197 protein-coding genes, 1 tRNA gene, 1 other RNA gene and 2 pseudogenes (2 of these 201 only partly in view) are annotated in these 230686 nt (G+C 51.7%); 147 read left to right on the top strand and 54 right to left on the bottom strand.

Going from position 1 to position 230686, the window contains the following annotated elements; translation table 11 throughout:
- The 3 genes from MKZ24_RS27010 to MKZ24_RS27000 form a co-directional block, all read left to right on the top strand.
- Positions 1 to 177, top strand: partial view of a LytTR family DNA-binding domain-containing protein gene (locus MKZ24_RS27010; protein WP_042234785.1) — the 3' portion only. It extends 261 nt beyond the left edge of the window; the window shows 177 of its 438 coding nt (coding positions 262-438); its start codon lies beyond the left edge, outside the window; its stop codon occupies positions 175 to 177.
- 53 nt (positions 178 to 230) lie between these two features.
- Positions 231 to 674, top strand: a complete 444-nt coding sequence (locus MKZ24_RS27005; RefSeq protein ID WP_340788566.1) for a hypothetical protein — start codon at positions 231 to 233, stop codon at positions 672 to 674.
- Between the two features lie 200 nt (positions 675 to 874).
- Complete coding sequence (locus MKZ24_RS27000) at positions 875 to 2185, top strand: amidase (RefSeq protein ID WP_340788563.1); 1311 nt, start codon at positions 875 to 877, stop codon at positions 2183 to 2185.
- Between the two features lie 247 nt (positions 2186 to 2432).
- On the opposite strand, the gene MKZ24_RS26995 is transcribed toward MKZ24_RS27000, so the two are convergent.
- On the bottom strand, positions 2433 to 3707 hold the full coding sequence (locus MKZ24_RS26995) for a S8 family peptidase (RefSeq protein WP_042234787.1): 1275 nt from the start codon (positions 3705 to 3707) through the stop codon (positions 2433 to 2435).
- Between the two features lie 195 nt (positions 3708 to 3902).
- On the opposite strand from MKZ24_RS26995, the gene MKZ24_RS26990 reads away from it, so the two are divergent.
- From MKZ24_RS26990 to MKZ24_RS26980, 3 genes are all read left to right on the top strand, one after another.
- Positions 3903 to 4238: a hypothetical protein gene (locus MKZ24_RS26990; protein ID WP_052416210.1), complete on the top strand. Its 336-nt coding sequence runs from the start codon at positions 3903 to 3905 to the stop codon at positions 4236 to 4238.
- Positions 4239 to 4378: 140 nt separating this feature from the next.
- Positions 4379 to 5110: an alpha/beta fold hydrolase gene (locus MKZ24_RS26985; RefSeq protein ID WP_042234789.1), complete on the top strand. Its 732-nt coding sequence runs from the start codon at positions 4379 to 4381 to the stop codon at positions 5108 to 5110.
- Positions 5111 to 5124: 14 nt separating this feature from the next.
- Positions 5125 to 6117: a hypothetical protein gene (locus MKZ24_RS26980; protein WP_042234791.1), complete on the top strand. Its 993-nt coding sequence runs from the start codon at positions 5125 to 5127 to the stop codon at positions 6115 to 6117.
- Here MKZ24_RS26980 and MKZ24_RS26975 read toward each other — a convergent pair.
- The gene (locus MKZ24_RS26975; RefSeq protein ID WP_042242110.1) at positions 6092 to 7159 is read right to left on the bottom strand and encodes a GerAB/ArcD/ProY family transporter; all 1068 of its coding nucleotides are present in this window, start codon (positions 7157 to 7159) and stop codon (positions 6092 to 6094) included. The genes MKZ24_RS26980 and MKZ24_RS26975 overlap by 26 nt on opposite strands.
- Positions 7160 to 7285: 126 nt before the next feature.
- Between MKZ24_RS26975 and MKZ24_RS26970 the strand changes: the two genes are divergently transcribed.
- From MKZ24_RS26970 to MKZ24_RS26960, 3 genes are all read left to right on the top strand, one after another.
- Positions 7286 to 8686: a spore germination protein gene (locus tag MKZ24_RS26970; protein WP_052416214.1), complete on the top strand. Its 1401-nt coding sequence runs from the start codon at positions 7286 to 7288 to the stop codon at positions 8684 to 8686.
- Entirely contained in the window at positions 8683 to 9816 is a 1134-nt protein-coding gene (locus MKZ24_RS26965; protein ID WP_042234793.1) for a Ger(x)C family spore germination protein, read from the top strand. The genes MKZ24_RS26970 and MKZ24_RS26965 overlap by 4 nt, the downstream gene beginning before the upstream one ends.
- 324 nt (positions 9817 to 10140) lie before the next feature.
- A complete protein-coding gene (locus MKZ24_RS26960; RefSeq protein ID WP_042242114.1) occupies positions 10141 to 11544 on the top strand; it encodes a flavin-containing monooxygenase in 1404 nt (467 codons plus the stop codon).
- 69 nt (positions 11545 to 11613) lie between these two features.
- Here the strand turns inward: MKZ24_RS26960 and MKZ24_RS26955 are convergent, their stop codons facing one another.
- Positions 11614 to 12702 (bottom strand): low temperature requirement protein A, encoded by a 1089-nt coding sequence (locus tag MKZ24_RS26955; RefSeq protein ID WP_042234795.1) that lies wholly within the window; start codon positions 12700 to 12702, stop codon positions 11614 to 11616.
- A 187-nt stretch (positions 12703 to 12889) separates the two neighbouring features.
- Here MKZ24_RS26955 and MKZ24_RS26950 point away from each other — a divergent pair, with 187 nt between their 5' ends.
- Positions 12890 to 14725 (top strand): UbiD family decarboxylase, encoded by a 1836-nt coding sequence (locus tag MKZ24_RS26950; RefSeq protein WP_042234797.1) that lies wholly within the window; start codon positions 12890 to 12892, stop codon positions 14723 to 14725.
- 8 nt (positions 14726 to 14733) lie between these two features.
- Here the strand turns inward: MKZ24_RS26950 and MKZ24_RS26945 are convergent, their stop codons facing one another.
- Positions 14734 to 15117: a hypothetical protein gene (locus tag MKZ24_RS26945; RefSeq protein ID WP_042234798.1), complete on the bottom strand. Its 384-nt coding sequence runs from the start codon at positions 15115 to 15117 to the stop codon at positions 14734 to 14736.
- A gap of 204 nt (positions 15118 to 15321) precedes the next feature.
- A complete protein-coding gene (locus tag MKZ24_RS26940) occupies positions 15322 to 16485 on the bottom strand; it encodes a copper amine oxidase N-terminal domain-containing protein (protein WP_340788552.1) in 1164 nt (387 codons plus the stop codon).
- A 240-nt stretch (positions 16486 to 16725) separates the two neighbouring features.
- On the opposite strand from MKZ24_RS26940, the pseudogene MKZ24_RS26935 reads away from it, so the two are divergent.
- The 6 genes and pseudogenes from MKZ24_RS26935 to MKZ24_RS26910 form a co-directional block, all read left to right on the top strand.
- Positions 16726 to 16812: pseudogene (locus MKZ24_RS26935) on the top strand (VOC family protein); the annotation flags it as partial.
- A 40-nt stretch (positions 16813 to 16852) separates the two neighbouring features.
- Positions 16853 to 17428, top strand: a complete 576-nt coding sequence (locus MKZ24_RS26930; protein ID WP_340788549.1) for a GNAT family N-acetyltransferase — start codon at positions 16853 to 16855, stop codon at positions 17426 to 17428.
- Between the two features lie 7 nt (positions 17429 to 17435).
- Positions 17436 to 18236 (top strand): S-layer homology domain-containing protein, encoded by an 801-nt coding sequence (locus MKZ24_RS26925; protein WP_340788547.1) that lies wholly within the window; start codon positions 17436 to 17438, stop codon positions 18234 to 18236.
- Between the two features lie 172 nt (positions 18237 to 18408).
- Positions 18409 to 19326, top strand: a complete 918-nt coding sequence (locus MKZ24_RS26920) for a helix-turn-helix transcriptional regulator (protein ID WP_340788545.1) — start codon at positions 18409 to 18411, stop codon at positions 19324 to 19326.
- Between the two features lie 70 nt (positions 19327 to 19396).
- Entirely contained in the window at positions 19397 to 19963 is a 567-nt protein-coding gene (locus MKZ24_RS26915) for a GNAT family N-acetyltransferase (RefSeq protein ID WP_340788543.1), read from the top strand.
- A 234-nt stretch (positions 19964 to 20197) separates the two neighbouring features.
- Positions 20198 to 20542, top strand: a complete 345-nt coding sequence (locus MKZ24_RS26910) for a DUF2642 domain-containing protein (protein ID WP_231637823.1) — start codon at positions 20198 to 20200, stop codon at positions 20540 to 20542.
- A 467-nt stretch (positions 20543 to 21009) separates the two neighbouring features.
- On the opposite strand, the gene MKZ24_RS26905 is transcribed toward MKZ24_RS26910, so the two are convergent.
- Together MKZ24_RS26905 and MKZ24_RS26900 are read right to left on the bottom strand one after the other, a co-directional pair.
- Positions 21010 to 22404, bottom strand: coding sequence for a helix-turn-helix domain-containing protein (locus MKZ24_RS26905; RefSeq protein ID WP_340788540.1), 1395 nt, complete (start codon positions 22402 to 22404; stop codon positions 21010 to 21012).
- Between the two features lie 195 nt (positions 22405 to 22599).
- Positions 22600 to 23757: a glycosyltransferase family 4 protein gene (locus MKZ24_RS26900; RefSeq protein ID WP_042234807.1), complete on the bottom strand. Its 1158-nt coding sequence runs from the start codon at positions 23755 to 23757 to the stop codon at positions 22600 to 22602.
- Positions 23758 to 23935: 178 nt separating this feature from the next.
- Here MKZ24_RS26900 and MKZ24_RS26895 point away from each other — a divergent pair, with 178 nt between their 5' ends.
- Positions 23936 to 24106 carry a hypothetical protein gene (locus MKZ24_RS26895; protein WP_156123072.1) on the top strand — a complete coding sequence of 57 codons (171 nt, stop codon included), beginning with the start codon at positions 23936 to 23938 and terminating at the stop codon, positions 24104 to 24106.
- A gap of 527 nt (positions 24107 to 24633) precedes the next feature.
- Here MKZ24_RS26895 and MKZ24_RS26890 read toward each other — a convergent pair.
- Entirely contained in the window at positions 24634 to 24762 is a 129-nt protein-coding gene (locus MKZ24_RS26890) for a hypothetical protein (protein WP_269322098.1), read from the bottom strand.
- 82 nt (positions 24763 to 24844) lie between these two features.
- Positions 24845 to 25828 (bottom strand): zinc dependent phospholipase C family protein, encoded by a 984-nt coding sequence (locus MKZ24_RS26885; protein ID WP_042234808.1) that lies wholly within the window; start codon positions 25826 to 25828, stop codon positions 24845 to 24847.
- Between the two features lie 220 nt (positions 25829 to 26048).
- On the opposite strand from MKZ24_RS26885, the gene MKZ24_RS26880 reads away from it, so the two are divergent.
- The 3 genes from MKZ24_RS26880 (at position 26049) to MKZ24_RS26870 (ending at position 28767) form a co-directional block, all read left to right on the top strand.
- Positions 26049 to 27068, top strand: coding sequence for an AraC family transcriptional regulator (locus tag MKZ24_RS26880; protein ID WP_042234809.1), 1020 nt, complete (start codon positions 26049 to 26051; stop codon positions 27066 to 27068).
- Positions 27069 to 27191: 123 nt separating this feature from the next.
- Positions 27192 to 27986: an SDR family NAD(P)-dependent oxidoreductase gene (locus MKZ24_RS26875; protein WP_042234810.1), complete on the top strand. Its 795-nt coding sequence runs from the start codon at positions 27192 to 27194 to the stop codon at positions 27984 to 27986.
- Positions 27987 to 27999: 13 nt separating this feature from the next.
- On the top strand, positions 28000 to 28767 hold the full coding sequence (locus MKZ24_RS26870) for a class I SAM-dependent methyltransferase (protein ID WP_042234811.1): 768 nt from the start codon (positions 28000 to 28002) through the stop codon (positions 28765 to 28767).
- A gap of 126 nt (positions 28768 to 28893) precedes the next feature.
- On the opposite strand, the gene MKZ24_RS26865 is transcribed toward MKZ24_RS26870, so the two are convergent.
- Genes MKZ24_RS26865 through MKZ24_RS26855 form a run of 3 tightly spaced genes read right to left on the bottom strand, consistent with a single transcriptional unit; the run spans position 28894 to position 31948 of the window.
- Positions 28894 to 29373 carry a GNAT family N-acetyltransferase gene (locus MKZ24_RS26865; protein ID WP_039305222.1) on the bottom strand — a complete coding sequence of 160 codons (480 nt, stop codon included), beginning with the start codon at positions 29371 to 29373 and terminating at the stop codon, positions 28894 to 28896.
- On the bottom strand, positions 29373 to 31187 hold the full coding sequence (locus MKZ24_RS26860) for a glycoside hydrolase family 20 zincin-like fold domain-containing protein (RefSeq protein ID WP_340788526.1): 1815 nt from the start codon (positions 31185 to 31187) through the stop codon (positions 29373 to 29375). Before MKZ24_RS26860 ends, MKZ24_RS26865 begins: the two co-directional genes overlap by 1 nt.
- Positions 31184 to 31948, bottom strand: a complete 765-nt coding sequence (locus MKZ24_RS26855; protein ID WP_340788523.1) for an SIS domain-containing protein — start codon at positions 31946 to 31948, stop codon at positions 31184 to 31186. Before MKZ24_RS26855 ends, MKZ24_RS26860 begins: the two co-directional genes overlap by 4 nt.
- A gap of 328 nt (positions 31949 to 32276) precedes the next feature.
- Here MKZ24_RS26855 and MKZ24_RS26850 point away from each other — a divergent pair, with 328 nt between their 5' ends.
- The 8 genes from MKZ24_RS26850 (at position 32277) to MKZ24_RS26815 (ending at position 41961) form a co-directional block, all read left to right on the top strand.
- A complete protein-coding gene (locus MKZ24_RS26850; RefSeq protein ID WP_340788520.1) occupies positions 32277 to 33212 on the top strand; it encodes a carbohydrate ABC transporter permease in 936 nt (311 codons plus the stop codon).
- A gap of 64 nt (positions 33213 to 33276) precedes the next feature.
- Complete coding sequence (locus MKZ24_RS26845; protein ID WP_340790222.1) at positions 33277 to 34065, top strand: carbohydrate ABC transporter permease; 789 nt, start codon at positions 33277 to 33279, stop codon at positions 34063 to 34065.
- A gap of 388 nt (positions 34066 to 34453) precedes the next feature.
- The gene (locus MKZ24_RS26840) at positions 34454 to 35815 is read left to right on the top strand and encodes an ABC transporter substrate-binding protein (RefSeq protein WP_042234815.1); all 1362 of its coding nucleotides are present in this window, start codon (positions 34454 to 34456) and stop codon (positions 35813 to 35815) included.
- A 118-nt stretch (positions 35816 to 35933) separates the two neighbouring features.
- On the top strand, positions 35934 to 37733 hold the full coding sequence (locus MKZ24_RS26835) for a sensor histidine kinase (protein WP_340788516.1): 1800 nt from the start codon (positions 35934 to 35936) through the stop codon (positions 37731 to 37733).
- Positions 37734 to 37752: 19 nt separating this feature from the next.
- On the top strand, positions 37753 to 39396 hold the full coding sequence (locus tag MKZ24_RS26830) for a response regulator transcription factor (protein ID WP_042234818.1): 1644 nt from the start codon (positions 37753 to 37755) through the stop codon (positions 39394 to 39396).
- The gene (locus tag MKZ24_RS26825) at positions 39390 to 40169 is read left to right on the top strand and encodes a glucosamine-6-phosphate deaminase (protein ID WP_042234820.1); all 780 of its coding nucleotides are present in this window, start codon (positions 39390 to 39392) and stop codon (positions 40167 to 40169) included. Before MKZ24_RS26830 ends, MKZ24_RS26825 begins: the two co-directional genes overlap by 7 nt.
- Positions 40166 to 41335 (top strand): N-acetylglucosamine-6-phosphate deacetylase, encoded by a 1170-nt coding sequence (locus tag MKZ24_RS26820; protein WP_052416222.1) that lies wholly within the window; start codon positions 40166 to 40168, stop codon positions 41333 to 41335. The genes MKZ24_RS26825 and MKZ24_RS26820 overlap by 4 nt, the downstream gene beginning before the upstream one ends.
- 218 nt (positions 41336 to 41553) lie before the next feature.
- On the top strand, positions 41554 to 41961 hold the full coding sequence (locus MKZ24_RS26815) for a VOC family protein (RefSeq protein WP_340788512.1): 408 nt from the start codon (positions 41554 to 41556) through the stop codon (positions 41959 to 41961).
- A 329-nt stretch (positions 41962 to 42290) separates the two neighbouring features.
- Here the strand turns inward: MKZ24_RS26815 and MKZ24_RS26810 are convergent, their stop codons facing one another.
- On the bottom strand, positions 42291 to 43421 hold the full coding sequence (locus MKZ24_RS26810) for an IS4 family transposase (RefSeq protein WP_340782655.1): 1131 nt from the start codon (positions 43419 to 43421) through the stop codon (positions 42291 to 42293).
- 819 nt (positions 43422 to 44240) lie between these two features.
- The gene (locus MKZ24_RS26805; RefSeq protein WP_340788510.1) at positions 44241 to 44810 is read right to left on the bottom strand and encodes a YdeI/OmpD-associated family protein; all 570 of its coding nucleotides are present in this window, start codon (positions 44808 to 44810) and stop codon (positions 44241 to 44243) included.
- An 819-nt stretch (positions 44811 to 45629) separates the two neighbouring features.
- Between MKZ24_RS26805 and tnpA (MKZ24_RS26800) the strand changes: the two genes are divergently transcribed.
- Both tnpA (MKZ24_RS26800) and MKZ24_RS26795 read left to right on the top strand, forming a co-directional pair.
- Positions 45630 to 46028, top strand: coding sequence for an IS200/IS605 family transposase (gene tnpA / locus MKZ24_RS26800; RefSeq protein WP_152679875.1), 399 nt, complete (start codon positions 45630 to 45632; stop codon positions 46026 to 46028).
- A gap of 9 nt (positions 46029 to 46037) precedes the next feature.
- Positions 46038 to 46802 (top strand): RNA-guided endonuclease TnpB family protein, encoded by a 765-nt coding sequence (locus MKZ24_RS26795; protein ID WP_340788508.1) that lies wholly within the window; start codon positions 46038 to 46040, stop codon positions 46800 to 46802.
- A gap of 100 nt (positions 46803 to 46902) precedes the next feature.
- Here MKZ24_RS26795 and MKZ24_RS26790 read toward each other — a convergent pair whose 3' ends face one another.
- Together MKZ24_RS26790 and MKZ24_RS26785 are read right to left on the bottom strand one after the other, a co-directional pair.
- Positions 46903 to 47433 carry a DUF1761 domain-containing protein gene (locus MKZ24_RS26790; protein WP_042234833.1) on the bottom strand — a complete coding sequence of 177 codons (531 nt, stop codon included), beginning with the start codon at positions 47431 to 47433 and terminating at the stop codon, positions 46903 to 46905.
- Positions 47434 to 47496: 63 nt separating this feature from the next.
- On the bottom strand, positions 47497 to 48414 hold the full coding sequence (locus tag MKZ24_RS26785) for a helix-turn-helix transcriptional regulator (protein WP_042234835.1): 918 nt from the start codon (positions 48412 to 48414) through the stop codon (positions 47497 to 47499).
- A 187-nt stretch (positions 48415 to 48601) separates the two neighbouring features.
- Between MKZ24_RS26785 and MKZ24_RS26780 the strand changes: the two genes are divergently transcribed.
- Positions 48602 to 50674, top strand: coding sequence for a methyl-accepting chemotaxis protein (locus MKZ24_RS26780; protein ID WP_042234837.1), 2073 nt, complete (start codon positions 48602 to 48604; stop codon positions 50672 to 50674).
- On the opposite strand, the gene MKZ24_RS26775 is transcribed toward MKZ24_RS26780, so the two are convergent.
- Both MKZ24_RS26775 and MKZ24_RS26770 read right to left on the bottom strand, forming a co-directional pair.
- A complete protein-coding gene (locus tag MKZ24_RS26775; protein WP_042234839.1) occupies positions 50654 to 51547 on the bottom strand; it encodes an NAD-dependent epimerase/dehydratase family protein in 894 nt (297 codons plus the stop codon). The two genes, MKZ24_RS26780 and MKZ24_RS26775, sit on opposite strands and share 21 nt — an antisense overlap.
- A 52-nt stretch (positions 51548 to 51599) precedes the next feature.
- A complete protein-coding gene (locus MKZ24_RS26770; RefSeq protein ID WP_052416224.1) occupies positions 51600 to 52361 on the bottom strand; it encodes an RNA polymerase sigma factor in 762 nt (253 codons plus the stop codon).
- Positions 52362 to 52528: 167 nt separating this feature from the next.
- On the opposite strand from MKZ24_RS26770, the gene clpP reads away from it, so the two are divergent.
- Positions 52529 to 53146: an ATP-dependent Clp endopeptidase proteolytic subunit ClpP gene (clpP, locus tag MKZ24_RS26765; RefSeq protein WP_269322108.1), complete on the top strand. Its 618-nt coding sequence runs from the start codon at positions 52529 to 52531 to the stop codon at positions 53144 to 53146.
- Between the two features lie 18 nt (positions 53147 to 53164).
- The gene (locus MKZ24_RS26760) at positions 53165 to 53371 is read left to right on the top strand and encodes a hypothetical protein (protein ID WP_340788502.1); all 207 of its coding nucleotides are present in this window, start codon (positions 53165 to 53167) and stop codon (positions 53369 to 53371) included.
- A gap of 1464 nt (positions 53372 to 54835) precedes the next feature.
- Here the strand turns inward: MKZ24_RS26760 and MKZ24_RS33170 are convergent.
- Positions 54836 to 54994, bottom strand: a pseudogene (locus MKZ24_RS33170) (DapH/DapD/GlmU-related protein); the annotation flags it as partial.
- Between the two features lie 561 nt (positions 54995 to 55555).
- Here MKZ24_RS33170 and MKZ24_RS26750 point away from each other — a divergent pair.
- Complete coding sequence (locus MKZ24_RS26750) at positions 55556 to 56392, top strand: helix-turn-helix transcriptional regulator (protein WP_197073069.1); 837 nt, start codon at positions 55556 to 55558, stop codon at positions 56390 to 56392.
- A gap of 31 nt (positions 56393 to 56423) precedes the next feature.
- On the opposite strand, the gene MKZ24_RS26745 is transcribed toward MKZ24_RS26750, so the two are convergent.
- The gene (locus MKZ24_RS26745) at positions 56424 to 56777 is read right to left on the bottom strand and encodes a hypothetical protein (RefSeq protein WP_042234846.1); all 354 of its coding nucleotides are present in this window, start codon (positions 56775 to 56777) and stop codon (positions 56424 to 56426) included.
- A gap of 841 nt (positions 56778 to 57618) precedes the next feature.
- Between MKZ24_RS26745 and MKZ24_RS26740 the strand changes: the two genes are divergently transcribed.
- The 3 genes from MKZ24_RS26740 to MKZ24_RS26730 all read left to right on the top strand — a co-directional run bounded on the left by MKZ24_RS26740 (position 57619) and on the right by MKZ24_RS26730 (position 61259).
- The gene (locus MKZ24_RS26740; RefSeq protein WP_042234847.1) at positions 57619 to 58818 is read left to right on the top strand and encodes a saccharopine dehydrogenase family protein; all 1200 of its coding nucleotides are present in this window, start codon (positions 57619 to 57621) and stop codon (positions 58816 to 58818) included.
- Positions 58819 to 58843: 25 nt separating this feature from the next.
- On the top strand, positions 58844 to 59980 hold the full coding sequence (nspC, locus tag MKZ24_RS26735) for a carboxynorspermidine decarboxylase (protein ID WP_156123465.1): 1137 nt from the start codon (positions 58844 to 58846) through the stop codon (positions 59978 to 59980).
- Positions 59981 to 60275: 295 nt separating this feature from the next.
- Positions 60276 to 61259, top strand: coding sequence for a phosphotransferase enzyme family protein (locus tag MKZ24_RS26730; RefSeq protein ID WP_340788494.1), 984 nt, complete (start codon positions 60276 to 60278; stop codon positions 61257 to 61259).
- 64 nt (positions 61260 to 61323) lie between these two features.
- Here the strand turns inward: MKZ24_RS26730 and MKZ24_RS26725 are convergent, their stop codons facing one another.
- Positions 61324 to 62190 (bottom strand): GNAT family N-acetyltransferase, encoded by an 867-nt coding sequence (locus MKZ24_RS26725; protein ID WP_042234852.1) that lies wholly within the window; start codon positions 62188 to 62190, stop codon positions 61324 to 61326.
- A gap of 65 nt (positions 62191 to 62255) precedes the next feature.
- Complete coding sequence (locus MKZ24_RS26720) at positions 62256 to 62921, bottom strand: Type 1 glutamine amidotransferase-like domain-containing protein (RefSeq protein WP_340788489.1); 666 nt, start codon at positions 62919 to 62921, stop codon at positions 62256 to 62258.
- 252 nt (positions 62922 to 63173) lie between these two features.
- Here MKZ24_RS26720 and MKZ24_RS26715 point away from each other — a divergent pair, with 252 nt between their 5' ends.
- Both MKZ24_RS26715 and MKZ24_RS26710 read left to right on the top strand, forming a co-directional pair.
- Positions 63174 to 64016: a sialate O-acetylesterase gene (locus MKZ24_RS26715; protein WP_340788486.1), complete on the top strand. Its 843-nt coding sequence runs from the start codon at positions 63174 to 63176 to the stop codon at positions 64014 to 64016.
- Positions 64013 to 64567: a PadR family transcriptional regulator gene (locus tag MKZ24_RS26710; protein ID WP_340788484.1), complete on the top strand. Its 555-nt coding sequence runs from the start codon at positions 64013 to 64015 to the stop codon at positions 64565 to 64567. Before MKZ24_RS26715 ends, MKZ24_RS26710 begins: the two co-directional genes overlap by 4 nt.
- 89 nt (positions 64568 to 64656) lie before the next feature.
- On the opposite strand, the gene MKZ24_RS26705 is transcribed toward MKZ24_RS26710, so the two are convergent.
- Positions 64657 to 66168, bottom strand: a complete 1512-nt coding sequence (locus MKZ24_RS26705; RefSeq protein WP_340788481.1) for a stalk domain-containing protein — start codon at positions 66166 to 66168, stop codon at positions 64657 to 64659.
- A gap of 235 nt (positions 66169 to 66403) precedes the next feature.
- Between MKZ24_RS26705 and MKZ24_RS26700 the strand changes: the two genes are divergently transcribed.
- From MKZ24_RS26700 to MKZ24_RS26540, 34 genes are all read left to right on the top strand, one after another.
- Entirely contained in the window at positions 66404 to 67027 is a 624-nt protein-coding gene (locus tag MKZ24_RS26700) for a deoxynucleoside kinase (RefSeq protein WP_340788478.1), read from the top strand.
- Complete coding sequence (locus MKZ24_RS26695; RefSeq protein ID WP_039303943.1) at positions 67024 to 67677, top strand: deoxynucleoside kinase; 654 nt, start codon at positions 67024 to 67026, stop codon at positions 67675 to 67677. Before MKZ24_RS26700 ends, MKZ24_RS26695 begins: the two co-directional genes overlap by 4 nt.
- 386 nt (positions 67678 to 68063) lie before the next feature.
- A complete protein-coding gene (locus MKZ24_RS26690; RefSeq protein WP_197073070.1) occupies positions 68064 to 73628 on the top strand; it encodes a hypothetical protein in 5565 nt (1854 codons plus the stop codon).
- Positions 73629 to 73652: 24 nt separating this feature from the next.
- Entirely contained in the window at positions 73653 to 81443 is a 7791-nt protein-coding gene (locus MKZ24_RS26685; protein WP_340788474.1) for an S-layer homology domain-containing protein, read from the top strand.
- 81 nt (positions 81444 to 81524) lie between these two features.
- Positions 81525 to 90242, top strand: a complete 8718-nt coding sequence (locus tag MKZ24_RS26680) for a chitobiase/beta-hexosaminidase C-terminal domain-containing protein (protein ID WP_340788471.1) — start codon at positions 81525 to 81527, stop codon at positions 90240 to 90242.
- 31 nt (positions 90243 to 90273) lie between these two features.
- Positions 90274 to 90963, top strand: a complete 690-nt coding sequence (locus MKZ24_RS26675; RefSeq protein WP_340788468.1) for a S1 family peptidase — start codon at positions 90274 to 90276, stop codon at positions 90961 to 90963.
- Between the two features lie 160 nt (positions 90964 to 91123).
- Positions 91124 to 91486 (top strand): LytR/AlgR family response regulator transcription factor, encoded by a 363-nt coding sequence (locus MKZ24_RS26670; protein WP_340788466.1) that lies wholly within the window; start codon positions 91124 to 91126, stop codon positions 91484 to 91486.
- 82 nt (positions 91487 to 91568) lie between these two features.
- The gene (locus MKZ24_RS26665) at positions 91569 to 92750 is read left to right on the top strand and encodes a MalY/PatB family protein (protein ID WP_042234870.1); all 1182 of its coding nucleotides are present in this window, start codon (positions 91569 to 91571) and stop codon (positions 92748 to 92750) included.
- A 264-nt stretch (positions 92751 to 93014) separates the two neighbouring features.
- Positions 93015 to 93974: a nucleoside hydrolase gene (locus MKZ24_RS26660; RefSeq protein ID WP_340788461.1), complete on the top strand. Its 960-nt coding sequence runs from the start codon at positions 93015 to 93017 to the stop codon at positions 93972 to 93974.
- A gap of 173 nt (positions 93975 to 94147) precedes the next feature.
- Entirely contained in the window at positions 94148 to 95398 is a 1251-nt protein-coding gene (locus tag MKZ24_RS26655) for a stalk domain-containing protein (protein ID WP_340788458.1), read from the top strand.
- 278 nt (positions 95399 to 95676) lie between these two features.
- A complete protein-coding gene (locus MKZ24_RS26650; RefSeq protein WP_042234877.1) occupies positions 95677 to 96630 on the top strand; it encodes a radical SAM protein in 954 nt (317 codons plus the stop codon).
- Positions 96631 to 96758: 128 nt separating this feature from the next.
- Positions 96759 to 97085, top strand: coding sequence for a hypothetical protein (locus MKZ24_RS26645; protein ID WP_340788451.1), 327 nt, complete (start codon positions 96759 to 96761; stop codon positions 97083 to 97085).
- A 311-nt stretch (positions 97086 to 97396) separates the two neighbouring features.
- Positions 97397 to 98425: a bile acid:sodium symporter family protein gene (locus MKZ24_RS26640; RefSeq protein ID WP_340788448.1), complete on the top strand. Its 1029-nt coding sequence runs from the start codon at positions 97397 to 97399 to the stop codon at positions 98423 to 98425.
- A 261-nt stretch (positions 98426 to 98686) separates the two neighbouring features.
- On the top strand, positions 98687 to 100720 hold the full coding sequence (locus MKZ24_RS26635; protein ID WP_340788445.1) for a methyl-accepting chemotaxis protein: 2034 nt from the start codon (positions 98687 to 98689) through the stop codon (positions 100718 to 100720).
- A gap of 232 nt (positions 100721 to 100952) precedes the next feature.
- Positions 100953 to 101282, top strand: a complete 330-nt coding sequence (locus tag MKZ24_RS26630; protein WP_052416230.1) for an immunity protein YezG family protein — start codon at positions 100953 to 100955, stop codon at positions 101280 to 101282.
- 126 nt (positions 101283 to 101408) lie between these two features.
- Entirely contained in the window at positions 101409 to 101807 is a 399-nt protein-coding gene (gene tnpA, locus MKZ24_RS26625) for an IS200/IS605 family transposase (protein WP_156123092.1), read from the top strand.
- 8 nt (positions 101808 to 101815) lie between these two features.
- Positions 101816 to 102889, top strand: a complete 1074-nt coding sequence (gene tnpB, locus MKZ24_RS26620) for an IS200/IS605 family element RNA-guided endonuclease TnpB (RefSeq protein WP_340788438.1) — start codon at positions 101816 to 101818, stop codon at positions 102887 to 102889.
- Between the two features lie 105 nt (positions 102890 to 102994).
- Positions 102995 to 103135, top strand: a complete 141-nt coding sequence (locus tag MKZ24_RS33165) for a hypothetical protein (RefSeq protein WP_442950515.1) — start codon at positions 102995 to 102997, stop codon at positions 103133 to 103135.
- Between the two features lie 317 nt (positions 103136 to 103452).
- Positions 103453 to 103725, top strand: a complete 273-nt coding sequence (locus MKZ24_RS26615) for a CD3324 family protein (protein ID WP_042234885.1) — start codon at positions 103453 to 103455, stop codon at positions 103723 to 103725.
- 150 nt (positions 103726 to 103875) lie between these two features.
- Positions 103876 to 104898, top strand: a complete 1023-nt coding sequence (locus MKZ24_RS26610; protein WP_340788434.1) for a phosphotransferase enzyme family protein — start codon at positions 103876 to 103878, stop codon at positions 104896 to 104898.
- A 788-nt stretch (positions 104899 to 105686) separates the two neighbouring features.
- A complete protein-coding gene (locus MKZ24_RS26605; protein WP_340788433.1) occupies positions 105687 to 106991 on the top strand; it encodes an ABC transporter substrate-binding protein in 1305 nt (434 codons plus the stop codon).
- Positions 106992 to 107084: 93 nt separating this feature from the next.
- A complete protein-coding gene (locus MKZ24_RS26600; protein ID WP_340788430.1) occupies positions 107085 to 107978 on the top strand; it encodes a carbohydrate ABC transporter permease in 894 nt (297 codons plus the stop codon).
- Complete coding sequence (locus tag MKZ24_RS26595) at positions 107979 to 108812, top strand: carbohydrate ABC transporter permease (protein ID WP_340788427.1); 834 nt, start codon at positions 107979 to 107981, stop codon at positions 108810 to 108812.
- 21 nt (positions 108813 to 108833) lie between these two features.
- Positions 108834 to 110612, top strand: coding sequence for a family 43 glycosylhydrolase (locus MKZ24_RS26590; protein ID WP_340788424.1), 1779 nt, complete (start codon positions 108834 to 108836; stop codon positions 110610 to 110612).
- A 44-nt stretch (positions 110613 to 110656) separates the two neighbouring features.
- Positions 110657 to 111973 carry an ABC transporter substrate-binding protein gene (locus MKZ24_RS26585; RefSeq protein ID WP_042234892.1) on the top strand — a complete coding sequence of 439 codons (1317 nt, stop codon included), beginning with the start codon at positions 110657 to 110659 and terminating at the stop codon, positions 111971 to 111973.
- Positions 111974 to 112002: 29 nt separating this feature from the next.
- Complete coding sequence (locus tag MKZ24_RS26580) at positions 112003 to 113814, top strand: cache domain-containing sensor histidine kinase (RefSeq protein ID WP_231637828.1); 1812 nt, start codon at positions 112003 to 112005, stop codon at positions 113812 to 113814.
- Positions 113807 to 115447, top strand: a complete 1641-nt coding sequence (locus tag MKZ24_RS26575; protein WP_340788420.1) for a response regulator — start codon at positions 113807 to 113809, stop codon at positions 115445 to 115447. Before MKZ24_RS26580 ends, MKZ24_RS26575 begins: the two co-directional genes overlap by 8 nt.
- A gap of 77 nt (positions 115448 to 115524) precedes the next feature.
- A complete protein-coding gene (locus MKZ24_RS26570; protein ID WP_197073072.1) occupies positions 115525 to 117303 on the top strand; it encodes a glycoside hydrolase family 2 protein in 1779 nt (592 codons plus the stop codon).
- A 238-nt stretch (positions 117304 to 117541) separates the two neighbouring features.
- Positions 117542 to 118090, top strand: coding sequence for an RNA polymerase sigma factor (locus MKZ24_RS26565; RefSeq protein ID WP_042234899.1), 549 nt, complete (start codon positions 117542 to 117544; stop codon positions 118088 to 118090).
- Positions 118083 to 118805 (top strand): DUF4367 domain-containing protein, encoded by a 723-nt coding sequence (locus tag MKZ24_RS26560; RefSeq protein ID WP_340788415.1) that lies wholly within the window; start codon positions 118083 to 118085, stop codon positions 118803 to 118805. The genes MKZ24_RS26565 and MKZ24_RS26560 overlap by 8 nt, the downstream gene beginning before the upstream one ends.
- Before the next feature lie 137 nt (positions 118806 to 118942).
- On the top strand, positions 118943 to 119371 hold the full coding sequence (locus MKZ24_RS26555) for a hypothetical protein (protein ID WP_042234903.1): 429 nt from the start codon (positions 118943 to 118945) through the stop codon (positions 119369 to 119371).
- A 44-nt stretch (positions 119372 to 119415) separates the two neighbouring features.
- A complete protein-coding gene (locus tag MKZ24_RS26550) occupies positions 119416 to 121128 on the top strand; it encodes a S8 family serine peptidase (RefSeq protein ID WP_081956463.1) in 1713 nt (570 codons plus the stop codon).
- 161 nt (positions 121129 to 121289) lie between these two features.
- Positions 121290 to 121787, top strand: a complete 498-nt coding sequence (locus MKZ24_RS26545) for a hypothetical protein (protein WP_042234907.1) — start codon at positions 121290 to 121292, stop codon at positions 121785 to 121787.
- Positions 121788 to 121806: 19 nt separating this feature from the next.
- Complete coding sequence (locus MKZ24_RS26540) at positions 121807 to 122469, top strand: hypothetical protein (RefSeq protein ID WP_340788408.1); 663 nt, start codon at positions 121807 to 121809, stop codon at positions 122467 to 122469.
- 104 nt (positions 122470 to 122573) lie between these two features.
- Here MKZ24_RS26540 and MKZ24_RS26535 read toward each other — a convergent pair whose 3' ends face one another.
- Complete coding sequence (locus MKZ24_RS26535; RefSeq protein WP_445323721.1) at positions 122574 to 123851, bottom strand: histidine--tRNA ligase; 1278 nt, start codon at positions 123849 to 123851, stop codon at positions 122574 to 122576.
- 291 nt (positions 123852 to 124142) lie between these two features.
- Here MKZ24_RS26535 and MKZ24_RS26530 point away from each other — a divergent pair, with 291 nt between their 5' ends.
- The 3 genes from MKZ24_RS26530 (at position 124143) to MKZ24_RS26520 (ending at position 128051) form a co-directional block, all read left to right on the top strand.
- A complete protein-coding gene (locus MKZ24_RS26530) occupies positions 124143 to 124796 on the top strand; it encodes an HD domain-containing protein (RefSeq protein ID WP_042234913.1) in 654 nt (217 codons plus the stop codon).
- 90 nt (positions 124797 to 124886) lie between these two features.
- Positions 124887 to 126338: a DEAD/DEAH box helicase gene (locus tag MKZ24_RS26525; protein ID WP_340788403.1), complete on the top strand. Its 1452-nt coding sequence runs from the start codon at positions 124887 to 124889 to the stop codon at positions 126336 to 126338.
- A gap of 489 nt (positions 126339 to 126827) precedes the next feature.
- Complete coding sequence (locus tag MKZ24_RS26520; protein ID WP_340788401.1) at positions 126828 to 128051, top strand: M20 family metallopeptidase; 1224 nt, start codon at positions 126828 to 126830, stop codon at positions 128049 to 128051.
- Positions 128052 to 128101: 50 nt separating this feature from the next.
- Here MKZ24_RS26520 and MKZ24_RS26515 read toward each other — a convergent pair whose 3' ends face one another.
- Positions 128102 to 128806, bottom strand: coding sequence for a hypothetical protein (locus tag MKZ24_RS26515; RefSeq protein ID WP_340788399.1), 705 nt, complete (start codon positions 128804 to 128806; stop codon positions 128102 to 128104).
- A 150-nt stretch (positions 128807 to 128956) separates the two neighbouring features.
- Positions 128957 to 130672, bottom strand: coding sequence for an ABC transporter ATP-binding protein (locus tag MKZ24_RS26510; protein ID WP_042234919.1), 1716 nt, complete (start codon positions 130670 to 130672; stop codon positions 128957 to 128959).
- A 220-nt stretch (positions 130673 to 130892) separates the two neighbouring features.
- Between MKZ24_RS26510 and MKZ24_RS26505 the strand changes: the two genes are divergently transcribed.
- The 4 genes from MKZ24_RS26505 (at position 130893) to MKZ24_RS26490 (ending at position 135605) form a co-directional block, all read left to right on the top strand.
- On the top strand, positions 130893 to 130997 hold the full coding sequence (locus MKZ24_RS26505) for a YjcZ family sporulation protein (protein WP_216626667.1): 105 nt from the start codon (positions 130893 to 130895) through the stop codon (positions 130995 to 130997).
- A gap of 238 nt (positions 130998 to 131235) precedes the next feature.
- Entirely contained in the window at positions 131236 to 132468 is a 1233-nt protein-coding gene (locus MKZ24_RS26500; protein ID WP_042234922.1) for a CynX/NimT family MFS transporter, read from the top strand.
- Between the two features lie 402 nt (positions 132469 to 132870).
- Entirely contained in the window at positions 132871 to 133893 is a 1023-nt protein-coding gene (locus MKZ24_RS26495) for an ABC transporter substrate-binding protein (protein ID WP_340788394.1), read from the top strand.
- 110 nt (positions 133894 to 134003) lie between these two features.
- The gene (locus tag MKZ24_RS26490) at positions 134004 to 135605 is read left to right on the top strand and encodes a helix-turn-helix domain-containing protein (RefSeq protein ID WP_340788390.1); all 1602 of its coding nucleotides are present in this window, start codon (positions 134004 to 134006) and stop codon (positions 135603 to 135605) included.
- A gap of 7 nt (positions 135606 to 135612) precedes the next feature.
- Here MKZ24_RS26490 and MKZ24_RS26485 read toward each other — a convergent pair whose 3' ends face one another.
- From MKZ24_RS26485 to MKZ24_RS26475, 3 genes are read right to left on the bottom strand one after another with little or no spacing between them, the layout of a single operon-like run.
- Positions 135613 to 136863, bottom strand: coding sequence for an MFS transporter (locus MKZ24_RS26485; RefSeq protein ID WP_340788387.1), 1251 nt, complete (start codon positions 136861 to 136863; stop codon positions 135613 to 135615).
- Complete coding sequence (locus MKZ24_RS26480; RefSeq protein ID WP_340788383.1) at positions 136860 to 137489, bottom strand: LysE family translocator; 630 nt, start codon at positions 137487 to 137489, stop codon at positions 136860 to 136862. The genes MKZ24_RS26485 and MKZ24_RS26480 overlap by 4 nt, the downstream gene beginning before the upstream one ends.
- The gene (locus MKZ24_RS26475) at positions 137486 to 137953 is read right to left on the bottom strand and encodes an Lrp/AsnC family transcriptional regulator (RefSeq protein ID WP_042234929.1); all 468 of its coding nucleotides are present in this window, start codon (positions 137951 to 137953) and stop codon (positions 137486 to 137488) included. The genes MKZ24_RS26480 and MKZ24_RS26475 overlap by 4 nt, the downstream gene beginning before the upstream one ends.
- Before the next feature lie 214 nt (positions 137954 to 138167).
- Between MKZ24_RS26475 and MKZ24_RS26470 the strand changes: the two genes are divergently transcribed.
- Positions 138168 to 138251 (top strand) — tRNA-Leu (locus MKZ24_RS26470).
- 599 nt (positions 138252 to 138850) lie between these two features.
- On the opposite strand, the gene MKZ24_RS26465 is transcribed toward MKZ24_RS26470, so the two are convergent.
- Together MKZ24_RS26465 and MKZ24_RS26460 are read right to left on the bottom strand one after the other, a co-directional pair.
- Positions 138851 to 139393, bottom strand: a complete 543-nt coding sequence (locus MKZ24_RS26465; protein WP_340788377.1) for a hypothetical protein — start codon at positions 139391 to 139393, stop codon at positions 138851 to 138853.
- 273 nt (positions 139394 to 139666) lie between these two features.
- Positions 139667 to 141121, bottom strand: coding sequence for an MDR family MFS transporter (locus tag MKZ24_RS26460; RefSeq protein WP_042234933.1), 1455 nt, complete (start codon positions 141119 to 141121; stop codon positions 139667 to 139669).
- A gap of 264 nt (positions 141122 to 141385) precedes the next feature.
- Between MKZ24_RS26460 and MKZ24_RS26455 the strand changes: the two genes are divergently transcribed.
- The 9 genes from MKZ24_RS26455 (at position 141386) to MKZ24_RS26415 (ending at position 150391) form a co-directional block, all read left to right on the top strand.
- On the top strand, positions 141386 to 142063 hold the full coding sequence (locus MKZ24_RS26455) for a TetR/AcrR family transcriptional regulator (RefSeq protein ID WP_042234934.1): 678 nt from the start codon (positions 141386 to 141388) through the stop codon (positions 142061 to 142063).
- 171 nt (positions 142064 to 142234) lie between these two features.
- Positions 142235 to 142975 (top strand): RNA polymerase sigma factor, encoded by a 741-nt coding sequence (locus MKZ24_RS26450; protein ID WP_042234936.1) that lies wholly within the window; start codon positions 142235 to 142237, stop codon positions 142973 to 142975.
- A complete protein-coding gene (locus MKZ24_RS26445; RefSeq protein ID WP_042234938.1) occupies positions 142938 to 143231 on the top strand; it encodes a hypothetical protein in 294 nt (97 codons plus the stop codon). The genes MKZ24_RS26450 and MKZ24_RS26445 overlap by 38 nt, the downstream gene beginning before the upstream one ends.
- A gap of 35 nt (positions 143232 to 143266) precedes the next feature.
- Positions 143267 to 144142 (top strand): ABC transporter ATP-binding protein, encoded by an 876-nt coding sequence (locus MKZ24_RS26440; RefSeq protein ID WP_042234940.1) that lies wholly within the window; start codon positions 143267 to 143269, stop codon positions 144140 to 144142.
- Entirely contained in the window at positions 144139 to 145368 is a 1230-nt protein-coding gene (locus MKZ24_RS26435; RefSeq protein ID WP_042234942.1) for an ABC transporter permease, read from the top strand. The genes MKZ24_RS26440 and MKZ24_RS26435 overlap by 4 nt, the downstream gene beginning before the upstream one ends.
- A complete protein-coding gene (locus MKZ24_RS26430; RefSeq protein WP_340788367.1) occupies positions 145365 to 145997 on the top strand; it encodes a hypothetical protein in 633 nt (210 codons plus the stop codon). The genes MKZ24_RS26435 and MKZ24_RS26430 overlap by 4 nt, the downstream gene beginning before the upstream one ends.
- Before the next feature lie 217 nt (positions 145998 to 146214).
- On the top strand, positions 146215 to 149685 hold the full coding sequence (locus MKZ24_RS26425) for a PAS domain S-box protein (protein ID WP_340788363.1): 3471 nt from the start codon (positions 146215 to 146217) through the stop codon (positions 149683 to 149685).
- Positions 149686 to 149716: 31 nt separating this feature from the next.
- The gene (locus MKZ24_RS26420; RefSeq protein WP_340788360.1) at positions 149717 to 149905 is read left to right on the top strand and encodes a DUF6954 family protein; all 189 of its coding nucleotides are present in this window, start codon (positions 149717 to 149719) and stop codon (positions 149903 to 149905) included.
- Positions 149906 to 149995: 90 nt separating this feature from the next.
- A complete protein-coding gene (locus MKZ24_RS26415) occupies positions 149996 to 150391 on the top strand; it encodes a NusG domain II-containing protein (RefSeq protein ID WP_042242154.1) in 396 nt (131 codons plus the stop codon).
- Positions 150392 to 150394: 3 nt separating this feature from the next.
- Here the strand turns inward: MKZ24_RS26415 and MKZ24_RS26410 are convergent, their stop codons facing one another.
- From MKZ24_RS26410 to MKZ24_RS26400, 3 genes are all read right to left on the bottom strand, one after another.
- Positions 150395 to 151252: a TIGR03943 family putative permease subunit gene (locus MKZ24_RS26410; protein ID WP_340788358.1), complete on the bottom strand. Its 858-nt coding sequence runs from the start codon at positions 151250 to 151252 to the stop codon at positions 150395 to 150397.
- Between the two features lie 89 nt (positions 151253 to 151341).
- Positions 151342 to 152340, bottom strand: coding sequence for a permease (locus MKZ24_RS26405; protein ID WP_340788355.1), 999 nt, complete (start codon positions 152338 to 152340; stop codon positions 151342 to 151344).
- Positions 152341 to 152362: 22 nt separating this feature from the next.
- Positions 152363 to 153394, bottom strand: coding sequence for a CobW family GTP-binding protein (locus MKZ24_RS26400; protein ID WP_340788352.1), 1032 nt, complete (start codon positions 153392 to 153394; stop codon positions 152363 to 152365).
- 294 nt (positions 153395 to 153688) lie between these two features.
- Between MKZ24_RS26400 and rpmG the strand changes: the two genes are divergently transcribed.
- From rpmG to MKZ24_RS26360, 8 genes are all read left to right on the top strand, one after another.
- Positions 153689 to 153838, top strand: a complete 150-nt coding sequence (rpmG, locus tag MKZ24_RS26395; RefSeq protein WP_081956465.1) for a 50S ribosomal protein L33 — start codon at positions 153689 to 153691, stop codon at positions 153836 to 153838.
- Positions 153839 to 153933: 95 nt separating this feature from the next.
- Positions 153934 to 155142, top strand: a complete 1209-nt coding sequence (locus tag MKZ24_RS26390; protein WP_340788348.1) for a GTP-binding protein — start codon at positions 153934 to 153936, stop codon at positions 155140 to 155142.
- 372 nt (positions 155143 to 155514) lie between these two features.
- Positions 155515 to 156222: a metal ABC transporter ATP-binding protein gene (locus MKZ24_RS26385; protein WP_042234958.1), complete on the top strand. Its 708-nt coding sequence runs from the start codon at positions 155515 to 155517 to the stop codon at positions 156220 to 156222.
- A complete protein-coding gene (locus MKZ24_RS26380; RefSeq protein ID WP_042234960.1) occupies positions 156168 to 157007 on the top strand; it encodes a metal ABC transporter permease in 840 nt (279 codons plus the stop codon). The genes MKZ24_RS26385 and MKZ24_RS26380 overlap by 55 nt, the downstream gene beginning before the upstream one ends.
- Before the next feature lie 24 nt (positions 157008 to 157031).
- Positions 157032 to 158165: a metal ABC transporter substrate-binding protein gene (locus tag MKZ24_RS26375; RefSeq protein ID WP_340790221.1), complete on the top strand. Its 1134-nt coding sequence runs from the start codon at positions 157032 to 157034 to the stop codon at positions 158163 to 158165.
- A 24-nt stretch (positions 158166 to 158189) separates the two neighbouring features.
- Complete coding sequence (gene rpsN, locus MKZ24_RS26370) at positions 158190 to 158459, top strand: 30S ribosomal protein S14 (RefSeq protein WP_039308720.1); 270 nt, start codon at positions 158190 to 158192, stop codon at positions 158457 to 158459.
- Positions 158460 to 158611: 152 nt separating this feature from the next.
- Entirely contained in the window at positions 158612 to 159031 is a 420-nt protein-coding gene (locus MKZ24_RS26365; RefSeq protein ID WP_340788343.1) for a DUF6157 family protein, read from the top strand.
- A gap of 55 nt (positions 159032 to 159086) precedes the next feature.
- Positions 159087 to 159710 carry a class I SAM-dependent methyltransferase gene (locus MKZ24_RS26360; RefSeq protein ID WP_340788341.1) on the top strand — a complete coding sequence of 208 codons (624 nt, stop codon included), beginning with the start codon at positions 159087 to 159089 and terminating at the stop codon, positions 159708 to 159710.
- A gap of 80 nt (positions 159711 to 159790) precedes the next feature.
- On the opposite strand, the gene MKZ24_RS26355 is transcribed toward MKZ24_RS26360, so the two are convergent.
- Complete coding sequence (locus MKZ24_RS26355) at positions 159791 to 160375, bottom strand: helix-turn-helix domain-containing protein (RefSeq protein ID WP_340788339.1); 585 nt, start codon at positions 160373 to 160375, stop codon at positions 159791 to 159793.
- A gap of 199 nt (positions 160376 to 160574) precedes the next feature.
- On the opposite strand from MKZ24_RS26355, the gene MKZ24_RS26350 reads away from it, so the two are divergent.
- The 19 genes from MKZ24_RS26350 to MKZ24_RS26260 all read left to right on the top strand — a co-directional run bounded on the left by MKZ24_RS26350 (position 160575) and on the right by MKZ24_RS26260 (position 180468).
- Positions 160575 to 160862 carry a Dabb family protein gene (locus tag MKZ24_RS26350; protein WP_039308729.1) on the top strand — a complete coding sequence of 96 codons (288 nt, stop codon included), beginning with the start codon at positions 160575 to 160577 and terminating at the stop codon, positions 160860 to 160862.
- A 216-nt stretch (positions 160863 to 161078) separates the two neighbouring features.
- Positions 161079 to 161525 (top strand): DUF86 domain-containing protein, encoded by a 447-nt coding sequence (locus tag MKZ24_RS26345; protein WP_340788336.1) that lies wholly within the window; start codon positions 161079 to 161081, stop codon positions 161523 to 161525.
- A 36-nt stretch (positions 161526 to 161561) separates the two neighbouring features.
- Positions 161562 to 162227, top strand: coding sequence for a helix-turn-helix transcriptional regulator (locus tag MKZ24_RS26340; RefSeq protein ID WP_039308735.1), 666 nt, complete (start codon positions 161562 to 161564; stop codon positions 162225 to 162227).
- 98 nt (positions 162228 to 162325) lie between these two features.
- Positions 162326 to 162769, top strand: coding sequence for a YtxH domain-containing protein (locus MKZ24_RS26335; RefSeq protein WP_081956466.1), 444 nt, complete (start codon positions 162326 to 162328; stop codon positions 162767 to 162769).
- Positions 162770 to 163002: 233 nt separating this feature from the next.
- Entirely contained in the window at positions 163003 to 163809 is an 807-nt protein-coding gene (racE, locus tag MKZ24_RS26330) for a glutamate racemase (RefSeq protein WP_042234972.1), read from the top strand.
- 229 nt (positions 163810 to 164038) lie between these two features.
- Positions 164039 to 165247, top strand: coding sequence for a M14 family metallopeptidase (locus MKZ24_RS26325; protein WP_042234974.1), 1209 nt, complete (start codon positions 164039 to 164041; stop codon positions 165245 to 165247).
- Positions 165248 to 166226: 979 nt separating this feature from the next.
- A complete protein-coding gene (locus tag MKZ24_RS26320; protein ID WP_340788331.1) occupies positions 166227 to 167606 on the top strand; it encodes an FAD-dependent oxidoreductase in 1380 nt (459 codons plus the stop codon).
- The gene (locus tag MKZ24_RS26315; RefSeq protein ID WP_042234980.1) at positions 167603 to 168541 is read left to right on the top strand and encodes a carbohydrate ABC transporter permease; all 939 of its coding nucleotides are present in this window, start codon (positions 167603 to 167605) and stop codon (positions 168539 to 168541) included. Before MKZ24_RS26320 ends, MKZ24_RS26315 begins: the two co-directional genes overlap by 4 nt.
- 25 nt (positions 168542 to 168566) lie before the next feature.
- Entirely contained in the window at positions 168567 to 169403 is an 837-nt protein-coding gene (locus MKZ24_RS26310; protein ID WP_340788327.1) for a carbohydrate ABC transporter permease, read from the top strand.
- Positions 169404 to 169543: 140 nt separating this feature from the next.
- A complete protein-coding gene (locus tag MKZ24_RS26305) occupies positions 169544 to 170911 on the top strand; it encodes an ABC transporter substrate-binding protein (RefSeq protein ID WP_340788324.1) in 1368 nt (455 codons plus the stop codon).
- Between the two features lie 80 nt (positions 170912 to 170991).
- Positions 170992 to 172740, top strand: coding sequence for a sensor histidine kinase (locus MKZ24_RS26300; RefSeq protein WP_042234985.1), 1749 nt, complete (start codon positions 170992 to 170994; stop codon positions 172738 to 172740).
- Positions 172721 to 174331, top strand: coding sequence for a helix-turn-helix domain-containing protein (locus MKZ24_RS26295; RefSeq protein WP_042234987.1), 1611 nt, complete (start codon positions 172721 to 172723; stop codon positions 174329 to 174331). Before MKZ24_RS26300 ends, MKZ24_RS26295 begins: the two co-directional genes overlap by 20 nt.
- A 77-nt stretch (positions 174332 to 174408) precedes the next feature.
- Positions 174409 to 175761, top strand: a complete 1353-nt coding sequence (locus MKZ24_RS26290) for an FAD-dependent oxidoreductase (protein ID WP_042234989.1) — start codon at positions 174409 to 174411, stop codon at positions 175759 to 175761.
- Positions 175762 to 175784: 23 nt separating this feature from the next.
- On the top strand, positions 175785 to 177905 hold the full coding sequence (locus MKZ24_RS26285) for a family 16 glycoside hydrolase (protein WP_340788319.1): 2121 nt from the start codon (positions 175785 to 175787) through the stop codon (positions 177903 to 177905).
- 168 nt (positions 177906 to 178073) lie between these two features.
- On the top strand, positions 178074 to 178325 hold the full coding sequence (locus tag MKZ24_RS26280; RefSeq protein ID WP_042234992.1) for a hypothetical protein: 252 nt from the start codon (positions 178074 to 178076) through the stop codon (positions 178323 to 178325).
- Between the two features lie 126 nt (positions 178326 to 178451).
- Complete coding sequence (locus MKZ24_RS26275) at positions 178452 to 178754, top strand: HesB/IscA family protein (protein WP_039308768.1); 303 nt, start codon at positions 178452 to 178454, stop codon at positions 178752 to 178754.
- Positions 178755 to 178796: 42 nt separating this feature from the next.
- Positions 178797 to 179036: a DUF1450 domain-containing protein gene (locus MKZ24_RS26270; protein WP_042234994.1), complete on the top strand. Its 240-nt coding sequence runs from the start codon at positions 178797 to 178799 to the stop codon at positions 179034 to 179036.
- 359 nt (positions 179037 to 179395) lie between these two features.
- Positions 179396 to 179758 (top strand): hypothetical protein, encoded by a 363-nt coding sequence (locus MKZ24_RS26265; protein ID WP_231637830.1) that lies wholly within the window; start codon positions 179396 to 179398, stop codon positions 179756 to 179758.
- A gap of 371 nt (positions 179759 to 180129) precedes the next feature.
- Positions 180130 to 180468 (top strand): hypothetical protein, encoded by a 339-nt coding sequence (locus MKZ24_RS26260; protein WP_340788312.1) that lies wholly within the window; start codon positions 180130 to 180132, stop codon positions 180466 to 180468.
- A gap of 410 nt (positions 180469 to 180878) precedes the next feature.
- On the opposite strand, the gene MKZ24_RS26255 is transcribed toward MKZ24_RS26260, so the two are convergent.
- Positions 180879 to 182012: a THUMP domain-containing class I SAM-dependent RNA methyltransferase gene (locus MKZ24_RS26255; RefSeq protein ID WP_340788309.1), complete on the bottom strand. Its 1134-nt coding sequence runs from the start codon at positions 182010 to 182012 to the stop codon at positions 180879 to 180881.
- 176 nt (positions 182013 to 182188) lie between these two features.
- On the opposite strand from MKZ24_RS26255, the gene MKZ24_RS26250 reads away from it, so the two are divergent.
- Positions 182189 to 182818, top strand: coding sequence for an O-methyltransferase (locus tag MKZ24_RS26250; RefSeq protein ID WP_042234997.1), 630 nt, complete (start codon positions 182189 to 182191; stop codon positions 182816 to 182818).
- Between the two features lie 36 nt (positions 182819 to 182854).
- Here the strand turns inward: MKZ24_RS26250 and MKZ24_RS26245 are convergent, their stop codons facing one another.
- Entirely contained in the window at positions 182855 to 184075 is a 1221-nt protein-coding gene (locus MKZ24_RS26245) for an MFS transporter (protein ID WP_042135690.1), read from the bottom strand.
- A 227-nt stretch (positions 184076 to 184302) separates the two neighbouring features.
- Between MKZ24_RS26245 and hemE the strand changes: the two genes are divergently transcribed.
- From hemE to MKZ24_RS26190, 11 genes are all read left to right on the top strand, one after another.
- The gene (gene hemE / locus MKZ24_RS26240) at positions 184303 to 185364 is read left to right on the top strand and encodes a uroporphyrinogen decarboxylase (protein WP_042234998.1); all 1062 of its coding nucleotides are present in this window, start codon (positions 184303 to 184305) and stop codon (positions 185362 to 185364) included.
- A 72-nt stretch (positions 185365 to 185436) separates the two neighbouring features.
- Complete coding sequence (gene hemH, locus MKZ24_RS26235; protein WP_042235000.1) at positions 185437 to 186390, top strand: ferrochelatase; 954 nt, start codon at positions 185437 to 185439, stop codon at positions 186388 to 186390.
- Positions 186387 to 187859, top strand: coding sequence for a protoporphyrinogen oxidase (gene hemG / locus MKZ24_RS26230; protein WP_042235002.1), 1473 nt, complete (start codon positions 186387 to 186389; stop codon positions 187857 to 187859). The genes hemH and hemG overlap by 4 nt, the downstream gene beginning before the upstream one ends.
- 188 nt (positions 187860 to 188047) lie before the next feature.
- The gene (locus MKZ24_RS26225) at positions 188048 to 189427 is read left to right on the top strand and encodes a CapA family protein (RefSeq protein WP_042235004.1); all 1380 of its coding nucleotides are present in this window, start codon (positions 188048 to 188050) and stop codon (positions 189425 to 189427) included.
- A 30-nt stretch (positions 189428 to 189457) separates the two neighbouring features.
- Positions 189458 to 190183, top strand: a complete 726-nt coding sequence (locus tag MKZ24_RS26220; protein WP_042242159.1) for a glycerophosphodiester phosphodiesterase — start codon at positions 189458 to 189460, stop codon at positions 190181 to 190183.
- 81 nt (positions 190184 to 190264) lie between these two features.
- On the top strand, positions 190265 to 190888 hold the full coding sequence (locus tag MKZ24_RS26215) for a fumarylacetoacetate hydrolase family protein (RefSeq protein ID WP_042235006.1): 624 nt from the start codon (positions 190265 to 190267) through the stop codon (positions 190886 to 190888).
- 25 nt (positions 190889 to 190913) lie between these two features.
- Positions 190914 to 191723: a DUF92 domain-containing protein gene (locus MKZ24_RS26210; protein ID WP_042242162.1), complete on the top strand. Its 810-nt coding sequence runs from the start codon at positions 190914 to 190916 to the stop codon at positions 191721 to 191723.
- A 66-nt stretch (positions 191724 to 191789) separates the two neighbouring features.
- Entirely contained in the window at positions 191790 to 192395 is a 606-nt protein-coding gene (locus MKZ24_RS26205) for a TetR/AcrR family transcriptional regulator (protein ID WP_042235008.1), read from the top strand.
- A 50-nt stretch (positions 192396 to 192445) separates the two neighbouring features.
- Positions 192446 to 194389 (top strand): ABC-F family ATP-binding cassette domain-containing protein, encoded by a 1944-nt coding sequence (locus MKZ24_RS26200; protein WP_340788293.1) that lies wholly within the window; start codon positions 192446 to 192448, stop codon positions 194387 to 194389.
- A 461-nt stretch (positions 194390 to 194850) separates the two neighbouring features.
- Positions 194851 to 195336, top strand: coding sequence for a tetratricopeptide repeat protein (locus MKZ24_RS26195; RefSeq protein WP_340788290.1), 486 nt, complete (start codon positions 194851 to 194853; stop codon positions 195334 to 195336).
- Positions 195337 to 195777: 441 nt separating this feature from the next.
- Complete coding sequence (locus MKZ24_RS26190; RefSeq protein ID WP_340788288.1) at positions 195778 to 196101, top strand: hypothetical protein; 324 nt, start codon at positions 195778 to 195780, stop codon at positions 196099 to 196101.
- 473 nt (positions 196102 to 196574) lie between these two features.
- Here MKZ24_RS26190 and MKZ24_RS26185 read toward each other — a convergent pair whose 3' ends face one another.
- The 6 genes from MKZ24_RS26185 to MKZ24_RS26160 form a co-directional block, all read right to left on the bottom strand.
- A complete protein-coding gene (locus tag MKZ24_RS26185) occupies positions 196575 to 197399 on the bottom strand; it encodes a hypothetical protein (RefSeq protein ID WP_340788286.1) in 825 nt (274 codons plus the stop codon).
- Positions 197400 to 197505: 106 nt separating this feature from the next.
- A complete protein-coding gene (locus MKZ24_RS26180; RefSeq protein WP_340790220.1) occupies positions 197506 to 198546 on the bottom strand; it encodes a M42 family metallopeptidase in 1041 nt (346 codons plus the stop codon).
- Between the two features lie 30 nt (positions 198547 to 198576).
- The gene (locus tag MKZ24_RS26175; RefSeq protein ID WP_042235020.1) at positions 198577 to 198897 is read right to left on the bottom strand and encodes a LapA family protein; all 321 of its coding nucleotides are present in this window, start codon (positions 198895 to 198897) and stop codon (positions 198577 to 198579) included.
- 84 nt (positions 198898 to 198981) lie between these two features.
- Complete coding sequence (gene pepF / locus MKZ24_RS26170) at positions 198982 to 200772, bottom strand: oligoendopeptidase F (RefSeq protein ID WP_340790219.1); 1791 nt, start codon at positions 200770 to 200772, stop codon at positions 198982 to 198984.
- A gap of 214 nt (positions 200773 to 200986) precedes the next feature.
- A complete protein-coding gene (locus tag MKZ24_RS26165; protein ID WP_039299681.1) occupies positions 200987 to 201157 on the bottom strand; it encodes a hypothetical protein in 171 nt (56 codons plus the stop codon).
- A gap of 6 nt (positions 201158 to 201163) precedes the next feature.
- The gene (locus tag MKZ24_RS26160) at positions 201164 to 201397 is read right to left on the bottom strand and encodes a hypothetical protein (RefSeq protein WP_036702226.1); all 234 of its coding nucleotides are present in this window, start codon (positions 201395 to 201397) and stop codon (positions 201164 to 201166) included.
- A gap of 172 nt (positions 201398 to 201569) precedes the next feature.
- Here MKZ24_RS26160 and MKZ24_RS26155 point away from each other — a divergent pair, with 172 nt between their 5' ends.
- Positions 201570 to 201767: a cold shock domain-containing protein gene (locus MKZ24_RS26155; protein WP_036725228.1), complete on the top strand. Its 198-nt coding sequence runs from the start codon at positions 201570 to 201572 to the stop codon at positions 201765 to 201767.
- A gap of 208 nt (positions 201768 to 201975) precedes the next feature.
- On the opposite strand, the gene MKZ24_RS26150 is transcribed toward MKZ24_RS26155, so the two are convergent.
- A complete protein-coding gene (locus MKZ24_RS26150) occupies positions 201976 to 203220 on the bottom strand; it encodes an MFS transporter (protein WP_340788282.1) in 1245 nt (414 codons plus the stop codon).
- Between the two features lie 225 nt (positions 203221 to 203445).
- Here MKZ24_RS26150 and MKZ24_RS26145 point away from each other — a divergent pair, with 225 nt between their 5' ends.
- From MKZ24_RS26145 to MKZ24_RS26130, 4 genes are all read left to right on the top strand, one after another.
- A complete protein-coding gene (locus MKZ24_RS26145) occupies positions 203446 to 204528 on the top strand; it encodes a tetraprenyl-beta-curcumene synthase family protein (protein WP_042242166.1) in 1083 nt (360 codons plus the stop codon).
- 73 nt (positions 204529 to 204601) lie between these two features.
- Positions 204602 to 205573, top strand: a complete 972-nt coding sequence (pfkA, locus tag MKZ24_RS26140; protein ID WP_042235025.1) for a 6-phosphofructokinase — start codon at positions 204602 to 204604, stop codon at positions 205571 to 205573.
- 242 nt (positions 205574 to 205815) lie between these two features.
- Positions 205816 to 208299 (top strand): FAD-dependent oxidoreductase, encoded by a 2484-nt coding sequence (locus MKZ24_RS26135; protein WP_340788274.1) that lies wholly within the window; start codon positions 205816 to 205818, stop codon positions 208297 to 208299.
- A 15-nt stretch (positions 208300 to 208314) separates the two neighbouring features.
- Positions 208315 to 208575, top strand: a complete 261-nt coding sequence (locus MKZ24_RS26130; protein WP_042235028.1) for a metal-sensitive transcriptional regulator — start codon at positions 208315 to 208317, stop codon at positions 208573 to 208575.
- A 70-nt stretch (positions 208576 to 208645) separates the two neighbouring features.
- Here the strand turns inward: MKZ24_RS26130 and MKZ24_RS26125 are convergent, their stop codons facing one another.
- The 4 genes from MKZ24_RS26125 to MKZ24_RS26110 form a co-directional block, all read right to left on the bottom strand.
- On the bottom strand, positions 208646 to 210001 hold the full coding sequence (locus MKZ24_RS26125; protein ID WP_042235030.1) for an MATE family efflux transporter: 1356 nt from the start codon (positions 209999 to 210001) through the stop codon (positions 208646 to 208648).
- Between the two features lie 131 nt (positions 210002 to 210132).
- Entirely contained in the window at positions 210133 to 211368 is a 1236-nt protein-coding gene (locus MKZ24_RS26120) for a putative glycoside hydrolase (RefSeq protein ID WP_340788271.1), read from the bottom strand.
- Positions 211369 to 211609: 241 nt separating this feature from the next.
- The gene (locus MKZ24_RS26115) at positions 211610 to 211798 is read right to left on the bottom strand and encodes a hypothetical protein (RefSeq protein ID WP_171718441.1); all 189 of its coding nucleotides are present in this window, start codon (positions 211796 to 211798) and stop codon (positions 211610 to 211612) included.
- A 178-nt stretch (positions 211799 to 211976) separates the two neighbouring features.
- The gene (locus MKZ24_RS26110; RefSeq protein WP_039299805.1) at positions 211977 to 212801 is read right to left on the bottom strand and encodes a YitT family protein; all 825 of its coding nucleotides are present in this window, start codon (positions 212799 to 212801) and stop codon (positions 211977 to 211979) included.
- A 319-nt stretch (positions 212802 to 213120) separates the two neighbouring features.
- On the opposite strand from MKZ24_RS26110, the gene MKZ24_RS26105 reads away from it, so the two are divergent.
- The gene (locus MKZ24_RS26105) at positions 213121 to 214779 is read left to right on the top strand and encodes a DEAD/DEAH box helicase (RefSeq protein ID WP_042235034.1); all 1659 of its coding nucleotides are present in this window, start codon (positions 213121 to 213123) and stop codon (positions 214777 to 214779) included.
- Positions 214780 to 214895: 116 nt separating this feature from the next.
- Here the strand turns inward: MKZ24_RS26105 and MKZ24_RS26100 are convergent, their stop codons facing one another.
- Positions 214896 to 214991, bottom strand: coding sequence for a hypothetical protein (locus tag MKZ24_RS26100; protein WP_039299719.1), 96 nt, complete (start codon positions 214989 to 214991; stop codon positions 214896 to 214898).
- 177 nt (positions 214992 to 215168) lie between these two features.
- Here MKZ24_RS26100 and MKZ24_RS26095 point away from each other — a divergent pair, with 177 nt between their 5' ends.
- The 3 genes from MKZ24_RS26095 (at position 215169) to MKZ24_RS26085 (ending at position 216846) form a co-directional block, all read left to right on the top strand.
- Complete coding sequence (locus tag MKZ24_RS26095) at positions 215169 to 215987, top strand: YesL family protein (protein ID WP_042235036.1); 819 nt, start codon at positions 215169 to 215171, stop codon at positions 215985 to 215987.
- Between the two features lie 104 nt (positions 215988 to 216091).
- Positions 216092 to 216283, top strand: a non-coding RNA gene (ssrS, locus tag MKZ24_RS26090) — 6S RNA.
- A 173-nt stretch (positions 216284 to 216456) separates the two neighbouring features.
- A complete protein-coding gene (locus MKZ24_RS26085; protein ID WP_039299722.1) occupies positions 216457 to 216846 on the top strand; it encodes a DUF1499 domain-containing protein in 390 nt (129 codons plus the stop codon).
- A gap of 175 nt (positions 216847 to 217021) precedes the next feature.
- Here the strand turns inward: MKZ24_RS26085 and tpx are convergent, their stop codons facing one another.
- Positions 217022 to 217540: a thiol peroxidase gene (gene tpx / locus MKZ24_RS26080; RefSeq protein WP_042235038.1), complete on the bottom strand. Its 519-nt coding sequence runs from the start codon at positions 217538 to 217540 to the stop codon at positions 217022 to 217024.
- A 112-nt stretch (positions 217541 to 217652) separates the two neighbouring features.
- Here tpx and MKZ24_RS26075 point away from each other — a divergent pair, with 112 nt between their 5' ends.
- Together MKZ24_RS26075 and MKZ24_RS26070 are read left to right on the top strand one after the other, a co-directional pair.
- On the top strand, positions 217653 to 218279 hold the full coding sequence (locus MKZ24_RS26075; RefSeq protein ID WP_042235039.1) for a rhomboid family intramembrane serine protease: 627 nt from the start codon (positions 217653 to 217655) through the stop codon (positions 218277 to 218279).
- Positions 218280 to 218293: 14 nt separating this feature from the next.
- Positions 218294 to 219211 carry a LysR family transcriptional regulator gene (locus MKZ24_RS26070; RefSeq protein WP_039299738.1) on the top strand — a complete coding sequence of 306 codons (918 nt, stop codon included), beginning with the start codon at positions 218294 to 218296 and terminating at the stop codon, positions 219209 to 219211.
- 39 nt (positions 219212 to 219250) lie between these two features.
- Here MKZ24_RS26070 and MKZ24_RS26065 read toward each other — a convergent pair whose 3' ends face one another.
- Both MKZ24_RS26065 and MKZ24_RS26060 read right to left on the bottom strand, forming a co-directional pair.
- Entirely contained in the window at positions 219251 to 219928 is a 678-nt protein-coding gene (locus MKZ24_RS26065) for a zinc metallopeptidase (protein ID WP_442950510.1), read from the bottom strand.
- Positions 219929 to 219962: 34 nt separating this feature from the next.
- Positions 219963 to 220394 (bottom strand): MerR family transcriptional regulator, encoded by a 432-nt coding sequence (locus MKZ24_RS26060; RefSeq protein WP_042135737.1) that lies wholly within the window; start codon positions 220392 to 220394, stop codon positions 219963 to 219965.
- Positions 220395 to 221070: 676 nt separating this feature from the next.
- Here MKZ24_RS26060 and MKZ24_RS26055 point away from each other — a divergent pair.
- Genes MKZ24_RS26055 through MKZ24_RS26045 form a run of 3 tightly spaced genes read left to right on the top strand, consistent with a single transcriptional unit; the run spans position 221071 to position 224321 of the window.
- Positions 221071 to 222459 carry an ammonium transporter gene (locus MKZ24_RS26055; RefSeq protein WP_042235041.1) on the top strand — a complete coding sequence of 463 codons (1389 nt, stop codon included), beginning with the start codon at positions 221071 to 221073 and terminating at the stop codon, positions 222457 to 222459.
- 42 nt (positions 222460 to 222501) lie between these two features.
- A complete protein-coding gene (locus tag MKZ24_RS26050; protein WP_042242170.1) occupies positions 222502 to 223575 on the top strand; it encodes a DUF294 nucleotidyltransferase-like domain-containing protein in 1074 nt (357 codons plus the stop codon).
- On the top strand, positions 223572 to 224321 hold the full coding sequence (locus MKZ24_RS26045; RefSeq protein WP_042135741.1) for an exonuclease domain-containing protein: 750 nt from the start codon (positions 223572 to 223574) through the stop codon (positions 224319 to 224321). The genes MKZ24_RS26050 and MKZ24_RS26045 overlap by 4 nt, the downstream gene beginning before the upstream one ends.
- Here MKZ24_RS26045 and MKZ24_RS26040 read toward each other — a convergent pair.
- On the bottom strand, positions 224307 to 224777 hold the full coding sequence (locus MKZ24_RS26040) for a M67 family metallopeptidase (RefSeq protein WP_340788256.1): 471 nt from the start codon (positions 224775 to 224777) through the stop codon (positions 224307 to 224309). The genes MKZ24_RS26045 and MKZ24_RS26040 overlap by 15 nt on opposite strands.
- A 131-nt stretch (positions 224778 to 224908) precedes the next feature.
- Here MKZ24_RS26040 and MKZ24_RS26035 point away from each other — a divergent pair, with 131 nt between their 5' ends.
- Positions 224909 to 225469: a TlpA family protein disulfide reductase gene (locus tag MKZ24_RS26035; protein ID WP_340788254.1), complete on the top strand. Its 561-nt coding sequence runs from the start codon at positions 224909 to 224911 to the stop codon at positions 225467 to 225469.
- A 94-nt stretch (positions 225470 to 225563) separates the two neighbouring features.
- Here the strand turns inward: MKZ24_RS26035 and cimA are convergent, their stop codons facing one another.
- Complete coding sequence (gene cimA / locus MKZ24_RS26030; protein ID WP_340788251.1) at positions 225564 to 227183, bottom strand: citramalate synthase; 1620 nt, start codon at positions 227181 to 227183, stop codon at positions 225564 to 225566.
- Between the two features lie 270 nt (positions 227184 to 227453).
- On the opposite strand from cimA, the gene MKZ24_RS26025 reads away from it, so the two are divergent.
- The 3 genes from MKZ24_RS26025 to MKZ24_RS26015 all read left to right on the top strand — a co-directional run.
- Complete coding sequence (locus MKZ24_RS26025) at positions 227454 to 228746, top strand: DNA polymerase IV (RefSeq protein ID WP_042235047.1); 1293 nt, start codon at positions 227454 to 227456, stop codon at positions 228744 to 228746.
- Positions 228747 to 228906: 160 nt separating this feature from the next.
- On the top strand, positions 228907 to 229149 hold the full coding sequence (locus MKZ24_RS26020; RefSeq protein ID WP_036702186.1) for a ferredoxin: 243 nt from the start codon (positions 228907 to 228909) through the stop codon (positions 229147 to 229149).
- 190 nt (positions 229150 to 229339) lie between these two features.
- Positions 229340 to 230686: the 5' portion of a L,D-transpeptidase gene (locus MKZ24_RS26015; protein WP_340788245.1), read on the top strand. It continues 93 nt past the right edge of the window; only the first 1347 of its 1440 coding nucleotides appear in the window; the start codon lies at positions 229340 to 229342; its stop codon lies beyond the right edge, outside the window.

Below are 230686 nucleotides of genomic sequence, written 5' to 3'. Positions count from 1 at the left end.
GATTTCGAGCATGGCGACTTTTTCAGAGCATCCAAATCGACCATCCTGAATATTGCCAAAATCAAATCACTGAGTCCGGTACTCTATGGCAGATACGAAGCGCTGCTGCAAAACGGTGAAAAGGTCTATATCTCCAGACAGTATGTTCCTGTGCTTAAACAAAAATTAGGGCTGTAACGGATGATTCGTGCTGGAAGAAATGAACTGCTTAATATTCGGGAGGGAATATCATGATTACAACCGGTAAATATATATCTTTTTTCGTGAAAGATCTGTTAAAGGCCTGCGGCTTTTTGACGGTACTTGCGGCGGTTGTGCTGGCTCTGAGTTCTACGGAGACGATCAACGGCTCGCTGTTTATGCAGCTGTTCCTGGGGGCCTTGGCATTTACTTGCTTCCGCTATGCACTGGTGAATACCTATGAGGTTGATAAAAAAGTACAGACAATCAGCTTCTACATTTGTTTTATCCTCGCCGATGTTTTTGTGATTCTATGGCTGTGGCTGTTCGCTACAGGTCCCCGGCTGCTCGATAACGGAGTACTGGTGCCGTTCGTCATCGTAATTCTCGTAGTCAAAACCATGGTTTACACAATGATGCACATTGACGGTAAAAGGGAAGCCAAGCAGCTGAACCAGAAGCTGGAGGAGTATAAGAAGGACGGGGATAAATAAGCAGTAAGCAGTTAGCAGTTAGCCTCCGCAAGTGCAGCCTTATAAGCGAATGTTCGAAAGCCGCCTTGGTGCCGGATCTGCCTGGGAGGCTTTTTATTTGGTTTATTTTATTTAGAAAACATACAAAAATCCTGTTACCATTCTGCTAGTTAAGCGTAACTAAGACGGTGTTATACATAATCTTCCATGGAGCTGATATCATGCTGCTTAACAACTCATCACTGATAGAGATGATGAATGGTACGGATGAACCAGAAATCCGGCTTGAGAAATCGCTTAATTTGTACCTGGAGCGGTTCGGACAGCTCGAGCCGGAGATCCGCGCTTTTGTTCCTGAAGCGGATGTTGAACAACGTCTTCGGCGGGAAAAAGCGCTGCTGCTGCATACTTATAGCGAAGCGGACTGCAAACCGGCCTTATTCGGCGTTCCTGTGGCGGTTAAGGACTTGCTGCATGTGGAGGGACTGCCTACCCGGGCCGGTTCGCAGCTACCCGCGGATCTGTTGACCGGACCAGAGGGCTCTTTGGTCCTAAGACTCCGCTTCCTAGGCGCGCTGATTGCCGGGAAGACAGTTACCGAGGAATTTGCCTATAACGGGCCTATTGCAACGCGTAATCCGCATAACACCGCGCATACTCCCGGCGGGTCAAGTGCAGGCTCAGCCGCTGCGGTTGCTGCGGGAATCTGCCCGCTGGCGGTTGGTACCCAGACACTGCGCTCAGTCATCGCTCCTGCATCCTTCTGCGGCGTGGTCGGATTCAAGCCGAGCTATGGCCGGGTTCAGCTGGACGGGGTGCTGCTGCTCTCGCCTTCTTTTGATACCATCGGGTTCTTCACCCAAGATTTGCCTGGTATGGAGGCCGCCGCAGCTCTGCTTGTACCGGGTTGGGAAGCCATTCCCGCTATATCTGACCGCAAGCCGGTCCTCGGCGTTCCCGCCGGGGTGTACATGGAATTAATGAGTCCGGAAGTAAAAGCTGTCTTCATCGCTCAGATAGGGATACTCGAACAGCTGGGCTACCAAGTCCGCCACGTGGATATGCCCTGGAAGGATGAATTCATCTATGGAGATGCCATGATTCGGTTTATCGAGGGAGAGCTGGCGCGGGAGCATGAACATTGGTTCGCGGAGCATAGGGAAGAATACGGCCTCCCGGTTCAGGAGGCCATTCTTAGAGGCCGGCAGATTCCGGATGAGGAGCTGGTGCAGTACCGGGGACAGCAGATGATTCTGCGGCGTGATCTGAAGGAACTTATGGTTCAGGAGGGCATCGACCTGTGGGTGTCGCCGGCCCAAGGAGGCACGGCGCCCAAGGTAGAGGAGAACAATACAGGCTGGGCAGGAATGCCTGCCATCTGGGGATTCGCCGGGGTGCCGTCAATCAGCTTGCCGGCTGCAACGATCGGGAATATGCCGCTCGGCTTCCAGTGCATCGGCACCTACGGGGAGGACGAGACACTGCTGGCTTGGGCGCGGGAGCTCTGGCCTCACTTATGCACAAGCGCATAAGCCTCCAGCAATTTCTCCACAGGGATATTCATTAATCCGCAGGCCGGGGATTTCAGATTGAGGTAACTCTGCATTCGAGTTGTAATCCGTACAATATTTAGCACCTCCCGTTTAACCGCGGGCCATTCGCTGTTGCTTTGGGATAAAAAATGCCCTTAAGCAAAAAGGAAGCGGGCTGATCCCCTTATGCTTAAGGGCTGCTTCCGTTATGCTTAAGGGCTGCTTACATCACACTTAAGGGCTGCTTCTACTTGCCGGTAGGCTTAGAGGCGCAGCGCTTCAGGAAGCGCACATCGATCTCGCCGCTGCCTGCAGTATTGGGCTTCAGGCCAAGGGAGAAGGCGTTCCGCTTCAGCAGGCACTTCACCTGGCCGGGCGTCAGGCAAGGGCGGAGCTGCAGCAGCTGTGCAGCTGCACCGGACACGATCGGCGTGGAGATGCTGGTACCGGACAGCTTGAAATACTTCCTGCCAACCTTATTTCCCGGCAGTTCGCGGACCAGCTGGGAGCCGGGTGCGCGCAGTGAGATCACCGAATCGCCGGGGGCAACAAGATCGGGCTTCACTTTACCGCCGGGAGCAGGTCCGCGGCTGGAGTAGACGGCGATACGGTCGTCCTTTTGCGTCACCGTCCGGCGGTCATTCACGGCTCCGACGGTGATGGCGGAGGGACTGATACCGGGCGACTCAACCGTTCTGCGCCCGGGTCCGCTGTTGCCGGCGGCGATAACTACAGTGAGTCCGGCTTTGACGGCTTTCTCAACCGCCTGGACAAGGATATCGTCCTTGGCAGAAGGGCTCACCGGTCCGCCGAAGGACATGGACAGGATGCGCAGCTTCAGCTTTTTGCGCCGGGCAATGCACCATTCAATGGCTTTAATGATGGTGGAGTCATAACCGTCGCCGTTTTTGTCCAGTACCTTAATTCCGACGATCCCTGCTTCAGGTGCCGGCCCTCTGTATTTACCTTTGCTGGACCAGCCGTTCCCTGCGGCATCGCCGGTAATATGTGTGCCGTGCCCGTTATCGTCATACGGACACTTCCGGTGATTGATATAATCCTTGAAGGCTATAATCCGGTTCACAGGCCGGGTCAGATCGGGATGCGGATACACACCGGTATCGAGCACGGCGATATTGACGCCTTTGCCGGTAAGCCCTCTTGTACGCTGAACGGCGGTGGCACCAATGGACGGAGTAGCGACATTTAAGGTGGTTTTTTTGATGCCATCGAGATAGACCTTATGCACCCCGTTCCAGCAGCATACCTGCTCCAGACATTTCAGCGTAATACGTGAGGCAACCGCGCGGTGCAGGGGCAACAGATGTTTAACCGGAAAAGCGTGTGTCCCCAGATGCTTCTGAAGAGCCTTCATTCTCTCTGGAGTCAGCGGATGCTTGAACTGTATAATGACCGGAAGGGCAGCCGGTTTCACGGTGGATGTATAGGACTTGCGGATCTTTTGCTTCAGCGGACGGTTAAGCTTGGCGGTATGATGCTGAACCCATAACTTATCAGTCATTAATGTGATCACCTCTATGGAAGCATAGTATGCGGCCGGGTGATCAGTGGGTACGAATCTATGAATATAGGACACTGCTACATTTCTATGAATATCAGGCAATAACACGTGTCGGCCGGTTCTTCAGTTGCATTTACTACTGTATTCCAACAGAAAGTGGTGAAGCAATTGAAAGAATCAGAGAAGAAAGCATTAATGGCAAAACGTCTCCTTATAGCCAAAAAAGCAAAAGCATCGGCGGTAGTAAGACCTAAGAGACGGCGGATCAAACAGGTTCTCAGCAATTTCATCGTGCTCGCAGTAAACAACAACAATGTCCCTTATGAAACGCAAGGCTGGACGGCTACGTTGACCAGAAGCTCTGGTACCGTTACCACGGCACAGTTTGATGAATTCGGTGTAGCGCAATTTAACACAATCAGCACTCTGACAACTATCAGCTACACCCTTAGAATTATTGACGCGGATAATGTTCAGCGTACTCAGAAATTCGTCCCTGCCAACCGTGAGTTCTTTGTAGCCCGTTTCTAAGACAACAGCGCGCCTCCGGTCAATTCGGAGGCGCGCTGTTATTTCGTGCGTACTCATGGACATGTTTCCTTGAACCCTTCGGCGAAATGTGAAATTATAGAAATATTGAACTCATCATACATAGCAGAGGGGAGTCACAAATGAACAGCTATTTTATTCATAATGAATCATTGGCGCTGCATGTGCTGGAGAGTGGAGAGAAGAATGCTGAACTGCCGTCGCTATTAGTGGTCTGTGGATTGTGGGAACCTGCGGAGCGGGCGATTCCGCTTCTGTCCCATTTGCAGGGTCATATAGTTGCATTTAGCTTCCGCGGCCGCGGCTTAAGCTCTACACCGGATTCTGGTTATGATCTGGAAGATCATCTGTCCGATATTGAGACTGTAGTTAATTATTGCGGGCTCGCACAATATATTGTGCTGGGCTTCTCACGCGGAGCAGCCTATTCCCTTGCCTGGAGTCTGAGGCATCAGGATCAGGTGAGGGGCCTTATCCTGGTTGATCAACCGCCGGTTCACAGGGCCATGTCTCTTGAAACAGTGGAGTTCTGGAGCAGCCTTGTCTATCAGCAGGTGCCTCTTCTGAACTATATTCGCCGGGAAGCCTTGCAGGGAATGGGGCGGGAAGCCCGTGAGGTGGACTTCTCGGAACAACTGCCGCAGCTTGCAATTCCCGTCACGCTGTTTGCCGGCAGGAATCCGGATTCTATGATCTCATCGGATATATCAGATGAAGTACTGGAGAAGTATCGTACATTGGTGCCCTGCTTCACTGTAGTTGAGTTTGCACTGTCGGGACATATGATACCGGATGAAGAACAGGCGAAGTATATAGCTGAGGTTAAGAGATGGATGTCTGAGACTTTTCGCTAAGAGGAGGTAAGTCTATGTATCACTGGATTCAGAATCATACGAGACTTGAGTATATCACGGAGCTGGAGCCTTTCGACTTCAGCTCCCTGCGGGCGCCGGAGAGTATTCACAGAATGGAGCCGCAGGAGCAGCCTGTTGAAATGACTGCACTGGCGCAATATTTCATTGCTGCAAGTGTCTGGCTGTCAGAGGATATGTATACATCTATTCCTCTGCGGAACGAAGAAGCCGTGAAACGGGTGCTGGAAGAAGTAAGCCCGCATTATGCCGAAGCCCGGCAGTATGCTATTCCTGGAAGGGGAGATGAAATGGTTCTCCGGAAGCTGAAGCCAGCTTCGCGAGACCTATTCTTGGCTACAACGACATGCGTTATGCCTCCGATGAAAGACTTATACCGCCACCATGATACCAGTGGATGGCGAAACGGCGTTAAACGGGCAGTCGTGAATTATCCGGTTAACAGTAAGGCCTTAGTACCCTACGAAGCAGAGGGGATAAGGGAACTGCAGGAGTTGCTGCGGAAACTTTATCTTGAACCGCCGGGTGACGACCTTGGGTGGGTACCACTGGGCTGGAAGTTTGAGGATTCCCTTAAGGATTCCCTGATGCTGCGTTTCCTGGCCGGATTCGCGCCGCATCTGACGCTCGCCGTGGACGCCGGCACCCTGGAAGTCATTAGCATTCATCTATCCCAGGAGGAATTCAGCCGTCCGGTTCTGCTGCGCTCAGGGTGGCCTAAGCCGCCGCGCAGGAACGGGGATTATCTGTATTTGGATCTCGGCAGGAAGCTCGTATATGTAGTCGATCTGAGCAAGCAGGACAAGCTTGAGACCTGGGCTGATCTGCATGAAGAGGCCCGCGTTTACCTAATGCGGCCGTACGGGGATTTCGCACAATTCGATCATCTTTCCGCAGAGCCGAAACCGGCCGGTGTAGGCTTATTCTTTGATACCCATACGATTGGCAGAATGCTGGAGACTATCAACCTTGAGCTGGAGTCTTTTTGAAATAATAAATACTGTAGAGGATCAGCGGAATGACCAGGAAGTTGGCCAGCTGGATATAGAGCAGATAGTCGAGCAGCTTGAACATATCGAACAAATCCCGCGAGAACAGGTACGAGAAAAGGATCGTCAGCGCGCAGATATAATGCTCCTTGAACCTGATTTTGAGGCCCGACAGCCGGATCAGCTCCATCAAAGCAAAGAAGCAGACGATATAACGGATGAACCAGCCGGCGACCACCTGCAGCATAACGAATAATTCACCAGCCTCCAGGAAGCCAAAAGCACTGATAATCTGGGTCTGTGTCAGCTTGGGGAACAGTAGATTGACTGCCCGGTCCGGCCCGAAGGTAGTAATGACACCAAGCATCGAGAAGATCTGCATCTGGATAATGAACAGCAGGGCAATCGAAGTATGCAGGAGCAGCTTGGATTTGTCCCGCACACTGTCCAGGTAAGGGATCATAATGGTGACACAGCTCAGTGCGCCGAGAATCTTCAGGGTGCTCAGCAGCAGTGCAGGGGTAACTCCATGCTCCAGAATCGGATAGATATACTTCATGTCCTTGTATTTATGAGTCAGGAAGGCGAGCAGCATACCGGACAGGCTGATGAAGAAGATCACCACAATGGTCGTAATCGTTACGGAAGCAATCCCTTTTTTGACTACATAGACCGTGGCTACCGCAGTGACCAATATAAAGACCCATACGGGCGTGAACAGCTGGAAACCGGTGTGAATGACACTGGCCTCAGCGCCCGCACTTTCAAATATAGTTAATAGAAGAGTCAGCAAAAAAAGCACAGAAAAAAAGCCGCCGCCCCATTTGCCGAGTGATTTCGCATAGATGTCGAGCAGGTTATAATTTTGGGTTCTCTTCTTAATCGTCAGAATAACCCACATGTACACAAGAATACAGGCTGAAGCGGCAATCATGGCAATCCAGGTATCTCTTCCGCCTAGCCGGATGAACGATGAGGGGAAGGTCTTAAGAGTGACAATCGCCAGGCTGCAGATGATGAAAAACAGATGTTTGGAGTTCATACTTGCCACTATTCCACCTTCTCTCAGAAAAGTCTAGACTTAACGTCTAGTATGGTCTGCTGTTAGGAATATTATTCCGGTAATCCGGCATACTATCCCTACCACTTAAGAAGGGCGGGAAACCGGATGACCGTACAAGCGAGTGAGCTTTCCTCTATACTAAGCGGCTGCTTTGATTTCATTAAGCGGGATATCGTGATGAATGATACTGTCATAACTCTCTTTTATATAGAAACCATTTGTGATTCTAACTATATGAGCCAATATATTATTGAGCCGCTGTCGCAGGCGGCAGGGGGGATAACAAGCAGAGAAGCGGTCGGTAAGGCCATCTATGCCGCTAAATTCGGGGAGGTCAAGGATGCGGACGAGGCGCTTGAGCATCTGCTGGCAGGTGATCCGGTGCTGATTTTTGAGCAGCTCCAGTATGCTGTTTATTTTGACGCCCGCAAGCTGGAATCCCGTCCGGTCGAGAAATCGCAGTTCGAAGCGTCGCTCGTCGGCTCGAACGAGAGCTTCAATGAGCTGCTGGTCAACAATGTCAGCCTGATCCGCAAACGGATGGCTACGCAGACGCTGAAGATTGAAAGCCATATTCTGGGCAAGCAGTCGAAGACGCAGGCGGTTCTGCTCTATGTGGAGGGGACGGCTCCGGAGGATCTTGTCGCGACTGTCCGCCAGAAGCTGGAGGCTATGGACAATGAATTCGTGCTGGGCGCACAGTATGTTGCGGAAGCCTTAAGTCCGGGCAAGACGCTGTTCGATACCATAGGATACACCGAGAAGCCCGATGCGGTAGTCGCCAAGCTGTTTGAGGGCAGAATCTCCGTAATTGTGAATGGAACGCCGTTTGCACTGACCGCGCCCTGTTTCTTTTTTGAGAACCTGCAGTCCCCGGATGATTATGCCACCAACAGGCTGTTTGTTACGCTGCTGCGCTTTGTGAGATTCGGCTCGGTGCTGGTATCGCTGCTCCTGCCGGGATTCTATGTGGCGCTGACCACGCATCACTTCTCGCTGATTCCTTCGGCGTTTGTGTTCAAGCTTGCCGTGTCCCGTTCGGGGGTGCCTTTTCCGACAGTGGTGGAAGTGGTCCTGATGTTCCTGTTCTTCGAGCTCTCCCGGGAAGCCGGACGGCGGCTGCCACATCAGATCGGACAAGCGCTCAGTATTGTAGGCGCCCTGATTCTGGGTGATGCTGCCGTCGGCGCCGGACTGGCTTCCCAGGCTACGGTGGTCGTGACAGGGATTTATGCCATTACCTCGTTCATTAATCCGCGCCTGACCTCGGCCATTTCTGTATGGGCAGTGTTCTCTATCATCATGTCTGCCGGTTTCGGGCTGCACGGCTTCTATCTGGGATTCATCCTGCTGGTGGCCCATCTGGGATCGCTGAGATCCTGTGATTATCCGTATCTGTTCCCGCTGGGCACCGAGAAATCGTTCCGCGCCGCCAATCTGGATGTGCTGGTCCGGGGACCGCTGAGCAAAGTATCGAAACCCTTCCTGTACCGGGGCAGAAAATGATCAAGTCGCTCCGCAGAAAAGTACTCGTCACACTGATGCTGGCGGTGCTGCCCTTCCTGCTGGCCTCCTGCTTGGGCTACAGGGATCTTGACCACATCGCATTCGTGACCTCCATTCTGATTGATCAGGATGAGGAGGAGAATCTCATTTTTTATTTTGAGACGCTGAACTCGATCCGCAGCTCCTCCAAAGAGGCGAACCAGGAGGAGAGGATTGTATATAAAATAGCAACCCAGAATCCGGGCGATGCCCTCAACCGTCTGGAAACTCATACCAGTTCCCCGGTTACCCTTGCCCACAACAAAGTCATCCTCTTCACGAAACGTTTTGCGGCGGGCGGGCTGGACCAGGCATTTGATATTTTTGACCGGTGGCAGGAATCCAGCACACGTACACTTCTGGGCGTGTATGTAGGAGAGACTGAGGATTTCATCAAGCCCAACCATGAGGAAGAGGTTATGACCGGCCTGTACCTCTATGACATGCTGGGCAACAAAGCATCCGTAACCTCCTATGGCGTCAAGCTGAACATCAGGGAGTTCATGAATCAGAAGATTATCGGTGATCATGTGAATTCCATGTCAATCATGAATGTGTCCAAGGATAAGGATACGAAGGGGCAGTATTTCCTGGACGGACTGGCACTGATTAAAGAATATAGAATGGTAGGCAGGCTGAGCAGCGAGAAGTCCATCTACTTCAACTTCCTGCTCAATAACGAGGTATCGGGCAATATCAATACGCAGAATCCCGAGGACCGGACGAAGACGGTGAGCCTGCTGCTGCAGAATAACCGCTACAAGTCCAGGCTCGATTATAAAGACGGCATACTAAAGATGGAGATCATCCTTAAGCTGAACACCGATGTATCCTTAATCCAGGGGAAGCTGAAGCTGAACGAGGAAAACATTGCGAAGCTGGAGGCGTCCATGGCAGCGAAGATCAGAGCCAATTGTCTGGCGCTGTTTCAGGAGTGGAAGGATAAAGGGACCGATATTTTTGATATCCAGGAGAAGTTTGAACGGAAATATCCCAAGCTCGCCGGGCGGAATATCATCGGGAGTACAGAGCTCGACCTTAAGGTTACGGTAGATATCAACGGCACGACAACGCTTAGGGATGCGGAATAGCAATATGATAATTATAGAAGCTGTTATCACGGCCATAAGGGCTGCGGTTACAGCTTTTTTTATATGACAGATTTCGTGCCGCGAATGAGCGGTGTAGACGGTGTGATGTATCTTTTGTCAAGATTCGATGGGTGATATCTATAAAATATTGTTCGATTATACAAACCAATCCGCAAATTTTAGCTATAATGACAATAAACCTGCCATGAACATTTCAAAGCCGGAGCATTAAAGCTATAATGTGGCCATAGGTATAGGGATGATACAGTGCGGAACTGCCCGTAATTATGCAGCCTAAAGATGCCAGCGAAAGGTCTGAGGATGATGAGCCTGGAAGCCTTGAATGAACGTGTGAAGACGGATCTTTCCTACCTTGCCTATGGGGGCGCGGACTGGATACGCCCTCTGGAGCATCCCGAAGGCCATGTCTATGATGTAGTGATTGTAGGCGGGGGGCAAAGCGGACTCGGAGCGGCTTTCGGCCTGCTGCGTGAACGGATATCCAACATTCTGATTATTGATGAGAACAGTGACGGGCTGGAAGGTCCTTGGGAAACATATGCACGGATGGTGACTCTGCGCACGCCCAAGCATTTGACCTCCATTGATCTGGGCATTCCATCGCTCACCTTCCGCTCCTGGTGGGAAGCGCAGAAGGGAACAGCAGCCTGGGAGGAATTAGGCAAAATCCCCCGCGGCGACTGGATGAATTATCTGCGCTGGTACCGGCGGATTCTGCAGCTGCCGGTGATCAATGAGGTGCAGCTTAAGCTGATCGAACCGGGTGAGGACGGGATCTACCGGCTGCGGATTGCTGGAGCGGGTGCCCCGTCCGGTCTGCTGCTGGCGCGCAAGATCGTACTGGCCACAGGGATCCAGGGCGGAGGCGAGTGGCATGTCCCGCCGATGATTGCGGAGCATCTGCCGGAGCATCTGTATGCACATACCTCGCAGAAGATTGATTTCGCCGCTCTCCGCGGCAAGCGGGTAGCGATTCTCGGCGGCGGGGCCTCGGCCTTCGACAATGCCAACTTCGTTCTTACTGAAGGAGCGGCGGAAGCGCATGTGTTCGTCCGCCGCGAACAGCTGCCGAATGTGAATCCGATCCGCCAGATGGAGGTTTCGGGAATGATTGAACGGTTCCATGCCTTAGCGGATGAAGATAAATATGCAGTGATCTCGCATTTCTTCAATTATAATCAGCCGCCAACGAACGACACCTTTGCACGGGCGGCGGCCTGGCCCGGCTTTCGGCTGCATCTCGGTTCTCCCTGGCTTAGTGTGGCAGCTTCCGGAGAAGAAGCGGCAGTGACTACACCTAAGGGTGAATTCAGCTTCGACTTCCTGATTGTCAGCACCGGGCTGCTCAGTGATCCCGCCCTGCGGCCGGAGCTGCAGCAGGTTGAAGCTCATATTGCCCGCTGGCGCGACCGCTATGAGGCGCCGTCCGGAGCTGCGAATGCGCTGCTGGATGCGCATCCGTACCTCAGCCCGGGGTTTGCGCTGCAGAGCCGGGATGAGGCAGGCCGCAAGCTGCTGCATGGAATATTCCTCTTCAATTATTCAGCCCTGGCCAGCTGCGGCTTATCGGCATCGGCGATCTCCGGCCTGAAGAATGCGATACCGAAGCTTGTCTGTGGTGTAGCCGACCAGTTGTTCATGGATGACCGCCAGCAGACCCTTCAGGCTTATTATGATTACGACGAGATTGAATTTACAGGCAAGTAATACAAGAAGAGGCTGTACCAGGGTCAGGGAGACCTTTGGTACAGCCTTTGTACTTGTTGGGCGTGTTGTCTAGGTTGTGATCCTGGCATACACCGCGAAGAACAGCGCCAGCTCGCCCATGATCAGCACATTCGGAACATGGATTACGAGATCCAGCACGTAGAAGCAGATCAGAAGAGCGGTGAGCAGCGCCAGATGCTTAACCCCCAGCCGGTGCTGCTTATGTCTGTAGACATGGAAGACCAGTGTGGTTGAAGCGAAGTAGAGCAGGACTGAGCCGAAGAGCAGATTCAGCATCAGGTCATAATGAAGCTTGTTCAGGAAGAGCAGCTGGATTGATGCGGCAAGCATACATAACGACAGATAGATAAACAGATGTCCGTAGATAATAGTCTGTCCGGCCGTTTGAATATGCATATCGAGCTTCTTCTCCAGGTTGTCATAATACTGCCACCACACCGCGATAATCAATACGAAGGTGAGGGCGGCGAAGCCGACAGATTGTCCGGTCCAGGTACTGGACTGCAGTACGGCAAGAATGCTGACGACAGATTCACCCAGGAGAATTAAAGCGAACAGTGAGAACCGTTCCAGCAGATGATGCGTATTGGCGGGAGTCTTCACAAGAATCCGCCGGCCGGTAAGCGGGAGGATAATGTCCAGCGTAATCCCGGCGTACAGCACGGCATACCGGAGCCAGGAATCGAAGAACAGCGAACAGGCCGAAATCACCAGTCCGATCCAAAAGCGTGTTCCCAAATAACGGGCAGTGTTCCGCAGATGGCCGCTTTCTTTGGAATGTGCGTAGTGATACTGGACGGCGGTCATGATCCGGAGTCCGAGATAGCCAATCAGAAACGGCAGATAGTTGGCATCGAAATCCACAGACAGGCTGGCTGTCATAATCAGCACGAAGAACAATTGGATGATCAGGAAAATCCGGTGCGTCACCGTATCCTGTCCATAGCGGTTGACGAAAAGCGTCTGGCCTACCCAGGCCCACCAAATCGGAATGAAGATCAGTACGAATTTGCCCAGTGTCTCTAGAGAGAGAACCTCGTCTTCTACATGCAGGAGCACATGGCTGGCCTTGGAGACCGCAGCGACAAACAGCAAATCATAGAAGAGCTCCAGCCAGGTTACTTTTTTGATGATCATTCTGTAAGTCTCCTTTGCCGTTTGTTTACCGGAGCAGTCCGGTTAACAAGTATAATAAAGGCTCTGGATAGAAGAAGGCAAGACAGCAGGTGGATTAACCATGGTTCATTCCGGCAGCAATTGACCTGGGCTGCGCTCTCACGGATAATATAGAGGTTCATATTCTTTACAGGATCGGGGTAGAAGCATGTCATATCGTAATATGGAAGAATGCATTATTGACTTGGAGAAGCACGGACATTTAATTCGCATACATGAGGAAGTTGACCCGCATCTGGAAATGGCGGCGATCCATATGAAGGTCTATGAAGCGGGCGGTCCAGCATTGCTGTTCGAGAATGTCAGAGGCTCGAAGTACCGCGCGGTATCGAATCTGTTCGGAACGATCGAGCGCAGCAAATTCATCTTCCGGGATACCTGGCAATCCTCCCAGGATGTTATCGCTTTGCGCAGCAATCCCATGAAGGCGCTCAAGCAGCCTTTCAGATATATTGGAACCGCCCTTGCAGCCAGAAAAGCACTTCCGCTGAAAAAGCGCGGCAGTGCTCCTGCCGGTTTCGAGGAAATTCAAATCTCCGATCTTCCCCAGATCAAGCACTGGCAGGGAGACGGAGGGGCGTTCGTCACGCTGCCGCAGGTGTATTCGGAAGATCCGGACAAGCCGGGGATCATGAACTCCAATCTCGGGATGTACCGGATTCAGCTTAGCGGCAATGAGTACGAGATGAATAAGGAAGTAGGCGTGCATTACCAGATTCACCGCGGCATCGGCATACATCAGTCCCAGGCCAATAAACGCGGCGAGCCGCTCAAGGTGAGCTGCTTCATCGGCGGACCTCCGGCACATACGCTGTCGGCGGTGATGCCGCTGCCGGAGGGCCTCAGCGAGATGACCTTTGCCGGGCTGCTGGCCGGACGCCATTTCCGCTACACCTATGTGGACGGATTCTGCATTAGCAGCGATGCCGATTTCGTGATTACCGGAGAGATCCATCCCGGTGAGACGAAGCCGGAAGGTCCGTTCGGGGATCATCTGGGCTACTACAGCCTGACCCATCCGTTTCCGGTGATGAGAGTGCATAAGGTCTATGCCAAGCGAGGGGCCATCTTCCCCTTCACGGTCGTCGGCCGTCCGCCGCAGGAAGACACCGCCTTCGGAGAATTGATCCACGAGCTGACCGGCGGGGCGATCCAGTCGGAGGTTCCCGGCGTCAAAGAAGTGCATGCCGTAGATGCCTCAGGAGTGCATCCGCTGCTATTCGCCATCGGCAGTGAACGCTATACACCTTATCAGCAGCTTAAGCAGCCGGCGGAGCTGCTGACCATCGCCAACCGCATTCTCGGAACCGGACAGCTCAGTCTGGCGAAATATCTGTTCATCACCGCAGAAGAGGACCAGCCGGTCAGCACGCATGATATTGAAGGTTTCTTGACGTATATCCTGGAGCGGATTAATCTGCACCGCGATATTCACTTCCAGACGAATACCACCATAGATACACTGGATTATTCCGGCACCGGAATCAACAGCGGCAGTAAGGTGGTATTCGCTGCGGTAGGCGAGCAGAAGCGGAGCCTATGCACGGAAGTGCCTGGGATTCTGCAGGCACAGCAGAGCTGGGGACCGGCGGCGATGATTATGCCGGGTGTTGTGGCGCTGCAAGGCGAGCCGTTCGCGGATTACCAGTCAGCAGCAGAGGAAATCGCCGGCCTGTGTGCCGCCATTGCGGAGCAGGGGCCGCTCGATTCCTGCCCGATGATCATTCTGTGCGACGACAGCGGATTCATGTCGGAGCATCTGAACAATTTCCTGTGGGCGACCTTTACACGGAGCAATCCTTCCCATGATATCCACGGGGTGAACAGCAGGGTAGAGCATAAACATTGGGCCTGCGATACTATCATTATCGATGCCCGGGTGAAGCCGCATCAGGCGCCGCCGTTAATCCCCGACCCTGAGGTGCAGAAGAATATACAGCGGGTATTTGCTCCCGGAGCCAGCTTGGGCGGTATGCGGGGATAGAAGGGAGCTTACTCCCTGACGGGCACCTCAACTTTAAGGTATTCATCTTCACTGTTTAAGACGGCGATTGCTTCTGCTGTAGGGATATCATTAATGGCGTATAGCTTGCTGCCTTCAGAGAAAGTAGTGGAGAAGTTGTTGGGAGTATCTGCGATAGGCTCCAGGGACTGCAATGTAATTTCGCCGATTTGTTCCCCCACATCAGTAACCTGCGTTCTCGTAATTTGATATATTCGGTCATTCCATTTGACACATGGAAAGGCAATGGACCCCGCAGTGCGGATCTTTATGTGTTGACTAGAGGGACCCGGCTGCGGGGTTTGTACTTCTTGGTTGGCAGATGAGCAGGCAGCGAGGAAGATTACGCTTGCGGCAACGATGAACTTCTTCATTCGTCTGGTTTACTCCTTTCAGTAAGCTTTTAGATGGAAAAACGTCACTTAATTATCCTTGGCATTCCCAAGCAGCAACATTAACTGGAAAACCGTCACTTAATTCTGCTCATATCTCCGATATCCCGCAAGATGAGTTAAAATAAGTGTTGTTTATCCAACTGCAGCTCCAATGAGGAAGATTTCCCCGGAATTAGTTGACGTTTATTCAGGCAGTGTATAGGTATGCACAGTTTCTTCGCTGCCGTCCAGATAGTTAACAGTGAAGGTGAACACATTGCCCACACGCTTGGTGAACTTAATATGGTCCCCGGGGAACATGTAATCGATTTGCTCCACATCAAGCTGCCCTTCAGCACTGAGTAGCTCCTTGTACAGCGGGACTTGCTCGCCGGTAGTACGATTGACGAGTGTCAGGAGGGCTGTATCCAGAGGGCGGACCAGCAGGACATCCTTGAAGACAGCTTCGACATTATAGTAGACATCTTTCGTGACGGTTGCACGCATCAGGTGTGGTAAATCAATTGTTTCACTGACCGCTCCCGTTCCATCCTCAATCAGCCGCAAAGTCTGCCCGTCATTCAATACCAGCTTCCCCTCAGACCATTCGGCGGCTGTGCCGAAGGAGGTGTAGGTATCTATATGCCCCTGACGAATGACACTGCCATTTTTCAAAAGATAGGTGTAGTACCCGGCATGCAGATGCGGTTCGCCGTAAACATTGCTTACACGCAGCAAAGTCAGGCCTGCAGGTGTATGCTCGAAGGTGAAGTCAATAACATCCAGACCTCTGCCCAGCGTAGCAAGCTTGTGCTTCGTGTTCTGTTTGGTGGTGAGGTACAACTCACCGCTGTCAAGGGATAGGGAATACACTCCGCCCTCGAAGGTTTCCGAATAGCTGCGGTACATATGCAGATGATTGATCAGCAGAGTCTTCTTTGCAGAGTCCCACCGGACAGGTCCCCCTTCAAGTGCCGCTGCAATAAATTTAACAGGTACATACAGCTCTTGTTTTGACATATACGGAGTGCCGCCTAGCTGAACCTTCTGCCCGTCGAGTACACCGGTGGAGCTGCCCAGCTGTACACTGAAGCTTTTATTCCAGCCGCTGAATGTAGCAGTTTTAGCCGCATTGTTCCACAGGATCTCCATTCCGGTAGCTTTCACCAGATTGGCAGGCATGTAGGAGATTCCATTCTTAATCTGTGCGTTCCCCACTGAACTCCCCGATATACCGCTCTCACTGCTATAGGTAAAGTAGATCTTTACCTCAGAAACAGACTTGGCGGAAGCCGGGACTGCCGGTGTGCCCGTTGCCATTGCAAGTGCAAGTGCGGGGAGGAGTAATATTTTCCGGGTAATCTTCATCGTTCCCATCCTTTCAATAAAAGCGTGATTGCCATGCTCTGGCATTATTCTTCTGTTCCATATTGACGAATATATAGACGGATATAATGATGGAAGGTTTCGGGTGTTTGTAAAAATATGGACGAAGTGATGAGGAGTATGCCCAGTCTCCTGTGGATATGCTACTATGTTGTTTAGAGTGGCAGAATAGCGCTTTCATCCGGGGCATGAAGGCAGTGATGAGATGGCCGGCCTGGTCGCTGGATGTACGGCGCAGGCTTCGCTGATCCCGACGGACACCGCTGGAATGTGCTCTATATGGATATGGATCAGATACCCGAAAGTTGAAATTAGGGAAAGCATACACTGCATGCAGGGGGAAACAAAGATGGATGTATTAGAAACGCAGCGGTTAATCTTACGGAGCTTCAGAGCAGAAGACGGGGACGATCTGCATGCCTATCTCTCGCAGGAAGAGGTTGTGAGATTCGAGCCTTACGGCGTATATGACCAGGCTGCAAGTAAGGCTGAGGCAGAGCGCCGGGCAACCGATCACGCCTTCTGGGCCGTATGTCTGAAGGACAGCGGCAGACTGATCGGGAACTTGTATTTCCAGCAGCAGAACCCGCCGCAGTTTCAGACCTGGGAGCTGGGCTATGTGTTCAACAGTAACTATCAAGGAAAAGGCTATGCGGCAGAGGCTTGCCGTGAGCTGCTGGCGTACGGCTTCGGTACGCTTGGAATCAGACGCGTGACCGCGCATTGTGATCCGGATAATCATCCGTCATGGCGGCTGCTCGAGCGGCTGAAGCTGCGCCGGGAGGGGCATTTTCTGCAGACAGGTTATTTCAAGCCTGATGAACAAGGCAACCCGGGATGGCATGATACCTATGCCTATGGTTTGCTTGGGAGTGAGTGGATGAGTATGAACCAAAGGGATGATGTTACCGGCAGATCGCTGTGAGGCTCCGGTGCTAAGTCTAATGGTACAGGCCGGAACGCAGACGCTTTCGAGCTTCGGTAAAGGTAAGGTGGATGTAAGCATCCCTTATACACTGGCGTCCGGTGAAGACGCCAATGCGGTTGCTGCCTATCAGGTGAGCGCAGGCGGCGAGCTGGTTGTCCTTCCGGGCAGCAGCTATGATCAGGGGAACGGCCTGCTCTCCTTCCGCACGAATCATTTCTCGGTGTACGCGGTTGGCTACAATAAGCTTGTGTTTGCGGATATGGGAAGCAGTTATGCCAAGGATTCCATTACGTACCTTGCGGCACGCGGCATTGTTACCGGGGTCTCCTCAGAGACATTTGGCCTGAAAGGCAAGCTGAGCCGCGGCGATGCCGCGCTGCTCCTGGCCCGTCTGGCCGGGGCAGAGCTGGAGCCCTCAGCTGTCGGCAGCTTTACGGATGTGAAGCCGGGGGACTATTATGCGGCCGCTGTGGATTGGGCGAATGCGGGCGGAATTGTCCAAGGAACGGGAGACGGAAGATTTGAGCCCAAGGCACCGGTCACACGCGAGCAGCTTGCGGTAATGATGATCCGTTTGTCAGATTCATTAAAATGGAGTCTGCCGGCAAACGGCGGATCAGCGGCTTTTGCAGATCAGCAGTTGATTAGCCCTTATGCAGTGGAAGCCGCAGCTGCTGCAGTGCAGGCCGGCATTCTTTCCGGTCAGGCGAGCGCTGACGGCAGTGTCAGCTTCGCGCCGAAGGCTGCTGCTACACGTGAGGAAACGGCGCATATGTTAGCCAAACTGCTCAAAGCAGTGCAGTAATAAACCATTTTAAATGATTCCTGAGGGGTGTTTAGAGGCCATGAAGTGGCTTCTGGACACCCCTTTGCCGTTAAAGGGAACAGTTAGATGAATCATGGAAAAATCCGGAGCTTCGGGATAAGCTACAAGGGATGCATAAGGATGAGGATGAGAATGGAGCGTGGGGCTGACCATGAAGATTAATCGATTGCTGGGCATCGTAGTCTATCTGCTCAACCGGGAGACCGTCAGCGGGCGGGTGCTGGCCGGGAAGTTCGAAGTGTCCGCGCGGACCATTCAGCGGGACATTGAAGCGATCAGTCTGGCCGGGATTCCCATAGGCTCGCTGCAGGGCCTGAACGGCGGCTATTACATTCTGGACAGCTTCAAGATGAACAGGCAGCTGCTTCAGCCGCAGGACTATGCGTATATTCTGGCAGCGCTGAGAGGTTTCGTGTCCGGATATGACAGCAGGCAGGCTCAGGATACGGTGGAGAAAATGGTTGCGCTCTCGCCGGATAAAGAGGCGGCTCCGCAAGCTTTTCAGCTGAATCTCGGGGTGCTTCAGGAAGGTGTGGGGACCGGCGAAACCATCGCTGTACTTGAACGAGCGATCCGTGAGAAACATGCTGTCCAATTCCAATATACGAATGCCGATCTTAAGGCTTCCTCCAAGCGGGTTGAACCGCTGCTGTTGACCTACAAGTGGTACGCCTGGTATTTATTTGCCTATTGCTGTGTGCAAGCGGATTACCGCCTGTTCCGCTTGTCGCGGATGCGTGATATCTTGGCTCTGCCCGAACGCTTCACCACAGTTCATGGAGATGCGGAGCTCCTGCTGGCAGGGCATGGAGACAACCGGGTCTATCTAAATATTAAGCTGCTCTGTCCAGTGGAGTACCGGGTACTGCTGGAAGAGGCTTTGCCGAATGCCAGGATGCTGGAGATGCGCGGGCAAAACCTGGTAATGGGCTTTACGGTGCCTGAAGAGGAGCAGGGCTGGTTCGGCATTATCCTGCAGCACAGCCATCAGGTCACTGTTCTTGAACCGGAGTCACTCCGGGAGAAGCTGCTGGCCAGAGCCAGAATGATTCTGGATACTTACAACTGAATAGCGACATAATGCTGTCTGATATAGCCCTCTATAATGGATTTATTCCATAGCATAAGGAGAGCTTAGCATGAAAATAGAAATATCAGATCCTTACGTAACCTGTCCTGTTTTTGAAACCAAGCAGTTCCGGCTTAGACAGGTACAACTGGAGGATGCAGAGGATTTATTGGGCTGTTACAGTGACCCTGAAGCCAGCCTGCTGTTTAACAGTGACAATTGCCGCTCAGATTTCCGGTTGAACACCCTGAAGGATATGCAGGATATTATCGGGGCATGGCTCGGGGAATATGAGAAAAGAGCCTATATACGCTTCAGTGTTGTGGATAAATTAGCGGGCACAACTGCAGGGACCATTGAATTTTTCTGCAGAAGAGGAGTGGACGGGGACGAGCAGAGTACAGGCGTATTGCGGCTGGATTTGGCCTCACGCTATGAGACAGAAGAGAACTTGTGCGAGCTTATCTCTCTAGCAGGAGAACGTTTCCGTGAATGGTTTGAATTCAGCGGGATGGTGACCAAAGCAGTGCCGCAGGCAGAACGGCGGATTCGTGTGCTGCGGCAGGAGGGGTATCACCGCTTAGAGCTGAACGGAAACTTTGGCTATACCGATTATTATCTGAAAAGATCCAATTAAAAGTTAATGATTAGTATTATTTGTCTCAGCCCTTCCGGTCTCCGTTTTGGAGAACAGGAAGGGCTGAATTTTCTGCTGAACAATATCGGAATTGTTCCTGGCATATCGGTATTCGTGAAGAACAAGCATAAAATTCAAGGAAATCGGTTATGGAATGGCAAATAGTGAACATGAATAGATCCGGCTCACCCCGCATAGATATTACTGATACTTTAAGGTGAGGGGTGAGGTTATTTGAGCACAGACGGAGCAGCCCGCCATCCGCAAATGCTGCAGCATCCGATCATACAGCCTTGTAATGTGGACCGGATGCCGGCGGTACATACCCAGATCTATCCGATTCCCGGTGTGCCGCAGCCGACGGAATATGTAACACTCCTGGATCCGGTGTTTCTCCAGCATATCAGCCGTCATGTGGGGCAACAATGCTTTGCCGTTATGACCACTACAGGCAGGATCGAAGGTACGCTTGCCGGAGTGGGCGTCGATCATATACAGATCAATCTGGAGGACCGTTCGCTGCATATACGGATTGCGCAGATTGTTTATTTTGAGGGGGCTCTGGCTTCGTATGTGTAGGTTGGCGGTATGAAATAAGCAATAAGCTTTATAGATTTTTTTTCATCCCTTATGGGATGGAGGAAGGTCTTTTTTTGTTACTTTGGAGATTAAACTATTTAAGAAAGCGGGAATGAAGGACATAAATGATGCTTTCTTTAACATTCAGGTAGTCAGAATTCCCTGTCTTCTCTTCATCTAAATGGTGAAAACCGTTGCCGATAGATTGTACCTTCCCTGCTCCCGTCGAATAGTTGCTGGTAATTCCACTATACTTCAAATTTAAGTCTATTTCTGCAAAAAAGACACTCCCGGGTCCGGGAGCATCTTAGGACTATCGTTATACTATTTTCTTAACAATATTATTCAAATATATACAGACTTAACCCTCACCCGCACCATGGCCCATAGTAGAAATTAATTGGGAGCTATTCAGATCTGTTGTGAATCCGATACCTCCAACCGGTAACATAATTACAAGTAGCAGACTAAACGAAGTTAGAAACATGATAAACTTTTTGGTCATTTGGATCCTGCACCTCTCTGATTAGAAATTGATACTGCACTTGCTCTTCTTCGCTGGCTTCATGCCGGTGCTGCTCAAACAAATTTACACATTTAATAATTAGGCTTTCATTATTGATTCTAACGGATGATTCCAAACTTTTGAGTATTACGCTAATTCCATCATGCCGTTTGTTGTGTAAATTATACATAGCTAGTTCAGTGAGGAATCTGGCATGCTGGTCTGCAATAATCTGATGATTATATTTGCCGAAGCCGGAGTTGTATGGTTCATAAGGAACATGCTTAGAAAACCTGGCAAGAATATAATCTATATTCCATCCGTAGCGGTTTGCTGATTTAATGATATTATAGACAGCTGTAAAAACCTGCCCCTCATGGTTAGAGATATAGTCTACATAATCCTGCAGCCCCTCATATTGCCCGGCCATTACACGGTAGAGGTAGGTGTTTGCTGTTCCCCAAAGCTTAAATTGAGCTAACGTCTCCCCGACCTCATCACTGTCTTCCTGTATCCAGTCGGCCTCCATATATTGTGGAATAAGATCTAGAGCCGCTGTATAATTCCTATACTCTTCCTGCACACTGGAGCGCATAAGATAGGAATATAGAATGTAGAAGTATAACGGTTTCTCGGGAGCTTTCTCGCTTCTGTCCTTGCGGCCGGAGGGATACTGGAAATTGTAGCTGAGCGTAGCCAAACGGAGCATCTCCAGGGCCAGCTCATCAACCTTGTCCCACTTGTGCAGTGAATAATAGACATGCATCAGGTGTTTCAGCCCATCCAGCTGATCTGCTACCTCTAACCGCTCAATATTGCATTCAAAAAGTAGAGCCGCCTGCAAATTGAGGACTTGGCTGTCACCAATGGAAATGCGGAATAAGCGGTATTGGCATATAGCAAGCCTTTCGGAATGCTGATACTTCTCACTTGCACTCACATTCTTGTACAGCACCGCTGCTGCCTGCCATTGGCCCTCCTGAAACAAGCCCTCGGCCACTTCAAACAGCATGGGTGCATAGATTAAATTGTCGAGCAGATTCCTAACCACAAGTTCAATACAGTCAAGCCGCCCTAGCTCTGCTGAACTCAGAATGAACGGGCGCAGACGCCGCCAGGTTGGTGCTGAATGATAGAAGCATTCGTCCACATACAAACTATAGAAATGGTCCACCGGTACTCCCATTCCCCGGGTTATCAATTCCAAATGACTCATGGCAATCGGCTGCTGGCCGTTAAGTAAACGGCTGAGCGTTCCCGAATTAATGCCGGTCTGTATGGAGAATTGATTAATGGACATATGCTGTGCAGAGAGATAAGCCTCTAAATGACTGCGAATCGTGGCTGCAGGCTCCAAAGAAACACCACCAATCTAATACCATAATTTAGGTTCTTCATGTTATAAGTGTATAATATGCGCCATTATACCACCGGTCAAGAGCGTGATTGGTAGAAACAGTGAACAACAGGAAAAAGCATCCCCGATGTAACAGGAACGCTCTTCCGGATTTTTGCAGATTGTGATATGAGACGCTTAGCTTCTGAAACTGGACTAGGCAGTGAAAATACCCGCCCCTCCCTGGCTCTTCCTTCTCTCGATCACCTCTTCGTAATCCTTGATCAATCCATCGAAAATATGCTCCCAGGAACGTCCGAGCGCGAGGCGCCGCCCTTCCCGGCCCATAGACGCACGCAAGGCATGCTGGGCGGCTAGGGTACTAATTCCGCGTGCTAGCGCTGCCGGATTACGGGGTTCGAACGAATTCCCGGTGACACCGGGAACAATCAGATCCTTGGTGCCGCCAGCATCTGCCGCGATGACCGGCAGCCCCGAAGCCATGGCTTCAAGCACTACATTGCCGAAGGTTTCCGTGCAGGAAGGGAAGACAAACAGGTCGGCTGAAGCGTACAGCTCCGCCAGCTCTCCGCCATGCTTCGCACCGGTAAAGGTTACGTTGTCCGGTGCCTGTGATTTTAGCTCAGAGAGGAGAGGCCCGTCTCCGACAATCAGCAGCTGCACACCGGAGCGTACGGATTCCGGCAGGAGCTGCATGGCGAGCAGCAGGGTGGTGATATCCTTTTCCGGGGCAATCCGTCCAACATAGAGCATAACCAGCGGCGCGCGCATACCATATCGCTCCCGCAACTCTTCACTTCGTTTCTCAGGAGAATAGAGAGTGCAGTCGACGCCTCTGGACCACAGGCGCAGTCTCATGAAGCCCTCTGCGCGCAGCGAGGTTAATGTCTCCTGGGAAGGGGCCAGCACAGCATCGCAGGAACGGTGAAACCATTTCATATATTTCCAGTAGAGCGGGACAATTCTTCTCATTTTGTAATATTCCAGGTAACGGTCGAAGTGGGTATGGTAGGAGGCAACATGAGGGAGCTGCTGCTTGCGGGCATAGCGGAGGCCGGATAAGCCGATGTTGAACGGGGTGGCCAGATGGATCAGATCAGGGGCGAAGGCCGATAGCTCACTTTGAATAGAGGACATGCCCGGCAAGGCCAGTCTGCACTCGGGATACAGAAAAAAAGGGATGCTGGCGATGGGGCGGACGGGATCGGGGTAGCTGCTCTCCGGTGCGGACTTAGGGGTAAACAACAGATGCTTAATTCCCCTGCGGTGCAAATGACCGGTTAACCGGCTAAGCGTGCGGGCAACACCATTGGTCTGCGGAAGAAACGTGTCCGTGAATAGAGCCAGACGCATCGGAATCCCTCCCTGTATTCTTGTTGCCTTGATCTTAGCAGGTGAATATTTCATGGAGATCAACCGCAGGTTAAACATCTGGTACAGAGGAAGATCAGGGAGTTTCGAATCCGCTTTTTTTTCAAGAAGGGGTGGAGCGGGTATACATAGGTATCAGGAATGAAGGAGGTAAGAGGATATGAATAAAGATCTGCCGCCAGAGGTTCCACCGGAAGTTGTACCTGAAGTGAAGCCGGACATGATCCCTGAACCGGGACCGGTTGTGATTCCCCCGGAGGTTCCTCCGCAGGAGCAGCCGGAAATCATTCCCCAGACCCCGCCGGAGATTATTCCGAGGGAGCCTTTGTAATGGTTGATATAAGCCGGGTAAATGGAACGGCATGGAGATAATAGGAAAGACAATGGGATAATAGGAACGACATCTGGATGATAGGAACAATATTGGGATGATAAGAACATTACCAGTGATTATAGGCACAGTAAGTGACGATAGGAATACTATAGGATGGATTTCGAGGAGCGTCCGGGAAACCGGGCGCTTTTTGGCTGCTTGGGAGATATACAGGTGGAATATTGTGAGAACTCGGTTTGGCTGCGCGGGAAGCGGGCGGGATGATGTTGTTCCAAAATAAACATTGTAAACATTCTATATATTTGCTTCGCGCCAATAATATGAGTTCCCCTTTCGCTGAAGTGGACTGAGATTCCGCTATTTCAGCTAAAACCCTCCATATGAAGAGTATGCGGACTGAGAATCCGCTATCTTGTTCAAATGGGGATGAAATGAGGAGTAGTCGGACAAATAAGCGATTCTGAGTCCGGTTGGGCGGGAAATCGGCTTGTTTTGTTTAAATAGCGGATTTTCAGTCCGCTTCATCAGCTGGCGGGCATGAAGTGACTGCGAAGCGCCGCCGGAGCGGCGAAGTTACGCGAAGCGCCGCCGGGAAGCGGCCAAGTTACTGCAAGGTGCGGCCAGAAGCGCCCAAGCTTTGGCCAAGCGCCCACCCGTTCCCACCGCCTCCCCCCCCCGGCAGCTCCATTGCCCCGGTTGAAGCGGCGGCAGAGCCGGGTGAGACGCTGACTGCGATCAGCTGCCAGGCAGGCTGGACCAGATGGGCTCTGCATATTGGTTCTGCAGGTTCATGCTGCATTCCTTGCCCGTATCGTACGAACGGTCGCCCAGCACGGATCTGAAAAGCCCGAACTTATGCTCTGCAGCCGCAGCGTCCGTACATTCCAGCCAATCAGCGAGCGCGGTGAGCACAGTCCGGCCTTCCTCCAGCGCCTGCTCCCACAGCTCCCAGACGGATTCCGTCCGGACCTCGGAATACAGTGCGGAATGCCGCCACTCGGCGTGTTGGTCATTCAGATAATCCAGCTCCTCTTCGTGGGCAGTCAGCTTCCGGGAGAACAGACGCCGGGTGCGGCCCCAGGCGAGGGCCTTCTTCCAGCCCTTCGGGTCATAAAGACATCTGTGAGCCAGCACCATATCCCGGTAGGAGCTCTGCCAGATGTCGGAGGGCAGCTTGCCCATGGCTTCCGGATAGTGCCGGAGTGCAGTGGTGTGAAGAATATGATGAACCGGCTCAGGTAGCCGGGGACCTGCGTCAATTCTTGTCCAGGCAGCATTCTGCCAGGTATTGATGCCCCGCAGCCGCTTCATGAACAAGGTATCCAAATCGATCTCGAACCGCTGGTGATCGCGGAATTTGTAGCCTGCCTTCCAATTAATGAATGGGTGCAGGTTCCGGTCCAGCAGATGATGAGTCAGGAAGCCAAGGAAATAGAGCCGGGCCTGGTCCGCCTCCGGCCCTTCGAGAGTCCGCGCAGCTTCCCAGCAATCAATAAGCACAGGCCCGCAGTGCTGCGTATGCATCAGATCCCCGAGATGAAGGGCCCCCGCATCCTTGCTCCAGGGCAGAAAACTATGATACAGCAGGAAATCAGGGCCCTGACATCCGAGATTATACAACTGTTCCTGCTGCTGCAGATGATGTAAGAACGGGAACCGGCTGCGGAATTCCCCGGCCAGCTGTTGCCCGTATTCGAGATGCATCCAGATATTAGGCATGATTAATCCTCCTACAGGTTTTGTGAGCACAGCTTAATACAGATCTGTACCTATTGTAACGCCTGCATGTTAAAACAAAATGAGAAATGTGTTAACCGTCTTGAAGTATGGCATTTTTGTACGTTAAGGTAGACATTATTACAGGCATAAGAGTATTCTTATATGGCTTTAATACAACCACAGCTATGAATTTACAACTGGCAAAAGGAGATCTGTGCGTATGAAGTCTCGTCCCTCTGACCGAATTAAAATGCCTCCGGGATTCTGGGCAGGCATAAATCACATAGGAATTGCCTCCCGCGACGTGGCCCGCCATGCACAGCTGCCTGTATCGATAATAACGGAATCCTCAGTCACCACTGCCCAATATTTCGCAATCTGGCAGGCGTATTCCGAGCTCACCGGGGACACTGCAGAGGGGATCATCAAGCTTGCAGCCGCCTTTGAAACCACACAGTATCCCCCAGCCGTCTTAGCGTTGTATCACGCCCGCGACTACCGCGATGCTCTGAAACGTATGGCCAGATACAAACAGCTGTGTCCTCCCGAAAGTCTGCGGATCAAGGAGGAGAACGGGCATTGTACAGTTGAACTGGAGTGGCTGAATACCGAAGCATCCGGTCCGCCGGTGCTGGCAGGGATCACTTTGGCCTTTCTTTTGGAGCTTGGGAGGAAGGGGACAGGCCGTCACTTGAAGGCACAGTCCGTCGAATTTACGCAGTCCATGGGCGATGCACGGGTCCTCGAAGCCTACTTCGGCTGTGCAATCCAGGCAGGCGGGCAATGTAACCGGCTGACGCTGCATCGAAGTGATCTAGATCTTCCCTTTGTATCGTATAACGAAGAGCTGCTGGAGATCCTGACGCCCGCTCTGGACCGGTCACTCGATGAACTGCATGACAACCGCTCTATTACCGGAAGGGTCAAAATGGTCATTAAACATAGCCTTGCAGGAGGATGCCCCGGCATTCAGGCCGCTGCGAAGGAGCTTAAGATGAGCGGCCGGACCCTGCAACGCCGGCTGACTGACGACAATACGACCTTCAAGCAGCTGTTGACAGAAGTCCGGCATGAGCAGGCCCTGGAGTACCTGGCAGACCCTTCGCTTGATATTAAAGAAGTGGCTTACCTGCTTGGCTACGAGGACCAGAACTCATTCTACCGTGCTTTCCGTCTGTGGGAGGGGGACACCCCTTCGAAGTGGCGTGCTGAGCATCTTCCGGATGCCGGCATATCGTGAGCAGTATGTTTTGGCGTGTTAAACAAGAAGTTTGGCACATGGGGCTAGTTACTGAATAATCCCGGCGGGGTACAATATTCACTATCCGGAACACAGGAATGTTCGAATAAGGAGAAGTGGATTATGGATATGGGATTAAACAACACAACAGCATTCGTTACAGGATCTACGAAAGGCATAGGGAAAGCTATTGCTATAGAGCTTGCCAAGGAAGGCGTTAACGTACTGGTCAATGGAAGGAATTACGAAGAGGCAGAGCGGACCGTCAGTGAATTGAAGATGAATTTCCCGGCCACCTCTCCTCAGAATGCCGCTGCGGATATAGTGGACGCTTCACAAAGGCAAGCTTTATTCGCAAAATTCCCCAGCGTTGATATTCTGATCAACAATATGGGCATTTATGAATTGATGCAGTATGAGGATGTTGACGATGACATATGGGAGAAGTATTTCCGTACGAATGTGCTTGCTGCAAACGGATTAACGAAATTATATATACCTGGAATGTTGAAAAAAGACTTCGGCCGTATCCTTTTCATCGCCAGTGAAGAAGCCGTCATGCCTTCAGGACAAATGCCTCAATATGCAATGACCAAATCTATGCTGCTGTCCTTGTCCAAGAGTCTGTCCAAACTTACAGCAGGAACTGAGGTTACGGTTAATACAATCATGCCTGGACCTACATTGTCTGAAAATGTGCAGCAAATCATTGACGGGATGTATCCTGAGGAGAAGCTAACGTTTGCAGAAAAAGAGAAGAAATTCATGGCTGCAAGTCTGCCGCAATCTGAATTACAGCGTTTCATCAAGCCTATGGAGATCGGCAGACTGGCTGCTTTTGTATGCAGTCCCCATGCGGCAGCATTTAAAGGCTCTCCAATCCGTATGGATGGTGGAATGGTGCCGGTTATTTACTGATGGAGGAGGATGTATGGATACACGGTTAATATTCAATGAGGATGCGGCGAATTATGATAAATGGAGGCCGTCCTATTGTGAGGAATTGTTCCAGGACATTATAGCGTATTCCCGGACCGGACAGGGCGGCAAGGCTATTGAAATCGGGATCGGAACGGGCCAGGCCACCCGGCCTTTTCTGGAAACGGGCTGCGAATTAGCGGCCATTGAACTTGGGGCAGACCTTGCGGAATACTCACAACTAAAGTTCCGGGAACACAAGAATTTCAGAGTGCACAATACGACTTTTGAAGAATTCACAGGTCCGGACGAGAGTGTAGACCTCATTTACTCCGCTACTGCATTTCATTGGATTCCAGAGCACATAGGTTATCCGAAGGCATTCAAATTGTTAAAAGCCGGCGGCACACTGGCCATATTCTGGAACCGGCCTTTTGCAGCACGGGAGGATGACGAATTACATCAGCATATTCAGCGTATTTACCAGCAGTACAGGCCCTCAAATACCAAATTAATCGAACATGATACGGAAAGATATAATGCCATCTCACAGAATCTGCATACCTACGGGTTCAGGGATATCCAGCTTAAGCTGTATCACCTAACCAGAAGCTTCTCCTCAGCGGATTACATTGCCTTACTCAATACATATTCAGACCATAGAAGTATGCCTTCTGCCATTAAAGCGCCGTTTGAGGAAGAGATCAGAGCGGCCATCAATAAGTTCGGCGATGTGATGACTATATATGATACGATCGACCTGCATTTGGGCAGAAAATGAAGGATTGCCGACTTCCGATTTCTGCTAGCTCGGCGGAATAGGTCATCTGTAATGACAAACAAACAGCGGCAGCTCAGGGACATTTAGGTCCTTGGCTGCCGCTGTTTGTTTGTATCAGAGGGGAGTTCAGTCCATACTGATCAAGTCGCGGAATACACCGGGAAAAGAATCAGGGACCGCAATCGCGCCGACACTCTTCTCATAGAAAGGCACTGCGTCCACGACCCAGCCGATAATGGCGTAGCCGTAGCCGTTCCGGTGCATCGCGGACAGGCATTCCAGCAGCAGTGCCTTCCCGATGCCGAGGCCCCGGTAATCCTCCAGTACGCCGGTCGGGCCGAAGAAGTTCTTCACAACAACATCGTGACAGGCAAAGCCGATTACTTCGCCCTGCTTCACAGCAATATAGCAATGGACGGGCAGATGCGCGAAGGCCGTCTCGCATTCATTCCGCCAGCTATTCGTGAAATGGCGGCCGACGAAATCCACGATGGCCTGCTTATCCCCGGTCATCGCCCGTTTAATGGCAATTCCTTCTCCCCGCAGACGTTCCAACAGCGCACTATTATCCGGCAGATCATATAACTTAACAAGCATATCAGGCATCAATTCTCTCCCTCTTTCTGTTCAATCATCTCAAGATCTGTAATCATCCCGTGCAGGTCCGCTTCGAATAATTCCAGCCGGTAGAACCGGGAGCGGATGAACAGCTCCGCCATCTGCGGCGGAAGCAGCTCTGCAAGCACGCTCTGCATCCGCTGCCTGGCTCTGAGTAAATCACCATATCCGCTCCTGTATTTATCCCGGAGGAAGGTTATCACTTCCTCGCTGCCCGGCGACATCGCTCCCCGGAAAAGGAACGTATGCAGCGGGGAGCGGCGCTGCGCGGGAATCTCATACTGAATCATAGCGTCAATCAGCTTGGCAGTGAGGCGGTTCTTCTTCACAGCCGGAAGCAGCTGCGGAATCAGGGAATAATAGTCGGGTACTGCGTAATCCGCCCATTCCTCGCCCATAAGCTGAGCCGTATCCATACCGTGGAACTGGTGCAGGAAACGGGTCAGGAAGGAGGGGACATCCGCCTTGGCATTCCAGCTCTGCTCTGCGGCAAAAAACGCCGGATAACGCGAGGTCTCGAACAGGCCGTAAGGACTGCCCAGCGAGAACGGGCATCCCCAGTTCGTATGAATGATTCCGTCCAGCTGCTCCGATTGCGCCAGCTGAATCCAGTCTAGCACATTCTTGATCCGGTTATGAATCACCGGATAATTCTGGTCGCCGTTATCATCCCAGCAGCGGACAGAGGAGGCGCCGATGGTCTCAATGCCGGCGTCGCGCAGCTTGTGGAGAATGAGCCGGGCATCCGCCTTCATCCGGTGCCCGCCGTAGATCCAGACCACCACTACGACACGCTTGTCGAGTGCGGCGATCTCGTCCAGGGTGGCGTGCATGATCATATCATGCCAGATCATCGGTGTTTTGCCGAGGCTGAGCGTCTTCTCAGCCAGCTGATTGACAAAGCGGATGAAGGAGGCTTCCGGAGTAAGCCCGGAATTCCGGCAGTCTTCACAGGTGCCGAGTGTCCAGACCTCATCACAGCCCAGATGAAGATAATCGCTGTGCGGATGAAGCGCAGCCACTTCCTCCAGAATGCCGGCCATCATCTCGAAGGAGCCTGCCCGGTGAGGGCATAATTCCGAGACAGTCTCCGGGACTTCACGCAGACCGATGTAGACCGGATGCTTCAGAATATATTCCAGATGCCCGAAGGACTGCTGCTTCGGAATCACTGTGACGAAATGGTCATGTGCAGTCTGCAGTAACAGCCGGTGCTCTTCCTCCGTGAAGGCCAGCCCGGGATGGCGCAGGAAGCTCAGCTTCCGGAACGGCAGCTTGTCCTCATATTCGATGATCAGCGTATTGATCTTGTAGCTGGCCAGCTCTGCGATATACTCCAGCATATGCTCATAGGTCGGATAGACGGTGCGCAGATCCAGATAATCACTGCGCAGCCGCAGATCCGCCCAGTCGGCAACCGTCAGCGCAGGCACGGTACTGCCGCCGCTGCTATGGAGCATCTGTTCCAGTGTCTTAATCCCGTAGAAAAGTCCGGAAGCGCTAAGTGCGTATAGTTCAACCCGGCCTGTATCTGTAATCAATACGTAACCGTCATGCTTGCCCTCTACCCGCCGGGCCATGCGGGGATTGAAGGGGGTTCCTTCAGAGACTAGGGCGTATACACTGCTGCCGCCAGACTCCAGGTTCACCGTAACCCCTGCAAATATCCCTTGCGCTGCCGCCAATAACCGGACATCATTCCCGGGACTCCATAGCTGCACCGTCCAGCCGCGGATGCCGCTGACCGGTTCCGGTCCCCGGCTCTGCACCACCTGAGGCTGCGGAATCAGTGGAATGTTCATAGCCAGCGGACCCGGCCCTTGAAGCGCTCAATGAAGCGGTTATTCCATTCATCCCCGCCGGGAGCGTTGCCGCTGCGCCAGACCGGCACCTCAATCCCTTTTTCCCCGAGACAGGCCGCCGTGGTCATCATCAGTGAATTCAGCAGGAAAGCGTTGGCGAACGTTGAGGTCGAGCCCATCTTCGGTTCAATGCCGTCAATATGGAGCGCAGCATCCCCCGGCTTGACCTTGCTGTCCAGAACATAGTCGCACAGCTCATACAGGTTCTGCCCCGAAGGATGGCGGGCAATATGATTCTTGGGGGAAGCTTCGGCATGGCCGACAGAGGTGACAGCAATCGTTGTAACCCCCCGGCGCCGCGCCTCCAGGGCAGCATCGACACAGGCGGTGTTAATGCCGTAGGCATTGGCAAGGATCAGGATGTCACCTTCGCCCAGCCGGTTATCTTCTATAACAAGTGTTCCGTAGCCGGGAGTACGTTCAACGGCCATCGAGCGCAGAGCGCCATTCGAGATCATCGTGCCTTCATCTAATATAGCGCTGATATGCATCAGGCCGCCTGCGCGGAAGAATACCTCGGTCGCATTCATGTTGGAATGTCCGCCCGGACCGTACAAATAGACCAGCTTATCCTCTGCAATATGATCCGCAAGCAGCTCCGCCACCTGCACCAGCTTGTCCCTTGGCTCACTCCGTATCTCATTCAGCAGCTCCACAATGCTTTCCATATAAGCGGACATAATATCTGACTTTGCGTTCACCTGCATTCCTCCTAAAAGTTTTGTAAGCATAAGCTTCCTGAGTCTCTTCGCAAAACTGGCTTCGGAAGCATACGCTTAAAGTTTTGTAAGCATAAGCTGTGCTTGCCTAGAAGATAACAAAGCGGGCAGGCGTAGTAAATCAACTATTTTGCGCAAATCCGCACCGTTTTTGACTGATTTGGCCAGCAGCAGGCCAAGATGTGTGCAAATCGCTGATTGGGACAACGGCAGGTAAAAATTTTTCTGAACGGGTCAGGATCGTGACTTATGTAAAATTATTCGCTTTTCTATAATGAGAGATAACATCACGCAAGAGGGGGACAGAGCCTTGAAGACGTCAGTTGCCTTGCCACAGTCCCGGGAGAATCCGGTCAACCGCCGAAACAAACGGAAATGGAAAGAAATAGGGATGGGTTATCTGTTCACAGGGCCCATTCTGCTTGGAGTTATTGTATTTACGCTGATCCCTATGATGTTCTCCTTCGTACTCAGCTTCACCAAGTGGTCGTTCGTCACCGGGTTTGACAAGATCCGCTGGAACGGACTGGACAATTTCCGCCAGCTGTTTCAGGATGAAGTGTTTCTGAAGTCACTGGGCAATAATTTCATTATGCTGCTGGCGGTACCGGTGGGAATGGCTATAGCATTGATCCTGGGGGTGATTATTACGGGTCATGTCTACGCCCCGGGTGCGTTCAAGGTCATCTATTTCATGCCCCAGATTTCCAGTGTCGTCGCTGTCGCAGTAGTGTGGCAGGTTCTGTTCCATCCCTCCTACGGTCCGGTTAACGGCTTCCTGATGGCACTCGGAGTGGACAACCCGCCCAAATGGCTGGCCGATCCATCGTATGCGCTTCCATCGGTTATGCTGCTGATGATCTGGATAGACCTTGGGGTCTCGCTGATTATCTACATTGCCGGGATCAAGAATATTCCTGCCGATCTGTATGAAGCGGCGACGATCGACGGTGCCTCGAAGTTCGCCCAGTTCCGCTCCATTACTTTTCCGCTGCTGACGCCGACGACCTTTTTCCTGCTGGTAACCGGAATTATCGGCAATTTCAAATCCTTCGCGCTGGTTAAGGTGCTGACGGAGGGTGGTCCGGCCAACTCTACTTCGGTTGTGGTCTACGACATGTATCAGACCGCATTTGTGGATCTTCAGACGGGCTATGCTTCCTCCATGGTCATGATTCTGTTCGTTATCGTACTCGCCATCACCGGCTTGCAGTGGCTGGGACAGCGTTATTGGGTCAATTACTAGAAAGGGAGGGACCCCTGTGAAATTAAGAAATCTGGACTGGGGAAAAGCGGTCATCACACTACTCATGGCGCTGCTGGGCATCGTGTTTCTGCTCCCTTTTATATGGATGCTGTCCGCTTCGCTCAAGCCTGAGGCCGATGTGTTCAAATATCCGATCGAATGGATTCCGCAAACCTTACGGGCATCGTTCAACTACCACTCTGTGTGGTTTGGCAAAGCGAACTTTACCCTGTATTATTGGAACTCCATCAAAGTCACAGCACTCACGACACTCCTGTCCGTAGCCGTCTCCAGTATGGCCGCCTACGGCTTCACCAAAATCCGCTTCCCGGGCAGAAACGCATTATTTGTGGTGGTGCTTGCCACTTACATGATCCCTGCGGAAGCCACGCTGGTGCCGCTGTTCATCATGTTCCGCTCCATCGGCCTGTATGACACGCATCTGGGCCTGATTCTGCTGGGCGGGTTCAGCGTACTGGGAACCTTCCTGCTCCGCCAGTTTTTCGCCTCACTCTCGAATGAATACATCGAATCCGGGAAGATAGACGGAGCGGGCCATATCCGCATTTTCCTCTCCATTCTGTTGCCGCTGGTCCGGCCGGCGATTGCCACTTATGCCATTCTGCGGTTTATCTGGACCTGGAATGATTTTCAGACGCCGCTGGTCTTCCTGAACAGCAAGACGCTCTATACCCTTCAGCTTGGCATGAATGCCTTCGCCGACCGTAACGGCGCATTCTACTCCCTTATCATGGCGGCTTCCGTCTCGGCGATTGTGCCGTTGCTGGTAGTGTTCATCCTCGGCCAGAAGCAGGTCATCGAAGGTATTTCCTTGGGGGGGGTGAAGGGGTGAAGGCTGGCAAGTTCCCGGAAGTTGCATAACCGGATGTGGGTGGAGCGGACGTGACGGTCAGTGAGTGTACGGGCTGAACAAAAGAAAGCAACAGAATGCGAAAGGATCGTAGGGGAAATTTGGAACTGTAGGAGCGCTAGCGACCGCCTGAAAGCTTTCCTATGGAAAGCTCACTTCGGAAGCATCAGCATTCACCGGATTTCTACCGCGAAGAGCGGTTTAAATGAAGAAATCTGGGGGCGGGCAGCGGCCGGAAGTCCAAAATGTTCTCCGTAGTGACGCTTAGCATTAAGTGAACAGACTGGTTCAGCAAATACACATCGATAAGGAACAGCTGCCGGACAAGCTTCATAGGCAGGGAGAACTCACATTAGAAGGGGTGTTATTCATGAAAAAGAATGGTTTCGCGTTGATATGGATCACCGTACTCCTTGTAGCCCTGGCGGGCTGCGGCAATTCGAACAACACTAATAATGCATCTCCCACTAATAGCAGTACTGCTGCACCTGAGGCGGCTGAGAGTGCCGCACCATCCGCAGAGCCTGTAACCATTAAGGTTGCCAACTGGTCACCTGCGGCGGATATGGAGCCTGTGCTGCAGGCTTATGAGGATTCCCATCCGGGAATTACACTGGAATACGTGGAGCTGGCTGACAACGGCGATTCCGTGGCCGGGATGAAGAAGCTGGATCTCCTCGTTGCTTCCGGCGAGAACCTGGACGTTGTGTTCATGCCGGGTGCAACCGACTACTCACAGCGTGCGGGACTCGGACTGCTGGCACCGCTGAATGACCTGATCAGCAAAGAAGGCATCACGCTGGCGGATGAATATACGATTGATCCTTCCGTAGACGGACAGGTGTATGCACTTCCAGATACCCTGGAGAATTATTTCGTCCTGCTGAACAAGGACAAGCTGGATGCGGCTGGACTGGCTGTGCCTACGGAATGGAGCTGGGATGACTATCTTGACTATTCCGCTAAGCTGACCAGTGGCAGCGGGCCGTCCAAGACCTTCGGCACTTATTTCCATACCTGGGCTATGTACTGGGAGCTGGCCATTATCAACCAGGAGAAGGACAACAACCTGGTCAATAACGGCATCGTAAATATTGACAGTGCGGGTATACGCCAATCCCTGGAGCTGCGCAGCAAGGCAGAGGAATCCGGAGTTGCCGTGCCGTATGCGGATACCATTTCCCAGAAGCTGGCTTACCGCTCGGAGTTCTTCACCGGACATGCCGCGATGATTGTGACCGGTAACTGGATGATTGGAGAAGCGGGCGGATCGGAGGAGTTCCCGGCTACGTTCACCACTGCGTTTGCACCGATGCCGTCCAATAGCGCGGGTCAGCCTGCCGGAGTCAGCATTGCCAACGGCAACTATGTGGGCATTCTGGAGAAATCGGAGCATCAGCAGGAGGCTTATGATTTCATCCGCTGGTATTCCACTGAGGGCGAGCAGATGCAGAATGTATACTCCGCATGGAAGAAGCAGGATGTGGATCAATACATCGCCGGGGTGAAGTCCTCTGCCATGAGCCCGGATATGATTGACGAAACCTCGCTGGCCTACGTAATCAAGAATGCCAAGCCGGCTCCGCTGAGTGTGCCACCGACGTATCAGGGCGAGCTGGAAACTGCTTTTACTAAAGAAACCGAGCTGTACATCCTGAAACAGCAGGACTTGGAGACTACAATCAGCAAAGCGCAAGCTGAACTGCAAAAGATTGTGGATGCCAATAAGTAAATAAGGGCGAATCGTCATATTTTGTCGAGATATTACTGGGAAATGAATTACTGGAGGCGGAAAGCTGATATGATAGAGGCAAAGAAAACGATAGTCTGATTGTGAAGGGGGATTGCCATTGCTGCCAAAAGGATGGAAACTCGGTTTTCGCAACAAGCTGCTCGTCGCTTCCTTGCTCTGTCTGCTGCTTCCCGCCTCCATTACCCTGTATATTTCCAATTCCTATACCGAGCACATCCTCCGTTCCCAGGTGGTTCAGAATGAACGCCGTTCGCTGGAGCAGGAGAGCATGTATATCTCGAACCTTCTCAGCAATCTGGTGCTGGTGTCGAATTACATTCAGTTCGATCCCGGGATCACGCTTATTCTCAAAGAAAATTGGCAGCGCAGTAAGCTGCACCAGCCGGATACAGCCAAAAATGTTCTGGAATTTACAGAGGTTACCGAGAAGCTGATTAGCGTTACCTCCATGATGGAAAAAACGTTTGTCACCGTGCTCACCTCGGATGGCCAATATTATTCAAACGATTCTTACGCCAAGCTGGATGTCGGCGCCCTGATGCTTCAGCCCTGGATGGAAAAAGCCCGGCAGCAGCCTGCCTTCGAGCTGTACTGGGCGGGTGTGCTGGATAACTATATCCCGACTAGAGCGGTTACCAGCCCTCAGGTGCTAACGATTGCCCGCAATCTGAAGCTGTCCTCCAATTCAACCTATGCCACAGTCATCATCAGTATCGCCGAGAGCCGGATCAGCCAGATCTTTAATGACAACCGTGAGGGCCAGGAGACGCTGCTGATCGGGCCTGACGGAACGGTAATAGCTTCCCGGGACAAGGCGCGGCTGGGTCAGCCTTTTGCACTCGCGCATGAACTGACGGGTACAGCCGATTCGCGGTTTATGGATTACCGGAATGAACAATATCTGCTCAGCAGTCTGGATATTCCCTACGGGAACTACCGGATTGTAAGTCTGTCGCCTTATCGTGAGGCGGTCAGCCAAATCAGTTCAACCCACCGCTGGAGTACAGCCGTGCAGATTATGTCTGGAGCTTTTTTCCTGCTGATCCTGGTTCTGCTGGTCCGTCAATTCACGAAGCCGGTGATCAAGCTGGACAGTGTGGCTGCCAGAGTGGAGCAGGGCGAGCTTGGCATCCGTTCCGGAGTCCGCGGGTATGACGAGATCGGGCGGCTTGGCAAGTCTTTTGACCATATGCTGGACCGGGTAGAGAAGATGATCATTCAGATTAAGGTCGAGCAGGCGCAGAAGCGCAAGGCTGAGCTTGCGATGCTGCAGTCGCAGATCAATCCGCATTTCCTGTTCAATATTCTTAATTCCATCCGCCTGCGCATTATGATGCGGGGAGATGAAGAGAATGCGGAGCTGCTGTTCTCGCTGTCCCGGCTGCTGCGGATGACTATTCAACAGCGTGATGAGTACACTACTCTGCATGATGAGCTGCATATTGTCAGGAGTTATGTGGAGCTGCTGAATTTCCGTCAGGCCGATGAAGTTACGCTGGATACAGACTGCACCTCGGAGAGCCTTGGGCTGAAAATCCCGCGCTTCCTGCTGCAGCCGGTTATCGAGAATGCTTACATTCACGGCCTGCGCCAGGAGAGTGGACGCATTCTGATCCGCACCTGGACCCAGGACACACGGCTGCTCATCGCGATTGAAGATAACGGCCGGGGCATGGATGAGGTGACCCTGAACCGGCTTCGGGCAGAGGTTGGCTCCGAGCCGCCGGAGCTGGAAACCATGCCGTCCAGCAGACTGGCTCATATCGGAATGTCGAACGTATACGAGCGTCTGTATCTGACCTATGGTTCAGCCTTCCAGGTTACCATTGACAGTATCCCCGGACAAGGGACAACCTTCCTGTTTGTGCTTCCTGAAGAAATTCCGGATCAAGGTTAGGAAAGGGAGAGTGGGAACGATGTATAGCGTGATGCTGGTGGATGATGATTATCCGGTACTGGACTTTCTCTCGGCAATGATTCCCTGGAACGAGCTTGGACTGACCCTTCATTCGGCCTGCAAAAATGGTCTGGTTGCCCTGGAGAAAGCGCAGGCCGGTATGCCGGATATTGTGATAACGGATATTGGAATGCCCTATATGGACGGCATTGAGCTGATCCGCGAGCTGAAGCTGATGAACGAAGACTTACGCGTTGTGGTGCTGTCATGTATGGATGATTTCACGTATGCACAGCAGGCGGTGAAGCTGATGGTGAGCGATTACATTCTCAAGGAGATGATGAGCCGCGAGCTGATTACCGGGCTGCTGCAGGAGATTGGCGATGATCTGCGCCGCAGGGACGCGGAGAGAGCCCAGACATTGAAGTGGAAAAGCATGGCGGAGAACCAAAAGGTGCTGCTGAAGCAGAGTGTGCTGCGGCGGATTGCCGCCCGGGAGCTGCCGGACACCGAATGGCTTCCGGATGCCGCCGAGCTGGGGATTGTACCCGATTTGACAGCGAATGTAGCCGTCCTATGCCGGGTCAGCGGCAGTACCGGGGAGCCGGTCCGGGATGATCTTGCGCTCATGGCACTGGTGGAATCCGCCGCCGAAGCGGTGCTTCAGGATGGAACGGCCGCAGTATGTCTGCCTTACAGCGGACGGGACTGCGTGCTGGTCTTCACCGGAGGGATGGGCAATGGCGCAAGTGCCGGCCATATCTCCATGCTCGGCAAGCTGCGTTCCGCGGTTCAGAGCATGCCGGGGGTAGGGGCTTCTTTTCAATATCTGTGTATTCCGCCCGGCAGCGGGCATTTCCGTGAAGGGATTATAACGCTGTTAACGCAAGGGCGGGAGAATGCCTTTTATCTGAAGCCGGGCGAGCTTACCGGGCTGAAGGAGCTCCAGCCGTTCACCGGTGAGGATCTGTTCCTGCATTACACCGAAGCCTCCCGGGAGATCCGCGAAGCCTTCCTGGAGGAATCGGCCGGGCGGTTAGAGGAATTGCTGTCCAAATGGATGGACTATATCCGGTTGAAGCGCTTTGCTCCACGCCAGGTCAAGGAATGGATGCTCAAGCTGCTCTACGATAACCAGATGCGGCTGATGGCCCGTCAACAGTTCCAGTCGACCTTCTCCCTGGAGATGCTGCATGACACTATCACTGCCATTGAGCATATCGACAGTCTGGAAGAGTGGTCCCTGCAATTCTTCTATGAACGTCTGCCGGTGATCCGTGAGATGTACCAGGAGACCCGGCGGGATGAGATCAAGAAGGTGAAGCAGTATGTGGACCGCCATCTGAACCGTAAAATTACGCTGGAGGAGGTCGCCGAATACACTCATTTGAATTCGAGCTATTTCAGCCGCCTGTTCAAGAAAGAAACCGGGATGAGCTTCATCCACTATGTTACCCACACCAAGATGGAGCATGCCAAAGAGCTGCTGGACCAGTCTCCGCAGAGTGTGGAGCAGGTCGCTGAGCAGCTGGGCTACGAGAACAAAAGCTATTTCACCAAGCTGTTCAAGCTGCATACAGGCCTTACCCCGGGTGAATTCCGGGGCGAAGAAGGGACAAGGAACGGACAACCACAAGGGACAGGGAGGCACTACTCATGCTGAAAGTGACACCAATCCATACCGAAATGGCAGGTTCCATGCTGGTGCGTGTATTTGAGAACCGGCGGATGCTCGGAGAGGCGGCCGGACGTGAAGCTGCGGCTGCAATCCGCGCCTTGCTGGCTTCCAAGACTACGGTCAGAATGATCTTCGCCGCCGCACCTTCCCAGAATGAATTCCTTGCCGAGCTTGCTGAAGCGCCGGATCTGGACTGGAGCCGGATTACGGCGTTCCATATGGACGAATATCTCGGTCTCCCGGAAGGCTCGCCGCAGAGCTTCGGCAGCTTCCTCCGGGAAGCGCTGTTCGACAAGGTGAAGCCGGGCAGGGTTCATTATATTAATCCTGCCGCTGACCTTGAAGCTGAATGTGAGCGATATGGCAGGCTGCTGGCGGAAGCTCCTATAGATATTGTCTGCCTCGGCATTGGGGAGAACGGCCATCTGGCCTTCAATGACCCGCCGGTGGCGGATTTCCATGATCCCCGGCTGGTCAAAGCGGTCACTCTCGATGCCGCCTGCCGCACCCAGCAGGTGAATGACGGATGCTTCGCCAGTCTGGAGGAGGTTCCGCAGCAGGCACTGACCCTGACGATCCCTGTATTGCTGTCCGCCAAGTGGCTGTTCTGTATGGTTCCGGGCCCGACGAAGCGTGGTGCAGTTACCCGTACACTGCATGAATCTGTCTCCACGGCCTGTCCGTCCACAATCCTGCGCAGCCACGGGGATTGCCGGCTGTTTGTGGACACGGATTCCTTCGGAGCGGTTGTGCGATGATTGTGGATGCGCTGCATTACCGTACAGGCGAGCCGGTCCGGATTCGTCTGGAGGGCAGCATCATTGCGGGAATTGAACCGCTGGACGGACCTCTTGCGCTGCCGCCGGACGAGCTGCTGGAGCTGCCGGTAGCCGCGCCCGGCCTGGTAGACCTGCAGATCAACGGCTTCGGCGGCCATGACTTTAATCATCCCGTGCTGACCGCGGAGGCTGTCAAGGAAGCAATCCGCGCCTTGTGGACCGAAGGCATAACCACCTGCTATCCGACCGTGATCACCGGTGCTCCATATACGATTCACGGCGCAATGCGGGCAATTGCCCGGGCCTGCGAAGAGGATGCCGCCGCCGCTGCCACGATTGGCGGCATCCATCTGGAGGGGCCGTTCCTCTCGCCCGAAGACGGACCTCGAGGAGCGCATAGTCTGGAGCATATCCGCCCACCGAGTACAGCCCTGTTCGACCAGTGGCAGGAAGCGGCAGGCGGGCGGATCTCCATCGTGACGATGTCCCCGGAGTGGGAGGGGAGTGCGGAATTCATCCGCCACTGCGTGCGGCAGGGCGTGACGGTCTCTATAGGGCACACCTCGGCAAGCACGTCACAGATCTCGGAGGCGGCCGCTGCCGGAGCGCGGCTGTCCACGCATCTCGGCAATGGGGCGCATGCCGTGCTGCCGCGCCATCCGAATTATCTGTGGGCCCAGCTCGCGGAAGAAGAGCTGTGGTGCACTTTAATCGCCGATGGCTTCCACCTCCCGGATGAGGTGCTGAAGGTGGCGATGAAGGTCAAGGGCAGCCGGGCGCTGCTGATCAGCGATGCCGTTGCCCTCGCCGGCCTGCCGCCCGGCAGCTACGACACGCCGGTCGGCGGCCGCGTCGTGCTGACCCCGGAGGGCCGGCTGCATCTCGCCGGCCAGCCCGGGCTGCTGGCCGGTTCGGCGCAGCTGCTGCTGCGCCACATCGCGCGCCTTAGCGCCGCGGGCCTGGCCGACCTGCCGGACGCCTGGGACATGGCGTCCGTGCACCCGGCAGGCTTCATGGCCCTGCCGGAGGCAGCGGGCCTGGCCGCCGGCGCGCCGGCGGATATTGCGCTGCTCCAGCGGGGCAGCGGGGGGCTGGCGCTGGCGGCGCTCTGCAAAGCCGGCGAATGGGTGTACCGCCGGGGATGATGTCCGGCGGTAGCTATTCGCCGGGAGTTGCTGCGGGGTGCTGCGCCCGCTCCCCGGCACGAGTACCTGTACCCGCGATTGCATCTGTCACCTACATCTGCATCCGCACTTGCACCCTCATCCACATTCTCAACTATGCCCCCGCAACTTTTTGCCTGAGACAGGTTCATGCTATAATAGTGCGGAACACACTCCTTAGATGCAGAGGTGATTAGAAAGTGGGATATAAGGCAGGCCAGCTATTTGTTAATTTGCCGGTGAGTCATCTGCAGGATTCGATCAACTTTTTTACCGCACTCGGATTTGAGTTCAACCCGCAGTACACGGATGAGAACGCAACATGCATGATTATTAATGACAACACGTTTGCCATGCTGCTGACCAAGGAATTCTTTAACACCTTCACTTCGAAATCGGTTGTGGATACTGCCGGACACACGGAGGTCATTCTCGCCTTCTCCGCAGCAAGCAGGGCAGAGGTGGACGAGCTTGTGCATAAGGCACTTGGAGCCGGCGGCAAACTGTTCAATGATCCTGTCGACCACGGCTTTATGTACAATTGGAGCTTTCAGGATATCGACGGACATCTGTGGGAAGTCATGTATATGGATGAGAACGCGCAATAGCATAGTGCTGCATGAGGACAGGCTTCCGGATGCGGGGGCTTGTTTTTGTTTGTTTATAGAGGAATCTTCTGAGGGTTGCAGTGATGCTATTATGGTATGCGGAATGCGGTATGCGGTGCGCGGTATGCTTAAGTGCACTTTGTACAACTAAATCGTCTGATTTATAACCAATTATTCGTTTAGTTGTATTCCGTGCAATTAAATTGCCACATATAGATGGTTTTCTCCGCTTATGGCAGATATAGTTGTACAGAATACAGTTATAAGAGGCAAGCCTGCCTTTTCGCGGTTTTTAGTTGTACAGTGTACAGGCCTGTTGATTCCCCATATTATGGGATGGATATAATCCCCAAAACCCCTTTGTTCCTGAGCAGACTAAGTTGAACCTGCCACTCCAGCGGAAGACTAAATATACGCCAATGCTGCATAAATTCCCAAAGGGTCAGTTGAGCAAAGGCAGGCACGTTGGGGTGGATTTCATCATAAACGCGTTTCAGAAGCACATAGACAGCAAGGGCCACAAACAATTGGCTGTATACCGCATTTTCAGTGGTTCCAAATAGACATGGCACGTTCAGATGCTGTTTAATCCAGCGGAAAAAGACTTCAATTTCCCAGCGTGCCTTGTAGATTTCAGCGATCACATGAGCGGACTCTTTTCTCAAATCGGTCACGACCCGTACGACTTCACCCCGGTCATTTTCAAATTCTACGACCCGGTGGCGCTGAGCAGATTGGCACTTCCCTTGACCGATATAACAAGTAATATCACGAACAATTTTCGTTTCTCCCTCTGCGGGTCGCTGGAGTTCTCTTGGCTTCACCAAATGGAGATTGTCTTTGAGCCGAATCACAAACGACTGGCCCTGGAGCACATATTGATCCAATCTGCTGATTTTTCCATACGCCCGATCCTGTACCAAAATGTAGTCCGTATCGGCCAAGACTTCTCCAAACGGAGCGTCATTGCGCTTCGCGATCGATTCCTTCACGTTCAGGGGTGAACGCTGGCCATGCGAAAGAGCAACATGCAGCTTAATACCCCCTCTGAATTTTTTGTACGAGGCCCAAGGCATTCTAGAGTTCGCCGCCGTGACCGTAGTCGAGTCAATCAGCAAAAGATCTTTAGGAAGATTCAAATGCCGCCGGGTTTGGCGGTTACATTTCGTGACGAGCATTTGAAAGATACGTTTGAAGATTTCGTAAGGGACTTCACCGGCCTTGCCGGAAAGGGTGGAGTAATGAATTTCTGGCAAGTCAAAGCTTGGGCCTAATCGGGCACTCTGCCGGAATCCGTCCCATTTGTGGTAGCAGGCTTGGACAAAGTAATCGAGCAGCAACCCGACGGTCATTTTGGTTCCTCTATCCACGTAGTCCTTGGTTTGTCCGGTCACCATTTGGACTTCTTCCGGTGTTAACACTTGTTTGAAAACGGCTAAAAATGGGGTATATTTATTCATGAGGTCGCCTCATTTCGGTTTGGTTTGGTCGTACTTACCATTACCCGAAATGGCGGCCTTTTTCGTCCCTTTTTTTGGGAAATCAACACGCCTATACAGTGTACAACTATGCTGTAAGTTTCCAGTTGAAGCTGAATCCGAATACATAAATTGCTGCATGAAATGAACTCACTTCATTAGTTCTGTGATTGTACCAAGCCGGGCGTTGTAAAAAAGCTGAGGCGTAACTGAAAGACAGATTCCTGGTGGTGTTCTGGAGCGAATGGCCGTCAGTGTGGCAGGACCGTCAGCTCAGCATATGGCGATCAGCAGGAGAATGCGGACTGAGAAGACGCTAGCGTACCTGAAAGACAGATTCCTGGTAGTGTTCTGGAGCGAATGGCCGTCAGTGTGGCAGGACCGTCAGCCCAGCAGATGTCGATCAGTAGGGGAATGCGGACTGAGAAGACGCTATTTTGCCCAAAACACTGTTTTCAGCGCCCAAACGGACTGAGAATCAGTTATTTTGATCATTCGAGCCTAAAATGTGGAGCGGGCAGCCATATAAGCGATTCTGAGTCCGCTTGACCCGCAAAAGCATCTGTTTTGTTTAAATAGCGGATTCTCAGTCCTATTCACGATCGTATACGCTCGTGAAGCTATTCATCCCCCGCCCAGCCCCCCAAGCCCCGCCGAGTCCTGCCAAGTCCCGCCCAACTCCCGCCGAGTCCCTCCCAGCTCCCGCCCAGCCCCGCCGAGTCCCCGCCAATCCCCATCAACTCCTCCTAAAATACTCCCCCAACAACTTCTCCGAATACAATTAGTACATCAGGACTTCACTTAATACTCCAGCAGGCGCCCGTTATCATGCCATTGGCCGTACATTGTATTGGCTCTGGTGTTTGCGATGAATTTCTCCAGTCTGCGCTGAAACACTTCGGGCTGATGGATATAGCTTTGTATGGTATCGATCCGGACCCGCTGGTAGAGCGCCGGAAAGGCCATGAAGTTCTCATATACCTGCGTCTCCTCTTTCAGCTTCTCTTCGATAACCTTGTCTATTCTAAAAGAGCGGATATCCATATCAGGAAGGACCCGCCGTCCTTCCTCACGCATCAAGCCCAGCTTCTCAAGGCGGCGGACACGCTCTTTGTTAAGCTCAGTCCATGAACTCCGTCTGCTGCGGGGAGACAGCCTCTGCACCAGCTTTGCTTCAGCGTTCACCTTCTTCACCCCATCGATCCAGCCGAAGCACAAAGCTTCTTCAACGGCGTCCAGGTACAGCAGCGTACCCGGGACTGGCTTCATAGTCGCTTCAACCCAGCAAAAGGGTTCAGCCGTGCTGTTCACCAGCAGCCAGTTCCGCAACTCTTCCCTTGATGTAGCCGCAATCCAATTTTCTGTGCTCATAGTTACTGTACACTCCCTTCTGTCAAATATATAGCCCGAACAGGAGTCTGCACGGACGTTTTACGTGAATGGCACTTAGTAGGGCGGGAAGACTCCCGCTCAAGTACTGACTGTAGTTTCTCCTAGACCGGTTTGTACAATTATAACGAGCTGTCCCAGCAAAATATACAACCTTCCGCTAGGCGTAACCCGCTTGAGAATGGTAGAGCTCTTCATTGATTGCACTTTCTACAACAGCTTCAGCGTTATCCTGCGCTAAAACCAGTTCTAATGTATTTAATACAATTGATTTCCAGCAACCTGCCCAAATTCACCTATTCCATAGAATTCTATTGTACAAAGTGCTACAGAATCTATTTTTCGGCGGATTTTAGAGCGATCTGTTGTACGAAGTGCAATAGACAATAGATTTCAACCAGGCCTTCACAAGAAGACCAGGCAGCTTTACTTATAGGTGAATCAGTGGTGGAGAACCGGTCGTGGTTCGTTGAAGTAATCCTGAACGAAATACAACATTCCCCCCATCAAAACCGACCCTGATAGAAAATTGTTGCACAAAAGTCATCAATCTTCCTCCACCAAGTGGCTAAACGGGGAAATTGTTGTATCGCGTACAAGAATCCTTACGGTTACCCCAGTAACTATGAATTAATGTTGCAAAACGTACAACAACATCGGCTTTTTAACAGTTAGCTGTCAGAATTCCCCCACTTCTCTAAGTGGCGGGATGAGTGTCAGCGGTCTTTCTCATAGACAAATACAACCTAAAATATTACAATAAAACTATTCAGTAGTATTATGAAATAGGTTGTGATATCCGTGGAATTAGACACAAATAATCATTCAGTATTCTCTCTTCATTATCATCTTGTGCTAGTCGTGAAGTACCGCAGAAAAGTAATAGACGATGACATTTCGAATCGGTTACAAGAGATATTTGAGTCTATTCAGCCTAATTACAATATCACCCTGCAGGAATGGAAGCATGACAAGGATCATGTTCACATTCTAATGAAAGCTCACCCCAATAGCGATATTTCTAAATTTCTGAACGCTTATAAGAGTGCATCCTCCCGTCTAATTAAGAAAGAATTTCCTGTAATTCGTCAACAGCTGTGGAAGGAATATTTCTGGTCCAGAAGTTATTGTCTACTGACGATTGGGGGTGCGCCGATTGAAGTCATCCGGAAGTACATCGAATCTCAAGGTCAGAAATGAGGTGGGCAGGTGTTAAAGGCTAATAACCAGAAGGGAACCATTGCCATTACAGAGGGAAGGATCAAAATTCCCAAACTAAAAACGAAAATCAAAATCAAGCTGCACCGTCCATTCGAGGGACGTATTAAATCATGCACCATTTCCAAAACACCCACGGGAAAATATTACGCTTCCGTATTGGTGGAAACGGATATCATCCCATTGCCCCCACTCGAGACGAAGATCGGTGTGGATCTGGGGTTGAAAGACTTTGCGATTCCTTCACATGGTGAAATCATACCGAATCCGAAGTACTTGCGGAAGTCTGAACAACGATTAGCCAAGCTGCAAAAGGACTTGTCACGAAAGAAGGAAGGGAGCCGTAACCGGTATAAAGCAAGGCTGAAGGTCGCCAGACTGCATGAAAAAATAGCGAATCAACGGAAAGACTTTTTGCACAAAACGTCCACCCAAATGATAAACGAAAACCAAGTGATCGTGATGGAGGACTTGCGTGTAAAGAACATGATGCAGAATCATAAGTTAGCCAAAGCCATATCCGAAGTGTCTTGGAGCCTGTTCAGAGACATGCTGACCTACAAAGCGAAATGGTACGGCAGAGAATTAATCATTGCTCCCAAACACTTTGCAAGCAGTCAATTGTGTTCCTGCTGTGGCTACAAAAATGCAGAAGTCAAGAACCTAGCCGTACGGGAGTGGTCCTGCCCTGCCTGTCATACGGAACATGACAGAGACCGGAATGCGGCACTGAATCTTCTACAACTAGCCATGTAAATGGCCCTTAGCGGGTTAGGAACTAGCCTATAAGCTTGGGTAAACTTGGAGCAGTAGCTCTATTGACCAAGAAGCACCCACCTCTTAGGTGGTGTGTAGTTCACCTCATCGCTACAAGAATTATACTGACAATCAGCCCGGACAGGAAAAAGTAGCTCCCGCTAACCAGTCCGTAGACCAGCGGCCGGGGAATATTGGGGTTAATCCCGGTATTCACGGTTGTGGCCGCCAATAACCCTGCTCCGACAATTCCGCCAAAGAGGAGAGCATCGGCAAGGGTTTCAATATCGAACGCATAGAACAGTACCGCCATCGCCACTGTTGTTACCAGTCCGCATACCAAGGGACCCAAGATGAACCGGAGCGCCGGTTTTTCTTTGGAAGGAGAAGGATTCGTATGTTGCTTCGTATGTTGCTTCGTATGATTAACATTCCTTCCATTTCCCGCTGAAACGATACCGTCCTCCTTAAGGACGGCAACGCCGTTTTCACTTGGTGCATTCTCTTTTCCCAGAGCGTAGGCATAGGCATTGCCCCAGACCACAGTGAACCATAGGCCTCCCACCAAAGACAACGCCAGCGTCCCGAGCACAACAGCCAACCAATTGATTTCCTGAATTACATTAAACATAATATCCTCCTCGTGTGGTTAAGTCTGCTTACATCATAAAAAAAGAAGTTTGACAACAGCGTGTCATACTTCTTCATAAGGTTTGAGTGCGTTTTGCAGATGCTCTTTGATGATGGCGCGCAGGGGGATGGGTTCGAGTACCTCGGCACCGCTGCCGAAGCTGAGCAGAATGGCCCATAACCAGCGTGCGCTGAGCGGCTGATATACCGGAATGCGCATCGTCATACTTCCGTCTTCGTGAAACTGTTTGTCCATCTGCTGAAACTGATCCAGCGCGTCGGCCAACGCCTCTGGCCTTACCCGGATCACTACATCCTCCAGCTGATTCTGCCGTGCGTGTTCTGAGGGAGCTGCCTCTTCCGGCACCTCCGGGTGCGGTTCGAAAGCTTCCCCGGTCAGCATCAAATTCATCAGCCGGGACAGGCGAAACTCGCGGTAAGCCTGACGGGTGCGGCAATATCCGTAAATGTACCAGTTACGGTATTTGAAATGAAGCCGCAGCGGCTCGATGTCACGGGCCGTACGTTCATTCATGGTGTCGATATAATCGAAGCGGATCACTATGCGCCCGGTGATGGCAGTCCGTATATGACGCAGCGCATCGGGTTCCGTCCGCAGGGTGTCGAAGTCTACGGACAGGCTCTGCGTCAGATGCTCCGGTCCAATGGTTTGTAGCCGTTCAATAGTCCCCTGAGCACGCCCGTCTTCAAACACGGTAGAAAGGCTGCGGAGCACGGTAATCAGGGCATTGACGTCATAAGTGCCGAGCAGGCTTTTATCCATTTTGTAGCCGTCCATCATACCATATCCGCCTTTCATCCCCTGATACGATACGACCGGGAAGCCCGCTGCACAGATTACATCGATATCCCGGTAGATAGTCCGCTGCGATACCTGGAACTCTTCAGCCAGCATAGCCGCAGACAACACCTCGTGATTCAAAAGCTTATAGATTATAGAGATCAGCCGTTCCAGTTTCATAGGTATACACCCCCGTCCATTGGTCCTATTTCCTTAAATATTGACGTTTTGTTAACAGTTTCGCAACATATTCTTTACGCTCAGCATACACAACCTAAGAGAACAGTTAATATCCGGCTTCTACAATGAGGATATTAGCAGAATATACCTATTGTAAAGACAAGCTAGATATGAAGGGATGATACTTTTGAAGGGGAACCTGCTGCACTTTTCGATGAAATGGAAGCTAATCTTAAGTTTCTCGGCAATTACGCTCATTTTTCTGGGCGTGGCTCTGTACCAAGGACATAAAATTAACCAGGTAGAGCTATCTATGGAACAGCAGAAGAGCGAAATGGAGAAAAGAATTACAGTCTCAACCATCACCCAGCTGCTGCAGGAGCAGAACCGTGCAGAGACTTTCTTCGCTGAATCCAGTGATTTGGAGCTGGCAGAGCCGTTACAGGAGAAACAGCAGCAGATATCGGCTGAACTGGCCAAGCTTGATTTTGAGCCGGATACGCCTGCGTTTACAATGCTTGGGCTTCTGGGCACCCAGGCTGGGGAATATGGGGAGTTCATTACGGAGCTGGCCGGGGTAATGTCGGATGAGACGCTTGATCCGCTGACTGTACTGGAACAGATTGATGTTATACATACGAAGGCACTTGCGCTGAATCAATCCATGCTTGAGACGAACGGGAAGCTGTATAAGGCAGCCGCCGACAATGCAGAGCAGGCGCAGACGGTTTCTTTTAACCTGCTGGATGATACGGTCTCAATCGTGGCCTATGCTGCAGGTGGAGTATTCCTGTTCATGCTGGTGCTGGCCTGGCTGCTGATCCGCTCGTTCCTGTCGCCGGTCGGCAAGCTGCAGGCTGCGCTCAGGCAAATTGCTGACGGGGATCTGCGGCAGCAGATCAACTCCCCGTATAATGATGAGCTGGGCCGGCTCAGCCATCATTTCGATCATATGGTGGGCAGAGTTCAGGGCATGCTGCGGCAGACCTTGTCTGCTGCGGGTTCGCTGGCTGACTATTCGCATTCTTTTCAGCAGTCATCGGCGATTACCGCGCATACGAACCGGGATATTGTCCGGACGATCCAGGAGATTTCGCTGGGTGCCGACCAGCAGGCTGTTCAGTCTGAGCAGAGTACGCTGCTGCTGGAGGAGCTGGCCCGCGGGGTTCAGGATATTACCGAGTATACGGATGTCATGCTGACGACAAGTGAAGCGGCTAACCGGAATACGCAGCAGGGTTCAGATACCGTTACTGCCCTGCGCCAGATTTCACAGCGTTCCCGGGTGTCCATCAGCAAGGTGTACGGGGCACTGGAGCAGCTTGTGAACCAGTCAAAGGATATTTCACGCATCACGAATTCAATCACGGAGATTTCGAAGCAGACGAATATTCTCTCGCTCAATGCAGCGATTGAGGCAGCGCGGGCCGGGGCATCGGGAAAAGGCTTCGCCGTTATTGCCGATGAAGTCAGACATTTATCCGTGCAGACGAATGATTCTTCCGTGCATATCAGCCGGATTATCCAGGAGCTTCAGGCCGGCATGGCCGATTTCCAGGGACATATGATGGAGACCCGGGAAAGTCTGGAGCAGCAGGATCATCAGGTGGCGGAGACACTGGCATCCTTCGAGGCGATCGATGAATCCATTGCGGGCATCAGCACACAGATCGGGCAGATTCACCAGAAGGTGGAACAGACCCGTACGATCAACTCACGCCTTGCCGAATCTGTGCATTCGGTAGCATCCGTGGCGGAGCAGACAGCGGCGGGGGTACAGGAAGTGAATGCCTCCAGCACTCAACAGGATCAGGCGATCAGCGATATTGCACGGCAGGCGGAGGAGATTCATGAAATCTCGCAGCGGCTGTTCCGGGAGATCAATGTGTTCAAAATTGCCGACACTGCCGTAGCAGGACCGGAAGAAGGAACGCTAAATGGGATAGCGGACGGGCCTGAGGCGGCAGTGGCTGACAATACAGCAGCAAAGGCTGAAGCGAAGATAGAAGCGAAAATAGAAGCGAAGAAAGCCGAGAAGGCAGAAGAGAATAAATTGGACGAGGCGCCAGAGAAGACTAGGAAGCAGACAGCAGAGAAGCCGGAACAACAGTCAGAAGCCAGAACGTTTGCGGAGACTGAGAAAAAGACCGGAGCCGGAGTTCACCGGCCTCAGTCTGGAGGAATACGGGAGACGGGGGAATCCTCAGCCGCAAACGGGCGGATTGAATCGGAGGCTGATTTACTGGTGCTGGCGAAGTGAATGATTCAGCGAAGTGACCAGCTCAGGGAACCACTCGGATAAAGACAGGAAGCTGAAGCCCGCGGAGCGGGCTTTTGCCGTATCCATGACCCATGATTCTTCAATGCCAAAGGGAGAGCTGTCCGAGTCTACGGTTTCCTGCCGGACCACGGCAGGTTTACCTGTTGCCGCTTCAACAATGGAGATAACCCCGCCGATGGTCAGTGTACCGTCCGAGCAGGCATTCACCGGACCCGTCAACGTGGAACTGCCCAGCCAGTGCAGGAAATCAGCGGCTTCATCGGAACGGATGAATGAGATCTCCGCTTGCGGGTTCGGGATGCCGATCGGCTGCCCTGCTTGTACATGCTCTATATGAAAATGCAGTCTGCGCGTATAGTCATCCGTGCCCAGCACAATCGGAAACCGCACCGCGGCCACCGGGAAGTCCGCCGTCTGCAGCAGAACGGTCTCGGCCAGTCTTTTGCCTTCCTGGTAACTGAAATCGGCCTTCCCGCCTAGCTTCAGCGGATAATGTACAGGATCGAAATCCGCTTCAGTCAAGATATCCGGCTGCGGATTATAGACAGACAGGCTTGAAGTCAGAATATACCGCTTCGACCGGCCGGCAAATATCCGCACCGCAGCCGCAGCCTCATCCGGTGAGAAACAAATATTATCGTAGACGATATCCCAGTCTATATCCCCTACAGCATGCTCCAGCGCAGTTTCATCAGTCCGGTCCACGGCCAGCCGGGTTACGCGGTCACCGAAATCATCCTCTGTTACACCGCGGGTCAGAATGGTTACCTGGCTGTCCCCGTTCTGGAGCAGCAGTTCCACCAGTCTTTTACCAAAAAACCGCGTTCCTCCGAGTACAAGTACCTTCTTCATTTGGCTACACTCCTAAAGTTTTGTGTGCGGGCTAAGATTCTAATGAATAAAGTTAAGCTGCCATCCGCAGCCCGGCATAGGTGCTGCTTCCATTCAGATAGGAGAAGCTTCCGCTTCCGGAATACAGGGCATGCACTGTGGTGGTGCTTACAGCAACAGTTACTTCTGCGGCAGTCGCCTGGCGGAGCAGCTCCAGCATCACCGGAATTTGACCCTGCTCATAGGCATGGGCCAGCGCCCTGAGATAAGCCCGGTAATCAGCATCCGGCGGAAGAGCGGGCCCCTCATTCTCAGCCAGTTCTTCCCGGACCCTGGATAAGGCCAGGCGTGCCCGGTGCAGAGCCGCCTTGACTGCCCCTTCGGTAGTGCTTAAGGCTCCGGCTGTCTCGGCGGCTGAATATCCCAGAACATCACGGAGTACGAAGGCGGTCCGCTGCAATGGGGAGAGATGCTTGATCAAGGCCTGAAAGGCCAGTTCGATTTCGGTGCGATCTCCTTGCGCAGCCGGTGTAAGGGCTGAATCTGCCGGGGGTTCTGAACGTTCAAGCGCACGGATCAGGGAGCCTTTGCGCCGTGAGGCATCAATCCACGTATTCTTGGCAATCCGCAGCAACAGGGCTTCAGGATTGGGGCTCAAAGTGAACTTGCTGTATCCGAGTGCCTTGGTCCAGGTCTCCTGGGCTAGATCTTCAGCGTCGAAGGCGGAACGGGTCAGCGATAGGCAATACCGGTGCAGCGCAGTCCCCAGCTCCTGCAGACTCTGCTTTTCCATATCCGCCCTGTCCGGCATACGGTGATGTTCAAGAATTGTCATCTTGGCCCTCTCCTTTGTGCTTTTTGTTATGTTCTTGAATTCATTTTATATAGTTATTGCTTCTATTATATAAACGAACGGCACATTGTAAAAGATACGCTATCCTTGTATACCCGCCGAATTTCGCATACCCGTATCTTTAAGCTTCCCTGGTCCGTCTACAGGATATATACACTAAGACAGATCAGAGGAGGCACAAGCTAATGAGTATTATACCTTATGTCATTGAACAGACTTCCAGAGGCGAACGGTCCTACGATATTTATTCCCGGCTGCTGAAGGACCGGATTGTGTTCGTGGGTGCGGCAATCGATGACGGGCTGGCCAACAGCATTATTGCCCAGCTGCTGTTCCTGGCGGCAGATGAGCCGGACAAGGATATCCAGATGTTCATCAACAGCCCCGGGGGCTCGACTACCGCCGGCTTTGGTATTTATGATACGATGCAGGTAATCAAACCGCAGGTGAATACGATTTGCACCGGTTTTGCGGCTTCCTTCGCTTCGCTGCTGCTGCTGGCAGGAGCTACGGGCAAAAGATCCGCACTGCCGAACAGCGAGATCATGATCCATCAGCCGCATGGCGGTGCACAGGGCCAAGCCAGTGATATCGCCATCAGCGCAAGACGAATTCTGCAAATCCGGCACAAGATAGTCCAGATTACGGCGGAACGTACCGGCCAGCCGGCGGAGAAGGTGGAGAAGGACATGGACCGTGATTATTTCATGTCAGCTGAGGAAGCACTGGAATACGGGATCATCGACACGATTATTACCCATCTGTAGACGAAGGAGCGGATTAAGATGTTATCAGCGTTGAAAGGGCAGGAAGTAACGATTCATTTTTTGGATGGAACCAGTGTCAGAGGAGGGGTTCTGGAGGAGCTGGATGAGAGGTTAGTGAAGTACAGCACGGAGTTCCAGACCCTCTACATTCCAATCACCTCCATCCGCGCCGTAGACGTGCAGACCAAAGAACGGGAACGGCCGCGTGTCGGTTTCGGGCAGTAGACAGTACATCCTGGTAAAAGCAATCTAAACCCCCGGTTCTCCGCTATGAGGGAGATCCGGGGGTTTTGGGTTTGGAATAGTGCAGCTGTTGCTGCTGATATTCGGTCTTAATATCCGTTATATGCGGATACCATTACCGGAATCAGAAGTCCGTAAGGCTGAAGCTGGTGAAGTATTCATTCACCGCGGAAGCGGAGAGGGAAGCCGCTATCTCGGGGGCAGTGAGAAGGCAGGGGCCAGGCGGTGCACACCCTTTGGAGTATATCCAAGCGATGAGCTTACGCCGCACAGGTCAGCCAGCAGATAGAGGATACTCAGCCACATTTCGGTTCCCTGCAGACCCGTGTCCTGCTGCTGTGATAACTGGAAGGCGAAGCCGCGCTGCGGAACCCAGAATTTAAGCACTTCGCTGAGCATATTCTCCGCCCAGCTGCGGATCTCTGCACGGCGGTAATCGGTCTGCTTCAGGCAGATCCAGAGCGGATGGACCACATCCAGCACGTTGCAGGCGTTAAGCACCTCTGCACGGAAGAACCGGCGGTCCCTGCTGTGGGCCAGCACGGTATCGATGCTGCGCTCCGGATACGGCAGAGGAAGGCCGAACTGCGCATAGGTCGCGCGGGTGAGCCGGTAGAAACCGTTCACCGGCTGCAGCCAGCCCTCCTCTGCGGTAGGGAGGCCCCATAGGCCGGAGTCCTTGCGGCAATGGGTCGCCAGCCAGCCGAACAGATCATCCGGCCGTTTACGGGAGCCGAACGTCTTCAGGTTGTGGTACAGACCCGTGGCATAGCAGTCAATCCAGTCGCCGCCGCCCCAGGCATTGTGCTCCCACGGCAGATCATTCAGATATGGATATAACGCAGCGGTCTCCATATTCTCAGCAACGGTAACCGGATGGGGCAGCGCAGAACCTAGCACCTCCAGCGCGTACCCTACAGCGAGAAGATGGTACCGGGAGAGATGGTCGGTTAACAGCTCAGGGTGATCCTCCGGTCCAGGCGGAGACCACGGATCGGGCAGCAGTCCTGTCCCGGCATCCTGGAATCCCTGCAATACAGCGGTAAGCTCTGCCCTCGTCCAGCCGGGCGGCAGGCTGCTGAACATCGCGGCAATCTCCACTGCATCGCAGTAAGCTCTAACCGTCCGCTTATATCCGGGCCGGTCGCGGAAGAATTTCTCTTCCTCCGTTGACTCTGAGTAGTACTCCAGCAGCGGGATCAGCTGGTCTCCTGCCAGCTTGCCGAAGTCAGCCAGCTGCTGTGAGAGCAGGCTATATGCCGGCACACTTTCAGGAACTGGCATCGTATTTACGGCAGTGTCTCTATCCGCTGTTACAGCTGCATCAGCCGCATCTGTACCCGTACCAGCTTTCACTGCTGCTCCTCCAGCTTGCGAATCCATTGTCATCCCTATATCCTCCTTTCGTTCACCTGCAGCGGCAATTGCTGTTGTATCCCCGGCCAGCCGGCTGCGGATTAGCCTGGCCGGATTGCCGCCCACAATACTGTAAGCGGGCACATCTTTGGTAACCACGGCACCGGCGGCGACAATGCTGTGCGAACCGATCTGCACACCGTCCAGAATAACGGTATTGGCTCCAATCCATACGTCGTCCCCGATGACAATCCCTTGGACAGTGCAAGGCTGGCGGAAGACCGGGATATCGGTGGAGGCGAATCCGTGATTGAACCCGTACATACTCGCATGTGAAGCAACTCTTACACCATTTCCCATGGTAATATCGCCTGACAGCACGCTGTAGCTGTTGAGTGAGCAATCGCTACCCATGATGAGCCGGGCACTGCGGACAATCGCTCCGCCGGCAATATAGCTCCGGTCGCCCATCTGAAGCTGATCCGGCAATACCACCGCCTGCGGCGAGACATAACAGGCTTCTCCAAAGGTATAGGAGTATTCAGCGCTTAGCTGCTGCTGGTATAAGATTTGCTCTTGCTGCTCCTGTGCGGAGGGGCCAATCCAGGGCATGTAATCGAGCGCCTTCCGTGAGGCGGAACGTTGTTCGGGCATCTCAGTCTCTCCTCTATAGCATAAGTCATTATTTCCTTAAGTGTAGCAGTAGAGGAAGGGAAGGGACATGGCATAAAGAGCACGACTAGCTTGTCAAAAACGCTTCAACATTTTATGCTGATCTCAGAGATGCTGCAGAAACGGGGGAGTCAGAGGATGGAGAAAATTGTGCAGAATCTGGCCATAGATATTCACTGGATTCACGATAAGATCACGTTCCCGGACTGGAGGGATATCCGCCAGAATATCAATGTGCACAGCTTCTACTGGATTCAGGAAGGTCAGGGGATCTTCCGTACGGACGAAGACTATCCGGTATCGCCGGGGATGCTGTTCTATCTGCCGCCTGGGCTGGCTTTGGACATGAGCTGCGGAAGGGAGGAGCCTCTGCGGATTACAATGATTCTGCTCTCGCTCTATACCTTGTCGCCTTCGGCGGATAATCAGGGCAGGATAGAGCCGCTGGATGTGCTGCCGCTGCAGTTCATGCTGAAGCCGGAGCGGGAACAGGGCAAGCAGCTTGGTCATTTGTTTCATAAAATTGCTGCGGATTGGGTCCCCGGAAGCACCGGGAGACAGCTGATGACCCAGTCCCTGCTCTATGAGCTCATGTACGAATTGCTGCAGGTTCAGGCGAATGCCCAGCTGGGCCGGGGGCAGGGCTTTGAGCTGTTTTTGCGGATCAAGAATGATATTGAACGCCGTTACAGTGAACCTTTGCTTATTCACGAGCTGGCGGTGCGTTACGGGATTTCCTCCTCGTATTTACGCAGTCTTTTTCAGCAATATCTGCATAGGAGCCCCAAAAGCTACTTAAGTGAAATCCGCTATGAGCATGCGGCGAAGCTGCTGCTGTACACCAGACTGACCTTGAAGGAGATTGCAGCAGCCTGCGGTTACAGCGACGAATTTCACTTCAGTAAAAGCTTCAAGCAACAGAACGGACAGCCGCCTTCTGCTATGCGGACTCTAGAGCACGGGAAGAGCGGATAATCCTTACCGGTTGGATTCCCTGCCAAGTGCCTTACTGTTTATAGTTCTCCGCTCCCGGGACAATTTCAATATTAGTGATTAGATCATTGGCAACAGTAAAGAAATAATAAAACAGCTGAGGACTACCCGGGAAGATACCACTGGTTAATGAACTTACAATGATTATCCCGTGTTTATACTCCACTTCAATAACGTTGGATTTCAATTCATATCCGATAGATTTTCCACGCCATTCTTTAATAGCTTCAATTCCATTGAAATGATTGTTTTCACCGCTATCGTGGATGTGTGCATCTTTTGCCATGCAGACATCTATGACCGTAGTATCATTGGTGTTTAACGAATCCATATATATTTCAACAGGTTGCGGTAGTTGTTTTGACATTGTGTTACCTCCTTTTTTTTATATCCTAACATGAGTAACTAGACTACTGTATGTCACATTACCTATTCACATTGCCAATGATTTTGCATTGAGCTGGGGATAACAAAGAGGCGTGCTGAGGTGAAGATTACGGCAAAGTTCTGCAAGCGGTACAATAGCTACAATGAGCCGAGACTTAACAATGAAACGCGCAATACTGTATAAATGGTTGACTGCACCCCTCAGAGCCCCATCTGCGGGGTTTATTTCTGCATACAGAGTATTGGATTACCAGCGTTACACATAATAACCTCATGGAGCTGCTGCCGGCAATTCCTGACGCAGCTTTGCCGGTCAAGCAGTTAGTGCTGCGCGAAAAAGGGGTAAGTTACTATAATGTGCGGTATTTGCAGCTTTATACAACCACTTGGAGGTGAGCAGATTTCATCGAAATAAAGAGGGCAAACTCAGCCGTTTCCACTTAATTTTAAAATAAATCGTATGAAGATTTCTTCTGCTGTGATACAATTATCCGGTTGGCCTTGTGCATGGTTAATCGTCCGGTGCTCCTGATGAGTCCGTGATTGAATGAAGCTAATAAGCGCAGGAAAACGAAGCTTTCCAGTGTATTACTGTGAATTACAGAGTATTAATGGAGAAATCGACAGATTTTACACGGAACATATCATTTTTTGTCGTTTTTTATTGATTTATTGAGAAGGTTTCTGTATAATCAGCCTTGTTGATTTTTCATAGGATGTAGCCTGTTCAGCTTGATGAAACGAAACGACTGACAACGAAACGGATCCAGAGCAGCAAGGCTAATAACTAATAACTTAAGCAAAATTAGGGGGTTATTAATTTGGGAAAAGCGTTAATTATTGGCGCTGGCGGTGTAGCGAGCGTTGTTGTTCATAAATGCTGCCAGAACCCGGATGTATTCGAAGAGATCTGCATTGCCAGCCGTACGGTGTCAAAATGCGATGCTCTGAAGGAGAAACTGGACGGGGGCCTGACGAAGATTTCTACGGCCAAGCTCGATGCTGACAACACGGAAGAAGTCATTGAACTGATCAAGAGCTTCCAGCCGGATGTCGTGATTAATGTCGCTCTCCCATACCAGGATCTGACGATCATGGATGCCTGCCTGGCTACCGGAGTGCATTATGTAGATACAGCTAACTACGAACCGCAGGATACCGCGAAATTCGAATATTCCTGGCAGTGGGCATACAAGGAAAGATTCGAGAAGGCCGGAATTACGGCGCTGCTCGGCAGCGGTTTTGACCCAGGCGTAACCGGTGTATTCACGGCTTATGCGCAGAAGCACTATTTTGACGAAATTCATACGATTGATATTGTGGATGCGAACGCGGGCGACCATGGGTATCCGTTTGCAACTAACTTCAATCCTGAAATCAATATCCGCGAAATTACAGCGAACGGACGTTACTTCGAGAATGGCGAGTGGATTGAAACGGCACCGCTGTCCGAGAAAAAAGTATACGATCTCCCGGAGATCGGTCCGAAAGATATCTATCTTTTGTACCATGAAGAGCTGGAATCCCTGGCTGTTAATATCCCTGGCGTGAAAAAAATCCGCTTCTGGATGACCTTCTCGCAGAACTATCTGACTCACCTCAAGGTGCTTGAGAATGTTGGCATGACCTCGATCGAACCGATCAATTATGAAGGTAAAGAGATCATTCCGTTGCAGTTCCTGAAGGCGATTCTGCCTGACCCGGCTTCCCTGGGACCAAGAACCAAAGGTAAAACGAACATCGGAAACATCATTCAGGGCGTGAAAGACGGCCAGCCTAAAACTTATTATGTCTACAATGTCTGCGATCACGAAGAGTGCTACAGAGAGGTTGGCTCCCAGGCCATTTCCTATACTACCGGCGTTCCTGCAATGATCGGGGCTATGATGATTATCAAAGGCATCTGGAACAAACCGGGCGTACACAACATCGAAGAATTCGATCCGGATCCATTCATGGATGCACTTAACAAACACGGGCTGCCTTGGCAAGAAGATTTCTCGCCGACGTTGCTGGATTAGGGCTTAAGTCATGAAGGATAAAGATATAGATATTGATATCAGCTCGCTGCCGTCCCCTGCCTATCTGGTAGATGAACGCCTGCTGACGAAGAACCTGGAAACTCTGAACTACGTGCAGGAGCGCAGCGGGGCGAAGATTCTTTTGGCACAAAAAGGCTTCTCCATGCATTCCATGTACCCACTGGTGGGTAAATACCTGCATGGCGTAACTTCCAGCTCCTTGTTCGAAGCCCGCCTGGGCTTCGAGGAAATGGGCAAAGAGGTCCATGTTTATGCACCGGCTTATGTAGACCGCGAGTTCGATGAGCTGCTCGGCTACACCGACCACATTGTGTTCAACTCGTTTGATCAATGGAGCCGGTTCAAGGAACGGGTGCAGAACGCACCGAAGAAGATCAGCTGCGGCATCCGCGTCAATCCGGAGTACTCCGAGATTGAAGTGCCGCTGTATGATCCTTGCTACAACTACTCCCGTATGGGCGTAACCCTGCCGAACTTCCGGCCGGAAGAGCTGGACGGAATCGACGGGCTGCATTTCCATACCATGTGTGAACAGAACTCGGATACCCTGGAGCGTACGCTTAAGGTTGTGGAAGAGAAGTTCGGCCAGTATCTGCACGGCATGAAATGGCTGAACTTCGGCGGCGGGCATCACATTACCCGTCCCGACTATGATCTGGAGACACTGATCAAGTGTATCCTGCATATGAAGGAAACGTATAATGTCGAGATCTATCTGGAGCCGGGCGAAGCAATTGCCCTTAACACCGGTTACCTGGTCGCGACTGTACTCGACACAATGCATAACGGTATGGATATCGCGATTCTCGATACCTCGGCCGAATGCCATATGCCGGATGTGCTGGCGATGCCGTACCGTCCGGGCATCATCGGTGCCGGAATGCCGGGCGAATTCGCCCACACGTACAGACTCGGCGGCATGACTTGCCTGGCAGGGGATGTTATCGGGGATTATTCCTTCCCGGAGCCGCTGAAATACGGTGACAAGCTCATCTTCCTCGACATGGCGCATTATTCCATGGTGAAGAACCATATGTTCAACGGCGTGAACCTGCCGGCCATCGCTTCCTACAATGAGGAAGAAGGCATCAAGGTCATCCGCGAGTTCGAATATAGTGATTTTAGTGGCCGTTTATCTTAAGTAAGTATAGAAGCGCTCCTTCAGCTGCGGCTGATGGGGCGCTTTTTTGCGCGATTTAGGAAACTTCCGGGCTCTTTTGTTCGCTGCTGCTACTTGTAAGGAATAGTTAAATACATTTGTTACATTGTCCTTAGTCTGGATCAGGCGTAGCATTATACGTATAATGGCTTGAACGTGAAGGGAGTGAGCGGCATGAAACGCCGGGTTATACGATTGATTTACTGCTGCAGAGATAGTGAGAGGGATGACAGAGGAAGAAATAAATGACGAACATATAAGGGAGCTGCCGCTAAGCGTGCTTAAATTAGAATATCTACACAATAATGAGGAACTGGCATCGATGCTGCTGGGAAATTGGGAATTCGATCCGGAGTCGCTGCATTTGTTCCAGTATTACAGGATCTCCTCCAACGCGGTGTATCCGTTCGAGAATGCCGGGGAGAACCAACTGCTGCGATTTGCACCAGCGGCTGAGAAGCGGAAGGATAATGTGCGGGCAGAGCTTGAGTTCATTGCTTACTTGCGGGAGTGCGGGTATGGCGTGCTGGAAGCTGTAGCCTCGAACACAGGTGAGAAGCTTGTGGAAGCTGATACCCCATGGGGGGCATACTATGCTTCCGTATTCAAGCGGGTAGGAGGGGTACAGCTGGGCAGCACAGAGTTGAGCGATCATATCCTATACAAATATGGCGAAGCGCTGGGCCAGCTTCATCAACTGTCTAGCGAATATACGCCGGTTGAGGCGGCGAGATGGTCCCATAAGGATGTACTGGAGTGGATGTTGAGCGTGCTGGCTGAGTTTCCCTGGGAAGAGGCAGCCGTGGCCGAGGCAAGGCTGTTAATTGAATATTTTTCCGGGCAGCCGGTCACGACTAAGAATTACGGGCTAACCCATTATGACTTTGAACTCGACAATGTGTTCTATGATGAGGGCACGGATACCATCAGCGCTATCGATTTCGATGACGCGATGTACCACTGGTATGCAGCCGATATCGAGCAGGCGCTGGACAGTCTGCGGGGAGAGGTGGCTCCGGAGACTTATGAGCACCAAAAACAGTGCTTCATGGACGGCTATGCCGGCTGGTATAACCTGCCTCAAGAGGGTCCGTCCATGGCGGCGTGCAGACGGTTTGCTGATTTGTACGGCTATGTGCGGATCTTGAGATCCGCTGCCGAACAAAGCGAGCATGAACCGGAGTGGCTTATCACGCTGCGGAGCCGGCTGGCAGGTGCCTGTGCGGCCAAGGCTTCGCGGTTTAGCGGACCGATCAGGTGAATAATATACCGGATTAGACGTGTTTTATTTCTAAGGTAGAAGAAATTCTGTCCGTATCATTCTTCTAATCAAATTTTAACTGAAGCGAATCACAAATTGGCCTATAGCCTATCTTTTGGTAGATGTTATTAGATATGGGATTTGCTAAGTCCGTATATAAAACGCACTTCGTAAATCCTGTATCCAATGCAAGCTGGCTGATTTGAGCCACAATTGAAGTAGCGTAACCCTTTCCACGCTCATATGGAGGGGTATATACAAATGCCACGCCAATAGCCGTCTGCATTACCCTTGTATATCCTGCCATAGAAACGGGTATCCCGTTGTCCTCTAAAATATAGATTTTTTTCGATGCTATCCGGTAGAGGTAAGGGTCTGCATCTTGCGGGATGGACATTTCTGTTTTGCCATAGCTCCCCGCTGCATAAAATGCTTCAGCCCAGTATGGGAAAAAGTGAATATCCTTTTCATCCAGCAATCGAACGATACCAACCTTTTGAATGTCTGGGTTTACTGCCGTAAGTTCATATATACGCTGGCTCATGGTTGTTTTAAAGGTTATTCCCTTGCGCAAGGTATATTCTTTGGCAAAATACTCTGCCAAGGTTTTTTCGGTTGTCACCCCTGGAATTTCCCGGTCTTTCAACCCATCTATCAGACAGTTTATAGCTTCCGGGTTAATTATGTTGTCTGATGCATAAAGCGTAATATTGTGTGGCGGTGTCATTATGGCGGTAAGTTGTATGCCCTTAGCATCCGAAATCGTTGCCATAAGCCAATTTACAGGGTCACGCCAGTCTGTTTTGTCTTTTCCTTCATGCCCAATTATGATATTGCCAAGAGGAATCAAATTTTGTGCTTCATGACGCATCAGTACATCATAGGTATCATTGTAAAACTCATGCACATCCGTATACAACTTGAATTGCATTGCAATACCACCCTTTCATCTGCTCAATATTTTTCCGGATTTTTCGAACTAACTTAAAACCTTAATTAGAGCGTCTCAACCAATTTCTGAATTTTTGAGCGGGAAATTAAATATACAGGACCCATTATTTCTATATTGCCGTCCTTTACACGTATAGCGCTCTCCTGTTCTGCCGCATAAACATCAATCTCCTCAGACAAGGGGAACAGGTAGCCTTGAACAAAAGTGGCGTAGTTGCGCTGGGAATGAGATTCGTAGGCAAAATGATCAAAGCCAATACCATCATAAATAGTACTTGTTTCAACTTCATCAGTGTTATTCATGCTTAACCATTGTGCAGCCATGTTTAACGCACCGGCGCTGGCACCCATTATAACGGCATTGCTGTTCTTAATAACATCCGATAATTCATATTCCGCCAAAAAATCGTTCTGCAAAACAGGATAACCACCGCATAAAAAAATGACAGAAGCGTTCTGAATGAATCGCCGGGCATCTTCCTTCTGCATGCGGTAATCAATGAAATGATATTCATCAAAAATAAGGTTAGCCTGATAGAGCCATGTCCATTCAGAAATATCATCAAAGTTAATTTGCTCACCTGTATAAACAGACGGATCAGCGCTAATCATAACAAGCGATTGTCTGTCTCCTATATCCTCATGCAAACAATGGACCAGCTTCTCTGGGAAAAAATTATTAAACCAACTGAAATAGTAGTGAGTACTCAAACTTAATTACCTCCATATGTATTATTTACATAAATCCAACTCTAGACTACCATAACATGGAATTGAAGTATTAGGAAAAATTCTGGTATATCCAAGAATAAGCGACTGCATTCAATCACCTATTCCGACCGTTGTTATGAATTATGAGAACACATTTACCCAGCCAGATCCCATTGACTATAGTCTAATCAGACTATACAATACAATTAGTCTAATTAGACTATAATAGTCATGTAATGGAGTGAAGCCTAAATGATAAAGTCATTTTTAATGCTGGGTCAGTCGAATATGGCGGGCCGTGGTTTTTTGCATGAAGTTGATCCTATCTATAATGAAAAAATAAAAATGCTGCGCAATGGACAGTGGCAGATGATGACAGAGCCGATTAATTACGACCGGCCGGTTTCCGGTGTTAGCCTGGCGGCGTCTTTTGCCGATGCCTGGTCGAAAGTAAGTCCCGATGAAGAAATGGGTTTGATTCCTTGTGCGGAAGGCGGCAGTTCCTTGAATGACTGGCATCCGGAAGGCATCCTATTTCAGCATGCGTTATCCGAAGCCCGCTTCGCCCTGCGGTCCAGTCAAATCTGCGGAATCCTGTGGCACCAGGGTGAGAGCGACAGTTACCGTTCGCTGCATGAAACTTATTACGAGAAGTTAACCCTTATCATCGAGACCTTAAGACACGAATTGAATCTTGATGGGGCGCCGTTGATCATAGGCGGACTTGGTGATTTCCTGGGGAAGACCGGTTTTGGACAGCACGCGAAAGAGTACACGCAGGTTAATGAACAATTGCAGCACTTCGCTAACGGACAGCCCAATTGTTATTTTGTAACAGCGGCAAATTTGACCGCGAATCCTGATGGCATTCATATGAACGCGGTTTCGCAACGCATTTTCGGCTACCGCTATTTCGAGGCTTTTTCGAAAAAATGTCATGTTATGGAACCCCTCCCGGGGGAGGAGCAGTCACTGAAAGTAGAGCGCGACTATTCAAAAACTGAGCAGATGTACCTTCATAGTCTGGATTTGGCTTCTGGTAAAATCACATACGCGGAATTCGAGGCGAAGATGGTGAAGGTGATGCAGCCTTGATCCCCTTGCTGATCCTTGGCTTGCTCATCCAAAACCCCGGCGCTCACGGGTACGAACTACTGGCTTTAATGGAAAGACGCCATTACAAATACATTGTAAACTTCACGAAGGGTTCGTTTTATTACAATCTGCAGCAGCTTGAAGAGAAAGGCTGGATTGAACAGATTCTGCAGAATCCTTCAACCAGCGGGCGCGAAAGCCGGAACTTTAACATCACCGGAGCGGGAAGGGCTGAATTCGATAAATTAATGGTCACATACGGCACCAAATCGGAATATGTGAACCTGCAATTTTATGGGGCGCTGCTCTTTGCCGATGAATACGACAAAACCAAATTGCTGGAACTGATTCAATCGCAGATCGATCTGACGATAACCCGAATCTCCCGCCTTGAGGAATACTTGTCTGGCACACAAGAACTTCCCGGCACCATCGATTACTACGGCCGTATGAACGAAAATTCCCGTTCCCATCACTTGGTTAACTTAGCGTGGTTTGAACAATTGAAAGCAGAAATAGGGGGATCTGTTGCAGACAAAAAAGAAAGCTAATCACCTTATGATACATCAAAGCAAACGGGCTATCCTCCAGAAGAACTGAGAGATAGCCCGTTTGCTCTTTTTATCAGGTAAATACCTGTCTATTTCAGACTAATCGCAATTCTGCCCTCCTGCGGCAGCCACTCCACAGTCGCTCCAAGCTGTTCGCTGATGAAGCGCAGCGGCAGATAGACGGCACCATTGACTACAAAAGGCGGATTAAGCAGTGTAATGCTTTTACCATTTACTGTTGTGGCTCCGCTCACGGTATTAATCACAATGGTCAATGGCGATTTGTCTTTCGCGGTGCCGGTAATGGTCGCTATCTTATCCGTAGAATAGCCGACGGTGGCTCCCATCTTGCTGAACAGCGAGCGCAGCGGAATGAAATTCTGCCCGTTCCGGGTAATTACCCCGTTCGTGAAGGCGACAGATTCGCCGTTCAGGGTGACAGAAATCGGTTTTTGCATCGGGACAGGGTTTTTATAGCTGAACTCATAGGTGCCGTACCCGAGCTGAGCATTCTTGTTCACACCCCAGCCCCAGAGGGTGCCGTCTTTCTTTTGCATAATAATATGTCTTCCGCCGCCCTTCATGGACTGAACATCGGAAGTGAGCAGAGTGAACGGAGCGTCCGGGGACATCCGGGTCGTCTCAGTAGAAGCCGCGTATACCTTACCGTCTGAGGTCAGCGCAACAATAGAGTGTTCGACGATGTAAGCATCGGTCACCTTACTGATTCCTGAGAAAAGGACGGGAACGGGTTGATCCGCATAAGTAGTTCCATCGGAGTATCCTGTGACCGTTGAGCCCCAGAACCATAAACGGGATTGCCCGTCAATGGCGAGCCGGGTACGTCCGTTGTTGCGCAGAATACTTACGCTGGATAAGGCGGGCATGCGGGTGGCTGTAAGCTTAGAAGCATCGCCTAGAGTCTCCGGTTGATAAGAATTCTGGATAGGCCAGGTCCAGACGCTGCCGTCCTTGCGGAGCGCGTAATTCTGTTCAAGCTGGGTGATGTCCGTCAGACCAGCTACAGGCGTGAGGGTGGCAAATTCGTCAAAGGTGGTCCATACTGTACCGTCCGTCTTCAAGAACAGGAAACGCCGCCAATAGCTTTGCCCGTTACTCTCGCTGTATCCGGAGACAGCAGCAACTTGATCTATACCGGGGACTGGTGAAAAAGAAGTCGTCTCCGCACCGTCAGGTGTCGTTACAGCAATAAACACCTTGCCTTCACCGGTGATTGCTACACGGCGGTTCTCCAGGCTTAAGAAGTCCGTCATATTCGTTAATTCCGCGATCGGAGTCACTTCTATTTCCATCGTCCGGGCGTTGGTCTCCCAGTTCCAGACAGAGCCGTCCCTGGCCGTAACCAGCGCGCTGTTCCACAGGGGAAAGGAAGCTTGTACATCACTTAACCCGTGAACCTGCGTAGGGACAGATTTGGTGTCGCCCCAGACCCAGAGGGAACCATCATCCTTAATCAGATCATTGGCTCCATAAGAGGCAATCCCGGAAGCACTTGCGGCTGAGCCAGTCTCAGGATTACCAATGCTCAGAATCGCGGTCAGACCCATGATCAAGCTCACAAGCAGATTCCTTTTTTTCATAAAAGCACCCTCTACCCTCAATGTTATTTTTACTGATATAGGTAAATAAATGTATATATTTCCTTACATATAGACGCTGTATCAGGGCGGAAAGTTTCTTTGAAAATTAACCGTTCATAGCCGTCCCTCCTGTGTTACAATGATTTAGTCTGTTTTTTGTGGAATTTGATTTGTGCACTGAAATTTAATAAGCTGTACCCGGCATTGTCCGTATTTGAGGAGGAAATCAGCGTTAATGAAACATGCACCTTTTATAGCCGTGGAGGGTCCAATTGGAGCCGGTAAAACAACCCTCGCCACGATGCTCGCCAGCGAAATGCACCTTCCGGTCATTAAAGAAATCGTGGATGAAAATCCGTTTCTGGACAAGTTCTATCAGAATATGGACGACTGGAGCTTCCAACTGGAGATGTTTTTCCTGTGCAACCGGTTTAAGCAGCTTGAAGACACTACGACCCAGTACATAGATAAAGGTAAGTCGGTCATTTCGGATTATCATATTTATAAGAATCTGATCTTCGGGGAACGGACATTGAAGGGATCGAAACGGGACAAATACCGGGAGATCTATCATATCCTGACTGATGATTTCAGGAAGCCGGATATCATCTTCTACATTCGTGCCGATCTGGACACGCTGCTGGCCCGGATTGCCAAACGCGCCCGTACGTTCGAAGAGATCATTGCGCCTGCTTATCTGCAGCAGTTGATCGAGGATTATGACGATGCGATGGCTTCACTGGCCCGCCGCGAACCCTCTACGGTCATTATTACCATCGATGGCAACAAGGTCGACTTTGTAGAGAACCCGGAAGACTTCGCCGCAATCGCAGAACAATTAAAGGAGCTTATGAAATGAACTCATACAACATCCCGGACAATGCAATTATCACGGTAGCCGGCACGGTGGGCGTCGGCAAATCGACACTGACCGCAGCACTGGCGGAACGCCTGCAGTTCCAGACGTCACTTGAGCAAGTAGATCATAATCCGTATCTGGAGAAGTTCTACCATGACTTTGAGCGGTGGAGCTTCCACCTGCAGATTTATTTCCTCGCGGAACGCTTCAAGGAGCAGAAGAAGATGTTCGAGCTGGGCGGAGGGTTCGTGCAGGACCGTTCGATTTACGAGGACACCGGGATTTTTGCCAAAATGCATGCCGATCAGGGCACGATGTCAAAAACCGACTATGAAACTTACACCAGCCTGTACGAGGCTATGGTGATGACTCCGTATTTCCCGCATCCTGACGTGCTGATCTACATTGAAGGCAGCCTGCCTTCGATTCTGACCCGGATCAATGAGCGCGGGCGCGAGATGGAGATTCAGACCGATGTCTCCTACTGGGAGCATATGCATGGCCGGTATTCCCAGTGGATTAACGAATTCAGCGCCTGCCCGGTGCTGCGACTGAACATTGACGAATATGATGTGAAGGATGCTGCCTCCATGGCGAATATCCTGCATAAGGTAGGCGCGGCAATTGGCCGGGCTCCGGTGGGGAAGTAAGGATTTTATTTTAGAGGAATGGTTTGTGAGATCGATAAGAATAGGGATGTTAAGAAGCGGCACCAGTTCATCTGGGTGCTGCTTTTTTTGTGTTTTTAGACATTTTTTTTGAAGTGAATGCGACTTTTTTCATATTTTCGGGACATTTACCCTATTCAGGACCATTTGAAACGACTTTTGTCGAGAATTGTTAAGAGTTTGTTTAGAGCGGCCTGATAGAATGGATCGCAGATATGATAATTGCAGTAATTAGAATTTAATTGTTTTTGGTCCGCGGGAAGGCAAGCGAAAGGAGAATGCGGGAGCTAAGGGAGCTAATAGAAGCTGCAGCGAATCTTGCTACACGCCGGACAGGAAATGATGAACGAATAAGGGGGAGCATCACATTGTTAATAAGCAGGAGATTGAAGAAATATACCTCGCTAAGTTTGATTCTCAGCATGTTGTTGTCGTTAATACCCGGTTCCTTTAGCGGCTTGGCAGAAGCTGCGGGTGATGATTTTGAGGTAACGTTTAAGAACGGAGCGCATGTGGGGAATCTGAGCTACCCTGCAGAGAACGCCTTTGGTAACTTTTACAACAATATGGAAGCAGGTTTCGCCCAGACTGAGACGGACAAAGATGCCAGAATGGATTGGGCAACCGGTGATATCTATGCCGGTCTCGATGATAATGAAGCAACGGTCACGTTCGAGGTTGACGTAGCCAATAATCCGTTATTGAAGGCCATGGCGGAGAGCGGACAAGCAGAGATGATTACAGGTTTTGCGGTTCTGCGGCGTCACTCCGGGTTCCTGTGGACACGTCATTCGGCAATTACGGTAACCATCGACGGAAGGGATATTATCAAAGAAAGAACCGGCAGTAGTCAGAAATATAACAAAACGGCTACAGCCCGTATTACACCTACCTCCAAAATTAGAGTATGGGTGTATGGTGAAGGCGATGACGACGGTGAAGCAGCGGGTGTACGCGGATTCTACCTCAAGTTCCAGGACCTCAAGCGTCCGGTGATCGACAACTATACCTTCACCGGCAACGGTGCTGAACGGCTGAACGAGAATATTAACCAGCAAGAGCTGTATGTCAAAAGAGATGAGAACATCACGCTCAGCTACAATTTCAGCGAGCCGGTCAGACCGACTTCGGTGGTGAAGGCAAACTCGGATTATTTCCTGCGGCACAAGCTGTTCATAAATGATCCGGACACCGGACTTCCGGCAGCCGGACAACAGCAGTATCTGCAGAATACAAGCTTTAATGAGAACAACCTGGATTCATACCAGAAGAAAATATCCTATAGATATACGGGAGTTCCTTTTCATAACAGCAGCAATCTTCCCCTGAGACCGCTAATTACCGGGGGAACCACCGGCGGAGCACCGATGGATCTGTCGCTGGATAATAAATTGAAAGAAGCCGTGCTCAGTGATGCGGCAGGGAATAAAGCAGTTGTCAATCTCAACACTGTACCGAGCAGCGGCAGCAATGCCTGGCTGAATAATAAAAGCGGGAACCCGTTTGATTTCGATCGGGGCGGCTTCCGCGTCATCGTGGATGCGGTGCGTCCGAAGTATTCCAAGACTGCTAACGGCATTCAACCGGAGATTCTGACCGGTGTGACGCTGAATAAGGGAGATGTTATTGACTTCACCCTGCAGATGACGGAAGAGGCAATTGCCAAAACCGGCTGGGATGAGAAGAAAACCTTTATTCTTTTCAATAACGGAATGAAAGCCTATTATGTTGCAGGCAAGAATACAAGAAATTGGACCTTCCGCATGACAGTACCAGGCGGACTAACCGTGGAAACACCGTTGCTCAAGGCCGTTGCCGTATCTAATGATGCCAAGGGCGGCAGCTTGCCTATTAATATGGATACGGATGTTATCCAGGATTACGCAGGCAACCTGATGATTCAGCCCGCTAACTTTGATGGGATACATGAAGAGAAAATTGATCCTTACGGCAGCGACTTCTCGCTCGCCAACTCTAAGATTGACTGGGCGAACCTGTTCATCGACAATACGAAGCCGGTTATCGGGTACCGGTTCGAGGCAGGCGGTGCGAGTGATACGGCCTATTCAAAAAAAGGTAAGGTAACGATCGATGCCAATGATCCTTCGATTAAAGTACCCCACTTTGATCCGACTGAAGCAGACCGTGGTGCAGAGCGGCCGAGCCGCGGAATCTACCGGCCTTCCAATATGAGTGCGGAAGCATCGCCTTCCGTTGGACTTGTCTACTACTGGTGGAGTCAGGATAAAGCGGATCCGTTTGCTTCTGTATCCGGAGACAATAACGCGGCACTCAAACGTTACGCGCTCTCCGCCAAACAACCGTCGGAAGAGCTGTATCCTGGAGAATTCCAGAATGTACAGCTGTCTGTAGTGAATAACAAGACCAACCTGCTCTCTCCTCCGCCTGAAGCGTTCGAGGAAGGAAACAGCGGGGAATGGTACCTGCATACCTGGACAGCGGATATGACCTGGGATTCGGCCAGAGAACTGATGCAATACGAGAAGAAAAAAGCTTATGTGGCGAGCCATCAGGCGCAGTATGATGCTTGGATTGCAGAAGCACCGGGTTCGAAGGCAGATAAAATCTTCTATGCTGACAACCAGGCACTGGCCGCTGTTGGACAATACGGCGACCTGAGCGTCTGGAAGGTTGACGATTTCAAACAGGATGATTCCAACTGGACGCATGAAGTAGGGATCCTGAAGCTGGACAACCAGGGACCTGCCATTACAATGGCCGCCGAGGACACCACCACTGTACAAGCTCTTGTGAAGGACCCGCATAGCGGCGTCAAGAGCGTGCAGTATCAATGGGTGAAGGACGGGGATTCACCGCAGGACATCAAATGGGCAGCTACTCCCTACTCCGGTACAACGGTAACCCGGTCTACCTATGAGGATATTGATGAGGATGGCGCTTACTGGCTCTATTTGAAGGCACTCGATAATGCGGGCAACGAAACGGTCAAGACACCGCAGGAAAAGGCGGTTGTTGTGAGTTCAGAGGCTACGATTCCGACGCAGTTCACACCGGAAGCGAATCCTGAGTATGTTCAAAGTCATGATGTCATGTTCCAGATCAGCGGAGTGACACCGGATTATGTGGGCTATGCCATCAGCAGCAGCTCCATTCATCCTGACTCCGACAATGAATATACAGGCCTTGAAGCAACTAAGGATCTGATACAACCTCTGTCCGTGGACAATTCCTTTGACAGCAGGGAAGAGACTACCCAGCCTGAGGCTCCAGTAGAGCCGAATGCTCAGGCAGAACCGGAAGTTACGGCAAACATCGGACCGGTGGCAATCCTTAAGCTCTTGTCCGCAGGACCGGTTCAGTCTGAACTGACCCCACTGGCGGCTGAAGAGACTCCGGCACCAGGTGCTGAGCCGGAAGCTACACCTGCTGCTTCAGCAGGTGCCATTGAACCGGCAGGAGAAGCCGCAGCGGAGCCGGCAGAAGATAACACGGATTCCAAGCTGGCAGCGATGGGACTTCATGCTTCTGTAAGTGAAGCCACCTATAGCTATGTCATTCCTGCTAAATCTGAATTGAACGGAACGCAATACATTCATCTTATGGTGAAGCACAGCGACAGAACGTATTACTATTCGAAAGCTTATTATTTTGACAATGAAGCACCGGTGGTTACCTTAAGCCCTAACGCTATTGCTTATCCGCTTCCGGAACAGAAGACGCGGGTAAACGTGTCAGAATTCTATAGCAAAACAGGACTTGTCAGCAAATATCAATGGGTAAAACAAGATGCAGATGCAATAGTGCCTACAGAGTCCTCTGCAGACTGGCTGAACGTCCCAGCAGGCGGATCGGTATCTATTGACGACAAAACGTTGAAGGCAGGAGAACTTGCTGATTACAAAATCTATGTACTCGCGGTTGACGGGGCAGGCAACAGCTCTGTGACGGCAAGCACGGGGACCTTCAAAGTTTCAGCCTCTTCAAAATCGGATACGCCGCCGGCTGAAGCAGACTCTTCTCTCATCTATCTGTCCGGTGATGCGAAGGATGGCTACACAGCGATTGTGAAGCTGAGCCTCGAGACAGAGGACAAAGCGGGTTATGAATATTCGGTATCACCTGATAACGGTGCAAGCTGGATCAACTGGAAGCCTTATACCAACTTCGTAGCCGTGAAGGTTCCGACTGGTGATCCGACAGAGCTGCAGGTATGGGTCAAGTACAGAACACCGGGCGGGTTGATCAGTGAAGCGGCCAAGCTTGATATCGAAGGCGCTTCTACAACCGAACAGCCAGTCTATGCGCTTGCAACGCTCAGCGTGAACAGTCCGGTAAATGCCACGGTTGGTGCAGATATTGAGATCACGCTTCCGCCGGGTATCCGTGTGATGCCTTCGAAGATTAATCCATCGGCGCCTGTGCGGACCGGGAATGCATTCAAGATCTATGAGAATGGCTACTACAGCTTCGATCTGACCGATCTCGGTGATCCGGACCGTACAGATACATTGTATCTGGTCGTGAAGAATATTGATGGAACCAAACCGGAAGGAACGGTTGAATACTCGAACATGGTAAGTACGAATGGCAATGTGGTCGCCTATCTTCAGAGCACCTCTGAGCCGGTAACGATTACGAACAATGGCGGCAAAAATGCCTACACCTTCAAGGAAAATGGCACCTTCGTCTTTGAGATTAAGGACGCGGCCGGGAATACAAATACCGTCGAAGCCACGGTAAAGAACATTAACAAAGAAGCTCCGAAGGTGAAAGTGGTCCGTTCCTACCAATATGGCCTGAACGGCAGCAGCACCTTCAATACCGTGAAGGATAATAACGGCAATGTACTATTCTCCACCGGCACTACAGTAACGGTTGAGAAGGCAGATGCCTCGGCTAAAGCTATTAACATTATCAGTCAGGCCAAGAGCATTACACTGACTGAGAATGGAACAGCCTCCTTCACAGTTGTAGATGAGTACGGCAATACGACAGTCATTAAAGAGAAGGTTACGAATATTCTCTCCGCACCGCCTGAAGCTGAGAAGATTGCCTACACCTTTGTAGATGCGGAAGGCAAAGCTGTTCCAGCCGATCAGATTGTTACGATCGGCGGACAGAAATATGCCAAGGGTAAAGTGAAGGTTACGATTAGCGGCAGCGTCACAGCACCGAATAAAATGTTCTTCGGAGTAAGACCTATTGAGGGCGGAGCAGCTTATTCGAATCAGATCAGTAAAGCTGATGGAACGTTCAGCTACTCACGTACCTTCGAGAGCAGCGGGTCAGCGGTAGTCGCCATCTCGGATCTTCTGGGCAATGTGAACAAGGTTCCGGTTACGATAGCGGGTCTTGATAACACACCGCCTGAGCTGACACTGAATAACGAAACAGCAGGTATTGTCCAGAACAAGAAAGACTTTAACTTCCGCGCAGATCTCGGCGGCTTCACAGTTTCCGATAATGTATCGGAAGCAGCAGGCGTGAAGGTGTCAATCAGTGGGCTGGATCTCAGCAAGCTTGGACGCCAGCGTGTAGCATATACGGCGGTTGACCAGGTAGGGAATGAGACGGTTGTGTATCAGGATGTGGTGGTCGTGAAGGATGGCGGACTGCTGATCTTCGGTAACGATACCTTAATCTCGGCATCCTCCGGAGAGTCTGCACTGTTCAATACCAATACACTTACCTTTAAGGTATCAGGCTACAACCTTATGAAGGTAGCCGGAGTAGACAAGGTCAATCAGGCAGGAACATTTGATATTCTGTATTACCCTGGTTTGTACCGCGAAGGACAGCTGAAGCTGGTGAAGCAGAAGCTGACTTATGATGAACTCGTGAGCAGTCAATTTAAAGTCACCTTCCCGAAAACAGGCTGGTACACGATTGTCGTGAGAACACAGGAGCGGGACCGCGAGTTTGCCACCTTCTTTATTGGCAACATGAAATAAATGAAAGATAAACAGGGGGAATACATGGTGAAGCTGCTCAAACGCGCTACCGCGCTCATGCTCACAATAATCATGGTATTTCTGTCCACCTCCGAGAGCTTTCATGCGCTTGTGGAGGCGGCCAGCAGTACAAAGACAACTGTTGTAGAGAATAACTTTATTAAGGTTACTGTGGATAATGAAACCGGACGCTACGGGATTCGGACCCTGGATGGCCAGCCCATCCGCAAGAATGACAACAACGTAAACTTGCTGTTCCAGGGAGATGATCCGGAAACGTCGTTCACGACGTTCCGGATTGACGGAACTGATTATATTTACGGGAATAAGTACAAGTTTGACAACAGTCATTATTCAGAGACTACTACACCCAAGGTGGTAGAGAATTCGAATGGCACGAAGCAGCTGGAGATGATCTGGAGGATTAAAGGCGTAGAGATTAAGCAGATTCTGATGCTCTACACCGACAGCAAGGATGCTGTAAACTCCGGAAATGTCAACATCCGCTATGAAGTGAATAACCGGAGCAATGCGCAGGTTCAGATCGGAAGCCGGATCCTGCTGGATACGATGGTCGGCGGAAACGACGGGCCGCAGTTCCAGATTGGAACAGCCTACAAGTCACCGCTGCAGGTAGAGCGGAAGCTGGTGCATAATCCGGAGGATAATGCCGGAATCCCTGAAGAGGACAGAGCATACTTCAAGATTCCTTCTTACTGGGTAATGCGCGACAAGCTGGATTTGACTAATCCTCAGGCAACCAATGTCGTTGCCTATGGCTTCAATAACTTTGCCGAACAGAACATTAATATTGTGGATGAAATGATTGTCGGGCACTGGAACGGCCTGGCGAATACGAAATGGGATTATGAAGTGCATCCCAACCTGGACTTCACCAGAGACACCAATGATTACGGCACGGCGGACTCCGCCGTTGCCTTCTATTGGACACCGGAGAAGCTGGCAGCCGGAGGCTTCCAGAGCTTCGAGACTGTCTATGGGCTTGGAGAAATTTCCGCTCCGGATAAAGTGTTCTCGATCCGCTATGTGGATCAGGTTCAACAGCTGGCTACGGCTGATCTGGGAGAAGGAGAGACGGTTCCTTCGAAGTACAAGGACAACGGAGTCTTCACGATCACAGCCGAGGTTGAGAATCTGCAGGCCTACAATATGGAGCACTCCAAGATCGAAGTGGAGATGACGCTGGAGAGCGGCCTCAGCTTTGTCAGGCAGGATGAGAGCGGCAAAGACGTCATGGACGCAAGTGGCAATCCTGTCTTGGAGAATGGCCGCAGCAAAATGCTGGAATTCAAAAAGTCAGCCTCTCCAGAGGAAGCTGCACTGGGAATTGAGCCGAAGTACAAGCCGGGTGATGCTATCACTGCGACTTTCCGTGTTCAGGCTAAAGGCAGACCTTGGCCGGTAACGCGGGATTACATGATTTCCGCGAGAAGCCCGGAAACGCAGGGCAAGATTGAGGGCATCGAGGATGAAGGCATCAAAGCCCAGTATGAGTCGAACCGTACAAACTTCATTCTGCTGCCGCCGGTAGGCGAAGCAACGGCTACGTATTCATACGCTCTGTCACCGGCAGAGCTGTATAGCTCAGATGTGAAATATCTGACTGTGAATCTGTCGAACATTGAAGCCTATAATACGGGCAATGCAACCACAGCACCGAACTTTGACCTGTACCTCAAGGATCTGGTCTCCGGAAGCCGGTACAAGGTGAATGTGCAGGATGCAGTGGTTATGCAGCCTACAGACGATGGTTTCTCCGGTGCCATGCGGATTACTTACCGCGGCGGGGAACGGGTTGATGAAGGCGGCAATGTGCTGGAATCCGGACTGGGACCTGAGCTGCCGCTTGGTGAATACGCAGTTGAGATCGACTATAAAGGCGATGCCGGAGGCGACGAGGAAGTAGCAGCTCTTTACGATATTACTACCCCGCAATCCTTCCTGGTTACAGATAATGATGAGACGCGGATCCGTGAAGCGGGCATTATGGTCGTTTACAGGGAATCTGTGGATATCAGCGGCCTGGCAAACGGGTCATCTGTAGAGGGTGAATTACTGGATCAGCTGAATTCGCTGTTCCCGGGTGAGCCGTTTGAAGATGGGGCTTTCCTGTATTCCGCTGTTACCGATTATAAAAAAACCAAAGCATTGTTCGGAGCAGCGAGCAAGGCGGTAGATCCTGAATTTGATATCAGTGAATTCATGGATGATGATGCGCTTGCCGAGACTCCGATGTATGCTTATAAATTGTTTGCAACGGAAGAAGACTTTGAAGCCTTCAAGGAAGAAGTGGAGGCGGAAGAACCGGAATTCGATCGTGAGATTCTAGTTACGATCCGAGGCATGATTAAGCAGGTAGGTTCGAATAAGGACGAACAGGTCATTGTCGATACCAAAACTGAACCGGCAATTATCAATGATGCCGTAGCATATACAGGCAAGGACCTGGCTTTTGTACGCGGCAAGCTGGATATCTTCGGGAACTCCCTGCCGGATGATGTCCCATTCCTGGATACCTTGTTCATTAAAGGTGATGGAACACTAAGCGTAGCTAGCAGCGGCTTTGTCTTCCATAAGGGAGAATGGACGCTTGATTTCTTCAACGGCTTCTCCAAATCCCTTGGAGATGAGAATTACAATCCGTCCAAGGTGGAAACACCGGAGGATGATGAAGAAGAGGAAGAAGAGGAAGAGGGCAATGAAGGCAACCCGGAAGATGACAGCCTTAACGGCAGTCTGAAATGGGCCATTGGCGGCGTGGGCGACAGACTGAACCCGCTGCGCCAGGTCATGATCGGGGATGTGTACTTCAATAAACAGTCACTGTTTGGAGCACCAAGCTTCGCTATTGATGGCTTTGGCTTCTCCTTCAATGATTTCATCCTCAGAGAGAGCGGGATTTCCTTCGGCGGCTCATTGTCCCTGAAGATAATAAACGCAGAAATTAAGAATGTAATATTCAACAGCGCCGGCTTCTATGGCGTAGATGCTTCACTCGGCTTCGATCTAAACGAGGAGATGGGCTTGTTCGGACCGGAAAAAGAGAAGAACGCGGATGAAGAAGAAGGACCAGATGCACCTAGTGGTGAGGTTACAATTAAACATGCCGTGCAGGATGGTGGTGTAGGCAATGAGTATGGATTGCAATTCGCCGCACAGCTGAAGAATATGCTGGGTGTGGAGATTGAATTCTCACTCAAAAAGGTAAAAGACGGCCGGATCCTTCCGGATGTCATCGCCTTCGGAGCAGAATTACCTTCACCAGGTATCATTGTTACGGGTGCGACTTATCTGACTGCAGTACGTGGAGCTGTAAGAGAGTTGGCCGATACCATCGCTGGTGGAACAGATCAGGATCCGTTTCCGCTGACCATTGAAGCAGGCGTAGGCCTCCGGTTCGGAATAGCCCCGGCGTACTTCTTCGGGGATGTGGATCTGACGGTGAAGCGCACTGGCCTCAAGATCGAAGGCAAGCTGGATTTCTCCGCAGATGCGGAAGCGGAGGAAGACGATCGGCTCCCGATGCTCACCAAAGCACTGCTTGAAGCGCAATGGGTGACTCCATGGTTCGTGCGCGTAGAAGCGGCAATGGATATTGGCGGCTGGGATATCATCATCGGTAAGGCGGGGATCTTCGTCGGACAGAATCTGGAGAAGAACCGCACTGACTTTGAAGGCTATATCGGCTCCAAAGTACAGATCCCGAATAGTGTACCGGTTGTCGGTGGAATGCCGCTGTCCAGTATGTTCCTCGGGGTCAACAATGATAAGGTATGGGGCAGTATCGGCATTCTCTTCATCTCGCTGGGTATTACCTACTACTGGAGCGGGGGCATAGAGTTCGGTACATCAAGCGATCAGCTGCCGGATGGTATGATTCAGCTCGTAGTGGATGATCCCGATAATGGACCGCGCCTGATGGTTATTGGTGAAGGTGTAGAGACTCTTGCCACTTCGGCCGCCTCTGCTGCTGAGGAAGAGAATCAGGAGATTATCTACCGTGAAGTAGCAGAAGGTGTGAAAATTGTTGAGAATGGATCGGTTAATGTCGGCGTAGGCGGCATTACGGTCAAGAACGGCGGCAGAATCCATGAGATTCCTATGGGGGCTGCAACCGGTAATGCCATTATCGAAATGGAATACAGCAGTAAGGATATGCCGGAATTTAAGCTGCAGGACGCAGCGGGCAAGGATTATCCGGTGATATTCGAAACCTTTGCGAATCCGGACAAGCCTAATCCTAAAGCTAATGCTTTTACACAATATATTCCTGCAAGTGATGTATCACCGGATCCATCCAAGCTTAATGCTGAAGTGGACATCCGCAGAGCTTACATTATTATCCCTGAGAATGAAGCTAAGAAAGGCGGAACCTGGACGCTTACTGCAGTCTCGGCAGTAGAAACCAAGCTGATGAATGTTCCAACCCTGCCTCAGCTCAGCGAAGTAAATCTCGCGAAGGATAGCTCGAATGTCAATAAATTTACGGCATCCTGGAAAGTAGCCAACGCAGCAGAAGGAGATACAGTGAATCTGTACCTGGCTGAAGATGCGGTAACCACTGAAAAGACTATCGTGGAAGGGCAAGAGGTGCTGTCACCGGGAGATCCAGGGATGCTGATTGCCAAAGATGTGCCGGTTGGTGCAGGCGGCTCTGTCAGTGGTGGCATAACCAGCGGCAGTACAGTAATTGATGTAACGAATGTAACGCTGATGGGCAATCCCGAGGATATCCGCGGGCTGCTCAGACAAGGCAACTACTATCTGCGGGCCGAGCTGAAATCCAGTGCAACCTTCGGCACCAAGACTTCACCGCAGCGATTCGAGCTCATTGATCCGCTTGCACCGCAGGTTGTTAGCAGCGTCTCTGTTGTACCTGCCGGTAACGGACTGTTCTCACTCTCCTTCAAGCCGGGAGCCAAAAAAGCGGGACATAACGCTTACGAGCATAGCTTCGTCATTGATGCACAGGCCCAAGTGAACGGCAAGCTGGAGTCTTATTCTCCATTTGGCGAAATTTTGTACACCGAAGAAGAACTTCAGCCTTACTGGAATGCAGCAACTGGTAAATATGAAGGTATTCTGATCGGAGGATGGAAGGCCCTGTCCACTTCGGATGAAGTGAATACGACCAGCCTTGAAGGAACGGTTACGGATGTGACCAAGGTGAAGTATACCGGTCTGGAGGTTGGAACGGAGTATGTTATCGGTGTCACTGCCGCAACGGTTCCAACTGAAGATGCGGACAAGAATCAGAACTATCACTATGCCGAGCACCAGAACAGCAGCAAGAAGCTGCTGCCGGTTCCAAGCCTGCCGAAGCTTACTATGGCAAGCGGATCTGGTACCGTGCAGGATACGGGAAATTACATTAACCTGCTGACCAGTGAAACGAAGCAGAAGCTGACGCTCACTTCAGACCAGTCCAATGTGACGGTGGAGGTCTTTAATGCTGAGAAGTCCATCGGGTCGGTAGCTTTAACGAACAAGGCTGGGGGCGGAAGCCAAGGCGTCCTGAATCTCGACCAGTTCCAGACAGACGGACCGTTTGCTCTTGAACTGAGAGCCAGAAACATGACGACCAAGGATATCTCGGTCACTATGCTGTATATGACTGTAGATACGATCGCTCCGGTCCTGTATCTTGATCAGCCGGTAACGGGTGAACGTACCGCAAACGGCGCTGTTCATGTAGCAGGAACTACAACCACAGGAACTGTGCTGACAGCGAAATATACAGTGAACCAATTGCAGCCGGATGGCAAATACAAGGAAGTGGAGATTCCTACTACCCTTAAGGTGGACCCGCTGACGGGGGACTTTAATGGAACTGTGGAGATCAAATCCGATGAGCCTTCCGTGGCACTTAACATTGTTGCCTCCGATGAGGCAAAGAATCTGAACACAGCGGTTGTGGATATTACTAACGCTGGTTACAAGGTTCCTGTAGCACTGGTTTTGAAGGGAATGGAAAAGGACCTGGAGCCAGGGCAAACAGGCAAAGTTCAGGCGTATCTCAAGGTCTCGGATGGACAGGACGAGAATACCGGCAAGCCGAAATTCAAGGATGAGCCAATTGCAGATAAGGATCTGCAGAATCTGACTTATACAGTTACTGTAGGCGATGCGGTGTCCTTGTCGGCAGATGGCAGTGTTACGGCGCTTGCCACAGGCTCCAGCTTAATTGAAGCAGCGTATAAGGTGTCCGAGGGTGTAACGCTCAAAGGCATGGTTGCGGCAACAGTAGCCGTACCGAAACCAGAGAAGCTTGGTGCAATTCAAGCCAGCACTTCTTATGTTTATGCAGACAGCAGCCGCACCAAGATCACCATTACTTCCTCCGGGGATATGACCGGACAGCAGATTGCGTACAAGGTTTATCGTTCCGGCGCTGTGCTTCCGGCCTTCGATGATAATGTCAGCTCTTGGCCGCTCCTTCCGCTGGACGGCATAATCAGCGCTTCTTATGGTGATGTAATCGTGCTCGCTAAGCGGACATCTACCGATAAGCTGGTTAAGGCAGCGGGTCAAGTTACAGCAACTGTATGGTCCAGCAGCGGTGCTGGAACAGGCGGTGGCGGTGGCGGCGGTGGTGGCGGAGCTGCCACACCAGGCGTAGTGGAAGAGCAAGCACCAGATACAGCCGCACAAGTAACTGTCAACGGACAGCCGGTTGTCACTGAATGGAATGGGCTTACAGCTGTAATCCGGATTACGGATAAAGAGGCCGCAGCGGGCAGCGATCTCACGGTTAGTTCCGCAGATCCGGCTGCTCGTGCATTCAGTATCCATGTGGATCAGAATGTGGTGAAGCAGTCCGTTGCAGCGAAGAAGAAAGTGACTATCGAGGTTCCTATGGGCCGGTTGGTTCTTGAACCTGAGAATCTTACCGCTGTGAATGGTGAGCTTGTGGTGGGCATTGGCCGCAGCAGCACTGCAGATCAGCAGGACATGAAGACAATAGCCGATCAGCAGGGCTTCACGCTTATGGCCGCAGGACAGGGTGTTACGGTAACGGCTAACCTGCCAGCAGGCAGCTGGACACCGGCACTTGCAGCCAAGATCGCCATTCCTTCGCCGGTTGCAGCAAACGAAATTACAGCAATCGTGCTGAAGGATGCAGCCGGTAACTGGACTACTGTGCCATGGAAGCTGGACAGCAGCGGTACGGCAGTGAACGTACAGTTGACCGGAGAAGGCAGCCTCTACTTCATCCGGAATCAGAAGAACTTCAAGGATATGCCTGCAGGCTGGGGCAAGGACGGAATTACAGCAGCCTCCGCCAAGCTGTTCGTATTAGGCAAATCTGCAGATACCTTTGATCCGACCGGCAAAGTGACCCGAGCAGAGTATCCAACGATTCTGCTGCGCGTCGCAGGTCTGATGAACAAGCAGGCACCTGCTGCAGGCTTCAGTGATGTCGGCAGCAGCAGCTGGTATAACCGCAGCGTGTCCATTGCTGCACAGCTGGGTATTGTCACCGGACTTGAAGGCGGCAAGTATGCGCCTCAGGATACGCTGACACGAATGGAAGCCATGACGATGCTGGGCAGACTGCTCACTCTTGTCAGCCCAGGCAGTGAGATCAGCGAAGCAGAAGTAACAGCAATTCTGGCTGGTTTCACCGATAAAGATAAAGTTCCCGCATGGGCAAGACAAGCAGTAGCAATGAGCATCAAGAACGGCGTTATCCTTGGGGAAGGCAACAAGGTGAATCCGTCCAGTCCGCTTACGCGTGAACAGGCGGCAGCCATTGCTATCAGACTTGATCAATTGATTACAGCCAAGCAATAACAAGAATGTGCCCGTACCGCCTATTGTGGAGTGCGGGCACACTTTGCTGGGAGTTCATAATACTATTCGGGTGGTGTCAAAATGGCTTTGAAGCGGAAATCAATTATAGGGTATTTAATAGCGCTGGCAGTGGTTGTCGTTGCGGCAGTTGCGGGCGGAATCATGGCTAAGGCTGATCCGCAGACCTGGGACAGCCAAGCGGATGTCAAATGGTATGTACCAACTAATGATACCTTCAAAATTAACAATGCAAAGGAACTTGCAGGTGTTGCCAAGCTGGTCAACGAAGGCACGGGTAACGGCCTGCAAGGGAAAATCATGGAAATTACTACCAACTTGAATCTCTCTGACTATCAGTGGGTGCCGATAGGTACGGCTGAGCATCCATTCCGGGGAACATTGATCACAGAAGGCGGGTTGATGAAGAGAATATCCGGGATGAATGTAGTAGAGAATCTTTCATACCAGGGATTGGTAGGTAACATGGAGGGCGGTACTATAGGCGGCCTAATCTTTGACACAGGCTCCATCACTGTCACAGGTGTAACCTATGATGTATATGCAGGCTCCGCAGTAGGTAAAATGAGCGGCAGCAGCATCGTTTTCGATATTACCAACAATATCAGCATCAGCACTCACGCTTATCCGTACCGCTCCTTCACGGGAGGAATTGTCGGAATGGGCGAAGGTATGATCTCTAACTCTATCAACAACGGAACCATTACGGCGCAAGGCTCAGCTGATATCGGCGGGATCCTGGGCTATGGCACATCCAGAGGCATCATCATCAAAAAAGTGGTCAATAATGGAGCAATTCTCGCACAAGGTACTGACAGTGCCGTTCTCACCGCAGGCGGGATTGCAGGTCATACTACAGGACCGCTTAGTCTGAGTGATGAAGACACTCCAATCATCAATAATGCTTCTGTCACCATCGCTGGCGGAAACCAGGTTGTGGCAGGCGGAATTGCCGGTAAAGTGGACAATACCGTAGTATTCTCTAACATGACTACCAACAAGGGTGCAGTTACGATTAATGCACCTGCAGCAGAAGGCTCGGCAGCCGGGGCACTGGTGGGTGCGACAGGAACGGTAGTCAGTCCGGAGGTTGGGATTACGTTCGTAAATACCGCTCCGGTTGTCAATAACGGCGGTAAGAATGTATACACAGGAGGAGTTGCCGGTTACACCGGCAGCAAGTTCACCTGGACACATGCTTACATCAACACGCAGCCGATTACAGCTACAGGTACACAAAATGTATTTACTGGCGGATTTGTCGGATATGCTGCAGGCGGACTGGTAACGAGCAACGCCACAGCAGCAGCGTTTGAGAATACAGCGCTTATCTCTGTTAACGGGGGAACCGCAGTATACACCGGTGGGATTGCGGGTTATGATGCCGGCGGGAATATGAGCCAGGCTTCCTCCAAAGGTGCTCTGAATGTAAAAGGTACAGCGGATGTATACACCGGCGGTATCGTAGGGTATGAAGCCGGCGGAATGATTACATCCTCAGTAACCGGCAAAACCGCAGACGATCTTCTGGCGATAACTTCAGATGGCACGACCGGGGGAATCGCCGGCTATCTGGAAGGTACCTTGAATGATTCTTCTGTTAAATATGCAACACTGCAGTTAACTTCTGCAGGCGGGGTTGCCGGCGGAATTGTCGGCAACGCGCAAGGAACCATGAACAACATCACTGCCGGAGATGCTTCCTCGGCAAGCTACAGCACGTTAATTCTGAAAGCTGTGGTGGCCGCTCCGGGAGACGGCCAGGATAACATCACGTTCGGCGGACTTGTAGGCGTGAACACTAAGCCTCTGGTTCTGACTGGCGGTAAGGCTGCCCGGATCAGCTTCCTGAATGAAGCCGGCACAAGCGGATATACCATCGGCGGCGCAGCCGGTAAGCTTACTGCGGATGCGGTAATCGGCACTGTCGCCGTGCCTGCGGAAGTAAAGGATTTGCTGGTTGAACTGAAGGCCGACAAGGTCAGCTTCGGCGGTGGCGCAGGGAATAACTCGGCTGCCCAGTTCAACGGACACACGAGCCGTACTGAAATCAAGGCTACAGGTGCTTCGGTAAAAGCTGGCGGAATGTTCGGTGAGAACCATTCGGCAGCAGCGGCTCCGTTCAATCATGCGGAGAATGTAGTCATCACTTCAACGGGTGCGGATAACGTGCTCGGCGGTAATACCGGTCTCAATACCGGTCAACTGGTTAATGCTACAGTTACCCAGCTGTCTATTGAGGCGAATGGTGTACGTGCTGAAGCCGGCGGGATTGCCGGACATTCGGAAGGACCGGCAGCTCCTGCTGACCGGGCGGGAATGAAGTCAGCTGTGCTGAATGTTCCCGGGTATGACCCGATGATTACGCTGACAGCCGGGGAATCCAAAGCGGGAGCAATCGTAGGGGCTGCGAAAACTACGGATATTAATAATCCGGAAGTGAACGCAGCGGATGACGCGCAGGCGTTCATTCAAGCGCAGGCAGCTAAACCGTCTGTCGGCGGCTTGGCGGGCACACTTGAGAACAGCGCTATCTACAGTGACAGCAAACTAGTGAATTTGGAAAATATGTTGATTCTGGTGGCGCCAGCCGCTACAGATGCCTATATTGGCGGTATTGTCGGCTACAATGATGCCTCCAAGCTTGACCGTCTGGTAGGTACAACGGTAAATCTGACGATTAATGCACCACGCGCTACTGCCGGGGGGGTTGCAGGGTACAATCACGGTAGCTCTTCAGGGATTATTGTGAACAGTTATATAAGTGCTCTGAATCTGAAGGCTAACGCCGGAGCGGTTTCATCTTATATCGGGGGGATTGTGGGCTTGAATGATGCCCAGACGATTGATCCCGTATTGAATCCGGCCACAGCGGTTAGTACGATTCAGAATACGCGTACACTCGGTACGGTATCCGCTGTTTCACCTACTTCAATCGTGGGCGGGATGGTCGGTGAGAACCGCACTCTGATTGCCAATAACAGCATTACTGATAAGATCACAGTAATCTCCAGAGGCAATTCTTCTATCATCGGCGGTTTGGCCGGGGTGAACACGGCAACAGGAACTCTCTATTATACGTATTCCAATGCCAACTTGACCATCGAGGGTGTAGGCACCCTGGGTGGCGGACTGGTAGGTGAGAATGCAGGGGCAGTTCTCGGCTCCTATGTAGATATCGACGTTACAGGCAATGCAACAGGAACAGCAAGCGGATCGGTCTACCTGGGCGGGCTGATCGGCAGAAACACAGCCGGTACGGTGGAGCAATCCTATACCTCCTCCAAGGTTACGGCAAACGGTGTATATACGAATGTCGGCGGTCTGGTCGGGGAACACTCCGGCGGTACCATCAAGAACTCTTATGTAGCCAAAAGTGTAGCAGCTGCCAAAGCCAATTCTTACGTTGGCGGCTTCATCGGCAGAATAACTAACGGTAAAGTGAACAATGTATACTCGGCGGCGCAAGTTACTGCTGGTTCGGGCGCTTATGCCGGCGGCTTCGCCGGACGGTATGACAATGCAAGCAAAGAGCTGCTCTACAAGTCTTATTACATTAAAGATGAAGCGCTCAACATCAACTCTGACCTGCCAGATTTCGCAGAGGGCAATCACCGCTGGCTGAATGTGCATGTGCGGCTGACTACGATCCTCTCCGAAACGCTGAAGGATAGAACGGTCTTCCCTGGCTTGTCAGGCTGGGACTTTGAAGGCGCGTGGAAATACGGCTCGCTAAACGCAGTTTACCAGTATCCTGAAGTAAACCGTGCAGCCAATACCGGCGGTGATATCGGTAATGATGTCAATGCCAATATCAACTGGTACATGAAGGATAAGGATGCTATCAGCTTCCAGATTACTACGGAAGCAGAGCTTGCCGGTCTGGCAGCGATTGTCAACGGCACGATTGCCGGTGCGGACAAATTCGACTTCACGGACAGAACGGTGACGATCATGAATCCGATCCATATCCAGTCCAAGCAGTGGGTTCCGATCGGCAACAAGGTAATCAATCCTTTTGAAGGAACCTTCGAAGGAAACAATCACTTGATCGATGGCTTAACCTTGCAGCCGGTGTACACTCATTCCGGATTGTTCGGAGTCATTGGTACGAAGGCGATCGTTCAGAATATCAATCTGGAGCCGCTCTCTGTTGCGGGCAACCAGTACACCGGAGTCCTTGCCGGGATGAACCTGGGTACAGTGAACAATGTGGACCTTAAGCTGCTTGGCGGCGTGAAGGTCAGCGGCGGAATTGTCGGGGGGATGATCGGCAGCAACTCAGGCAGTATCACCGGACTCCACCTTACGCTGGACGGCGGAAGCCGGATTGAGACGGTTGCTGACCACGGCGTTGCCGGTGGATTAATCGGTGAGAATACAGCAGATTTCACAACCGGGACTTATACCATTAAGGATATAGACGGAAGCACAGGCAGCGCTGCTGACCATGCGATTGTCGGCGGGCTTATCGGAGTCCAGACGGGTGATGTAACAGGTATTGAGCATGAAGTGAATTCACGTTACCGGGTTTCGGCTACGGGAATGGAATCCACTGTCGGCGGACTCATTGGCCAATTCACCTCGGGCCAGGCGAAGGATATTACGCTGTCCTTCGCTGACGGAACGCTTGAAGCACGCGGACTCGGCTCGATTCTCGGCGGCATCATCGGCCAATCGGATGCCGGAAACAGCATCAGCAATATCACAGTGACAGGCTTCGGAAGCGGTGTGCAGTTGACCGCCAACGGTACTGCCGGTGGTGTTGTGGGCGTTAAAGAAGGCAAGCTGGGCGGAATGTTGGCCCGGTCCATTGACCCAGGAAACAGCTTTGACATTGAACATGCAGCAGTTGAAGGCGTGAAGCTGTCTACTACGGGTGACAGCCTGAAGGCTGTTATCGGGGGGATTGCCGGATCGGCTGTCCATACGGCGATCCATGATGTCCGGTTCAATGCTTCTTTGCAGGCCGCAGGTGAAGCCATCACTGCCGGAGGTATCCTGGGAGAGAGTGTGAATTCTATCCTGTACCATGCGGATGCATCACCTGATCTTCAGGTTGCAGCGAAGAACGGCGATGCAGTAGTCGGCGGGATTGCCGGAATGGTCTCTGCGGATGATATCGACCAGGGCTTTGATTTCGGCAAAGCCTATCCGCTGTACAGCGGCATTTACATTGCCAAAGTTCAAAGCGGCAAGATAACGGTCACTGGAGCAGACAATAGTGCTGATCTCTATGTGGGCGGTGTGGCAGGCAAGAACGACAATGCCTCAATCTATAGTTCAGAGGTTGCTTCCGGGCTGAATGTAACCGGCGGCAACACGGTGAATGCAGGCGGAGTTGCTGGATACAGCAGCGGTATCATTGTAGATACCATCGTGAAGACCGGTCTGCATGCGGATACCAGCAGAGTGTATAATACCGGCGGGCTGGTCGGCTGGGGATCAGGCGGCGAAATTCATTACAGCAAGGTGATCGCCGGATCTGGACAAGCTTTGACGGTTGGCACAGCGTTAACACTGGGTCAATCTGTACCGGCGACACATGCCGGCGGGGTAATCGGTATGGGGGATACTGTAAAAATTACGTATACCCATACGGATATTCCGGTACAAATCACTGATACCAATCAGGACAATACCATCTATGCGGGCGGCTTTGCCGGACTTCTGGGTGATAACGGTACGCTTGCAGGACAAATTCAGAAATCCTATGCAGCAGGCAAGCAGAATGTCAGCGGCAGATTAGGCTCTTATGTCGGCGGCTTCGCAGGTTCAGTAGATCATTATTCGATTTCGGACTCTTATGCTTCCGGTGATATCAGCAATACCGGCTTCGACACACGCAGCGGCGGTTTCGCAGCAGCGGTGGAGAGAAGCGGCAGCATCAGCAATTCTTACGCATTGCAGAACAAGATTTCTACAGTCGGAGTGAAGTCTTCGACCCGTTCTTACAATGGTGGCTTTGCCGGATATAATGACGGGACTCTGACAGGCGTCTATGCCAATGTTCCGGAGATTTCCGTTAATGTAGCAGGCAATAACGTCTCTACAGGCGCACTGGTCGGCTATAACTTCCGGGACGGCAAAATTTCCGGTTCGTCGTATACGACAGGTACGCTGACGTCAGGACTGAAGGCTATAGGCCACAATGCAGGTGCGGCAGCTGGCGCTGTGAGTTCAGCAGCGGTTAATCCGCTCAGCTCAGGCACATGGATTATGGATTATGATACCTCCTTCCTGAACGATCTGACAGACGGAACAATCACGGTCCAGACTCCGCTGCAGCTCTCGGGTGCAGTCATGTTCTATAACGAGACAGGCCTGAATTATTACAAGCTGTTCAATAGAACAGCTGACGACAAACCGGAGCTGATAACCATCCTGCTTGGGGCGGACATTAATCTTGCCGGAAGCACTTGGACCGCTTTCGACAGCTTTAAGGGAGTATTTGACGGTCAAGGCCATACGATTAGCGGACTTTCACTGAATACCTCAGAGCAGCAGACAGCTGGATTCATTAAAGAAAACCACGGTCAGCTTCTGAATGTTAACTTTACCGGAGCGGAAATTTCCGGCGCAGTGAATTCCGGGATTGCTGCAGGGATCAATTACGCAGATGCAGTAATTCGCAAGGTTAACGTCAGTGGTTCTGTAGCTGGCAGTGCCACAGCAGGCGGAGCTGCAGGTGTGAATCAAGGACTCATTGAGAAGGCAGCTAATGACGGAGTTACTCTTTCGGGACAAGGCCGTAAAGGTGGAATTGCCGGACGCAACGCCGGAGTGATTCACCAGGCAGTGTCCAAAGGCAATATTGATGTTACTGCCACACTGGCAACCGGCGGCATCGCCGGCGAGAACAGTGCGGAAGGCATAATTACCGAATCGATGTCCTATAGTGATATTCATGTGGCTTCAGCCCAGGCCATAGCCGGAGGAATCAGCGGTCTGAACGCGGGAGAGATCAAGAACAGCTATTCTGCCGGGACTATTTACGCAGAAGGAATGTCTACAGCATGGGCAGGCGGTATCTCCGGTCTGGCGGAGAGCGGAGCGATTACTTCTTCCCTGAATACCGGAGAAGTGAAAGCTGGAGTGAAAGGCAAAATCCTTCCGCTGCAGGCCTTCTTCGGAGGGATTGCCGGACAGAAGTCAGATCATGCAACCATCAGCCAATCCTTGTTCAACAGACAAATGCTGAAGAATAATATTGCGTTCTACAATCTGGCTGGTCAAGCAGTAGCTGGCAACAGCAGTAGTGCAATGGGGCTGCTTGGCACAGAACTGACCCGCAAGAATCTACCTGCTGGTCTGGATGCCGGAATCTGGACAGCACAGAACACATTCTATCCGGTACTTCTGGCCTTTAACGGAACAGACGAAGGAACTCTTGCTTCTGCGGCTGTAATACTGAACCCGCAGGATCTGATTAATCGTGTAGATTCGGGATTCAGCTTGAGCGGCAGCGGAGCCCTAGTATGGAGTGCAGATCCGTCCAAGGCTGATGTGAACGGGGCTGCAGGAAGCTTGAAACAGGGGGGCAGTGCAGTACTGAAGGCAACAGCCGGAGGACAGAGCAGAAGCATTACAGTTAATGCGGCTGCACTGCAATACCCGGGCTCGGCAGTTGTACCAACTGCAACACCTGAGGATAAGAATTTCACCAGTGAAGTGAAGGTGGAACTTGCAACAGGCGAGCAGGGAGGAAGTATCTACTATACACTGGACGGTACGAATCCTACCGAAGCATCAATGCTGTACAACGGAGCTATCGTTCTTAAGAGCACTTCGACGGTTAAAGCTATCACTATTGTACCAGGCAAGGAATACAGTCCGGCTGCAACCTGGACCTGGACGCTTGTAGTACCTAATCCTGGCCCTGGTTCTGGTCCAGGCTCCGGGGGTCCTGGACCTGTTGTTCCGGCTCCGAGTCCAACACCTAAGCCAGCAACCCCAGTGGTTACGGCTATTGCAGGCGGATCGACAGTGAATGGAGACAGTGAAGCTCCAGTCAAAATCGCCAAGAACAGCAAGCTGAAGCTTACAGCTCCAGAAGGGCAGACGATCTACTATACAACGGACGGAAGCACACCGACATTAAACAGCATGAAATACACCGGTGAGCTGTTGATTACCAAGACCATGACGATCAAAGCGATCACAGATAAGGACGATACTGTCACTACCATCGAGTATGTGGTGGAGAATGCCAAGTACAGCCTGAAGAGCAATGCTGGAGAAATTAAGTATATTGCTGCTTATCCGAATGGGTTGTTTATGCCAAATGCAGCCATTACCAGATATGAGCTGATCCAATCCCTTGCTCCGCTGCTGGATATGGAAGAGGTGAATGTAGGAAACCTGTTCAATGATGTAAGTGCAGGCAACGAGGCTTTGACCGGATTCTTCGCTTCGGCAGGAATTATTGAAGGTTATCCGGACGGCGGCTTCGGCGGAGCGAAGGGCTTGACGCGAGCCGAGTTCTCCAAGATCATGACTACAGTGCTGAAGCTGGACGTTACAGATACCGGAGTTACGAAGCAGTCGGATCTGAAGGGCCACTGGTCAGAGAATTATGTGAATGCCCTGTCCAAAGCAGGTTATGTACAAGGCTTCCCAGACGGCACATTTAAACCGGGATCACCGATTACCCGTGCTCAGGCTGTAGTGCTGATCAACCGGATTGCCGGTACGAAGAAGCTGACTGTAACAGCAGTACGCTTCAAGGATCTTCAGGCAACCCACTGGGCTTACAAAGATATCATGTCGGTTGTGCAATAATTTGTAATTCTTTTATGAAGGAGATTGGCGGATGAAATCAAAACTGCTTGCCGTAAGCCTGATCTTCTCATTGATCTCGGCAGTGCTCTTCTATTCAGGCACTACGAGCGCCGATACACCAAGTGTGTATAACGCTGAACAGAGCTACGGAATTGCGAATGAAGCCATGTTCTATCTGCGGGTACTCAAAAGTGACGGCACCGCAAGTTCCACGGGGACAGGAATTATCCTGTCTCCGGCCGGAACAGCGGCAACGGCGTATCACGTGGTCAAAGGTGCGGAGCGGATGGAAGGAGTGATGGCGGATGGTAGTATTATCAGTCCGATCAAAGTCACGAAATTCGATGAGCTTAAGGATGTGGCTGTTCTTGAATTGCCAAGTCCTGCTGCTATGAAGCAGAAGGGTAATGCGTATGCTTATCTTCCGCTGCGTAAGGACGTCCTGAAGCATGGAGAGGCAGTATTCGCACTGGGCTATCCGCTTAAGAATACAGCGATCATCACCGAAGGGATTGTCAACACACCTGCTGCGGAGATCAATGGAAGAAGCCGGATTCTGACTTCGGCCCAGGTGGCAAGCGGGATGTCCGGAGGACCACTGCTGGATACGCATGGCCAGCTTGCCGGAATTATCTCCGGTTCGCTGCGGACCATGAACAACATTCATCTGGTTGTAAATATGGAGGATCTGCGCAGCCTGCTGCCGGCAACCTTCAAGTAGAGTTCATTTCAGAAGCAGCTCAGACAACAATGAAGGCTGCAAAATAAGAATAACAATGGCTGTCCTCTGACGTTTGTAGCAAACGGGGGACAGCACTTTTTTTAGAAGCCTGTACCGATAGACTGCGTAATTCACCCGTCCGGAAGGAGGAGGAACCCGAGTGATTAAGGCATTTCTGCTGGATATGAACCAGAAGGATCTTTATAAGCTGTCTTCCATGCTGCAGCATACAGGTAAAGTGAATGTAATTGGCATGTCAGCCTATCCCGAGAACGTCGTGGACAAAATTGTTCTGCTGCAGCCGGATGTGCTGTTTCTGGATCTTCAGCTGCCCGGCCAGCAAGGAATAATTGTAGCCGAACGGGTAAAAAAGAAGCTGCCTGATATTCAAATTGTGATTGTCACCGAGAGCAAACAGCATGCCCTATGGGCCTTCGACCAAGACATTGTGGATTATATGCTGAAGCCGCTGGAGGAGGTCCGGCTGGGCCAGTCACTCGAGCGGCTGCGTAAGGGAAGCTGAAGCGCCAGACTGAATCAGGATGCCGGAAGGCTCTCTCCATGTTACAATAAACGGACAAGCAGAAAGGATGGGGTGATTTTAGTTGAAGTACGATTTTAACCGTATCATTGACCGCCGCAATACCCGCTCATACAAATGGGACCAGTCCGAGAAGCTGTTCGGAGACAAGGAGATTCTTCCGCTTTGGGTCGCGGATATGGACTTTGAGAGCCCTCCTGCCGTGAAGGAAGCGATTCTGCGCCGTGTACAGGAAGGGGTGTACGGCTATAGTGTGACGAGTGACTCCTACAAGGAGGCGATTGCCGGGTGGTACCGCAGCCGTCATAACTGGGAGATTCAGAAGGAATGGATTACCGATTCCCCGGGAATTGTGACCTCGCTCAGCCTGTCCGTAGAGCTGTTCAGCCAGCCGGGAGATCAGGTGATTCTGCAGTCGCCGGTCTACTATCCTTTCTATGATGTGATCCGGATGAATGACCGCAAGGTGGCGATCAACCCGCTGAAGCTCGAAGAAGGCCATTATGTTATGGATTATATCCAGCTAGAAGAGCTGATGGCCGGCGGCGCCAAGCTGCTGCTGCTGTGCAGTCCGCATAATCCTGGCGGCAGAGTGTGGGAGCGGGAAGAGCTGCTGCGTCTTGGGGAGCTGTGCCTGCGGTATGGTGTGACGGTAATTTCGGATGAGATTCACTGCGATATGGCGATGCCGGGTTACAAGCATATCCCGTTTGCTTCCCTGTCACCGGAGCTGTCGGATATTACACTGACTACACTGGCTGCGACCAAGACCTTCAATCTGCCGGGCCTGCAAACCTCGTATATCGTAACCTCGAACCCGGAGCTGAAACGTAAATTTGACTATAAGCTCAAGGCACTCAGCCTGCATATGTCGGCATTCTTCACGCCGGAGGCGGTTGAGGCGGCTTACAATGAAGGCGGAGAATGGCTGGATGAGCTGGTGCAGCATGTCAGCGGCAATGCCGGGTATGCCATCAGCTACCTCGCAGAGCATCTGCCGCAGGTGAAGCCGATGAAGCCTGAAGCCACCTATCTGCTGTGGATCGATTGCCGGGCCCTGGGGCTGGATGCGGACGGACTTAAGAAGCTGATGTACCGTGAGGCCAAGGTGGCTTTTAATGAAGGCTCTGTCTTCGGAACGGAAGGCCAAGGCCATCTGCGTATTAATCTGGCCTGTCCGCGTTCCATTCTTGCCGAAGCGCTGGAGCGGTTCACTCAGGCTGCTGCTCCATATGTTCAGCAATAAAGGTAGCGTACCGTAAATTAGAAGCTATATTAAAACATTTACAGCGATCAAGAAATCCGCGCCCTAGAGGTAGCGGATTTCTTGTTATACTGCTGTCTGAGAAGGTAGATGGTGTCCCACCAACCTCGCGGTGAACACTCCATTGCTGACCCTTCCCGGCATGCGCATCAACCACAACCACTTATTGAGCAGACTGCAGAGCCGTGTTAAGATGGGCAGTACGGCTGATAGAGTAAGTATATATAGAGAGTGGGAGAGATAGAGATGAGTAGCAGCAATACAACCCGGATGGTTATTGATTGTGATACAGGAATAGACGATGCTTTGGCTATTCTATATGCCCTACGCACACCGGAAGTGGTGGTTGAGGGGATAACGACGGTGTTTGGCAATATTGATGTGAAGCAGGCGGCGGATAATACCTTGCGGCTGCTTACACTCGCAGATCCCGGATACGACATCCCGGTAGCGCTTGGAGCGTCCAAGGCACTGGTGCGCGAACTGACAGGCTTCTCAACCCATGTGCATGGGGAGAATGGGATTGGCGGCGTTGAGCTTCCCCCTTCCGGGCAAGTGCCGGTGCAGGAGACAGCGGCGGAGTTCATAGCGCGGATGGCGGATGAGAACCCGGGTGAGATTGTACTGGTAACGCTCGGACGGTTGACCAATCTGTCGCTCGCGCTGGATTTGGACCCGCTATTGACCTCCAAGCTGAAGAAGGTAGTGGTCATGGGCGGCACGGTCTTTAAGCCGGGCAATGTGACTCCGGTGGCCGAAGCGAATCTGTGGGGCGACCCCGAAGCAGCTGACCGTGTATTCACCTCTGGCCTGCCTGTGCTGATGATCGGGCTGGATGTTACACTGCAGACACGGATCACATCAGAGCATCTTGAGCTGTTGAAGCGCCATGGGCGAGAAGAGAACAAGTCCATCATAGACTTCATGGAGGAGTCACTCGAATACTATTTCAAGTTTTACCGGGAAGCCAATTATCTGATCAACAGTGCGCCGCTGCATGATCCGCTGGCCCTGATGGCCGCAGTGCAGCCAGATCTGGTGACTACGCGCCGGATGAAGGTCCGTGTGGAGCATCAGGGAGAATTCACCTCCGGTATGGTCGTGGCAGATTTGCGGCCGCAGCCCAAGGTCGGACATTTCATCGAAGTGGCGGTGGATGTAGAGGCTGAACGGGCGGTTGGTGTCTTTTTGAGCGCGTTTATGTGAATGGAGGAACCGAATTCAGCTTCAGCTACCCGTCTTTTATAGCTAGCAGACATATGAATCTCCCAATAGTTACAATCTCTTAATTTGCTATAATTACCTGGTTTGGTAAAATGGTAGGGGATGTAAGATTGAGAGATTCATAATCTATCTATAAGAGAATGGGGAATTAATTAATGAAGCATCTTGCTAAAATAGTATTATGCGCAGCGATCACACTGGGGAGCTACACAGCACTTCCTGGAAGTGCTGCACAGGCGGCACCAGGCGGTGTCAGTATTCTGCTGGACGGATATCCGCTGCCTTTTCCGGTAGAACCTGTAGTCATGAGCGGAACGACAATGGTACCCTTCCGTGCGATCTCTGAGGCATTGGGCATTGAGGTGGAATGGAATCAGGCGGCCCGCCAGATTACGGCAACTCAGAAGTCCGCTGGTGAAGCAGCTCCGGCAAAAGTTATCCTAACCCTGGGCAGCAAAAACGCTTCTGTGAACGGGACCGTAGTGAAGCTCGACGTAGCGCCACAGAATATCCGCGGGACAACGATGATTCCGCTCAAGTTCTTCAGCCAGCAGTTTGGGGCGGTTGCTTCCTGGAATCAGGCGGCCAAGACCGTATCGATTACATCTCCCAAGCGGGATTTGTATACCTTGGGATTCTACGCGCAAAAGGCCTACAGCGAAGTGTCGCTGATTCCAAGCTTTGATGCGGTAGCTTTCGGCTGGAGCCGGATTGACCCGGCCGGACAATTCACCACAACCGGTAAGGATTTCTGGTGGCCTGAGGCAGCAGGAGAGGTGACGCCGGAATCCATTGTCCAGAATGCAGCAGCGGGAGGTACAGCCCCGTATCTGATGGTCTACTCTAGTGACTCTGCTCTGGAACTGAGCAAGAATCTGACGGACCCCCAGCTGCAGCAGCAGACCATCGCCAGCATCGTGGACCTGGCCTCGCAGAAGGGATTTCAGGGCATCGGACTGGATCTGGAAGGACTGGGCTTGACCGGAGATAAGGCGCTTGTGCAGAGCCAGTATAATGCTTTTGTCAAAAATCTCTCCGTGGCCGCACGCGCTGCCAGTCTGAAGCTGACGGTGATTCTGCATCCGCTCAACAGCTCCTACAAAGGCTATGATTACAAAACGCTTGCTTCGCTCGCTGACGATCTGGTCATTATGGCCTACGCCTACGAGGGCGAGAAGGGGCCGGAGCCGATGGATAAAGTGGATGAAGGTATCCGGCTTGCCCTGCAGCAGGTCAGCAAAGACAAGCTAATTCTCGGCATTTCAGTATTCAGCGAGAATGATTCCTCCGTTAACGCGAAGATTGGCCTGGCCAAGCGTTACGGTCTCAAAGGAATTGCCATCTGGCGACTGGGTCTCATTGGCCAGCCGGTGTTCAGCAGAATGGGAGAATCGGTAGAATTGTAGAATGTGCTGCTAGTATTCATGCAATGGTAGCTATAAATAAATCTGGCTGAAGGGAGACTGCCGTATGGTGATACTGACCACACGGCAGTCTTTTTGATGAACATATGAATGTATGGGGTTCCTTATTTGAGTCCTCCTCAGGTTTCTGTTTATTATGCAGTATCTTGTATATTCGGGCTGGCGATATCAAATGTCACATTAAGCTGACGGGGGAACCTGTATAATTTTAAAGGTTGACCTTTAAATTGACGGTTCTAAATATAGGAGGACTATAGAGCATGAGTACGAAATACAAAGCACTGGAACTGGATAAACCGATGACTTATGAGCTGGAAGGGCTGGAAGTCGGGGTTACCTCGAACTGCAATTTCCGCTGCGATTACTGCTGCGCTTACAATAGAAATGATGGACAGAGCATTAACGGCAAGGAGGTTATTCGCATTCTGGAGGAGCTGCCGAATCTGAAGCGTGTGCGCCTCTCGGGCGGTGAGGTGACGCTGAAGTTCCAGGATTGCGTGGATATTGTGGCTTACTGCACCTCTCGCGGGATTCAGACCCAGCTGAACTCTAACGGCAGCCTGCTGAATGAAGAGCGGATCGGGCAGCTGGTGGATGCAGGCCTGACTACGATACATATTTCCTTCAATTTCACTACTGCCGAAGCATTCTCTGCTTATTACAATATCCACACAAGCGTTTATACCAAAATCAGAGAGAACATCACGATGTTCGCCAAAACAAATGTGAATGTGGTACTGGAAACGCTGCTGTTCAACGAAACGCAGGACAATATGCGCGAGATCAGCGATCATGTCTATTCCATGGGCGTAAGAACGCATGAGATCCAGAACAGCATTATTATGGGGCATACCGGCTGGAAAGCGATCGCGGCCCGGGAACAGCTGAAGAATGCCGTGAACGAGCTGATTGCCCGTAAACCGGCGGATACCACACTCTATTTCACATGTATGGACCGGTTCATGGAGGCCATGGGCTTCGAGGAACAGCCGGGTGTCTACTTCCCGCACTGCATTGAGGGCATGAAGCAGCTTCACCTGCACGGCAATGGCGATATTCTGATCTCTGAGCTATGCCACCCGGTTATTATCGGCAATATTTACAGCGGCACCTCGCTGAAGGATCTGTACAGCAATATGCCTGCACCGCTCGAAAAGTATCTGGAGAAGCGGCCTTGCCCGGCGCTGGATGCGCTTTTCCCGCAAGGGGTATAGTCCGGACGCTGCAGCAGAAGAGATTATGAGCGGAACTTATTATTGTGCATTATATCAGGCAGGATTGCAGCCCAACCGCTGTGGTCCTGTCTTTTTGCTGGTCACATATGAACTGGGAGGATTTCATCATGAGCCTGATTATCGCTTCAGCTGCCGGACTAGGCTCTGCTGCGATGAATATCGTCTTCTCCTATGCGAGTCAGGCGGCAGATATAGCTGTTGCCGATGGAACAGTCAGAATTAGCGCCAATCTTATTTCCTGGGTAATTACGCTGTCCGGCGGCTTCATCGCCAACTTCGTGTATGCTTTTATCCTGCTACTCAAGAACCGGACCTATAAGGATTATTTCGCCCAAGGTGCAGGCCCGGCCTACGGCAAGGCGCTGTTAACCGCTGCAGTCTGGTTCCTGGCACTCGGTGTCTACGCCAAGGCAACCGCATTACTCGGTCGCTAGGCTCTGTCGTGGGCTGGCTTGCCTTCAACGGATTGTCGCTGATCATCAGCAATGCCTGGGGACTTAAGGATGGGGAGTAGAAAGGATTCACGGCTCCCAAGAAGCTGCTGCTGTGTGGGAATGTAATATTGATTCTGTCCTGGATTGTAGTGGGGATCGCCAACAGCATGGCATAGGATATTCTGCAAATTGGCAATTTTCCACTCTTCCGGGCGGCTTGGTTCTGTTATGATTTCATTAGAGGTAGTAACTAAGACCAAGAAATCTGCAGATAAGGAATGTGTGGCCCGCCATACATAAAGGGATATAACATGCTTGGTGCAATAAGACGCGGACTGATATCTTCCAATGTGGTGCTTGAGAAAATAATGCCGCTGCTCACTCCGGCAGCCATTGTCGTTGGTGTGCTTAATGAGGCAACGCTGCTGCCGTTTACCTGGCTGGTGCCGTGGATCTTTGCTTGTATGACGCTGATCGGCAGTCTGAAATCTAATTTCCGTGACTTGCTGGCAGTGTTGGCTAAACCGCAGAAGCTGATCATCCTGCTGATTATTCTGCATGTGGTGATGCCGCTGATCGGCTGGCTGGCAGCCATGGCCTTTTTCCCGGGAGATCCGTATACAGTTACAGGGTATGTGCTGCTGTTTGCCATTCCGACCGGTGTGGTCAGTGTGGTCTGGGTGTCGATGCATGGCGGGAATGTTGCTCTTACGCTGGCGCTGATCCTGATCGATACACTGCTCTCGCCGCTGGTAGTACCCGGCACGCTGTATCTGCTGATGGGGGCGAGCGTGCAGATTGAGATCGGGGAGATGATGCGGGGGCTGCTCTACATGGTGGTGCTGCCATCCGTAGCGGGGATGCTGCTCAATCAGTTCAGTAAAGGCAAGGTTACTGCAGTCTGCGGCCCGCCGCTTGCACCGTTTGTCAAAGTTGGCCTGTTCATCGTTGTGTCGATCAATGGCGCCAGCATTGCCCGTTATCTGAAGCATCCGGATGGCAAGCTGATCCTGATTATTGCCGTTACTTTCGTAACTGTCGTATTGGGCTATATTATCGGTGCTGTAGTCTCACGAAGCTTCCGCTGGGATTATGAGAATACCGTCGCCGTTCAGTTCAACTCCGGTATGCGCAATCTGAGTGCAGGTGCGGTACTGGCAGTGAAATACTTTCCGCCAGCCGTCGCCCTGCCCGTGATTTCCGGTATGCTGTTTCAGCAGATTCTGGCTGCCTGCTCCGGCATGTTCATCCGCAGCCGGGCCAAACGTCTGCTGCAGGCGGAAGCTCCTACTTCAGGAGGACCTATAGCCACACCGGCAGAGAGCCGCATTTCGTTATAGAGTATCCCGGCAATCCCGCATTTCCCCCTATATTGAGTGCCGCTGCCTGCGGCTGGGGAATTGCGGGTTTTTCAGGCTGAATATAAATAAAAATAGTTATATTTCACTATTATTCGACAAAATGCGATATTATTTCCGAAAATCCGTCTAGAAATATTAATTATTTCTGTGGAAAATCCGATAGTAATTGTAATAAATGTTACGGTTTTTAGCTATTCAGGTACTAGTGGATTAGATAGAGGCGGAAGGGTGTAGAAAACTATGAAGATTCGTATGAAGCTATCGGTTATGATGATTGTCGTTACACTAATTTCTACAGCATTAATGGGGATTTTTACGTACACCAAGTCCACTGGCACTATCTTGAATCTGACTGAAGCTTCTATGGCACAGGTGAACACCAACAAAGCGCAGACGATTGCGGCAATGATCGATAAAGAGAAGCGGAGCATGCAGCTCGTTGCAGGTGAAAGCGAGATCCAACAGCTGCTGCTTCAGGCCGGAAACGGCGAACTTACTACCGGGGATGCACTGCAGAATGAAGTGAATGTGAAGCTTCAGGGCTTAGTCAAAGATGCTGGCAACCTGGAGCATATGTTTGTGGCTGATATGAAGGGAATTGCGGTAGCTGACAGTGACACCAAGCTGGTCGGCACCGATTTCAGCGAAAGAAACTACACGAAGAATGTATTCAAGACAGGTGAAGCTGTCGTCAGTGAGACCTTGAAATCTAAATCTACCGGAGCCTACGTATTAGCCTTTGTCCATCCTGTGAAGAGCGGGGGCAAGATGATCGGTTTCGTCGCTTCGGCGGTTAATGCGAACAGTATTATTAAATATTTAGCCGATGCCAAGGTGACCAATGCGCCTTCATCCTATGCCTATCTGGTGGACGAAACTGGCAATATCCTCTACCATCCGGATGAAACAAAGATTGGTTCAGTGATTGAGAATGAATCAATTAAAGCTGTTGTGGAGCGTGTGAAGGTGGGCGAGACCGTACCGGATGGAACGGTGCAGTACACGTATGAGGGCGCTGAGAAAAAAGCGGCTTTCACCGTTCTTCCGGAGACTCACTGGACCCTGGTACTGACTGGAGATCTGGAGGAGATCATGCTGCCTGTGGATGAAATGACCAACTACATTTTATTGCTAGGACTGGGAAGCCTGCTGCTTACGCTGTTGATTGGGGTTACTGTAGCTACCCGTATCTCCTCACCGATTATCAAGCTTACCCAGCTGATTAACCGCACCGCGGAGCTGGATTTGAAGTATGACAACCAGTATGAATATTTAACTAAAAATAAAGATGAGACAGGTACCATTGCCAAGGCAATGTTCCATACCCGCGCCGTTCTGCGTGAGATGGCCGGAAGCCTGATCTCGATTTCCTCGAAAGTGCTGGATAATGCGGAGACGCTGGAGAAGCTGTCCATTGACGTCAGGGAGAATGCGCATGATAATTCAGCCACTACGGAGCAGTTGTCCGCAGGAATGGAAGAAACGGCGGCATCTACCCAGGAGATGACAGCGGCCATTCATGAGATCGAGAATAATGTCAGAATGATCTCCACCCGGGTAAAAGAAGGCTCCGGTGTATCCGGGCAAATTACGGAGCGTGCATTGGCGCTTCAGCATGATGCGGTCACATCCACCGAGAATGCCAAACAGATCTACGGCTCGGTCCGTGGTGAGATGCAGAAAGCTATTGAGCAATCGGGTGCCATCAACGAGATCAATGTGCTGGCGGATACGATTCTCTCCATTACAAGCCAGACCAATCTGCTGGCGCTCAATGCGGCGATTGAAGCTGCACGGGCGGGCGATGCCGGCCGCGGATTCGCCGTTGTAGCGGGTGAAATCCGTAAGCTGGCCGAGAAGTCGTCAGAGACTGCGGCTGGCATCCAGGGCGTTGTCAAGAATGTCTACAACTCCGTAGAGCAGATGATTGAACATTCTGAAGCCATGCTGACGTTCATTGATCAGAATGTACTGGGCGATTATGAGCGGCTGACTGAGGTCAGCCAGCAGTATAACAGCGATGCTTCAACGATTAATGAGCTGATGAACCAGTTCGAGGAGGCAGCGGACCATCTGAACGAAACGGTGTCCAGCATCGCCATCGCCGTCAATGAAGTGGCGGCTACCGTGAACGAGGGTGCAATTGGTGTTCAGGATATCGCCGAGAAGACGGCGGATATTGTGGAGAAAACCTTCCATGAGGCTACCATGGCTGATGAGAATACGCAGAGCGCCAAGGAGATGCAGGTCCTGGTAGAGAAGTTCAAAATCTAAGCCGGTTTCAGCAGATTTTTACCCGCGCTTCATCTGATTTTAAGCTTCGGGGTATATATTAAACACATAACCCCCCTTTAATATAACTTAGACCCCGCCGGACGCTGGCGGGGTCCCTTTTTTTGTCTGGAATTCAGGCTCACCCCTTCCACATTCTCAAGACTCCGCAAATGGTGAATTATGGTGAAAACTGGGTTGTAGCGTTGATTTTGGAGTGGAGGCTAAGGTAGCTGTGGGAAAGATTGAAGAATTATATCAGCTGATAGGCAATAAGCTCATAGGAATAATTCCTGATGAGTGGGACAAAGTTTATCTCTATGCTGAGGTATTGCCGGGTTCAAGAATAGTCTATTTTTATTACAATTCTACCACCCGGAACGAGTTGATATTTGGTCATAATATTCCTGAAATATATGGGGTAGATGAGCGCATTTATGACCGTTTGTGTAGTGAATTAGAAAAGTACTTTGTTGATCTTAATGCGGAATTTAGCAAAAACAATCCTCAACAATGGACAAATTTAACTATGTATTTAAGTCAATCAGGCAAATTTAATAGTTAGCTGTCAGAATTCCCCCACTTCTCTAAGTGGCGGGATGAATGTCAGCGGTCTTTCTCATAGACAAATACAACCTAAAATATTACAATAAAACCATTCAGTAGTATTATGAAATAGGTTGTGATATCCGTGGAATTAGACACAAATAATCATTCAGTATTCTCTCTTCATTATCATCTTGTGCTAGTCGTGAAGTACCGCAGAAAAGTAATAGACGATGACATTTCGAATCGGTTACAAGAGATATTTGAGTCTATTCAGCCTAATTACAATATCACCCTGCAGGAATGGAAGCATGACAAGGATCATGTTCACATTCTAATGAAAGCTCACCCCAATAGCGATATTTCTAAATTTCTGAACGCTTATAAGAGTGCATCCTCCCGTCTAATTAAGAAAGAATTTCCTGTAATTCGTCAACAGCTGTGGAAGGAATATTTCTGGTCCAGAAGTTATTGTCTACTGACGACTGGCGGTGCGCCGATTGAAGTCATCCGGAAGTACATCGAATCTCAAGGTCAGAAATGAGATGGCAGGTGTTAAAGGCTTCTAAGTATCGAATCCATCCCACCTCTGAGCAAGAGCAGTACTTCACTAAAGTATTCGGCGCTGTCCGCTTCATCTACAATCGAATGCTTGCAGACAAGATTGAACATTACAAGCAAACGGAAACGATGCTCCAAACGACACCTGCGCCCTACAAAAAGGATTTTGCCTGGCTGAAAGAAGTGGATAGTCTAGCCTTAGCCAATGCCCTGCTTCACTTAGAGAAGGCTTATCAGAATTTCTTCCGTGAACCGAACGCGGGATTTCCAAAATTCAAGAGCAAGAAGAAGAATAGCCATAGCTTCACAACCAATAACCAGAAGGGAACCATTGCCATTACAGAGGGAAGGATCAAAATCCCCAAACTAAAAACGAAAATCAAAATCAAGCTGCACCGTCCATTCGAGGGACGTATTAAATCATGCACCATTTCCAAAACACCCACGGGAAAATATTACGCTTCCGTATTGGTGGAAACGGATATCATCCCATTGCCCCCACTCGAGACGAAGATCGGTGTGGATCTGGGGTTGAAAGACTTTGCGATTCCTTCACATGGTGAAATCATACCGAATCCGAAGTACTTGCGGAAGTCTGAACAACGATTAGCCAAGCTGCAAAAGGACTTGTCACGAAAGAAGAAAGGGAGCCGTAACCGGTATAAGGCAAGGCTGAAGGTCGCCAGACTGCATGAAAAAATAGCGAATCAACGGAAAGACTTTTTGCACAAAACGTCCACCCAAATGATAAACGAAAACCAAGTGATCGTGATGGAGGACTTGCGTGTAAAGAACATGATGCAGAATCATAAGTTAGCCAAAGCCATATCCGAAGTGTCTTGGAGCCTGTTCAGAGACATGCTGACCTACAAAGCGAAATGGTACGGCAGAGAATTAATCATTGCCCCCAAACACTTTGCAAGCAGTCAATTGTGTTCCTGCTGTGGCTACAAAAATGCAGAAGTCAAGAACCTGGCCGTACGGGAGTGGTCCTGCCCTGCCTGTCATACGGAGCATGACAGAGACCGGAATGCGGCACTGAATCTTCTACAACTAGCCATGTAAATGGCCCTTAGCGGGTTAGGAACTAGCCTATAAGCTTGGGTAAACTTGGAGCAGTAGCTCTATTGACCAAGAAACACCCACCTCTTAGGTGGTGTGTAGTTCACTATTGATTATAATTATGGCGCTGTTTTGTATTCCCCCTCACAACAGCGTACAATTTGGGAGTATGAAATTCTAGGACTACATCCTACAGATGGCTTTCACCAGAAGTATTTAGATGAATATCTCAAAACAAAAACGGATTAATCCCCCTAGAGGTGTCCCTTCAGCTATTCAACGGCTGACCGAAGCACCTCAAGTTGTTTATTTAGAAATGGAACTTTTAGCGGGAAATCGCAGTTTCAGTATGCTATATTAATTATAATCCAAGTCAGATAATGGAAGGAGGATGCTTCATGAGAAGATTAATGCTCAGCTCTACGCAAAGTCTATGGACGACATGGCAGTGGTTGTTGTGTAGAGCTGATAGCAAGTCTCCGCTGCAACGATCCGCCGGATAAAATGGTCTGTTCTATAGACTTTGCTGCCTTTACAAGTTCACTACTTTAAAGGAGCGGAGCTATATGAAATATGTAAATGCAGATCTGGTATTACCGCAGCAGCTGCTGCAGGAAGTACAGAAATATATGCAAGGCGGGATGCTCTACATCCCCAAGCCCGAGGGACAGCGGAAGCGGTGGGGGGAGAACTCAGGCGGCAGAACCTATCTGACGGCCCGGAACCAGTCCATTCGTGACCATTATGCCAGGGGCTTAAGCGTAACCGAGCTTGCCGAGCAATTTTGTCTGTCGGGTGACAGCATCAAGAAGATTGTATATGGAAGCAAGCAGCTATGAGCAGCACTTATATTGAGATGAGAGAAGGAGTCGAACAGGGCTCTTTCTTTTTTTTTGTGCAAAAAATGAATTGCAGCTGTTTATTATCTATGTTCATCCATTGAGTCACCCCTATAATTATATAGACAGATGTATGCGGGAGGCAGGAAGATGACGGAACATAATTTATGCAGCAGCAGTGTGGGTGATCCATCGCGGGATCTCTGGAGATCGGGCAGGAATATAGCACTCAGGGCATTGGCAGAGTATGATCTGGAATGGAACAGGATTGAGCTTATCGGCTTATCAGACAATTTTACATTCCGGGTGGAGACTGCAGCTGCCGGCAGCTTTCTGCTGCGGATTCATGGTGAGCGCTTCAGCCGGGAGGAGATCCTGTCGGAGCTGGAATGGACTCGGTATCTCAATCAGACAGCGGGCTTTGTGGTCCCGCAAGGATTGGCCAGTTCCAGCGGCGGCTATATCCTTGAGATTGGAAGCGAAGAGCGGCGGCTTGCCTGGGCAACGGTGATGCACTGGGTGGAAGGGGCGCCTGTAGAGGGCAATCTGCCGGATGATTATATCTTCCGGATGGGGGAAATGCTGGCCGGTATGCACGTAGCGAGTACACCGTTCGTTCCGTCTGCCGGCTTCACCCGTCCGGTATGGGGAGCAGACAGCTTCGAGCTGGAGTGGAGCAAGCTGGAGGCGCATCACGCGGTAATGGTAATGGAGGAACAATGGAAGCTCTATCAGGCTGCAGCCGCGAAGATACGGGCAGATCTCGAAGCCATGCAGCCTGACGCCAGCAGCTACGGCTTGATTCACGGCGATTTGCATAGCGGAAATATTGTTTTTGACCAAGGCCAGCCGCGTGCGATCGATTTCGGCCGCTGCGGCTACGGATATTTCCTCTATGATATGGCTGCCGCACTGCTGGAGCTCTCCCCGGCGCAGCGCGGCAGCCTGATCCAGGGTTATAGTAGTGTCCGGGAGCTGGAGCCGGATTATGAACGGAAGCTGGAATGCTTCTTCGTTATGATCATGATAGGCAATTACAGCCATCACATTTCTAATCCGGATGAAATCCCCGGTCTGCGGGAAGAACAGCCGTATGCCCTGGCTTACCTGAGAGAATATTTGCAGGGTGAGCGTTTTTTGTTCAGTCGTATCGAACCCTACGTGATAGAGTGAGGGCAGCGTCCAGTTGTACTTAATAAATAGCAGAGCCCTTTGCGGTCTGCTTCTCCAATATCAGCTGTTCCCCGGTGATAATGCCGGTGGGGCAGCTTTTTTGATGTGCCGGGAGGTATCCGATCAGTCATTTATTGTGTATTTCAAGAAAATAAGCCAAAAAATTATGCTGGGAAATTATGCGATGTATTGATGAGACTCCCGCAGTGAGTCATGGAGGAAATGAGCTGTAAAACAATGTGTCACCGCGAAGGTAACCGAGCCCAATGTATGCGAAAAACCGAATACAATATGTCACTGCGAAGGTAACCGCGCCCAATGTAAGCGAAAAACCGAATACAATATGTCACTGCGAAGGTAACCGAGCCCAATGTAAGCGAAAAACCGAATACAATGTGTCACCGCGAAGGTAACCGCGCCCAATGTAAGCGAAAAACCGAATACAATGTGTCATCGCGAAGGTAACCGAGCCCAATGTATGCGAAAAACCGAATACAATATGTCACTGCGAAGGTAACCGAGCCCAATGTATGCGAAAAACCGAATACAATATGTCACTGAGCAAGTTGCGTTAATTGAACTTTTGTTTTGTTCCGCCGGGAGCCGCCGTTGGATTCGGACCCCCTGAGCGTTGAAGTCATACGTTAGACCTGCAGCATATCCGCCAATCTGTAAATATGTCCATTGTTCCTAGTCTAAGGACATTTTTTGATCTCCGTTGGGGCGGTAACATAAAGACATCAAAGCGCAGCCAGCTTTGAATTACCGGGTAAAAGGGGAGTACACAGATGAAACGATCCATGCAAAAAGTAACGTCAATATTACTGATGGTTATGATGCTGGCAATGGTAGTAACCGCCTGCGGCGGGAACAATGCGAAGAACAACAGCGCAAACGCCGGCAACAGCGGCAAGGAGACGCAGGGAGAAGGCAGCGGCAGCGGCAAGAAGACAGAGCTTCTGTTCTGGTCACCGTTCTCCGGCTCGGATGGCCCGTTCATGAAGAAAATCGTAGATAAATACAACAGCTCTCAGGATAAATACAAAGTGAATTTCGTAATCCAGCCCAATGGTGAGTATTACAAGCAGCTGGATGTAGCGCTCAGCACCGGCAAGGAACGGCCGGACCTGATGATTATGCACGTGGATCAGGTACCTACCTACCAGAGCAAGGATCAGCTGCAGTCGGTGGATGAGCTGGCGGCAACAGCCGGAATTAATTCTGCTGATTTTGCCGAAGCCCCGGTGAAATACGCCACCATCGACAGCAAGCTGTACACCATTCCGCTCGACATTCACCCGGTGGTGATGTATTACAACAAGGATCTGTTTGAAAAAGCGGGAATTACCGCACCGCCAACGAACCGTGCCGAATTCAACGCCGCCGTAGAGAAGCTGACGGATAAATCCAAGGGAGTCTACGGATATGTAGTACCTACCCTATGGCCGCAGCAGTTCATCTTCCCGTCGCTTGTCTGGCAGAATGGCGGAGAGCTGTGGAACGGAACGGACGTAGCTTACAATTCCCCGGAAGCGGTAGAAATGGTGCAGTGGCTGCGCGATATGGTCGACAAGGGCATCTCCCCGGCCAATGTGCAGCAGGATGGAGAGAATACGCTGTTCCTGCAGGGCAAGAATGCGATTCAGTTCAACGGACCGTGGATGAAGTCGCAGTTTGATGAAGCCGGACTCAATTATGGCGTAGCCGTTATGCCGCAGATCGGCAAAGCAAAGCAGGCTATTTATGCAGGTTCGCATGGCTTCGTGGTTCCCAAAGCAGTGACCGACAGCAATACACTGGCCGGCATTGGCGATTTCCTCAAATATGTTTCCGGCAACTCCCTGGATTGGGCTGAATCCGGTCAGGCGGTAGCCTCCAAGACAGTCATGGACAGTGCTGAATTTAAGGCGATGGAATTCCAAAGCACAGTATCCCAGAGTTTCTCCTCTGTACAGTTTGCACCGAATGTACTGAACTGGGGCACCATCGTCGAGCCGGTATGGAGCGAGCTGAGCAATGCCATTCTCGGCAAAAAGTCACCGCAGCAGGCGATGGATGATGCAGTTGCCAAATCCCGTCAGGCGATGAAATAGCACTTATGATGATGTGATCATTTCGGTAAGCAAAAGCGGGGAGCGCGGATCGCTTCCCGCTTTTCCCTATACGAAGAAATGGAGGAACCCCTTTTGAAAAGCACATGGACTTCCCGCTTCACCTCATTCCTGTTCATCCTGCCCTACCTTGCAGCCTTCGGACTGTTTCTGCTGTTTCCGATCCTGTATGGTGTTGTGATCAGCCTGCAGGACTTTGAGCTGCTGTCTGCCGGGCATCCCTTTGTGGGGCTGCGCAATTATATTACGATTTTCACCCCGGGGACTTATGAGAATAGTATCTTCTTCCGCGGGCTGTGGACCACCTTCCAGTTTGTACTGTACTCCGTTCCGCTCCTGATTGTTGTGGGGCTCGGGATGGCGATGCTGGTCAATGCGCTGCCCGCGAAGCTGCGCGGCCTGTTCCGGACATTCTATTTCCTGCCCTATGCGCTGTCGGCTTCCGTGATGGCCGTGATCTGGCTGATGATGTTCGATACCAATGCCGGATTCATTAACAGTCTGTTGCAAAAGCTAGGTCTGACCGGTATCCCGTGGCTGACCGCTACGCCTTGGGTATGGATTGCGCTGGTGCTCACGACGCTCTGGTGGACGATCGGGTTCAATATGATTATTTTTGTGAATGCGCTCAATGAGGTGCCTGAAGATTATTACGAGGCTGCTGCTATTGACGGGGCGGGCGCCTGGAGCAGGTTCGTGTCAATTACACTGCCCTCGATCCGGCCGGTGATGCTGTTCGTGATGATTACCTCAACGATCGCGTCCTTCAACATTTATGCCCAGCCGTTCCTGCTGACGCGCGGAGGGCCGGGAGACACCACCAAGGTGCTGCTGATCAATGTGCTGGACCAGGCATTCGTGCGCAAGGATATCGGCTCAGCTTCCGCGATGGCGATTCTGATGGCGCTGCTGATCATGATGGTGTCCATCGTACAGTTCCGTCTTACGAACCGGAAGGAGAAGGTATAAATGGGAAAAGCCAAAAAAACCGGCCTGCTGCTGCTGGCCATTCTGATTGCACTGTTCGTGCTGCTGCCGCTCGTGTGGATGCTGTCCACTGCGTTTAAAAATGACTTCGAAGCCCTCTCCGGGCGGATGAACTTCTTCCCGCAGAAGCCCACGCTTGATAATTTCGTTCAGGGGCTGAGCGGGGAGCTGATGAATACACCGATTCTGCGCTGGATCATCAATTCCCTGTCAGTCGGGATTGTGGGAACAGCAATCGTGCTGCTGATTGATTCGATGGCGGCGTTTGCCCTGGCCCGGCTGCCGGATCTGCCGCTGCGCCGTACGCTGCTGTCCATGTTCATTGCCTCGCTGATGATTCCCAGCGTGCTGACCTTTCTGCCGATGTACATTGAGTTCAATACACTAGGGCTGATCAACACGTATCAGGCGCTGATTCTGCCGGCTACAGCCGGGGCGTTCGGCGTGTTCCTGCTGTATCAGTTCTTTGTCTCCTTCCCGAAAGAAATCGAAGAGGCGGCCCGGATCGACGGGGTGAACAAATGGAATCTGTATGCCAGGATCCTGCTGCCTTCCGCAGTGTCGATCATGATGACGCTGGGGATTTTCACCTTCATGGGAATCTATAATGACTTTGTCTGGCCGCTGTATGCGACCACCTCGCCGGAGATGCGGACGATCACCGCAGGTATTGCTATGATGGCCACCGGAAGCTACACCCAGAGTTACGGCAAATTAATGGCTATGACCACTATCGCGGCGCTCCCGGTGCTGATTATCTTCATTGTAGGCCAGAAGTCTTTTGTAAAAGCCATAACGAGCTCGGGTGTGAAATAACGGGTGATGGGAGGGAAGCGGATGAGAATGAAACCTGATAATCCGCACATGGCATGGACAGGTAAGAAATCACGTAGAATACTCTACTCGCTTGCAGCGATTATGTTACTTATACTGGCGGGAGGTGCATATTTGGTGCATCAGCACAATAATAGCGGGACAGATGAAGTCTATAACGGGCACGGCGGAACGTTTAAGAATACACTGGCCGAGATGGATACTCCGGATCCGAGTATGATCTACAAGGATGGATATTATTACATGACCTTCACCCATAACGGAACGGATATTATGATGATGAAGTCACGCACAATGGATTTCCGCCAGGCCGAGCGGAAGGTGGTATGGTATCCCCCGGCGGAGACCTCCTATTCGGCGAATCTTTGGGCACCCGAGCTCCAGTACATTCGTGGGAACTGGTATGTCTATTTTGCCGCAGATGATGGTAATAACGAGAATCACCGGATGTATGTGCTGCAGGGGGATAGCGGTGATCCGCTGGGCGATTATACCTTCAAGGGCCAAGTCACCGACGACACCAACAAGTGGGCGATTGATGGGCTGGCGATGGAAGTGGATGATGAGCTGTATTTCGTCTGGTCCGGCTGGGAAGGCGAAGTGAACGCTGCGCAGAACACCTATATTGCGCCGATGAGTGACCCGCTGACGATCAGCGGTCCGAGGGTGCTGCTCAGCGAGCCGCTGCTTCCATGGGAGCAGGCCGGAGGCCCGCCGTATATCAATGAAGGCCAGTCGGTCCTTCATCATGACGGCCGCGTCTTCATTGTCTATTCCGGCGCGGGCAGCTGGACTCCGTATTACAGTCTGGGCCTGCTGGTCTTGAAGCCCGGCGGCAATCCGCTGGAGGCGGCAGACTGGACCAAGCTGCAGCAGCCGCTGCTGGCGATGGATGAAGCCGCCGGAGTGTACGGGCCGGGGCATAACTCGTTCACGGTGTCGCCGGATGGCAGCGAGCAGTGGATTGTCTATCACGCGACTACTGGAGCGGCGGACGGCTGGAACAACCGCAAAGCACGGGCCCAGCGGGTCAGCTGGGACGATGGCGGTCTGCCGGTGTTCGGGAAGCCGCTGGCGCTGAGCACGGCGCTTGAGGTTCCCGCTGGAATGGGAGTATTCCAACCTGATAACGCCATCCGCAGCGGGAACCGGCTGGCGTTCCCGTCCCTGCCGTCCACGGTGAATAGCGATACCCCGCTGCTGGTGCATTATATGAATCCGGGTGGAGAACCGGCCGCTGCGGCAGTTTCAGTGAATGCTGGAACGCCGTCAAAGCTTCAGCTGCCGCCTACCGGGGGAGGCCAAACCGGATACGCCTATCTGAGCATACCGTTCACAGCCGGGATGAATACAGTAGCCTTTGAGCTGCCGGAGGGAGGCGCAGCTGAACTGAAGGCCATTGAAATTCCCCGGTATGAAGGTGAAGCCCAGACGCTGGAGGGGAATGCTGATGCGGAGGATAACCCGTATGCCTCAGGCGGGGCAGCGGCAAACCTCAGCGGAAGCGATGCAGCGCTGCGCTTTAGCAATATTCATGTTCCGCGAAGCGGGGCCTACACTATCTCCGTAGCTGTTCTTAATGCTTCGCCGGATGCGAAGCTGGAGGTGGCGGTGAACGGGGATTCTACGATCGTATCAACCCTGGAATCTAAGGAACGAAACCAATTATCCTTCATGGAGCTGGAGCTGCAATTGCAGAGCGGAGCGAACGAAATCATTCTTTTTGACAGACAAGGCAGCTTCGGTATAGATTATATGGATATATGGCAGAAGAGTGAATGAGCCGGAAGATTCATAGAATGCAAGCAAGACGGGGGCTTAACCATATGAGAGATACGGGACGCTATAGCGGACTCAAACGGAACAAACTGATTACGCTTTCAATTCTGCTGCTGGCTATGCTTCTGGTGCTGGGCGGTTGCGGTACAGATGGGGCAGAGGAATCCCCCCAGGCTGCCGCTGAGCCGGTAACTCTGGAGTATTGGACTCCATTCAGCGGCGGAGACAACATTTTCATGACCGAGCTGGTGCAGCAGTTCAACCGGGAGCACGGGGATATCCGGATCGAACAGATCAACTCCCGGCTGGATGATTATTATTCCCGGCTGCGCACGGCGATTCTGTCCGGTAATGCACCGGATTTAGCCATTATTCACGCGACCAATCTGCCGCAATTCGTGCAGAACGGTTATATTGAGCCGCTTGACGGACTCGCTGCGGATACCGGGCTGGACTGGGGCCAGTTCAATGCCAAAATCGCTGAGTCCACGGTCTACGGCGGTGCCCATTATGCTATACCCCTGGATACGCATACGTTAGTGCTCTATTACAATAAGAAGTATTTAAAAGAGGCTGGGCTGCTGGATGCCGGGGACAAACCGTTGATCAGCAAGGGAGAGCGAGGGTTTACGGAGTTCCTGCAGCAGTTGAAGGCGGAGTTGCCGCCCGGTGTTGCTCCGCTGGCTCTGCCCAGCACACGTATTGATTCCGTGTGGCTGTGGTGGAGCCTGTACAATCAGATGCAGGGCGGTGGTGTCTTTTACAATCCCGAAGGTACGCAGGCGGTCTTTAACAACAAGGAATCGCTTCAGGCTCTGGAGTTCGTGAATAGCCTGTATCAGCAGGAGCTGATTCCGCCGGATATTAATGATGCCTTCAAGCTGTTCTATGACGGGGAGGCCGCTATGCTGATTACGGGGGTGTGGGGAACCGGCGCTTTTGAGAAGGATGAGAACCTGGAGCTGGGCGTCGTGCCGGTTCCGGTCATCTACGATCATCCGGCGGTCTGGGGAGATTCGCATACGCTGGCTATTCCGGCCAAAAGCGAGATGAGTGCGGAGAAGCGTAATGCTGCCATGATTTTTGCCCGCTGGGCGGTGGAGCATGGAGTGATGTGGGCGGAAGCCGGTCATGTACCGAGTTCCCGGGAGGTCGTAGAGAGCGGAGCGTATGCTGCACTGAAGTTCCGCAGTGATTATGCCAATACCGCCAACTCCGTAGCCTACTGGCCGAGAAATGTGAAGCAGTGGAGTATTAATGAAGAGATTATCCGGCAGTTTGAGAAAATGATCTACAAGGAGCAAAGCCCGGAGCAGGCTCTGCAAAAAGCGGTGGACAGCATTAACCTTCAGCTGAAGAAATAAATGCAAAAGGATTAAAGGGGAGAATGCGGTTGAAATCATTTCGCGGCTGGTTCAGGAATCTGGCGCTCGCGCGCAAGCTTATTCTTATCAATGTGGTATTCATTGTGCTGCCGCTGGGGCTGATGGGTTATTTCGCCTTCGCACGCTTCACCGAAACGACGGAGCGCAAGGTTGGCGATTATCAGCTTCAGACGCTGAAGCAGCTTACCCTGAATATCGACACCTATATGAATGAGCTGAACCGGCTGACCGTGATGCCCTATCAGTATCCGAAAGTAACCGAGTATCTGGCTACCAAACGTATCTCCGGTGAACCGCTGACATTGGATGAGATTAGCGGACTGAACAGCTTCGTCACTCAGGTGTTTTTGAACGGCCGGGTAGATATACTAGGTGTCTCTCTGTATGGTACGGGCGGAGCTTCGTATGTGGTCATGCCGGAGAGCCAGTATGTGACGACCTATAAGCTCGATGAAAATGTCAGCTGGCTGAACAAGTTCAAGGGTCACTACGGGCAGCCAGTGTATGTTGCCACACATGACTTAAGCTCAAGCGGCGGAAATGTGTATCAGGCCTTCTCCATTGTGCGGGAGCTGCGCAGCTTCGATGACGGGGTGACCCTCGGGTACATCGTCATTGATGTGGACCCCAAGTTCATTAGTGAGATTCTGTCCAAAGTAAAGCTGGATGCCAAAGAACTGCTGTACATTACGGATGATTCCGGCAACCTGGTCATCGGCAAGGATCATGGACTGCCGCAGGCAGCGCCTTCCCTGTCTCCTGAACATTCGGGTGAAGGGGTAAGTCATGTGAAGTCGGAGGGCGAAGGGCTGCTGATGGCCCACGTAACTTCTGAAGTGACAGGCTGGACCACGGTGGGTGTTGTACCGGTCTCCAGTCTGATGAAAGATACCGAGGTTCTACGCACCTACATTATTCTTATTGGCATCATCTGTGTAGGTCTGGCCCTGCTGCTGTATGTGTTTATCGCCTACCGGATCACCCAACCGCTGCGCAAGCTGAGCCGGCTGATGCGCAGTGTCGAGCGCGGAGACCTCAGCAGGGCTTTTCCGGTGAGCGGTACGGACGAGGTAGGAATGCTGGGCCATTCGTTCAACGGCATGCTCGCCAAGCTTAGCGAACTGGGATATCTGCTCTATGAGACGGAGATCCGGGAGAAGGATGCGCAGATTGCCGCGCTGCAGAGCAAGATCAATCCGCATTTTCTGTACAATACACTGGGTTCCATCAGCATGTACGCCGAGCTTGAGGGCAGTCCGGAGATTATTACGATGTCCAACAATCTCAGCAAGCTGCTGCGCTACAGCCTCAGCGGGCGCACGGAGCATGTGACGCTTCAGGATGAGCTGGACCATGTCGGCGGATATATGGCAATCCAGCAGATGCGCTATGAAGAACGCATTCACTTCACGATGACCATTGAACCTTCGCTGCTGGACTGTGAGGTCATTCCGCTGATGATCCAGCCGCTGGTGGAGAATGCAATCAATCATGCACTGGACAAAGGGGTGGGCCGGGGCCGTATTTCGCTGACCGCGGACAGCAGCAGTCAGGTGCTTAGAATTACTATCGAGGATGATGGCATCGGCATGAATGCGGAGGCGCTTGAGGCGCTTCGGCTGCATCTGCTGAATACGAAGGAGCTGGGCGGACGCTCAGGCAACGGTCTGCTGAATGTTCACCGCCGGATTGTGCTGCATTATGGCGATGAATATGGTCTTTCGCTGGAGAGTATGCCGTATCAGGGCTTCAAGGCAGTGCTGAGGCTGCCGGTTATTACCCATCAGGGCAGAGCAAGGGAGGATGACGGAGTTGCCTAAAATACTGATTGTTGACGATGAGTCTGTCTTCCGCAAAGGTCTGCGCAAAATGATCACCAGCCTGGAGGGTAACTGGGAGGTGGTTGGTGAAGCCATTGACGGCTATGATGCGCTTGACAAGCTGGCCGAGCTGTCGCCGGAAGTGCTGCTCACGGATATCCGCATGCCGCGGATGGACGGGATTCAGCTGCAGCAGATGGCCGGGGGAAGGTTCAAGGATCTGATGACCGTCGTGGTCAGCGGCTATGACGAGTTCGCCTATGTGCAGCAGTCGATGCGCCAGGGGGCGAAGGATTATCTGATGAAGCCGGTCGAACGCCAGGAGCTGAGCCGTGTGCTGGAGAGACTGGGGCGGGAACTGGCCGAGCGCAAGGCGCTTCCGGTGCGCAAGGATGAACCATGGCAGGTCCAGCCTGTACTGAAGCGGCATGTGGCCGGTCATCTGATCGAGAGTCTGCTGAAAGGCAAAACAGAAGATAGCGACCTGCAGCTGCTGCGGGAGATGGGCTTCGCCTTCGGCCATCCTTACTTTCTCTGCATGGTGATTAAGCTGGATAAGCATTCGGTGGAGAAGGAGCGTTATCAGCGGGGCGATGCCTCCCTGTTCCTCCTGTATATCCAGCAGGTTGTCCAGGAAATGATTGACCGCCATGCGACAGGCATAAGCTTCGTGCTGTCGGATACCGAGGTGGTGGCTTTGCTGAATATAGCTGAGCCGGAGCATTCCTTATCGGCACCGGGAGCTCTGGGCGACCTGATCCGCAGGCAGATCCGCTCTTTGTCCAACCTGACGGTAACCATCGGGGTCAGTAATCCGGCGGAAGGACTGCCGGGCATTCCGAAAGCTTATAGTGAAGCCGGAATCGCCCTCTTGTACCGGCTGATCGAAGGCGGTGATAAGCTGCTCGATTATGCCAAAATGACAGAGCGCCCCCATTCCGGAAGCGGACCTTTGAAATGGTCATGGGAGATGCTGGAGAAGTCGATTACCGGAGGCAGAGTGGCCAGCATCGGCCCGATTGTTGAACATATGATTGAAGAGCTGTGCAGTATGGCGGATTCACCGGAGAGTATTCATCAGCAAATCTGTAAGCTGCTGCTGTACTATTACGAGCTGTCCGAAGAGCTTGAGGTTACGGAATCGTGGCTGGGATCGAAGGATATCCGCAAGGTGCTGTTCGATGTATGCAGCCTCTCTTCGCGGCAGGAGCTGGCCGAGAAATGCCGGGGGCTGCTGCTCACCCTGACCGGCTGCATTGCGAAGTCCAGAGAGGTGAAGGATCTCGATCCAGTTGCTGCCGCCCAGCGCTACATTTCGCAGCATTATGATCATCCGCTAAGCCTTAAGGAAGTGGCGGATGAGGTGTATTTGAACCCGGCGTATTTCAGCAATCTATTCAAACAAAGAACAGGCGTCACCTTTATCGAATTCCTGACCCATATCCGGATGGAAGAAGCGCGCAAGAAGCTGGCCTTCACAGATGAGAAAATCAGCAGGATCGCTGAGGAGACGGGCTTTGGCAATGTGCGCCACTTCAACCGCGTGTTCAAAAACTGCAGCGGTTTTTCGCCTAAAGAATACAGGGATAGTATACGCAAGGCGCAGGCGGCTTCTATGGATGGCCGGGAGTGACAGTAAGGACTGATAAGGACTACAGCAAGACCGGATCGCATGAAATCTAATCACACGGGAAACTGGCGGATGAAATAATGACGAATCAGCAACGTGCGGAATATCCGCGTCCGCAATTTGTACGCGATAATTGGGTGAATTTGAACGGGGAGTGGGAGTTTACTTTTGACGATGACAATGTAGGCAGCCGGGAGCAGTGGCATCTGGGAAATAAACCGCTGGCTCAGCGGATACAGGTTCCGTTTGCTTTTCAGAGTAGCCTGAGCGGAATCGGTGATCCCGGATTTCATGACATCGTCTGGTACCGGCGGGAGCTGGAGATTCCGGAGAGTTTTGTAGACCAAGAGATTCTGCTGCATTTCGGCGCTGTGGATTACGAAGCCTCCGTCTGGCTCAACGGGATCCTGGTGGCGAAGCATGAGGGCGGGCATACGCCGTTCCATGCCGGGATTAGCGCCGCACTGGCGCCAGCAGGCCAGCCTAATATTCTGGTGGTCAAAGCTGTGGATTACAGCAAGGACGTAACTCTGCCCCGGGGCAAGCAATATTGGAAGAGCGATTCAGCCAGCATTTTCTATACCCGCACAACGGGCATCTGGCAGACCGTGTGGATGGAGGCGGTATCCTCCGTCTATCTCGGCAAAGTTAAGCTGACGCCGGATATTGACCACAAAAGTATCGAAATCCGCTCCTTCATTAAAGGTGCGCTGACCAGTAATGGAGAGCTGAACAGTGATTCCCTGAAACTTCAGGTGGAGATCACGTTTGAAGGCCAGCCGATTTCAAGTGACGTATACTCTGTACGCAGCCCGGAAGAGTCCCGGAGCATTACCCTCAGTGATTTCAATGACCATGGGCACGGGCACTGGTGGTCGCCGGAGCAGCCGAATCTCTATGATGTCACTTTTACCCTGCTGGATGGCGGGAAGGTGCTGGATAAGGTAACCAGTTATTTCGGTATGCGCAAAATCTCGGTCGAAAGCGGCAGACTCTGCCTCAACAACCGCCCTTATTTCATGAAGCTGGTGCTGGATCAGGGGTATTTCCCGGACGGCAACCTGACACCGCCCAGTGATGAGGCGATCCGCCGCGATGTCGAGCTGACCAAGGAGCTGGGCTTCAACGGTGCGCGCAAGCACCAGAAGCTGGAGGACCCGCGTTACCTGTACTGGTGTGACCAGCTGGGCTTACTTGTCTGGGGCGAAGCGGCTAATGCCTATGAATACTCGGAAGAGTATGTCCGCCGCTTCACCCAGGAATGGCAGGAGAGCATCGAACGGGATTACAACCATCCTTCGATTGTGGTTTGGGTTCCGCTCAACGAGAGCTGGGGCGTGCCGAACATCGCTGCCGACAAACAGCAGCAGCAGCATGCCCAAGCGATGTACCACCTAACCAAGTCGCTGGACGGGACGCGGCCGGTTGTCTCCAATGACGGCTGGGAGCTGGTCACCACAGACCTGTTCAACATCCACGATTACGAGTGGCGGCGCGAGGTGCTTGAGCAGCGCTATTCCTCCGTGGAGCAGGCCGTCAGCGGCCTGCCGGGCAACCGCAAGCTGGCAGTAGAAGGCTTCCCGTATGCGGACCAGCCGATTCTCATCACAGAATTCGGCGGCGTCGCCTACAAAAAAAGCGACTGGGACGGCTGGGGCTACTCCGGCGCAGAGAACGACGAAGACTTCGCCGCGCGTCTGCGGGCGGTGATACAGCCGCTGCTGCTCTCCGGGGTGGTGCAGGGCTACTGCTACACCCAGCTTACGGATGTGGAGCAGGAGATCAACGGCCTGCTGACGTATGACCGCGTACCGAAGTTGCCGCTGGAGCTGATCCGGGCTATTAATGAGGGGAAATAGGCTTTAGTCGTAATGCGTACTGGTGAAAATTATGACAGACACGAGAAAGATGCTTTCGGATATGGAATCTCATACGGGAGGCATCTTTTTGTTTATTAGAAATTTTGTATAGCAACTAAGTCTTGATTGATTACGATATACCAAATATTAGTACATAGATCATATTAAGTGCTGTTAAAATTATGTAGAATTATTAATAATAATCTATTTTTGATAATCTTAATAAGGAGCTAATATTATGTTTCAAGTATTACCCTCTTTTAAGAGTAAAGAAAAATTGAAGTTTGAAAATTTATATACGAAATATAGATATCTATTATATAAGTGTGCTTTTGATATCCTAAAAAGGCAAAACTTAGCCGAAGATGCTACAAGTGAAGCTTTTATTAGAATATTTAAGAATCTGGATAAAATAAATGAGAATAATGAGAAGGAAACTATTGGTTTCATGGTGATCATTGTTAAGAATATATCCCTTACAATGTTATCTAATGAAAAGAGAAATAAAACGTTATTTTTTCAAGAGATTGATGAGGATATAGAAGAACATTTCAATTTGGAAGATGCAGTTATATCTAACCATCAATATAAGGAAATAGTCGAAGCAATAAGTAAATTAAAAGTTGAATTAGAAGCACCGTTTCTGCTCCGGTACGTTTATGGTTACTCCAGTAAAGAGATCGCTGAGATTCTGTGTATCTCTATAAATAATGTTGATGTAAGAATTTATCGTGCGAAAAAAGCCCTTGCTGATATTTTAGGGAAACGGGGTTTAAAAAATGGATAACGTAAAGTTAAAAAAGGAACTTTTTGATCTTATAATAGAACATGCGGCAACAGAATATTTATACGACGAAGCAGATGCGCTAAAAATAAAAACTGAAAAAAGTTGTGATGTCAAATTCTCTGATGGTTTTGAACGGAAAATAGATGTTTACATTCAATTAGAAAAGATTCGGCATGTGAGAAAAAGATGGGCAAAGCATCTGAAAGTTATTGCTGTTGCGGTAGTGATTTTTTCCTTGATTACCATATTGTCTATAAATAATGTAGAAGCATTTAAAATAAATTTTTATAATATTTTTTACTCAGAGAAACCTAATTTTGTTGAAGTGAAAGCTATTAAGGAGGATTCTGATCTAATAATTGAAAAACTGCCAGACGGGTGGGATCATATCTATCTTCCGGACTATATTCCCTTGAATTACAGGTTTGAAAGTAGTTCCAATAATTCAAGTACCTTTAAAATAATATTTCAAGATAAAACAGATAAAAAGCTGGTTTTTAAGCAGAAAAACTATGTAAGGGATAAAACAGTGGCAGATAATGAAACCTCGAATTTTACAAGTATAACTATTGGCCATACGAAAGGTTACGCAGTTGAAAAAAATGGCGAGATTTTTATGTCATGGCAAAATCATAATTATTCGTTTGAGTTAGTTGGTTCAATAGATATAAAAGAATTAAGAAAAATGGCTGAAAGCCTTAAAATTCATAACTAAACATTTATTTCTATAATAAAAAACAGAAGAAGCAACAGCTTCTTCTGTTTTTTATGTTTTTTAGGAAAATGTGTAAGATATAGTGTTTGTTTGTAGTTTTATATATGAGAAGAAAAGAGAGGAGAGGTAGAATTTGTATGAAAAATAGATTTATGGCACTCTTTGCACTGCTTATGTTATTTCTGGTTCCTCAGCACATGTATGCAGGTGAAGTCAATGCGACTGTGAGTAATTTGGATCAGGATTACCAGATTCAAAGATTTAAGATCATTACCAACGTATCATTGAGGCTGTTTATCAGCAGTAGTGGTATCGCCGAGATGGATGTAGATTTAACTGCGTTTCAAGCTGACAAGACCTCTATAGTCTGTAACTTGCAGCAGTACAAAGATGGGGGATGGACCACACTAAAGACATTTAGTAATTCCATCAATAGCAACGATCTTAATTTGTTTCAAACATGGGCTGTGGCTAAAGGCAACAACTATAGAATTGAAGTTCATGCAACAGCCTATCTAAACGGTACTTCTGAGAGTACAGTACAGTACTATTACGCCGATTATTAACTAAAAGCAATGAAAGATATTGAAAATAGGCAGAGGTGAAATAAATGAGGAAAGCATTGTATTTAACTTTTGTTGCTTTATGGACTCTATGCTTACTTTTTGTATCGCAACCTGTAAGTTCTTACTCTGCAGGGAGTCAATCTTTGTATCAAAAGGTGGATATCTCGAATCCGATTACACTGGAATCTTCTATGTTGTACACAGGAGGCCCCTTGAACTCTGGCGAGGACCTCTGGTTTTCTTTTATTCCCAAACAGACTGGCAGTTATGAAATATCAGTGCGAGGGGAAGGTGGATTGTCTGGAACATTGTTTGACGCACACAGTTCTAAAATCATTATGCAAAATGAAACCGTTGAAGGCTCAGATATTTTGAAGCTAGCTAATACATGTTTAGCAGAAAAAAACTATTTTATAAAAGTATCATCAATACATCCAGGCGCATTTATCAATCAGTTGGAAATAGCTATTGAAGAATTACCTGCTCCTAACGATGAGTTCTTTAATGAGCAGTGGTCATTATTTAACCCGCTGAACGGAATAGATATTAACATCATTCCAGTATGGAAAAATTATAAAGGTTCAAATATTACTATTGGTGTGGCAGACACAGGGGTTGATTATCAGCATCCGGACTTAATTAACCGGTTGGATATGTCCCTTGCTTATAACTTTACCCATGATATGAAGGATGTCTTTCCAGAAAATGAGAAATCCTCTGCTTCTTCGGCCAGAGCGGGTCATGGTACTCATGTATCAGGTATTATATCTGCTCAGAGTAACAACAATCAGGGAATAGCAGGTATTACTTCGCAAGGTTCAGTAGTACCGCTTAAAGTGCTTGGGAGCAGACTGACAGATACCAGTGTGTATAACGGATCCATTGCTGCTTTTGTCAAAGCGGTAGAATATGCAAAAGCAAATGACATCCGAATCATCAATTGCAGCTTTGGCGGAGCAAATCCGGCTGTAACTGAGCAGGAGGCAATGTACCAGGCTAATGATATTTTATTTGTTATCGCAGCAGGGAATTCAGGGAGTAACCTGGCAGATTATCCGGAGTATCCAGCCTCATATTATCATGACAATTCACTGGTTGTTGCTGCACAAAATATGGAAGGGAACTTAGCCGCTTTCTCTAATTATGGCGGACCAACCGACATAGCTGCACCGGGTGAATCTATTATCAGCACTTTTCCTAATTCGTTATATCTTTATAATAGCGGAACTTCAATGGCAGCTCCTGTTGTATCTGCGGTATCCGGTTTAGTTTGGGGGAATGCACCTTACTTGACAGCACTTGAAGTTAAGGAAATTGTGACAGATGTGAACAATGTAACTTTAGTAGATTCACTTTCAAATAAGGTACACAGTGGCGGTATGGTCAATGCTTTCAAGGCTATGATGTCTGCAGAACCCAGAACGGAGTCTCGCAGATTTGAGAATAAAAAGCGTGATATTTTTGGGGAAAATCTTAAATCATCTATCGACTCATACCTGCAAAAGGCAGATGAAGCTCTGAAAACAAACCAAATTATTGTCAAATTTGCTGCAGGAGTTAACGCGGAAGAGTACATAAACACGCTTGAAAAGGAAGAATTACTCACGGGAGTTCATTTCATTGATTACCTAAGTTCTGTTGATGCTTATGTACTTCAACTTTCAAACATGGAAGAAGCAGATAAAGCCATTACTGCTCTAAATAATTCCAACAATATTCTGTATGCAGAACCAAATTATTTAAGAGAATCAAATTAATTGGAAGGTTATTCACTAAATTACTTTCTTTATTGAAGGAATTTAGTGTTCATATACAACCCGGAAAGGAGATGATGCAACATGCGGGAGCCGCCTTTTTCTTATTTTGACGTACTAAATGTAAGGCTCGTGAATAATTCTATAATAAGAAGGAGTTAATTATGAAAAAGTTGATCGCAGTTCTTTCTTTGTTTGTATCCTTGTCTTTGACAACCAGCGCGTTTGCATCTGAAGTAGCACCAGTAAATGTTGTGGATAATAATTCGTACGGCATTACAGTGGAAGCACAGTTTGACGCTGTGAACAGTGAAATTTCGATTGAGCTTCCCGATGAACGTACTCCGCAATCTTTAAGTGATGTTACGAATTCTGATGATGCCTATGTCAAAGTGACGTTGAAAGCAAATTATTACTTTGATGCCTATACAAACCGCTTTACCTGGAGCACTATTGATAAGGTATTGGTAAATGCTAAATCTGGATATAGTTATAACAACCCTATTTACTCAGCCTCTTTTTTAGATGGTAATCGGACTTATGGAATTAGGCTGAGTGGGACTTTGGTTAATACTAAGGACGGCACCAGCAAGGATTATCCTATGTATGTGGAGTTTTACTTAAACCCGCAGACCGGTGCAATTTCGACAATATTATATTAAGAAAACGAGGAGGATTATAGTGAAAAAGTTTGTGAAAAGTATCACCCTTGTCACCAGTTTTTGTCTTCTACTCAGCAGTGCCAATATAGTTAGTGCTTCAGCAACGGAAGCGAAAAGTGCCCAAACCAGCATTCAGAGCACGGCTACAGTTAACTTTTTTCAGAATATACTAAATAATGGAACACTGTCGGCTGATAAACAGTTAATCACATATGACGAAGCTGTATATGTGTATTCCGATATTGTAAGACATGCCAATGCTGAATCAGAGGTCCCCGAAGATGACAGGAGCCCAAGTGCAGGTTATTATATTTCTAATGATATTTCTTATGAATACACAGATATCAGTAATCCAGTTGACACACTGGATGCGACACCTGGTCAATCATTTTCTTTTTCGGCAGGTAACTCATTTGCAGCAACTGCCACCGCAACTGCTACATTAAAAGCATCTGAGGTCTTACAGATCGGGGTTTCAAACGGATACACTCAAACCTATACATTAACAAAAACGATATCAGACAAGAATAATACAAATCAAACCAAACGATATGGTCTATGCAAAATATATCGTGTTCATACATTTGATATTTATTATAAAAACATTTTTGGCAGCAATAGCTTTATTACGGCAGCAGTGTTTTATGAACCAGTCTCAATGGTTGTACGGGCGTTGAACTAGAATTCCGGTAGCTGTTCAAAAAAAGTAAACGTACAGATATAGAGATTGTACAAGAGCATCTCGTATGCTTAGTGTACAATCTCTATTGGTGTTATGCTGGGAAACTAACTGGCAATCCGCGCAACCGCCTCCCCCACCGTAACCAATCTCTCGCTCCCCAGCGTCATATCCTTGAGCCGCAGCTTGCCCTCAGCCGCCTCGCTCTCACCAACCATAATCACATACCGTATACCTTTAGAACTCGCTGTGGCCAACGTTTTTTTGAGCTTGCGCGATCCGGTGTCTACATTGGTGCGGATGCCGGCAGCCCGTAGCGCAGCGGCGGCAACCAGAGCCTCCGGCAGATATCCGCCGATCGGTATGATGAGGACCCCTGAACGGTCCACCGTATCTGCCGGGCGTTCGCCCAGCAATGCCATGATCGACTCCATCCCAAACGAGATACCCACCGTAGGGTACTCTATATCGTCGCGTCCGACAAGCTTCCCGATAATTGCATCATATCTGCCCCCGCCGCCCAGGCTTGAGGTATAGCTGCCGGATGCGTCGAAGATTTCATAGACGGTCCCGGTATAGAACGAGAGGCCGCGCGAGAGAAAAGGATCGAAGACGCACACTGTGCTTAGGCCAATCGCATCAATCAACTGCTGCAGCGCGAGCACTTCAAGCGCACCGGGCTGCCCGTCCAGCGTATATCTTTCCACCAGCTGCCCGAACCCCGGATTGTTAAGCGTAAGCAGCTCGGCAATCCACTGAACCGTGTCAGCAGTCAGCTGCTTGTCCGTCAGCTCTGCCAGCACCCCGCCGCTGCCGATTTTGGCCAGCTTGTCGAGCGTCAGCATCACGGACAGCTGCTCCTCCGGCGGAACGCCGACCGCACCCAGAATCTCGCCCAGGAACCGGCGGTTGTTCCACTTCAGCACCACCGGAATCTCCAGTCTGCGGAAGACCTCCGCTGCCAGCTGCATCAGCTCCGCTTCGGCCTGCGGGCCGGCAATGCCGACCACATCGGCGTCACATTGCAGGAATTCGCGCAGCCGCCCTTTTTTGACCGGCCCATCCCGGAACACCTTGCCGATCTCATAACGCCGATATGGGAATTCTATCCCCGGATTCATGGCAATCACCTTGGCAAAAGGGATCGTCAGATCGTACCGCAGCCCCAGCCTGCGTCCGCCCTGATCAGCCAGCTGATACATTTCGCGGAGAATCTCATCGCCCCCGGCGTATTTGGAGGTGAGCAGCTCCAGCTCGTTCAGCAGCGTGGTATCCATCGACTCGAAGCCGTACAGCTCGAACAGCTCCTGGAGCGTCATCCGGACATTCTGGCGTATGGCTTGTTCGCGGCCGAAATAATCATAAGTCCCTTTAATATTTTGCATCATTAGCAGCTCCCTTGTTCTATAGTTACGGTAAAATAAAAAACGCGCCGGACCCCGTGGTCCCGCGCGCTTCGATATGCCGCAGGGAGGTCAAACGCGAAATGCGTTAGCCCTCCCTGAATGAATTCAGGTGTGTGCTAACGCTGCTTGTGATGATGAAGTTGATTCGGTATGATGGACAGGCAGTTCATATGAATCCAATCCCTTCAGCTCTTGATTACAGCACATTATAGCGGATCAGGGACAGCTGTGCAACACTTATATCCCTATTTTCACAAAGGAGCAATCATAATGAATCATACAGAGCTTATCACGGAAGCAGAGAACTTCGCCAAAGAGCAACTGGGCCAGGATACCACCGGCCATGACTGGTTTCACACGAACCGCGTGCGCAATACAGCGGCGCTGATCGCAGGGATGGAAGGGGCCAATGTTGTAATATGCACAATCGCAGCGCTGCTGCATGATGTAGCCGACGAGAAGCTGAATCCCTCCAAAGAAGCGGGTCTGCTCAAAGTGCATAACTGGTTAACCGGACATCTGCCAGATGAAGCGGCATGTAAGCATATTATGGAGATCATCGGGACGATGTCGTTCAGCGGCGGTGGTGGTGCACCCATGTCCACGCTTGAAGGACAAGTGGTGCAGGATGCGGACCGTCTGGATGCGCTGGGGGCGATCGGGATTACGCGTACAATGGTCTTTTCAGGAGCCAAAGGCCGTCCGGTCTATGATCCGGAAATTCCGCCAAGGGACGAATCGCTAAAAGAGGAATACCGCAACTATTCCAAGGGAACGGCGGTCAATCATTTTTATGAGAAGCTGCTGAAGCTGAAGGACCTCATGAACACCTCTTACGGCAAACAGCTGGCGGAGGAGCGGCATCAGTTTATGCTGATTTTTTTGGAGCAATTTCATAAGGAATGGAATCAAGGGGCGGAGTAGGTGTTATAATGAAATAATGCGCAAGATGGATGGAACGCGGGAGACCCCGCTTGAACCGGAACAATCGGCATAGAAGAGGTTGGATACAATATGAGTGAAGTACAAGTACAGTTTAGTGATTATGGTCTAAATGAAGAGATTATCCGCGCACTGGAGGTTCTGAAGTACGTGGATCCCACCGAGGTGCAGCGGAAGGTCATTCCGGTAGCGCTGAAGGCGCAGGATCTGATCGTAAAGTCGCAGACGGGCAGCGGCAAAACCGCAGCCTTCGCCATTCCGCTCTGTGAGCTGGTGGATTGGAATGAGAACAAACCCCAGGCACTGGTGCTGACCCCAACCCGGGAGCTGGCACAGCAGGTTCGGGAGGACATTACGAATATCGGGCGCTTCAAGCGGATTAAGGCGGTAGCGCTGTTCGGCAAGCAGCCTTTTGCCCCGCAGAAGATTGAGCTGACTCAGAAAACGCATGTGGTCGTTGGCACGCCAGGCCGTGTATTTGACCATATCGACCGTGGAACGCTGAATCTCAGCCGGATTAAATATCTGGTGATTGACGAAGCGGACGAAATGCTCAGCATGGGCTTCATTGAGCAGATTGAGAAGATTATCAAGCAGCTGCCGAAGGAACGTGTAACGATGCTGTTCTCGGCGACGCTGCCGGAAGTGATTAAGAATCTGTGCCGTAAGTACATGACGGAGCCGGTGGATATCGAGATCGAAGCAAGCGGGATTACGACGGCGTCAATTGAGCATGCGCTGATTGAAGTGAGACAAGCTGCCAAGTTTGGACTGCTGAGCGACCTGCTGACGGTGGAGAATCCGGATAGCTGTATTATTTTTTGCCGCACCCAGGAGCAGGTGAATGCCCTCTTCCGCGGAATGGCGGATCTGGAGTATCCGGTGGACAAAATCCACGGCGGCATGGAGCAGGACGAGCGTTTTGAGGTCATGAATGCTTTTAAGCGGGGCCAGTTCCGTTATCTGATCGCCACCGATGTTGCGGCCAGAGGGATTGATATCGAGAACATCACCCATGTCATTAACTACGATATCCCGCTGGAAAAAGAGAGCTACGTCCACCGCACCGGCCGGACCGCCCGCGCAGGCAAAAGCGGCAAAGCGATCACCTTCGTTACGCCGAATGAGCACAAATGGGTCAAGGAAATCGAAGGTTACATCGGCTTCACCCTGCCGGAGATGAAAGCTCCTTCGGATGATGCCGTGGCCTATGCCAAACCGGCCTTCGATCTGAAGCTGGGCAAGCAGCAGGTCCGCAAAGCCGGCAAAACCGAGGTCATGAACCAGGACATCATGAAGCTCTACTTCAACGGCGGCAAGAAAAAGAAGCTCCGCGCGGTCGATTTCGTTGGCACTATCGCCAAGCTTGAGGGCATCACAGCGGCGGACATCGGGATCATCACGATCCAGGACAACGTGACCTACGTCGATATTCTGAACGGCAAGGGATCGCTTGTGCTGCAGGCGATGAAGGAGACAACCGTGAAGGGCAAGCTGCTGAAGTGCCATATCGCCAATAAATAAGCCGTTTCCAAGAGCTGTCACACCCGTTACTATGCGGGGTGGCGGCTTTTTTGCGATGTATGAGAGCCTGCGAACAATGTATGTGAAAAACCGAACAAAATGTGCCACGAATGGAGTAAACGGGCCGGATGTATGCGGAAAACCGAATACACCACGAATGGAGTAAACGGGCCAAATGTATGCGGAAAACCGAATACAATGTGTCACCGCTAGCGGGGTAAGCCGATAGTCCGGAAAATGTTAGATGGGAAGGAGCTGATACGTTTAACGGCGTCAAGGTTTTGTCCTGAGGGATACGTATGCTCCGGGACAAAGTGACTTTTGCGGCTGCGAAAAGGTTCAGAATCACGTAGATTTCAACGTAAGTTATATGCACGATCCTGGATAGGCGCGCTGTAAACTTGGCCGAAACTAGGGTGAACTAGGATGAACTGGACTGAATTGAACTAAACTGAACTGAAACTACCTAACCAAGGAGGATGGTGGACTATGAAAAGTGTGAGAAGCCGCGAGTATGCCGTGCCATTTCTGCAGCGCCTGATTGAGGTGGATACCTGTAATCCTCCCGGCAATGAGCACAAGCTGTCTCTGCTGCTGCAGGAGGTGTTGAAGGAGCTGGGCATATCCAGCAGCATTACGATTGTGGAGCAGGGCCGGAGCAACCTGGAGGCGGTGATTGCCGGCTCCGGCAACCTGAAGCTGATGTTCTGCGGCCATCTCGACACGGTCAGTCCCTGGAGCGCAGCAGCAGGCAGCTATCCCCCGCATGGCGCTGTGATTGAAGGAGGCCGGATGTATGGCCGGGGCACCTCGGATATGAAAAGCGGCCTGGCCGCCATGCTGCTCGCCGCAGCTTCTCTGCACCAGGATGGCATCCGGCTGGCCGGGGATCTGCTCTTCCTGGCGACAGCCGGGGAAGAGGTCGACAGCTGCGGCGCACGGCTGTATGCGGACCAGAACAGCCTGCTTGCGCTGGACGGACTCGTCATCGGCGAGCCGACGGGCAGCCGGGTGGCGGTCGGCCACAAAGGCGCCCTCTGGCTGCGCATTTCCCTCTTCGGGCGCAGCGCCCACGGCTCCATGCCGCAGCTCGGCCTGAATGCAGTGGAGGGCATGATGGAGATCATCTCGCTGCTGCACCGCCATGCGCTGGAGTGGCAGGCCACAGATCCGGTTCTTGGTTCAAGCAGCTTGTCCGTGAACAAGATTACCGGTGGTGTACAGACCAATGTTGTCCCTGATTCCTGCACTATCGACGTGGATATCCGAACCGTTCCGCCGCTGGAGCATGGTCCGCTGCTGCGGGAGATTGAGGACAAGCTGCAGGAGATTCAGCAGCTTCACCCGGACTACCGTTATCAGGTAGAGCAACTGCTGGACCGCAGTGTGGTCTACACTGATCCCGGCCAGCGTTTGATTACTACGGCTTTGGAGATTGCTGCGCAGGTGAGGCAGCAGGGCCAAGCGGGATGCCCAGGTGAAGAAGCAGAAGGCGATGCAGCAAGACACGTAACTCCAATCCAAGGCGTACCCTATTACACGGACGGCTCCGTGCTGCATGATAATGGACGCTTGCCCGTGCTGATCTACGGCCCGGGCGACCACCGCCTTGCCCACCAGCCGGATGAATGGGTGGATATAGACGCTTACCTGGATTCAATCGACTTTTATAGAGAGCTGGCGATCCGTTTTCTGGGCAGGACTGATGATTAGAACACCCATCACTCTCGGATTTTTTGCTGCTCAGCTGAACTAAGCCATTCCTAAGGTTCGATCAGTGATCGGATTTCGTCGCCGACAATTCTGGTATCCCAAGGCGAAAAGAACACATTCACACCATCATCAACAAGAGAAAAGGAGAAGGCAAACGGTCGCCCGGTATATAAGACTACCTGATAATATTCCGGATCACCGTTCTTATTCTGAGGGCTGTGATTTTGGGTGTTTTTTCCGCTTTCCAGCAGGTGAATGAAGCGTTTGGTTTCATCCTCGGTTAGAGTTTTGTAAGGCTTCACATCATCCTGATGATATAGTTCAACCCGCTCTATATTGTGTTTAATGACGTCGTTATATCGCTGCTGGAGGTTATTCGAGTAATCATCCTCCACATATAAGCGGTATCCGCCGATGCGTGTTTCATCTTTAGCGGCAATAACTTCGTCTGTCTTAAAGCCTTCAATGCGGTATAGTTTTGTTCCTTTTTCCAAAAAGGCTGCATCGCCATCCTTCGTCTGGTAATGAGGATTAGTAACGACATCTGCGACTTTAAAGTCCACTTCACCAATGGTCTCCGTGGTGACTTGAGCCGGGTTCTTAATCACATTTTCCCAAGATCCGGTGTAGGAATGTCCATTTAACTTTAGGAAATCCACCCAATCAATGGCAGAGCCTCCCTTAATCCGAGTATTGCCCGAGCAGCCGCACAGAACTATAACAGCCGTTAGCACGATGAGTATTTTTAGTTTCATCCTAAGACTCCCGCCTTTCTTCAGTTGCGCTTCTTATACTAATGGACGAAACTGTTCACGGGAGGTTGCGGGAATGAGGCCCGTGAACGCAAAAAAACCTTGCGAAGTGCAGCCCGCAGGCGCATCTCGCAAGGTTATTAATGTGTACTCCTAAGCATTATACTGCGCCTGATACAGGCGGCTGTAAGTGCCTCCGGCGCCCACCAGATCCTCATGGCGGCCTTCCTCGGAGATGCCGTCCTCGCTGACCACGATAATCCGGTCGGCATTCTTGATCGTTGTCAGGCGGTGGGCGATGACAAGCGTTGTGCGCCCCACGGACAGGTCAGCCAGCGACTGCTGAATCGCCGCTTCGGTCTCGGTATCGAGGGCCGAGGTGGCTTCATCCAGAATCAGAATCGGCGGATTCTTGAGGAACATGCGGGCGATCGCCAGGCGCTGCTTCTGTCCGCCGGACAGCTTGACGCCGCGTTCCCCGATAACGGTATCCATTCCGTTCGGCAGGCTGTTGATCAGCTCTTCCAGGTGAGCCTGACGTGCGGCCTGCCAGATCTCCGGCAGCTCTGCATCCAGCTTACCGTAAGCGATATTCTCACGGATCGTGCCGGAGAAGAGGAATACATCCTGCTGCACGATCCCGATCTGCTTCCGCAGCGAGCTGAGCTTCATGTCGCGGATATCGATCCCGTCGATGGAGATGGCTCCGCCGGTCACATCATAGAAGCGGGGAAGCAGGCTGCAGATTGTTGTTTTGCCGGCACCGGAAGGTCCGACGAAGGCGATGGTCTCACCTGCATTAACCTTCAGGCTGACATCTGTCAGCACTGTACGGTCCGCTTCATAGCCGAAGCTAACATTGCTGAAGCTGATATCCCCGCGGAGTGAGCCTACTTCTACAGCATCCGGCTTGTCCGCGATATCGGGCTCGGTATCAATCACTTCAAGATAACGCTTGAACCCGGCAATCCCCTTCGGATAGCTCTCGATGACGGAGTTGATTTTCTCGATCGGGCGGAAGAAGACGTTAGCCAGCAGGATGAAAGCAACAAATTCCCCGATCTCAAGCTCTCCCTGGATGAAGAACCAGGCACCGCAGACCATCACGACAATGGTAATCAGACGGGTCATCATATAGCTGACCGACGAGCTTTTGGCCATCAGCTTATAAGCCATCAGCTTGGTCTCGCGGAACTTCTGGTTGTCTGCAGCGAACAGTTCTTTCTCATATTCTTCATTGGCAAAAGACTGAACCACGCGAATTCCGCCCACATTGTCCTCAATCCGGGCATTAAAGTTACCTACATTGCCGAACAGACGATGGTAAGTTTCCGTCATATTGCGGCCGAAATGGATAATAACCCAAGCCATAACCGGTACGATGATGAAGGTGATCACAGCCAGCTGCAGATTGATATCCGCCATCAGAATAAATGCACCGATCAGTGTCATGACAGCGATGAACACATCCTCCGGCCCGTGATGGGCCACTTCGCCGATATCGTTCAGGTCATTGGTAATTCTGCCGAGCAGATGACCTGTTTTGTTATTATCGAAGAAGCGGAAGGACAGCTTCTGGATATGATCGAACATTTTTTTGCGCATATTGGTCTCAATGTTAATGCCCAGCATATGCCCCCAATAAGTGACAACATAGTTCATTGCCGTATTCAGCGCGTAAATTCCTAGCAAGACGACACAGGCAATCAGAATGAGCGGCCAGTCCTGACCCGGCAGCAGATCATCAATGAATGTATTGACCGCTACGGGAAAAGCAAGCTCCAGCAGACCGGCACCTACCGCACAGGTGAAGTCGAGGATAAACAGCTTCTTATAAGGACGGTAATAGGAGAAAAAACGACGCAGCATCTCTTGTTCACTCTTTTCTGTAGTGTGTTATGTATCTGGTTATTGAGATTGATTCTCAAGTGAACCTTATTCTTAGGATACTAAAGAGGGTTACATCATTTGTCAACGGTAAGATGTTTAAAATTACATGTAATTCATCTGATTTATTGCCGGTTCACCCAGTCGCGAAAGGCTTTTTCCACATATTTTAACTGTATTCAAGTATAAAGGAGGAGTTAACATGAGCGAAAATGTTGGGGGATACGGCGGAGTTTTCACTTCCACTGGCGCGATTCTGGTTCTGTTCATCCTGCTCGTAATCATTACTAAATCATTCTGGATATAATTTAGCTTCACCTAAGTGTACTGCCGCCGGTCGTGAGACCGGCGGTTATTCCTGCTGCGGACGATGTTTAGACGTATTGTCAACCCTCGGAACTAACTTAAATTTGTGCAGCCTCCAGCGTAAAGAGATATAATGGCGACAAGTGCCATGGATCTGAAAGTCTACTACATAGAGCAGCTTTATTCCCTGACAAGCCCCCGGCTTGACGGGTGTTTTGCTGCGGCCTTGGAGGAACAACATGAAATTCAGCCGTCAAAAAAGCAACATAGCGGGGCCAGGTTTGCCCGTGCATGATTCAAATACCGCCAGCCGGTGGATGCTCATCACCGGCATAATTTGTGTCGCAGCTGCGCTGCGTGCCCCGTTCACTTCAGTCGGACCTCTGCTGGAGACGATCCGAGATGACCTGGGATTGTCTAATACCCTGGCTGGAGCGATCACGACCTTGCCGTTACTGGCCTTTGCGCTATTATCTCCGTTCGCTCCACGGCTTGCCCGTAAAGTTGGACTTGCCAATATCCTGATGCTGGCTATGCTTACGCTGTCTATGGGAATACTCGTCCGTTCAGCTTCCGGAACTGTCACCTTGTTTGCGGGTACGGCAATGATTGGCCTGTCCATAGCCGTCTGCAATGTGCTGCTGCCTGGATTGATCAAGGGGAAATTCCCGCACCGCATCGGCCTGATGACCGGAATCTACACGGTCTCGATGAATATATGTGCAGCTGCTGCTTCAGGAATCAGTGTTCCTTTGGCCTCACATGCGGGGCTTGGATGGAGGGGAACCCTGGCTTTGTGGTTTATCATCTCTGCGCTGGCTACCCTGCTCTGGATTCCGCAGATGAAGAGCCTTAGCCCAAGCGGCACAGGCGACGTGCGGTCTTCGGCTATGCGAGTATGGCGCTCCCCGCTCGCCTGGCAGGTTACATTGTTCATGGGGCTGCAGTCGTTGCTCTACTATGTCCTGATCGCCTGGTTTGCGGTTATTCTCGGGGAGCGGGGAATGTCCTCCAGCCATGCGGGATGGATTCTCTCACTAATGCAGCTGGCACAGCTGCCGTTTACATTCTTTGTACCGCTCTGGGCCGGGCGGATGAAGAACCAGCGTCTGCTGGTAGTTATTACTTCTATCCTGTTTATCATTGGCATCCTTGGAATCTGGCTGGGCAGCACGGAGCTGATGGCGGTATGGGCGGTATGCATTGGAATCGGCGGGGGATTTGCCTTTGGACTGGCGATGATGTTCTTCAGCCTGCGCACCCGGACTACGCAGGAAGCCAGTGAGCTGTCGGGCATGGCCCAGTCTGCCGGTTATCTGCTGGCCGCGATGGGGCCCGCACTGTTCGGTCTGCTGCATGATGCTACGAACAGCTGGAACACACCGCTGGCACTGCTGGCGGCGGCAAGCGTGCTCTTGTTCGCGGCAGGGATGGGGGCCGGACGTGACAGATACGTTGGCGACAGGGGATAGCGGATTATAGTGAACACGGATATATTTATTATTTTCATGGATTACCTCACACATTCCATTTACAATCAGATGGTATATTAAGGATATCCTCAGCTTGTATGTGCAATATATGTTTATGAACTATGGACTCCGCCACTAGATGGCGGGGTCAATTTTTTTATAACTACAAGAATTTATATGTTCCACAGGATCACTTATCCTTCTATTTCTCACTGAAACGATACCGTCCATACAAAAGGGCGGCAATGTCGTTCCCGCTTACAGCTAAATTCAATACGCTTAGTTTGTATAAGATTTTGGCAGAGAAAGTGCATTGAAAGCTGATCAGGACATGCTACGATTGTCATTAAGATTACATGAGAATGATAATCAATGAAAACAGACATAGGAGTGAAGAGAGAAATGACAAACCGGGGCCGGAAGTTTATCTGGACAATCGTACTTATGCTGGCAATGTCCGCTTTGGCGGCTTGCGGGACTGCTAACAAGGCTGCGGACGGCAACGCTGTCCAAGCAGCGAATGCAGCGGAAGAGGCAGCAGAAGCTAGTGCAACTCCTACAGAGAGCAGCAATAATGTCTCAGAAGAAGGCGCAACCCGTACGATTACCGGAGAATTCGGAGATGTAGAAATTCCCGTAAATCCTAAGCGGGTGGCGGGGATCTATGTAGAAGATTATCTGAAGGCACTAGGCGTTACTCCAGTGGTGCAGTGGTATCATCCAAGCTGGGGCAAGCAGGATTATCTGAATCTGGATGTGCCTGAATTCGATATCAGCGGCAGTATGGAAGCGTTGCTCGACAAAAATCCCGATCTGATCATTACCGATGGCGGTGCAGATGCTGCTAAGTATGAACAATATTCCATGGTGGCACCAACCTACCGTCTGCCGGAGAGCGTGCTCCAGGATTCAAGGCTAATGCTCACAGCGATTGCCGACGCGCTGGGTATTCCGGAGAAGGGCGAGGCTGTGCTTGCGGAGTATGACCAGAAGGTAGCCGATGGTAAAGCCAAGCTGCAGCAGGCTCTGGGACAGGAAAAGGTAGCTGTAATCCGGCTTAATGTCGCGGACAAAACCTTTGCTCTTTTTGGAGTCAAAAACCGCTTTACCGGTGTGCTCTATGATCAATTCGGTCTGACTCCTGTCCCGATGGCTGCTGAGATGACGGAATATCAGTCCATTATTTCCGAAGAAGTGATACCAGCGCTTGAAGCGGATCACATCATTGTATTCCCTGACAACGGAGACTGGGATACTGCGGCTAATCAGGAGGCGATTCAGATTCTCGATGGCCCTCTATGGAAGAACCTGCCTGCGGTGAAGAACGGGAACATCTACAGAATGGAACGTTCCCACTGGCAGTCCGGTGCAATCACGGCAAATACGATGAAGCTTGAGGATCTGCTTAAGGTAATGGTGAAATAACCTGATTTTGATGAAGCAAGTGAAAAGAAGGTCTATCAGCACAGTTGATAGATCTTCTTTTTTGTTTTACACTGAATTGGTGATAATGATTCTCAATAAGGAGGGGTGGAATGGCGGATCTAGTTCAGGAAAATACCGGAAGAAGGCTATTCTATGGCCTGATTAACATAGAAACCGTTGCCCAGTCCCCGTCTGAAAATGAGCCGATAGATGTGTACAAGGAACATACATTAATTATAGTTTCGGAAGGGCAGGGCTGGCTCAAAGCGGATGATAGGCAATATCCCTTGGAGAAAGGTGCCGGATTTCTGATAGAGGCCGGATCTCTAAAAAGAATCCGGGCCGGAGAGCGGGGACTGAGCTTTTACCGGATTGGCTTTGAGGTTATTCATACCGGAGACAGCAAACCTAACGGAGTGGAAAGGGAGTCTGGAGATGGCATGCTCCGGCCGGGATTTATTAACTGCAGACCTTATTCGCAGTGTGTACTGCTGCTGGATTCCATTTATCATAGCCGCAGGAGTGGGGAGGATATTGAATGGTTTGCGGCTCAGACCCGTTTTCAGGAACTGCTGCTGCTGATTATGCGGGCGAATTCTCCGGCGATGAAGACCAGGGATGATCATGAGGCGGTGGAGCGTTCGATCCGCTATATGGAGGACCATTTCAATGAATCCTTATCTGTCGACCAGCTGGCTGAGTTTGCAGGGATTGGCCGTGCGCGTTATACCCAGCTTTTTAGAGAGATTACCGGTCAGATTCCCTTGGAGCACTTGAATGGACTGCGTATTGAACGGGCACAGCAGCAGCTGCTGCTGACCAGGGACCGCCTGCATGATGTTGCACTGGCTGTCGGCTACAGCAATGAGTATTATTTCAACCGCCGCTTCAAAGGAACAGTTGGTGTAACTCCCGGCCAATACAGGAGCCTTCATCAGGAGGGAGTCCGCGTATTTGCCCCTTTTCTGGAGGATTATCTGCTGGCATTGGGGATTACTCCGGTGGTGCAATATTGTCATGCCCAGTGGGGGAAGCAGGAGTATCTGGGTCTTGATCAGGTTCCTTCCTTCGATATTTCGAGCGGAGACTGGCAAGGACTCTCCCGGTATATGCCCGAGCTGATTATGCTGGATGACGGCTTTCAGCGCTGGCAGCTGGGGGAATGCCGCCAGGTGGCCCCGCTGCTCCGGCTTCCGTTCCATCAGGAGGACTGGCGGGCAACACTCCGCTCCGCAGCCGCTGTTTTCGGCAGAACGGAACGGGTGCAGGAGGTCATCGGCCATTATGAGCAGCAGGCCCGGCAGGCCAAGCGGATGCTCAGCCGCAGCATCCGGGGACAGACGGTAGCATTACTGCGGATTTCCGCTTATGGAGTTGCTCTGTATGGCTGTGATGAGCTGGGATATTCAGCAAGCGTTCTGCATGAGGATCTGGGGCTCCAGCGGCATGGATTCGTCAGCAGGCTTACCAGGGGACAAAAGCGTGTAAACCTGAGCCGTGAAGAATTGTCTGAGCTGACCGCAGATCATCTGTTTATAACGTTTGACAAGCAGGAAGGTGAAAGCCGGGACCTGCTCGATACACAGCTATGGAGAAGCCTGCCCGCTGTGCGTAACCGCTGTGTGTACGAGGTTGATTTCATGGCCTGGATGAATTATGGTGTGCTGTCGCATCAGCGGAAGATTGAGGATGTGCTTAAGGTATTGGCATAAGCCACTCTCACAGCCTGCGGATTGGCGAGGCAACAGCAATAATCACCTCGATCAGCTTGGCCCCGGCGGCCAGCAGGAATACAGCACCGGGCGCTAGTGCGCCGCTCATCCAGCCGCCGAGCAATGCGCCGGCTGGCATCGCCGTGCGAGTGACTACCCGCGAGAAGCTAAGCACTCTGCCGAGCAGCTCGGGCGGAACCTTCTCCTGGCGGATGGAAGCGGACAAGACGGACCAGGAGGTGTTGCAGGCAGCGACCAGGCCGAAGCCGATTCCCGGCGCCAGCCAGGAGGCGTTGAAGCCGGCCAGCACAAATCCGCAGGATCCGGCTAGAAGCAGTAACGGAATCAGGCGGCCGCGCCTGAAATGACGGTCGAGATATATAACCGCAAGGCTCCCGGCGACTCCTCCGGCAGCCAGCAAGGTATAAGTCATGCCCATTTGACCTGTAGTTAAATGGAGATTGGTAATCAGGTAGTAGGTCAGGGTGGCATACGCTGCACTGTAGCCGAAGTTGCCGATGGCTGCCTGTAAAGAGAGGGCCAATTGAACAGGGCTGCGGATCAGCCAGAGGAAGCCCTGGGACATTTCGGCGAAAATAGCAGGTGTTGCGCTGCGTGTCCGTGCCGCTTCCTGCGGAAGCCGGTACAGGACGTAGAGAATGACCGCGAAGGAGGCCGCATCCAGCCACAGGATGGAGGCTATGCTCATAAGGGAGGCTAATCCTCCCGCGACCGCCGGTCCGAGCATATCGGCCAGTTGACCTGCGGTCTGAACTCCGGCATTCCCCCGGGTAAGATTCTTCCCGGACAGTGCCGGAATGAGGGTTACAACTGCTATATCATAACCTGTTGATACAATGGATAAGAGCAGAGAAAGGACGTACAAATGCCAAGTGGCGAGCAATCCGTAATGTGCCAGTATGGGAATTAAGGCAATGAGCCCCATTCGGCTCAGATCTGCACAGAGCATCAGCCGCTTGCGGCTGAACCGGTCAAGTATCACTCCTGCAAAAGGAGCGAACAGAATAACCGGCAGCACACTGACGGCAAACAGCGAGCTCATCACAAGCACAGAACCGGTCAGTCTATAGGAGAGCAGCGGCAGACAAAAAGTGTATAGCGCATCCCCGATTCTGGATATGAAATATCCGATCAGGAAATGCGCCAGCTGGAGCGTTGTTTTGGGCTGGGTATGGAGCTGTGGTTCATGCGACAAAGGAGAGGCTGGATAAGATGAGGACCCGCGGGCGGTCTTCATAACAGTTGCCTCCAATAAGTGGATAATACGGTGAAGCTGCCGTACAAGCTGAATAGAATCAGAAGGATTGCGGAGCTTAGGCTCAGGAACCGGCTGAAGCTGGCGGGAAGCCTGCCGCTGATCAAGAAGATAAGACCGGATAACAGCAGCCACCAGGCGAAGGAGCCGAGAGCAATGCCTGCCGGAAGAAACAGGGAGACACTGATTGTATGGCCCAGGGAAGCGGCTAGTGCTATGAAGGACAGTAGCGTTGCGGGATTGGCCAGAGTCAGTAGGAAGGCTGAGAACATGCTGTAGGCAATTCCGCTGCGGGCAGCTGTTACCGGCTCTCCCATGGCCGGGACCGGCCGCAGCGCCTTCAGCCCAAGATAGCCGAGAAACAGGCTGCCGAGCAGACGGAGCGGCAGTGCAAAAGCTGAAGTGAAATCATTTACAATCTGGAAGCTGGCAACGGTCACGAGCGCATAGAACGCATCAGCGAGCGCAATACCGGCACCGGTAGCGAGACCGGCGGTGAAGCCGGACTTCAGTGTACGGTTCATGCACAGCAGAGACATCGGGCCGACAGGAGCGGCAATAATGAAGCCGAAGCTGAGACCGCTTAACAGGGCCAGCCATGTATTCATGGTGTGCGTTCTGCCGGGGGCAGCGGTACATGCGGAGTTTCTTTGACCGTTCCGAGGATAATCGTAGTGCGGGTCCGCACGATACCCGGCAGGCCCTTGATCTCCTCGCTGATAATCCGGTCCAGATCCCGCGTTCCCCGGCAGCGCAGCTTCAGAATGTAATCATCATCCCCGGCGGTATGATGGCATTCCTGAACCTCCGGCAGCTTCATCACGAGTTCTATGAAGCCTTGCCGGTGTTCCGGCCGCTCCAGCGATACGGCAATCAGTGCAGCTAATCCGTAACCGGCCGATTCGGCGTCGATCAGTGCTGTATACCCAGTGATCACACCTTGTTCCTCCAGCCGCCGAACCCTGTCTGCAGTGGCAGGAGAAGAAAGACCAAGCAGTCCGGCAAGCTCGGACCAGGTGATCCTGCCGTTATTCATTATTGCCGAGATGATCTTGTAATCTAAAGAATCCATGTTATTCCTCCTTATATTATTAATCCATATGAGGAATATACATTATAATAATAAGTATTTCAATAATATTCCATACTTATTATTTGCGGTTCATTAAGTGGATAGCAGGACTTTCATAGTGCTGTAATAATCAACAATAAATAATGCTTGCAATTTATATTCAAAGAGAGTATAGTCTTAATTACGGTGATTGAATCACTGAACTACATAATATGCGGTCATGGCGGAATTGGCAGACGCGCTGGCTTCAGGTGCCAGTGATAGCAATATCGTGGAGGTTCGAGTCCTCTTGACCGCATCTTTTTACAAATATGGCTCGTAATTGCTCAGGCAATTACGGGCCATTTTGATTTTTGAGCTAATGGGTGGAATGTAGGCGGGAAAGAGGCTGGGTGAATGAGGGGCAGAAGTGTCCCAGAATCCGCCGGAAGTAGGCGGCAAGCGGAAATGAGGGGCAGAAGTACCCCTGAATCTGCCGGAATTGGGCGGCAAGCGGAAATGAGGGGTAAAAGTGCCCCTGAATCTGCCGGAATTGGGCGGCAAGCGGAAATGAGGGGCAGAAGTACCCCTGAATTCGTCGGAAGTAGGCGTTGTGGGGAAATCAGGGGGTGAAATTCCCTCTGAGTCCACCAAAAGTTGCCAGACGAGCCGGATGTATGCAGAAAACCGAATACAATGCACCAATGTTAGGGCAGATGGGCTGGATGTATGCGAAAAACCGAATACAATGCACCAATGTTAGGGCAGATGGGCCGGATGTAAGCGAAAAACCGAATACAATGCACCAACGATAGGGCAGATGGGCCGGATGTATGCGAAAACAAACATGTCTTTCAAGGCACAACTCCAGCATGAAAATGAGCAGCGTGGCTAAAAAACAGAACATCGTCTTTTCATTTATTTAACATATTTTAACGGAAAACCGAACACAATTAGACCGGGTGGGTAGCGTAAGCCGAATGTAATCGAAAAACCGAACACAATTGGACTGGGTGCACCGCGTAGGCCAAATGTAATCGAAAAACCGAACACAATTGGACTGGGTGCACCGCGTAGGCCGAATGTAATCGAAAAACCGAACACAATTGGACTGGGTACGCCGCTTAAGCCGAATGTAATCGAAAAACCGAACACAATTGGACTGGGTAAGCCACGTAAGCCAAATGTAATCGAAAAACCGAACACAATTGGACTGGGTGCACCGCGTAGGCCAAATGTAATCGAAAAACCGAACACAATTGGACTGGGTGCACCGCGTAGGCCAAATGTAATCGAAAAACCGAACACAATTGGACTGGGTGCGCCGCGTAGGCCAAATGTAATCGAAAAACCGAACACAATTGGACTGGGTGCGCCGCGTAGGCCAAATGTAATCGAAAAACCGAACACAATTGGACTGGGTGCGCCGCGTAGGCCAAATGTAATCGAAAAACCGAACACAATTGGACTGGGTGCGCCGCGTAGGCCGTGCGTTTATCGCAGTGCCAGACGTATTTTCACAGAAAAACCGAGTACAATGCACCAATGATAGGACTGATGTGGGCGGGATGAGAAACGAGAAGCCGCAAAAGATGCTACCCGGAAAGGGGAGCATCTTTTTTTGCGTGATATACGTGATATACGTGATGTGCGCTATGTGAGGCGAAGCCTGATGTACTTACAACTTCATGCCGATCAACTTGCGTAACGCGATGACCTCTTTGAATACCTTATTCACCGCCCGCTCCCGTGCTCCTGCTTCCGCAGGAACAGGCTCAATACAACCCCGCAAAGTGCCAGACTCAGCGGAAGCAGGAAGGTGTCGTGGAACCCTGCAACCATCGCTGCGGTATGGGCAGAAGCTGCAGCGGAGCCGGCCTGGCTCATGTGCTCAGCAATGTTGGAAGACAACAGACCGGAGATGATGGCAATGGCGAAGGAGCCGACAATCTGCTGGGCGGAGGTGGTCAGCGGGGTTACCCGGCTGATCAGGTCTTTGGGTGCCGACTTGAGTACATGGGTGCCGAGCTGCATGGTGGTGAGACCCTGGCCCAGTCCCAGAAGGGCGAAGGATCCAATCATCGCATAGATCGTCGTATCGCTGTCCAGCCGTGACAGAAGAACGAGTGCAGCCGAGAGCAGCATAAGACCGGAGAATACAGGAATCCGTGCTCCGTATTTGTCGAGAAGTCTGCCCCCAGCAATAACCCCGGCGAAGCTGACCAGCGCCTGCGGGATGATCATCATCCCGGATTCCAAGGAGGAGAATCCTCTAACCTGCTGCAGATATAAAGGAATCAACAAGATCGAACCGAATAACGCGATCTGGTTAATCCAGACCAGAATAATGCCTTTGGTGAACTCGAAGGAACGGAAGGAGCGCAGCTCAAGCAGCGGCTCCTTCTGTCGCAGCTCTACAACAATAAATAATGACAGAGCAACTAAGCCGAAGGCGAGCGGCAGCAATGAATAGGAGTCTGCCCAACCCTCTGCGCCACCTCTGTGCACTCCAAAGACGAGACTGGAGAAGGCCAGCGGGGAGAGGATCATTCCCCAAATATCCAATTTGGCAGAGGTTCCTTTTTCGGAGACCGGAAGATACTTCATCCCTAAATAGATTGCGATTAGACCGATCGGCAGGTTAATCAGGAAAATCCAATGCCAGTTTACGTATTCGAGCAGCCATCCGGATAACACGGGGCCGAGCAGCGGAGCGATCAGCATGGGCATGGCGAGGAAGCCCATCAGCTCGCCTCTCCGCTCAGGCGGGGCGATTTTGAAGGATAAGGCCATGCCGATAGGAGCTACCATGCCGCCGCCAAGACCCTGCATTATCCGGAAGACAATCAGCTGAGCCGGGGACTGGGCTGCTGCACACAGCAGGGAGCCGATAGTGAACAATAGAATGGATACAAGAAAAACACGCCTAGCGGTGAATCTGTCCGAGAACCACCCTGCGAGCGGAATGACCATGGAGGTGGCCAGCGTGTAGCCGGTAATCGCCCATTGGATGGTCTTTAGGCTGGTGTGAAATACATTCTCCAGCTCAGGTATGGCCACATTCATGATGGTATTGTCCAGCATAACCAGCAGCATTCCGGCAATGAGCGCGAAGAGTACAGGGATAAGCGGTTTGATCGAAAAAGGTTTGCCGCCTTGCAGGGCGGCTTCTGTTGCGGATAGATTCATTGCAGTACACGTCCTCTTGAAATTAATATGGGTCATCCTGCGAAGCTTGAATAATGATCGGGAAGCAGCTGACCCCTCCGGCCGGTAAGGCTCTCTGCACCCTTAATCTAACGGTGTGAGATTAATATAGCACTGCCTTTTTTCACTGTAAAGGAAAATATCTAACAGTGTAAGTTTGTTATGCCGCATGAATTATCTAACGATGGTAGACCCTGTCTGCTGGATCGCTTAGAATAGAAGCAGCTTGTACTCAGGAGGGCTCGTATGAGAATCAAAAATATGCAAATTACTGAACCCAATATAATTACAGCAGCCTGGGAGCTGCTTGACCAAATAGGCATTGAGGATTTCAGTATGAGGAAGCTGGCGGATCTGCTGCATATCCAGGCCCCGTCGCTGTACTGGCATTTCAAAAGCAAGCAGAGCCTGTTTCAGACGCTGGCCAATGAGGTGGCGAAGGAGGCCCTGCAGTCTGCTAAGCTCGAAGGAGAGTGGGAAGAGCAACTGTTTCAATGTGTATCGATGATCCGCAGCGTGATGATTAAGTATCCGTGTTCCGCCCAGCTGTTAATGAGAACGGTACCTACCGAGCCGGACTATCTGGCCTTAATCAACTCGCTTCTGCAGATCGTGGATCATCTTCCCGTCAGCGACAGCGACAAGTTTTCCTCGATTGCCTGCCTGCTGAATTATGTGATTGCTTTTGAACTCGATAAATATGAACAGCGCAGAGTCGATACAGCCATGAAGAAGGAAGCGGAGGGCGGAGCACAGGGAATGTTTATGGATTCGCTTGCACGTCTGTCCGGAGGAGGGCCGAACGTGGTGCAGCGTATGCACCATAATGGCTTATTCCGCGAGCTGGGTTCGGATACCATGTTCCGTACAGGCCTGAAAATAATCATTGCAGGAATCGCAAAGCTGGCCCAGCAGAAGGCATAAGCCATAGTCTGAAGCTTCATCCAGCTTCTTGAAGATACTGGACTCCTTCAGAAGAACGGCATTTCCGTTTTTTTTTAAGGATATTTATATGTCTTGGGGTCCCCACTTTGTGGGGTTATTTTTTGCGGACAGACTGTAACCTTTTGCACGAGGTAAACGAATAACCAGTAGATGGCTCAGCGGGAGAGGAGGCGGCGTAAGACGAGCGGAAACGGAAGAGAACATGCGGAAGACCCTGAGTCAGAGGAAGCGAAGGATAATTCCGCTGAAGAAGAGGCTGTACTGGTCAGGTTCCGGGACGGAAGCCTGGAGGCCTTTGAGTGGCTGGTGTGTAAGTACCGGAAGCCGGCGGTACGTTTTGCGTACCACTTGACCGGAGATTATCATACGGCCGAGGATCTGGCGCAGGATTGTTTCGCATATCTGCTGGTGTATCCGGAAAAGTATGATCACCGTGCATCCTTCCAGACCTATCTGTTCACGATCCTGCGCAATAAAAGCATTGACTCCATCCGCAAGCGCAGCAGACAGCGTACCTTGACCGCGGAAGAGAGCTATAATCCGGAAAACCGCAGGACACAAAGTGGTAGTCCGGCAGACCGCGGCGGATTCGAGAGCTACGGCAGCGTACATACACAGGGAACAGACGATCCCGAGCGGCTGGCTATTATCCGTGAAGAAGACCTGGAATGGCGCAGAAGGCTGCACCAGATGAAGCCGGATTACGGCCAGGCGGTCTATCTGGTGGATGTGGGACAGATGTCTTATGAGCAGGCGGCAGCAGTAATGCGCCGCAATATGGTTAGCTTCAAGGTACTGCTGCACCGGGCGCGCAAGAAGCTTAGGCAGATTTACGAAAAGGAGGAGTGGGATTGTGAGGTCAAACGAACCGGAACAGTTATTTCTGGATGAGGTCTACCGCAAAGCCCGTTTGCTGGAATATGACAAGCGTGATGCAGAGAAAGTGCTGCGTAACCGCAGGATGCTGGCCAGGCGCAAGGCAATGACAATTTCATGTGTCGCAATCTTTACGGCTGTTTTTGCCCTGATGATCTCGATGGGTAAGATCGATCAGGGATTATGCGTGGCGCTGTCGCTCCTTCTGATCGCAGCAGGTCTGCTGATTGAGAAGCTTGAATTGTCGTGGAGTCCGGAGAATGACGGGTGAACAGGGAGTTGTAAGAACGGGGGGAGAAGACTGGAATGGAGCTAATTATTAATCATTTGACCAAGACCTACGGAAACAAGCAGGCACTGCAGGATATCAGCTTCCGGGTGGGCGAAGGCATTCACGGCCTGCTCGGACCTAACGGAGCAGGTAAAACCACGTTGATGCGTCTGCTTGCCACCTTGCTGGAGCCTACCTCGGGAACGGTGGAGATTGGTGGAGTTGCCTTGAAAGATAAGGCCCAGATCCGCGAACTGGTTGGCTATTTGCCGCAGGAATTCGCCTTTTATCCGGGGATGACGGTAGTCGAAGCGATGGATTATCTGGCGCTGCTATCGGGCATAGCCGGCCGTGCGGAGCGGAAGCGGAGAATAGACAATCTGCTTGAGCTGGTTAACCTTACCGAGCAGCGCCGTACCAAGGTAAAGGCGTTATCCGGGGGGATGAAGCGCCGGCTCGGGGTCGCCCAGGCAATGGTGCATGAGCCGAAGCTGCTGATCGTGGATGAACCGACCGCAGGGCTGGACCCTGAAGAGCGGATCCGCTTCCGGCGGCTGCTCAGCCGGTTTGCCGAAGGCAGAATTGTTCTTTTATCCACGCATGTCGTTGAAGACGTAGAGTCCACCTGTGAGCAGATGACCGTGCTGCATAAGGGGCGTCTGCGTTATCACGGCAGAATAGGCGATTTAACTGCCGCCGCTGCCGGCCGTGTCTGGATAGCCGAGCTTGACCGGGTGGAGTGGGAGCGGGACCGCGACCGGTTCCCGGTACTGTCCGCTGTGCCGGAAGGAAGGAATATGCGGGTGCGGGTGCTGGCAGATGAACAGCCCTATGCAGGGGCACAGCAGACCGCGCCGTCGATTGAAGATGCTTATCTGCATCTCATGCGCAGGGAGGAATCCTTTGTATGATGGCACTGATCGGCAAAGAGATGCGCATGACGCTGCGCAGCCTGGTTTTTTATCTGTTTATTATCGCGAGCGTGTTCTTCTATTTCACCTCTTATGCTACGGAGGAAACCTGGGGCGAGCTGGGATCCCCGGTTATAAGTACGCCGCAGAATGTAGGTACTATTGAACACCCGTATTACGGCTGGAAGCAGCCGGCGGATACCCGCGATTTGGCCGAACAAATGAGGAAGGAAATGGGCTGGAATCTGGATGCCGGAACCAGCCAGAAGATCAGGCTGGGTTTTCCATTCAAGGTTAAGCTGAGCGAGAAGGAGAAGAATGCCCTGTCTGCAGCGATCTCCCAGCTGGATGAGGTTCTGAAGAATCCGGATAAATATACTATGGATGAGGTATACACTATCGCCGAGTCAGTGAACAATCAATTGGGCGGGAAAAGTATATACCAGCAAGGGCTGGGGGAATTCGGTTCTGCCATTGAGTCTGTTGATGAAGCCATAAAGGCGCAGGAAGCGGATCTTGCCCGCTATAACGCTAAGGTGGATGCAGGTGAATTGCTGCCCGGAGCCGCACGCTACTTCAGTGATTATCTCTCGCTGCCAGCAGGGATCTTTCCGGTCTTTCTGTCTGCCTTTCTGCTGCTCCGGGACCGCTCAAGCCGGATGAATGAATTGATTTACAGCCGCAGGATTTCGCCTTGGGTATATGTCGGTTCGAAGTTTATTGCACAAGGTGTCATGTTATCTGTGATCTACCTCATCCTGGCTGTCATCGGCGGCTGGCAGACCGTACATTCACTGGGGCTTACCGGCCAGACGGGACAGGCTATTGTAATCTTCCTTGGATACACAGCATGGTGGCTACTGCCGACGTTATGGATTTCCGTTGCCTTCGGGATGTTCGGCTCGATGCTGTTCCGCCGGGGGATCGTACCCATCGCCCTGCAGATTATCTGGTGGTTCGTGTCGGTACTGCCGCTGTTGGGCTCTTATGGGCTGAACCGGCTGTTCATCCGCTTCAACTCGCCTAATGACTACGAGTTATATTGGAAGTGGACGGATGAGATTGCACTTAACCGTAGCTTCTATTTAATACTCTCTGTATTATTGGCTGCAGGAGCCGCCTGGTTATGGGAAAGAAACCGCAGCCGGCTGGATTCAGCCAAGACACTGAGCAGGAAGACGGCTAAAGGAAGTGTGGCGGCATCTGCAGCGGAGGCGCTTAGATGAGCCGGCAGATCATCCGCCCGCTGGCCGGGTACAACCTCAGGCTGACTGCACATTATTCCTGGCTCCTGTCCGCAGCGCTTCTGGCTGTCACTCCGTTCTTCATGGAGCCGGCGCTGATGGACAGGGTTCAGGTTGCGAAGCTGGGGGAACTGCTAATCAGCTTGCTGGGACTGATTGTCTTCCCCCACCTGGGCCTGCTGGAGGATGGAGGGATTGGTGAAGTACTCTATGCCAAGCGGGTAAGGCATCATCCGGTATTTCTTTTCCGCTGGCTGCTCACCGTTCTTTATATCTTCCTTGTGGTGACTGCTTTATTCACATGGATGCATGGGAGCGGTGCTGATTTTGCACTGTGGCCGATGATCGGCGGGACAGTGATTACCGCAGTTGCGATAGGATCAGCGGGAATGACGGCTGCACTCTTGATTGGCAACATCTCTGCCGGATACATTGCCGGGTTCTCCTGGTATCTGCTTGATTTCACGACCAAAGGCAAGCTGACCGGCCGCTATTATTTATTCGGCTTGATCAATAGCGAATGGGATAATGATAAATGGCTGCTGGCAGGTGGTTCTCTCGCCCTGGCGCTGTTCTGCGCCTTCTGGCTGCCGCGCAAGAGGCTGGACTAATAGAGGCCAGCCCTGTCATATATCAGGTACACTCCAATATTTTAAAAATCATATAACAACCGCCTTGATGTCGTTTATTTGACCGGGGCGGTTTTTTGACGCATTGAATATACTGCCTGATTATTGGTGTGACTTCAGGGCTGGAGCATATTTTCCGAAATAAAGGTATACTGATAATAATTTATGTCCCCCACTTTCATAGAGGAGGCTCGGAGCTTTGTCTGACACACTTTTTAAGCATTTGTATTTACGGTCTTCCATAGGCTATGCGGTAGTATCCATTGATAATGGTACAGTGCTCATGGCCAACCCTGCCTTTTGCGGGATGTTTGGATATACAGAGGATGAACTTAAGGGTCTGCGTTATTTGGATATTGCCTGTCCGGAGGATGAGCATACCGTGGATCACGGCCTGATTATGAAATATTTGCTGCGCAGTCCCGGCGCGGCTGTAGATAAAGAGAAACGGTTTGTGCGCAAGGATGGGAAGATCATCTGGGTGGCGTTGCATATATTTTTGATTTTTGATGAATCGACAGGCAGGCCCTTGCAGCTGATTGCGGAGATGACGGATATCACCGCACGCAAGGTGGCGGAGAAGAAGATTGTGGATGATCATCAGCTCTATAAGCTGATTACGCAAAATACTCCGGACATGATCTCATTTGCCGATCCGGATGGTACCTTGCGATATGTTTCTCCCTCTGTTGAAAAACTGATGGGTTATTCCGCAAGTGAGATGATCGGCAGGAAAAGGCAGGAGTATTATCATGAAGTTGACGCGCTAGAGATGACCGAGCAGGGTAAGCTTTACTCGGACAACGATGTCTTTACCCGCCGGGCAAGGCATAAAGACGGCCATTATATTTGGATTGAAAGCTCGTTTCAGGTTATGCGGGACAGTGAAGGTGAAGTGCAGCAGGTACTGACCATTGCCCGTGATGTTACGGAGCGGAAGAAATACGAGGAGATGCTGGCGTCTGCGCAGGAGCTTGGGCAGATGGGTTCGTGGGAATGGAATTCGGTCTATGCGGAGTTGACGGTTTCCAGCCAGATGCGGGCTATTTTTGAAATGGGCGGTAGTCAGGGCAGTCATACCCGGACTGATCATCAGCTGCTCCTGGATTGTGTGGTGAAGGATGATCTGGGGGCGCTGCGTGAGCAGCTGCACCATACACTGAAGTCTGGCACCCAAGGTGAAGCCACCTTCAGAATCAGGAACGGCAGCGGCGGGTGTAAGGTGATCTATGCGCACTGGGAGGTTATCCTAGATGCGGCAGGCAAAGTTCAGCAGATCCGCGGCATTGTGCAGGATGTTACGGAACGCCACCGGATGGAGGAACAGCTTCGCGACAGCGAACGGAATTACCGCCTGATCTCGGAGAATTCACAGGACTTTATCTCACGTAATGCGACAGATGAACAGGCGACATTTCTGTATGCTTCTCCGGTTTGCCAGCAGATGTTCGGATATACCCCGGAAGAAATGGTCGGCACGAATGGGATGGATTATATCCATCCCGACGATTTTGCCTGTGTGAAGGCTTATCTGGACGACAGTAAGCAGGGCTTGAAGCTGGAACCCATCGTCTTCCGTTATCTGTGCAAGGACGGCTCGTATCTGTGGGTGGAGACTACGCTGCGGCATACGGAGACGGGAACCGCAGGAATTACAGAGATGATCGGAGTTACACGGAATATCTCAGAGCGCAAGCAATATGAACTGAAGCTGCTAGAAAGCGAGAACCGGTACAAGTCGCTGTTCGAATATAATCCGTCCGCAATCAGTGCAATGGATCTGCAGGGCTGCATCCAGTCGCTGAATGCCAGTCTGCAGCAGCTTACCGGTTATTCCCGTGAGACACTTCTGCATTCAAGCTACAGTGAGATTATTGATGCGGATGAGCTGGCATTTGTGAATAACCGATTTCTTGCCGCTGCCGGGGGGATGGCTCAGACTTTCGAGACCCGGATCATCCGACATGACGGGCAGACGGTTGAGGTTGGCATGATTTATGTGCCTATTCTGCTGGACAGCCAGGTGGTAGGCGTGTTTGCAATTACGAGCGATATCACCGAACGCAAACGGTATCTGGAACAGATTGAGAAGCTCAGTTATGAGCATGCGCTGATATTGAATTCGGTTTCGGAGGGGATCTTTGGTATCAATCTGCAGGGGGAGACAGTCTTTATTAATCCGGCGGCTTCCGTTATGCTGGGTTACGCTCCCGGTGAACTGGCCAGCAATATCAAGCTGCAGACGATCGCCCAGACCTGGATGGACGGGGAACTCTACCGCGGAGGGCGTCGAACGCTCGCAGAGCTGCTTACGACCAATCTCTCCTATGAGCGGGAGCAGGAAGGGGTTTTCTGGAGACAGGACGGTTCCAGCTTCCTCGTAAAATACCGCATGACGGCATTATACGACAACGGGGAACGTAAAGGTGCGGTAGTGGTATTCCGTGACATTACGGAGGAGAAAGCGGTTGTGCGTGCCAAGGAATCAGCAGAGCAGGCCGACCGGGCCAAATCAGAATTCCTGGCCATTATGAGCCACGAGCTGCGTACTCCGATGAATGGGATCATTGGCATGGCTGATCTGCTCTCGGGGACAGAGCTTACGGAGGAGCAGGAATACTACACGCAGATTATCAACAAAAGCAGCGGAGCACTGCTACATATCCTGAATGAGGTGCTTGATTTCAGCAAGATTGAATCCGGTATGATGACGCTGGATCTGCAGCCGGTTGATGTCCGGCAAGTGATTCAGAATGTATGTGAACTCTTTTATCCGCGGGTCAAAGAGAAAGGGCTGACCCTGCGCAGCGAAGCAGACACGGAGATTCCCGGGCTTGTAATAACGGACGAAATCCGGCTGCGGCAAATCCTGGTGAATCTGATCGGCAATGCGGTGAAATTCACGGAAGAAGGGGGAATCGGCATTTCAGTGAAGCTGGAATCTGTACGGGAACCCGGGTCAATCATTCTCAGATTCACGGTGACAGATACCGGCATTGGAATTCCGCAGGACAGCCAGAGCCTTTTGTTCCAGTCGTTCTCCCAGCTGCATCCTTCCATTAACCGCAAATACGGCGGAACCGGACTGGGGCTGGCCATAAGCAAGAAGCTGGTCGAGCTGCTGGATGGTGCGATCGGTGTGGACAGTACGGAAGGTGAGGGCTCGGAGTTCTATTTCACGATTGAGGTTATGCCGTCTGGTGAGGTTGCGGGGCCTCCGTTACCCCTGGAGATCCTTGCAGTTGAAGAATATAAGAACGGAATTTTTGATATGGATTATCCGGAGGGGCGATATGGTCCGTTGTCGATCCTTATTGCCGAGGATCATCCGGTGAATCTGCACCTGCTGCAGAAGTATTTGAATAAGCGCGGCTATACTTCGGATGTGGCCCTGAACGGGGAGCAGGCGGTTCATGCTGTGCTCACACGTCATTATGATCTAGTGTTTATGGATATTCAGATGCCGGTGCTGGATGGTATTGAGGCTACAGGGCGGATCCGCGAGGCGATGGGATTATCCCCGGTTATTATTGCGGTTACCGCCTTTGCCCGGAAGGAAGATAAGGAAATGTGCCTTCGAGCAGGGATGCAGGACTTCATCTCCAAGCCGATCCGTGTGGAAGAGCTGGACAGGGTTCTGCGGGAATGGTCGATTAAGCTCCGGAATTAGCAGGCAGAGCCTTGAGGAGGAGCAAACAGGAATGAGATGGATCATCTATATTTTATTTACCATACTCTATGCCCTGACAACGCTATATGGGCTGGGGCCGGTGCTGCTGGCTGACGGATCGTTCCGGGAGCGGATGCTGACACTGGCCATTGTACTGCTGGTCTATGCCGGAATTACCTGGTGGCTGCGCAGTATGCTGAAGCGGCTGGGCAGACGTTGACAATCTTCCCCTGGCTAAACTATTATTTATAGGGATCGTAATTATTACGATTATAAACTAGTCAGCGAGAGGGTTACGACATTGAAAACCATGAAACGTGGCGATTTCATTATGATCCTGGTCGTATTGCTTGCCGCCGGTTCCATTTACGGCTATAAGTGGTTCTCGAATCACAATGAGCATTATGCACAGGGAGATCTGAAGGCTGTTATTACAGTGAACGGCAAGGCGTACAAGACGGTAATCCTGACCAAGGAAGAACAGATTATAGACATCCGTACCAAGTTCGGCCACAATACCCTGAAGGTGTTCGACTATGGGATACAGATGACTTACTCGGATGCTCCCCTGACCATTGCGCTGGATATGGGGTTCATCTCCAGGCCCAAACAGCAGATTATCTGTATTCCGGCCCGGCTTCTCGTTGAGGTCGTAAATCCAGATTCATCCATTGATGACGATGACGCGCTGGACGCAGTGATCTAGCACTCAAGGCTGCAGCTCCTCCCAGGCCGCTGCGGCGTCGGCACTAGTGTATACATAAGGTGTGGACGGCTCAGGAACTGCGGTCAGGACTTCCGGAGTAATCTGCAGTGTCTCCACTCCCTGATAGAGCACCACATGAAGCTTGCCCCGAACCTCAATCCAGGTATCGGCGGGCAGGCTTATTTGTGTTCCCGGCTCCAGCAGAATACCGAACGGAGTGGCATCCGCCGTGCAGCACTGGACGAGGAATCGGCTGACCGCATAGCTGGACTGGCCCGCACCCTGCGGCTCGCGGTAGAGGAAGCCGGATACCGAGATTTCCCTGCCTTCAAACTGTGATTTATACAGGTTGATTGCGCCTAGGGTCTCGGAGAAAATCTCCGGGTATACAGGAATAACGGACTGTCCGTACAGCTTGCCGGCCAGCTCGGCAAATTCCGCCTCATAGGGGTTAGAGGGAGTGAACTTCGCGCCGCTGCCGGACTCTGCGGCTGTATAAGACAGGGTGAGGCCTTTTCTGGCCGCTGCCGCACTGCCCAGCGCGCGGTCAGGCAGGAGAAACCCCAGCAGGAGCGGAAGCAGGAACAGGCTGTACAGTGCGGAGCTGCCCAGCCCGGAACGGGGGAGGCGGTGCTCACAGTCGCACAGGACACTGCTTTTGCCAAGGACGGCTTGAAGTCCGAGGCTCAGCGCCATCAGGGAGAGCGGAACCGGGCACAACCTGATCCAGCGGGCCAGCTTGGGGGCAACGTAATAATGAAGCGCGTCCTGCTGGACCAGATGTCCGATATAGAGGGCGAAGGCGAGCAGAATAACCGCCCTCAGTAAATAGTGAAACCGGATGCTCCGGGCGTTATTCATACGGAACCTCCTAAAAGTTTGTGAGAGTAGCTCCCTGAGTTTCTGCGGACAAGCTGCATCGGAAGCCTATGCTGAGTTTGTGAAGGTTGCTACAGCCAGAGTGAAGCCAGCACCGAGCCGGTGAAGACGGCCGAGAAAATCAGGAAGAACAGATAAAGTGCGAATCTGGTTTTGAGCAGCGACAGCAGCATCAGAGAGTTTTTGAAGTCGAGCATCGGGCCCAGCACCATGAACGCCAGCAATGATCCGGCCGGGAATGAATGCAGGAAGGTAGAGGCGACAAAGGCATCTGAGGTGGAGCAGAGCGAGAGTACAAAGGCCAGCCCCATCATGAACAGGTAGGAACCCAGCGGGCGCTCTCCGATAGCGGTCAGGCTGCCGTGATTCATGAAGGTTTGGATACCGGCGGTTAACAGGCAGCCGATGATCAGGTATTTGCCCATTTCAAAAAACTCATCCGACGTATGCACAAAGACTGCGACTAGCCGCCCGCCGCGGGTAGTGCGGTGATGCTCCTCGCCTCCCTCGCGCGGGATGGACAGACGCAGCGGTGATTTGCGGACGGTGGCATAGATGACAAGTCCGATTAGGGCGGCTACGGCAAAAGCCAGTCCCATCCGCGCATAGGCCAGTTCCGGATGGGAACGGAAAGCCGTCAGGGTGGCCCCGTAGACGACAGGATTCAGGATCGGACCGGACAGGATGAAGACGATGGCGACGTAGAGCGGCATGCCTTTGTGCATTAACCGGCGGACAAGCGGAATCATCCCGCATTCGCAGACGGGGAAGATGATCCCGAGCAGGCAGCCGAATAGAATAGCCGGAACCGGATGGCGCGGAATCCAGCGTGAGATCATCTCGTCCGGCACGAAGACGCGGAGCAGTGAGGAGAGCAGCGCACCCAGGAGCACGAACGGCAGGGCTTCGAGCAGAATGCCGAGAAACGCTGTTTTGAACGTGTCCACATACCCGTTGTTAAGCAGCTCCGGATGACCGGGGAGCCAGAGAATGCCAATCGTGAGCAGGAAGGCAGCGGGAATGAGCAGCGGCAGTATTTTGAACGGAGAAAAGGTTGTCAAGGGCTTCATCGGCTCCTTCCCGCGCCTGATATTAGCTGAATAAGGCTGCCCAGCGGCGGCTGACTGCCCTCTCGTCCAAATTCAGGCCGATGCACACAATGTAAGGCTGGCCCGGATAACGCGAGGCTTCCCAGGTTGTACGGTGTCCCGCATATTGCACAAGCTGTACGGAATCATGCTCCGCAAGCTGGACATGACCTTTGGCTCTAAGCAGACTGTCTCCCCATTCCCGGAAAAAAAGCTCCAGCTGCTCCCGGCGGATGCTTCCGTTTCCCCCCTGCGGAACGGTCAGCGTGACTGCCGCTACCTGCGAGTAGGAGGTGCTTGGGCCGGACTCAGGCTCCTGCACAGCAGTCGCGCTGCCCCCGTAGCCAGGACTGGTTCGTTTAAGCAATGTGCCGTTCATAGTACCCGGTCCGCGCTGCGGCGCAGGCCTCCGCAGTTCACGGGCGTCGATGCCTGCCAGCAGCGGGGCCAGATTAATCTGACTGTAATGGGTAAAAACAATCTCCGATTCAGAGTTTTGCTTATAGACCATTTTCTCGATTTTCCATAGAGTTTCCGGTTCGACCAGATCGCTTTTGTTCACGATAATCAGATCGGCCACCGTGAGCTGCTTGCGCAGGGTGCGGACCAGCTGTTTATCGGCGGAGAAGCGGCTGTTATAGTCCAGCGCATTCTCGGCGTCGAGCAGCGTGATGGTAAAGTGCAGCTTCAACCTGTCAGCTAAAGGCATCTCCAGCAGCGATTTGGCAATTTCATCGGGGTCCGCTACGCCGGTAAGCTCGATGTAGATGATATCCGGACGGCGCGCCAGCAGGGCGGCCAGACTGCGCGGCAGCTCTTCCTTACGGCTGCAGCATACACAGCCGTCCAGCAGCTTTTCCACACTAGTGCCGGTATTCTCCTGCAGAATATAGCCGTCCACATCCTTTTTCCCCAGCTCATTCATGACAACGCCGGGATTCAGCCCCCGCCGCTTGCTCTCCTTCAGCAGACTTAACAGCAGAGTAGTTTTTCCGCTCCCCAGAAATCCGCTCAGTATGATCACAGGTATCTTCATGGCTCACTCTCCCGCTTCGTTCTTGGAATTGCAAGAATCATATTTTCTTTGTAATAAAACCTTCGATGCATCTCACCAGAGCAACCGTCTGTTTCCTGTTGGAACGCCCCGCTCTTGAAGGAGGCCAAGCCGTTTTCACTTGTAATTCCATCTATACGTAATTCCTCCACAGGAAAGACCACAATTCTAAGAGAGTTGAAATTTTGCGGATCACCAGTTGACAGCGGACAGGCGGACCATGTAGAATGTGTAAATCGTAATAATTACGAATAAATGAGAGGGAGTTGAATTTTAGTGAGAGTAATCGTTACCTTGGCCTGCACGGAGTCTGGCGACCGCAACTACACCACAACGAAGAATAAGAGAACCACGCCCGGACGGCTTGAGATGAAGAAATATTGCCCGCGCCTGAAGCGTGTAACGCTGCACCGTGAGACCCGCTAAGGATGCTGAGCAGTACCTTGGGAAGGAAGAAGTTCTGATAGACGGGCGGTGGGTGCGCTGCTGTCCTAAACTAAATTTGTGTAAGGAGTAAATCAATGAAGAGAATTCCTGTTACTGTGCTGAGCGGATACCTCGGTTCCGGCAAAACCACACTCCTGAATCACATCCTGCATAACCGCGATGGCCTTAAGGTGGCAGTCATTGTGAATGATATGAGTGAGGTGAACGTGGATGCGGGGCTGGTGAAATCCGGCAATACTCTCTCCCGGACAGAGGAGAAGCTGGTGGAAATGTCCAATGGCTGTATCTGCTGCACGCTCCGCGACGACCTGCTGCGGGAAGTGAATAATCTTGCGTCGGAAGGACGTTTCGATTATATTCTGATCGAGTCTTCCGGCATCAGCGAGCCGGTTCCGGTAGCCCAGACCTTCACCTATGCGAACCCGGAGCTGGATATTGATCTTACTGAGCTTGCCCGACTGGACACGATGGTTACGGTAGTCGATGCCAACCGATTCTGGCATGACTTCGCTTCGGGAGACAGTCTGCTGGACCGCAATATGACTGCGGGCGAAGGCGACTTCCGGGATATCGTCGATCTGCTCATTGACCAGATTGAGACCTGCGATGTGCTGCTGCTGAACAAATGCGATCTGGTGGAAGAGCAGGAGCTGAACAAGCTGGAGGCTGTGCTGCGCAGGCTTCAACCGCGCGCGAAGATCATCCGCACGGTTAATACGGAGGTTGACCCTTCAGAGATCCTGAATACAGGTCTGTTTGATTTCGAGCAGACCAGTCTGTCCTCCGGCTGGATCGCGGAGCTTGGCAAGGAGGAGCATACACCGGAGACGGAAGAATACGGCATCACCTCTTTTGTCTACCGGCGCAGAACGCCATTCCATCCGCAGCGGCTGAGCTTCTTCTTCAGCAACTGGCCGGCCGAGGTAGTCCGGGCTAAAGGTCTGGTATGGCTGGCCGCACGCGGGGATCTGGCCGCAACCATCAGCCAGGCGGGACCGTCCATTCAGTTCGGTCCGGCCGGTTACTGGCTGGCGACGATGCCGGAGGACCAGCAGTTGGAGGTGCTGGCCAGTGAGCCGGATGTCAAGGCGAAGTGGGACGATCAGTGGGGCGACCGGCTGAACGAGATCGTGTTCATCGGTGTCAGCATGAACCGTGCAGACATTGAAGCCCGGCTGGACCGCTGCCTGCTTAGCGCGGAAGAAATGCAGCTGGACTGGAACGAGTTCAACAATCCGCTGCCATGGCCGGCAGAGGAGCTGCTTGCTGCTGGGCAGGAATAGACAGCTGAGGAGAAGCGTGCAGCGGGCGGAAGGTTAGGGTTTAAGAATTGAACTCGGGTGATACAGGGCATTTATATCCGGGTGGAATGGAAGACGGGTATCTGGAGTTATGGTGGAATGCAGGACGAGCATCTAAATTCGCGGAAGAGCCGGAATCGAGACTGTCGGTTCCGGCTTTTTACTGCCTAGATTACGGGACTAATGAGTTTAATTACGATTAAATTCCGGTTTTGGGTTTACAGATCGTAAATATTACGATAATATCAATAGAGTTAAAACGTAATTATTACGATTAAATCTACTGCTGTTGCCTGTGAATAGACTTTGCGGTGCTCCATCTGAAGTTGAATGAAGAAGGGAAGACGATACACTATGATTTTGTCATCCATGCGGGATGTTGTGTTCGGCTACGGGAACGAGCCGGTCATTGACCGCTTGTCGCTGGATATTGAAGCCGGACAGTTCATCGGGATCACCGGCCCGAACGGGGCGGCGAAGACCACGCTGCTCAAGCTTATGCTGGGCCTGCTGAAGCCCTGGAGCGGAACGGTCTCCTTGAACAAGGAGCTTGCCGGCGGGGGCGGGCTGGTGATCGGCTATGTGCCGCAGCAAGTCGCCTCCTTCAATGCCGGATTTCCCAGCAAGGTCATCGAGCTGGTCCGTTCCGGCTGCTACTCCAGGCTGGGATTGTTCCGCCGCTTCACGAAGGAACAGGAAGCGCTGGTGGAGAGCAGCCTGCGTCAGGTCGATATGTGGGAGTACCGTAACCGCAGAATCGGCGAGTTGTCCGGCGGGCAGAAGCAGCGGATCTGCATCGCCCGGGCGCTGGCCCAGCAGCCGCAGGTGCTGGTGCTCGATGAGCCGGCAACCGGCATGGATACAGCCAGCCGCAGCGGCTTCTACAAGCTGATGCGGCATTATGTCAGCCAGCATGGCCGCACCGTCATTATGGTTACACATGGCCTGGAAGAGACAAGATCCTATCTGGATACGGTGATCAGCCTGGAACGGCAGGAACAGGAGGGCTGGACATGCTTGGTTACGAATTCATGCAGCGTGCATTTTGGGCAGGAGGCCTGATTGGCATTATTGGTCCGCTGCTTGGCGTTTATCTGATGCTGCGCAGGCAGGTGCTGATGGCGGACACCCTGTCCCATGTCTCACTTGCAGGTGTGGCGCTGGGATCAGTCCTGCAGTGGAACCCGGCCATCAGCGGATTCACTGTGGCCGTAGCCGGAGGGCTGGTTATCGAGCAGCTGCGCCGTTCTTACCGTACATACAGTGAGCTTCCGGTAGCTATCATTATGACCTCCGGTCTGGCGCTGGCCGTAGTGCTGATGAGCCTGAAGCAGAACCTGACCAAGAGCTTCAGCTCTTACTTGTTCGGCTCCATCGTTGCCGTGAGTGATACCCAGCTTAAGCTGATTGCTATCGTGGCCGCCGCCGGACTTGTCTACTTCATTGTTCTGCGCCGGCCGCTGTACAGCCTGACATTTGACGAGGAGACCGCCAGCATCGGCGGGGTTCATACAGGGTTGTTGTCCTTCTCCTTCGCGGTTCTTACCGGCATGACTGTTGCCGCTGCAATGCCTGTTGTAGGCGTGCTGCTGGTATCCGCGCTAATAGTGCTTCCGGCATCCATTGCTCTGCGGATTGCGTCCGGTTTTACCGCAGCCATTCTGATTTCTGTCGGTGTCGGATTAACCGGTGTTTTTAGCGGCTTGACGGCTTCGTATTATATCAACACGCCTCCTGGAGGCACGATTGCGCTTATTCTGCTCGTATTTCTGCTGAGTGCCATAGCCGTACAACGGCTGATTACATTGAAAAACCGCCGCAACATTCATAAATCTACAACCATTTAAGAAAAGGGGTCTCCGAAAAATATGATGAATTCCAAATCAAAGTCCAAATTCAGAATCCGCCACCTTGCTGCCTTGTCTCTCACCGCTATGCTTATTGTCTCCGGCTGCGGAAACAATACTGCAGGCAATGCTGCCTCTACCGGCAGCGCTGCTAACGCACCGTCCTCAGCGGCTGCAGCTACAACCGTACCTGCGGCAGACAAGCTGAATATTAAGGTCAGCTTTTATCCGATGTATGAATTCACGAAGAATATTACCGGTGATCTTGCGGATGTGGAAGTCCTGATTCCGGCTGGAACCGAGCCGCATGACTGGGAGCCGACCGCTAAGGATATGGCTGAGATTTCCGAGGCGGATGTGCTTGTCTATAACGGAGCCGGTATGGAAGGCTGGGCGCAGCAGGTTGTAGACGGGGCCTCCGGCAGCAAACTGATTACCGTAGAAGCCAGTAAAGGGCTGGAAATCATGGAAGGAACGGAAGAGGAAGAGGGACATGACCATGAGCATGAGCATGAGGATGAGCATGCCCATGAAGAAGGCACAGCGTCCGGAGAGGCTGATCACAACCACGAACATGATCACGAGGATGAACATGGGGAAGAAGCACATGCCGGAGAAGGCCATGATCACGGCGGCCTTGACCCGCATGTGTGGCTCGCCCCGGCTATGGCGATCCAGGAGGTCCGCACGATTGAAGCGGCTTTATCCGCAGCCTCGCCTGAGAATGCAGCAGCCTTCAAAACGAATAGCGAAGCCTATATCGCCAAGCTGCAGCAGCTGGACCAGGAGTTCAAAGACGGGCTGAAGGATACGAAACGTAAGGACTTTATTACCCAGCATGCCGCTTTCGGATACCTGGCCCGTGAATATGGCTTAACTCAAGTGCCTATCGCCGGGCTGTCACCGGAGCAGGAGCCATCCGCTGCTCAAATGGCAGAGATCGTAGAATTTGCCAAGGCGAATAACGTAAAAACGATCTTTTTCGAAACTCTGGTATCCTCCGGCGTGGCTGACACTATTGCCCAGGAAATTGGAGCCAAGACAGCCGTACTGAATCCGATTGAAGGACTGACGGAGGAAGATATCAGGAATAATCTGGATTACTTGGGCGTTATGCGCCAGAATCTTGCAGCTCTGAGTGCGGCGCTGAACGAATAAGAAGAAGAGAGGCTGATCCATACAATGGCTAAGAAATCGAAGGTTGTCAAGGAACTGAAGCGGCAGGAGCTGGTGGCGAAATACGCGGACAAACGCAGAGAGTTGAAAGCGGCGGGAGATTATATGGCGCTGCAGAAGCTGCCCCGTGATTCCTCGGCTACCCGTCAAAAAAACCGGTGCACCGTCTCCGGCAGACCACGGGGGTACTTAAGCAAATTCCATGTATCCCGGATCGTCTTCCGCGAGCTCGCACTCCAGGGACAAATTCCCGGTATCACCAAGTCCAGCTGGTAGACCGTTAACTTCATAGATGCTCTGCCGCAAGACGGCTGATTCTCTGGGATACAGGGGACCAGCCGTTTTGCCATATTCATTGACTTTGCCTGATGCAGCGGAGTGAATTATGATAGAGGAAAAGATATTCCGCAGCTGAAGGAGGCTTCTAAATGAGCTATACCGATACTTTTATCCTTGTTGCTGAAGATTGCCCGGCAGTAATTGGCATAACCCCGGTCTCGGGACGGCCGCTTCCGCCCGCTCATGTCATTCAATACCAGCTGCTGGCCGGAGCGCCTTACCACTATAACCATGAAGAGCTGCTGTATCAGGTCCATGTACGGCACAAAGGAATTCCCGAAGAAGAGCGGGACGCCCGCCGGGAAGAGATCTGGACAGAGCTGTTCACGAAGAATCATCCTTGCCTGCGGGCCTCCATGCTGCCCAAGAAGTACGGCTGGGGAGTCCACTATGATGCAGAGGGTAAAATCGCCTTGTACGCCAAAGAGTCTCCGGAGTACGATTATTATACTTCCAGCGGTGAAGCCGGTGTGACGCTGCTGAATGCTATGCGCAGTAAGCGCCGCTGAGCCGGGAGCCAAAGGTACAGCATCACAATTTCCTGGATAGAAAGAAGGAAGTGTTATGTCACAGTATTGGAGTCAGCGGTTTGCCCGGGAGGGGATGATCTGGGGGAGCCGGCCCAGTGCGTCCGCCGGGTGGGCCAAACAGAGGTTTATGGAAAACGAGGCGTCTTCCGTCCTGGTTCCGGGTGCCGGTTACGGGCGGAACACCAAAGTGTTTGCCCCTGAATTTACCGTTTACGGTATAGAGTTAAGTGAAGCCGCGCTGGAGCTGGCCGCAGAATGGGATCCCGGGACAACCTTTATCGCAGGATCTGCTCTGCAGCCGCAGCTTGAACATCCGGTGGATGCCGTGTATTGCTATGACGTGCTGCATCTATTCCTGGCGGATGACCGCCGCAGGCTGATTGAAGCGTGTCTTGAGCAGGTGCGCCCCGGAGGGCTGCTCTATTTCACCAGCTTCTCCGATGAAGATCCCAATTATGGGTGTGGGACGGAGCTTGAACCGGGCACTTATGAATACAAGGCAGATAAGTATGCCCATTTTTTCAGCGACAGCGATTTAAGGGGGCATTTTGCCGGTACAGAGATTCTGGAGACGGGGGCATTTACTGAACCGCTGGAGAGTCCACAGGGTTGGACCCATGAATACATACTAAGATACATTCTCGCTCGCAAAAAATAAACAGGTGCAGGAGCGCAGCAAGAGGCCCTTCTCCAAACAGGAGGTGGGCCTTATTCAGACGTTTTATTCAGGCGGTTACACTAGTGAAGCTCACAATCGGCGAACAGGATATGCCGCGGAATCCGGAAGAAATTCTCGGCTTTCTCCTGCAGCGCCGGGGTAGGCAGATGGCATTGGTGCAGCCACTTACGGAACGTGCCGGGATGGACACCGATCCAGATGCTGACATCGGTTACTGAGAAATCATACACCATGCAGAGTCCGGTCAGGATGGCATTGCTTTGCGGTGAATGGGCAATCGTTCTTTTCATGAAACGGGACGGGGTCGGCTGGCACACAATCGGACTCTGCCGCAGAAGAGCTTCATTGAACAAGATATGGGACGGATAACCGAGCAGGCGGCAGACCTTGTCCAGATTGGTTCTGGAGGGAATGCGGCCTTCATACACCCATGCGCTTACGCTGCGCGAGGAAACGGAGAGCTCTTCTGCAAGTCTGGAGAGCTTCATGTCCCTAGCCATCAGAATGGCCAGCAGAACGCGGTTGCGGATCTGGCTGCGCTTTGGCCGGCGAAATCTTTTGACACGTACACCTTGTCCAAGATATTTGCGGTTGATCAGAGACCAGGCCTGAATTTTATGTGGTTCTTGCTGATTCTTAGGCATAATTCCTCCGATATACTGAATTAATGAAGTGGTAATTCTTCTAGTTTAGCTGTATATGACTTTAACATTACACTAATGCTTTCGTCCAGATCAAATGCCTTCGTTTCGTGCAGCGCTAAGTTTCTTTCAGTAATGCTGCTGTTTATGATATATTTTTAGTAATCAAATATATATTAATCATGAGCTGGGAGCGAGATAGATGATCAAGCATATTGTATTCTTCAAATTAAAGGACCGGTCCCCCGACAAAGTACAAGAGACAGTAGCCGTTCTACGCAACATGGAAGGAAGAATTCCGCAGCTTATTTCTATTGAAGTAGGGGCTGATCTGATTCACTCCGAGCGTTCGTATGATATCGCCCTGGTTACCGTTGTAGCCTCCATGGAAGATTTGCAGGCTTATCAGGTTCATCCGGCCCACAAGGAAGTTATCGCCCACATTAACGAAGTCAAGGATGTTTCTGTGGCTGTGGATTACGAGATTTAGGCAGCAAATGATCTGCAAGGCTGGAACCTATTAAGTACGGAAAGCGGTGACGGTTATGCGTGAGCTTGAGTATCCGATGGAAGCGTTAACGTATCTGATTGTTTTTTTGGCGGCTTGCTTCATTATGCTGTTCTGGCTGAAGCGCCGGGGCAAACGAGGGAAGTAGCGGCAGTTATGGAGTGGCAGGACAAATAACCGTAGGGTGGAGGGTCATCTGTGTATTATGTCAACCGGAAGCAAATTGAAACGATACTTGATCAAATCCCTGATCTGAATAACGGTCTCCGGCACGCGGCTTCTTCCTGGGATGGCAGTACGATACTCGGTCTTGTTCAGGAACGCTGCCTGCATCTGGCGGTAGAAGTGGTTACCGATGTGGGCAGCTGTCTGATCGACGGGTTCATTATGCGGGATGCCGGGAGCTATGAAGATATTATTTCCATTATTCATGAGGAAAAGGTGCTGGGTAACAGCGGGATTTATCCTGAGCTGACCTCGCTGGTAGCCCTGCGCAAGCCTCTGGTTCAGGACTATTATGTGTGGGAACGGAAGTCGCTGCACCCGCTGACGCTGGTGCTGCCAAGTGTGCTGGAACAGTTCGCCTCCGAGGTGCGCGGCTATCTGGACCGGGAGCTGGGAATTGAAGTAACGGTTCAGTCATAACATAAAGTATGTAGTGAGACAGAAAGGAGGTCCTTTATGGCGAAGAAGGGTCAGGAAAGCGGTTCGACAAGGCGGATGATTATGACGCTGCTGAAGATGAAAGGGCCGCTGACCATCGGCGCTCTGGCGGAAGAGCTGGGCATTACCGAAATGGGCGTCCGCCGTCATGTGCTTCAACTGGAGCAGGAGTCGCTTGCAAAGACCAAGGTGGTGCGCCAGGCCATGGGACGTCCTATGCATGTATACTCGCTTACCGAACGGGCGGAAGATCATTTTCCCAAAAGCTATCACAATCTGGCGCTGGAGCTGCTGCGGGAGCTGGATCACGGGAGCGGGCTGGATGCGGTTAATGTGCTTTTTGAAGGCCGCAGGCGGCGTATGCTTGCCCAGTACACCCCGATGATGCAGAACCGCGATTTGGAGCAGCGTGTTGCCGAACTGTCAGCGATTCAGAATGCCGGGGGGTATATGGCGGAATGGAGCAAGGAAGAGGACGGTTCGTACGTGATGCGGGAGTATAACTGTCCGATCCGCCAGGTCGCTACCCAGTACCGCAAGGCCTGCCAGTGCGAGCAGCATTTGTTCGAGGAATTGCTGGATGCGAAGGTTACCCGCAGTGAATGTATGGCGGAAGGCGGCCAATGCTGCCGTTATGCAATCACTCCAAGCAAAAAGGAGAAAACTTCGGAAAACTCCAAATGATCAGTCACAGGACAAACTCTCTATGCTTATGATATACCAGAACTAGGCGATCGCCCGGGCGGCCGGGCAGAGGCACTTTGAATCCAAAGGAGAGATTGATGATGAAAAAGGATACCAAAAGCTTGCTCTGGGGTGTGCTTGCCGGCAGTGTGGTCGGTACGGTGACAGCATTGCTGTTCGCCCCTAAACCGGGTAAGGAGCTCCGTAAGGATATTGCCGAAGGAACGACTGAAGCGGTCGATAAGGTCCAGGAAATCGCTGTTCAGGCCAGTGAGAAGACTACAGAGATCTACGGCAAGGCCAAAGAAGCTGTAGTTTCGGTCGTCAGTGAAGTCAAAGAATGGAGCAAAGCCGCCACGGATACAGTTGAAGAAGCTAAGACGGCTACCGTAAGCGGAATTGCTGAGGATGCTGTGGAAGCTGTGCTGGAAGAGGAAGCCGCTGAAGCTGAGATCGAAGCTGAGATTGAAGCTGAATCAGACACCGGTACTGCTGCAGCTGAAGATGCTGTTGACGGCAAAAGCGAAGGCGAACTTTCTTAAGCTGACCAAACAATAGAGGAGCCGTTTTCCGCAGACAGGCGGAAGGCGGCTTTTGCCGTTCCTGTCCCTCTCCAGGTCTGGCTTGTTCCGGTCCGGGGCTGTGCCTGATGAATCCCTTACTTGAACTAAGCCGGTAAATGGGGTATTATCTGCAATTGGGGCTGAAATCCTGGTACACTTTATTCCGGCCTTACATAAGCTACACAAAACAAGTTAAAGGATGCGGTGTGTTCGTGCAGCAAGCAATAGCTATATTAGACTCAGGTGTGGGAGGATTGACCGTTGTCAAAGAAGTGATGCGACAGCTCCCGAGGGAGAAAATCATCTATTTCGGCGATACGGCGAGAGCTCCGTACGGACCCCGTTCGACTGAGGAAGTGAAATTGTTCACTGAACAAATCGTGGACTACTTAATTCAATTTAATCCTAAAATGATCGTTATTGCCTGCAATACAGCAACAGCGGCAGCTCTTGATTATATCTCCGCCAAGGTAGCCATTCCTGTGATCGGAGTCATTCACCCCGGTGCCCGCGCAGCCATCAGCGCATCCAAGAATGGCCGGGTCGGCGTCATCGGCACCATCGGTACGATCAAAAGCGGAGCGTACACGGCGGCGCTGAAGCAGCTGTCACCGTTCGTCCAGGTGGTCAGCCAGGCCTGCCCGGCGCTTGTTCCCTTTGTAGAACAGGGATTATTCCGCTCGGAGGAGAGTCACCTTGCCGTAGCAGAGTCACTGAACGGCATCAAATACGAGCCGATTGATACTCTGATTCTGGGCTGTACCCATTATCCGTTCCTGGTCGAGCCGATTGGTAAAGTGATGGGGCCGGGAGTCAAGCTGATCAGCTCGGCAGACGAGACTGCGCGGGAGATCAGCACTATTCTGTATGACAAAGGCCAGCTGGCGCGCGGAGATGAAAGCCCGATCCACCAATTCTTCTGCAGCGGCGATGCTGAGATGTTCCAGCGGATCGCCCGGGACTGGCTTGGCGAGCAGATTAGCCGTACCCCTGTAGTATGGCAGGTATCCTCGATGTAGGCTGGGATGCTCTCAGTGGTGAATTGAATAGGGACAAACCCTCAGGCATCACGGGGGCGGATGTTACAAGCCGGGAGCGGGATTCCCGGCTTTTTGTATGTTCAAATCTTTCATGACATGGAGCTGCTGCTCATATACTAGGCTAGGGCTGAGTCCCGCCTGTATTCGCGGAGATATCCGGACAGGCTGGAGGGGACGGCGGCTCAAGAGGGCCGGGAGGATGAGACATATGCAGCAATATATTGCCCGCAGGGGAGATACCGTAAGCCGTATAGCCGCAAGACACGGACTGACACCGGAGCATGTCATTCAAGGGAATCCATGGGCTGGAAGCCAGCCTTATTTATATCCGGGGCAGGTGCTGTTCCTGCCCTCTGCTCCGCGAAAGCGTTATGCGGTGCAGGAAGGGGACGATGCATACAGCATCGCTTCCCTGTTCGGTGTGGGAATTGACGAACTGGAAATGCTGAATCCGGGAGTAAGCTCGGGGCGTATATGCCTGCCGGGCAAGGTGCTTGTAATACCAGCTGCAGTCCGCCGTGAGGAAGTCTATCTGCGCGGTGAATACGGGCCGGCTGACCTGGAGGCGGATACCGCCAGGCTGGCGGGCAAATATCCCTTTGTCAGCACAGAAGCCATCGGCACCAGCGTGCTCGGCAAGCCGATCATTCTGCTGCGGATCGGCAGCGGCTCACGGCATCTGCATGTGAATGGCGCGCTGCATGCCAATGAATGGCTGACCGCGCCTTCGCTGATGCGCTTCATTGAAGAATACGCAGCAGCCTTTGCTTCAGGCAGCGCGTGGCATGGCCATCAGCCGGCGGAATGGCACCGGGATTGGACGCTATGGGCGGTGCCGATGGCGAATCCCGATGGCGTTGAGCTGGTGCAGGAAGGTGCGATGCCGGATCATCCTTATTATGCCGCGCTGACGAAATGGAACAGCGGCAGGCGAAGCTTCCGCCACTGGAAGGCCAACATCCGCGGTGTGGATCTTGGCGATCAGTTCCCCGCCCACTGGGAAGAGGAGCGCGACCGGCGGCAGGTTCCCGGTCCGGCTCCGCGGGATTACAGCGGGCATGCACCGCTCTGTGAGCCGGAGGCAGCGGCGCTGGCTGCTCTGGCCGAGCGGATTCCCGGCGATGCGGCCGTATCCCTGCACAGCCAGGGTGCAGAGATTTACTGGAACTACCGGGGCTACGAGCCGCCGGAGAGTAAGCGGTGGGCAGCAGGGCTTGCGGCGGTGAGCGGCTACCGGGCCGTCGAGCTGACCGGCAGCGATGCCGGATACAAGGACTGGTTCATCCAGCGCTTCCGCAAGCCGGGATTCACGGTAGAGCTGGGCATAGGCAAGAATCCGCTGCCTGCGGCTGATTTTGAGGATATGGCCCTGGAGACCGGACTCATACTCGGGGCGATACTCTCAAATTTGAAATAATAATGAAACAATGTCTGCAAATTTGCGTAAGATAGCAGCAAAGGGCACGGCCGCAATCCTCCCTATCGATCCTCCGCGGCTGTATCCTTTTTCTATTGTATTGCCAGTTGGAGACAAATCTGGTCCATGGACCCGTATAATTGGCGCAATAATAAGCGCAATAATAAACGCACAAAGATATCGTTCCTTAAAGAGCGGGTGGGCTGGCCCCCGACGCTTAAGGGGCGGTTTCTTTTTGTATTCGCTGGAGAGTGGGCTGGGTGAGTAAATGAGTAGCTAAACTCCCCTGATTCCGCCGGAAGTGGATTAGATGGACGAATGAGTTAGACTAATTATTCCGGAGACAGCCGGTTGGTTAGTGGCTTGCCAAAATTGGTTACTGGTGATGCAGGAGCGATTGCTCTAATGAAGAGACGCGGACTGAGAAGCGCTTATTTCACGAAAAAACCTAATAATGAGGCTGAAGCGGACTGAGATTCCGTTAATTTGGTCATTCGGGCTTAAGATGGGGGATATTCTGACACTTAACGGAATCTGAGTCCGTTTGACAGGCGATTTCGCCTGATTCCATCATTTAGCGGAATCTCAGTCCTCATCACTAGCTGAACCGGACTGAGATTCCGCTAGTAAACGCAAATACTATGCACGCACGCAGAGCATACATACGTCCATTCCTCCACATACCCACACCCACACACAAAATGCCAATGTTACTCCACGGCCTACACCAACTCGAACTCCGGCTCCACTTCGAACCCGAACCCGAACCCCAACCCCAACCCCAACCCCAACCCCAACCCGAACCCCAACCCCAACCCCATGAGTCTCCCGCCTACGCATTTTATAGTCAAAATAATGCACATCAAGGCGTATGAAAGCTATACCGTACTCGCAAATGTCTCTTGCTAAAATTAGTGTATAGAAGAGTGGCGGACGGCTCCACGGAAAGAGGGCCGGCCGCCGGGAAAGTGAGGGCCACATGGAGAACGATACGTATACGCTGAAAAGTAAACAGATCCCGCTCAATTCCTCCTACGATGTCATTGTAGTCGGAGGCGGACCTGCGGGCTGCACTGCCGCAGCTGCGGCGGCAAGAGAAGGGGCGCGGACGCTGCTGGTCGAAGCAACCGGGAGCCTGGGCGGAATGGGAACCTCCGGCCTGGTGCCGGCCTGGTGCCCATTCTCGGATAAAGAGAAGATGGTCTACCGTGGTCTCGCGGCCAAGGTATTCAATACCCTAAAGTCGCAAATGCCGCATGTCCGGGAGGAGGCGATGGACTGGGTGCCGATTGAGCCGGAGAAGCTCAAGGTGGTCTATGACGATCTCGTAACAGAGTCGGGGGCACATATCCTGTTCCTGACCTCGCTCGCGGATGTGGAGAGAGACGATAGCGGCAACATCACCACCCTCCTCCTCCTGAACAAAGGCGGCCTGCAGGCCTTCCGCGCAGCCGTCTATGTCGATTGCACAGGGGATGGCGATGTCGCTGCCTGGGCGGGGGCCGAGTACCAGCAAGGGGACGAAGAGACCGGCGAGCTTCAGCCCGCCACCCATTGCTTCATCCTCGGCAACGTGGATGACTATGCGTATCTGAACGGGCCGAAGCTGCATGCGGAGAACCCGCACAGCCCGATCCATGAGGTGGTCCGGTCAGGGGAATACCCGGCCATTCCGGATACGCATCTGTGCAACAATATGGTAGCTCCGCGTGCCGTAGGCTTCAATGCCGGACATCTCTGGGGAGTCGATAACACGAATCCCTTCTCTGTATCCGGGGCGCTGGTAGAAGGACGCAAGATGGCAGGTGCCTACAGGGACATGCTCGCCGCTGTCCACCCCGCGGCCTTCGGCAATGCGGTGGTCATGAACACGGGCACGCTGATCGGAACGCGGGAGTCCCGGCGGATTACCGGCGATTATGTCCTGACGGCGGAGGACTACATCTCACGCAGAAGCTTTGACGATGAAATCTGCCGCAACAGCTACTTCATTGATGTACACGGCACGCAGAAGGAGGAGCAGCAGAACGGCACCGGGTCCAGCCAATCCATCACGCTCTACGGTCCGGGCGAATCGCACGGCATTCCATACCGTTGCCTTACGCCGCGCGGACTGCGCAATGTACTGGTCGCCGGCCGTTCCATCTCCTGCGACCGCAGGGTGCTCGGCAGTGTCCGGGTGATGCCGGTCTGCCTGGCGATGGGTGAAGCAGCCGGACTCGCTGCAGCACTGGCTGCCGCTCAGACCGGCGGCGATGTCCACGCCATCGACACCGCCCGACTGCGCACCCGGCTCCGCGAAGAAGGCGGCTATTTGCCGGACATTCAAGCTGAAACTGCAGGGGAGAGAATGCAATGAGTGAATCTGCTGTTACCCGTAAGACAGCCGGGGCTGAGCCCAAAACGTACTGGACTCGCAAAAGAAGGGAGCAGCTGGCCGGATGGCTTTTTATCGCTCCCGAAGTGATCGGTATGCTGGTCATCGCCGTGTTCCCGCTGCTGTTCAGCCTTTTCCTCAGCTTGACGGAGTGGAATCTGGTTGGAGGCTTGTCCGCCATTCACTTTGTAGGGCTGGACAACTTCGTCGAACTGTTTAGAGATAACCGCTTCCTGCTGGCACTGAAGAATAACGTGCTGTTTACGATCGGCACGGTGCCGGTCACGATGCTGCTGGGGGTGGTGCTCTCGGCGCTGATCCATAAGAAGCTGTATGCCAAAACCTTTTTCAAAGTAGCCTTCTTCGTGCCCTACATTTGTTCAACCGTCGCGATTGCCGCCGTCTGGCAGGCGCTTTATCACCCGTCCAAAGGACCGATCAACCAGATTCTGATGCAGATCGGATGGTCCGAGCCGCCTCGCTGGCTGGTCGATACCAGCTTCTCGCTGATCGCCATTATGATTATTTACGTCTGGCAGCTGCTGGGCTATCAAATCATCATCTTCCTGGCCGGCATGACGAATATTCCGGAAGAACTGTATGAAGCCGCAACGATTGACGGTGCGAGCGGGATCGGACAGTTCCGGCGGATTACGCTGCCGCTGCTGGGTCCGACTACTTTTTTCCTGGCGATCACCAGTACGATTTCGTCCTTCAAAATCTTCGACATGATCAAGTTCCTGACGGACGGCGGTCCCAACTATTCCAGTACGGTCATCGTGTACCAGATTTATGAGGAAGGGTTCGAGCGCTTCAAAATGGGCTACGCCTCGGCAATGTCCTGGGTGCTGTTCCTCATCATCATGCTGGTTACGTCGATTACCTGGATGACACAGAACCGCAAAGTCCATTATTAGTCTACGGCGAAAGGAACTAAAGGCAATGACAAACAGAAAATTAAAACCCGGCAATCTGATCTTTACCGCCCTGTTCGCCCTGCTCTCGGTATTTTTTCTGATGCCGCTGGTCTGGATGCTGTCCGCCGCCTCCAAGACAGAGAAGGAGGTATGGACCTTCCCGATTCAATGGATTCCGACGGACTGGAATCTGATCGCTAACTTTAAGGCAGTATGGATGGGCGACGTTGCGTTTGGACTATTTTATATGAATTCGCTTAAAATTGCCCTAATCTCTACGATTGCCACAATTGTGATTTCAGCCATGGCCGGTTATGCGCTCAGCAAGCTTGATTTCAAGGGCAGAACTCTGATCTTCACCCTGATGCTGGCCTTCATGATGATCCCGGAGCAGGCGACACTCGTTCCACGCTATATTATGATCAAGGAGCTGGGACTCTACGATTCGCATGCAGCGCTCATCCTGATGGGGATGTTCTCCAGTTACTTCACCTTCCTGCTGCGCCAGTTCATGATCGGTATTCATAATGATATGCTGGAAGCTGCCGAGCTCGACGGTGCCGGATTCTTCCGGATCTTCTGGAGTGTTGTTCTTCCGCTAAGCCGGCCGATCTTGGCTACGGTAGGGATTATCAAGTTCATCTGGACGTGGAATGATTACCAGGGACCGCTGATTATGCTGAATTCGACCAAGCTGTATACTATACCGCTGGGGATGCAATTCTTCAAGGAAGAGTTCGGTACACAAATCTCCGTCATGATGATGGCTTCCGTAGCTGCAATTCTGCCGCTGCTTATCTTGTTCCTGGCGCTGCAAAAGCAAGTCATTGACGGCATTGCCATCGGCGGAGTCAAGGGTTAAAGTAATGTATCCGGGTAGATAAAGCTGCCCGGACCGGAAGGTCAAAAAAGTGTACGCGCACACCGCAAAGCTGTACACGGTGTGCGCGGGCCTTAGATTGTATAATGAGCCTGCAGACAACAAATCAAGGGGGAATTGCTTTGAAAAAACTATCTTTAGTATTAGCAAGTATGATTCTTATGCTCTCCGTTACCGCATGCGGCGGGAACGGCAACAGCAGTAATTCGGCCGCCACCGCTGCGCCGGCTTCGGCTGATCCGGCTGCCGGAAGCAGCAGTACAGACCAGCCCGCAGGCAAGGCGAAGATCAAATTCTACACGTTCAAGGCCGATAAACCGGAAGAACCGATCTACCAGGCCGTTCAGGCGTATAACGAATCCCAGGATAAAGTGGAAGTTGAATATGAATCACTGGTGCAGAATAGCGACAGTACTGATTTCATGAAGAAGCTGGATATTCTCGTAGCCGGCGGAGAAGTGGTCGATGTATTCATGACCGGGAATGAGGATGAACTGCTGGAGCGTGCTTCACGCGGTGTTGTGGAACCGCTTAACTCCTTCTTTGAGCAGGAGAGCATTACACCGGAGGATGAATATTCCAAGCTGCTGAAGCTGGATGACAAGGTATACGGCATTCTGCCGAGCTCCACCCAGTGGCTGACGGTCTTTAACAAGGATCACCTAGAAGCAGCCGGGCTGTCCCTGCCTGAGATGGGCTGGACCTGGGATGATTTCCGTGAGTATGCCAAGAAGCTGACGACACCCGAGCATTTCGGAACGTACTTCCACACTTGGGGAGAATATCCGAACATTATCGCTTACACCGAGAAGCCGCATCCTCAGCTGAGCGCAGATCTGAAGCCGATTTTCGATGATCCGTCCTTCGAGTACTTCTTCAATCTCCGCCGCACTATGGAGAAGGAAGATAAGAGCGTTGAACCGTATGCCGATGTGCTTGCTTCGAACTATCATGTGCTGCAGCAGTTTTTTGCCGGAAATGCCAGTATGCTCGCTGTACCAAGCTATGCTGTCCGGGCGGCGCTGAATCTGGAGAAATTCCCGCATGAGTTCCAGACGATGTACGCTCCGTTGCCGCGCTCCGTGGATACGGAAGAGCTGGGCATGACGAATATTTCCGGCGGCGGGCTCGCGATGGGCGCGAAGTCGGAGAACAAGGAAGCTGCATATGATTTCATCCGCTGGATGTCCAAGGAATCCTATACATTCACGAAAGAAATTCCAGCCTTCAAGGGTGTAGACGGAACGGAATTAATCAACGGCTTCTTTGGAGAAAATACAGATTTAATCGATACCGCATCGCTGTCCAAGACCCTGTTTGATCCGAATATTCAAATGCCGGATACCTTCAGCGTCCCTTACGGGAGTGAGCTGAAAGCGATTGTGGAGAATGGCTTCGCCAGCTTTATGCTGGATAACCGCAGTTTCGATGAGGTCAAGACTGAAATGACAGCCGAAGTGGAGAAGGTAGTTCAGGCCAACCAGAAATAATGAATGAAGCTAAAGGCGGCAGCGATTATGGATTATAATAGGGACGTTGAATTTACATTACAGTACAAGGTGGATACATTATGAAATGGTTAAGCCGTTTTTCTTTCCATCGCAGACTGCAGTTCACGTTCCTGATCCTGATCCTGCTGCCTTTTATTGTCGTTACCTTCTGGTCGTACACCTCCGTGAGAGAGAATGTGAGTGATAAAATCTCGCGTTCAGGCGAGGAGACGCTGAAGGTTATCGGGAGTCAAATTGAAAAAACCGTAGACAGCATCTCGTTTGTCTCGGTCTATTTCTCTGAGGCTTATGATCCGGCCGTGCTGGAGAGTCTGCGCTATTTAAAAAACACCGGGAACTTCGGGAACTACGGAGTGTATACCCACTACAATAAACTCAAGACCACGGCCAATATATTGTCCGTTCAGTCGCTGGATGCCGATCTGCAGATTATGCTGGTTAACCGGGAGAACCGGATTCTGATCGGCAACCAGAATATTCCCGTCTTTTCGGGCCTGCCGGAGCAGCTTCTGCAGGAGAGCAGCAAGCTGAATGAGCAGGAGAAGATCTCACTGCAATGGTTCCCCTACGGCGGTGACCCATCGGCACCGGACTATTACTACGCTGTACGCTTCATTACCGATCCGCTGAATCAGGAGAAGCTGGCGACGCTGTACGTGGGTATTCCAAGCCATTATTTTCATACCCTGCTGGATACGGGCAATAGCGCGAATATTCTCTCCCTGGCCGATGGTCTTGGCAGAAGTATCGCGGTCACGGGCGGAGCGGATACCCCGAAGGAGAGTCAGATGCTGGTCAGTGAGGTCCGTATTCCAAAAGTGGGCTGGCTGCTCACCAGCAAGACGCCGCGCAGCTCTATCGACAGCCATATCAACCGCGAGTTTCTGGTTTCAATTTCGATCGTTGGTTTGTTCTTCCTGGCGTTTCTGATCCTGTCCATGCTGTGGGCCGGGTATATCAATAAGCCGATCAGTCTGTTGCGGGCAAGTGTCAAGCAGTATGTCGGCGGCAACCGCGCTGTGCGGATTCCGGTCCGGGGCAAGGATGAAGTTGCGGTGCTGTCATCAGCCTTCAACCAGATGCTGGATGATATGAATCAGCTGCTGCAGCAGGTCGAGAGTGAACAGGAGGAGAAACGGCTGCTGGAGCTTCAGGCCTTGGCAGCGCAGATCCGGCCCCATTTTCTGCTGAATACGCTCAATTCCATCAAGGTGGATCTGCTGCTCTCCGGGGACCAGCCCCATGGTGCGATGATCGATGCGCTGATGAAGCTGCTGCGCGTATATGTTCATGTAGATAAGCCGCTGGAGCTGGCGGAGGAGTGCAAGGTGCTGGGCAGCTATGTGCAGGTGATGCAGATCCGTAACCGGCTGGATATCGCTTTTGAATGCGTGCTGGATGAGAAGGTGGGCGAGGTTATGCTGCCAAGACTGCTGCTGCAGCCCATTGTCGAGAATGCCATCAGCCACGGCTTCTCTGCACGTCCGGCGAAGCCGGCGATCCTGCTCGAGGCAGCGTTTGAAGACGATATGCTTAAGATCAGCATCAGCGATAACGGCCGGGGGATGGCGGAGGATAAGCTCCAGCGTCTGAACCGGCGGCTGCAAGGAAATGAAGACACGGCCCTGTGGCCGGAAAAAGGGGTCGGACTCGTGAACACGGCACGCCGGCTGCAGGTGCTGTACGGATACCGCGCGCGGCTGAGCGCGCAGGCAAGAACAGATGATGATGGCATGACTTTTACCCTATATATCCCCATAACCAGTGAGAAGGAGGCGGTTCCCCTTGATGACCCTGATGCTGATTGATGATGATGTCCCGATGCTGGAATATGTAGAATATCTGCTCGGGTCACTGGGACTGGAGCTGCAGCTGGTGGCTTCGGCCTTCAGCAGTGAGGATGCGCTGGAACAGTTCCATGCGGCTTTGCCGGATGTCGTCATTATCGACATCGGCCTGCCGGGTATGGACGGGCTGGAGCTGGCGGACGCCTTCCGTATTACGAAGCCGGAGGTGCGCCTGATCTTCCTGACCTGCTATGAGGATTTCCATTACTCGAAGCGGGCCATCCAGCTGGAGGCGGATGATTATCTCATTAAGGATGAATTATCGCCTGAGCAGCTGAAGAGCAGCCTCAGCAAAGCGATGAGCCGTTTCAAGAGCCGCGAAGAGCTGCTGGAGCGTTATTCCTTCCGCCAGGCGATCGAGCGCAATAAGGAAGTGCTGAAGCAGAGCTTCCTCAAGCAGCTGCTGTCCGGTGCGGCAGACCAGGAGAATACGCTGGAATTCGGACAGCGCCTGGGGATCTCCTGGAAGCATCCTTATTTGCGCCACGGGTTTATCCATATGGATGCCGCCTCTGTAACCGAGCGTTACCGGTACAAGGATATTCCGCTGATTCATTTTGCCGTGAACAATATAGCGCTGGAGCTGTCCGCCGGAGAAGCTTCCATTACACCGATTATGAGCAGGGACGCTGACATTTATCTGGTCTGGAATGTAGCTGACCCCGGCAGCCCGGGGACGGGGCTGACTGATTTTATGCAATCCGTGCTGGACAAGGTAGAGCAGTACCTCAAGATTACCCTGCGGGGGTTCTATTCCGGGGCTTCCGTGCCGCTGCGGAACTTCGACTCGCTGTATAAGACGCTTATGGACAGCCGCGATTACAACTTCTATCATGCGGTTACGCCTATTGCCGCCCTTGAAGAACAGGCGGATTTCGGGCAGACGGCCGAATGGCGCGGAGATAAGGAACGCGGGATGCTGTCGCTGGCGCTGGAGGAGGGGCATGCCGCCTGGATTGATCTGGCTGTCAATCAATGGACACAGCAGGCAACAGCAGATAGGCTGCTGCCCCGGCTGGTGAAGGAAGCCTGCGGCAATTTCGTTCGCCAGATGGCCTTTGAAGCCGGAGGACTTGCCGAGGAGGACTTCTTCACCCAGCTGGAGCAGACGGTTCATATCCAGGAGGCGGCCCGCCTGACCAAGCGGGAGCTGCGGAATCTGTGGAGACAGCATACGCTGGCACCCGTGGCGGCGCAGGAGAAGGATATCCGGCTGCAGGAGGTGGACCGTTTCCTGGAGGAGCATGTGGACCAGATGGTGACCTCGACCGATATGGCGGAGCATCTGCATTTGAATGCCAGCTACTTCTCCCGCTATTTCAAGAAGCTGTCCGGCATCAATTTCACCGATTACGTCAATCAGTACAAAATGAATATGGCGATCACAATGCTGGCGCGCCCGCATGAGACGGTGGAGAATGTAGCCTACACGCTGGGCTTCTCCGACCGGGCGTATTTCTCCAAAGTGTTCAAGAAATACAGCGGGAGAAATCCCAGTGAATACAAAGCCGGGCCGGTAGAAGAGGGTACGGGTGAGGAACGAGCAGACTAGGCTAGGGAATGAACAACATCCCCATTGGAATCAATTCAACTTCAATCTATATAGGCTTGTATTAAGGAGGAATTGTAATGAGTGAAACTACGTTTAGATTACCTGCGGAAGTAATCACCGTTTCGCAAGAAGTGGATGTGCTGGTTGCAGGCGGCGGGCCTGCGGGCGTGGCGGCTGCGATTTCCGCCGCCAGAAGCGGAGCACGGACGCTGCTGATTGAGCAGCGCGGTTTCCTGGGCGGCATGGGCACCGTTGCCCTGGTGCCGGCCTTCTGTCCTTACAGTGACGGGGAGAAGGCTGTTGTCCGCGGCATCGGTCTTGAGCTGCTGGAACAGATGAAAGCGGAATGTGAGCCGGAATTCCGCGAACGCTTCGGCGCCGAGCTGGACTGGGTGCCTATCGATCCGGAGGTGCTTAAGCGCGTATACGACGATGCTGTGGCAGAGAGCGGAGCCGGGGTGCTGCTGCATACCATTGCCAGTCAGACTGTGATGGACGAGACCGGACGCAAGGTCCAGGGTGTAGTTATCGTCAATAAATCCGGCCGGAGCCTCATCAAGGCGAAGACAGTGATCGATGCGACAGGCGATGCTGATCTGGCTGCCCTGGCAGGAGCGCCGTTCCATAAAGGCGGGGAAGCGGGTGAGCTTCAGGCGGCGACGATGTGTTATCTGCTGGCTAATGTGGACCGAAAGCGCTTCCTGAAATATTTGAATGAAAGCGGCGATACCGATCAGATTCATCGGGCGGTGCAGCAGGCCCAAGCGGACGGGAAGCTGCCGCAGGGCCGGGATTCGGTCTCTGGCCTGTCCTGGGTTGCCGATTACCTGGTCGGCGTCAACTTCGGCCATGTCTTCGGCATCGACGGCTCCAGAGCGGAGGATTTGACCCGGGGGGCTGTGGAAGGCCGTAAGCTGGTCCTCCGACAGCTGGAATTCTTCCGGGCGTACGTGCCCGGCTTTGAACATGCCCACCTCGTGTCCACCGGTGAGCAGATCGGCATCCGCGAGACGCGGCGGATTGTGGGCGATTATGTTCTCACACAGGATGATTTCATGAATATGGTGTCCTTCCCGGATGATATTGCCCGCAATAGCTATTTCATCGATATCCATATGGCGCGCAGCAGCGGAGCCATGCATATTCACCATCTGCCGCCCGGCGAATCCCACGGCGTTCCCTACCGATGCATGCTGCCGGTTGGTCTAGATAATGTGTGGGTGGCAGGACGCGCAGCCTCCTCGGACCGCGTAGTGCAAGGCTCGCTGCGTGTGATGCCCAACTGCTTCGCGATGGGGCAGGCGGCGGGAATGGCGGCAGCGATGGCTGCCGGAACGGACAGCCAGAGCCGGAAGGTAGATATCACCGCACTTCAGCGCGGGCTGGTTCAGCAGGGGGCCTGGCTTGGTGAAGCTTTGGCTGCGTTATAACTAATTGCGGGAGAGTGATTAACATGTCAAGTAACCAAGTGAAACCTAGTTCAAGGCAAAGCAGGCCGGGCAGGCTCACCCTGCTGGGCATGATCGTATTTTTACTGTTCAGTCTCCTATCCGGCTTGTCAGGTCCAGTTGCAGAGGCCGCAGGGACGACGTATTACGTCGATTCTGCCCTGGGCAGCGACAATAGCTCCGGTACCAGTGAAACGGCAGCCTGGAAGACGCTGGGCAAAGTGAACAGCACTACCTTCAGCCCGGGTGACCGGATTCTTTTGAAGGCAGGCGGCGTGTGGACTGATCAGTATCTTGATCTGCAGGGCTCAGGCTCTGAGGGGAACCCGATCATAGTAGACCGCTACGGCAGCGGAGCCAAGCCGCTGATACATTTCGGCAACACCGCCGTGGGCGGTGAAGGCTTCGGGGTCAGATTACGCAATGTCTCCTACTGGGAGATCAATAATCTGGAGATTACAAGCGGACAGCAGCCCACGGATATGCGGAGAAACGGTGTGCTGGTTGTGGGCGAAGGAGCAGGGGCGGGGAACTTCCGGCATATTTATATCCGCAATCTCGACATCCACGATATCTTTGGTACGGACCGCAGAACGGGCGGAATTAATGTACATGCCCGGGGAACCAATACCGCAACCGAGAGCACCTGGGATGATATTCTGATCGAGAATAACACAGTTATCAACGTGGCGGATACAGGGATACAGACGATGACGGATGCTTTTTTCAATAGTGCATGGACTCATAAGTTCGATGCCTTCCGGGGTGTGGTGATCCGGGGCAATGTGGTGGAGAAGATCCACCGGGACGGCATCCTGGTCAGAGCCAGCGCCTCGCCGCTGATCGAATACAACAACACGAAATCCATTGGAGAAGCCTGCGAGGTCAATACATCCATTGTCAATTACCTTGAGGATATCACTGTCGTTGCGGCACAGTGGGCTTATTATACCAAAGGTGCTATTTTCCAGTACAACGAGGCCTCCGATACCCGGATGCTGGGCGGAGACGGCCAGCCGTGGGACTTCGACATTGAGGTGCACGATAGTATCTACCAGTATAACTATAGCTATAACAACGAGGGCGGCACACTGCTGGTCATGAACAACACGAATAATAATATCTTCCGCTACAATATCAGCCAGAATGATAAGGATGCGAACGGGGTGTTCCATCTGGTGAACGGCGGCGGCAATCTGTACGTCTACAACAATATCATCTACCGTTCGGGAACGCAGAACAAGGCGCTGACCCATGCGAGCAATACAGGAATGGCCTATTACACGAATAATATCTTTTATAATGCTGCCAGCGGTCAATACACGAACAGTCCAAGAATGACGTATGATCACAACAGCTTCTACGGGCTGAATTCGGGTGTTCCCAGCGATCCTAACAAAATCACCGGCAATCCCGGCTTCGTCAGTCCAGGCACGGCCACAGGACTCGCTTCGGCAGACGGTTATAAGCTGACGCAGACCTCTCCGCTGATCAATGCCGGGGCGGTGGTTGCAGGCAACGGGGGTCTCGATTACTTCGGAAACACATTGTATAACGGTGTGCCGGATATCGGTGTATTCGAGTTCCAGGGTACAATCACACCGCCGGTTAAGCTGCTTCAGGATGATTTCGAGGATAACAATTACAGCGGCTGGACGACTCCAGCCGGGGCATGGAGCGTAGCGGATGACGGTACGAAAGCTTTGACGCAGACATCGTCATCAGGGGAAGCGCTAGCCTATACAGGCGATGCCTCCTGGAGGAACTACACGTACTCGGCCAAAATTAAGCTGCTGAATGCCTTCGGCAACGCTGGATTGCTGTTCCGGTATGCGGATGCGTCGAATTATTACATGTTCAGACTGAATGATTCAGGCGACAAAGCGGAGTTGTTCAAAAAAACAGCCGGAACACTCACGATGGTAAGCAGTGCCGATGTTGCTGTTACGCCCGGACAGTGGACGGAGCTGAAGGTGACGGTCAGCGGCATTACGGTTACGGCTTTTGCCGGCGGTACCCAGCTGATCCAGTGGACCGATACGGCGGCGCAGCCGGCCGGAGGGGAAATTGGGATTCGGATGCATTCCAGCACTGCCCGGATCGACGATGTTAAGGTTACGGAATAAAGGTTAGCGGGATTGATGATCCGGTCAAATTTTAGTTAAAAATGAAACGATTTCTGCAAATTTGCGTAAGATAACAGCAAAGGGTATGGCCGCAATCCTTTCAACAGGTGCTTGGCGGCTGTGCCCTTTTCTAATGACATAAGCAAATGAAGCAGGGAGGACTACTCAATGAAATTCAGAAAACTGTTGTCGCTCAAACAATGGTCTCATATATTCCGCAGCTCCTGGCAATATATCATTTCACCGGACGTCGCGATGGGAGACAAGCTGCTGTTCACCATTCCTGCGCTGCTGTACTGGGTGCTGCCTGATTTCATGCCGTTTATACCCATTGATGACATCGGGGTGACGATGCTGCTGATGGGCTGGTTCGTCTCGCGGATGGACCGCAAATACCCGGCGCTGAAGAGCCTAAGATGACGGTTTTACGACACTTTTAAATGCTCTATCTGATGTATTTCAGCAATATGGTTGCTTTTACATTCTATATTCCTTAAAATGAATTATTGAGTATTTAAACTATAGATGCCCGGGAGATGGAATCGAATGAACGTCAAAATTACCCGCAATGCGGCTAAAGTGATAAAGAAAACTATGGAGCTTGAAGGCAACAGCGAGCTTAAACTGCGCGTAGCGATTACGCATTCCCACGGTGACCATGCCCATTACGGCCTGGATCTGGACACGCCTAAGGAGAACGACGTAGTCATCTCCACTGACAAAGAAATCGATGTTATTCTTGATCCGAACCAGCCGCTGCTGGATGGTGTGAAGATTGATTATCTCTACTTCCCTGAGGAAGGCTTCGTTATTACTAATCCGTCTAAAGGAAATCATGGCGATCACTAATTGATCCGCCCGTATTTTACGGACATAAAGAAGGGTTGCTTCATGGCTAACGATATAAGAATATGTGACGAGTGCAATCATATCAAAATGAAAAGCATCGTGCCCAAGCTGCTGAAGATGGCGCCTGACGCCGAGATCAAAACAGGCTGTATCTCCTACTGCGGACCTTGCGGCAAACGCCCGTTTGTCTATATCAACGGCCGTTACATCAGCGCTCCGACAGAAGATGAGGTGCTGGCCAAAGCGGAAGCTTTCGTCAAGCAGCCGGCAGTGAAGAAATAGATCAGCTCTGGTAGTGATAGAACACAAGAACAGCCTCTGCATAAGTTTGCGGGGGTTGTTTTGTTGTGCGAACTGTATGCGGACAAACGAATACATTGGTCTGATGCGGATAATTTCTATATTGACATTTTTGTATTGTGTTTCCAGACTAAAGGGACACACTATTTATAGATACAAGCATGCCCCGTCTCTCTTCCATTCGGAAGGAGGCGGGGTTTTGTGTAAATATAAGAATTTATATGCTGCGCATGACAACTTATCCTTCTATTTCTCGCTGAAACGCACCGTCGTTTCAAGGACGGCGTAGCCGTTTCTACTTGATTTAAATTCAAATTTTATTGCAGAATGAGGGGATGAATATGAGCTTTACGACGGAAGATGATCAATGGTTGAGCGATCATCTTAAACGAAGAAAGGGGGAGCGGCTTGATGCGCTAAAGCGGGGGCATGGCTATGGTAACCGCTTGTTTGTCGAGCAGGTTTGGTGGACGCTAGCCGGACATTTTCAGGGACTGCATCCGGAATATGAAGTTAAAGCCTGGCGCGGCAGATCCTACTTTGTCGATAAACTGTGGGAGATCGGATCTTCGCGTATTGCTTTTGAGATTATGGATTTTGGCTCACATGGCACGGATCGGAGTAAATATCAGGATGTATCTGAACCGGGGGCTTTTCCTGCAGTCACAGGAATGTATGGTACTATATATCGCTGGATGAGATGAAAGAAAATCCGTCTTTCATCCTTTCCGCGCTGCGGAACCTTCTGTTTCCTTATTTGTCGGCAGGAACTACAAATAAGGAAACAGAGAAATCCTATTCTAAAATTGAACGAGATTTGATGCGGTCAGCCATCCGTCACCATCTTGTTCTTCGTCCGGGTGATGCAGCGAGAGAGCTTAAAATACATACCACTACAGTCATTAAATACAGCCGCATGCTGGTGGAAAAGGGGGAATTTCGCCCTGTAGCAAGCGGAGGATCTCAGCGAATTATGTACTATGAGTATATAGGGTCGCTCCAAAGTCCAGATCTGGTATAAAGACTAATACGACCCGCGAATGTATGCGAAAAACCGACCACATTCGGAGCAATTGTGTTCGGTTTTTCGATTACATTTGGCTTACGTGGCTTACCCAGTCCAATTGTGTTCGGTTTTTCGATTACATTCGGCTTAAGCGGCGTACCCAGTCCAATTGTGTTCGGTTTTTCGATTACATTCAGCTTAAGCGGCGTACCCAGTCCAATTGTGTTCGGTTTTTCGATTACATTTGGCCTACGCTGTGCACCCAGTCCAATTGTGTTCGGTTTTTCGATTACATTTGGCCTACGCGGTGCACCCTTTCCAATTGTGTTCGGTTTTTCGATTACATTTGGCTTACGTGGCTTACCCAGTCCAATTGTGTTCGGTTTTCCGTTAAAATATGTTAAATAAATGAAAAGACGATGTTCTGTTTTTTAGCCACGCTGCTCATTTTCATGCTGGAGTTGTGCCTTGGAAGACATGTTTGTTTTCGCATACATCTGGCCCGGTTACCTTCGCGACAGCCCAATGTGTTCGGTTTTCCGCATACATTGGGCCCGCTTTCCTTCGCGGTAGCCTAATGTGTTCGGTTTTTCGCATACATTGGGCCCGGTTACCTTCGTGGTAGCCCAATGTATTCGGTTTTTCGCATACATCTGGCCGGGTTACCTTCGTGGTAGCCCAATGCAGTATTTGGGGGCCGGGCCGGTTTCTTTGCTTCAGCGGTTGGTTTTAGCACAAACAAGCCTTAAGTCCGCAGCGCAGACCGGCTGCACGGAACTTAAGGCTTGTTATCTGATCGTTGTTAACCGCCACTCCTGCTAATTACGCGGAGGCAGCGGACCGAGGTATTGATAGTATTGGCATTCAATCCGGCCGTTGTAGAGCTTGCGGCGCTTGTCCGCTTTACGTCCGTAGTATTGCTCGAATTCCTTGTACGGGCTGATGGCGAAGAAGGACCAGGTCGGCAGGTAGAGCATCATCTCGCCGAATTGGCGGGTCAGCTTCTCCACTTCCTTATCATTACTGATCCGCTCCCCGTATGGAGGATTCGTGATAATACAGCCATATTCGCCTTCCGGGCGGGCCTTGGCGGCAGCGATATGCTTGAAGGTGATCTCACCAGAGAGCCCGGCGCTCTTGGCGGCGGCTTCGGCAATCTCAATCGCTGCCGGATCAATGTCGGTGCCGGTCAGCTGCAGCGGGTAGTCGTCACGAACAGCGTCGAAGGCTTCCTCGCGGGCTTCTTCCCACAGCCGCTGGGGAATCTCCGGCCAGTGCTCGGACGGGAAGGAGCGGCGCAGACCCGGCGCGATATTCCAGGCGATCATCGCGGCCTCGATCAGAATCGTGCCAGAACCACAGCATGGATCGTACAGCGGCCGGTGGCCGTTCCAGCGGCTGAGCTGGATCAGGGCCGCAGCCATGGTCTCCTTCAGCGGTGCTTCGGTGGCCTGGCGGCGGTAGCCGCGTTTGTGCAGCGCCGGTCCGGTGGTGTCCAGGGTGATCAGCGCGATGTCATTCAGCAGAATGACTTCAACCACATATCGCGGCCCGTTCTCAGGGAACCACTCGGTACGGTACGACAGCTTCAGCTTCTCGACAATCGCCTTCTTGACGATTCCCTGGCAGGCAGGAACACTCGTTAGCTGTGATTTATGGGAGCGGCCTTCTACCGGGAATTCGCCGTTCTCAGGAATCCAGTCCTCCCAATTAATCGCTTTGACGCCTTCGAATAGCTCATCGAAGGTTTTGGCGGGGAACTGGCCCATTTTGACCAATACACGGTCAGAGGTGCGCAGCCACAGATTGCAGCGGCAGATGTCGATGTAATCTCCGCTGAATAATACCCTTCCGTTCTCGACCGTGGTCTCATAACCCAGTTCGTTCAATTCACGCGCTACTACAGCCTCCAGCCCCATGGGGGCGGTGGCGATCAATTGTAATTTGCCCAAATGCTCTCAACTCCGTTTAACTTGTGGATAAATACGCAAAGCCAGTACAATAAGAGAAGCTTGCTCTCCATGTGAATGTGAACCATTAGAGCGTTCAGATATCAGTATAGGGTAATGAAGGGTTCTACACAATGCCCGTCCGTGCTACACAAAATGAAATTTAAAGGAGAATACATATGCAGAATCAGGAAGAATACAGCGAACAGCTATATACAGAGGATGATTTACTATTAAAAGTCAAACAGGCCATCGCAGCAAACGGAATGCCGGAGGTGTCCATCGCTCCAGGCTACGGCAGACTGCTGACGATGCTGGTTACCCTTTCCCGTGCCAGCCGGATACTTGAGATCGGTGCGCTGGGAGGCTACAGCGGAATCTGCCTGTGCCGCGGTTTCACGCAGCGCGGCAGCCTGACATCCCTGGAGCTTAAGGCTGACTATGCCAAGCTTGCCCATAGCCATCTGGAGCAGGCGGGCTTCGGGGACGCGGTAGAATACCAAATCGGCCCGGCGCTGGACAGCCTGATGCTGCTCGAAGCGCAGGGCCAAAAGTATGATTTCTTCTTCATCGACGCCGACAAGGAGAACTATCCGAATTATCTGGAATATGCGATTCGGCTCGCTTCACCGGGTGCAATCATTGCCGGGGACAACATCTTCCTGCGCGGCCGTACGCTCAATGCCGAGAAGAACGGACCGGCGGTTCAGGCGATGCGGCGCTTCAATGAGATGATTGCAGCCGATCCCCGCCTGAGCAGCACACTGCTGCCCGCCTATGACGGACTGGCCCTGGCGATGGTTAAGTAGCTAGTCCTCTCCAATCGGGGCTTGCCTTGTCTTAAGCTAACGGAACAACCGGGGTTCAGTCTTCTTGTACAGCTTGAGCCTTACCCAGACCGTATTAATCAGCAGGAACGCGCCGGAGATGATGAACAGCCCTTCGATCCCGATATATCCGGACAGGAAGCCGCCGATGACCGCGCCCAGCATATTGCCGAGTGCCAGTGTGCTGCTGTTGAAGCCGAAGGCCCGGCTCTCCTTGCCGTCAGGTGTGTAGGAACGGATCAGGGCGTTGACGCTGGGCAGCAGGCCGCCCATGAAGACGCCCATCAGGAAGCGGACGAGGATCAGCTGCCAGACGCTGGTCACGAAGGCCTGCGGGATCAGGAACAGCGCCGCGCCAATCAGCGCATAGGTCAGTATCCGGTGGGCGCCGACCTTGTCGCTGAGCTTGCCGAGCAGCGGAGAGGCCAGCATGTTCGAGATGCCGGTGACGGCACTGACCATGCCGGCCCAGAAGGCGATATTCACTGCGGAGCCGTGCAGCTTCTCCACATAGAGCGGCAGCAGCGACATCGGGCTGATCATGGCGAATTGCAGCAGGAACGTCACGCCGAACAGGGCAGGCAGCTGCGGCACCTTAGCCAGCTCCTTGAAGCCTTCGAGCACAGACACCTGCGGCACCTGCGCGGCTTCCACCCGGTCGAATTTCTCCTTGACCAGGAATAACGCCAGCAGGGAGGCAACGAACAAGAGCGCACCCACGACATAAAAGATCGGACGGAACCCAATCCAGTCCGCCAGCAAGCCGCCGATCAGCGGACCGAGAATCGTACCGGCTACAGCGCCGGACTGCATCAGTCCCATGGCGAAGCCCATACGCGGTTTCGGGGTGGTTCCCGAGACCAGCGCGATGGAGGCGGGGTTGAAGCCGGAGATGGTGCCGTTCAGCAGGCGGAGCAGCAGGAGCTGCATCGGGGATTGCGCGAAGCCCATCAGCACGATGACAATCGCCATACCGAAGCTGGAGCGCAGCAGCATGATTTTGCGGCCGTATTTGTCGGCAAGCTTGCCCCATAGGGGCTGAAAGATAAACGAGGTCAAGAAGTTTGCGGCAAAAATAAGTCCGGCCCACATCCCGATCGCGTGATCTCCGGTCACACCCAGGTCTTTAGCGAGATAAAGGGACAGAAAAGGGGTAATCATAGTCATGCCGGCATTCACCAGAAACTGGCCAAACCAAAGCACCATGAGGTTGACTTTCCAGGTCTCCCAATTCTTCAAAGTGCTTTCACTTCCTTTCAGGGGATTCAATGATAAATAGTTCACGAAAAATTGACATTATATCAGTATATCATAGTTTTTTAGCCGTGCAGTGCAACACTTGTCATAGTAATGTCATGGGATTGTCATTCCCTTAAGGGTGAAGCGGTTGTTACCCGCTGGCAAAAAGGGCATAATAATGTTATGTGTTTTCACAGTAACCTATCAAATCTTATGGAGATCTTATCATGACCTACAACGACACTTTTATCCGCGCCTGCAGACAGCAGAGTACGGAGCACGTTCCCGTATGGTACATGCGGCAGGCCGGCCGTTATGATCCCGAGTACCGTAAAATCAAGGAGAAATACTCGCTGCTGGAGATCTGCAGACAGCCGGAGCTTGCAGCTGAAATAACCTTGATGCCTGTGCGTAAGCTGGGTGTGGATGCGGCCATCCTATATTCAGACATTATGAATCCTGTAGCTTCCCTTGGCGTGAACTTCGACATCGTGAAGAATATCGGCCCGGTCATTGAGAATCCAATCCGCTCGGCGGCGGATGTCGACCGGCTGAAGCCGATTGATGTGGAAGGGGATCTGGGCCACATTCTGGAAACGATTTCCCTCCTCGACAAAGAGCTGGACGTGCCGCTGATCACTTTTGCAGGAGCGCCTTTCACCATTGCCAGCTATCTGATTGAAGGCAGACCCTCCAAGAGCTATCACCGCACCAAGGAAATGATGTTCAGCCAGCCCCGCGTGTGGGAGAAGCTGATGGAGAAGCTGGGCGATATGGTTATCGCATATCTTCGCGCCCATGTCCGAAGCGGCGGTAAGGCGTTCCAGCTGTTCGATAGCTGGGTTGGAGCGCTGGCCCCGCGTGACTTTGAAACCTATGTGCTGCCGACAATCACCCGGATTTTTGCCGAGCTGTCTGATCTGGATGTTCCGAAGATTTACTTCCCGGGTGTCAGCTCAGGGGAGCTGCTCCCCAGCCTTGCCAAGCTCCAGGCCGATGTGATCGGACTGGACTGGCGCGTAAGCCTGACCGAAGGCAGACGCAGAACTGGCGGAGGATTCGCGATTCAAGGCAATCTGGATCCTTATCTGCTGACCGCACCAATGAACGTATTGAAAGAACGGGCGAAAGAACTGATCGATGAAGGCATCAGACAACCGGGTTATATTTTTAATCTGGGCCATGGATTATTTCCTGAAGCTTCGTTGGACACACTTAAGGAATTAACGGATTATGTACATGAGTATTCAGCAGCGGCCTTGAAACAGGCAGCCGGACCGCTGGCGTAATTAAAGCAAGGTACATGAGATAGCAGCAATTGCTGCTCTCTTTGTTTTTATGAACATATTTCGTAAAAGGGGATGGAAACCGTGACTACCAAAATTGGAGTACTCGTGATGTCGTACGGCACGCCTGAAAGTCTGGAGGATGTAGAAGCGTATTACACGCATATCCGCAGAGGCAATGCACCTTCCGCTGAACAGCTGAAAGAGCTGAAGGAACGCTACGAAGCCATTGTTGGAGGCGTGTTCCCACTCAGGGAGAATACAGACCGCCAGGTGGAGGCCCTGCAGGCCAAGCTGAACAGCGGGCAGATTCAGTATGTCTGCTACCAGGGGCTGAAGCATGCCAGACCTTTCATTGAAGATGGTGTGGAGGCGATGGTCCGGGATGGGATTACCCAGGCGATAGGCATTGTGCTGGCCCCTCATTACTCGGTGATGAGCGTTGGAACCTATATCAAGCGGGCCAAGGAAAAAGCGGATGCTTGCGGAATTGATATGGATTTTGTCGAGAGTTACCATATGCATCCGGAGCTGATTGATGTGCTTAGCCGCCGGGTGACCGCGAAGCTGGATGAATTCGAGGAAACCGGAGCGGTGAGGGATGAAGTGCGTGTACTGTTCAGCGCACACAGCCTGCCGGAACGTATTCTGGCTATGGGCGATCCGTACCGTGACCAGCTGCTGGAAACCTCCAAAGCCATTGCCGACCAGGCAGGTGTGGAGTCCTGGCAGTTCACCTGGCAGAGCGCGGGCAGAACTGCAGAGCCGTGGCTGGGTCCGGATATTCTGGATACGATGCGTGAGCTGGCCGAAGCTCAGGTGAAATATGTGCTGTCCGCTCCCATTGGCTTCGTATCTGATCACTTAGAGGTCCTGTACGATCTGGATATTGAGGCGCAGGCCTTGGCTTCAGAGCTGGATATGCGGCTGCTGCGGATTGATTCCTTGAATAGCGATCCGGCGTATATGTCAGTGCTGAGCGATGTGGTGCGTACGAAGGCCGGGCAGTTACAGGTGAAGCAATCATGAGCGGTTCACCGCGCAAGGTAGTAATTATCGGCGGAGGCCTCAGCGGCCTCAGTGCCGCTTACTACGTCCGCAAGTTTTACCGGGAAGCCGGGATTCAGCCGGAAATTATATTGGTTGAGAAGGATAAATGCCTTGGCGGTAAAATCGAGACCCTGCACCGTGACGGCTTTGTCATTGAGAAAGGTCCGGACTCCTTCCTGGCCCGCAAAACAGCTATGGTTGATCTGGCCAGAGAGCTGGAGCTGGATCACGAGCTGGTGACTACGAATCCGAATGCCAAGAAGACTTACATACTGCAGCGCGGCAAGCTCCACCCGATGCCCGCCGGGCTTGTTCTGGGGATTCCTACGGAGCTGAAGCCGTTTCTGAAGAGCGGCCTCGTCTCCTTCAGCGGTAAAATGCGGGCGATGATGGATTTCATTCTTCCGCCGCGCCGCAGCTCCGAGGATGAATCGCTCGGTGACCTGATCGAGCGGCGTCTGGGTACAGAGGTGCTGGAGAATATGACCGAGCCCCTGCTCGCCGGTATTTATGCCGGTGATATGCGCAAGATCAGCCTCCAGGCTACTTTTCCGCAGTTCGGCGAGGTCGAGCGCCAGTACGGCAGTCTGATCCGCGGGATGACGACCGGCAGGAAGCCGGCGGAGACCCATACCGGAACCAAGAAAAGCGCGTTCCTGACTTTCCGTCAGGGGCTGCAGAGCCTGGTGCATGCCCTGATCCATGATCTGCAGGATGCCCAGCAGCGGACCGGAACGGGAGCGGTGTCCATCAAAGTACGGAGCGGGGCGGGGGTGTCCGCAGAGGCCTCTACTGCACCGCGCTATGAGGTGGAGCTGGACAACGGTGAACTGCTGCAAGCTGATGATGTCTATGTAACCGTGCAGAATTTCGCTGCCGCAGAGCTGCTGCGTCCGCATGTGGATGTATCCGCGCTGAATGCTGTCAATTATGTATCAGTGGCTAATGTGGTCATGGCGTTTACCAAGAAGGATATCGTTACCGAATATGACGGATCCGGATTCCTGGTCCCCCGCAAAGAGGGGCGGAACATCACGGCCTGTACCTGGACTTCTACGAAATGGCTGCATACCAGCCCGGATGATAAGGTACTGCTGCGCTGTTACGTCGGACGGTCTGGGGATGAACAGAATGTAGACCTGCCGGATGAGGCGCTGGCTGAACTGGTACGCAAAGACCTGAAGGAAATTATGGGGATCACTGCAGCGCCGCTGTTCACAGAGATTACCCGGCTCAGGCATTCCATGCCGCAATATCCGGTAGGCCATCCCGGCCGGATCGCCGGCCTGCGAAGTGAGCTGGAGGAGAAGCTGCCGGGTGTGTATGCTTTTGGCGCGGGCTATGACGGCATCGGCATGCCGGACTGCATTAAGCAGGCGAAGCTTACGGCTGAGACTGCTGCAGCCCATTTAGAGAAGCTGCCGGAACCGGCGGCTGTAACGGTATAACGGAAGCGGTGGAGCGGAGCAGTGGCGCTTCACCGTTTTTTATAGGGAAATGTATAAAGTGCCGGAATAATCATTGAAGCCAAGGCCACGCTCGGCGGGGCGGGAAGACTATGGGTTACTTTGGAGTGACACGGAAGAGATATGCTATAATAGAAACACTTTAAGGGTAAAGGAGATTACCAGTACTCATGTATCCGCCGAGGTCACGCAGTAGACAGAGCAAGAAACATAGCAGCAAAAAGAGGCGCAGAACGGTCTGGGCATGGTTTAATGTAGTGTTGCTTCTGATGATTGCCGGCCTGCTGGCCTATTCTTTCATGGATAACAAAGATATGGAGAGTTCAGCTCCTCCGGTTGTGGTGGCCGATCCTTCGCCTTCGCCTGAAGCTTCTGCAACAGCGGCAGCTCCTGCGGAGGTGGCACCTACAGCAGAGGCTACAGCCAGTCCGGAGCCAACACCTGAAGCAACACCGGAGGCCACTGCGCTGCCTACGGAGACTGCGGAAGCCGTGATTACGCCTGCTCCTACAGTTAAGGAAGCGGCAACGGCTGAACCCCAAACGGCAACGGGAAATGCTGGAGGCCAGATATCAGGCTTGCCGGAGAACGCTTCAGGCGGGACGGTGAAGCTGAATTTTGCCGGAGATGTCATCTTTGCCGGTAAGGTAGCGGAACTGCTGCAGAAGAAGGGGTACGATTATTCTTACAGTGCACTTGACGGGATGTTCAAAAAGGATGATCTGACCGTGGTCAACCTGGAGACACCGATCACTACTGGCGGTGTAGGTGCCGCGAACAAGCAGTTTGTATTCAAGGGAGCTCCGGAAGCGCTGGATGCACTGAAATCAGCTGGCGTAGATGCAGTCAATCTGGCTAATAACCACACCCTGGATCAGGGGGAAGAGGGCTTGCTGGATACCCTGAAGCACCTGAGCAAGCGGGGCATTCCTTATGTCGGAGCAGGAAAGAACAGCAAGGAAGCTTACTCTGCGCAGTATTTTGAGCGGCAGGGTATCAAAATAGCCTTGCTCGGGTTCACACGGGTGATGCCGGTGATCGAATGGAAGGCCGAAGCAGGCAAGCCGGGTCTCGCCTCTGTCTATGACAGCGCAGAAGCACTCAAGGCCATTGCCGCTGCCAAAAAACAAGCCGATGTTGTCGTAGTTGTTGTCCATTGGGGCAAAGAGCGGATGGAGCAATATGACAAGACCCAACAGACGCTGGGGCATAGCTTTATCGATGCTGGAGCTGATCTGGTGATGGGCGGACATCCGCATGTGCTGCAGGGGATTGAGCCCTACAAAGGGAAATGGATTGCCTACAGCACAGGAAACTTTATCTTCACACGTTCCAGTCTTCCGGCAACCTGGGAGACGGCTGTATTCCAGGCGGAATGCAGCAAGGAGGGGCAGTGCTCCCTCAAGCTGAGTCCGATGGATGCTGAGCTGGGACAACCGGTGCCGATGAATGAGGCGGACGGACAGCTTTTGCTGCATAAGGTGGAATCCTTATCCTCCGGTCTGGTCAAGATCCGTAATGACGGTACCGTTGTGCAGCCGGCCCAATAAATCCTACTTCTGCTGGAGGTGCCAAAGATGATGAATAACATGTGTGTCGCCCACCGCGGATTTTCCGGGAAAGCTCCCGAGAATACGCTGGCGGCCGTACGGATGGCGATTGCCTTGCCCTTTGTGCAGTGGATGGAGATTGATGTGCAACTGACGAGGGACGGCGTGCCTGTGGTCATCCATGATTATTCGCTGGACCGCACGACCAATGGACACGGCAAGGTGAAGAACATGGACTATGAACATATACGTCGTCTGGATGCGGGGAGCTGGAAAGGGCGTGCTTTTCGCGGAGAGCGGGTCCCCTCCCTGGAAGAGGTGCTCAGCCTGGCGTCAGGCAGACTGCGGCTTAACATTGAGCTGAAGACCAGCGGGGAGATGTACCCTGGCCTTGAGAAAGCGGTCATCGACCAGGTGAATACCATGGGAATGCGTGAGGATGTGGTGCTGACCTCCTTCGACGCCGGTGCGCTGCAGCGGATTAAGGAGCTGGACCCGCGGTTCCGTACCGGTCTGATCTATGATTCCAGGTCAGGCGATCCGGCCAAAAAGCTGAACGAGCTGGGCTGCTCCTTCTTATCCATCAGCTCTGACCGGCTTAGCCCGGTTCTGGCGAAATCCCTGGCTGAACGGGGCGTGAAGATCATGGCCTGGACAGTGAATAAAGCTAAGGAGATGCGGCGCTTGTCCGCCATGCATTCGGATATCATGATCTGTACGAACCGCCCGGATATTTGGGGCGATATCTTTTTGTAGGCCTGACTTAAGATCCATTCTAATCCATCTATAAGATCCATTCGTTCTGATAATCTGAGAAGAAAGCGAGCTGAACCATCAATGAGTAGAGCGGTCAATAATGTATACTGTGTAGGACGCAATTATAAATTACATGCGGAGGAACTCGGCAATCAGGTACCGGCCGAGCCGCTGATCTTCCTGAAGCCATCGCATGCGGCTGTTGCGCTTGATAAAGCGATCATCCATCTGCCCAAAGATGAGGGACTGATCCATTATGAAGGTGAGCTGGTGCTGCGTATTGCGCGTGATTACGTGCCGGGGATGAGTGTGGAGGAGCTGGTGGATGTGATGGCGCTGGGCCTCGACTTCACGCTCCGTGATGTGCATAATGATCTGCAGAAAAAAGGCCTGCCCTGGACACCCGCCAAGGGCTTCAAGAATGCGGCGCCGCTGACTCCCTACATTGCATTTCCTGAGCAGGAGGAGCTGGAAGCAACGGATTTCACCGTCCGCAAGAATGGAATTGAGGTACAGCGCGGGAACGTGCAGAACATGATTTTCTCGCTGCAAAAAATTGTTGAATTCATTGCCTCCCGCTACGGGCTCGGCAAGGATGATATCATCTTCACCGGAACGCCTGCTGGCGTGGGACCTGTAGTGCCCGGCGATTCTTTCGAGCTGTTCTGGGGCGATACGCTAATGGGCACCTGCCTGATCGGTTAGGGCGATGTTATCAGGACTTGAAGTGCTGCAATGGCTGATCGGGGCCTGCGGTGCGCTGCTGGTCGCCGGGGCCGCATACTGGAAGCAGTCGTTGAGCCTCTCGGGCATGCTGGCGGCGATTGTGATGGGAACCATCTATTTTGGGGCAGGCAATGCCTTCTGGTTCGGCATTCTGCTGCTGTTCTTCATCTCCTCCAGCCTGCTCTCCAAGCTTCATCATGAGAATAAGGCCGAGCTTGAGGCTACCTATGATAAAACAGGGCGCAGGGATGCCGGCCAGGTCTTCGCGAACGGCGGACTTGGCATGCTGCTGGTGTTGCTTAACGCGATTTATCCGCTGGAAATCTGGGGTTTCCTGTTCATCGGGGTTATGGCTACCGTGACCTCGGATACATGGGCGACAGAGATTGGTACGCTGGCCAAGCGGCCGCCGCGGTCCGTGCTGACCGGGAAGGTGCTGCAGGCGGGTACCTCCGGCGGTGTATCGCTGCCGGGCACGCTGGCTGCCGCTGCCGGGGGTGCGCTGATTGGCGCGGCCTCCTGGCTGCTGCGGGCAGCCTCCGGCATGCCGCCGCATTCCCTGCTGACGCTGGTGCTCGCCGGATTGCTGGGCGGACTTGCCGGAGCTTTTGCTGACTCGGTGCTGGGGGCAACGGTGCAGCGGATGAACCGCTGCACGGTCTGCGGCCGCGAGGTGGAAGCCTCGCAGCACTGCGGTAAGCCCACCGTGTACGCCCGGGGCTGGCGCTGGATGGACAATGATACTGTAAATGCTGTAAGTTCAATCATCGGCGGCGTGGTGGCCCTGCTGGCCAGCTACATAGGAGCCGTATAGGAGATAGCCGGGCCTTAGTTACGTTATCCGGCATTAATTTTATTATCAAGGTTGGGAGGTGAACCGTTGAGCAGCGCATCCGTACACAAACATGCAGCTATTCTGGATGCCGCTTACGAGCTTTTCGGTTCAGGCGGCTTCTACGAAACGAAGATGTCGGAAGTGGCAGAGCGTGCCGGAATTGCCAAGGGCACGGTCTATTTATATTTTAAAAGTAAAGAAGAACTGTTCATGGCGGTAACCCGCCGGGATTGTGAAGGGTTCCTGGAGCAGCTTGAAGCCAAGCTGAGTAGCTGCTCTATACTGACTGATAAGCTCTCCGTCATTGCCGAGCATCATCTGTTCTATTATTATGAGCGCAAGCAGCATACGAAGCTGTTCTTCCGGGCACCCAACAATAATCCCGAACTGGTAGAGTATATGGCACAGTTCATGGAAGCCTATATGCAGGCGGTAGTGAAGGTATTACTGGAAGGCGGGGCGTCGGAGCCGGAGCTGATGGCTAAGGCGTATATCGGAATGCTGGACCGTCTGAAGATGGATATACTGTTCAACCCTGAGTTTGCGGAAGAAGATGCGCATAAGCGGGCGAAGTTTGCTGCTAAACTTTTCATCACAGGAGCACTCGGCAGCTTGAAATCGGCACTCGGCGACCTTCCGTCTGAATTCTGAGAGCTATAGCCAGACCTGGTTTATAAATATAAGGCAAGCGAGGACAACTGATGAATATTATGACCGTGGAACACCTCTCCAAAAGCTACGGGGAGAAAACGTTATTCCGTGATGCATCCTTTGGCATGGATGACAGGGACAAGATTGGCGTCATTGGTGTCAACGGAACGGGGAAATCAACCTTTCTGAAGATTATCGCCGGGCTGGATACACCAGACGCCGGGCAGATTGCCATCGGCAATGATGTACGTGTACAATATCTGGCGCAGAATCCGCCGTATGAGCCTGGCAATACCGTGCTGCAGCAGGTTTTTGCCGGAGATGATCCAGAGCTGGCTACGATGCGGGAGTACATGGAGATTATGTCTCTGCTGGAGCAGAATCCGGGTGATTCCGGGCTGGAAGCCAGACTCGTCAAAATCGGGCAGGCCATTGATGCCGCCGGCTCCTGGCAGCTTGAGAGCGAAGCCAAGATTGTCCTGACCAAGCTTGGAATCACACAATTTGATGCCCGGATGGAGAACCTCTCCGGCGGTCAACGCAAACGTGTAGCGCTTGCAGCGGCGCTGATTACGCCTTCTGAGCTGTTGATTCTGGATGAGCCTACCAACCATATCGATACGGATTCCGTAGCCTGGCTGGAGCAATATTTGCAGAAACGGCGTGGCGCCCTGCTGATGGTTACGCATGACCGTTATTTTCTGGAGCGCGTAGCCAGCGTAATGCTGGAGCTAGACGAAGGAAGCCTGTACCGCTATGAAGCGAATTATTCCCGCTTCTTAGAGCTGAAGGCTGACCGCGAAGAGCGCGAAGCCTCGGTGGAGCAGAAGCGCAAGAATCTGCTGCGCACCGAGCTGGCGTGGATCCGCCGGGGTGCCAAAGCACGATCCACGAAGCAGAAGGCGCGTATCGACCGCTTCGAGAAGCTGAAGGAGAGTACAGGCGGGACTTCATCAGCCTCGATGGATATTTCTGTGGCTTCCACCAGACTGGGCCGCAAAATCATCGAGATCCAGGATCTCACGAAATCCATGGACGGCCGGACCTTGATTAAGGACCTGACTTATATCGCGGTGCCGCAGGACCGGGTAGGCATTGTCGGCAAGAACGGCAGCGGGAAGTCGACCCTGCTCAACCTGATCGCCGGAAAGCTCACGCCGGACAGCGGCGAGGTTCAGCTGGGGACAACCGTGAAGCTCGGTTATTTCACTCAGGAGCACCAGGATATGGATCTCAGCATGCGCGCGATTGAATATGTGAAGGAAGAGGCGGAAATCATCAAGACAGCCGACGGCAGTGTCATCACCGCCGGCCAGATGCTGGAACGGTTCCTGTTCCCGCCGGCGATGCAGTGGACCCCGATCTCCAAGCTCTCCGGGGGTGAGAAGAGACGCCTCTACCTGCTGCGCGTGCTTATGGGAGCGCCGAATGTTCTGCTGCTGGATGAGCCGACGAATGACCTGGATATCGGAACGCTGGCCGTGCTGGAGGACTATCTGGATGAATTCCCCGGTGTAGTCTTTACCGTATCGCATGACCGGTACTTCCTGGACCGTACGGTGGATAAGCTGATTGCGTTTGAGGACGGATCGATCCGGCTGCATGTTGGTGACTATAGTGAATATGAAGAATGGCTGGCAAAAAACGTACCTACCGGCAGTGGTGGCTCCGGCAAGACTGAAGGCGCTGGAGGCCGCAGTGCTACTGCCGCTGTAGAGCAGAGCGGGAATGCGCCAGCAGCCGCGCCGTCACGCGAGAAGCTGAAATTCACCTTCAAGGAGCAGAAGGAATACGAGGGCATCGACGAGGCCATCGAACAGGCCGAGCAGCATCTCGTAGATATCTCCGCACAGATGGAGGCGGCCTTTGCTGACTCCGGTAAGCTCCAGGAGCTGGTGGATAAGCAGCGGCAGGCCGAAGCGGAGCTGGAGCGCCTGATGGAGCGCTGGACGTATCTGAATGAGCTGGCAGAGAAGATCGCGGGTAAGGCGTGAGGTTTGCGGCGCTGCGGGGCGGGGTTAAGGATGTGACAAACTCTCTCCGCTGCTCCCCATTGTTGTGATATAAAATCCTGCCCCAAAAACAACATTTCCCTTATTTTATCGACCCAAATCCGCGATTGTTGTATAAAGGCAGGATTTAACCTTTTTCAAACGGCTTGGCAGGATTATACTTGTATTTTGTACTACAATCCTCCTGAACAGCTGGTTATTTATGAATCAAAGTTGCAAAACGTACAACATCTATGTCCGCGCTACTGCTTCCTAGCTCTAAGAAATTTCAATTCAGCCGGCAACGAATCAAGTGTGGGGAATTGACGATTGTCGTATCTCCGCCAGTCTCACAGTGACTGGCCGGTATCTTGTAGGGTTGTTGTCTAAGGAGCGGTTATATAGTTATTAATTTTTCCTGTCAGAATTATATTAGAGTTATTTATATAAGGAGGTCGCTGCCAGTGACAAGTACCCTCGAAGTTGCCATAGCGCTGCGGACCTCCGGGCAAGCAGAGAAAGCGAGAGTCATGCTGCTTCAGCTGCTGTCAGCGGATGACGGCAATGCCGAGCTGTACTATCAGCTAGCCTGGACGCATGATGTGCTCGGCATGGAACGCGAGGCCGTGCCCTATTACGAGCAGAGTCTTGCTCATGGTCTTCCGGATGAGGAGCAGAAGGCAGGCGCAATGCTGGGACTGGGAAGCACGTACCGGACGCTTGGGGCATACTCACAGTCCCGGGAGCTACTGGAGCAGGGCGTGCTTGAATTTCCGCAGCGTGCGGAGTTCAAAGCCTTCCTGGCCATGACGCTGCATAATCTGGGTGCGCATGCAGAGGCGATGGAGCTGCTGCTTAAGCTGTTGTCCGAAACCTCTGCCGATGCAGGGATTCACAGTTACAGCAAAGCTATTATGTTCTATGCAGATAAGCTGGAGCAGGTATGGTGATTTAAACGCACAACAGGAAACCCGGCACCTGAAGTTCAGAGGCCGGGTTTCCTTTTGCGCTGTGGAAGAAATACAACATTAGATTTCCCCGGAATAGCTATGCACCATATAGGACGCACTAAGAAATAACAAAAAGCGAAAAAAGCGGAGAGGGAACTTGGAACTGTGGAGCGATAGCGACCGCGCCTGAAAGCTTTCTCCAGGAAAGCAAGCTACGGAAGCATAATCAGCCACCGGATATCTACCGCGAACAGCGGTAATCAACAAGAAATCTGGGGGGGAGCGGCCGGAAGTCCAAAGGTTCACCGCAGTGACGACTAAGCTTCAAATTTAACTCTTAAGTGCGTCTTATATAGTAAATTTATGGTAGGATGTTCTTATGTATATGTGCTTAAATGTAGAAAGATTGTTTCTTCAATCTTACTGTTTGCGGAGGCGTGCATGATGAACATACGACTGAGAGATATAGGCTTAAGTGTCATGTTTGTTTCTGCTGTTTTCTTGTTCGGAAGGCCGGAAGCCCCCGATGAAGCCAATGAACACATTGAACACAATGTAGAGGCGCTCCAATACTACAATTATACCTCTGCACCAGTTATAGCTCACCCTATTTCAGCTGATAACAAGCTGTCCCGGAGGCATAAGGAAACTTCAGAACAGGATCTCACTATAGCTGTAGTTGATTCCGGCAAAAGCCCCGTGCAGCTCATTCCGGTCTATAAGAACGGGGATATACCGCGAATTGAACTTGTGCCATCCCTGTAAATTTTCAAAACATTACATTCTACTGTTGGATCGGTTGTAAATACTCAAGCCTGAGAGTGAGGCGGACTGACAAGCCGCTTTATCTCCAAAAATACTCTTTGGGAGGGTGAAGCGGACTGAGATTCCGTTATGTTATTGATTAAGCCCGAAATGAGGCATAATCGGTCATATAAGGGCCTCTGAGTCCGCTTGGACAGCGAATCCGCTGAATCTGCTCAAATAGCGGATTTTCAGTCCTCTTCACCCGGAAAGTATTATTCCATAGTGAAAAATAGGGATACGTCTCCCGCCGATGCTTTCCATAGTTCAGCTTATCTTATACAGTTAACAGAAAGAGTGCTGTGCCAGTTATGAATAGAACTGGCACAGCACTCTTTGGTTATTACGCTATAACATAGCTATAAGCATTGTGATCGGCATAAGCATCGTGGCGAGCAGGAAGGTCCGTGGCCGGGTAAGGCTCCGGGCCCCGGCTACTTCCCGCCCGCCACGGCAATCATCTGCACGACCGGCCGCGAATCGCCGGTCAGCACTACCTCGTCTGCGTTCATCTGCGATGAACCGTCTCCGTCGAGGAAGATCCCTTCCCGTCCCTCGCCGGGGACGGATCTCTGCACGGCGTTGCGGAACTCCGCTGCCGTGCAGAGCGAATTCGTGACGAGCAGCCACAGCTTGCCGGACTGGTCGTAGACCAGCCCGGAGCGCAGGCGCCGCTCGCCCTCAAAGGGAAGATGCTCTGCGGCCGCCGTAGCTGCCCACAGCTCTTCATGCTGCAGGTTCATGCTGATCCCGCCCTGCGCCCAGTAATGCCCGCGGTCACTCACCGCCAGGTCGCCGCCGGAGGCAACGACCTGTACGCTGAACGCTCCCTCGGCTCCATCCCACACCAGGGTTCCCCGCTCGTACTTCGCGTTGAACCAGCCGGAGCCGTAGCCATGCGGTGCGCCGTTCACCGGCACGTCGTTCATGATGGCGATGGACAGCAGGTCATCGCCATAGAAGAAGCCGCCATTGATTCCATAGGCGGCAATCTGTCGCAGCGGCTGCCCTGCGCGCCGCAGCACCACATCCTCCGGGTTCAGTGACATCATATGCAGCTGAACCTCGCCTGAACTCTCCGCATAGATGTACCTATGAGGGAGGCCGTCAAAGACCTCTTGCTCTTCATCATCTGTCAGCCTAAGCGCAGCCAGGATGATTACAAACACCGTCAGCAACACAGCGGCAGTAACAATCCACCACCTGCGATGCCCCCGCAAACTCTGCAGCCGTCCCCCAAACTCAAATCGCGCCGACACAAGCATCCCTCCGCAAACTCCGCAGCATGGCTAATGGCCTTCATAGTCTCTATGATTCATTCCGCACAGCCTAAGCTCACCGTGAACTCGCAGCCATATCTTTAATTCAGTGCGCCCCAACATAAGCGGCAAGCAGCTTAGCTGTATTCAACACGGCCTGCTTGTGTGTGCGCTCCATGGAGTGGGAGGCATGCACGCCCGGACCGATCAGCGCGGCCCGGATGTTGTTTCCGCCACGCAGCGCCGCTGAAGCATCGGAGCCATACTGCGGATAGATATCTACCGCAAAAGGAATCGCCAGCCCGTTAGCGAGCTCAATCAGCTTGCTGGTCATGGCATAGTCATAAGGTCCGGAGGAGTCTTTGGCACAGATGGAGACATCGGTCTCCTTGCAGCTTAGATCGTCACCCATAGCGCCCATATCCACAGCGATCATCTCGTTAATCCCGCCCGGAATCCAGGCAGCACCGTGTCCGACCTCTTCGTAATTGGAGATCAATAGGGACAGGTTATGGAGCGACTTCCAGCCTTCGCGCCGGATGCTCTCCAGGAGGCCGAAGATGGCCGCTACGCTGGCTTTGTCGTCGAGATGACGGGACTTAACATAACCGCTCGGCGTCAATACCGCACGGGCGTCAAAAGAAATAAAATCACCCACAGCAATGCCCAGCTTCAGCACATCATCTTTGGTCGAGACCACTTCATCAATACGGATTTCCATGTTCTCTTCCGCACGTTTGAAGTCGCGCGCATCCGCATACACATGCACGGAAGGGTGGCTGGTCAGGATTGTACCGGTATAAGTTAATTCGCTGCGCGTATGAATCGTGCAGTACTCATTCTCGATACTATTCATGGTGAACCCGCCGACAGAGGTCAGGCGCAGGGTACCGTTTGGTTTAATGGAGCGGACCATGGCGCCCAGCGTATCTACATGGGCACTGATGCCGATGGTGCGCGAAGGATCAAGTCCGGGAACAGTCAGGATCGCGCCGCCCTTCTCATTCCAGCTCAGCGGAATATTCAGTGCAGCCGCTTCTTCGGCCACAAGAGTCATCACCTGGGCGGTGAAGCCGCTGGGACTGGGGGTGTCGAGCAGTTTTTTGAGCAGGGTAAGGATATATTCTTCATTAGGCTGAATGTTAATCAAGGGGTGTTCCTCCTATTCGGTGTATGGTTATACTTGGGCTGATCCTTCTGAAGAGAGGACATCATTAGGGACAGACATTGAATCCATGGCATTACCTGCATCACGGAGCTTGGTCAGCTCTGCGTTCAAGCTTTTAATCTGCTTCTGCAGCTTATATTGGCGGAAAATGCCGTAAGAACCGACAACAACGCCACCGATCAGCGCACAGCCGAGAATGACAAGAATGAGCGGGATGCTGACAAAGTCGAACCCGAAATTAACGGGAACCGTATCCACATTCATTACTGCGAATACTGCAGTCAGCAGAGCGAAAAATAAACCTAATATAAGTGACCATTGAAATTTCATATAGCTACCTCCTCAGAATGGTATGACAATACAAATCCCCTGCCCGCAAGGGCAAGGGATTACTGTAATACTAAGCTTTCTGTCTTACTTGGTCAACTGCTCCATCTGTTCGATTACGCTCTCGAATACGCTCATTGCTTCACGGATCGGTTCAGGAGAGGACATGTCAACGCCGGCCTTGGTCAAGATATTGATCGAATAATCACTGCCGCCGCTCTTCAGGAAGCCGAGGTAACGGTCCACCGCCGGTTTGCCTTCCTCCAGAATCTGTTTGGCGAAGCTGGTCGCCGCCGAGAAGCCCGTAGCATACTTATAGACATAGAAGCTGTTGTAGAAATGCGGAATCCGTGCCCATTCCATCTCGATATCCTTATCCACGACCATATCCTTACCGTAATACTTCACATTCAGGTCGTAATAGATAGCAGAGAGGTCCTGAGGAGTAAGCGATTCGCCTTCTTCAGCACGCTGGTGAATGATCTTCTCGAATTCTGCGAACATCGTTTGCCGGAAAACGGTAGTGCGGAACTGGTCGGCATAATAGGTGAGCAGGTACATCTTTTCCTTAGGATCGGTCGACTTGTTGAGCAGATAATCCATCAGCAGGGCTTCATTGGTGGTCGAAGCTACCTCTGCCAGGAAAATGGTGTACTGGGCATCCCGGTATTTCAGCGTCGTGTCTGAATAGTAGGAATGCATTGCATGGCCCATTTCATGCGCCAGTGTGAACATGCTGTTGAGGTTGTCATTATGATTCAGCAGCACGTAAGGGTGGGTGCCGTAAGCTCCCCAGCTGTATGCGCCGGTGCGTTTGTTCTCATTCTCATAAACGTCAATCCAGCTTTTGTCGTAGCCTTCCTGCAGCACGCTTAGGTAGTCCTCGCCGAGCGGCTTAAGCCCTTCCTTAGTGATCTTCTTGGCTTCCTCGAAAGTAATATTCAGCTTGTATTCATCTACGAGCGGAGCGAACAAATCGTACATATGTAACTCATCTACTCCAAGCAGCTTCTGGCGCAGCTTCATATAACGGTGCATAAGCGGCAGGCTTTCATGGATGGTGTCGATCAGATTAGTGTAGACTTCCTTCGGAATATTGTCACCGTAGAGGGACATTTCCAGCACGGAAGGGTATTTGCGCACACGCGAGTAAAATACATTCTTGTTCACATTCGCACTAAGCGTAGCCGCGATGGTGTTCTTTTGCTTGCCGTAGGTCTCATAGACCGCTTTGAAGGCATTCTTGCGCACTTCACGGTCCGGGCTTTCCAGGAACTGAATATAGCTGCCATGGGTGAGCTCCACTTCCTGGCCATCTTCATTCTTGACCTTCGGGAATTTCAGATCCGCATTGTTCAGCATGCCGAACACTGTCTGCGGAGCCTGGGCTAGAGTGCCCACCTGAGCGAGCAATGCTTCTTCCGCTTTGGAGAGGACATGCGCTTTCTCACGTTTCATTTCCGTTAAGGTGAAGGTATAGTCAGAGAGAGAAGGATCGGCAATGAACTGGTCCAGGGTTTCGTTTGGCAGGGCCAGAATTTCCGGTGTGACAAAAGAAAGGGCTTCCCCGGCTTCAACGCCCAGCTTCTTGGCCTTTGAGGAGAGCGCCTGATACTTTGGAGCCGCCGTATCTTCATCCTGGCGCATGTGCGCATAGACATAGAGGCGTTCGGTAAGCAGGGACAGCTTGTCGTCCAGCTCGAAGCATTTCTTAAGGGCCTGAGGAGAATCAAGCTTGCCCTGGAAGTCAGAGGCGCTTGTGATTAGCTCCTTCACTTCCTTGTATTCGGCATCCCATTGTTCCTCTGAAGCAAACATATCTTCAAGCTTCCAGCGGTTCTCGGCGGGCACTTCACTTCTTTTGGGTAATTGTTCCATAGATATAATCCTCCTCGGTTGATGGGATGCAGCAGACATAGTCTCGGCTTGCGGCACTGCTGCGGACACATTCCCCGGCAGCAGGCTGAGAACAAGCAGCAGCGGGAGGGATTTGGAAGTAAACGACATGACAGCAGCCTCCTGAATCTTAAAGTAGGCTTAGTATGTCCTGCCAAATCCTGATTATTAATTCTTATAGTTACTTACGGTGAAATTATGCGAGCATGCTGTAAATAATGAAGACAAAAGCGAGTGCAATCATGATGACTGCAGTTAAGGCCATGCCGCGTTTCAAACGCGGCGGCATCTTGTCCTTGCTCATAATGAGCACGGCACCCAGACACAGAACGACAATTACATAGATTACAAGGCTCTCATTGTTCATTCGCGCTTATACCTGTTTGAAGGCAGCGATGATATTCTTGTACTCTTCTTCATTGTCTTTGTAGGACTCTTTGTTGAAGCGGTTGTTGACCCACTGCATCATGGCCGGACGGCTCATGAAGGTATGTGTTTCTTCTCCCCATTGATCGGAAATTTCACGGAGGATAATATAACGTCCCTGAACTTCCACTGTCATCATATTCCATTTGTCTGTTTTGTATATTTCATGTTTTTTGATCATTATCATTACCACCCTGGCGATTTTTGGCTTTTGGCTCAATGATAACGCACCGGAGAAGGGAAAAGCAAATTAAATCACGAATACAGGGAAAAGATGGATTGCTTTACAAGTATAGATGGAGTATAATGTAAGCATACGCCATATATGGCGGTATTTTTAGGAGGTTGTTCATTTGAAAGGTACAGTAAAATGGTTTAACGCAGAAAAGGGTTATGGTTTCCTTCAAGTAGAAGGCGGCGAAGATGTATTCGTTCACTTCTCAGCTATTCAAGGCGACGGTTTCAAGACTTTGGATGAAGGCCAAGCGGTTGAATTCGATGTTACGGATGGTAATCGTGGTCCACAAGCAGCGAACGTAGTTAAATTATAAGATACGGTCAGGCAGAGCTTCTGCCAGCCGCAATATATATTTGATGCAACACGCATTTGCATGAGTAGCAACAAGCAACTTAAGCAGCACACAGTTCTCTAGGGAACTGTGTTTTTTTATTTCTACTATAGAATGAGAATCCAAACAGCCATGCCACTCCCGGCTCCGGGATGGCATGGCTGTTTGGATAATTCCCACAATACAATACTCAGAGCGGAGTCCCGGCCTTTTTCCGTAACGGCCGGTCGGGGCCTCCCCCCACATCCATCAGGTGCTTGGACAGGAAGCCGATAAAAGCAAGGATTGAGAATCCGGTAGCCACCATATAAAATACAGTGCGTCCCGCATCCTGATAGATCAGGCCGCCGAAGGTGCCGCTGAGCAGACCGGCACCGCTGGACCATACAACCGTGAAGAGTGCCATTCCCGTTGCCCGGAGATGATCCGGGATCATCCGCGTGATATAGCGGACGGCGGTTACATAATAAATGCCGAAGGAGACGCTGTGCATAGCCTGAATGGCAACTACAGCTCCCGGCTCCTGAGCCAGTGACATGAACAGGAACCGCAAGGCAAACATCAGGCTTGCGAAAGCAAGCAGCGGCAGTTCCTTGAATTTGTCGCCGAATTTGCTCAGCAGGAAGAAGATAGGGATCTCACTAAGAGCGGAAGCCAGTAATGCCCAGCCGACAATCTCATCCCCGGCATTCATTCCCTTGAGGCTGATGGTCAGAAAGGCTTCATTCATGCGGTAACCCATAGCGAGCAGGAAGACACAGCTGAAGAACCACAGCACTTCTTTTTGAAATAGAATTTCTTTGAGACCGCCGCCTTTAAGCGGTTTGCCTGAAGCTTCCCCGCTTACGGGTTCGGGAACTGGCTCGCTGCGTTTCACATCCTTCAGTCCGAAGGTGATAAGTAGTGCGGTCACGACAATCACAATACAAATGCCTACACTATAGTCAGGACCGAGTGCTCTCAGCACATAACCGATCGTTAGGGCGAAGAATGAATACCCGAGCGAGCCGAATACACGGATGGCAATGAAGTTCCGACCGTGACGCTGGGCTATTTTGATGGCCATGGTGTCCGCAAGCGGAAATACAGGGTAATAGAAGAAATAGAAAACGGACAAAATAAGCATAACACTCGAGAAATCTGCGGCTCTGGCCAGAATGATAGCGGTTACCAGCTGACCTCCGAGCAGGAGGGCCATGATCTTCCGGACAGTGCCCAGACGGTCACTCATCATGCTCCAGAACAGATTGGAGAGGATGGAGATCAGCGGGCCGACAGAGTAGAGCAGACCCATCTGCGGGCTGCTGAAGCCCAAATGTGAATAGAATAAAGGGAAATAGGATACAACCAGCACACTGGTGCCGTATAGGGTGAACATAAAGGATCGCAGCCAGTTTTGATCGCTATATTGGCCGCCGCTCCGTCCTGCATACATGAACCTGCACTCCTCCAGATATGAAATAAAGCCTAATCTCATACATTTAATGTCGAACGGGTAATAGTATAGCATAAAGCTGTTGAGGCATGGGTTTCGTGGGAAAACGTTTTTCTGAATCTTTCAAGGTTTTGCGAAAGTGATTTTGTTGTTTGTACAAATACGCTCTGCATATTATAATAATGATGATTTGGATAAGGAGACAACAATGTGGAGGCACTGTCATTGAATGAATTTGAGCAAGGCCGTTACCTTAGTCCGCGCGGTCCCATTGGACTGATGAACAGGGTCTACAAGTACGTGCTGCCGGAAGTGCGGGCATGCCTCGATTTCTGGCGCCAGGATGCAGAAGGGATTCCCGATCCCGAGCTCCGCAAGCAAGCGCTTGCCAGCATTGAAACGAAGCAGTTTCATTGCGAAGGCGGCGGTATTTATGCCGCCGGCAATTTGTCGATGAGACATATACTGATTCCGCTAATTGTTGCTTATCAGACGATCAGTGATTATTTGGACAACCTATGTGATCGTAGTACTTCACTTGACCCTGCCGATTTCCGGCTGCTGCATCAATCCATGCTTGATGCAATTAACCCTGAGGCAGAGCCGGGGAATTACTACGAGCTGCGCAATGAACAGAATGACGGCGGATATTTGTACAGGCTGGTCCGCAAATGCCAGGAGATGACCTCCCAGCTTCCCGGATACGCCGCCGCCGCCGCCGAGATTCGTGATCTGGCCGTATTATACACCGATCTTCAGGTCTACAAGCACATCCGTCCGGAGCTCAGGGAAGCTGCCCTGAAGGAATGGTGGGAGAGAGAGGGCCATCGTGCACCTCATCTCGGGTGGAATGAGTTTGCAGCCGCAACCGGTTCAACCCTTGGCGTCTTTATGCTTTTTTTGGCCTCATGTGATCCCAAGCTGAGCCTGGACGCATCGGCTTCGATTCGCGCTGCTTACTTTCCGCATGTGTGCGGACTGCACATTATGCTGGATTATCTGATTGACCAGGACGAAGACCGGGCAGGCGGTGACCTCAATTTCTGCAATTATTATGACAACACTGATACCATGCTGAATCGGATCGCTTCCATCGTGGAGTGGGCTCGCAAGGATGTCCGGACTCTTCCCGAGACCTCAATGCATCGTATGGTCATCGAGGGGCTCTTGGCACTTTATTTATCCGATCCGAAAGTCAGCGAACAGCGGGAGGTTCGCTCTGTATCCAAACGGCTGATGAGAAAAAGCCCGCTGACCCGGCTATTCTTCTTCGTTAACAGCCGCTGGATACGCAAACACATGTATTAGTCGCACTAGATGCTGCCGGGGCTCATTCTGATACGGAGGATATTCGGCGTAATTTTAAGGAGGAACAAACACAATGGCAAACGTAAAAAAAATCGCAGTACTAACCAGTGGAGGAGATTCACAGGGCATGAACGCCGCTGTACGTGCGGTTGTCCGCAGCGCGATCTACTTCGGAATTGAAGTGTTCGGCATTCAGCGCGGGTATCAGGGTTTGCTCAACCGTGATATTTTCCCGATGGATCTGCGCAGTGTAGGTGACATTATTCAACGCGGGGGCACCATTCTTCAATCTGCGCGCTGTCTGGAGTTCCTGAATCCGGAAGGCCAGCAAAGAGGTGCTGACATTCTTAATGAAATGGGCATCGACGGCCTAGTAGTCATTGGCGGTGACGGTTCTTACAAAGGGGCGAACAAACTCAGTAAGCTAGGAATTAACACCATGGCTTTGCCGGGAACTATTGATAATGATATTTCATTCACAGATTACACCATTGGCTTCGATACAGCTGTTGGCGTTGTAGTGGATGCGATCAATAAGCTGCGTGACACTATGTCTTCCCATGAGCGTTCTTCGATCGTGGAAGTTATGGGACGCCACTGCGGAGATATCGCGCTGCATGCGGGTCTTGCCTCCGGTGCGGAAACAATCCTTGTACCTGAAATGCCGTATGACCTGAATGAAGTAGCGGACCGGATGAAGGACAATTTTGCCCGCGGCAAACGCCACAGTATTGTAATTGTTGCTGAAGGCGTAGGCAAAGGCGAAGATGTGGCGCAGGCACTCAAGGACCGTCATGCTTCTCTGGATGCCCGCGTAACAGTTTTGGGACATATCCAGCGCGGCGGAACACCTACTCCGGGTGACCGCAACCTGGCCAGCCGTCTGGGTGACTTCGCGGTCCGCAAGCTGATTGAGGGCGAATCGGACAAAGCATGCGGAATTATCAAGGGTGAACTGACTCTTACTGATATCGATAAAGTAGTGAATACTAAGAAAGACTTTGACACGGATCTGTATGAATTGGCTTCCCGTTTGTCCCAATAGTAGGAACAGGGAATTATTATTTTCCTTTAAGACCGCCTGAAGACAGGCGGTCTTTTTCCTGTGATTCTATTTAGAAAGAGGTGCTTAACTCGACATTTCTTTGCTCTGAGCTGTATAGATAAATAGGATTCCGTTATACGGGTGCCATGACCTACAGCAAGAACATCTTTTTACTTGACTATATACCCCCACCCGTATATATTTATACCCATAGGGGTATTATTCATAAGGGGGAATTAGAAGTGAGAAGAACTATTGTCATTATTGGCGGAGTAGCAGGAGGAGCATCAGCTGCTGCACGTTTAAGAAGATTGAGTGAGGAAGACCGGATTATTATTCTGGAACGTGGAGAGCATGTTTCCTTTGCCAACTGCGGGCTGCCCTATTACATCGGAGAAACTATTGATTCCAGAGAAAAGCTGTTTCTGCAGACACCTGAGGGTATACGGGCCCGTTTCAATATCGATGTGAAAATATTCACTGAGGCGACAGAGATTGACCGCGAACACAAGCTGGTACAATGCCGCAACATCAACACTGGAGAGGTTGAAAAGATTCCATACGATATCATAGTGTTATCTCCCGGTGCGCGGCCGATAGTGCCGCCTATTCAGGGTATTTCTGCTGCAGAGAATTTGTTCACATTAAGAAATATCCCCGATACCGATCGCATCAAGGCTTATGTTGATAGCCATCAGCCCAGACATGCCACAGTGATCGGTGCAGGCTTCATCGGCCTTGAAATGGCAGAGAATCTGCGGCAGCGGGGTCTTGAAGTAACTGTAATTGACCGGGGCCAGCAGATTCTGAATCCCCTCGATCCGGAAATGGCCCGGCCTCTGGAAGACCATATGCGACTTCATGGTGTAGAGTTGCGGCTGAATGAGGGTGTAGAGGCTTTTGAACAACAAGGCAGACTGCTTCGACTCTCCTCCGGTGAAGAGCTTCTAACTGATATGGTGATCATGGCAATTGGAGTCAGTCCTGAGAATGATCTGGCACGCGGCAGTGGCCTTGCACTTGGTATCCGGGGGGCGGTTAAAGTGAATGCCTCCCTGCAGACCAGTGACCCGGCTATCTATGCCGTCGGGGATGTCATTGAAGTGAAGGACCGCATCCAAGGTTTCGGTACCATGGTATCTTTGGCCTGGGGGGCGAATCGGCAGGGCCGTCTCGCGGCAGATCATATTAATGGACGCGAAGCAGCATACAGCGGAGCCATGGGCACGGCAATAATTAAGATCTTTGATTTAACAGCTGCGCTTACCGGTAATAACGAGAAGACGCTCAGGTCTCTTGGGGTGCCCTTTGAAGCTGTGCATATACATCCTAATTCTCATGCCGGGTATTACCCCGATGCCGCTCCGATAGCGCTCAAGCTGTTGTTCAATCCGCAGACAGGAGCCGTTTACGGAGCGCAGGCAGTGGGCAGCAGCGGTGTTGATAAAAGGATTGATGTCATTGCCACAGCAATTCGCGGCAATCTTTCAGCCGGTGAGCTGGCAGATATTGAACTGGCTTATGCTCCGCCGTATTCCTCTGCTAAGGACCCGGTAAATATGGCGGGTTACGTAGCCTCTAACCTCATGGAGGGACTCGTAAGAAACCTGCAGTGGCATGAAGTGGATGAATTCTCACGCAGCGGCGGACTTATTATTGATGTCAGGGATGAAGTAGAACAGTTATCTGGCTGTATTCCCGGTTCTATAAACATTCCGCTGCCGGAGCTGAGAGACCGGCTTACAGAGATTCCGCGGGGCAAGGAAATAGCGGTATCCTGCCAGGTGGGGCTGCGCGGCTATATTGCTGCCAGAATGTTAAGCCAATCCGGATACGCTGTAAGAAATGTCGACGGAGGATATAAAACTTATGCCGCTATGGCAGGAGGCGGGTCGCAGAGTATTGAGAAGCACATGACTTCGTCCGGTTTAGCGCTTCCAGATCCATCCGGCACAGGGAATAGCCCGAAAGAGGAGAAGACTGAACAGCGCCTTTTACTGGATGCTTGCGGATTGCAATGTCCGGGCCCTATACTCAAAGTATATGAAACTGTAAAGTCAATGGAAGCAGGCCAGCGTGTTGAAATAACCGCGACGGATTTTGGTTTTGCCGCTGACATTAGACAGTGGTGCAGCAAGACTTATAACACCTTGGAATCTCTGGATGTATCTGAAGGCAAAGTGAAGGCGCTGGTGCGCAAAGGATCATGGAATGCAGAAGAGGCTCTCCAGGTACAGAAACAGAACCCCAAAGTTACTGAAGGGACAACTATGGTTGTATTCAGCGGCGATCTGGACAAAACCATTGCCTCCTTCATCATCGCATCAGGTGCCGCTGCGATGGGTAAGCAGGTAACAATATTCTTTACTTTCTGGGGCCTGAATGTTCTGCGCCGTGGGCAGTCTCAGCGGGTGAAGAAGTCGGTTCTCGACAGAATGTTTGGAATGATGATGCCGCAAGGAACGCAAAAGCTGCCCTTATCAAGAATGAATATGGGCGGGCTGGGTGCGAGACTGATCCGCTACACGATGAAGCGTAAGAATGTAGATTCACTGGAGCAGCTTATGCAGGGGGCGCTTAATGCCGGTGTGAAGCTGATGGCCTGTTCTATGAGTATGGACATCATGGGTATCTCACAGGAAGAATTGATTGAAGGGGTAGAGATTGGCGGTGTTGCCAGCTATCTCGGTGCCGCAGAGGATTCGGGTGTTAATCTGTTCATTTAAAGGGGCGAAGAAACTGTGGAATATGACAAAGCAATAATAAACAGATTGAAGCGTATTGAAGGCCAGGTAAGGGGGGTTCTCAGCATGCTGGAGGAGGGCAAGGATTGCCGGGAAATTGTAACCCAGCTGACCGCGATCAGAACCGCTGTAGACCGCACTGCCGGTGCAGTTATCGGAGACAATCTGGAGCACTGCATTCAGGAGGAGCTGGCCAAGGGAAATACTCCGGATCAGGTCATCAAGGAAGCAGTACAGCTGCTTGTGAAAAGCCGCTAAAAAGAGCAGCCGCAGACAGGAGGATTCACCTCTTGCCTGCGGCTGTTTTTCGAATATAAGCTGTAAATACTCAAGCCTTCTGAAGAGCGAATCTTCGTTGCACCCTTATGAGTCGCGACAGCAGCAGAATAGCGCCTATAGCCAGACCAGTGATCAGCCCGATCCAGTAACCGTAAGCGCCCAAATCAGTATAAGTCGCGAGCAGGTATCCGACTGGAAGACCAATCACCCAGTAAGCAATGAAACAAATGATGAAGGCAGGGTTGACATCCTTATACCCCCGCAGTACACCTTGAATTGGAGTTGCGATGGCATCGGAGATTTGGAAAAAGATTGCATAGATCAGGAAATGCTGAATTAGAGATATCACTTCAGGTTCATCCGAATACAGCCCGGCGACATGGCTGCCGGCAAACAACAGCACCAGCGCGGTAAGCAGTGAGAGGACCGCTGCCGTTCCAATACCCATGATCCCGTACTGTCGGGCATCCTTAAGGCGGCCGGAGCCGCTCTCGAAGCCGACAAGTATCGTCAGACTCATACAGATGCTCAGCGGAATCATATACAGGGTAGACGCGAAGTTAATCGCTGCCTGGTGGGCTGCAATAGTAACCGTATCAAATCGGCTCATAAGCAGCGTTACGGCTGAGAAAACCGCAGTTTCAAAAAAGATTGAGAAACCGATAGGTACACCGATCTTCATCAGTTCCTTAAAGCTGCTAAGCGACATGGCATGGAATTTGCGGAAGAGCTGCAGGCCTCTGAAGGGCTCGGCTCGATAGATAAAGACCAGGGCAATCAGGAAGATTACCCAGTATGTAATGGCTGAGGCTACACCAGCACCTGCTCCGCCAAGGCGGGGGAATCCGAAGTTACCAAAGATCAGGAGGTAATTGAGGCCCACGTTAACCGGAAGAGCAATCAGTGTGATGAACATCGAGACACGGGTCTGACCCAGTGCGTCAATGCAGCTGCGGACTACGGTATAACCGAACAATGGAATAATGCCAAAAGAAATCGCCCGCAGGAACCGGAATGCAATATTGCGTACCTCTGGCTCCAGGTTCATGAAATGGAGTACCGGCGATAAGGCCAATCCGCCCAGAATGAGCACCAGCATCGATACGAGCAAGGAGAGCCACATGCCTTGCATGACCTGATAGGCGACATCTTTATTGCGGCGGCTGCCGATCAGATGAGAGACAATCGGCGTGATTCCCATTAGAATCCCGCTGAGTCCGGTCTGGATCGGAATCCACAGGCTTGTTCCTATAGCTACACCGGCGAGATCATTTGTGCCGAATTTACCGGACATATTCGTATCGAAGAAAGTGATGGCCGACAATGCAATTTGTGTAATGAGAATCGGAAGCAGGATATGCAGAAACTGTCCGGCTTTTTGTTTAAGGGAAGATGTCTGTTTCATAATAGTGGATGCCCCGTTATCTTAATAGTAGTTGTAGGATGTACATGCTTAATTCTCAGTAAAAAACCCGGCAATTGCCGGGTTCCGGTTCTTCTTATGGTGATTGGATACATCAGATAATTGCTGTAAGCTTATTGTTCGTAATCCACTTCCGAGGTATAACGGTTATTGGCGTTCCAGAGCAGGAATTCATCCACCTTCTCATCCTTCAAGGCGCGGATCTGGTCTTCAACCTGCTTCTTGCCGTATTTGACATAATGGCCACTGCCGAGCCAGCTGGCGGTGAAATCCTGAATCCATGGACGAATTACCGGCTTGTAGCTGCCGAGCGGATCAAGCTTCTTGTGTGTATCGACCATAGAGCCTTTGATTGTAGCATAAGGGTCCTTATCCGGATCTTTGACATCAAACCAGCCGGTAGAGTAATGACTTGGATAGACCATCGGGCTAATGACATCTACATTCTTCGATATTTTGACGAAATCCTGACCAATACCTTCTGCTGCAGGAACTGAGGCTGCATAGCCGAAGATATCAACAGATATACGTACGCCGAGCGGCGCGAGCTCTGCTTTGGCATATTTGACAAAGTCGGCAATGATTTCTACACGCGGTCTGTCACTCTTGGTGTATTTCAGTGTATCTGCACGTTTCTCGAAGCCTTCAGGGAAGCGTACATAGTCAAATTGAATTTCCTTGAATCCGAGCTTCGCAGCTTCTTTGGCAATATCCACATTGTATTTCCACACCGCTTCATTATAAGGATTCACGAAGCTGTCTCCGCCTTTGTTAGCCCAGACTGAGCCGTCGGTATTTACAAAGGATAATTCCTTGTTCTTCTTGGCCAATACAGAGTCCTTGAAAACAACAATCCGGGCAATCGGATATACGTCATGCTCCTTCAGACGTGTCATCAGCTTGTTGATATCTCCAATGAACGGCTGGGGATGTCCCATTTGCTGGAGCTCCGTGTTATCCGTTTTGTATGTGATGTAACCGGCGTCATCCTTGATATCGATGACCATGGAATTCAGTTCCGTCTTGTCGAGCAGGGAGAGCAGGGTTTCCATGCGTTCGCCCCCGGCGCTGTAGGCTGTTACATAAATCCCCTTAACCTTTGGTGCATCCGGCTGCGGATCGGTATTAATTCCTGCTTCTGGTGTTGCACTTGGTGAAGGTTCCGGTGCTGCCGTGCCTCCAGCTCCACCCGTTGTAATCGCTGTTGTCTCTGGATTCGTAGTGTGTTCTGCGACGATGGGGGGATTCATGGCGCTCTGCAGTGCTGCTGCCACATCAGCGTCGTGGCCGTTATTCGGCACACCAACGCCTCCCAGGGCCATCATCAGTAATGCCCAGGTGATGTTCATTCGTTATTCGCTCCCTTTATGTACATTCCCTTAAAGTATAAAGTAACGGATGCACTCAAAAAGAACAGACTTGTAACAATACCCGTAATTTTTTGGTGTCATAAAAAACCGCTCTTGTTGTTTATAAACGGGATGTACAGATTTTGAACCGCTGAATTAAAAAGTAAATGCCGCTCGGATCCGGACACGAAGGCCGAATCTGAAGCGGCAACTATAAAAACTTGCTCTTAGGGCAGCTTGCTCAGTGAAGATACGCAGAATTCTGATGCTCGCAAATGCTGTAATGGATGATATCCATGGCATCTGCCGGTTCCAGAATACTCAGACCGTCACGCAGAACGATTACAGAATTGAGTTCGTCCTGCTTCAGAAACGGTATCATATCGGGATACCACCTCATGACGATTGCTGACAGTTTTACCGTTTCCATTTCCACAAAAATCACCCTTTCCTTTTTCGAATCGAACTGAATTTGAATTCAGGGTCCACCCGGAAAAACGAAGTGCCTGGAAAAAAGAGGGGTAAATCACAATCTTCATGAAATTGATAAGGGTCCTGCGTGGTACTAATATATCACAATTTTAAATTATGCGCATTTTTTTCGGAGCCTATCTTTTGCGGAAAGACCCCATAACCCCGACTGTTTCAACGATGTTCACAAAAGCCTGCGGGTCGCTTGTTTTGATGATCCGTTTGAGCTCAGCGAGTTCGTAACGTGTGGTCACTGTCATTAGCATGTCCCGTTCCACATGAGAATAAGCGCCTTCCGTCTTAATCTTTGTAACACCGCGCTGAAGCCCCAACAATTGCTGCAGAAGCTCATCCGTCCGGGTTGTTACTATATAGACGGTGACTTTGATGTGGCTGACATGAATCAGATCGACGACCTTACCGCTCACATAAATGGAGACCATGGAAGCAAGTGCCAGGTTCCAGTTGTTATCGAAATAAGCTGCGGCCAGAATAACGAGCCCGTTAAGGCCGACCAGGACATTGCCAATCGGGAAATCGCGGTAACGTGTAATAATCGAGCCCAGAATATCGAATCCGCCGGACGAGCCGCCCACACGGAAGGACACTCCGGCCCCGACACCTACAAGCACCCCTCCGAAGACGGAAGCCAGCAGCATATCCGAGGAGACCTGATGCACCGGTACCAGGGTCATCAGCCAGGTTGTGGCTCCGACAGAGAGGATACTGAGGATAATGAACCTCCGTCCGAGCTGGAACCAGCCGGCGGCAAGCAGCGGTACATTGAAGAGTAAGTACAGCAGGCTGATATTAAATGGAGTGAAGTAACCGACCAGCATGGCAAGGCCCGATACTCCTCCACTGAGCAGTCTGTGCGGGATCAGGAACAGATTGAAGCCGCAGGCAATCATCGCAGAACCGAAGATTACGGCCAGATAACTCCCGAATAGTCTGAGTTTCAACAAACAAATTCACCTCTATGTTTAATGTAAGTAATGAAAGAAAGGAATGTACTGGTATTCCTGATCCGGTTTGTGATATAATGTATAGGATATTCTTGAGTAGGACGTTACAATGGTATTTTTGCATTGCTTAGAATGCGAAGTTACAGTTGTCAGGTATATGTAGTGGCCTGATCATAGGACATTTTTTTTGTCCCAATACGCGCTAAACCATGCAGGAAATACGGCATGATTGGACAGCCTATAAATGTGTTTACCGCTACTTAAGAATACAGACAAGCATGTGGAATGTCCACTGTATAGAAGGAGCATGAATAATTTGAAAACATTCGCAGAATTCGGCTTGGAGCCAAAAGTGCTACAAGCAATCACTGAACTAGGATTTGAGGAAGCAACACCCATTCAGGAGCAAGCTATTCCGCTTGCAATGGCCGGATCGGATCTGATCGGCCAGGCGCAGACGGGTACAGGTAAGACTGCTGCTTTCGGGATTCCCCTCATTTCCAAGATCGTCCGGGAAGAAGAGAAAATCGTTGCATTGATTATGACGCCTACACGCGAGCTGGCTATCCAAGTAGCGGAAGAAATCGGCAAATTGACCCGCTTCAAGGGACTTCGTTCACTGGCTATCTATGGCGGGCAGGATATCGGCCGTCAAATCCGCGGACTTAAGAAGAAACCACAGATCATTATTGGTACTCCTGGACGTCTCCTGGATCATATCAACCGCAAAACCATCCGTCTTGATGATGTACAGACCATTGTACTTGATGAAGCTGATGAAATGCTGGATATGGGATTCATGGAGGATATCCAGACGATCCTCAAGCTCGTTCCGGAAGAACGTCAGACGATGCTCTTCTCGGCTACTATGCCTCCTAACATTCAACGTCTTGCCCAGCAGTTCCTGAAGAATCCACAGCATGTATCCGTAATACCTAAGCAAATCAGCGCACCGCTAATCGATCAGGCTTATATTGAAGTTCCTGAACGCCAGAAGTTCGAAGCGCTCAGCCGTTTGATTGATATGGAGTCCCCAGATCTGGCTATCGTCTTCGGCCGTACCAAACGCCGGGTAGACGAGCTTGCTGAAGGATTGCAGAAACGCGGATATTCCGCTGATGGCCTGCATGGTGACTTGTCGCAGAATCAGCGCGATGCTGTAATGCGCAAATTCCGTGACGGCAGTATTGATGTACTGGTTGCTACAGACGTTGCAGCCCGCGGTCTGGACGTTTCGGGTGTAACTCATGTAATCAACTTCGACCTTCCACAGGATCCGGAAAGCTATGTACACCGTATCGGCCGTACCGGCCGTGCCGGTAAAGAAGGAACAGCATGGTCCTTCGTGACTCCGCGTGAAATGGATCACCTGCATCTGATCGAACGTGTTACCCGTCACCGTATTACCCGCAAACCGCTTCCTACAATGGCTGAGGCTATTGAAGGCAAACAGCGCATTACAGCTGAACGTCTGCTGGCAATGGTTGAGGATGGCGGGGAACTGAACGAATACAAAGGTATTGCCATTCAATTGCTGGAACAATATGATTCTGTACAGCTGCTATCCGCAGCTATGAAGCTTCTTACCGGCGATAACAAGGATGCTCAAATCGAGCTGACTCCTGAAGATCCGATCCGTGCGAAACGCCGCGGAGGCAAGAACGATATCCGCAGCGGACGCAAGCCTAACGGCGGCGGCTATGGCGGCAACCGTACAGGCTCCGGAACTGGCAGCAGCAGTGGCGGCGGCTATCGCGGTAACCGTGATAATGCCAGCAGCGGCGGAAGCACACGTGGCGGCTACAGCAGCGGCTATGGCAGCAACAGCGGCAGCAGCTACGGCGGCGGCTACAAAGGCAACCGTGATGCGGGAGCAGGACGCGATGGCGGTGCAAGCCGCAGCGCAGACCGTAAACCGTCGGCACGCCCAAGCAGCACAAGCACCCGTCCGGCTAAACAGGATTACGACGTTTAAGCATTCCGTTTGACATAAGAAGAAGACGAGCGACCGCGAGCGGTTCTCGTCTTCTTTTTTTTTGCAAAGATAAGAATGATATGCTTCGAGTAATACCTTATCCTTATCATGGACGTTTAGATGAAAGTGCGGGTAATAATGACGAGCAGAATGAACAGGACGAGAATGGTACCGGTGGAAGTCCAAGGATTGCAGCAACCGGGTGCGGACATGGGGTTAACCTCCTTTAAACAGTGGTTGTTGTGGTTACGATTCTAATATATGGACGGATCACAGAGCTTGCGTAGACACTTACCTATAACTTGTAAACTTGGGCGCTGGAAAAGTCCGGGTCAAATAGGGTATAGTTAAGATACGCAGTATGCGCTAGATAGACAGGAGGAAGGGAATTGGAGTTTAAGGGAGCAATGGGCGGTTTATACCGCATCACAGAATGGATATCACGTATTGCCTTCAGTAATATTTTGTGGGCACTGTGTTCGATTCCATTTCTGTTCGCAGGAGTTATGAAGATGATTATGCTGGGTTCGGAAGCTGGCGGACCGAATGAGCAGATCATGCTCAACTGGGTACTTGGCGTATTCGCGCCATTCACTGTATTTCCCGCTACGGCGGCGTTGTTCACAGTGGTACGCAAATGGGTAATGGGCAACACAGATGTAAGCACATTCCGCACTTTTTTTCAGGGGTACAAAGAGAATTATTTCAAAAGCATGCTTGGAGGCATTATCTACACCCTGCTGTTCGTGATTATGTACGTGGATGTTACCGTATACATGACACAAATGGCCAATTTCAAAATCGTCGGTATTCTGATGCTCGTGCTGATGATTATTTTGTTCGTTTCCATGTTCAATTTCTTCTCGATCGTGGTTCATTACCAGATGACCTTCAAGGAAGTGGTGACCAACTCCATTCTGTTGACCATCGCCCGGCCGATCCGTGTATTCTCTACACTAATTGGTTCAGCGGTTCTTCTCTATATAGGTCTGCGGTATCCGGTGCTCTACGCTCTTTGTATTCCTACTTTCATTGCTATGCTTGCTTTCTTTAACTTCTATGCAACGTATAATAAGCTGCAGCTGCAGGTGGAGAAGAAGAAGCTGGCTGAAGAGCAGGCGGCGCTGGAAGCAGCCGAGAATGAAGGTATGCCTTCTGACGAGGATGAAGAGGAAGCGGAAGAGGGTATTAACCTCAAGAAGAGTTAACATTCCGATAACTGAAAGATCAATGATTTAGACGGAAAATTATTCCAGTGTTAATTAAAGCGCATACAGGTTTACTTTTTCGTTAAAACGCAATATAATATTAATAAATCCTGCGATGTACGTTATGGTTGCTCGTTGTTTTGAACCAATGATAATGTCTTGGGAGATCTACATGAAGCGCGGCTGAACAGCCCTGTCTATACGACTTGGGGAATTCAAAAACGACTTCTGCGGTCACCCACCTGCTATAGCAGGTTCAGAAGACACTGCAGCCGGACGGCATAGGCGGGTTTTCTACTGTTTTTGACAAGGCACCCTGTTACCTGCTTATCTGCAGGAGTAGGGTGCCTTTTATAGTGTGTGTTTCGGGGGTATTTACCCGGACAAAGTGCGCTATGCTCTTTTGTTCCGTGGATAAGAGTGTTACACTTAGAGTAATGAACTTGGGATTTGAAGAGGGGGAAGAATTTTGTCGTTGAAAAGAACCTTGGTCGGTTTATTTCGCAGTCATGACGGAACAAGCGACCGTGCAAAAGATCCGACACTCAAAACACGTTATTACACTCTTTCAAGAGACAAGGCGTGGGATGAAGTATCCGCAACGCTGAAGAAGATTCCTGGATTCAAAGTGCTTCACGAAGTACAGTCTGTAGGGGAGATCACCCTGGAGAAGAGAACGGCATTCGGTCGCACACTGGATATCACCGTATCTGTGCTGAGTACCTCGCCGGTACGCTGTGCCGTAGATATGTATTCTGCATCCAGAGGATCGCTTGGCGATTTGGGTGCCAATTACCGTGTCATTCAGCGTTTGTACCAGTCATTGGATAAGAAGCTGGGCAAATATAAGGCTGATTAAGAACGAATTGCACTTTTCTGTCCAGAGATTGTATGCGGTTTCTAAGCACGGTACAGGCCGTGCCGGGCAATAATAAATAGGGCTCATCATACGCAAAAAGCGGGAGAAGGATGACCTTCTTCCGCTTTTTTTCACAAAAGTAAGACTGAAAAGTATAAGTATGGTGCGCTTGAGGTTACAACAGTGCCCGAACAGCAGAAATGGCAGCTTCATAGTCCGGATGCTCTGCCATTTCGGCGAGATATTCAACATAAGCCAGCTTGTCATTCTTGTCCACGACGAAAATGGAACGCATATCCAGACGGAATTCCTTGATCAGTACACCGTAGGCTTGTCCGAAGGAGGTTTCCTTGTGGTCAGAGAGTGTAATTACACTGTCAATGCCTGCAGCGCCACACCAGCGTGCCTGAGCGAAAGGCAGGTCTGTGCTGATAGTGAGGATAACCACGTCATCGCCGAGACCGGCGGCCTCACTGTTGAAGCGGCGGGTCTGTGCATCGCATACACCGGTATCGAGGGAAGGCACAACGCTGATCAGCTTTATTTTGCCGGCATAATCACCGAGTGAAGCATCTTCCAGCAGATTCTTGCTTACCACGAATGCTGGTGCGGAATCTCCTGCCTTCAGTTCAGGTCCTACGAGAGTAATGGGATTGCCTTTAAAAGTAGCTACGCCTGTTCTTTCTTGCGTCATGTCCTTATTTCCTCCTTGGATTGCAATATTGGATTGTTACTGCCACAATAAATTATAATCTTTTTAGAAGCTGAATGTCGAGCCGGACAACATACATAAAAGGATGGGTGCTATGATTTTCATACGATACGAGAAGTGGAAAAGTTATCTCCGGTATTATCCGGTAACCTGTGTGCTGATTCTGGCCAATGTACTGATGTTCATTGTGCTGTCGCTGAATGGCGGCTCAACGAATCTGCAGACCCTCGTGAAGTTCGGGGCAACGGTAAATGTCGGACCAGAGAAAGAGGAGCTGTGGCGCTACGCTGCGGCCATGTTCCTGCATAATGGCTTTGCCCATCTGTTCTTTAACAGTTTCGCTCTGCTGGTATTTGCGCCTCCCCTGGAGCGGCTGATGGGCTGGTGGCGGTATGCGCTGTTGTATCTGGCCGGCGGGTTCCTGGCGAACCTTCTGGGGGTTGCCATCAGCGGCCGCGGAGTAGTTGAGATCGGGATTGTCTCTGTAGGCGCCTCCGGTGCCATCTACGCCGTTTATGGCGCATTCCTCTACATTGCGTTACTGCAAAGAACGATGATGGACGAGGGCTCGCGCAAGACACTGTATGGCCTCCTGGTGATGGGGATTATTATGTCGTTTGCCACACCGCATGTAGATTATATGGCCCATATCGGCGGTCTGGTAGCCGGATTCTTCATTTATGGATTAATGATCCGCGTGTTCAAACGAAACCGAAGATAAGAGAGGGTGTAGACGTGGAGCTTAGACAGCTGCAGTATTTTCTAAAGGTTGCCCAAAAAGAACATGTCACCAGAGCGGCGGAAGAACTGCATGTCGCACAATCTGCAGTAAGCCGCCAGATCCATCAGCTTGAGCAGGAGCTTGGTGTAGATCTGTTCATGCAGAAAGGGAGGAACCTGCAGCTTACTCCTGTCGGACAGCTCTTTTGCAAAAGAGTAGAGTCGCTCCTAAATGAACTGGACCGTTCGGTGGCGGAGGTTCATGAATTCCTTGATCCGGAGCGCGGGGAGATCCGCATCGGCTTCCCGCATAGCCTCGGGACCCATCTCATTCCTTCCATTGTTGCGGAATTCCGCCGTCATTATCCGCATGTTAAATTCCGCTTTAAGCAGGGGGCCTATCCGTCGTTAATTAAGGATGTGATTTCGGGTGAGGTGGACCTGGCCTTCATTTCTCCATTTCCGGAGAATGACGGGCATGTGGCCGGCGATATTGTAATGACTGAAGAGCTGTTCGCCATTCTGCCACAGAATCATCCGCTGGCCGGAGAGGAAGTGATTCGGCTTGAACAGCTGCGGGAAGAGAAATTCGTCTTATTCAGCCAAGGCTACTCGCTGCGGCCGATTGTATGGCAGGCTTGTCTGCAGGCGGGGTTCAAGCCGCAGATTGCTTTTGAAGGCGGGGAGACAGATACGATCCGCGGTCTGGTAGCTGCCGGGATGGGAGTAAGTCTGCTTCCGGAGATGGCGTTCTACCAGACCAATCCAATGCAGCCGGCTCAGGTCCGGGTCGTCGAACCCTCAGTTACAAGAACGGTGGGGCTGATTCACAGGGCGGACGGTAAGCTTCCGCTGGTGGCCCGTTCATTCCGTACCTTCCTGCTAACTTATTTCAAAGACAGACAGCAAAACAATACCCCGGTCGGCTCATAGCCTACCGGGGTATTGTTTGTGATTAACTAAGGCTAACTTTTAGTCGCGGTTGCCCAGGAACATGAGGATCAGTCGGATAAGCTCGAGCAGCGAGACTAATGCTGCTGCCACGTATGTGAGAGCTGCGGCATTCAGGACCTTGGCGACACCGCGTTCTTCTTCATTGCGGATGAATCCTTGCTGTACCATGATCTCGCGTGCACGGCTACTGGCATTGAACTCAACAGGCAGCGTGACAAGCTGGAAAGCTACTGCGGCCGAGAAGAAAATGATCCCCAGACCAATAAGATTCAACGAGCTGAAGATAAAACCGGCCAGTAACATAAAGGGTGCAACACCTGATGCGAAGTTAACGACCGGGAACATCCGGTGGCGGAGCGTAAGCATCGGATAATGTTCCTTATGCTGAATCGCATGGCCAATCTCGTGACAGGCGACGGAAACCGCTGCAATGGAGCTTTCATAATATACTGGCTCTGACAGCCGGACAACACGGTTGATCGGGTCGTAGTGGTCGGAGAGGGTACCCCGTACCGGTTCAATGGGTACATCGTACAGTCCGTTTGCATCAAGCATACGGCGTGCGGCCTCATATCCGGTCAATCCATTCAGGTTGGGCACCTGGGCCCATTTCTTGAAATTACCCTTAACCCTGAACTGGGCCCAGACAGAGAAGATAAAAGCGATAATTAATAATAGATACATTAGGGGCATCATTATGTCTCATTCCTCCACTTTAAGTTACAAGCTGTTACATTGGCGGCCCCTGCGTCAGCAGAAGCCGGATCGCTTCCATGCAGGCAACGCCTTGCGGAATTAATGCTGCTAATGCCCGGTTGGCCTGTCCGGGCTTCAAACCGCTGATCACCGGTTCAAGAGCCTTGACTTCGCGCTCAAGCTGCTGCATCTGAATCTCAAGCTGAACCAGTTTGCCCGAGACCTCGGCTTCCGGTGTAGCTGCGTTCCATTTGCCCATCAGGGATTTGATTTCTTCCAATGTATATTTCTCCTGCTTTAGCTGATTAATACGTTGTAAATTGATCAAGGTTTCATGACTGTACAGCCGGTAGTTCTTCATGCTTCTTGATTCGGGTGTAATAAGTCCAAGCTTCGTATAATAATCAATGGTACGTTCACTGGTGCCGGCCGCCTTGGCCAGCTCACCAATCCGGTAAAGGGTCATATCTCCAAGTCATCTCACCTCGCTCGAAGCGGCAGGCTGTAATACAGCGATGTGCTCTGCTTCAATTATTATTCCTATCATTTATGATACCAAATCGCAAACTATACAGTCAAACGTCACACTTACTTAAAGTATATGCAGTGATTTCTTAAAGATTCGCTGTTGTTTTATATGAGGAGATACCTTCTTTGCAGAGCGCAGAGCAAAATGTTCAGAATAGTAGGGACTCAGATTGAGAAGTGTAAGTAATATATAACATAACATGTGATGTATTTACTTAAGAACCCTGAACATCATAGATATTCTTATGAGCTGCTTAGGAAAAGTAGTTAAACTTATTTTATATTGAAGCTAAACAAGGTTGATGTCAGGAAAAATTCGGCGTGAAAAGGTATGTTTACTAACAGACATTAATAAAAATACATAATGAATAATCTTGAATACTGCACAAAGTGTATACGCTTGCATCCTTGTCAAGTATAGGAGCTGGCGGTTTCTGCGGAATATCTGCAATCTTGCGGGAGAATTGTCATATGGTGAATAAATCGAGAGCTTCCAATAATAAATTAATACATTCAAAAAAATAGTCTTGTCAATTTCCCTGACTTCTGATTATAATGACATTAAGAGTTTCACGCTTTGTTAGAAAATATAACATTGGGGAGTGGGGTAAAGTATGAAAAAAAAGATGTTGATGATGTTCCTGGCCATGGTTACACTGATGATCTATCCGGTCAGCGCATTTGCTGCTGAGGGTCCGGCAACACCGGATCTGCAAATTGGACTTGACACTGCATTTACGTTCCTGGCATTTATCCTTGTGTTCTTTATGCAAGCTGGTTTCGCAATGCTTGAAGCCGGTTCGGTCCGGATGAAGAATGCAGGTCACGTTGCCGGCAAGACGGTACTGACACTGGCCATTGCAAGCTTGTGTTTCTGGGCTCTGGGCTTTGGTCTTGGCTTCGGTAACGGCAATAGCTTCTTCGGTACTACAGGCTTCTTCTACGGTGGAGATACAACAGGTTCTTCGTTTGAATCCCTGGCATTCTCTGATGTAACCCTAAATGTTAAATTCCTGTTCCAAATGGCTTTCGCAGCAGTATCCTTGGCGATTGTATCTGGTGGTATGGCAGAACGTGCTAAGCTAAGCGTATACATCATTTTCGGAATTCTCTTCTCGGTAGTGATCTATCCGGTTGTGGCTCACTGGGTATGGGGCGGCGGCTGGTTGGCTGAGCTGGGCATGCAGGACTATGCAGGTTCCACGGTGGTCCATCTTACAGGTGCAACTGCAGCTGTTGTGGCAACAATCCTCCTTAAACCCCGTCTGGGCAAGTTCAATAAAGAAGGTAAACCGGTTATCATTCCTGGTCACAACCAGGTATTCACAGTACTCGGCGTTATCATTCTCTGGTTCGGCTGGTTTGGCTTCAACCCGGGTAGTGCATTGTCCCCTATGGGCGGATTCTTCGGCCACGTGGCACTGACAACGAACCTGGCTGCTGCGGCAGGCGGTCTGGCGGCACTGATTGCTTCCTGGCTGTACTTCGGCAAGTCGGATATTCCGGCAATGCTGAACGGTGTTCTTGCTGCACTTGTTGCTATCACTGGTGCCTGCGCATTTGTAGAGCCTTGGGCGGCTATTCTTATCGGATTTGTGGCTGGAGCATTCACCTTCATGACTTCACAGTGGCTGGAACGTGCAGGTCTTGACGATCCGATCTACGCCTTCTCTGTTCACGGTATTGCAGGGGTTTGGGGAGCCATTTCTACAGGCTTGTTCGCAACACCTGAGCTTGTTGAAACTGTTGGTGTCGGTAAAGCCGGTTTGTTCTACGGCGGAGGTGCACATCAGCTGGGAGTACAGGCGCTTGGTGTGATCGGTACCTTTGCTTTCGTAGCGGTGATGTCCTTCATTATCCTCTACGTAATGAAAATGGTTATCGGACTTCGTGTAACGGAAGAAGAAGAATTGATGGGTCTGGATATCAGTGAGCATGGTACTTACGGTTATCCTGAACAAATGAAACTGATCACAGAATCGGAATCCAAACCCTTGAAATAATTATATCTTCTACTCAATAGGGAGGCGGACCGAGTGGCTTCGATGGAGACAGCAGACTGGAACGAAGATGAAAGATACATGTCCATCGTAACGGCCGGTTCGCCGCAGGAGCTTAAGGCCAGGCGTACCGCTTGTCAAAAAGTACTTCTGGAGCAATTAAACGTTATTCCGGCCCAGGAATGGATGTGCCGGGTGAATGCAATGCATGATCAGATTGCAAAAACAGCGGTACACATATGTGAGGCGCAGATGAAGGAGGCGGGCTATGGCCTGCCTCCCTGCGCCTATTCCTTTATTGTATTCGGCAGTGCAGGCAGACAGGAAGCTACGCTGTGGAGTGATCAGGATAATGGTTTGATTGTAGAAGGTGAGCTGGATGGGCTCAAGAAAAGCTATTTCGAAGCCTTCGGCGCCATGTTGTCCGATGTGCTTGAAACTGCAGGTTACGAGAAATGCGGCGGCAAGGTGATGTGCTCCGAGCCTTTGTGGCGTAAAACGCTGTCTGAATGGGAGCATCAGCTGGAGGGCTGGATGGAGCAGCTGGAATGGGAGCCTGTCCGTTACCTGATCATAGCTTCTGATATGCGCCATGTGGCCGGCAGCGTAGAATTGTCCGCGAAGTGGAAGGAAGCTTTTCATGCCGGTTTTGCGGACAATCACAAGCTGACGATGGCTGTGCTGCGAAATACCGTTCGCCATAAGGCAACACTTAATCTGCTGGGACAGGTACTCACGGAGCGGTTTGGCGATCATGCAGGCGGTTTTGATGTCAAATACGGACTTTATATCCCGCTTGTCAATATTGTCAGACATTTGTCGCTGCTGCACGGGATAGAGGATTCTTCGACGCTGAAGAGGCTTGAGCATTTGGCTGAACTGGACAAATACCAGCATCTTGAAGAGATCCGGAGGGCATTTCTGACGGCCTTGAAGATGCGTGTGAATACGCCTTATACGGTGGAGGATGGCTTGCTTGCAAGCAGTGATTACTATGCCGAGAGTGATTTGAAGAATAAGCAGCTCAGAAGTGAGCTGCGGGAAAGTCTGCTGCTGGTCAGGCGTCTGCACAAGGCCCTGCAGCGACAGCTCCGGTCCGCGGAAAGGAGACAGCCATGAAGGAGCCGAACAAAGGCGGAGGGTTCTGGAACAACCTGAGACAAGGCGGAATGCCATCCGCCATCGCTTCCATGAGAGGCGGAGAATCGGCCCAGCAAACCGCACAGCAGATGGCTTTTATCCGTTCTCTTATGCGCGAAAAACGGCGTCCGGAAGTGCTGCACACTCCGCTCTCTGAGCTGGAGACCGTTATATTTGATCTTGAGACTACCGGCTTCTCCCATCAGGGAGGGGATGAGATTATGTCCTTCGGGGCGATCCGTGTGGTAGGGGAAGAGATTAAGGAAGACGAATGTTTCTATACGCTGGTGAATTGCGGGACGGCTATTCCTGATAATATTACCAGGCTGACCGGGATTTCAGAAGAAATGACATCCAGTGCCCCGTCTTTGATGGATGGACTGCACAATTTCATGTCCTTTGTCGGCCAGAGAGTGCTGGTAGCGCATGGAAGTGCACATGATAAATCTTTTCTGAACGCCGCCTTATGGAAAACCTCCAAGGTGCAGCTGACCCACCGGGTACTGGATACGATGATGCTGGCCCGCTGGCTGGAGCCGCACCGCAGTAATTACACGCTGGATGAGCTGCTGGCCATTCACGAGATCCCGATTGAAGGCCGTCATCATGCGCTTGAAGATGCCAAAATGACGGCGAAATTATGGGTAGCGTATCTCCGGCAGATTTCCCAAAAGAACCAGGTGGAGACATTGGGCGATCTGTACGCTTATCTAAGCAGGACTTAAGGGCACATGCTGTAGGGCAGGTGTCTGTGCAGAGCCGCTATTGTCCGTACGCTGTATTAGGAACCCGTTCAACAGCGGAGTACCGGTATGGCCGGTTCCCGGAGAGCCGATCAGGTATATCTTGAATTCAGGCCCCAGCGAAGACAAACCATTTAGATCGGCAAGAGAAGGCCAGGGCGCAGCATGCGGATGGGAGTGGAAAAATCCGACAGGTGCGGGTTCACGGTATACGGCTCTGATCCACTCTCCGGGATCAGGTACAAAAGAATGCAGCGGGTCAGGCGCTACGTTGCGTATCGGCACATAGCTGTCGATACACATGCCACCCGCTGCGGCAGCTCCCAGCAGGATTCCGCAGGCTTCCTGCGGATAACAGGACAGCAGATGCTTCCCCAGCATATGCTGTACGGAAGAGCTCAGTCGGATGGATTGGGGGATTCCCTGGCTAGCTGTCATATCTTCACCCCTCTCTCTTCATGGGATTTCGTCTTTGACGGAATCCTCTTTTTTATTGTAAATAACGTTTGAAACTGCAGCAGGTGGGGGTACAATAGAGGAAAAACCTCTAAGCAAAGGAACTGACTCCTATGAAAGCAGTCCATAAACGGAATTTGACTGTTCTGGCCCTGATTGTTTTTCTGGCCGTTCTTGCCATAGAGCATAGAAGCAAGGCTGAAACGAAAGCGGTCGCGGTCCTTCAGCAGCAGGCGGAGCCGGAGACTGGTGCTTCCGCAGGCTTGAGAGCCCCTTCATTCATACTGCAGGAAGGCGACAAACGGTATGAAGTCGGGGGAGCCAGGGAGAAAGCGGTAATGCTGAATTTCTGGGCCTCCTGGTGTGATCCTTGCCAGCAGGAAGCTCCGGAGCTGAACAGGCTGGCAATGAAATACAGCGACGTGCTGGATATTTACGGCATCAATGTTACCAGCCAGGATTATAAACCCAACGCAGAACGGTTCGTCAAAAAGTACATGCTGGCTTTTCCGGTGATGTATGATCTGAAAGGCCAGATTTTCGATAAATATAATGGAGCCGTATTCCCGACTAATGTACTAATTGACAAGAATGGTGTCATTAGCGAGATCATTCTGGGTGTCCTGACCGCTGAGGAATTGGAGCAGAAGATTATCGCCTTAACCGGCTCCTAACGAGGCCGGCAGCAAGGTGCTGCAAAGCCCCCCGGTGCGGATGTACTTCCGCACCGGAGGGCTTTTGCATTGAACAACCTATGGATAAAGGCAGTTAGTGATTGACTAAGCCTCTCGGTTCACTGCTGGCCTGGGTGTCCTGATCCAGCGAAATCTGTCCGAGCAGGGCATAGCGCATAGAATCGACCAGTGCCTCCCAGCTCGCTTCAATCACGTTGCTGGATACGCCTACTGTGCTCCAGGTGTCTCCGTAGTCTTTGGATTCAATGAGTACGCGAACCTTCGCTGCGGTCTGGTCCTGCTCGTCAAGCACCCGGACCTTATAGTCTGAGAGGTGCATATCCTTAAGCTGCGGGAAATACGTCTGCAGCGCCTTGCGCAGCGCGTTATCCAGCGCATTGACCGGACCATTGCCTTCTGCTGCAGTGTACAGGTTCTCGCCGCCGACCTTCAGTTTGACGAAGGCTTCAGAGACGACGGGGCGGCCGGCAGTTTTCTCTACCAGCATCTTGAACGACTCAAAGGTGAACAGCTCGTTCATCTCTCCGGTAGCTTCCCGGAGCAGCAGTTCAAGCGAGGCATCCGCCCCTTCGAACTGATATCCCTGATGCTCCAGGTCCTTGATCTTATCAATAACCTTGCGGGCCTGTTCGCTGCTTGGATCGAGACTGAGCCCCATCTCCTGGGCTTTGGACAGCACATTGCTCTGTCCTGCGAGTTCGGAGACAAGCACACGCTGTTTGTTGCCGACCAGCTCGGGAGCGATATGCTCATAGGTGCGCGAATCGCGCAGAATGGCCGAGACATGAATGCCGCCCTTATGGGCAAAAGCCGCGGTTCCGACATAAGGCTGGTTTACCGGCATGTTCACGTTGGCGACTTCGCTGATGAACCGGGCGGTGTTGGTTAATTGGGGTAACGAATCTCCCGGGATACAGTGATACCCCATCTTCAGCTGCAGGGTTGGAATGATGGAGCACAGATTGGCGTTGCCGCAGCGCTCGCCGTAGCCGTTGATGGTTCCCTGTACCTGACGTACACCCGCACCGATTGCGCTTAAAGTGTTAGCTACCGCAAGCTCGCAATCGTTGTGTGTATGAATGCCCAGAGCAGCACCCGGAAGCTGGATGCCCATGCCGGAGACAATCTCCTGAATTTCATGCGGCAGGGTTCCGCCGTTAGTATCGCACATTACAAGCCAGTCGGCTCCGGCTTCGCGGGCACAGGCGAGTACGGCAGCAGCATATTCGGGGTTGTTCTTATACCCGTCGAAGAAATGCTCCGCATCGAAAATGACCTCCAGACCCTGGCGTTTCAGGTAGGAGATGGAGTCGCCGATCATGGCCAGGTTCTCTTCAAGGGTAGTCTGCAGCGCAGTATGAACGTGGAAGTCCCAGGACTTCCCGACCAGGGTCGCTGCCGGAACGCCGGCATCAATCATTCTTTGCAGCCCGTCGTCGTGCTCCGCTACCGAATTCTTGCGCCGGGTACTGCCGAATGCTGTGATTTTGGCATTCAGATGGAGCTCCTGGACTCTTTTGAAAAATTCGATGTCTTTGTTGTTGCTTCCAGGATTGCCGCCTTCAATATAATGGACACCCAGATCGTCGAGTTTCCTGGCAATCTTCAGCTTGTCATCCGCCGACAGACTGATCCCTTCGCCTTGAGTGCCGTCGCGCAGGGTAGTATCGAAGATGGAGATAGACTTAGACATGAGTGTCCTCCTAAAAGTGTTGTTTAGCATAACTTCCTTGAAACCGCTTCGTGCAAAACTGGCCTCGGAAGCATTAGCTTAAGTTGTAGTTGTAGTTAGCATACACATATATGAAATTAATTTTTATATTATAGCATTTTTACGCGGGAAAGTAACAAAGAACTTTTCATTTAATCGTCACAAGAGGCTCTTCTGCAAGTTGACCTCCCGCAAGGTGAAGAGGTATGCTGGAAATAACAATGGAACCCTGAAGATAAGAAGGTAGATACCATGCAGAATGTGGATCAATATTATCCGGCAAGCGGCAGGGTTATTCTCCATGTGGATATGAATGCCTTTTACTGCTCGGTGCATGAGGCGGAGGATCCGGAGCAATATAAAGGTAAAGCGACGGCCGTTGCCGGCAGCGTGGAGTCCAGACGGGGAATCATCGTCACTTGCTCGTACGCCGCACGCAGACTTGGCATCTCAACGGGGATGCAGGTTCAGAAGGCGCTGCGTATCTGTCCATCCTTAATCCTTATTAAGCCGGACTTTCATTTATACCGCAAGTACTCGAATGCATTTATGCAAATTGCTTACAGCTATACTCCGCTGCTTGAAGCGGTATCGATAGACGAATGTTATCTGGATATTACCGGTTCGCGCCAATTCGGGACCCCTCCGCAGATTGCCGAGACGCTGCAGCGGCGTATTATGGAAGAGCTGGGTCTACCCTGCTCCATCGGGATTGCCCCCAATAAGCTGCTGGCGAAGATTGCCTCTGATCTCAAAAAGCCGAATGGCATATCCGTGCTGCGGCTGCGCGATGTGCCGTCCATTCTATGGAACAAACCCTGCAACGAGATGTTCGGAATCGGCAGCAAGACGGCCGAGAAGCTGAAGAAGCTGGGTATTTACAGCATTGGACAGCTGGCGGCGGCGGATGAGGCGATGCTGGTCGGACATTTTGGCGTGATGGGCTCGTGGCTGAAGCGGGCCGGCAACGGGATCGATCACGGGGTAGTGAACCCTGAGCGGGAGCAGAGCAAGTCCATCGGGCATACGACTACGCTGCCGCGGGATGTAGTGGGGCTTGCGGAGGCGCGTCCAATCCTGCTGAATCTCAGCGATCAGGTGGCTCGGCGGCTGCGGAAGCAGGGTCTGGTCGCTGCGGGAGTGCAGCTTACGATCCGTACACCGGATATGAAGACGATTACCCGTTCGCGCCAGCTGGAGGCACCTACAGAGAGCGCTGAAGATATCTATAAGGCTGCCCTGGACCAGTTCGCGCGCCACTGGAAGGGCGATAAGCCGGTGAGGCTGCTGGGTGTGACCCTTCAGGGGCTGACGCTCAAGGAGGATTCCGCGATTCAGCTTGACTTGTTCGATTACGAACGGCAGCCGAAGAAGGAATCGCTGAATAAGGCGATGGATATGCTGCGCAACAAGTTCGGCGAGAATGCGGTGCTGACGGCAGGCATGCTCACTGACAGCCACTCTGCGCGGCTGCGCAATCACAAGGAGCGGGGAACCTCACTGCAGAAGGACAATCTTAGCGGCGCGGACCGGGATACCGACTGAGATATCGGCCCGGAATTGCAGCCTGGATGTGGCCGTTTAATAGGGCAATACTGTAAACACATTGAAAATTCATTGAAATTGTATCCTATTTATATTAATATGAGAAAAATAACAGACTGCTACTGCAGGCTGTATTGTTTAAGCGGGAGGCAGAGATAAAATGGCTAAGTACACTTGGGTCGAAAAAGATACATGCATCGCTTGTGGTGCTTGTGGCGCGACGGCCCCTGATATTTTTGATTACGATGACGAAGGTTTGGCAGAAGTGATCTACGAGAATGACGGTAACCACGGGAATGTAGTGATTCCGGACGACTTGTTCGATGACCTGCAGGATTCAGCGGATGGATGCCCTACAGACTCCATCAAGATCGCGGATGCGCCGTTCAACAAAGAAGGCTAAGTCCGGACTTCCATTCATCAGTACCTAATGTAAGGATCGGATATAGGGTGAACCTTATATTTGATCCTTACATTAACATAAAGGCATCTCCTGACCGTGATAAATGCGGCTTGAGATGTCTTTTTTTAATGTCCTGACCGATATAAAATATAAAGAAACTAAGATTGAATCATAGATCCCGGAGGCCAATGTGAAAAATTCGCAGCATCTTAAAGCATATGTGCAGATGCATCCTGATAACAAGATGGCATGGTACTTGCTCGGTAAGGAATACTATAAGAACGGTCAGCAGGGAAAAGCCAATTACTGCTTCAACCAGGCCGGCGAAGTGTATGAAGCTTTTGAGCACAGCAAGGTGCCGGCGGATATGCTGAAGCAATATGAGGATGGGCTGCTGCAATCCGCCCGGGAGCGCCAGGCAGGCAGACTGCGGAAACGCCGTGTGCTGCTGGCCTTCATGTTGCTGCTGCTGTTGCTGATCCCGGCTGGAGTGGCACCGGGGGTAAGCCAGGAAAGCTCTGAAGCACCGGACGGGGAGAATGCGGCTGTTGCCCTGGCTGAGCTGCCGGCAATAGATGATGAAGAGACTCCGGAAGTTCAGCCAAGCCTGTCCTTCACCGCTGTCGGGGCAGACGCCGTCTCCCGCGGACAGGGACTGGCGGGTATCCTGCTGAAGGCACAAACGCCTTCCGCCACGGCGATGCTAAGCATGGAGCGGGCGGGCAAGTGGCTGGTGTGGAAGAAGAAGCTTCCGCTGGCGGCTACGCTTGCCAAGAGTGGGGACGGACGCGTAGTGTACCAGTCCTATAATCCGGTTGTCTGTGACTGCCAGCCGCCTGATCCGGCGGAAATCAAGAAGCAGGCGGGGCTGTGGCAGGAGAAGCAGGAGGAGCTTGCTGTGCTCTGGAGTGCCATGCGGGCCTATAAGACGACCGAGGGGGCCCTTCCAGGTTCACTGCAGGAGCTGGTGAAGCCTTTTCCGGCCAATTGGCTGGGCGGCACGACACCGCTGATGAAGGAACAGTTCGGTCCGCTCCGCGGGGCAGCAGCGGGATTTACTGCAGTGCCAAGCCCTTCTCCGCAGCCTACCGTAACACCGGCCGCCGGTTCACCGGGGCAAGGTCAGACAATCGGGGGCAGTCCTGAGGCGGGCAGCGGAGCCGGCGGGGCAGGAACCCCCTTTTTTACAGAACCGCTCATGATTATTGTTGATAAACAAAAACACCGTCTGGCAATAACCAGCGGCAATATTATTCTGCGGAACTATGCAGTCGGATTAGGCGGGGAGAAGACGCCTGAGGGTAGCTTCGTGATCCGGGATAAAGTGGTCAATCCCAATGGACATGATAACGGTGAATTCGGCAGCCGGGGCATGCAGCTCTCGGACAGTAATTATGCAATACACGGTACGAATGAACCGGAAAGCATCGGGAAGGATGAATCACTGGGCTGTATCCGGATGAGCCGGAAGGATGTGGAGGAGCTGTTCGCGATGGTGCCGATGGGCACGAAAGTGCAGATTAGTAAAGGGGTCCTG

The sequence above is a fragment of the Paenibacillus sp. FSL R7-0297 genome, assembly GCF_038009025.1.
In the GTDB taxonomy this organism is placed as follows: Bacteria; Bacillota; Bacilli; order Paenibacillales; family Paenibacillaceae; genus Paenibacillus_AQ.
This window is presented reverse-complemented; position numbering and strand designations above follow the sequence as displayed.

Coding starts and splice junctions, on each gene's coding strand:
- MKZ24_RS26360 (WP_340788341.1), top strand. CDS start 159,087: ATGTCACAGTATTGGAGTCAGCGGTTTGCCCGGGAGGGGATGATCTGG.
- MKZ24_RS26870 (WP_042234811.1), top strand. CDS start 28,000: ATGGATACACGGTTAATATTCAATGAGGATGCGGCGAATTATGATAAA.
- MKZ24_RS26415 (WP_042242154.1), top strand. CDS start 149,996: ATGAAACGTGGCGATTTCATTATGATCCTGGTCGTATTGCTTGCCGCC.
- MKZ24_RS26290 (WP_042234989.1), top strand. CDS start 174,409: ATGAGTGAAACTACGTTTAGATTACCTGCGGAAGTAATCACCGTTTCG.
- MKZ24_RS26280 (WP_042234992.1), top strand. CDS start 178,074: ATGAAATTCAGAAAACTGTTGTCGCTCAAACAATGGTCTCATATATTC.
- MKZ24_RS26660 (WP_340788461.1), top strand. CDS start 93,015: ATGAGTAGCAGCAATACAACCCGGATGGTTATTGATTGTGATACAGGA.
- MKZ24_RS26840 (WP_042234815.1), top strand. CDS start 34,454: ATGAAAAAGAATGGTTTCGCGTTGATATGGATCACCGTACTCCTTGTA.
- MKZ24_RS26315 (WP_042234980.1), top strand. CDS start 167,603: ATGAGTGAATCTGCTGTTACCCGTAAGACAGCCGGGGCTGAGCCCAAA.
- MKZ24_RS26775 (WP_042234839.1), bottom strand. CDS start 51,547: ATGAAGAAGGTACTTGTACTCGGAGGAACGCGGTTTTTTGGTAAAAGA.
- MKZ24_RS26785 (WP_042234835.1), bottom strand. CDS start 48,414: ATGAAACTGGAACGGCTGATCTCTATAATCTATAAGCTTTTGAATCAC.
- MKZ24_RS26115 (WP_171718441.1), bottom strand. CDS start 211,798: ATGGAAACGGTAAAACTGTCAGCAATCGTCATGAGGTGGTATCCCGAT.
- MKZ24_RS26215 (WP_042235006.1), top strand. CDS start 190,265: ATGAGTAGAGCGGTCAATAATGTATACTGTGTAGGACGCAATTATAAA.
- MKZ24_RS26975 (WP_042242110.1), bottom strand. CDS start 7,159: ATGAACTCCAAACATCTGTTTTTCATCATCTGCAGCCTGGCGATTGTC.
- hemE (WP_042234998.1), top strand. CDS start 184,303: ATGACCTACAACGACACTTTTATCCGCGCCTGCAGACAGCAGAGTACG.
- MKZ24_RS26515 (WP_340788399.1), bottom strand. CDS start 128,806: ATGAAACTAAAAATACTCATCGTGCTAACGGCTGTTATAGTTCTGTGC.
- MKZ24_RS26100 (WP_039299719.1), bottom strand. CDS start 214,991: ATGTCCGCACCCGGTTGCTGCAATCCTTGGACTTCCACCGGTACCATT.
- MKZ24_RS26225 (WP_042235004.1), top strand. CDS start 188,048: ATGTATCCGCCGAGGTCACGCAGTAGACAGAGCAAGAAACATAGCAGC.
- MKZ24_RS26930 (WP_340788549.1), top strand. CDS start 16,853: ATGGATGTATTAGAAACGCAGCGGTTAATCTTACGGAGCTTCAGAGCA.
- MKZ24_RS26505 (WP_216626667.1), top strand. CDS start 130,893: ATGAGCGAAAATGTTGGGGGATACGGCGGAGTTTTCACTTCCACTGGC.
- MKZ24_RS26455 (WP_042234934.1), top strand. CDS start 141,386: ATGAGAATCAAAAATATGCAAATTACTGAACCCAATATAATTACAGCA.
- MKZ24_RS26885 (WP_042234808.1), bottom strand. CDS start 25,828: ATGCCTAATATCTGGATGCATCTCGAATACGGGCAACAGCTGGCCGGG.
- MKZ24_RS26865 (WP_039305222.1), bottom strand. CDS start 29,373: ATGCCTGATATGCTTGTTAAGTTATATGATCTGCCGGATAATAGTGCG.
- MKZ24_RS26160 (WP_036702226.1), bottom strand. CDS start 201,397: ATGATCAAAAAACATGAAATATACAAAACAGACAAATGGAATATGATG.
- MKZ24_RS26725 (WP_042234852.1), bottom strand. CDS start 62,190: ATGCAATTCAAGTTGTATACGGATGTGCATGAGTTTTACAATGATACC.
- MKZ24_RS26400 (WP_340788352.1), bottom strand. CDS start 153,394: ATGAAGATACCTGTGATCATACTGAGCGGATTTCTGGGGAGCGGAAAA.
- MKZ24_RS26825 (WP_042234820.1), top strand. CDS start 39,390: ATGCTGAAAGTGACACCAATCCATACCGAAATGGCAGGTTCCATGCTG.
- MKZ24_RS26520 (WP_340788401.1), top strand. CDS start 126,828: ATGAAAAGTGTGAGAAGCCGCGAGTATGCCGTGCCATTTCTGCAGCGC.
- MKZ24_RS26020 (WP_036702186.1), top strand. CDS start 228,907: ATGGCTAAGTACACTTGGGTCGAAAAAGATACATGCATCGCTTGTGGT.
- MKZ24_RS26050 (WP_042242170.1), top strand. CDS start 222,502: ATGGAGACAGCAGACTGGAACGAAGATGAAAGATACATGTCCATCGTA.
- MKZ24_RS26750 (WP_197073069.1), top strand. CDS start 55,556: ATGGAGAAAATTGTGCAGAATCTGGCCATAGATATTCACTGGATTCAC.
- MKZ24_RS26635 (WP_340788445.1), top strand. CDS start 98,687: ATGAAGATTCGTATGAAGCTATCGGTTATGATGATTGTCGTTACACTA.
- MKZ24_RS26965 (WP_042234793.1), top strand. CDS start 8,683: ATGATCAAGTCGCTCCGCAGAAAAGTACTCGTCACACTGATGCTGGCG.
- hemG (WP_042235002.1), top strand. CDS start 186,387: ATGAGCGGTTCACCGCGCAAGGTAGTAATTATCGGCGGAGGCCTCAGC.
- MKZ24_RS26995 (WP_042234787.1), bottom strand. CDS start 3,707: ATGACTGATAAGTTATGGGTTCAGCATCATACCGCCAAGCTTAACCGT.
- MKZ24_RS26605 (WP_340788433.1), top strand. CDS start 105,687: ATGAAACGATCCATGCAAAAAGTAACGTCAATATTACTGATGGTTATG.
- MKZ24_RS27000 (WP_340788563.1), top strand. CDS start 875: ATGCTGCTTAACAACTCATCACTGATAGAGATGATGAATGGTACGGAT.
- MKZ24_RS26980 (WP_042234791.1), top strand. CDS start 5,125: ATGTATCACTGGATTCAGAATCATACGAGACTTGAGTATATCACGGAG.
- MKZ24_RS26990 (WP_052416210.1), top strand. CDS start 3,903: ATGGCAAAACGTCTCCTTATAGCCAAAAAAGCAAAAGCATCGGCGGTA.
- MKZ24_RS26675 (WP_340788468.1), top strand. CDS start 90,274: ATGAAATCAAAACTGCTTGCCGTAAGCCTGATCTTCTCATTGATCTCG.
- MKZ24_RS26880 (WP_042234809.1), top strand. CDS start 26,049: ATGAAGTCTCGTCCCTCTGACCGAATTAAAATGCCTCCGGGATTCTGG.
- MKZ24_RS26510 (WP_042234919.1), bottom strand. CDS start 130,672: ATGCTGCGTCGTTTTTTCTCCTATTACCGTCCTTATAAGAAGCTGTTT.
- MKZ24_RS26985 (WP_042234789.1), top strand. CDS start 4,379: ATGAACAGCTATTTTATTCATAATGAATCATTGGCGCTGCATGTGCTG.
- MKZ24_RS26960 (WP_042242114.1), top strand. CDS start 10,141: ATGAGCCTGGAAGCCTTGAATGAACGTGTGAAGACGGATCTTTCCTAC.
- MKZ24_RS26165 (WP_039299681.1), bottom strand. CDS start 201,157: ATGAACAATGAGAGCCTTGTAATCTATGTAATTGTCGTTCTGTGTCTG.
- MKZ24_RS26320 (WP_340788331.1), top strand. CDS start 166,227: ATGGAGAACGATACGTATACGCTGAAAAGTAAACAGATCCCGCTCAAT.
- MKZ24_RS27005 (WP_340788566.1), top strand. CDS start 231: ATGATTACAACCGGTAAATATATATCTTTTTTCGTGAAAGATCTGTTA.
- MKZ24_RS26585 (WP_042234892.1), top strand. CDS start 110,657: ATGAGAGATACGGGACGCTATAGCGGACTCAAACGGAACAAACTGATT.
- MKZ24_RS26275 (WP_039308768.1), top strand. CDS start 178,452: ATGAACGTCAAAATTACCCGCAATGCGGCTAAAGTGATAAAGAAAACT.
- MKZ24_RS26065 (WP_442950510.1), bottom strand. CDS start 219,928: ATGATGCCCCTAATGTATCTATTATTAATTATCGCTTTTATCTTCTCT.
- MKZ24_RS26375 (WP_340790221.1), top strand. CDS start 157,032: ATGAATTCCAAATCAAAGTCCAAATTCAGAATCCGCCACCTTGCTGCC.
- MKZ24_RS26745 (WP_042234846.1), bottom strand. CDS start 56,777: ATGTCAAAACAACTACCGCAACCTGTTGAAATATATATGGATTCGTTA.
- MKZ24_RS26295 (WP_042234987.1), top strand. CDS start 172,721: ATGACCCTGATGCTGATTGATGATGATGTCCCGATGCTGGAATATGTA.
- MKZ24_RS26440 (WP_042234940.1), top strand. CDS start 143,267: ATGGAGCTAATTATTAATCATTTGACCAAGACCTACGGAAACAAGCAG.
- MKZ24_RS26950 (WP_042234797.1), top strand. CDS start 12,890: ATGTCATATCGTAATATGGAAGAATGCATTATTGACTTGGAGAAGCAC.
- cimA (WP_340788251.1), bottom strand. CDS start 227,183: ATGTCTAAGTCTATCTCCATCTTCGATACTACCCTGCGCGACGGCACT.
- MKZ24_RS26150 (WP_340788282.1), bottom strand. CDS start 203,220: ATGTATGCAGGACGGAGCGGCGGCCAATATAGCGATCAAAACTGGCTG.
- MKZ24_RS26060 (WP_042135737.1), bottom strand. CDS start 220,394: ATGACCCTTTACCGGATTGGTGAGCTGGCCAAGGCGGCCGGCACCAGT.
- MKZ24_RS26640 (WP_340788448.1), top strand. CDS start 97,397: ATGCTTGGTGCAATAAGACGCGGACTGATATCTTCCAATGTGGTGCTT.
- MKZ24_RS26535 (WP_445323721.1), bottom strand. CDS start 123,851: ATGCAAAATATTAAAGGGACTTATGATTATTTCGGCCGCGAACAAGCC.
- MKZ24_RS26655 (WP_340788458.1), top strand. CDS start 94,148: ATGAAGCATCTTGCTAAAATAGTATTATGCGCAGCGATCACACTGGGG.
- tpx (WP_042235038.1), bottom strand. CDS start 217,540: ATGACGCAAGAAAGAACAGGCGTAGCTACTTTTAAAGGCAATCCCATT.
- MKZ24_RS26055 (WP_042235041.1), top strand. CDS start 221,071: ATGAAAAAAAAGATGTTGATGATGTTCCTGGCCATGGTTACACTGATG.
- MKZ24_RS26565 (WP_042234899.1), top strand. CDS start 117,542: ATGTTTCAAGTATTACCCTCTTTTAAGAGTAAAGAAAAATTGAAGTTT.
- MKZ24_RS26265 (WP_231637830.1), top strand. CDS start 179,396: ATGAGCTTTACGACGGAAGATGATCAATGGTTGAGCGATCATCTTAAA.
- MKZ24_RS26545 (WP_042234907.1), top strand. CDS start 121,290: ATGAAAAAGTTGATCGCAGTTCTTTCTTTGTTTGTATCCTTGTCTTTG.
- MKZ24_RS26555 (WP_042234903.1), top strand. CDS start 118,943: ATGAAAAATAGATTTATGGCACTCTTTGCACTGCTTATGTTATTTCTG.
- MKZ24_RS26760 (WP_340788502.1), top strand. CDS start 53,165: ATGTTATCAGCGTTGAAAGGGCAGGAAGTAACGATTCATTTTTTGGAT.
- pfkA (WP_042235025.1), top strand. CDS start 204,602: ATGGCAAACGTAAAAAAAATCGCAGTACTAACCAGTGGAGGAGATTCA.
- MKZ24_RS26270 (WP_042234994.1), top strand. CDS start 178,797: ATGGCTAACGATATAAGAATATGTGACGAGTGCAATCATATCAAAATG.
- MKZ24_RS26120 (WP_340788271.1), bottom strand. CDS start 211,368: ATGAACATCACCTGGGCATTACTGATGATGGCCCTGGGAGGCGTTGGT.
- MKZ24_RS26355 (WP_340788339.1), bottom strand. CDS start 160,375: ATGCCTAAGAATCAGCAAGAACCACATAAAATTCAGGCCTGGTCTCTG.
- MKZ24_RS26610 (WP_340788434.1), top strand. CDS start 103,876: ATGACGGAACATAATTTATGCAGCAGCAGTGTGGGTGATCCATCGCGG.
- MKZ24_RS26820 (WP_052416222.1), top strand. CDS start 40,166: ATGATTGTGGATGCGCTGCATTACCGTACAGGCGAGCCGGTCCGGATT.
- MKZ24_RS26955 (WP_042234795.1), bottom strand. CDS start 12,702: ATGATCATCAAAAAAGTAACCTGGCTGGAGCTCTTCTATGATTTGCTG.
- MKZ24_RS26700 (WP_340788478.1), top strand. CDS start 66,404: ATGAAACATGCACCTTTTATAGCCGTGGAGGGTCCAATTGGAGCCGGT.
- MKZ24_RS26325 (WP_042234974.1), top strand. CDS start 164,039: ATGCAGCAATATATTGCCCGCAGGGGAGATACCGTAAGCCGTATAGCC.
- MKZ24_RS26250 (WP_042234997.1), top strand. CDS start 182,189: ATGCAGAATCAGGAAGAATACAGCGAACAGCTATATACAGAGGATGAT.
- MKZ24_RS26525 (WP_340788403.1), top strand. CDS start 124,887: ATGAGTGAAGTACAAGTACAGTTTAGTGATTATGGTCTAAATGAAGAG.
- MKZ24_RS26495 (WP_340788394.1), top strand. CDS start 132,871: ATGACAAACCGGGGCCGGAAGTTTATCTGGACAATCGTACTTATGCTG.
- MKZ24_RS26770 (WP_052416224.1), bottom strand. CDS start 52,361: ATGACAATTCTTGAACATCACCGTATGCCGGACAGGGCGGATATGGAA.
- MKZ24_RS26805 (WP_340788510.1), bottom strand. CDS start 44,810: ATGAGCACAGAAAATTGGATTGCGGCTACATCAAGGGAAGAGTTGCGG.
- MKZ24_RS26875 (WP_042234810.1), top strand. CDS start 27,192: ATGGATATGGGATTAAACAACACAACAGCATTCGTTACAGGATCTACG.
- MKZ24_RS26940 (WP_340788552.1), bottom strand. CDS start 16,485: ATGAAGATTACCCGGAAAATATTACTCCTCCCCGCACTTGCACTTGCA.
- MKZ24_RS26045 (WP_042135741.1), top strand. CDS start 223,572: ATGAAGGAGCCGAACAAAGGCGGAGGGTTCTGGAACAACCTGAGACAA.
- MKZ24_RS26175 (WP_042235020.1), bottom strand. CDS start 198,897: ATGAAATTTCAATGGTCACTTATATTAGGTTTATTTTTCGCTCTGCTG.
- MKZ24_RS26490 (WP_340788390.1), top strand. CDS start 134,004: ATGGCGGATCTAGTTCAGGAAAATACCGGAAGAAGGCTATTCTATGGC.
- MKZ24_RS26705 (WP_340788481.1), bottom strand. CDS start 66,168: ATGAAAAAAAGGAATCTGCTTGTGAGCTTGATCATGGGTCTGACCGCG.
- MKZ24_RS26025 (WP_042235047.1), top strand. CDS start 227,454: ATGCAGAATGTGGATCAATATTATCCGGCAAGCGGCAGGGTTATTCTC.
- MKZ24_RS26970 (WP_052416214.1), top strand. CDS start 7,286: ATGACCGTACAAGCGAGTGAGCTTTCCTCTATACTAAGCGGCTGCTTT.
- MKZ24_RS26550 (WP_081956463.1), top strand. CDS start 119,416: ATGAGGAAAGCATTGTATTTAACTTTTGTTGCTTTATGGACTCTATGC.
- MKZ24_RS26650 (WP_042234877.1), top strand. CDS start 95,677: ATGAGTACGAAATACAAAGCACTGGAACTGGATAAACCGATGACTTAT.
- MKZ24_RS26390 (WP_340788348.1), top strand. CDS start 153,934: ATGAAGAGAATTCCTGTTACTGTGCTGAGCGGATACCTCGGTTCCGGC.
- MKZ24_RS26945 (WP_042234798.1), bottom strand. CDS start 15,117: ATGAAGAAGTTCATCGTTGCCGCAAGCGTAATCTTCCTCGCTGCCTGC.
- MKZ24_RS26450 (WP_042234936.1), top strand. CDS start 142,235: ATGGCTCAGCGGGAGAGGAGGCGGCGTAAGACGAGCGGAAACGGAAGA.
- pepF (WP_340790219.1), bottom strand. CDS start 200,772: ATGGAACAATTACCCAAAAGAAGTGAAGTGCCCGCCGAGAACCGCTGG.
- MKZ24_RS26125 (WP_042235030.1), bottom strand. CDS start 210,001: ATGAAACAGACATCTTCCCTTAAACAAAAAGCCGGACAGTTTCTGCAT.
- MKZ24_RS26075 (WP_042235039.1), top strand. CDS start 217,653: ATGATTTTCATACGATACGAGAAGTGGAAAAGTTATCTCCGGTATTAT.
- MKZ24_RS26035 (WP_340788254.1), top strand. CDS start 224,909: ATGAAAGCAGTCCATAAACGGAATTTGACTGTTCTGGCCCTGATTGTT.
- MKZ24_RS26350 (WP_039308729.1), top strand. CDS start 160,575: ATGATCAAGCATATTGTATTCTTCAAATTAAAGGACCGGTCCCCCGAC.
- MKZ24_RS26285 (WP_340788319.1), top strand. CDS start 175,785: ATGTCAAGTAACCAAGTGAAACCTAGTTCAAGGCAAAGCAGGCCGGGC.
- MKZ24_RS26645 (WP_340788451.1), top strand. CDS start 96,759: ATGAGCCTGATTATCGCTTCAGCTGCCGGACTAGGCTCTGCTGCGATG.
- MKZ24_RS26695 (WP_039303943.1), top strand. CDS start 67,024: ATGAACTCATACAACATCCCGGACAATGCAATTATCACGGTAGCCGGC.
- MKZ24_RS26410 (WP_340788358.1), bottom strand. CDS start 151,252: ATGAATAACGCCCGGAGCATCCGGTTTCACTATTTACTGAGGGCGGTT.
- MKZ24_RS26530 (WP_042234913.1), top strand. CDS start 124,143: ATGAATCATACAGAGCTTATCACGGAAGCAGAGAACTTCGCCAAAGAG.
- MKZ24_RS26595 (WP_340788427.1), top strand. CDS start 107,979: ATGGGAAAAGCCAAAAAAACCGGCCTGCTGCTGCTGGCCATTCTGATT.
- MKZ24_RS26385 (WP_042234958.1), top strand. CDS start 155,515: ATGATTTTGTCATCCATGCGGGATGTTGTGTTCGGCTACGGGAACGAG.
- hemH (WP_042235000.1), top strand. CDS start 185,437: ATGGAAACCGTGACTACCAAAATTGGAGTACTCGTGATGTCGTACGGC.
- MKZ24_RS26500 (WP_042234922.1), top strand. CDS start 131,236: ATGAAATTCAGCCGTCAAAAAAGCAACATAGCGGGGCCAGGTTTGCCC.
- MKZ24_RS26715 (WP_340788486.1), top strand. CDS start 63,174: ATGATAAAGTCATTTTTAATGCTGGGTCAGTCGAATATGGCGGGCCGT.
- MKZ24_RS26430 (WP_340788367.1), top strand. CDS start 145,365: ATGAGCCGGCAGATCATCCGCCCGCTGGCCGGGTACAACCTCAGGCTG.
- MKZ24_RS26615 (WP_042234885.1), top strand. CDS start 103,453: ATGAAATATGTAAATGCAGATCTGGTATTACCGCAGCAGCTGCTGCAG.
- MKZ24_RS26895 (WP_156123072.1), top strand. CDS start 23,936: ATGAATAAAGATCTGCCGCCAGAGGTTCCACCGGAAGTTGTACCTGAA.
- MKZ24_RS26680 (WP_340788471.1), top strand. CDS start 81,525: ATGGCTTTGAAGCGGAAATCAATTATAGGGTATTTAATAGCGCTGGCA.
- MKZ24_RS26365 (WP_340788343.1), top strand. CDS start 158,612: ATGAGCTATACCGATACTTTTATCCTTGTTGCTGAAGATTGCCCGGCA.
- MKZ24_RS26685 (WP_340788474.1), top strand. CDS start 73,653: ATGGTGAAGCTGCTCAAACGCGCTACCGCGCTCATGCTCACAATAATC.
- rpsN (WP_039308720.1), top strand. CDS start 158,190: ATGGCTAAGAAATCGAAGGTTGTCAAGGAACTGAAGCGGCAGGAGCTG.
- MKZ24_RS26900 (WP_042234807.1), bottom strand. CDS start 23,757: ATGCGTCTGGCTCTATTCACGGACACGTTTCTTCCGCAGACCAATGGT.
- MKZ24_RS26560 (WP_340788415.1), top strand. CDS start 118,083: ATGGATAACGTAAAGTTAAAAAAGGAACTTTTTGATCTTATAATAGAA.
- MKZ24_RS26340 (WP_039308735.1), top strand. CDS start 161,562: ATGGCGAAGAAGGGTCAGGAAAGCGGTTCGACAAGGCGGATGATTATG.
- MKZ24_RS26475 (WP_042234929.1), bottom strand. CDS start 137,953: ATGGATTCTTTAGATTACAAGATCATCTCGGCAATAATGAATAACGGC.
- MKZ24_RS26480 (WP_340788383.1), bottom strand. CDS start 137,489: ATGAATACATGGCTGGCCCTGTTAAGCGGTCTCAGCTTCGGCTTCATT.
- MKZ24_RS26460 (WP_042234933.1), bottom strand. CDS start 141,121: ATGAATCTATCCGCAACAGAAGCCGCCCTGCAAGGCGGCAAACCTTTT.
- MKZ24_RS26860 (WP_340788526.1), bottom strand. CDS start 31,187: ATGAACATTCCACTGATTCCGCAGCCTCAGGTGGTGCAGAGCCGGGGA.
- MKZ24_RS26200 (WP_340788293.1), top strand. CDS start 192,446: ATGAATATTATGACCGTGGAACACCTCTCCAAAAGCTACGGGGAGAAA.
- MKZ24_RS26590 (WP_340788424.1), top strand. CDS start 108,834: ATGAGAATGAAACCTGATAATCCGCACATGGCATGGACAGGTAAGAAA.
- MKZ24_RS26300 (WP_042234985.1), top strand. CDS start 170,992: ATGAAATGGTTAAGCCGTTTTTCTTTCCATCGCAGACTGCAGTTCACG.
- MKZ24_RS26405 (WP_340788355.1), bottom strand. CDS start 152,340: ATGAAGCCCTTGACAACCTTTTCTCCGTTCAAAATACTGCCGCTGCTC.
- MKZ24_RS26810 (WP_340782655.1), bottom strand. CDS start 43,421: ATGAATAAATATACCCCATTTTTAGCCGTTTTCAAACAAGTGTTAACA.
- MKZ24_RS26920 (WP_340788545.1), top strand. CDS start 18,409: ATGAAGATTAATCGATTGCTGGGCATCGTAGTCTATCTGCTCAACCGG.
- MKZ24_RS26420 (WP_340788360.1), top strand. CDS start 149,717: ATGAGATGGATCATCTATATTTTATTTACCATACTCTATGCCCTGACA.
- MKZ24_RS26190 (WP_340788288.1), top strand. CDS start 195,778: ATGATGAACATACGACTGAGAGATATAGGCTTAAGTGTCATGTTTGTT.
- MKZ24_RS26915 (WP_340788543.1), top strand. CDS start 19,397: ATGAAAATAGAAATATCAGATCCTTACGTAACCTGTCCTGTTTTTGAA.
- MKZ24_RS26845 (WP_340790222.1), top strand. CDS start 33,277: ATGGCGCTGCTGGGCATCGTGTTTCTGCTCCCTTTTATATGGATGCTG.
- MKZ24_RS26335 (WP_081956466.1), top strand. CDS start 162,326: ATGATGAAAAAGGATACCAAAAGCTTGCTCTGGGGTGTGCTTGCCGGC.
- MKZ24_RS26485 (WP_340788387.1), bottom strand. CDS start 136,863: ATGAAGACCGCCCGCGGGTCCTCATCTTATCCAGCCTCTCCTTTGTCG.
- MKZ24_RS26790 (WP_042234833.1), bottom strand. CDS start 47,433: ATGTTTAATGTAATTCAGGAAATCAATTGGTTGGCTGTTGTGCTCGGG.
- MKZ24_RS26040 (WP_340788256.1), bottom strand. CDS start 224,777: ATGACAGCTAGCCAGGGAATCCCCCAATCCATCCGACTGAGCTCTTCC.
- MKZ24_RS26570 (WP_197073072.1), top strand. CDS start 115,525: ATGACGAATCAGCAACGTGCGGAATATCCGCGTCCGCAATTTGTACGC.
- MKZ24_RS26220 (WP_042242159.1), top strand. CDS start 189,458: ATGAATAACATGTGTGTCGCCCACCGCGGATTTTCCGGGAAAGCTCCC.
- MKZ24_RS26310 (WP_340788327.1), top strand. CDS start 168,567: ATGACAAACAGAAAATTAAAACCCGGCAATCTGATCTTTACCGCCCTG.
- MKZ24_RS26435 (WP_042234942.1), top strand. CDS start 144,139: ATGATGGCACTGATCGGCAAAGAGATGCGCATGACGCTGCGCAGCCTG.
- MKZ24_RS26830 (WP_042234818.1), top strand. CDS start 37,753: ATGTATAGCGTGATGCTGGTGGATGATGATTATCCGGTACTGGACTTT.